This window comes from Rhizobium esperanzae, assembly GCF_014197615.1.
Classification (GTDB): domain Bacteria; phylum Pseudomonadota; class Alphaproteobacteria; order Rhizobiales; family Rhizobiaceae; genus Rhizobium; species Rhizobium esperanzae_A.
In genome coordinates, this window is sequence record NZ_JACIFY010000011.1 from 1 (window position 1) to 227,709 (window position 227,709).

The 227,709-nt window shown below is 61.5% G+C and carries 212 protein-coding genes, 2 tRNA genes, 1 other RNA gene, 2 pseudogenes and 1 riboswitch (1 of these 218 only partly in view); of the genes and pseudogenes, 101 read left to right on the top strand and 116 right to left on the bottom strand.

The features are described 5' to 3' along the window. From GGD57_RS15750 to GGD57_RS15760, 3 genes are all read left to right on the top strand, one after another. Window positions 1–274: winged helix-turn-helix domain-containing protein (locus GGD57_RS15750; protein ID WP_246713663.1), on the top strand; the 274-nt coding region annotated here is incomplete at its 5' end. Beyond that, window positions 271–1,656 (top strand): sensor histidine kinase, encoded by a 1,386-nt coding sequence (locus GGD57_RS15755; RefSeq protein ID WP_184471187.1) that lies wholly within the window; start codon window positions 271–273, stop codon window positions 1,654–1,656. The genes GGD57_RS15750 and GGD57_RS15755, both read left to right, overlap by 4 nt. A 103-nt stretch (window positions 1,657–1,759) precedes the next feature. Next, window positions 1,760–2,086, top strand: coding sequence for a hypothetical protein (locus GGD57_RS15760; protein ID WP_184471189.1), 327 nt, complete (start codon window positions 1,760–1,762; stop codon window positions 2,084–2,086). Window positions 2,087–2,107: 21 nt separating this feature from the next. On the opposite strand, the gene GGD57_RS15765 is transcribed toward GGD57_RS15760, so the two are convergent. After that, entirely contained in the window at window positions 2,108–2,659 is a 552-nt protein-coding gene (locus GGD57_RS15765; RefSeq protein ID WP_184471191.1) for a TetR/AcrR family transcriptional regulator, read from the bottom strand. A 124-nt stretch (window positions 2,660–2,783) separates the two neighbouring features. Here GGD57_RS15765 and GGD57_RS15770 point away from each other — a divergent pair, with 124 nt between their 5' ends. After that, window positions 2,784–3,215, top strand: a complete 432-nt coding sequence (locus GGD57_RS15770; protein WP_184471194.1) for a VOC family protein — start codon at window positions 2,784–2,786, stop codon at window positions 3,213–3,215. 21 nt (window positions 3,216–3,236) lie between these two features. Continuing rightward, the gene (locus GGD57_RS15775; RefSeq protein ID WP_184471196.1) at window positions 3,237–4,490 is read left to right on the top strand and encodes a TCR/Tet family MFS transporter; all 1,254 of its coding nucleotides are present in this window, start codon (window positions 3,237–3,239) and stop codon (window positions 4,488–4,490) included. A 140-nt stretch (window positions 4,491–4,630) separates the two neighbouring features. Here GGD57_RS15775 and GGD57_RS15780 read toward each other — a convergent pair whose 3' ends face one another. The 7 genes from GGD57_RS15780 to GGD57_RS15810 all read right to left on the bottom strand — a co-directional run bounded on the left by GGD57_RS15780 (window position 4,631) and on the right by GGD57_RS15810 (window position 16,731). Further along, window positions 4,631–5,851: a TadE/TadG family type IV pilus assembly protein gene (locus GGD57_RS15780; RefSeq protein WP_184471477.1), complete on the bottom strand. Its 1,221-nt coding sequence runs from the start codon at window positions 5,849–5,851 to the stop codon at window positions 4,631–4,633. A 114-nt stretch (window positions 5,852–5,965) separates the two neighbouring features. Beyond that, the gene (locus tag GGD57_RS15785) at window positions 5,966–6,844 is read right to left on the bottom strand and encodes a transglutaminase family protein (protein WP_184471198.1); all 879 of its coding nucleotides are present in this window, start codon (window positions 6,842–6,844) and stop codon (window positions 5,966–5,968) included. A 5-nt stretch (window positions 6,845–6,849) separates the two neighbouring features. Then, entirely contained in the window at window positions 6,850–9,267 is a 2,418-nt protein-coding gene (locus GGD57_RS15790) for a circularly permuted type 2 ATP-grasp protein (protein WP_184471200.1), read from the bottom strand. A gap of 37 nt (window positions 9,268–9,304) precedes the next feature. Then, on the bottom strand, window positions 9,305–12,631 hold the full coding sequence (locus GGD57_RS15795; protein ID WP_184471202.1) for a DUF2126 domain-containing protein: 3,327 nt from the start codon (window positions 12,629–12,631) through the stop codon (window positions 9,305–9,307). A 98-nt stretch (window positions 12,632–12,729) separates the two neighbouring features. After that, on the bottom strand, window positions 12,730–14,112 hold the full coding sequence (locus GGD57_RS15800) for a sensor histidine kinase (protein ID WP_184471204.1): 1,383 nt from the start codon (window positions 14,110–14,112) through the stop codon (window positions 12,730–12,732). Beyond that, entirely contained in the window at window positions 14,109–14,786 is a 678-nt protein-coding gene (locus GGD57_RS15805; RefSeq protein ID WP_184471206.1) for a response regulator, read from the bottom strand. Before GGD57_RS15805 ends, GGD57_RS15800 begins: the two co-directional genes overlap by 4 nt. A gap of 76 nt (window positions 14,787–14,862) precedes the next feature. Next, window positions 14,863–16,731, bottom strand: coding sequence for an adenylate/guanylate cyclase domain-containing protein (locus GGD57_RS15810; RefSeq protein WP_184471208.1), 1,869 nt, complete (start codon window positions 16,729–16,731; stop codon window positions 14,863–14,865). A gap of 354 nt (window positions 16,732–17,085) precedes the next feature. On the opposite strand from GGD57_RS15810, the gene GGD57_RS15815 reads away from it, so the two are divergent. Next, entirely contained in the window at window positions 17,086–17,955 is an 870-nt protein-coding gene (locus GGD57_RS15815; RefSeq protein ID WP_184471210.1) for an ornithine carbamoyltransferase, read from the top strand. Window positions 17,956–18,120: 165 nt separating this feature from the next. Further along, entirely contained in the window at window positions 18,121–19,167 is a 1,047-nt protein-coding gene (locus GGD57_RS15820; protein ID WP_184471212.1) for an ABC transporter substrate-binding protein, read from the top strand. A gap of 6 nt (window positions 19,168–19,173) precedes the next feature. On the opposite strand, the gene GGD57_RS15825 is transcribed toward GGD57_RS15820, so the two are convergent. Beyond that, window positions 19,174–20,787 carry a right-handed parallel beta-helix repeat-containing protein gene (locus tag GGD57_RS15825; protein ID WP_184471214.1) on the bottom strand — a complete coding sequence of 538 codons (1,614 nt, stop codon included), beginning with the start codon at window positions 20,785–20,787 and terminating at the stop codon, window positions 19,174–19,176. Window positions 20,788–21,222: 435 nt separating this feature from the next. Between GGD57_RS15825 and GGD57_RS15830 the strand changes: the two genes are divergently transcribed. The 4 genes from GGD57_RS15830 (at window position 21,223) to GGD57_RS15845 (ending at window position 24,638) form a co-directional block, all read left to right on the top strand. Next, the gene (locus GGD57_RS15830) at window positions 21,223–22,167 is read left to right on the top strand and encodes a tripartite tricarboxylate transporter substrate-binding protein (RefSeq protein WP_184471216.1); all 945 of its coding nucleotides are present in this window, start codon (window positions 21,223–21,225) and stop codon (window positions 22,165–22,167) included. Continuing rightward, a complete protein-coding gene (locus GGD57_RS15835) occupies window positions 22,164–22,655 on the top strand; it encodes a tripartite tricarboxylate transporter TctB family protein (RefSeq protein WP_085738364.1) in 492 nt (163 codons plus the stop codon). The genes GGD57_RS15830 and GGD57_RS15835 overlap by 4 nt, the downstream gene beginning before the upstream one ends. 89 nt (window positions 22,656–22,744) lie before the next feature. Then, window positions 22,745–24,262, top strand: a complete 1,518-nt coding sequence (locus GGD57_RS15840; protein WP_184471218.1) for a tripartite tricarboxylate transporter permease — start codon at window positions 22,745–22,747, stop codon at window positions 24,260–24,262. 205 nt (window positions 24,263–24,467) lie between these two features. Further along, the gene (locus GGD57_RS15845; RefSeq protein WP_010066613.1) at window positions 24,468–24,638 is read left to right on the top strand and encodes a hypothetical protein; all 171 of its coding nucleotides are present in this window, start codon (window positions 24,468–24,470) and stop codon (window positions 24,636–24,638) included. A gap of 102 nt (window positions 24,639–24,740) precedes the next feature. On the opposite strand, the gene GGD57_RS15850 is transcribed toward GGD57_RS15845, so the two are convergent. After that, window positions 24,741–25,832 carry a DUF475 domain-containing protein gene (locus tag GGD57_RS15850; RefSeq protein WP_184471220.1) on the bottom strand — a complete coding sequence of 364 codons (1,092 nt, stop codon included), beginning with the start codon at window positions 25,830–25,832 and terminating at the stop codon, window positions 24,741–24,743. A gap of 353 nt (window positions 25,833–26,185) precedes the next feature. Here GGD57_RS15850 and GGD57_RS15855 point away from each other — a divergent pair, with 353 nt between their 5' ends. The 3 genes from GGD57_RS15855 to GGD57_RS15865 all read left to right on the top strand — a co-directional run bounded on the left by GGD57_RS15855 (window position 26,186) and on the right by GGD57_RS15865 (window position 27,502). After that, window positions 26,186–26,404, top strand: coding sequence for a hypothetical protein (locus GGD57_RS15855; protein ID WP_184471222.1), 219 nt, complete (start codon window positions 26,186–26,188; stop codon window positions 26,402–26,404). 40 nt (window positions 26,405–26,444) lie between these two features. After that, on the top strand, window positions 26,445–26,621 hold the full coding sequence (locus GGD57_RS15860) for a hypothetical protein (protein WP_184471225.1): 177 nt from the start codon (window positions 26,445–26,447) through the stop codon (window positions 26,619–26,621). 161 nt (window positions 26,622–26,782) lie between these two features. Then, on the top strand, window positions 26,783–27,502 hold the full coding sequence (locus GGD57_RS15865) for a hypothetical protein (protein ID WP_184471227.1): 720 nt from the start codon (window positions 26,783–26,785) through the stop codon (window positions 27,500–27,502). Between the two features lie 10 nt (window positions 27,503–27,512). Here GGD57_RS15865 and GGD57_RS15870 read toward each other — a convergent pair whose 3' ends face one another. The 3 genes from GGD57_RS15870 to GGD57_RS15880 form a co-directional block, all read right to left on the bottom strand. Then, window positions 27,513–28,004 carry a hypothetical protein gene (locus GGD57_RS15870; RefSeq protein WP_432443365.1) on the bottom strand — a complete coding sequence of 164 codons (492 nt, stop codon included), beginning with the start codon at window positions 28,002–28,004 and terminating at the stop codon, window positions 27,513–27,515. 395 nt (window positions 28,005–28,399) lie between these two features. Beyond that, the gene (locus tag GGD57_RS15875; RefSeq protein WP_184471230.1) at window positions 28,400–29,443 is read right to left on the bottom strand and encodes a porin; all 1,044 of its coding nucleotides are present in this window, start codon (window positions 29,441–29,443) and stop codon (window positions 28,400–28,402) included. 450 nt (window positions 29,444–29,893) lie between these two features. Next, complete coding sequence (locus GGD57_RS15880) at window positions 29,894–30,088, bottom strand: hypothetical protein (RefSeq protein ID WP_184471232.1); 195 nt, start codon at window positions 30,086–30,088, stop codon at window positions 29,894–29,896. Between the two features lie 464 nt (window positions 30,089–30,552). Here GGD57_RS15880 and GGD57_RS15885 point away from each other — a divergent pair, with 464 nt between their 5' ends. The 10 genes from GGD57_RS15885 (at window position 30,553) to GGD57_RS15930 (ending at window position 38,720) form a co-directional block, all read left to right on the top strand. Further along, window positions 30,553–30,954, top strand: a complete 402-nt coding sequence (locus GGD57_RS15885; protein ID WP_184471234.1) for a hypothetical protein — start codon at window positions 30,553–30,555, stop codon at window positions 30,952–30,954. Between the two features lie 2,056 nt (window positions 30,955–33,010). After that, on the top strand, window positions 33,011–33,541 hold the full coding sequence (locus GGD57_RS15890; RefSeq protein WP_184471236.1) for a hypothetical protein: 531 nt from the start codon (window positions 33,011–33,013) through the stop codon (window positions 33,539–33,541). 58 nt (window positions 33,542–33,599) lie between these two features. Continuing rightward, window positions 33,600–34,412 carry a hypothetical protein gene (locus tag GGD57_RS15895; RefSeq protein WP_184471238.1) on the top strand — a complete coding sequence of 271 codons (813 nt, stop codon included), beginning with the start codon at window positions 33,600–33,602 and terminating at the stop codon, window positions 34,410–34,412. A gap of 1 nt (window position 34,413) precedes the next feature. Further along, entirely contained in the window at window positions 34,414–35,130 is a 717-nt protein-coding gene (locus GGD57_RS15900; protein WP_184471240.1) for an HK97 family phage prohead protease, read from the top strand. Further along, entirely contained in the window at window positions 35,124–35,417 is a 294-nt protein-coding gene (locus GGD57_RS15905; protein ID WP_184471242.1) for a hypothetical protein, read from the top strand. Before GGD57_RS15900 ends, GGD57_RS15905 begins: the two co-directional genes overlap by 7 nt. Before the next feature lie 258 nt (window positions 35,418–35,675). After that, on the top strand, window positions 35,676–36,380 hold the full coding sequence (locus GGD57_RS15910) for a hypothetical protein (RefSeq protein ID WP_184471244.1): 705 nt from the start codon (window positions 35,676–35,678) through the stop codon (window positions 36,378–36,380). A 25-nt stretch (window positions 36,381–36,405) separates the two neighbouring features. Continuing rightward, on the top strand, window positions 36,406–37,113 hold the full coding sequence (locus tag GGD57_RS15915; protein WP_184471246.1) for a hypothetical protein: 708 nt from the start codon (window positions 36,406–36,408) through the stop codon (window positions 37,111–37,113). Next, window positions 37,103–37,675, top strand: coding sequence for a hypothetical protein (locus GGD57_RS15920; RefSeq protein WP_184471248.1), 573 nt, complete (start codon window positions 37,103–37,105; stop codon window positions 37,673–37,675). The genes GGD57_RS15915 and GGD57_RS15920 overlap by 11 nt, the downstream gene beginning before the upstream one ends. 445 nt (window positions 37,676–38,120) lie before the next feature. Then, window positions 38,121–38,258 (top strand): hypothetical protein, encoded by a 138-nt coding sequence (locus GGD57_RS15925; protein WP_184471250.1) that lies wholly within the window; start codon window positions 38,121–38,123, stop codon window positions 38,256–38,258. Between the two features lie 33 nt (window positions 38,259–38,291). Then, entirely contained in the window at window positions 38,292–38,720 is a 429-nt protein-coding gene (locus GGD57_RS15930; RefSeq protein ID WP_184471252.1) for a hypothetical protein, read from the top strand. A 251-nt stretch (window positions 38,721–38,971) separates the two neighbouring features. Here the strand turns inward: GGD57_RS15930 and GGD57_RS15935 are convergent, their stop codons facing one another. After that, window positions 38,972–39,769 (bottom strand): DUF4145 domain-containing protein, encoded by a 798-nt coding sequence (locus GGD57_RS15935; RefSeq protein ID WP_184471253.1) that lies wholly within the window; start codon window positions 39,767–39,769, stop codon window positions 38,972–38,974. A 90-nt stretch (window positions 39,770–39,859) separates the two neighbouring features. After that, on the bottom strand, window positions 39,860–40,819 hold the full coding sequence (locus GGD57_RS15940) for a DUF2971 domain-containing protein (RefSeq protein ID WP_184471255.1): 960 nt from the start codon (window positions 40,817–40,819) through the stop codon (window positions 39,860–39,862). Window positions 40,820–40,954: 135 nt separating this feature from the next. Between GGD57_RS15940 and GGD57_RS15945 the strand changes: the two genes are divergently transcribed. Then, window positions 40,955–41,167 (top strand): hypothetical protein, encoded by a 213-nt coding sequence (locus tag GGD57_RS15945; RefSeq protein WP_184471257.1) that lies wholly within the window; start codon window positions 40,955–40,957, stop codon window positions 41,165–41,167. A 531-nt stretch (window positions 41,168–41,698) separates the two neighbouring features. Here the strand turns inward: GGD57_RS15945 and GGD57_RS15950 are convergent. From GGD57_RS15950 to GGD57_RS15965, 4 genes are all read right to left on the bottom strand, one after another. Further along, complete coding sequence (locus tag GGD57_RS15950; RefSeq protein WP_184471259.1) at window positions 41,699–41,896, bottom strand: hypothetical protein; 198 nt, start codon at window positions 41,894–41,896, stop codon at window positions 41,699–41,701. A gap of 361 nt (window positions 41,897–42,257) precedes the next feature. Next, a complete protein-coding gene (locus tag GGD57_RS15955) occupies window positions 42,258–42,623 on the bottom strand; it encodes a hypothetical protein (RefSeq protein WP_184471261.1) in 366 nt (121 codons plus the stop codon). Continuing rightward, entirely contained in the window at window positions 42,616–42,948 is a 333-nt protein-coding gene (locus GGD57_RS15960) for a hypothetical protein (protein ID WP_184471263.1), read from the bottom strand. The genes GGD57_RS15955 and GGD57_RS15960 overlap by 8 nt, the downstream gene beginning before the upstream one ends. Window positions 42,949–43,246: 298 nt before the next feature. Continuing rightward, window positions 43,247–43,750 carry an Arc family DNA-binding protein gene (locus GGD57_RS15965; RefSeq protein WP_348645982.1) on the bottom strand — a complete coding sequence of 168 codons (504 nt, stop codon included), beginning with the start codon at window positions 43,748–43,750 and terminating at the stop codon, window positions 43,247–43,249. Window positions 43,751–43,857: 107 nt separating this feature from the next. On the opposite strand from GGD57_RS15965, the gene GGD57_RS15970 reads away from it, so the two are divergent. From GGD57_RS15970 to GGD57_RS15985, 4 genes are read left to right on the top strand one after another with little or no spacing between them, the layout of a single operon-like run. Beyond that, window positions 43,858–44,040, top strand: a complete 183-nt coding sequence (locus tag GGD57_RS15970) for an Arc family DNA-binding protein (protein WP_184471265.1) — start codon at window positions 43,858–43,860, stop codon at window positions 44,038–44,040. A 53-nt stretch (window positions 44,041–44,093) separates the two neighbouring features. Then, window positions 44,094–44,534: a hypothetical protein gene (locus tag GGD57_RS15975; protein WP_184471267.1), complete on the top strand. Its 441-nt coding sequence runs from the start codon at window positions 44,094–44,096 to the stop codon at window positions 44,532–44,534. Window positions 44,535–44,549: 15 nt separating this feature from the next. Then, the gene (locus tag GGD57_RS15980; RefSeq protein WP_184471268.1) at window positions 44,550–44,948 is read left to right on the top strand and encodes an excisionase; all 399 of its coding nucleotides are present in this window, start codon (window positions 44,550–44,552) and stop codon (window positions 44,946–44,948) included. Then, window positions 44,945–45,874 carry a site-specific integrase gene (locus tag GGD57_RS15985; protein WP_348645981.1) on the top strand — a complete coding sequence of 310 codons (930 nt, stop codon included), beginning with the start codon at window positions 44,945–44,947 and terminating at the stop codon, window positions 45,872–45,874. Before GGD57_RS15980 ends, GGD57_RS15985 begins: the two co-directional genes overlap by 4 nt. 77 nt (window positions 45,875–45,951) lie before the next feature. Here GGD57_RS15985 and GGD57_RS15990 read toward each other — a convergent pair. Both GGD57_RS15990 and cpdR1 read right to left on the bottom strand, forming a co-directional pair. Further along, a tRNA-Val gene (locus tag GGD57_RS15990) sits at window positions 45,952–46,026 on the bottom strand. An 84-nt stretch (window positions 46,027–46,110) separates the two neighbouring features. After that, complete coding sequence (gene cpdR1 / locus GGD57_RS15995) at window positions 46,111–46,473, bottom strand: response regulator CpdR1 (protein WP_003542883.1); 363 nt, start codon at window positions 46,471–46,473, stop codon at window positions 46,111–46,113. Window positions 46,474–46,661: 188 nt separating this feature from the next. On the opposite strand from cpdR1, the gene GGD57_RS16000 reads away from it, so the two are divergent. Both GGD57_RS16000 and hisN read left to right on the top strand, forming a co-directional pair. Beyond that, entirely contained in the window at window positions 46,662–47,543 is an 882-nt protein-coding gene (locus tag GGD57_RS16000) for an N-formylglutamate amidohydrolase (protein WP_126907517.1), read from the top strand. Window positions 47,544–47,815: 272 nt separating this feature from the next. Continuing rightward, window positions 47,816–48,589 carry a histidinol-phosphatase gene (gene hisN, locus GGD57_RS16005; RefSeq protein ID WP_184471270.1) on the top strand — a complete coding sequence of 258 codons (774 nt, stop codon included), beginning with the start codon at window positions 47,816–47,818 and terminating at the stop codon, window positions 48,587–48,589. A gap of 68 nt (window positions 48,590–48,657) precedes the next feature. Here hisN and GGD57_RS16010 read toward each other — a convergent pair whose 3' ends face one another. Continuing rightward, window positions 48,658–49,632, bottom strand: coding sequence for an alpha/beta fold hydrolase (locus GGD57_RS16010; protein ID WP_184471272.1), 975 nt, complete (start codon window positions 49,630–49,632; stop codon window positions 48,658–48,660). A 501-nt stretch (window positions 49,633–50,133) separates the two neighbouring features. Between GGD57_RS16010 and GGD57_RS16015 the strand changes: the two genes are divergently transcribed. After that, window positions 50,134–50,604, top strand: coding sequence for an Hsp20 family protein (locus GGD57_RS16015; RefSeq protein ID WP_025570464.1), 471 nt, complete (start codon window positions 50,134–50,136; stop codon window positions 50,602–50,604). 58 nt (window positions 50,605–50,662) lie between these two features. Here GGD57_RS16015 and GGD57_RS16020 read toward each other — a convergent pair whose 3' ends face one another. Further along, window positions 50,663–51,667: a bile acid:sodium symporter family protein gene (locus GGD57_RS16020; protein WP_184471275.1), complete on the bottom strand. Its 1,005-nt coding sequence runs from the start codon at window positions 51,665–51,667 to the stop codon at window positions 50,663–50,665. A gap of 92 nt (window positions 51,668–51,759) precedes the next feature. Here GGD57_RS16020 and GGD57_RS16025 point away from each other — a divergent pair, with 92 nt between their 5' ends. Then, on the top strand, window positions 51,760–52,614 hold the full coding sequence (locus GGD57_RS16025; protein ID WP_184471277.1) for a LysR substrate-binding domain-containing protein: 855 nt from the start codon (window positions 51,760–51,762) through the stop codon (window positions 52,612–52,614). 54 nt (window positions 52,615–52,668) lie between these two features. Here GGD57_RS16025 and GGD57_RS16030 read toward each other — a convergent pair whose 3' ends face one another. Further along, window positions 52,669–53,721 (bottom strand): threonine aldolase family protein, encoded by a 1,053-nt coding sequence (locus GGD57_RS16030; protein ID WP_184471280.1) that lies wholly within the window; start codon window positions 53,719–53,721, stop codon window positions 52,669–52,671. Window positions 53,722–54,260: 539 nt separating this feature from the next. Here GGD57_RS16030 and gltB point away from each other — a divergent pair. The 3 genes from gltB to GGD57_RS16045 all read left to right on the top strand — a co-directional run bounded on the left by gltB (window position 54,261) and on the right by GGD57_RS16045 (window position 62,180). Then, window positions 54,261–58,985, top strand: a complete 4,725-nt coding sequence (gene gltB / locus GGD57_RS16035; RefSeq protein ID WP_184471282.1) for a glutamate synthase large subunit — start codon at window positions 54,261–54,263, stop codon at window positions 58,983–58,985. 218 nt (window positions 58,986–59,203) lie between these two features. After that, entirely contained in the window at window positions 59,204–60,658 is a 1,455-nt protein-coding gene (locus GGD57_RS16040) for a glutamate synthase subunit beta (protein WP_126907646.1), read from the top strand. Window positions 60,659–61,553: 895 nt separating this feature from the next. Next, window positions 61,554–62,180, top strand: a complete 627-nt coding sequence (locus GGD57_RS16045) for a hypothetical protein (protein WP_184471284.1) — start codon at window positions 61,554–61,556, stop codon at window positions 62,178–62,180. Between the two features lie 30 nt (window positions 62,181–62,210). Here GGD57_RS16045 and GGD57_RS16050 read toward each other — a convergent pair whose 3' ends face one another. Both GGD57_RS16050 and GGD57_RS16055 read right to left on the bottom strand, forming a co-directional pair. Continuing rightward, window positions 62,211–63,443: an SGNH/GDSL hydrolase family protein gene (locus GGD57_RS16050; protein ID WP_184471286.1), complete on the bottom strand. Its 1,233-nt coding sequence runs from the start codon at window positions 63,441–63,443 to the stop codon at window positions 62,211–62,213. A gap of 157 nt (window positions 63,444–63,600) precedes the next feature. Then, entirely contained in the window at window positions 63,601–64,824 is a 1,224-nt protein-coding gene (locus GGD57_RS16055) for a lytic murein transglycosylase (protein ID WP_184471288.1), read from the bottom strand. Between the two features lie 202 nt (window positions 64,825–65,026). On the opposite strand from GGD57_RS16055, the gene galU reads away from it, so the two are divergent. Then, window positions 65,027–65,914 (top strand): UTP--glucose-1-phosphate uridylyltransferase GalU, encoded by an 888-nt coding sequence (gene galU, locus GGD57_RS16060; protein WP_184471290.1) that lies wholly within the window; start codon window positions 65,027–65,029, stop codon window positions 65,912–65,914. A 71-nt stretch (window positions 65,915–65,985) separates the two neighbouring features. Here the strand turns inward: galU and GGD57_RS16065 are convergent, their stop codons facing one another. The 3 genes from GGD57_RS16065 to GGD57_RS16075 form a co-directional block, all read right to left on the bottom strand. Then, on the bottom strand, window positions 65,986–67,221 hold the full coding sequence (locus GGD57_RS16065) for an aromatic ring-hydroxylating oxygenase subunit alpha (RefSeq protein WP_184471292.1): 1,236 nt from the start codon (window positions 67,219–67,221) through the stop codon (window positions 65,986–65,988). Window positions 67,222–67,383: 162 nt separating this feature from the next. Next, window positions 67,384–69,837 carry a GcvT family protein gene (locus tag GGD57_RS16070; protein ID WP_184471294.1) on the bottom strand — a complete coding sequence of 818 codons (2,454 nt, stop codon included), beginning with the start codon at window positions 69,835–69,837 and terminating at the stop codon, window positions 67,384–67,386. After that, complete coding sequence (locus GGD57_RS16075) at window positions 69,834–72,284, bottom strand: GcvT family protein (RefSeq protein WP_184471296.1); 2,451 nt, start codon at window positions 72,282–72,284, stop codon at window positions 69,834–69,836. Before GGD57_RS16075 ends, GGD57_RS16070 begins: the two co-directional genes overlap by 4 nt. Before the next feature lie 130 nt (window positions 72,285–72,414). Here GGD57_RS16075 and GGD57_RS16080 point away from each other — a divergent pair, with 130 nt between their 5' ends. Beyond that, window positions 72,415–73,266 carry a LysR family transcriptional regulator gene (locus tag GGD57_RS16080; protein WP_184471298.1) on the top strand — a complete coding sequence of 284 codons (852 nt, stop codon included), beginning with the start codon at window positions 72,415–72,417 and terminating at the stop codon, window positions 73,264–73,266. A 72-nt stretch (window positions 73,267–73,338) separates the two neighbouring features. On the opposite strand, the gene GGD57_RS16085 is transcribed toward GGD57_RS16080, so the two are convergent. Beyond that, window positions 73,339–74,877 (bottom strand): outer membrane beta-barrel protein, encoded by a 1,539-nt coding sequence (locus GGD57_RS16085; protein WP_184471300.1) that lies wholly within the window; start codon window positions 74,875–74,877, stop codon window positions 73,339–73,341. Between the two features lie 143 nt (window positions 74,878–75,020). On the opposite strand from GGD57_RS16085, the gene GGD57_RS16090 reads away from it, so the two are divergent. Continuing rightward, entirely contained in the window at window positions 75,021–76,016 is a 996-nt protein-coding gene (locus GGD57_RS16090; protein ID WP_184471302.1) for a KpsF/GutQ family sugar-phosphate isomerase, read from the top strand. Here the strand turns inward: GGD57_RS16090 and GGD57_RS16095 are convergent, their stop codons facing one another. The 11 genes from GGD57_RS16095 to GGD57_RS16145 form a co-directional block, all read right to left on the bottom strand. Next, the gene (locus GGD57_RS16095; protein ID WP_184471305.1) at window positions 76,017–76,472 is read right to left on the bottom strand and encodes an NfeD family protein; all 456 of its coding nucleotides are present in this window, start codon (window positions 76,470–76,472) and stop codon (window positions 76,017–76,019) included. 3 nt (window positions 76,473–76,475) lie between these two features. Beyond that, a complete protein-coding gene (locus GGD57_RS16100; protein WP_184471307.1) occupies window positions 76,476–77,510 on the bottom strand; it encodes an SPFH domain-containing protein in 1,035 nt (344 codons plus the stop codon). A gap of 183 nt (window positions 77,511–77,693) precedes the next feature. Next, window positions 77,694–78,728: a ferrochelatase gene (gene hemH, locus GGD57_RS16105; protein ID WP_184471309.1), complete on the bottom strand. Its 1,035-nt coding sequence runs from the start codon at window positions 78,726–78,728 to the stop codon at window positions 77,694–77,696. A gap of 123 nt (window positions 78,729–78,851) precedes the next feature. Then, window positions 78,852–80,819 (bottom strand): bifunctional metallophosphatase/5'-nucleotidase, encoded by a 1,968-nt coding sequence (locus GGD57_RS16110; RefSeq protein ID WP_184471311.1) that lies wholly within the window; start codon window positions 80,817–80,819, stop codon window positions 78,852–78,854. A 171-nt stretch (window positions 80,820–80,990) separates the two neighbouring features. Continuing rightward, window positions 80,991–81,311 carry a hypothetical protein gene (locus tag GGD57_RS16115; RefSeq protein WP_184471313.1) on the bottom strand — a complete coding sequence of 107 codons (321 nt, stop codon included), beginning with the start codon at window positions 81,309–81,311 and terminating at the stop codon, window positions 80,991–80,993. Window positions 81,312–81,337: 26 nt separating this feature from the next. Beyond that, the gene (omp10, locus tag GGD57_RS16120; RefSeq protein WP_184471315.1) at window positions 81,338–81,706 is read right to left on the bottom strand and encodes an outer membrane lipoprotein Omp10; all 369 of its coding nucleotides are present in this window, start codon (window positions 81,704–81,706) and stop codon (window positions 81,338–81,340) included. Between the two features lie 168 nt (window positions 81,707–81,874). Further along, window positions 81,875–83,326: a homospermidine synthase gene (locus GGD57_RS16125; RefSeq protein WP_085738342.1), complete on the bottom strand. Its 1,452-nt coding sequence runs from the start codon at window positions 83,324–83,326 to the stop codon at window positions 81,875–81,877. A gap of 174 nt (window positions 83,327–83,500) precedes the next feature. Next, window positions 83,501–83,785 (bottom strand): YciI family protein, encoded by a 285-nt coding sequence (locus GGD57_RS16130; RefSeq protein WP_184471317.1) that lies wholly within the window; start codon window positions 83,783–83,785, stop codon window positions 83,501–83,503. 2 nt (window positions 83,786–83,787) lie between these two features. Next, on the bottom strand, window positions 83,788–84,417 hold the full coding sequence (locus GGD57_RS16135) for an aminotransferase class IV family protein (RefSeq protein ID WP_184471319.1): 630 nt from the start codon (window positions 84,415–84,417) through the stop codon (window positions 83,788–83,790). Then, a complete protein-coding gene (locus GGD57_RS16140; protein WP_184471321.1) occupies window positions 84,414–85,568 on the bottom strand; it encodes an aminodeoxychorismate synthase component I in 1,155 nt (384 codons plus the stop codon). Before GGD57_RS16140 ends, GGD57_RS16135 begins: the two co-directional genes overlap by 4 nt. Window positions 85,569–85,914: 346 nt before the next feature. Then, on the bottom strand, window positions 85,915–87,768 hold the full coding sequence (locus tag GGD57_RS16145; RefSeq protein ID WP_184471323.1) for a M3 family oligoendopeptidase: 1,854 nt from the start codon (window positions 87,766–87,768) through the stop codon (window positions 85,915–85,917). Between the two features lie 208 nt (window positions 87,769–87,976). On the opposite strand from GGD57_RS16145, the gene GGD57_RS16150 reads away from it, so the two are divergent. After that, window positions 87,977–89,521 (top strand): sigma-54-dependent transcriptional regulator, encoded by a 1,545-nt coding sequence (locus tag GGD57_RS16150; RefSeq protein WP_184471325.1) that lies wholly within the window; start codon window positions 87,977–87,979, stop codon window positions 89,519–89,521. A gap of 178 nt (window positions 89,522–89,699) precedes the next feature. Next, the gene (locus GGD57_RS16155) at window positions 89,700–91,544 is read left to right on the top strand and encodes a DUF882 domain-containing protein (protein ID WP_184471327.1); all 1,845 of its coding nucleotides are present in this window, start codon (window positions 89,700–89,702) and stop codon (window positions 91,542–91,544) included. Between the two features lie 164 nt (window positions 91,545–91,708). Here the strand turns inward: GGD57_RS16155 and GGD57_RS16160 are convergent, their stop codons facing one another. The 3 genes from GGD57_RS16160 to GGD57_RS16170 form a co-directional block, all read right to left on the bottom strand. After that, window positions 91,709–91,972 carry a DUF2312 domain-containing protein gene (locus GGD57_RS16160; RefSeq protein ID WP_003585771.1) on the bottom strand — a complete coding sequence of 88 codons (264 nt, stop codon included), beginning with the start codon at window positions 91,970–91,972 and terminating at the stop codon, window positions 91,709–91,711. An 89-nt stretch (window positions 91,973–92,061) separates the two neighbouring features. Next, window positions 92,062–92,367 (bottom strand): DUF1244 domain-containing protein, encoded by a 306-nt coding sequence (locus GGD57_RS16165; RefSeq protein ID WP_184471329.1) that lies wholly within the window; start codon window positions 92,365–92,367, stop codon window positions 92,062–92,064. Window positions 92,368–92,412: 45 nt separating this feature from the next. Further along, the gene (locus GGD57_RS16170; RefSeq protein ID WP_184471480.1) at window positions 92,413–93,201 is read right to left on the bottom strand and encodes an N-formylglutamate amidohydrolase; all 789 of its coding nucleotides are present in this window, start codon (window positions 93,199–93,201) and stop codon (window positions 92,413–92,415) included. A gap of 200 nt (window positions 93,202–93,401) precedes the next feature. Here GGD57_RS16170 and GGD57_RS16175 point away from each other — a divergent pair, with 200 nt between their 5' ends. The 3 genes from GGD57_RS16175 (at window position 93,402) to GGD57_RS16185 (ending at window position 96,086) form a co-directional block, all read left to right on the top strand. Next, entirely contained in the window at window positions 93,402–93,887 is a 486-nt protein-coding gene (locus GGD57_RS16175) for a DUF1036 domain-containing protein (protein WP_089152718.1), read from the top strand. Further along, window positions 93,887–95,326, top strand: coding sequence for a pyruvate kinase (gene pyk / locus GGD57_RS16180; RefSeq protein ID WP_085738334.1), 1,440 nt, complete (start codon window positions 93,887–93,889; stop codon window positions 95,324–95,326). The genes GGD57_RS16175 and pyk overlap by 1 nt, the downstream gene beginning before the upstream one ends. Before the next feature lie 124 nt (window positions 95,327–95,450). Continuing rightward, window positions 95,451–96,086, top strand: a complete 636-nt coding sequence (locus tag GGD57_RS16185; RefSeq protein WP_184471331.1) for a LysE family translocator — start codon at window positions 95,451–95,453, stop codon at window positions 96,084–96,086. A gap of 2 nt (window positions 96,087–96,088) precedes the next feature. On the opposite strand, the gene GGD57_RS16190 is transcribed toward GGD57_RS16185, so the two are convergent. Genes GGD57_RS16190 through GGD57_RS16200 form a run of 3 tightly spaced genes read right to left on the bottom strand, consistent with a single transcriptional unit; the run spans window position 96,089 to window position 97,463 of the window. Next, entirely contained in the window at window positions 96,089–96,646 is a 558-nt protein-coding gene (locus GGD57_RS16190; RefSeq protein WP_184471333.1) for a DUF4865 family protein, read from the bottom strand. Further along, complete coding sequence (locus GGD57_RS16195) at window positions 96,643–97,047, bottom strand: cupin domain-containing protein (RefSeq protein ID WP_184471335.1); 405 nt, start codon at window positions 97,045–97,047, stop codon at window positions 96,643–96,645. The genes GGD57_RS16190 and GGD57_RS16195 overlap by 4 nt, the downstream gene beginning before the upstream one ends. Then, window positions 97,044–97,463 (bottom strand): tautomerase family protein, encoded by a 420-nt coding sequence (locus tag GGD57_RS16200; protein WP_184471337.1) that lies wholly within the window; start codon window positions 97,461–97,463, stop codon window positions 97,044–97,046. Before GGD57_RS16200 ends, GGD57_RS16195 begins: the two co-directional genes overlap by 4 nt. 117 nt (window positions 97,464–97,580) lie before the next feature. Between GGD57_RS16200 and GGD57_RS16205 the strand changes: the two genes are divergently transcribed. After that, window positions 97,581–98,468, top strand: a complete 888-nt coding sequence (locus GGD57_RS16205; protein WP_184471339.1) for a LysR substrate-binding domain-containing protein — start codon at window positions 97,581–97,583, stop codon at window positions 98,466–98,468. 18 nt (window positions 98,469–98,486) lie between these two features. Here the strand turns inward: GGD57_RS16205 and GGD57_RS16210 are convergent, their stop codons facing one another. The 4 genes from GGD57_RS16210 to GGD57_RS16225 form a co-directional block, all read right to left on the bottom strand. Further along, on the bottom strand, window positions 98,487–99,461 hold the full coding sequence (locus tag GGD57_RS16210; RefSeq protein WP_184471341.1) for a threonine ammonia-lyase: 975 nt from the start codon (window positions 99,459–99,461) through the stop codon (window positions 98,487–98,489). 123 nt (window positions 99,462–99,584) lie between these two features. After that, window positions 99,585–101,321: a gamma-glutamyltransferase gene (ggt, locus tag GGD57_RS16215; protein WP_184471343.1), complete on the bottom strand. Its 1,737-nt coding sequence runs from the start codon at window positions 101,319–101,321 to the stop codon at window positions 99,585–99,587. Window positions 101,322–101,434: 113 nt separating this feature from the next. Continuing rightward, complete coding sequence (locus GGD57_RS16220) at window positions 101,435–102,487, bottom strand: alpha/beta fold hydrolase (RefSeq protein WP_184471345.1); 1,053 nt, start codon at window positions 102,485–102,487, stop codon at window positions 101,435–101,437. Window positions 102,488–102,560: 73 nt separating this feature from the next. Further along, a complete protein-coding gene (locus tag GGD57_RS16225; protein WP_184471347.1) occupies window positions 102,561–103,169 on the bottom strand; it encodes a hypothetical protein in 609 nt (202 codons plus the stop codon). On the opposite strand from GGD57_RS16225, the gene GGD57_RS16230 reads away from it, so the two are divergent. After that, window positions 103,111–103,290, top strand: a complete 180-nt coding sequence (locus GGD57_RS16230) for a hypothetical protein (protein ID WP_184471485.1) — start codon at window positions 103,111–103,113, stop codon at window positions 103,288–103,290. The two genes, GGD57_RS16225 and GGD57_RS16230, sit on opposite strands and share 59 nt — an antisense overlap. Here the strand turns inward: GGD57_RS16230 and ykgO are convergent. The 4 genes from ykgO to GGD57_RS16250 all read right to left on the bottom strand — a co-directional run bounded on the left by ykgO (window position 103,281) and on the right by GGD57_RS16250 (window position 105,359). After that, window positions 103,281–103,406, bottom strand: coding sequence for a type B 50S ribosomal protein L36 (ykgO, locus tag GGD57_RS16235; RefSeq protein ID WP_003582204.1), 126 nt, complete (start codon window positions 103,404–103,406; stop codon window positions 103,281–103,283). The two genes, GGD57_RS16230 and ykgO, sit on opposite strands and share 10 nt — an antisense overlap. A 164-nt stretch (window positions 103,407–103,570) precedes the next feature. Beyond that, a complete protein-coding gene (locus GGD57_RS16240) occupies window positions 103,571–104,647 on the bottom strand; it encodes a 5-(carboxyamino)imidazole ribonucleotide synthase (RefSeq protein ID WP_184471350.1) in 1,077 nt (358 codons plus the stop codon). Then, window positions 104,644–105,138 (bottom strand): 5-(carboxyamino)imidazole ribonucleotide mutase, encoded by a 495-nt coding sequence (purE, locus tag GGD57_RS16245; protein ID WP_097615389.1) that lies wholly within the window; start codon window positions 105,136–105,138, stop codon window positions 104,644–104,646. Before purE ends, GGD57_RS16240 begins: the two co-directional genes overlap by 4 nt. A 17-nt stretch (window positions 105,139–105,155) precedes the next feature. Next, window positions 105,156–105,359 (bottom strand): YdcH family protein, encoded by a 204-nt coding sequence (locus tag GGD57_RS16250; RefSeq protein WP_003566445.1) that lies wholly within the window; start codon window positions 105,357–105,359, stop codon window positions 105,156–105,158. A 227-nt stretch (window positions 105,360–105,586) separates the two neighbouring features. On the opposite strand from GGD57_RS16250, the gene GGD57_RS16255 reads away from it, so the two are divergent. Beyond that, entirely contained in the window at window positions 105,587–105,760 is a 174-nt protein-coding gene (locus GGD57_RS16255; protein ID WP_085738324.1) for a YdcH family protein, read from the top strand. A gap of 220 nt (window positions 105,761–105,980) precedes the next feature. On the opposite strand, the gene GGD57_RS16260 is transcribed toward GGD57_RS16255, so the two are convergent. Beyond that, complete coding sequence (locus GGD57_RS16260; RefSeq protein WP_126907479.1) at window positions 105,981–106,241, bottom strand: ArsR/SmtB family transcription factor; 261 nt, start codon at window positions 106,239–106,241, stop codon at window positions 105,981–105,983. Between the two features lie 67 nt (window positions 106,242–106,308). Further along, window positions 106,309–107,073 carry a sulfite exporter TauE/SafE family protein gene (locus GGD57_RS16265; RefSeq protein WP_184471352.1) on the bottom strand — a complete coding sequence of 255 codons (765 nt, stop codon included), beginning with the start codon at window positions 107,071–107,073 and terminating at the stop codon, window positions 106,309–106,311. Between the two features lie 107 nt (window positions 107,074–107,180). Here GGD57_RS16265 and GGD57_RS16270 point away from each other — a divergent pair, with 107 nt between their 5' ends. Continuing rightward, window positions 107,181–107,834 (top strand): thiamine phosphate synthase, encoded by a 654-nt coding sequence (locus tag GGD57_RS16270; RefSeq protein WP_184471354.1) that lies wholly within the window; start codon window positions 107,181–107,183, stop codon window positions 107,832–107,834. Between the two features lie 10 nt (window positions 107,835–107,844). Beyond that, window positions 107,845–108,927, top strand: a complete 1,083-nt coding sequence (locus GGD57_RS16275; RefSeq protein ID WP_184471356.1) for a tetratricopeptide repeat protein — start codon at window positions 107,845–107,847, stop codon at window positions 108,925–108,927. 26 nt (window positions 108,928–108,953) lie between these two features. On the opposite strand, the gene GGD57_RS16280 is transcribed toward GGD57_RS16275, so the two are convergent. Then, window positions 108,954–110,696 carry a chemotaxis protein gene (locus GGD57_RS16280; RefSeq protein ID WP_184471481.1) on the bottom strand — a complete coding sequence of 581 codons (1,743 nt, stop codon included), beginning with the start codon at window positions 110,694–110,696 and terminating at the stop codon, window positions 108,954–108,956. A 343-nt stretch (window positions 110,697–111,039) separates the two neighbouring features. Here GGD57_RS16280 and GGD57_RS16285 point away from each other — a divergent pair, with 343 nt between their 5' ends. From GGD57_RS16285 to GGD57_RS16340, 12 genes are all read left to right on the top strand, one after another. Then, on the top strand, window positions 111,040–111,369 hold the full coding sequence (locus tag GGD57_RS16285) for an STAS domain-containing protein (protein ID WP_184471358.1): 330 nt from the start codon (window positions 111,040–111,042) through the stop codon (window positions 111,367–111,369). Continuing rightward, the gene (locus tag GGD57_RS16290) at window positions 111,366–111,734 is read left to right on the top strand and encodes a response regulator (protein WP_010067413.1); all 369 of its coding nucleotides are present in this window, start codon (window positions 111,366–111,368) and stop codon (window positions 111,732–111,734) included. Before GGD57_RS16285 ends, GGD57_RS16290 begins: the two co-directional genes overlap by 4 nt. Then, window positions 111,731–113,782, top strand: a complete 2,052-nt coding sequence (locus tag GGD57_RS16295; protein ID WP_184471361.1) for a chemotaxis protein CheA — start codon at window positions 111,731–111,733, stop codon at window positions 113,780–113,782. Before GGD57_RS16290 ends, GGD57_RS16295 begins: the two co-directional genes overlap by 4 nt. Then, on the top strand, window positions 113,779–114,291 hold the full coding sequence (locus GGD57_RS16300) for a chemotaxis protein CheW (protein ID WP_184471363.1): 513 nt from the start codon (window positions 113,779–113,781) through the stop codon (window positions 114,289–114,291). The genes GGD57_RS16295 and GGD57_RS16300 overlap by 4 nt, the downstream gene beginning before the upstream one ends. Window positions 114,292–114,321: 30 nt before the next feature. Beyond that, a complete protein-coding gene (locus GGD57_RS16305; protein WP_184471364.1) occupies window positions 114,322–116,019 on the top strand; it encodes a methyl-accepting chemotaxis protein in 1,698 nt (565 codons plus the stop codon). Window positions 116,020–116,357: 338 nt separating this feature from the next. Then, window positions 116,358–118,166: a methyl-accepting chemotaxis protein gene (locus GGD57_RS16310; RefSeq protein WP_184471366.1), complete on the top strand. Its 1,809-nt coding sequence runs from the start codon at window positions 116,358–116,360 to the stop codon at window positions 118,164–118,166. A gap of 2 nt (window positions 118,167–118,168) precedes the next feature. Continuing rightward, window positions 118,169–118,645, top strand: a complete 477-nt coding sequence (locus GGD57_RS16315; RefSeq protein WP_184471369.1) for a chemotaxis protein CheW — start codon at window positions 118,169–118,171, stop codon at window positions 118,643–118,645. Between the two features lie 29 nt (window positions 118,646–118,674). Beyond that, window positions 118,675–119,529, top strand: a complete 855-nt coding sequence (locus tag GGD57_RS16320) for a CheR family methyltransferase (protein ID WP_085738315.1) — start codon at window positions 118,675–118,677, stop codon at window positions 119,527–119,529. Window positions 119,530–119,703: 174 nt separating this feature from the next. After that, window positions 119,704–120,801 (top strand): protein-glutamate methylesterase/protein-glutamine glutaminase, encoded by a 1,098-nt coding sequence (locus tag GGD57_RS16325; RefSeq protein WP_184471371.1) that lies wholly within the window; start codon window positions 119,704–119,706, stop codon window positions 120,799–120,801. 200 nt (window positions 120,802–121,001) lie between these two features. After that, complete coding sequence (locus GGD57_RS16330; RefSeq protein WP_085738313.1) at window positions 121,002–121,802, top strand: inositol monophosphatase family protein; 801 nt, start codon at window positions 121,002–121,004, stop codon at window positions 121,800–121,802. 111 nt (window positions 121,803–121,913) lie between these two features. After that, window positions 121,914–123,017: a MotA/TolQ/ExbB proton channel family protein gene (locus GGD57_RS16335; RefSeq protein ID WP_184471373.1), complete on the top strand. Its 1,104-nt coding sequence runs from the start codon at window positions 121,914–121,916 to the stop codon at window positions 123,015–123,017. Window positions 123,018–123,020: 3 nt separating this feature from the next. Next, window positions 123,021–124,052: a peptidoglycan -binding protein gene (locus tag GGD57_RS16340; RefSeq protein ID WP_184471375.1), complete on the top strand. Its 1,032-nt coding sequence runs from the start codon at window positions 123,021–123,023 to the stop codon at window positions 124,050–124,052. On the opposite strand, the gene GGD57_RS16345 is transcribed toward GGD57_RS16340, so the two are convergent. From GGD57_RS16345 to GGD57_RS16365, 5 genes are all read right to left on the bottom strand, one after another. Beyond that, window positions 124,053–125,303 (bottom strand): RNA polymerase sigma factor, encoded by a 1,251-nt coding sequence (locus GGD57_RS16345; RefSeq protein ID WP_184471377.1) that lies wholly within the window; start codon window positions 125,301–125,303, stop codon window positions 124,053–124,055. Window positions 125,304–125,310: 7 nt separating this feature from the next. After that, window positions 125,311–125,649 (bottom strand): YciI family protein, encoded by a 339-nt coding sequence (locus GGD57_RS16350; protein WP_184471379.1) that lies wholly within the window; start codon window positions 125,647–125,649, stop codon window positions 125,311–125,313. 254 nt (window positions 125,650–125,903) lie between these two features. Then, window positions 125,904–126,092 carry a YegP family protein gene (locus tag GGD57_RS16355; protein ID WP_003566419.1) on the bottom strand — a complete coding sequence of 63 codons (189 nt, stop codon included), beginning with the start codon at window positions 126,090–126,092 and terminating at the stop codon, window positions 125,904–125,906. A 153-nt stretch (window positions 126,093–126,245) separates the two neighbouring features. After that, the gene (locus GGD57_RS16360; RefSeq protein ID WP_184471381.1) at window positions 126,246–127,238 is read right to left on the bottom strand and encodes a Bug family tripartite tricarboxylate transporter substrate binding protein; all 993 of its coding nucleotides are present in this window, start codon (window positions 127,236–127,238) and stop codon (window positions 126,246–126,248) included. A 142-nt stretch (window positions 127,239–127,380) separates the two neighbouring features. After that, a complete protein-coding gene (locus GGD57_RS16365) occupies window positions 127,381–129,183 on the bottom strand; it encodes an ABC transporter transmembrane domain-containing protein (RefSeq protein ID WP_184471383.1) in 1,803 nt (600 codons plus the stop codon). A 193-nt stretch (window positions 129,184–129,376) separates the two neighbouring features. Here GGD57_RS16365 and rpmE point away from each other — a divergent pair, with 193 nt between their 5' ends. Further along, the gene (gene rpmE / locus GGD57_RS16370) at window positions 129,377–129,598 is read left to right on the top strand and encodes a 50S ribosomal protein L31 (RefSeq protein ID WP_003566413.1); all 222 of its coding nucleotides are present in this window, start codon (window positions 129,377–129,379) and stop codon (window positions 129,596–129,598) included. A 173-nt stretch (window positions 129,599–129,771) separates the two neighbouring features. On the opposite strand, the gene GGD57_RS16375 is transcribed toward rpmE, so the two are convergent. From GGD57_RS16375 to GGD57_RS16385, 3 genes are all read right to left on the bottom strand, one after another. Beyond that, window positions 129,772–130,287 (bottom strand): DUF1465 family protein, encoded by a 516-nt coding sequence (locus GGD57_RS16375; protein WP_003542804.1) that lies wholly within the window; start codon window positions 130,285–130,287, stop codon window positions 129,772–129,774. A gap of 391 nt (window positions 130,288–130,678) precedes the next feature. Next, window positions 130,679–130,870 (bottom strand): DUF1192 domain-containing protein, encoded by a 192-nt coding sequence (locus GGD57_RS16380; RefSeq protein ID WP_097614973.1) that lies wholly within the window; start codon window positions 130,868–130,870, stop codon window positions 130,679–130,681. Window positions 130,871–130,949: 79 nt separating this feature from the next. Beyond that, window positions 130,950–132,263 (bottom strand): MFS transporter, encoded by a 1,314-nt coding sequence (locus GGD57_RS16385; RefSeq protein WP_184471385.1) that lies wholly within the window; start codon window positions 132,261–132,263, stop codon window positions 130,950–130,952. A gap of 173 nt (window positions 132,264–132,436) precedes the next feature. On the opposite strand from GGD57_RS16385, the gene GGD57_RS16390 reads away from it, so the two are divergent. Beyond that, the gene (locus GGD57_RS16390) at window positions 132,437–132,601 is read left to right on the top strand and encodes a hypothetical protein (protein WP_089152717.1); all 165 of its coding nucleotides are present in this window, start codon (window positions 132,437–132,439) and stop codon (window positions 132,599–132,601) included. A 28-nt stretch (window positions 132,602–132,629) separates the two neighbouring features. Here GGD57_RS16390 and GGD57_RS16395 read toward each other — a convergent pair whose 3' ends face one another. The 9 genes from GGD57_RS16395 to tkt form a co-directional block, all read right to left on the bottom strand. After that, entirely contained in the window at window positions 132,630–133,553 is a 924-nt protein-coding gene (locus tag GGD57_RS16395; protein ID WP_184471387.1) for a PhzF family phenazine biosynthesis protein, read from the bottom strand. A gap of 364 nt (window positions 133,554–133,917) precedes the next feature. Next, window positions 133,918–134,943: a class I fructose-bisphosphate aldolase gene (locus tag GGD57_RS16400; RefSeq protein ID WP_085738303.1), complete on the bottom strand. Its 1,026-nt coding sequence runs from the start codon at window positions 134,941–134,943 to the stop codon at window positions 133,918–133,920. Between the two features lie 225 nt (window positions 134,944–135,168). After that, window positions 135,169–136,371, bottom strand: coding sequence for a phosphoglycerate kinase (locus GGD57_RS16405; protein ID WP_184471389.1), 1,203 nt, complete (start codon window positions 136,369–136,371; stop codon window positions 135,169–135,171). A gap of 69 nt (window positions 136,372–136,440) precedes the next feature. Beyond that, entirely contained in the window at window positions 136,441–138,315 is a 1,875-nt protein-coding gene (locus tag GGD57_RS16410; protein WP_184471391.1) for a potassium/proton antiporter, read from the bottom strand. Between the two features lie 338 nt (window positions 138,316–138,653). Then, window positions 138,654–139,106, bottom strand: coding sequence for an aminoglycoside 6'-N-acetyltransferase (gene aac(6'), locus GGD57_RS16415; protein WP_184471393.1), 453 nt, complete (start codon window positions 139,104–139,106; stop codon window positions 138,654–138,656). Between the two features lie 146 nt (window positions 139,107–139,252). Then, entirely contained in the window at window positions 139,253–139,432 is a 180-nt protein-coding gene (locus GGD57_RS16420) for a hypothetical protein (protein WP_184471395.1), read from the bottom strand. A gap of 197 nt (window positions 139,433–139,629) precedes the next feature. Then, window positions 139,630–139,944, bottom strand: a complete 315-nt coding sequence (locus GGD57_RS16425) for a hypothetical protein (RefSeq protein WP_184471397.1) — start codon at window positions 139,942–139,944, stop codon at window positions 139,630–139,632. 131 nt (window positions 139,945–140,075) lie between these two features. Continuing rightward, window positions 140,076–141,086, bottom strand: a complete 1,011-nt coding sequence (gene gap / locus GGD57_RS16430) for a type I glyceraldehyde-3-phosphate dehydrogenase (protein WP_184471399.1) — start codon at window positions 141,084–141,086, stop codon at window positions 140,076–140,078. An 81-nt stretch (window positions 141,087–141,167) separates the two neighbouring features. Beyond that, window positions 141,168–143,141 carry a transketolase gene (tkt, locus tag GGD57_RS16435; RefSeq protein ID WP_184471400.1) on the bottom strand — a complete coding sequence of 658 codons (1,974 nt, stop codon included), beginning with the start codon at window positions 143,139–143,141 and terminating at the stop codon, window positions 141,168–141,170. Window positions 143,142–143,477: 336 nt separating this feature from the next. Between tkt and GGD57_RS16440 the strand changes: the two genes are divergently transcribed. From GGD57_RS16440 to ssrS, 3 genes are all read left to right on the top strand, one after another. Then, on the top strand, window positions 143,478–143,753 hold the full coding sequence (locus tag GGD57_RS16440) for a DUF4164 domain-containing protein (RefSeq protein ID WP_184471402.1): 276 nt from the start codon (window positions 143,478–143,480) through the stop codon (window positions 143,751–143,753). Between the two features lie 16 nt (window positions 143,754–143,769). Next, entirely contained in the window at window positions 143,770–144,147 is a 378-nt protein-coding gene (locus tag GGD57_RS16445; protein WP_184471404.1) for a cell division protein ZapA, read from the top strand. 69 nt (window positions 144,148–144,216) lie between these two features. Beyond that, a non-coding RNA gene (gene ssrS, locus GGD57_RS16450) (6S RNA) lies at window positions 144,217–144,375 on the top strand. A 79-nt stretch (window positions 144,376–144,454) separates the two neighbouring features. On the opposite strand, the gene GGD57_RS16455 is transcribed toward ssrS, so the two are convergent. Further along, window positions 144,455–145,438 (bottom strand): NAD-dependent epimerase/dehydratase family protein, encoded by a 984-nt coding sequence (locus GGD57_RS16455; protein ID WP_184471406.1) that lies wholly within the window; start codon window positions 145,436–145,438, stop codon window positions 144,455–144,457. Window positions 145,439–145,578: 140 nt separating this feature from the next. Continuing rightward, a complete protein-coding gene (locus GGD57_RS16460) occupies window positions 145,579–145,911 on the bottom strand; it encodes an ArsR/SmtB family transcription factor (RefSeq protein WP_184471408.1) in 333 nt (110 codons plus the stop codon). 71 nt (window positions 145,912–145,982) lie between these two features. Between GGD57_RS16460 and GGD57_RS16465 the strand changes: the two genes are divergently transcribed. From GGD57_RS16465 to GGD57_RS16475, 3 genes are all read left to right on the top strand, one after another. Further along, window positions 145,983–146,465: an SRPBCC domain-containing protein gene (locus GGD57_RS16465; protein WP_184471410.1), complete on the top strand. Its 483-nt coding sequence runs from the start codon at window positions 145,983–145,985 to the stop codon at window positions 146,463–146,465. Between the two features lie 134 nt (window positions 146,466–146,599). Continuing rightward, the gene (gene gnd / locus GGD57_RS16470; protein ID WP_184471412.1) at window positions 146,600–147,631 is read left to right on the top strand and encodes a phosphogluconate dehydrogenase (NAD(+)-dependent, decarboxylating); all 1,032 of its coding nucleotides are present in this window, start codon (window positions 146,600–146,602) and stop codon (window positions 147,629–147,631) included. A gap of 170 nt (window positions 147,632–147,801) precedes the next feature. After that, the gene (locus GGD57_RS16475) at window positions 147,802–149,913 is read left to right on the top strand and encodes a mechanosensitive ion channel family protein (RefSeq protein ID WP_184471414.1); all 2,112 of its coding nucleotides are present in this window, start codon (window positions 147,802–147,804) and stop codon (window positions 149,911–149,913) included. 5 nt (window positions 149,914–149,918) lie between these two features. On the opposite strand, the gene GGD57_RS16480 is transcribed toward GGD57_RS16475, so the two are convergent. Beyond that, complete coding sequence (locus tag GGD57_RS16480) at window positions 149,919–150,296, bottom strand: DoxX family protein (RefSeq protein ID WP_184471416.1); 378 nt, start codon at window positions 150,294–150,296, stop codon at window positions 149,919–149,921. A gap of 236 nt (window positions 150,297–150,532) precedes the next feature. Here GGD57_RS16480 and mprF point away from each other — a divergent pair, with 236 nt between their 5' ends. Next, on the top strand, window positions 150,533–153,136 hold the full coding sequence (mprF, locus tag GGD57_RS16485; protein ID WP_184471418.1) for a bifunctional lysylphosphatidylglycerol flippase/synthetase MprF: 2,604 nt from the start codon (window positions 150,533–150,535) through the stop codon (window positions 153,134–153,136). After that, window positions 153,133–154,515: a virulence factor family protein gene (locus tag GGD57_RS16490; RefSeq protein WP_184471420.1), complete on the top strand. Its 1,383-nt coding sequence runs from the start codon at window positions 153,133–153,135 to the stop codon at window positions 154,513–154,515. The genes mprF and GGD57_RS16490 overlap by 4 nt, the downstream gene beginning before the upstream one ends. Here GGD57_RS16490 and GGD57_RS16495 read toward each other — a convergent pair. From GGD57_RS16495 to ruvC, 9 genes are all read right to left on the bottom strand, one after another. Continuing rightward, window positions 154,512–155,075 (bottom strand): DinB family protein, encoded by a 564-nt coding sequence (locus GGD57_RS16495; protein WP_184471421.1) that lies wholly within the window; start codon window positions 155,073–155,075, stop codon window positions 154,512–154,514. The two genes, GGD57_RS16490 and GGD57_RS16495, sit on opposite strands and share 4 nt — an antisense overlap. A 72-nt stretch (window positions 155,076–155,147) precedes the next feature. Continuing rightward, window positions 155,148–155,384 (bottom strand): transcriptional regulator, encoded by a 237-nt coding sequence (locus GGD57_RS16500; protein WP_184471422.1) that lies wholly within the window; start codon window positions 155,382–155,384, stop codon window positions 155,148–155,150. A gap of 89 nt (window positions 155,385–155,473) precedes the next feature. After that, entirely contained in the window at window positions 155,474–155,983 is a 510-nt protein-coding gene (locus GGD57_RS16505; RefSeq protein WP_184471423.1) for an NUDIX hydrolase, read from the bottom strand. Window positions 155,984–155,990: 7 nt separating this feature from the next. Beyond that, window positions 155,991–156,893: a metallophosphoesterase gene (locus tag GGD57_RS16510; protein WP_184471424.1), complete on the bottom strand. Its 903-nt coding sequence runs from the start codon at window positions 156,891–156,893 to the stop codon at window positions 155,991–155,993. Beyond that, window positions 156,894–157,934: a Holliday junction branch migration DNA helicase RuvB gene (ruvB, locus tag GGD57_RS16515; RefSeq protein ID WP_184471425.1), complete on the bottom strand. Its 1,041-nt coding sequence runs from the start codon at window positions 157,932–157,934 to the stop codon at window positions 156,894–156,896. A gap of 82 nt (window positions 157,935–158,016) precedes the next feature. Continuing rightward, window positions 158,017–158,631 (bottom strand): Holliday junction branch migration protein RuvA, encoded by a 615-nt coding sequence (ruvA, locus tag GGD57_RS16520; protein WP_184471426.1) that lies wholly within the window; start codon window positions 158,629–158,631, stop codon window positions 158,017–158,019. Between the two features lie 13 nt (window positions 158,632–158,644). After that, window positions 158,645–159,061: a type II toxin-antitoxin system VapC family toxin gene (locus GGD57_RS16525; protein WP_184471427.1), complete on the bottom strand. Its 417-nt coding sequence runs from the start codon at window positions 159,059–159,061 to the stop codon at window positions 158,645–158,647. After that, window positions 159,042–159,305: an AbrB/MazE/SpoVT family DNA-binding domain-containing protein gene (locus GGD57_RS16530; RefSeq protein ID WP_126907440.1), complete on the bottom strand. Its 264-nt coding sequence runs from the start codon at window positions 159,303–159,305 to the stop codon at window positions 159,042–159,044. Before GGD57_RS16530 ends, GGD57_RS16525 begins: the two co-directional genes overlap by 20 nt. Before the next feature lie 54 nt (window positions 159,306–159,359). Next, window positions 159,360–159,869: a crossover junction endodeoxyribonuclease RuvC gene (ruvC, locus tag GGD57_RS16535; RefSeq protein WP_184471428.1), complete on the bottom strand. Its 510-nt coding sequence runs from the start codon at window positions 159,867–159,869 to the stop codon at window positions 159,360–159,362. 244 nt (window positions 159,870–160,113) lie between these two features. On the opposite strand from ruvC, the gene GGD57_RS16540 reads away from it, so the two are divergent. Further along, a complete protein-coding gene (locus GGD57_RS16540; RefSeq protein ID WP_184471429.1) occupies window positions 160,114–162,429 on the top strand; it encodes a methyl-accepting chemotaxis protein in 2,316 nt (771 codons plus the stop codon). Window positions 162,430–162,553: 124 nt separating this feature from the next. After that, entirely contained in the window at window positions 162,554–163,555 is a 1,002-nt protein-coding gene (locus GGD57_RS16545) for an LLM class flavin-dependent oxidoreductase (protein ID WP_184471482.1), read from the top strand. 204 nt (window positions 163,556–163,759) lie between these two features. On the opposite strand, the gene GGD57_RS16550 is transcribed toward GGD57_RS16545, so the two are convergent. After that, window positions 163,760–164,506 carry a YebC/PmpR family DNA-binding transcriptional regulator gene (locus tag GGD57_RS16550; RefSeq protein WP_097615004.1) on the bottom strand — a complete coding sequence of 249 codons (747 nt, stop codon included), beginning with the start codon at window positions 164,504–164,506 and terminating at the stop codon, window positions 163,760–163,762. 138 nt (window positions 164,507–164,644) lie between these two features. Here GGD57_RS16550 and GGD57_RS16555 point away from each other — a divergent pair, with 138 nt between their 5' ends. Continuing rightward, entirely contained in the window at window positions 164,645–165,148 is a 504-nt protein-coding gene (locus GGD57_RS16555) for a pyridoxamine 5'-phosphate oxidase family protein (protein ID WP_184471430.1), read from the top strand. A 31-nt stretch (window positions 165,149–165,179) separates the two neighbouring features. Here GGD57_RS16555 and GGD57_RS16560 read toward each other — a convergent pair whose 3' ends face one another. The 6 genes from GGD57_RS16560 to GGD57_RS16585 form a co-directional block, all read right to left on the bottom strand. Further along, window positions 165,180–166,025 (bottom strand): MBL fold metallo-hydrolase, encoded by an 846-nt coding sequence (locus tag GGD57_RS16560; RefSeq protein WP_184471431.1) that lies wholly within the window; start codon window positions 166,023–166,025, stop codon window positions 165,180–165,182. Window positions 166,026–166,132: 107 nt separating this feature from the next. Continuing rightward, window positions 166,133–166,957 carry a TIGR00282 family metallophosphoesterase gene (locus tag GGD57_RS16565; protein ID WP_184471432.1) on the bottom strand — a complete coding sequence of 275 codons (825 nt, stop codon included), beginning with the start codon at window positions 166,955–166,957 and terminating at the stop codon, window positions 166,133–166,135. Between the two features lie 3 nt (window positions 166,958–166,960). Next, complete coding sequence (locus tag GGD57_RS16570; RefSeq protein ID WP_184471433.1) at window positions 166,961–167,548, bottom strand: 5-formyltetrahydrofolate cyclo-ligase; 588 nt, start codon at window positions 167,546–167,548, stop codon at window positions 166,961–166,963. Window positions 167,549–167,660: 112 nt separating this feature from the next. Continuing rightward, on the bottom strand, window positions 167,661–168,578 hold the full coding sequence (locus GGD57_RS16575) for an NAD-dependent epimerase/dehydratase family protein (RefSeq protein WP_184471434.1): 918 nt from the start codon (window positions 168,576–168,578) through the stop codon (window positions 167,661–167,663). Beyond that, the gene (locus GGD57_RS16580; protein WP_184471435.1) at window positions 168,575–169,396 is read right to left on the bottom strand and encodes a glycosyltransferase; all 822 of its coding nucleotides are present in this window, start codon (window positions 169,394–169,396) and stop codon (window positions 168,575–168,577) included. Before GGD57_RS16580 ends, GGD57_RS16575 begins: the two co-directional genes overlap by 4 nt. A 349-nt stretch (window positions 169,397–169,745) precedes the next feature. Next, entirely contained in the window at window positions 169,746–170,966 is a 1,221-nt protein-coding gene (locus tag GGD57_RS16585; RefSeq protein ID WP_184471436.1) for an NAD-dependent epimerase/dehydratase family protein, read from the bottom strand. 142 nt (window positions 170,967–171,108) lie between these two features. Here GGD57_RS16585 and ybgC point away from each other — a divergent pair, with 142 nt between their 5' ends. The 14 genes from ybgC (at window position 171,109) to serA (ending at window position 187,240) form a co-directional block, all read left to right on the top strand. Next, entirely contained in the window at window positions 171,109–171,564 is a 456-nt protein-coding gene (gene ybgC / locus GGD57_RS16590) for a tol-pal system-associated acyl-CoA thioesterase (RefSeq protein ID WP_012485098.1), read from the top strand. Window positions 171,565–171,939: 375 nt separating this feature from the next. After that, on the top strand, window positions 171,940–172,659 hold the full coding sequence (gene tolQ / locus GGD57_RS16595; protein ID WP_003582115.1) for a protein TolQ: 720 nt from the start codon (window positions 171,940–171,942) through the stop codon (window positions 172,657–172,659). Between the two features lie 18 nt (window positions 172,660–172,677). Next, the gene (gene tolR / locus GGD57_RS16600; RefSeq protein ID WP_003566333.1) at window positions 172,678–173,133 is read left to right on the top strand and encodes a protein TolR; all 456 of its coding nucleotides are present in this window, start codon (window positions 172,678–172,680) and stop codon (window positions 173,131–173,133) included. A gap of 8 nt (window positions 173,134–173,141) precedes the next feature. Beyond that, window positions 173,142–174,281, top strand: coding sequence for a hypothetical protein (locus GGD57_RS16605; protein ID WP_184471437.1), 1,140 nt, complete (start codon window positions 173,142–173,144; stop codon window positions 174,279–174,281). Beyond that, on the top strand, window positions 174,282–174,695 hold the full coding sequence (locus GGD57_RS16610; RefSeq protein ID WP_184471438.1) for a hypothetical protein: 414 nt from the start codon (window positions 174,282–174,284) through the stop codon (window positions 174,693–174,695). Between the two features lie 22 nt (window positions 174,696–174,717). Further along, window positions 174,718–176,025 (top strand): Tol-Pal system beta propeller repeat protein TolB, encoded by a 1,308-nt coding sequence (gene tolB, locus GGD57_RS16615; RefSeq protein WP_184471439.1) that lies wholly within the window; start codon window positions 174,718–174,720, stop codon window positions 176,023–176,025. A gap of 153 nt (window positions 176,026–176,178) precedes the next feature. Next, on the top strand, window positions 176,179–176,715 hold the full coding sequence (gene pal, locus GGD57_RS16620) for a peptidoglycan-associated lipoprotein Pal (RefSeq protein ID WP_097615014.1): 537 nt from the start codon (window positions 176,179–176,181) through the stop codon (window positions 176,713–176,715). A 161-nt stretch (window positions 176,716–176,876) separates the two neighbouring features. Further along, entirely contained in the window at window positions 176,877–177,866 is a 990-nt protein-coding gene (ybgF, locus tag GGD57_RS16625; protein WP_184471440.1) for a tol-pal system protein YbgF, read from the top strand. Window positions 177,867–177,877: 11 nt separating this feature from the next. Further along, window positions 177,878–179,368 (top strand): tRNA lysidine(34) synthetase TilS, encoded by a 1,491-nt coding sequence (gene tilS / locus GGD57_RS16630; RefSeq protein ID WP_184471441.1) that lies wholly within the window; start codon window positions 177,878–177,880, stop codon window positions 179,366–179,368. A 96-nt stretch (window positions 179,369–179,464) separates the two neighbouring features. Next, a complete protein-coding gene (ftsH, locus tag GGD57_RS16635) occupies window positions 179,465–181,396 on the top strand; it encodes an ATP-dependent zinc metalloprotease FtsH (protein ID WP_085738267.1) in 1,932 nt (643 codons plus the stop codon). A gap of 238 nt (window positions 181,397–181,634) precedes the next feature. Beyond that, a complete protein-coding gene (gene glmM, locus GGD57_RS16640; RefSeq protein ID WP_085738266.1) occupies window positions 181,635–182,987 on the top strand; it encodes a phosphoglucosamine mutase in 1,353 nt (450 codons plus the stop codon). Window positions 182,988–183,358: 371 nt separating this feature from the next. Beyond that, window positions 183,359–184,195: an outer membrane protein gene (locus GGD57_RS16645; protein WP_097615018.1), complete on the top strand. Its 837-nt coding sequence runs from the start codon at window positions 183,359–183,361 to the stop codon at window positions 184,193–184,195. A 186-nt stretch (window positions 184,196–184,381) separates the two neighbouring features. After that, complete coding sequence (locus GGD57_RS16650; protein ID WP_184471442.1) at window positions 184,382–185,560, top strand: phosphoserine transaminase; 1,179 nt, start codon at window positions 184,382–184,384, stop codon at window positions 185,558–185,560. Window positions 185,561–185,644: 84 nt separating this feature from the next. After that, window positions 185,645–187,240 (top strand): phosphoglycerate dehydrogenase, encoded by a 1,596-nt coding sequence (gene serA, locus GGD57_RS16655; RefSeq protein ID WP_184471443.1) that lies wholly within the window; start codon window positions 185,645–185,647, stop codon window positions 187,238–187,240. A gap of 79 nt (window positions 187,241–187,319) precedes the next feature. On the opposite strand, the gene GGD57_RS16660 is transcribed toward serA, so the two are convergent. Both GGD57_RS16660 and GGD57_RS16665 read right to left on the bottom strand, forming a co-directional pair. After that, a complete protein-coding gene (locus GGD57_RS16660; protein ID WP_184471444.1) occupies window positions 187,320–187,586 on the bottom strand; it encodes a hypothetical protein in 267 nt (88 codons plus the stop codon). 178 nt (window positions 187,587–187,764) lie between these two features. After that, a pseudogene (locus GGD57_RS16665) lies at window positions 187,765–188,720 on the bottom strand (DMT family transporter). A gap of 263 nt (window positions 188,721–188,983) precedes the next feature. Between GGD57_RS16665 and mnmA the strand changes: the two are divergent. Both mnmA and GGD57_RS16675 read left to right on the top strand, forming a co-directional pair. Further along, window positions 188,984–190,183: a tRNA 2-thiouridine(34) synthase MnmA gene (mnmA, locus tag GGD57_RS16670; RefSeq protein ID WP_184471445.1), complete on the top strand. Its 1,200-nt coding sequence runs from the start codon at window positions 188,984–188,986 to the stop codon at window positions 190,181–190,183. Window positions 190,184–190,318: 135 nt separating this feature from the next. After that, window positions 190,319–190,395, top strand: a tRNA-Met gene (locus tag GGD57_RS16675). 531 nt (window positions 190,396–190,926) lie between these two features. Here GGD57_RS16675 and GGD57_RS16680 read toward each other — a convergent pair. Together GGD57_RS16680 and pobA are read right to left on the bottom strand one after the other, a co-directional pair. Then, entirely contained in the window at window positions 190,927–191,775 is an 849-nt protein-coding gene (locus GGD57_RS16680; RefSeq protein ID WP_348645983.1) for a VCBS domain-containing protein, read from the bottom strand. A 275-nt stretch (window positions 191,776–192,050) separates the two neighbouring features. After that, entirely contained in the window at window positions 192,051–193,223 is a 1,173-nt protein-coding gene (gene pobA, locus GGD57_RS16685) for a 4-hydroxybenzoate 3-monooxygenase (protein WP_184471447.1), read from the bottom strand. A 117-nt stretch (window positions 193,224–193,340) separates the two neighbouring features. Between pobA and GGD57_RS16690 the strand changes: the two genes are divergently transcribed. Further along, window positions 193,341–194,231, top strand: a complete 891-nt coding sequence (locus GGD57_RS16690; RefSeq protein WP_184471448.1) for a helix-turn-helix domain-containing protein — start codon at window positions 193,341–193,343, stop codon at window positions 194,229–194,231. Window positions 194,232–194,321: 90 nt separating this feature from the next. On the opposite strand, the gene GGD57_RS16695 is transcribed toward GGD57_RS16690, so the two are convergent. Continuing rightward, a complete protein-coding gene (locus GGD57_RS16695) occupies window positions 194,322–194,645 on the bottom strand; it encodes a hypothetical protein (RefSeq protein ID WP_184471449.1) in 324 nt (107 codons plus the stop codon). 419 nt (window positions 194,646–195,064) lie between these two features. On the opposite strand from GGD57_RS16695, the gene GGD57_RS16700 reads away from it, so the two are divergent. Further along, on the top strand, window positions 195,065–196,666 hold the full coding sequence (locus GGD57_RS16700; RefSeq protein WP_184471450.1) for an inorganic phosphate transporter: 1,602 nt from the start codon (window positions 195,065–195,067) through the stop codon (window positions 196,664–196,666). A gap of 9 nt (window positions 196,667–196,675) precedes the next feature. Here the strand turns inward: GGD57_RS16700 and GGD57_RS16705 are convergent, their stop codons facing one another. Together GGD57_RS16705 and GGD57_RS16710 are read right to left on the bottom strand one after the other, a co-directional pair. Continuing rightward, window positions 196,676–198,247, bottom strand: a complete 1,572-nt coding sequence (locus tag GGD57_RS16705; RefSeq protein ID WP_184471451.1) for a putative bifunctional diguanylate cyclase/phosphodiesterase — start codon at window positions 198,245–198,247, stop codon at window positions 196,676–196,678. A 461-nt stretch (window positions 198,248–198,708) separates the two neighbouring features. Further along, entirely contained in the window at window positions 198,709–199,263 is a 555-nt protein-coding gene (locus GGD57_RS16710) for a histidine phosphatase family protein (RefSeq protein WP_184471452.1), read from the bottom strand. Window positions 199,264–199,345: 82 nt separating this feature from the next. Then, window positions 199,346–199,497: riboswitch (adenosylcobalamin (AdoCbl) riboswitch) on the top strand. Between GGD57_RS16710 and GGD57_RS16715 the strand changes: the two genes are divergently transcribed. The 3 genes from GGD57_RS16715 to GGD57_RS16725 all read left to right on the top strand — a co-directional run bounded on the left by GGD57_RS16715 (window position 199,496) and on the right by GGD57_RS16725 (window position 201,249). Then, on the top strand, window positions 199,496–199,705 hold the full coding sequence (locus GGD57_RS16715) for a CbtB domain-containing protein (protein WP_085738252.1): 210 nt from the start codon (window positions 199,496–199,498) through the stop codon (window positions 199,703–199,705). (Overlaps the previous riboswitch by 2 nt.) A gap of 114 nt (window positions 199,706–199,819) precedes the next feature. Then, entirely contained in the window at window positions 199,820–200,566 is a 747-nt protein-coding gene (locus tag GGD57_RS16720) for a CbtA family protein (protein ID WP_184471453.1), read from the top strand. Between the two features lie 113 nt (window positions 200,567–200,679). Beyond that, window positions 200,680–201,249, top strand: coding sequence for a hypothetical protein (locus GGD57_RS16725; protein ID WP_432443369.1), 570 nt, complete (start codon window positions 200,680–200,682; stop codon window positions 201,247–201,249). On the opposite strand, the gene GGD57_RS16730 is transcribed toward GGD57_RS16725, so the two are convergent. Beyond that, on the bottom strand, window positions 201,234–201,896 hold the full coding sequence (locus GGD57_RS16730; protein WP_184471455.1) for a sulfite oxidase-like oxidoreductase: 663 nt from the start codon (window positions 201,894–201,896) through the stop codon (window positions 201,234–201,236). The genes GGD57_RS16725 and GGD57_RS16730 overlap by 16 nt on opposite strands. A gap of 109 nt (window positions 201,897–202,005) precedes the next feature. Here GGD57_RS16730 and GGD57_RS16735 point away from each other — a divergent pair, with 109 nt between their 5' ends. The 6 genes from GGD57_RS16735 (at window position 202,006) to GGD57_RS16760 (ending at window position 209,866) form a co-directional block, all read left to right on the top strand. Beyond that, window positions 202,006–203,880: a sensor histidine kinase gene (locus GGD57_RS16735; RefSeq protein ID WP_281423749.1), complete on the top strand. Its 1,875-nt coding sequence runs from the start codon at window positions 202,006–202,008 to the stop codon at window positions 203,878–203,880. Continuing rightward, complete coding sequence (locus GGD57_RS16740) at window positions 203,877–205,211, top strand: sigma-54-dependent transcriptional regulator (RefSeq protein ID WP_184471456.1); 1,335 nt, start codon at window positions 203,877–203,879, stop codon at window positions 205,209–205,211. Before GGD57_RS16735 ends, GGD57_RS16740 begins: the two co-directional genes overlap by 4 nt. Window positions 205,212–205,439: 228 nt before the next feature. Then, the gene (locus GGD57_RS16745) at window positions 205,440–206,423 is read left to right on the top strand and encodes a tripartite tricarboxylate transporter substrate-binding protein (protein ID WP_184471457.1); all 984 of its coding nucleotides are present in this window, start codon (window positions 205,440–205,442) and stop codon (window positions 206,421–206,423) included. Between the two features lie 203 nt (window positions 206,424–206,626). Further along, a complete protein-coding gene (locus GGD57_RS16750) occupies window positions 206,627–207,088 on the top strand; it encodes a tripartite tricarboxylate transporter TctB family protein (RefSeq protein WP_184471458.1) in 462 nt (153 codons plus the stop codon). A gap of 9 nt (window positions 207,089–207,097) precedes the next feature. After that, window positions 207,098–208,603 (top strand): tripartite tricarboxylate transporter permease, encoded by a 1,506-nt coding sequence (locus tag GGD57_RS16755; protein ID WP_184471459.1) that lies wholly within the window; start codon window positions 207,098–207,100, stop codon window positions 208,601–208,603. Window positions 208,604–208,696: 93 nt separating this feature from the next. After that, a complete protein-coding gene (locus GGD57_RS16760; RefSeq protein ID WP_184471460.1) occupies window positions 208,697–209,866 on the top strand; it encodes a M20 aminoacylase family protein in 1,170 nt (389 codons plus the stop codon). 190 nt (window positions 209,867–210,056) lie between these two features. Here GGD57_RS16760 and GGD57_RS16765 read toward each other — a convergent pair whose 3' ends face one another. The 14 genes and pseudogenes from GGD57_RS16765 to GGD57_RS16830 all read right to left on the bottom strand — a co-directional run. Further along, window positions 210,057–211,397 carry an ISNCY family transposase gene (locus GGD57_RS16765; RefSeq protein ID WP_184471461.1) on the bottom strand — a complete coding sequence of 447 codons (1,341 nt, stop codon included), beginning with the start codon at window positions 211,395–211,397 and terminating at the stop codon, window positions 210,057–210,059. 192 nt (window positions 211,398–211,589) lie between these two features. Further along, window positions 211,590–213,377, bottom strand: coding sequence for an adenine deaminase (locus GGD57_RS16770; protein WP_184471462.1), 1,788 nt, complete (start codon window positions 213,375–213,377; stop codon window positions 211,590–211,592). Then, window positions 213,374–214,294, bottom strand: coding sequence for a nucleoside hydrolase (locus GGD57_RS16775; protein ID WP_184471463.1), 921 nt, complete (start codon window positions 214,292–214,294; stop codon window positions 213,374–213,376). The genes GGD57_RS16770 and GGD57_RS16775 overlap by 4 nt, the downstream gene beginning before the upstream one ends. A 4-nt stretch (window positions 214,295–214,298) precedes the next feature. Next, window positions 214,299–215,321 (bottom strand): ABC transporter ATP-binding protein, encoded by a 1,023-nt coding sequence (locus tag GGD57_RS16780; RefSeq protein WP_184471464.1) that lies wholly within the window; start codon window positions 215,319–215,321, stop codon window positions 214,299–214,301. Continuing rightward, window positions 215,314–216,093 (bottom strand): ABC transporter permease, encoded by a 780-nt coding sequence (locus GGD57_RS16785; RefSeq protein ID WP_184471465.1) that lies wholly within the window; start codon window positions 216,091–216,093, stop codon window positions 215,314–215,316. Before GGD57_RS16785 ends, GGD57_RS16780 begins: the two co-directional genes overlap by 8 nt. After that, window positions 216,090–216,917 carry an ABC transporter permease gene (locus GGD57_RS16790; protein WP_184471466.1) on the bottom strand — a complete coding sequence of 276 codons (828 nt, stop codon included), beginning with the start codon at window positions 216,915–216,917 and terminating at the stop codon, window positions 216,090–216,092. The genes GGD57_RS16785 and GGD57_RS16790 overlap by 4 nt, the downstream gene beginning before the upstream one ends. A gap of 65 nt (window positions 216,918–216,982) precedes the next feature. Beyond that, complete coding sequence (locus GGD57_RS16795; protein ID WP_184471467.1) at window positions 216,983–218,005, bottom strand: ABC transporter substrate-binding protein; 1,023 nt, start codon at window positions 218,003–218,005, stop codon at window positions 216,983–216,985. Between the two features lies 1 nt (window position 218,006). Then, window positions 218,007–219,051 (bottom strand): annotated as a pseudogene (locus tag GGD57_RS16800) (LacI family DNA-binding transcriptional regulator). 174 nt (window positions 219,052–219,225) lie between these two features. Next, a complete protein-coding gene (locus tag GGD57_RS16805) occupies window positions 219,226–220,668 on the bottom strand; it encodes an efflux transporter outer membrane subunit (RefSeq protein ID WP_184471469.1) in 1,443 nt (480 codons plus the stop codon). 150 nt (window positions 220,669–220,818) lie between these two features. Continuing rightward, complete coding sequence (locus GGD57_RS16810) at window positions 220,819–223,929, bottom strand: efflux RND transporter permease subunit (RefSeq protein WP_184471470.1); 3,111 nt, start codon at window positions 223,927–223,929, stop codon at window positions 220,819–220,821. Between the two features lie 48 nt (window positions 223,930–223,977). Next, a complete protein-coding gene (locus GGD57_RS16815) occupies window positions 223,978–225,189 on the bottom strand; it encodes an efflux RND transporter periplasmic adaptor subunit (RefSeq protein ID WP_184471471.1) in 1,212 nt (403 codons plus the stop codon). Between the two features lie 108 nt (window positions 225,190–225,297). Next, window positions 225,298–225,900 (bottom strand): TetR family transcriptional regulator, encoded by a 603-nt coding sequence (locus GGD57_RS16820; RefSeq protein ID WP_184471472.1) that lies wholly within the window; start codon window positions 225,898–225,900, stop codon window positions 225,298–225,300. A 64-nt stretch (window positions 225,901–225,964) separates the two neighbouring features. Next, the gene (locus GGD57_RS16825; protein WP_184471473.1) at window positions 225,965–226,909 is read right to left on the bottom strand and encodes a phosphoribosylaminoimidazolesuccinocarboxamide synthase; all 945 of its coding nucleotides are present in this window, start codon (window positions 226,907–226,909) and stop codon (window positions 225,965–225,967) included. A gap of 97 nt (window positions 226,910–227,006) precedes the next feature. Next, a protein-coding gene (locus tag GGD57_RS16830) for an SLC13 family permease (RefSeq protein WP_184471474.1) crosses the window boundary here: on the bottom strand, window positions 227,007–227,709 show its end. Its footprint extends 1,040 nt past the window's final position; 703 of the gene's 1,743 nt are visible here — the last part of the coding sequence; its start codon lies beyond the right edge, outside the window — the gene reads right to left on this strand; its stop codon occupies window positions 227,007–227,009.

Sequence of the window (227,709 nt, forward strand, 5' to 3'; positions counted from 1 at the left end):
TCGACGATGGCACGATCGAAATCACGTTCGCATACCACAACGGCGACGAGGCCATACTAAAGGCCAAACAGGAGACTTCTTCAACAGCCTGCTAGTGCTTCGAAAGGAAGTTGTCGTCGATCGCCGCGAACTGATCGAGAGGGTCTACGAAGGCGATGCCGAGGTTGATTCCAATTCGATCGAGGTGATCGTTGCGAGGTTGCGCCGAAAGATCGGAGCGGAGTTGATCGAGACGGTCCGTGGACGCGGTTACATGCTAACGGCGGCGTCATGAAGGGACTGGATTTGTTTAAGCGGCCCTCGATATCGAGGAGGCTCGTAGGATTTTCGCTGGTTTTCGTCACTGCGACCGTCATCGTCGCTTCGGTCATTCTTTATCTGATCGTCGCTGGCGTCGTTCGCGAACAAATTGACCAGCGGCTGGATACCCAGATCGAGGGATTGCGAGGGGCCCTTTTCGTAGACGCTAACGGAATGTTGGCGGTTAGAACCTCGTTGAATGGTCCGCCGTTCGACCGCAGGGGCGCCGGGTGGTACTGGCAGGTTTCGGAAGGCCAGGTGCGGATCGCCTCGAGGTCACTCGCTGGTCAAAGTATCGACAGTCCTCCCCGTCCGCTGGACTGGCGACATGTCTTGAGCGGGGTGCCCCAGCCGACTGATCACATGCCGTTCCAAGGAGAGCAGCTCTACCTGCGCGTCGCTTCGGCTAACGTCGACGGCAAGACTGTTGAGATCGCGGTGACGGCGCCACAATCAGCACTGACTGCCCCGGCACGGCGTGCGCTTTTGTGGCTGATACCCGCGATGACGTTGCTGGGTATCGTTTTGGTGGCGGGTATCCTGCTCCAGGTCCGCTACGGTCTGCGCCCCCTTCGACAACTGACATCGAGCGTCTCCGAGATCAGGGCCGGCAATCTCTCACGATTGCCAGAGGTCGACGTCGGAGAGTTGAGTTCCGTGACGGAGGAAATCAACCGTCTAGTCGAACAGAATCAGCAGCGGCTCGCCGACACGCGCTTACATTTTGCCAATCTCGCCCATGGCCTCAAGACTCCGGTCACCAGTCTTTCACTGGCACTGAATCCCGCGAACGACCCCGATGGCGAAATGCGCAACCTGGTCGACCGGATCGATCGGCGCATTCGCCATCATCTCGCCCGCGCCCGAAAAACCGCTGCTGGGGGAACCGGTCTCAGAACGGCTATCAAGTTTCGGATCGACGATCTCCTGCTTGTCCTTATGCGGATCTATTCCGATCGAGGCATTACTGTTCGTTGCGATATGGATCCAGAAACCTTTGTGGCCTGTGCAGAAGACGACGTCGATGAGATCCTTGGTAATCTGATCGACAATGCATTCAAGTGGGCTACAGGCGCCGTCGACATCTCGGCGACGACTGAAGGCAGCACGGTCGCGATCATCGTGGAAGACGATGGCCCCGGCATCGCGCCGATGACGATCTCAGACGCCTTCCTCCCGGGAAAGCGCTTGGACGAGACCGTCCCGGGTGACGGTTTCGGATTGGCAATTGCCGGCGAACTCACCCAGCTCTATGGCGGATCAATCCATCTTTCGAAAACTGTGGCCGGCGGGCTAAGATGTTTGGTTTCCTTGCCACGCGCGCTCCCGCCATCGACATGGGTGGAGCCGCTGTGATAGCTCGTAGCCAACTCAGCTGGAAGCGCCTCAGAAAACCGAACGCATTCTGTGTTTTCCTACCGGTCGAACGCGATGATTTTGGACTAGTGCCAGAAACTCGATGGTGATCTTGAGCGCGGCGATGGTGTTCCGATTAACCTCCTTGCCAGAGATTTCCGACTGCTCACTGTGGGAGACCGGCTGGAAATATCTCACCGCCGTCTGCGTTATTGCCTCGAACACCGACATCGTCCGGCCCCTCCTTGCGACGTCAACGACGAGCGATGATCTCGGTTTACCTTTGCCGAGTGAGGCGTTGGCGGTCGCCGGCGAGATTCTCGGGGCGGCGTCTAAGCAGCACCTGCGACCATTCCCCGCTTTGCACTTGTTGGATTTCGATTTGTGTTTCGGGGGTGGGGATTTTGCGCCGATGGCCGTAGCTGTTTAGCGCACAGATCGTGGTTTTGGGCTACTGCACCCAGCCGGCAACGCTATCGCGCGCGTGCAGCAGCACGGATTTGAGTTCTTCCTGCGATACCTGTGCCAAGCCGAGCGCTCGAAGCAGGAAGATGCCTTCAACAGCCAATATTGCCTGACGGACTTCTGCCATCTCCCCGGATTCCGATCGCAGCGTATCGAGCAGCTCACTATAGAAGCGCCGCAGCGATTTCAGTTTTTCAGGGGCGTGGACCAGTGCCGCTATGAGAAAAGCCGCCTTTTGGGTCGAGGTGTCGTCTTCGTTCAGAGCTTCCTCGATATGCGCGAGGACCAGTTCGACGGGGCCAGTCGGCCCATTGCCAAGTCGCTGGCGAACTGCTTCTTGAAACCGTTCACCTTCTCGTTCCAGCGTCGCTTGTATCAATTCATCCTTGGTCGCAAAGCTGTAGACGAGGCCGCCTTTGCTGATGCCTGCCCGCTCGGCAACTGCATCAAGCGTGAGATTTCTGCCGCCGGAAGCCAGGATGACGGCTTCGGCCGCATCCAGAATCCGGTCTCGATCGATTTCTTTTTTCCGCGCCAAATTAAGCCTCTTGATTTTCCGACTGGCCAGTCGTATTTAATTTTCGACCAGACAGTCGGATTTAGCATGATGATATCAACACCGCAATGATCCGTCTCAGAGCAAAACCATGAAAGGATCTAAAATGGAAACCGATTTGCCGGCCGCAGCACTTGGCCACTTCGTTATAAAGGTTCAAGATATCGATGCGAGCTACCAATTTTATGTCGGTCTGGGTCTCCGCGCTTCCGGCACCTTTCCGGGAGTAGCAGTCGTTGAACTGCGCGGCGGCACGCATTTGCTTCTGTTTCAGAAGAACGACGATCAGGCCGCAGCCTTGTTGAGCAGCCGCAACGGGCAAAGACCGGAGTATAGCAGTGAGAAGCTAGATCTGATGATCGCCGGACGTACCAGAGCTGACTTGGAAGTCTACAGGGTGGCTCTGATCGACAAAGGATATTCGCCCTCGGCTATGGCGGACGGCAATCTATACGGCCACCATTATTTTTCGATGCAAGACCCCGATGGCAATGGCATCAGCTTTTATACCAGCCACATCGGCGACCAGCCCGTTTGAATTGGGGTGAGGCTGGCTACCATGATCGATCCCAAAATCGCCAAACGTGGTCTTGCGCTTGTTTTCACCACGCTGCTACTCGACAACATTGGTTTCGGCATCATCATGCCGGTGCTTCCGGCCTACCTGAAAGAATTAACGGGCGTCAGCATTGGCCAGGCGGCGATCGAAGGCGGCTGGCTGTTCTTCGTCTATGCGGCGATGCAATTTTTCTTCGCGCCGATCATAGGAAACTTGAGCGATCGCTTCGGCCGTAGGCCGATCCTGCTTACATCCGTTCTCACTTTTGCCATCGACAACTTCATCTGTGCCATCGCCTGGTCCTACCCGATGCTGTTTATCGGGCGGATGCTCGCCGGCGTTTCGGGTTCCAGTTACTCAACGGCGTCCGCCTTCATCGCGGACATCTCCAGTGACCAGAACCGAGCGAAGAATTTCGGCCTGCTCGGCATCGCTTTCGGCGTTGGTTTCATCATCGGCCCAATGCTCGGCGGCCTGCTAGGCGCCTTCGGACCCAGGGTGCCGTTCTATTTCGCCGCGGCGCTGGCGTTCGCAAACTTCCTGATTGCAACGTTCTTGCTGCCGGAGACTTTGGAGCAGAAACATCGCCGTCGCTTCGAGTGGAAGCGGGCGAATCCTGTAGGCGCACTGCTGCAGATGAGGAACTATCCGGGAATTGGCCGGATCGGGTTTGTCTTCTTCCTTATCGTCCTCGGCCGTATGATGTATCCAGCGGTTTGGTCCTTCGTAACGAGTTATCGTTACGGCTGGAGCCAGCAGCAGATTGGCTTCTCGCTGGGCATTGTTGGCCTTTGCAGCGCGGTCGTGATGGCGACGGTGCTGCCACGCGTTGTCGCTCGAGTCGGTGAATGGCGGGCGGTCGCTATCGGCCTGACTTTCGCCACACTGGCTGCCCTCGGCTATGCGTTCGCCACACAAGGCTGGATGATCTACGTTGTAATCGTCGCCGGCTGCATGGAGGCGCTCGCCGATCCTTCTTTAAGAAGTCTTGCGGCAGCCAAGGTGCCGCCTACGGCACAAGGCGAATTGCAAGGAGCGATGACGTCAATCTTCTCGATCACGTCGATCATTGCCCCGCTTCTCTATGCGACGGTCTTCTTCATGTTCACAGCGCCAGGCGCGCCGATCCTCTTCGGCGGCGCACCTTACGTTTTAGGTGCAATCTTGTTGGCGGTCGCGGCTTTTGTCTTCGTCAACAAGGTGGCCAAGCCCACGCCACGGGAGGTTGAACTGATCAAACGAAGGCGGCGCTGATCAAGGGCGGCTGATCTATGTGCGTTTCCCGAGGTTCCAATAGGCAATTGCGAGTTCGGCCTGATAGGGCCGAGCAAGAACCCGGTGCGGCGGCTTCTCGCGGCCCGGCTCTTTTTCAGGGCTTTTCGCCTGACGGATTGTCAGTTCGTCAGACGTGTCACCTGAGCGGAGGCTTTCGCACCGATCGCCTGAAAGGCCGCAAGGAGGTCTTCCATTTTTTCCGCCTGGAAATAATGGGCGTCGTCGGAGGCGCAATAATGCAACAGCGCCTGCCCGCCTGCGGGTGCCATAAAGGCAATCGTATAGATTTCGATGCCCTTCGATTTTGCGTCGTCGCATGTCTTCTTCGTCGCGGTGTCATAGGAACGGCCGCCGCTGCTATCATTGTTATTGTCGCCGTCGGTCATGAAGACGATGTACTTCTTGGGTACTTGCCCGGTCTTGAGCTTATGAGCGGCGTCCTCGGCGTCATTGCCCGCGGCGTTCTTGGCGGTGAGGGACGTATAAGCCGTGTTCACGGCACCGCTTGAATTCGTGCCGCCTCCCGACTGGAGCGCATTGACGTAGCTCGTGACAGCGGCAGTTCCCCAGGCGAGACTGCTGGCTGGGTATTCAACGATATCATAGGATACCGCGCCTGTGCGCACATACTCGGCATTGGGGTCCGCGCTATCGAGCTGGCCAAAGAGTTTGCCAGCGGCGAGCTTCAGCGCTTCTATCTTTGTGTAATAACGCGTGCGCGTGCCGGTGCAGGTGTCGTAGATTGTCTTGCCCTTTTTGTTTGGGTGAGGATTGCAGTCATAGGTGTATGATTCCGTCGTGACGGTTGCGGTAGGATCTCCCATCGACCCCGACTTATCGAGTGCGAGGAACATGTAGATCGAGCCTTGGCTCTGTGAGTGACCACCGACCGACGTGCTGGACGTCGAAAGATGCTGCGTCGTAAAGCCGACCGCCTGCATGAGTGGATTGACCGTGAGGTCGTAACCCGGCGAAACCGTTACCTGGTAGGATGTCGATTTACCCGACGTCGTCGTCTGTACATTAACACCTGTCGCGTTCTTGACGTCGACGCCGCTCTGAAGATAGTTCGCCATCTGCCCGGCAACGTAATTCCGCGCGAAGGCTTCGGCCTGTGACGTTTGGATCGTGCCGTTTGCCAGGGCGCTCGCGGTTGCGAGCGCGGCCGAGTCGGCCGCTTCCTGGAGTTGCTGTTTGGAGAGCAACATGTCGCCCACCTGGACCGCCATGCCGGCGACGCCGAGAAGAACGGGCATCATGATCGCCGTCATGATACCGAAATTGCCGCCACGGTCGCTCAACATGCGACGCAGGCAGGGATGCAAGAAGGAGGTGCGCATCATGTTCACCCGAAATGGACCCTGTGGGTTACATTAGGCATCGCTACTTCTTTACGCCGCCCTTACGGCGTCCATTCAATTCTAACGAATCGGCGGATTTTTCCAGTTTTGGGATTATTTCAGCGGGATCACATCGACCGCTTGGACAGCGCGCTGGCCGCCATAGCTCTTTAATACGCCGATCACGGGAACGACGTCGGAATAGTCCCGGCCATAGGCGACGACGATGTGGTCCATGCCGGCGGGGATGTCGTTGGTCGGGTCGAGTTCGATCCAGCCGATCGTCTCGCCGCACCAGATTCTGACCCAGGCATGCATGGCATCTGCCCCTTCCAGCCGTTCCTTGCCGGGCGGCGGGATGGTGCGCAGGAAACCGGAGACATAGCCGGCCGGAATGCCGAGGCTTCTGAGCGCCAGGATCATGATGTGGGTGAAATCCTGGCAGACGCCGCGCTTCAGCCTGAAAGCTTCGAGCGGCGTCGTGTCCACCGTCGTCGCTTCGGAGTCGTAGGTGAAATCCTTGTTGATGCGGGCGCAGAGCGCATGGGCGATCCGCATCGCCGTCAGACCAGGCATGGCGCAGCTTCGCGCATAGTCGCTGATCTCACGCGCCTGCGTCAGGCGCGGGCTGTCGCCGAGGAAATGGTGCGGCGAATCCGGCGCCAGCGACCAGATGCCTGCTATCTCCTCCGGAAGATCGGCAAGCAGCGGCGAGAAATCAGCGGCGATCGGCTGGCTTTCCACCTGCACACGGGCCTGCATGCGAATGTCGAGCGTCTCGTGCGGCGCGCGCACCATGAAGGAGGTGGCGGGATGATCGAAGAAATCGACGAAATGCGATTGCTCGTCCGGCGTCGGCGAGACGGTGATCGAGCCGGCGACAAGGCGCTGCCGATTGGTCAGCGACAGCGGCATCAGGCGCATGATGTGGCGGGCGCCGGAGGCCGGCACGTCGTAGCTGTAACCCATACGGAGAGAAAGGTCGTAGAGCATCGACGTCACCCGAGATAGGTCTGGGCGAGCAGATCGGAAAGCTGTTCCAATTCGCGTTCGAGCCGTTGATAGACCTCGACCCCCATGCCCTCCGGCGTCATCACGGCCAGGCCGGAATGGAGCCGCATCGCCTCGCGGTAGAAGGGCGACATCTGGCCGTTGATCAGCGCATTCGGCAATTGCTCGACCTCGTGGTGGATCTCGTTCACCTGGAAGAGGACCGAGCGAGGATTGAGCGGGTCGAGCGCAAGCAGGTCGGTGACGGTCAGCCGCGCCGTGTTGACGTTGTAGCGGCGGCGGTGGGTCATGACGCTGTCGCCGATCTCGAGCAGCATGTCGAGCGCGCCGTCGGGCGCTTCCGGGCCGGACATGTGGCCGAGCAGCCGCGTCATGTGCAGGCCGCGCTCGATGTAGCGGCCGAGCGAGAGGAAACGCCAGCCCATGAAGCGGTACATGTTTTCGTGCACGAGGCCGGCAAAGCCCGCGAGCTTGCGCAGCAGGATCGTCATCGCGTGGCTGGCGTCATCGCCGGCAGTGACGCTGACGCGGAAGCGGCGGGCGGTCTTGGCGAGATCGTTGAGCGCCAGCCAGCCGTCCGGCGAGAAACGGTCGCGAATATTGCTCGCCGAATAAACGGCGCTGTCGATGTTGCGCAGCAGCCTTTCCGGCACGGGTTCGGCAGTATCGATATCGACGGCCGCCAGATATTCGGAAACGTCGGCGAGCAGCGGCTGGCTCGGATCGGCGGCTTCGGCATAACGCGCATGCCAGGCGCGCAGGATGCGCAGCGCCCCTTCGGCGCGTTCGATATACCGGCCGAGCCAGAACAGGTTGTCGGCGGCCCGGCTCGGCAAGCTGCCCGGCATGTTGCGGGTGAAGCTGCCCTCGGCCGGCAGCAGCGTGTGGCGCTCGACCGGCTTGTCGCTGACGATCCAGACGTCGGCGGCCGCGCCGCCCGACTGCATGGCGATCGCCGCGACATCGGCGCCGGAGCCGATGCGGGCAAAACCGCCGGGCATGATCTGCCATCCGTTTGCCGTGCGGGCGGCGAAGACGCGCAGCGACATCGGCCGCGGCACGAGCTTGCCGTCCACCCAGGCCGGCGTCGTCGACAGCGTCACGACCTCCTGTCCCACCAGTTTCGGGCCGTCCGAACTCAGCCAGTCGGTAATGGAATCCTTGGCGGTCGCGCGCAGCGACGCGCCAAGCACGGATTCGCCGTTGTCGTCAAAGAAGGGCGCGCGGGAATAGGCCGGGCCGATCACCATCTTCTCGATATTCTTTGCGACGTGCTCGCGCTCTTCCTTCTGGCCGCACCACCAGGTGGCGATCGAGGGCAGTTGCAGATCCTGGCCCAGGAGGCGCCGGCAGATGGTCGGCATGAAGGCGAGAAGCGCCCGGGTTTCGAGAACGCCGGTGCCGAGCGCATTGACGATGGTAACGCTCTCGGCGCGCAGCGCTTCGACGAGACCGGGCGTGCCGATATGCGAATTCTGGTTCAGCTCCAGCGGGTCGGCAAAAGCTGAATCGAGCCGGCGCCAGAGCACGCCGATCGGCTTCAGGCCGGCGACGGTGCGCACCATGACGCGGCCCTTGACGACGGTGAGGTCTTCGCCCTCGAGCAGCATGAAACCGAGATAACGGGCGATGTAGGCGTGCTCGTAATAGGTCTCGTTGGCCGGGCCCGGCGTCAGCACGGCGATGCGGTCGTCACCCGAATGTTTCATGCCCTGCAGCGCGTCGCGGAAGGCGCCGAAGAAGGAGGCGAGGCGATGGACGGGGGTTTCGGCATAGATATCCGAGAAGGCCCGGGTCGTGGCGACGCGGCTTTCGAGCGCAAAACCGGCGCCTGAGGGCGCCTGCGTCCGGTCGGCCAGCACCCACCAGTTGCCGTCGGGGCCGCGGCCGATTTCGAAGGCGCAGAAATGCAGATAGTGACCGGAGGCGGGCCGGATGCCGGTGAGCGGGCGCTGGAATTCTGGATTGGCGGCGATCAGCGCCGGCGGCAGCACCCCTTCTTCCACCAGCCGGTTATCGCCGTAGATATCGGCGACGATCGCCTCCAGCAGGTCGGCCCGCTGGACGAGGCCCGCCGAAAGCGCCTGCCATTCGCGCTCGTCGATCAACACCGGGATATGCGAAATCGGCCAGGCGCGTTCGCCGGTCCCCTTACTGCCGTAGGCGCGATAGAAGACGCCGGCATCCCTGAGATAACGGTCGGCGCGGGCGAAACGCTCGGCGAGGTCTTTTTCCGGCATTGCGCCGAGATGCGAGAGGAAACGCTGCCAGACCGGGCGGACGACGCCTTTGTTGTCGACCATTTCGTCGGCGATACCGGGAAGCGGCGCATAGTCGAAGGCCGCATCCTTGCCGATGCGGTCCTCTGCCTCGCCCCTGCGCTCCACTGCCGGTCTCTTACCCATCAAACTCCAACTTCAGCCTTCGGCCTTACCCCCGGCCTCAAATCCCGGCCGGCCGCCTCAGATCCAGCGTCAGCGGGAATTCAAGCGAACCCTTCTCGGCACGCGGGATATATCCGCCTGCCGTGTGCCCCCACGGCTCGAAGCGGGCGAGCCGCCTTGCTTCCGCCTCGTTGCCGTTGACCGGGAAGGTGTCATAGGTCCGGCCGCCCGGATGGGCAACATGATAGATGCAGCCGCCGATCGAACGCTTCGACCATGTATCATAAATGTCAAAAGTCAAAGGCGTGTTGACCGGCAGCACCGGATGCAGGCCGGAGGCCGGCTGCCACGCCTTGTACCGGACGCCGGCGACCGAGACGCCTGACGTGCCGGTCGGCGTCAGCGGCAGCATCCGGCCGTTGCAGGTGACGGTGTAGCGTCCGGTATTGCCGGTTTCGAACCGCACCTGCAGGCGCTCCACCGAGCTGTCGACATAGCGCACCGTGCCCCCGATAGCGCCCTCTTCGCCCATGACATGCCAGGGCTCCAGCGCCTGGCGCAGTTCCAGCTTCGAGCCCTCGTATTCGACTTCGCCGCAGAAGGGGAAGCGGAATTCGAGCTGGGCCTTGAACCATTCCGGGCTGACGTCGAAACCGTTTTGGCTGAGGTCGGCAAGCACGTCGAGGAAATCGGCCCAGACGAAATGCGGCAGCATGAAACGGTCGTGCAGGGTGGTGCCCCAGCGAACGAATTTACCGTCGATCGGGTTGACCCAGAAGCGGGCGATCAGCGCGCGCACCAGCAGTTGCTGGGCAAGCGACATGCGCGCGTTCGGCGGCATTTCGAAGCCGCGGAACTCGATGAGACCCAACCGTCCGGTCGGACCGTCGGGCGAAAACAGCTTGTCGATGCAGATTTCGGCACGGTGGGTGTTGCCGGTGACGTCAGTCAAAAGATTGCGGAACAGGCGGTCGACGAGCCAGGGCAGCGGCTGTTGGCCGCGGCCGGGGGCAGCGATCTGCGCCATGGCGATCTCAAGCTCGTAGAGGCTGTCGTGACGCGCCTCGTCGATGCGCGGCGCCTGGCTGGTCGGGCCGATGAACATGCCGGAGAAGAGGTAGGAGAGCGAGGGGTGGCGCTGCCAGTGGAGGACGACGCTCTTCAAGAGATCGGGACGGCGCAGGAAGGGGCTGTTGTTCGGATTGGCGCTGCCGACGACGACATGGTTGCCGCCGCCGGTGCCGGTGTGGCGGCCGTCGATCATGAACTTGTCGGCGCCGAGCCGGGTGGCGCGCGCCTCCTCGTAGACCGCCGTGGTGATGTCGACGCATTCCTTCCAGTTGGAGGCCGGATGGATATTGACCTCGATGACGCCGGGATCCGGGGCGACGCGGATGACGTTGATGCGCTCGTCCTGCGGCGGCGGGTAACCTTCGATATGGACCGGAAGCTTGAGTTCGGCGGCGGCGTTTTCGGCCGCGGCGATCAGCTCGAGATAGTCTTCGATACGTTCGACCGGCGGCATGAAGACGCAGAGTCTGCCGTCGCGCGGCTCGACCGACATGGCGGTGCGCACGGCGCCGCCGATGTCGCCGAGCGTCTGTTCGATCCGGCTGCGATTGCTGTCGCCGGCATGAAAGGAGGCTTCCGGCATGGCGCGGCCGGCCGGTACGAAGACGTCAGGCAGCGGTTGGCGCGGCGTCGTCGGATCGGCGGGATGGATGTAGGGATAACGCGCCGGGGGCACATAGGGCAGGGTGCCGAGCGGCAGGCGGTAGCCGATCGGACTGTCGCCCGGAACGAGGAAGATCCTGCCGCGGCGGGTGTTCCATTTCTCGCTGATCCAGACACGGCTTTCAGCTGCCCTGGCGTTCCATGCCTGCACCGGAAGGACGTAACCTGTGGGGACGGTGAGGCCGCGGGCAAACACGCGGGCGATACGGTTGCGCTCCTCGGGATCTTTCAGCTTCGAATTCGCCGGATCGACGTTTTCGGGAAGATTGCCCTCCTTGACGATCCAGTCGGCCGGATCCTCATAGGCCGGCTGCACCATGTCAGGCTTGATCGCCAATTCCTTGGCGATGGTCGTCAGAAACGTCTCGGCATCCTCGGCGGTGACGCCGGTATCCTTGCCCTCGGCGGCGACCAGATCGAGGTTCTGCCAGACCGGCTTGCCGTCGCGGCGCCAGTAGAGCGAGAAGGTCCAGCGCGGCAGGCTTTCACCCGGATACCATTTGCCCTGGCCGTAATGCAGGAAGCCGCCGGGGGCGAAGCGTTCCTGCAGCCTGCGGATCAGACTGTCGGCTTTTTCGCGCTTGGTCGGGCCGACAGCGGCGGTGTTCCATTCCTCGGACTGGAAATCGTCGATCGAGACGAAGGTCGGCTCGCCGCCCATCGTCAGATGCACATCCTCGGCTTCGAGGACACGGTCGACTTTCTCGCCGAGTTCGTTGAGCTCATCCCAGCTTTCATCGGAGAAGGGCTTGGTGATGCGCGGATGTTCGGCGACGCGCGAGACCTTCATGTCGAAGGCGAATTCGGTTTCGGCCTCGCCGAAATAACCGCCCGAAATCGGGGCGGCGTTGCGGTAATGCGGCGTGGCGGCAAGCGGTATATGGCTTTCGCCGGTCAGCAAGCCGGAGGTGGGGTCGAGGCCGACCCAGCCCGCACCCGGCAAATAGACTTCCGCCCAGGCATGCAGATCGGTGAAATCGACTTCGGTGCCGGAGGGGCCGTCGAGCGCCTTCAGATCCGGCGTCAACTGGATGAGATAACCGGAGACGAAGCGGGCGGCGAGGCCGAGATGCCGAAGGATCTGGACGAGCAGCCAACTGGTGTCGCGGCAGGAGCCCTTGGCGCTTTCCAGCGTCTCTTCCGGTGTCTGCACGCCGGTTTCCAACCGGATGACGTAGCCAATCTGCCGCTGCAGGCGAGCATTGAGGCCGACGACCATATCGATCGTCGGCTGGCCGGGCGACCAGTCGAGGGTCGGCAGCAGCGCCTTCAGGCGCGGGCCGGCCGGTTCCGGCGTCATGTAGATCGACAGATCTTCCTGGATCGTTTCCGGGTATCCGAAGGGCCACTTGGTCGCCTCTTCCTCGACGAAGAAGTCGAAGGGATTGTAGACCGTCATGTCGGCAACGAGATCGACCTCGATCTTGAATTCCGTCACCGGGTCCGGGAAGACGTAGCGGGCGAGATAATTGCCGTAAGGGTCCTGCTGCAGATTGACGAAATGGTTGGCGGGCGTGACCTTCAGCGAGTGGCTGAGCACTCGCGTCTTCGAATGCGAGGCAGGTTTCAGCCGGATGATCTGGGGGCCGAGGCGGACCGGCTTGTCATAGGTGTAATGGGTCAGATGATAGATGCTGGCTTTGATCGACATATTTCTCTTTTTATCCGGCGCGCATCGTTGTGCGGCTTGCTGTTCCCGAAATCAGTGTGTGCAATGCAGCGAGAGAAAGCAAGGAGGGTCAAAGCCTTTTACGTCGCCTTGACGAAGGTGACGGCCGCCTTCAGGCCTTTGCCGTTTTGGCCCGGCTCGAGCGTCAGGTCGGCGTTGAAAAGATTGGCGATTTCCTCGACGATCGGCAGGCCGAGGCCGGCGCCCGGCGCGCCCGTTTCGTTGCCGCGCGAAAAACGCCCCCGCACAGCCGCCAGTTTGTTGTGCGGAATCCCGGGGCCGTTGTCCTCGACTTCGAGGCGGATCGTCTCGGCTGCTGTTATGATACGGACGGTGATCTCGGCTCCCTTGCCGGCATAGGCGATGGCATTTCCGGCAAGGTTGCGCAGCATTTCGCCGATCAGCAGCGGCTCGGCGCGGATCATCGCCGGGCTCTCGCCCTCGAAACCGAGATCGATGCCGGCGACGGCAGCCGTCGGGATCTGCTCGCCGGTGATTTCCTGGGCGATTGCCGCAAGATCGATGGCGGAGGCGGTCAGCGCCTCCTTGGCGGTGGCCGCGTCGATCTTTGCCATCAGCAGAAGCTGGGCGAGGATGCGCTCGGCATGCGCCACGGCCTGATCGCCCTTCAGCGCGGCGGCCTGCGCCTCGTCAAGCGAGCCGGCACGGGTGGAAAGCGCGAGCTGGGTGCGGATGATCGCCAGCGGCGTGCGCAGCTGATGGCTGGCATTGCCGGTGAAATGGCGTAGCGCATCGAGCGCCGATTGCAGCCGAACCATGAAGGAATTCACCGTATCGACCAGCGGCTCGACCTCGCTCGGCACGATCTCTTCGATCGGATGCAGATCGTCGGGGCTGCGTTCGCCGATGGCGTCGCCGAGTTTATAGAGCGGGCGCAGAGCCACCGTGACCGAGATCCAGACAATGACGGCGGCGCCGGCGATCATGAAGGCGAGGCGCAGCGCCGAGCGGACGAGGATCGCCTGCGTCAGCTGCCGGCGCGCGATGGTGGTTTCGGCGACCGTCACCACGAAGGGCACCGAGCGAATGCCGGTCGAGGCGGAGCGTTCGAGCGTGGCGACGCGGATCGGCTCGCCGCGAAAGGTGTAGTCCGCGAAGGCGGCCGCATTCAGGGGCGTCTTCTTCAGGACCGGCAGGGACTGGTAGCCGGTGATGAATTTGCCCGGCGGGCCGTCGACACGGTAGAAGACGCGGTCCTGGGCGGCCGAGGTCAGCATTTCGAGCGCGACATAGGGGATATCCACCTGCAGCGTCCCGTCCTCGGCGACGACGACGCGCTCGGCGATTGCCAGTGCCGAGCCGGCAAGCACGCGGTCGGAAACGATGTTCGAGGTCTGGACCGCTTCGCGATAGGTATCGGCAAGCGCCAGCGTGCCGATGACGGCAGTGGAGATGAGCAGCCAGAAGAGCAGCCGACGCCTGAGGGAATAGGCGGCTTTCATGAGGCCTCGGGCAGCTTATCGAGATAATAGCCGATGCCGCGGGCGGTCTTGACCGTCAGGCCGTAGGGCGAGAGGCGTTTCCTCAGGCGGCTGACATACTGCTCGATGGCATTTGCCGAAATGTCGTCGTCGAAGGCCGTCAGCGACTGTATGATCGCCTCCTTGGCGACGACCTTGCCGGCCCGCATGAAAAGAATTTCGAGCAGCCCAAGCTCGCGGGCGGGAATATCGAGGGGCGTGGCGCCTGCCGAAAAGGTGCGGGAGGTGAGGTCGAAGGAGATGCCGCCGAAGCCGACTGTCGCCGAGCGCAGACCGGCCTGGCGGCGCAGCAGCACACGCACGCGGGCCTCGAATTCTGAAATGTCGAAGGGTTTGATCAGATAATCGTCGGCGCCGAGATCGAGACCCTTCACCCGTTCTTCCGGCGTGCCGCGGGCTGTGAGAATGAGGACGGCGGCCTGGTTCTGCCGGGCGCGCATGGCGCGCAGCACATCGAGCCCGTCCATTTCGGGCAGGTTGAGGTCGAGAATGACAAGATCGAAATTTTCAGCGGCGATGACCGCATTGGCAGACGCGCCGTCATGGACGACGTCGACGGCATGGCCCGTGCCGCGCAAGATCGCCGACAGGCCGTCGGCCAACGCGATATTGTCTTCGGTGAGCAGAATGCGCACGGATGGTTCCCCTGTTTTTCAGCGAGACTACAGAGGTGCCGATGCGCCGGTCAACGGCGCCCCCGAAAAGGCGCTTTCAGCTGGCGGTCCTTTCGATCCGTTCGCGCTGCGTCATCGCGGCGGCGAGCAACTGCTGGAAGCGGCGATCGCCGCGGATGTTATCGAGATCGGAATCATTGTCGAACCATTTGATATGATAGACGGAGCTGTGCGGCAGCAGCTTCTGCAGCAGGCCGATCGCCTGGTCGACATCGCCGAGGACCGAATAGACGCAGGCGAGATTATACTGCGCGACGATGTCGTCAGGATCGATGGCGATCGCCCGCGCCGCCCAGTCGCGGGCTCGTTTGACATCGCCGAGATGGGCAAGCGCCAAAGCACCGCGATGGGCGGGGCCTGAATTTTCCGGATTGAGATTTAGCGCGCGCTCGGCGCGCAGCAGGCCGAGGCGGGCCCAGTTTTCCCTGTCCACCGCTCGGCCGAGCGAATGGTAGGCGGCCATCAAATGGATCGGCGAGACATAATCGTCGGGGCGGATCTCGGCGGCGCGGGTGAAGTATTGAACCGATTCGGCAAAGTTGCCGTGCATGAAGAAGAAGCGGGCATAATGGAAATTCGCCTCGAAGAGATTCGGGTCGAGCGCCAGGGCCCGTTCGAAGGCCGCCGCCGCCCTGTCGTCATAACCGCTCTGATGCAGGGCGAGGCCATGAGAGGCGTGGGCCTCGGGAAGGTCGGGATCAAGCGCGAGCGCGCGGGCGCTCATATCGAGGATGCGCCGCAGCGGTACGTCGTCAGGCGCCCAGTCGCGGATCGCTGCGTCGCAGTCGGCAATGCCGGCATAGGCGCGGGCATAGTCGGGATCGAGTTCGACGGCCTTGCAGAACATGCGCCTTGCAAGCTGCAGATAGGATTTGGTCCATGTGTGGGAGAGCTGGCGGCCCCGCAGATAATAGGTATAGGCTTCGACATTGGCGGTCGGCTCATTGGCGATCGCCTTCTTCTCTTCCGGCAGCAGCCGCACTTTCAACTGGCCGACGATCGCATGGGTGATCTCATCCTGGATGGCGAAGATGTCGGTGAGGTCGCGATCGTAACGCTCGGCCCAGAGGTGGTCGCCATTGGCGGTATCGATTAGCTGGCCGGAAATGCGCACACGATTGCCGAAGATGCGCACGCTTCCCTCGAGCACGTAGCGCACGCCGAGTTCCTGGGCGAGCCGTTTCACCTTCACCGATATGCCCTTGTAGGTGAAGATGGTATTGCGCGGCACGACATGCAGGCTGGAGATCTTCGAGAGATCGGTGATGATGTCTTCGGTGATCCCGTCTGAGAAATAATCCTGATCGGCATCGCCGCTCATATTGGTGAAGGGCAGTACTGCGATGAAGCAGGTATTGCGGTTCTGCGCGACCAATTTCGCCGAGGAGGGGGGCGTCAGGGTGACGGTATAGACCTGCACGGGCTGCCTGATGTTCTTCAGCGTATGTTCGCCGATAAAATCGAAGCCGAGATTGAGACGCGAGCCGACCTGATCGCGCACCGAGGCCGACACGGCGATGCCGCCCGGCGAGGCGATGCGCTCGAGTCTGGCGGCAAGATTGACGCCGTCTCCGAAGATGTCGCCGTTTTCGACAACGACATCGCCGAGATTGATGCCGATGCGGAATTCGACGCGCTCGTCCTTGGGCACGCTCTCGTTGCGGGCCGCCATGCTGCGCTGGATTTCGGCGGCGCAGGCAACCGCATTCACCACGCTCTGGAATTCGACCAGAATGCCGTCGCCGGTGAGTTTGAAGATCCGGCCCTTGTAGTCCGAGATGCGAATGTCGACCAGTTCGCAGCGATGGCGGTTCAGCGCCTGCAGCGTGCCTGACTCATCGATGCCCATCAGTCGGCTGTAGCCAACGACATCCGCAGCGAGAATAGCGCTCAGCCGTCGTTCCATGACCCCTCCCAGGATCTTCCCAGTTCAGTCTGGCCTTTTCTAGATTTTTGTCGTGTGAAGTCGTTCCCCGGATAAGAAATTCGGGCGGTTTGACACGGCAGCGCGACAATATAGCGTCGCTGATCTGCATCAATACTCTAAACGGGTGAAGGATAGGCCTTGTCGCTAATCCTTTGTGGCGAAAATGGATCTCAATCGGAGAAAGAGGAGCGTTCTGCTTTCTTGATGCTTCCGAGATCGTCATGACGACTACGCTTGCTGCGGATAGCAAGGCAGCGGCATCTTCCTTCGACGATTGCCCTGAGGCCGGCCCGCGTTATTGTAAGTGCGGTTTCATATGTGATGGGGATTGGGATGACAGGTTCGGCCCGGAATTTTCTGGAGTTTCATGATGTTCCGGAGGCCGGGCTCCGATCGATCGTCGCTCGCGCGGGGGAGCTTGCCAGAGCCTGGGACAAGCGCACCATGCCGCAGAGCCTTGCGGGCAAACGCATCGCGCTGATTGCCGACGACGGTGGCTGGCGCAATACGACTGCCTTCGATCTCGGCATCCAGGCGATGGGCGGTCTCTGCGTGCATGCGCCGATCGGGTTCAATGTCAGGGAGGAAACCGGCGATCTTGCGGGCTATCTCGGCAATTGGTTCGACATGCTGGTGATCCGCACGAAAGAGCTTGCGACGTTGAAGGCGGTGGCGGCAGCCTCGCCGGTGCCTGTCATCAACGCGCGCACACGCTCCAATCACCCTTGCGAGACGCTTGGCGACCTTGCCTATATCGAGAGCCGGCGCGGCGCGATCGACCGGTTGAAGGTCGTCGGCGTGGCGGCGGATGCGAATATCCTGCGCTCCTGGACCGAAGCCTCGATCGCATTACCGATCGAGGTGGTGCAGGTCTTTCCCGAACGGTGGCACGTCAGTGACACTGCGCTGCTCAACAGGCGTTTTCGCGTGAGCACCGATATGGGCGAGTTGCTGAATGCCGACGTCGTCATCACCGATTCATGGCCGGGTGACGCTGTCGGCGACTCACTTGCCGGCTACCGGATCGGGACCGATCTGCTCGATCGGCTGCGGAAGGATGCGATCTACCTGCCATGCCCGCCGGTGAGGCGCGGCGAGGAAGTAACGGCCGAAGCGATGGAGCATCCGCTCTGCCAAAGCCGCGCCGCCAAAGCCTTTCTGCTGCATGCGCAAAATGCGCTGATGGAGTGGGTTGTCGCCTAGAGTAATTCCGTTTTTCTTCGCATCACGGAACTGCTCTATCTCGCTGTTTTCACGCATTCCGGGCTCAAAACCGCTGCACACTTTTGCTGGAATTGCTCTAGGTCCGGCGGCCTTGCTCCTTCCGGCATGCTCAGGCATTGTTGCGGCATGAGGAGAGTTTTCATCTTGCTGTTGGCGTTCTGGCCGGGCATCGCTTTGGCCGATCAGACCTTTTATCCGGCGAAATCGGGCAATGCAGGTGCGTCGGTGCTGACGGTCTATTCCTCGCTCGACGAGCCGCTGGCGCAGCCGATGATCCGGGGTTTCCAGGACGCCAATCCGGACGTTGCGGTCAAATACGAGGACATGCTGACCGGGGACATCTACGACCGGATCGTCAGGGAGACGGATGCCGGCAAGAAGACGGCGGATTTCGCCTTTTCCTCGGCGATGGACCTGCAGGTGAAGCTCTCCAACGATGGATATGCCCAGGTCAGCAACCTGCCGATGAGTGCCGCATGGCCGAAATGGGCAAACTGGCGCAACACCGCCTATGCGCTGACCTTCGAGCCGGCGGTGTTCGTTTATCACAAGCCAAGCTTCGCGCATGAGCCGGTGCCGAGCTCACGGGCGGAACTCGTGGATTATCTCAAGCGCAAGGGCAGTGCTGTTTATGGCCGGATCAGCACCTACGATATCGAGCGCTCCGGCGTCGGCTTTCTGTTCATGGCGCGCGATCAGGAGCAGTTCGGCGACATCTGGTCGGTGATCGGAGCGATGGGGGCGGCGGGCGTCAAGCTCTATTCGACGAGTTCGGCGATCCTCGAACGCGTCGCCGACGGGCGCTTCGTGCTCGGTTACAATATTCTCGGCTCCTATGCCGCTGACTGGGCCTCGCGGCATCCCGATGTCGGCATCGTGCTGCCGAAGGATTATACGGTGGTGATGTCACGGATCGGCCTGGTGCCGCAGGCCGCTGCCGAGCCGGACCTCGGGCGGCGCTACCTTGCCTTCTTCATGTCGAAGGAAGGGCAGACGATCATGGCGCGCGAGCTGCAGATCCCGGCGGTCAGCCCGGAGGTGGCGGGGGAAAATACCGCCAATACGCTGCAGGAACTGCTCGGCTCCCAACTTCGGCCGGTGCCGGTCAGCCCCGGGCTGATGGTCTATCTCGACCAGGTGAAGCGGGCGCGGCTGATCGCGCATTGGAATGAGGTCCTGCGGGCGCAGTGAAGAGCTTCAGCTTTCGGCCGCTTCGCCCTTTCCGCAAAGGGCGGGGTAGGGCCAATATTCGTAAAACATCGGTCTATCGACCGTGAAGGGATCTTCGCCCTGCCAGGCGCCGACGGTGTAGTCCGCGCAGCCGACGGCCTGCGTTCGCCCGTCGGGAAGCTGCAGCAGGAAGGCGATTGCCGGAACCTTTGTGGTCAGCTTCAGCCCCTCAGGCAGGCCGAGGACGGGCGAGCGGAAAGGAACCGGCCCGGGATGTGCGTCGACGCCGATCGCATATCCCGCATCGCGCAGCGGACCGGGGAAATATTTGTGATCGATCAGATCGCCGTCGAAGCGTATGTCGAGTTCCTGCCAAAGCCTGGTGAAATGCTTGCCTTCGAGCGAAGCTTCATCCTGTCCCTGCTTCGGCACGCTCTGCCAGCCCGCACCAAAGGGCACGGAATCGTCCGGCGTCGAAAGGCCTGCCGCGCCGTAATAGCCGATCGCATTGTTCAGGTGGTGGAACTGGCGGAAGCGGTAGCGCTTGCTGATCGGCCCTCTCAGCATCCATGAATTGTTGAACACATAATGCGGGCCGACCGCTTCGTGCTCCTTGGGAAATTTGAAAAGCTGGCCGAAATTGCGGTCGTCGTCATCGGGGCCAGGACGATGGAGATTCCAGCCGAGATTGCCGTAGATGTAGAAATAGCCGGATCGTTTCATCTCCAGGGAAAAGGGCATGTAGCAGTCGACGAATTTGTTGCCGCGCACCGTCCAGTTCCAGGCATAATCTTCCGCCTCGACGGCGTTGTCGCGGATGCGGACGAACCAGTTGTTTTCGATGACGATGTTGCGGCAGAAATCCTCCACTGTGGAATCGGACGCATCGTTGAAGAAATGGATGCCGTTGAAGGCGTCGAGAATGACATTGTCGCGCAGGACGACATAACCGGCAATGGTCCAGGCCCGGAAGAAGTCGCCGTCAAAACCGCGCTCGTCTTTTTCGACGTTCACGCGGCTTTGGGTGTCTTCGATATTGCCGTGGACCTGGCCCCAGGAGGTTTTCCGCCAGAGCCTGGAATCCTTGGGATCGAGCGTGGCATCGACTGCATCGGTTTTTCGGATCGCAGCAAGGTCCGCCTCTCCGTGCGACTGCAGATCCTGTATCCAATCGCATTCTTCGATCAGCAGGTGGCGCGTATAGGCTCCGGCCGCGCCGATGGCGATGGTGCTGCCGCGAATATGCAGGCGGCGGAGCGTGATGTGCTGGCAGTTGTCGAGATAGATCGCGGTCGGCCAGCAGCCTTCGAACCTGAGATCCTCAATCACGACCCATTGGCAATTCCGCAGCATGAGCGCGGCATCGTCGGCAAGATAATAGATGCCGGGGAAGCGGCCATTGGCTTCCTGCACGGCGGAGAGGCGGTTGGCGTCGTCGCGATAGTCTTCATAGCTTCTGCCGCCGTCGATGACGGCACCGGCGCCGCCAATCACGACCGGCTGTTGCTGGGAGCCGCTGATCGAGGAGAGGACGAGCGGCGTTGCGTATCGTGCGCTCTTCAGTGTCAGTTTCGCGCCGGGACGCAGCGCTCGCAGGTCGTCATAAATCCGGTCAGGATCTGTATGCAGGCAGCGCGACATATCGTTTCCTACTCGTAACGGTGAATAGAGAGCTGCAGAAATCGGGATGGCGGAAACAAAACCTTGAATTGTGTTAGATGTAATTGACTCAAGGTGGCGCGTGCAAGTGTTAAGCTGCAGATACTGCAAACAATACAGAGATGGCGAGCTTCGGCGGATGGCCTGTCTGCATGAGGCGGCGAGAAGCGGGATTTAGACCCGCGACTGCCAATTGCGGCAAAAAAGTGGCCTTCCATCCTGGATATCTCGTCGGTGTCAGCTAAATGACAGCTTGTTGTGGTGGCTTTGGCTACTTCTTCTCCGTGGAGGCGGAGAGCTGAAGCCTTGGGAGGTATTCTGCTCGTCATTCAGGACTTGCGTCCGCTGGCCGGCCATTCCTCCCGATTCCCTGAGGAATAACAGGCGGTTTGCTCAGCCGCCGACGGAGGACACATCGTGAAGCATACGTTCATCGCAACCCTTCTTGCCGCGACCATCGCGCTGCCGGCCTATGCGGCCGACTACACCATCATCGCGCCTGCCGCGCCCGGCGGCGGCTGGGACCAGACGGCCCGTTCGCTGCAGACCGCATTGCAGCAGGAGAAGATCTCCGGCAACGTCCAGGTCCAGAATGTTCCCGGTGCCGGCGGCACCATCGGCCTTGCGCAGTTCAGCAGCCAGGCTGCCGGCAATCCGAATTCGCTGATCGTCGGCGGCTATGTCATGGTCGGCGCGATCCTCACCAACAAGTCGCCGGTGACGCTCAAGGACGTGACGCCGATCGCCCGTCTGACCGGCGAATATGAAGCCGTCGTCGTTCCTGCTTCCTCCGAGATCAAGACCATGGCCGATCTGGTTGCGGCGCTGAAGAAGGATCCGGGCTCGGTTTCCTGGGGCGGCGGTTCGGCCGGCGGTACCGACCACATCACGGTCGGCCTGATCGCCAAGGCTTCCGGCGTCGATCCGACCAAGATCAATTATGTCGCCTTCTCCGGCGGCGGTGAAGCGCTTGCCGCCATTCTCGGCGGCCAGGTCACGGCCGGCGTCTCGAGCTACAGCGAGTTCGAATCGCAGGTGAAATCCGGCACGCTCCGTCTTCTCGCCGTCTCCAGCGACAAGCGGATCGACGGCGTCGATGCACCGACGCTGAAGGAAGCCGGCACCGACGTTACCATCCAGAACTGGCGCATGGTTGCCGCCGCTCCCGGCCTGTCGGCAGATCAGGTGGCAAGCGTCACCGCCGATTTCGAGAAGCTGCACAGCTCCGCCACCTGGCAGGAAACTCTGAAGACCAAGGGCTGGGCCGACACCTATCTGTCCGGCGACGCCTTCAAGGCGCAGCTCGAGAAGGATGTCTCCGCCACTGAAGGCATTCTTAGAGATATCGGACTTGTTCAATGAGCGGGGATAACACCTCCTCGGCAACGACACGCCGCCCTGATTGGGCGGCGTTCATCATTGCCGTTTTCCTCTTCGTCGTCGCCGGCGTGATGGCCTGGGATGCCCTGCATCTGAAAACGATCGCGCAATATGACCGCATCGGCCCTGCGACAGTGCCGCAAGTGGTGGCGTTCGGCCTCTTCTGTCTCGGGATCTGGACCGCTTTCGAAGCCTGGCGCGGCGATTTTCCGGAACGCGATCGGCAGGAAGTGGCGCCCGTCATCTGGATCGTCGCCGGTCTTGCCGGCCAGATGCTGCTTCTGCGCGTCGCCGGTTTCTCGATCGCGACCGGCATTCTCTTCGCGCTGACGGCACGCGGCTTCGGTAAACGCAAGCTCTGGATCTCGCTGCCGCTCGGCATCGTCCTCAGCTTCGTGGTCTGGACGATCTTCTCGCAGCTCCTGCAGCTGACGCTGCCGGCCGGCCCGCTCGAACATCTGTTCTTCTGACAGCGCGGAACGCGCTGTCAGCTCTTTTGATTTTGCGCGGCGCCTGACTCCGAGATCGGATTGTCGGGAACGCCGCTTGGGACACCAAGATGAGCACATTCGAATTCCTATGGCAGGGTATCCTGGTTGCGATGCAGCCAATGAACCTGGTTTATGCGCTGGTCGGCGTGACGCTCGGCACCGCCGTCGGCGTGCTTCCCGGCATCGGCCCGGCCCTCACCGTGGCGCTGCTGCTGCCCGTGACCTACAAACTCGATCCCGGCGGCTCGCTGATCATGTTTGCCGGCATCTATTACGGCGGCATGTATGGCGGTTCGACGACGTCGATCCTACTCAACACGCCGGGTGAAAGCGCCTCGATCGTCACCGCGCTCGAGGGTAACAAGATGGCGCGCGCCGGGCGCGGCGGACCGGCGCTGGCGACGGCGGCGATCGGCTCGTTCGTCGCCGGCCTGATCGCGACGCTCGGGCTTGCCTTCATCGCTCCCTATATCGTCAAGCTGGCGCTGGTCTTCGGGCCGCGCGAATATTTCGCGCTGATGGTGCTTGCCTTCGTCACCGTTTCCTCGGCCTTCGGCGATTCGGCATTGCGAGGGCTGACGTCGCTGTTCATCGGCTTCGCGCTCGCCATGGTCGGCATCGACCAGCAGACGGGGCAGGCGCGGCTTTCCTTCGGCATTCCCGACCTGCTCGACGGTGTCGAGGTGACGACGCTTGCCGTGGCGATGTTTGCGATCGGCGAGACGCTTTATATCGCCGCGCAGGGCAACCGGATCGCGGAAAGGGTCGAAGCGGTCAAGGGTTCGCTCTGGATGACCGCTGAGGACTGGGCGCGTTCATGGAAGCCCTGGCTGCGCGGCACGCTGATCGGTTTCCCGATCGGCGCGATGCCGGCGGGCGGCGCCGAAATCGGAACTTTCCTCTCCTATGCGACCGAAAAGCGGCTGGCGAAGAATCCGGAGGAGTTCGGCCAGGGCGCGATCGAAGGCGTGGCTGGTCCGGAGGCGGCGAACAACGCGTCGGCCGCCGGCACGCTGGTGCCGCTTCTGACCCTCGGCCTGCCGACGACGGCGACGGCGGCGATCATGCTTGCCGGTTTCCAGCAATACGGCTTGCAGCCGGGGCCGCTGCTGTTTGCCACCAATCCGCAGCTCGTCTGGGGACTGATCGCCAGCCTGCTCATCGCCAATGCGATGCTGCTGGTGCTAAACCTGCCGATGATCGGGCTCTGGGTGCGGCTGTTGACCATTCCGAAGCCGTGGCTCTATGCGGGCATCCTGCTGTTTGCCACGCTTGGGACGATCGGTGCCAATCCATCCGTGTTCGAGCTCGGCATGCTGCTCACCTTCGGCCTGCTCGGCTATGTGATGCGGCTCTTCGGCTATCCGATCGCGCCTGTTGTCGTCGGCCTGATCCTCGGCCCGCTTGCCGAGCAGCAGCTGCGCCGGGCGCTGGCGATCAGCCAGGGCGACGTGACGACATTGGTGATGTCGCCGATCGCGGCAGGCCTGCTGATCGTTGCGGCAGCGGCATTTCTCATCCCGCTGATCCTGCGGCTTCGCGGCCGCGGCCAGGTGCTCTCGCAGCTGGCGGCCAACGAAGACTAAAGCACTATCCCGGAGCCGCGGGCCGCTTCCGGGTGACATGCATTGGAACAAAGAAAAAGACGAACCTACCCCTCCCTCGAGGCCGGCCATGGCGACATGTGCCGGCCTCCTGTTTTTGCATGGCTGAGGTGATTTTCTGAGCATTGTAGAGAGGCATGCGCGACGCCACCTATCAGCAGTCGATCAAAACAAGAGGAAATGGACAATGTCCGCCATCCGCAATTCAGTCCGCACGGGGTTCTTTGGCCGCGCATTCGCCGTGCTTGGCGCCGCAAATGCCGTTAGCGCCGCTGTCGAAGCCGGCCGCCGCCCGCGTGCCGGCGACCTTAGAGAACTCGGCATCGACCCGGCCTCCTTCGGTCAGGTCTCCCGCTAATCGCTTCAAGTCATGCATGAACGAATGAGCCCGCAACCGGTTGGTCGCGGGCTTTATTTTTTCTCAAAGGCGCCGCGATGCTGGGCACCGCGGCCTTTGACATCAGGCGTGAAGCTCTTCCTGCCCGGCGGCGTGGTCGTCTGCCCGCTCGCGTTTGTTGTGACGGATGGACGACCAGAGCGACAGGCCGATCAGTGCGGCGCCGCCGAGACCGGTGATCACCTCGGGGATATGCACCAGGGTCTGCGCATACATGATCACCGAGAGGATCAGGATGGCGTAGAAGGCGCCGTGCTCGAGATAGCGGTATTCGGCCAGCGTTCCCTTTTCCACCAGCATGATCGTCATCGAGCGTACATACATGGCGCCGATACCGAGGCCGATCGCGATGACGAAGAGGTTCTGCGTCAGGGCGAAGGCGCCGATGACGCCGTCGAAGGAAAAGCTGGCGTCCAGCACCTCCAGGTAGATAAAGGCGCCAAGACCGCCCTTGGCCGCGGCGCTCATCGTCTGCTGCGAGGCGTCGAGCAGCCCGCCGACCACTTCGACGGCAAGGAAGGTGAGCAGGCCGTAGATGGCGCAATGGACGAAGACGGTGGCTTCTTCGCCGCCGATCAGCCAGGAGAAAACCAGCATCAGCGCCAGCACGAAGGCGATCTCGATACCTTTGATGGTGGCCGAACGCGCCATCACCCTTTCCAGGCCGGGAAGCCAGTGGATTTCCTTCTTATGGTCGAAGAAGTAGTTGAGGCCGACCATCATCAGGAAGGTGCCGCCGAAGGCTGCGATCGGCAGATGCGCGTCGTTCATGATGCGGGCATATTCGGCCGGCTCGCGGGCGGCGAGCGCCAGGGCATCCCAGGGACCGATCTGAGCTGCGATCGCGACGATCGCCAGCGGGAAGACGATGCGCATGCCGAAGACGGCGATGATGATGCCCCAGGTGAGGAAGCGTTTCTGCCAGACCGGCGTCATCTCCTTCAGCTTGTTGGCATTGACGATCGCATTGTCGAAGGACAGCGAAATCTCCAGCACCGCAAGCACGGTGCAGATGAAGAAGACGGTCGCCATGCCGCCGATCGTGCCGGTGGTCTGCCAACCGAGCACGGCGCCGAGAACGAGGCCGAGGGCGGTGACGATGAAGGCCCAGCGGAAATAGCTGAGCGAGGATGTGTGGGTCACGGGCTGATTCATGGCCGCACCTCGCGGCCGCAAATCGTGTTGAAGAGGGTGGCTCTATCGGAAAGACGCGGCACGCCACCACGGGCATGCGGGTCAGGCATGGTGAGTTTGTTCATCGATGAAAAATCCGCCGGCTAAGCTGCAGGCGGTACCGACATCACGAGAGCGCCGTTAAAAACTCTCGCCAGAGGGGCCCGGCACCAAAGTTCCCCGTCAGCCGATGTCTGGAAGGCTGCGGGATAGGCCCTAGGTAATGGACTTCCCCAGCCAGTCAAGGCCGTTCGCGCCTGGAGATCGGCTGTTTTTTTGGGAACCATTCGGATGCCCGGTCGTTAAGCACTGGTTGAGCTTAAAAAAGGAGGCCGATGATGCACACTTCGACCCATGTTCCCGACAAACGCACCGAGGCGTCCGACCGCATGAAGCGGGCAAAGCCGAACCGTATGCAGAAGGCGCAGGTGCTGCCGCCGCATCATGTCGACCTGACGCTGACGCCTGGCGTCATCCACGACATTCATGTGCCCGCCCACGTTACCGGTGCCGATCTTTCCAAGGGCGGTCCCGACATGAAGGGCAAGAAATAACGGTTTTGAAGTCTCTCGATTTGAACAGGGTGAGGAACATATGACTGTGAATTTTGTGCCCCGCGATCTCTTTATCCAGCACGAGAATGAATGGAAGGCTATCCGTGAGGCGGATGAGCGCATCGATATCGGCAATCTCACGAAGCCGCTCGTTTCGTCTATCGGCCGCCCGGCTTCCGCCGGGAAAAACGAGACTCCGGCCGCACGCTCCGAATGAGCCAAAGACGGTCACTTGATATGGGCGCTCGGCCTGACGGCCGGGCGCTTTGCTTTTATCGAGGTCCATGCCGACTGAAATCTCGTCAAAGATGATGGGCCACGCCAACCTTTCGGAAAGGATTGGGCGGCGATAATCCCGGCCTCACGGGATTCGGACAGATGGCCAAGACAGCGACACGAAGCCGCCGCAAGGCGCCGGCGAGAGGAAAAAGCAGAGCGCGCAGCAGCGGCGGGCTGTTGCCCTGGACGGTGATCGGCCTTGCCGCGATCGCCGGCATCGCCGCCTACGACAATTGGAAGAGCATCAAGCCGATGCTTGGCCGCCAGCCGGCTGAGGCCATACGGGAGATGGCGCAGGAGAAGCCGGCCGTCAGGAAGGATGCGCCGCCGAAGCAGGTGGCGCTTGCCGCACCAGTGCCGAAAGCGGCGCCGACGCTGCCGGGCCCGCTGCCGCCGGCAGCCATTCCTACGCCCGCCGTTCAGCCGGTCAAGGCGATACCGTCTCCCTCTTCACCGGCTGCTGCGGAGATTGGAACGGTGGCTTTCGGTTATTGCGGGCAGGGCGCCCATATCAACTGCGTCGGCGACGGCGGCGTCTTCTGGTACAAGGGCGAAAAGATCGTCATCGCCGACATGGCAAGCCCGGTCGTCGACCGGGCGCGCTGCGATGACGAGCGCAGGGTCGCCTTCGCCGGCAAGGCGCGCCTGCTGGCGCTCCTCAACGCCGGCCCCTTCACGATGAATGCAGCGGGCAAGACCGATCCCTCGGGCACGCCGCGCGTCGTTTCGCGCGACGGGCGCTCCTTCGGCACGCAGTTGATCAATGAAGGGCTGGCCCGCAAGCCGGGTGGTGTCGGCGGCGCCTGGTGCGCCGCCTGACGAGACCGGGCTACTTGCCTTTCTTCACCAGCTGGCCGCCGGTGCGGAAGCTGCCGGTAAACGAGGAATCCTTGCTTTCGGCCGTGCATTCGATGGCAATCGGCTTGCCGGAATAGGGATTGCCGAAGGTGCAGAAGCCGGCGACCTTGACCTCCCCGGTCATCTTGTTGCCGACACCCGTGGTCACCAGGCTGAGCGGCAGGCGGGCATTGCCGTTGGAAGCGGGCTTGATGCCGCTGCCGTCCCCCTGGAAGCCGAGCGCTTTGCCGTCCGAGGTGAAGATGAAGGTCACCGTGCCGTTGGCCAGCGTGACGCTGGCAAGTTCGTTCTTGCAGCCCTTGGTGGCGTCGAACTTGGCGACGACGAGCTTGGCGCATTTGCCGGAAAGTGTAATGACGCCAGGCGCGCCGGGAAATGTCTCCGCAGGAGCAGCCGGGGCTGCCGAGGCCGGCAAGGCGAACGCGGTGGAAAAAATTGCGGCGGCAAGCGCTGATAATTTCATTTCGATCTTAAACCCCATGTCCTGACGAGGCGAATCACGGCCTCAGCCTCGGTTCGCCATGGCATGGTTCTGTGTCCGAATTTGGCTCTGTTGTCGACAGCACCACGATTCCTTCGACTGCCGAGCCGGATTGGCAATCCGTGGCGGACGAGCGGAAGGTTTGTTGAACGACGGGATACAAGGCCCAGCAATGGCTCAGGATGCCGGCATAGACAACGAGTCGATGCGACAGAGCAGGTGGCAAGGCGCTCATCAAGCGCCTGCCGTCTTAGATGCACTTCTGGCCAAGGGGAATGGGCCCAGGCAGGGAAGTCCGGACCCATTCTTTCCCGATCGGAGGTCAGTCGGATCAGGAAGCTGAAGCTGCCGGCTTACATGCAGCCGGCAGCCTTTCATCAGAATGCGCGCTGCAGGCGGAAGTAGCCCGAGGTGGTTTCGTCAGCATTGTCCGGATCGAGGTACTGAACCGAAACCTTTGCCGCGAGGTTGTCGACGATCTGGTAATCGATCGTGACGCCGACCTTCCAGGCATTAACGTCGTCGTTGAACTCGCCGGCGGTGACACCGTAGTTGTCATAGTACTGAACAGCCGGAGTGATCTTCAGCTTGTCAGTGGCCTTGATGGCGTATTCGGCAGCGATCGCCCATTCAGCCTTGTTGTAGTAGGCGTTCGGGTTGCTTGCGTAGACAACTGCGAGGCCGAGCGTGCCCGGACCGACAGCAACCGTACCCATGGCGCGGACGGCGCCTTCTTCGTTGTCGGTGTCGTACCCGGCAGTGATCTGGTAGCTGAATGCACCAGCCTTGCCGCCGAGACCGACGGCAACGCCGACGTTGTTGGCGGTTTCGCCGTCATAGAACGGGCTGTCTTCCAGCTCGTCAACGCTGACGCCGGCGTAGAAGGCGTCGGTTTCGTACTGGTAACGGATGGAGTTATGCAGCGTGACCGGAGAACCGATATCGTCGGTTTCGCCGGAGAGGCCGTCGTCCCACCAGCTGTAGAACAGACCAGCGCGGAAGCCGGCGATGTCGATGTAAGCGGAGTCGAGCTGGGCCTTCTGGGCCGTCGCGTTGTCAGCATTGAACTGCATGACGATGACGCCGGTCAGCGGACCGTACTCGGTGTCGCTCTTGGCGGTGAACTGAACCTGGCCGCGCGTACGTGCGTCCCAATCCGAGTCGTTGGCGACAGAACCGCCGCCGGCAGCGCCGATCGAGCTGGCGTTCGGAGCAACGTCAACCTGGAAACGGATGTAACCGTTGACCTTGAGGCAGGTTTCGGTGCCCGGGATGTAGAAGTAGCCGGTGCCGTAGGCGTCGCAGACGCGAACATATTCAACCGGTTCCGGCTCGGCAGCAACGATAGCGTCAGCAGCCTGGGCGCCGGATACTGCTGCAAGTGCAGCAGCGGAGCCGAGAAGAAGGCTCTTGATGTTCATGGAATAACCTCCAGTTCAGATGCAAGAGGATGAAGACCGTTGCCATTGGCAGTCCCTACGGATCTTCACCCGGTGTGAGCGAAGCGGCACCTTTTGGTCGGTGCCTGCCTCGCCGCGGAAGTTACACAGGGCATGGTGCGCCGCAATAACAATAACGATCATGACAGAAGGCTGCCCTAGCTATGTTGCTGAAATAACACGCGTTTTGTCACAAACCTGTCATCGATCCGTCACAAAGTCGCAGCTTCCGGACAGGCGAGCAACGAGGGGCTGAGCGCTCGGCGGCAGTATGCAATTGATGCTCGAATGAGTGCGTCCTCATATACGGGCGCGCCATAACTGCCATCGCACGAATGGGAGCAGGGCAACGGATCTGAACGATTGGGACAACGACGTGCGGAAAAACAGAAACCCGAGCAGGTCACGCGAATCAGGTTTGACACGACGTGTTTAGGGAGTTTTGAAGTCGTCCCAGAGGATCGCTACACCAGCCGCGAATATCGTGATCGGAATCAGCCAAAGCTTGATGCTGACCGGCTCGACGACATGAAACTGCATATAGCCGAAACCGAAGAGGCCAGCGCCAGCCAGGGTGATGCCGAGGATTATCGATATCGCTTTGCGTGTCCGCGTCCTCTGCGTCATACGTCCCGCTGCTTCCCGCGTGGATGGTCATCCCGCAGCCGATTGAAATCCGACCCAGTCTGGTCGAGCCGGAGCATGCCCGTTTTAGGAAATGAAAATCCCCGGGTCGGGGATCTATCAACGATGTCAGGGAGTTCGGATGGTGGGCGTGACAGGGATTGAACCTGTGACCCCTACGATGTCAACAAGGTAGACGGCCCAGAAACGGTGGGTTCCGCATCGCCAGCAGACGCCGAAACCAAACCATTTTCGTCCGTTGCCCGGGGTATTCTTGGGCTAAAACTGGGCGTGCCTCGTTCTATCGATCAGCCTAAGAACGTCATCTTGGCGGCCCAATGGTTGGCTGATTTGTCAGTGCCATTTTCCATCGACGACCTTGTCGCCAGGTTCGATCTTGGTCGAGAGGAGCTCGATCAAGCCTTGGCACTATCGAAAGCGTTCCGGATCTGTCGGAGGGCTTTTGGATGAGTGTAAGACGTCCACCGACTGGAGAGGAAATTATCTCCTGGCTTAAACAGGGGGTCGCTCTGCTTGAGGCCGCTGGGGTCGCTATCCCTCGCGATCTCATCCTGAGGCCTGATCGACGGAGGATCGAGCGGCCGCTGAATTCGGAGCAAAGGCGGATCAGGGATCACGTTGATCAGTTCATGGCAGCCTCGGTCGACGAGTTGCCGGGCGCGCCGCCGCTACAGGCTCAGAGGATCTATGAAGCCTATCGGCGATTTGCCGACAAGAAGGCACACCAGCCGATTTCACAGACAGCATTCGGCCGAGCGCTAGCAAAGCGCCTTCGAAAAGAGAAGATGGGAGCCCGAATCTACTACTTCGATGTGCAACTGCGCGATGAACCGGGGCTACCGCTATGAACCCCGTACCCCACCCCTCGAATGAGCCTCCCTCCCGGATTGCGTCGGCATTGCCGGCGCAATCGGCCGCAGCTCTTAAGTGTTTCAACACGGGTCTCAGGCTATCCCCGTACCCCACCCGCATCATGCCTCATGGCCAATACTATCGAAAATTGTTCGAATTGTCGGATGGTTGGATAGTTTTTGGAGAGTTTGCGGATAGTAGGGGGCGGCGAAAGCGCAAGGTATTCAGGCGCTTGGAGAGTTTGGATAGATTTCCCGCGCATATACGTACGGAAAGCTTGACCGCTGAACCATTTATAAAAAATTGCTCTACGTTACGGGGAAAACTATCCGAACTATACAACTATTTGAAAATATTAATAAACACTCTCCGATCTACTATCCAAAAACTATCCAATCTATCCAAAACTGAGAGAGAAATTTGTGATAGTTACGGTCAGCAATGCAGACGCACATCTCATCCTGAAGTCTCGCAGGTGTGCCTCACAGCGGCTTTACGACCTAAGACAGCGGCAGGTGCCTTAGGTCCGTCCTTGTCCACCTCACCGGTCAAGGGACCGTACAAACGATCCGACAACCTACGGGCCGGGGCGACCCCGGAAACCCGGCGGATCGGAAAATATTGGGTTGACGGGTTGAAGCCCACGGCTGAGGTTGACCCTGTTCGCACTTTCGATGAAGCGGCCGGCCCGATCGCCCAGCTTCGCGACATGCGCACCAGGCTGCGGGATGGGCGCCGCCAAATCCGACTGCTCCTTGATGGCCTTGGCGGTTTTCTCAACTCCCTCGATGGTGGCGACCAGGCTTCGCTTGATCGATCCATCGGCCTCAAATCATGGGGCAGCGTTTCGGCCGATCGACAGGAGGCACTTAAACGGCGTGATGACATGCTGCGCCGGCTCTATCGCGAAACGAGAGGCTGGATGGATCTCCCGTCGTCAGCCGCCGTGCGCATGATGAGGCTTGACGCCGAACGTTATGAGACGCGCCGCCGGCCCCGCGACCCTGAGGACTTCACTCCTCCACCCGTCGAGCCGGCGCGTACTTGGTGGAAAATTCTTACGGCCGGCGCGACCATTCCCGGCACCAAACGTCTCCAATGCGAGGCGATACGAGCTGAGATGCGCTTCGCTGGCGCTGGTCTGCGCGAACTCCGGAATCATATGGATCATTCATCACCTCGAAGGGCGCGGCGATCATGCGTCATCGGTGCGTTAGGGACTGACGATGACCGACGCTCCGCAATGGCTCCAGACCTACCCTCCTGCTCGGCGCGCCGCACTGATGGTTCACTTCGACGAGTCTCGAGCGTCGCGGTTGTTCGGATCTGCCGCACAACGTGGTCGCGGAAATGGCGTCAACTGATCGGCTGTGGTCACCGCTGTCGCAACTGCCTGGACGCGGGTCATATCATCGTCACGGCCCGCGAAGGCGAGCCGAGCGTCATTCGACTGTCGAAGGGGGTAGGGGGTTTAAATCCTCAGGGGGAGACCGAGGGGCCTAACCGCATAGGTCTCATTCACACGTTTTTTCTTCGCGGCCGAATATTTTGCCGCCTTAGTGACTTTAAGGGCCGAAAGTGGCCCCGTGGGCAGTAGATGATTGCAAGAAAGCGTAACAAAATCAGTGATATGAGTTCTTCGATGCGCGCTGATGATCGCCGATCGGACGGAATATTTTGCCATGACGATCAACCGGAGCTTCCGGGCATCGCCCCCGCCTCGAAACCGTGTCAGCGTTGCAGCACACCGTTCCTGGTTGGCCGCCGGCGCGGCCGGCCGGAAACCTTCTGCAGCTCCGAATGCCGCGCTGCGACTGCCACCGAGATGCGCGTGGATTGGGCGCGACATCATCCTCGGCAAGGCAACATCGACCGGCGGCAAAACATCGAATGTCGGGGCTGCGGCGAGAATTTCAGTGCAGCGCCAAAGGCGGGGAGGCTTCCGCGCTTTTGCTCACCGGAGTGCCGGCGCAAAGTGATCTTGGAAAAGCAGGCCGAGCGCGAACGCCGTCGGCGCACGGCCGGCTTTCGACCCGGGAAGGACGGTTCGCGATGAGTATATCGATCGGTTACAGCCAGCAGACCGAACTCGATCTGTTAGAATCACTCCGCCCGGCCGCGCCCTTGTCGCGATTTAGGTTCGCGGTCGACGACGATCTCTCCTCGCTGGAAACCGGCTCGAGGCTGGCTGCGACCGCCTTGCGACCGGAGCTGTCGAACCAAGATCGGGCGTTTCTCGCTGCCGTCGCGGCCGAGCTGAGTTCGCCAGCTGTGCCTGTGGCCGTGAAGACCAGGCGGCGGCGGAAGGTGGCGGAGCCCACGCCGTCAACGGCGCCACAGCTGGGCATGCCGGCGCTTCTGGCCGGATATGCCCGGGAGTTCTACCTGGGCAAGCCGCTTTCGCTAACCGAGATCGCCAAGTCGATCGAGCGGGAGATGGTCAAAAATTTCGTTGATGCGCCTGAGGCGGAGCGGCAAAAGCGCCGCGCCACAATGGAAAGCATCCGCCGCTATGACAAGTTTAAGCCTTTGAAATATCGCCGGATAATGGACCTCATCGGTCACGTATTTGCCGTGCAATAATTTCCGTAGAAATTGCACGATCCGCTTCGTAGCCTTTGTTCAAGCACGGAGCAGCCACATGGATATTTTCGCATTTCTGAAAATCCGCAACAAGGACGACGTTCGCGACCTCGAGACGAGGATAGGCGAGCTGGATCGCGAAGCGACGGCTGCGCGGGCAGAGATTGATCTGATCGAGCAGCGGCGAGCTGATTATATTCTCGCAGGCGATCATGCCGCGCTCGACGCCGACGATGCTGCCGCGGCCAGGCTGCGCCGAACCGTCGAGCGAACCACGCTGTTGCGGCCGGATTTGGTCGCAGCGGTCGACCGCGCAAAAGCGAAAGCCCGCGATCGGCTGGTTAAGGAACTCAAGGCTGATCGTGCGAAAATAGTCACGGATGTCCGGACCGCGATAATCGCCGCCGTCGATGCGAACGAGCGCGCGATGGCCTTCTACGAAAAATGCCGGGCCGCAGTAGGAGATCATCTCGCATCAATCGAGTTGCCGTCGGCCACGTACCCGCTTCTGACAAGGGAGATGATTGAGCCGTGGGATAGGTTCCTTCAGCAGTATGAAGGTCCTATTCGCATACCCGCCACAGTTGGCACCCCTGCGGTTAGGCCGCCGGCAAAGCCGCAGCCGGAAAATCCAGCGTCTGGGAGAGTTCTGCCGCCACCTCGTCAAAAACGCGCGACCCGGACACTTCCGGCCCGAGTGCCTGAAGGGATGGTGCGGATGATCGTCGTCCGGAACGGCTACCAAGGCCCGGCCGGCGAGGCGCTCCATACCGGAGATCTCGTCGACCTTGCCGAAAAAGTCGCTGAAATCGCGGCGAAGAATGGCGCCGTCGAATTTGCCGAGCAACCTGATGGATCGGAGGCTGCGTGAGATGTCGACTTTGTTCAAATTCTTTCCAACGAGCGACACGCAGACCTTGGCCGATAAGCGCCAGGTGCGTGTGACATGCAGCGCCGAAACCGTAGATCGCGATGGCGAGATCATTGTCCAGGCCGGCATAGACTGGTCGAATTTCATGGTGAGCGGCGCCGGCCCCGTCCTGTGGAACCACAATCCGAACATGCCGATCGGCAAGTGCATCGACATCCGGCTCGCGAATGGGCGGCTCACTGGATTGGTGCAGTTTCCGGATCAAGGCGACGATCCGGAAGCTGACCGATACTATGCCAAGATCAAGTTCGGCTCCGTATCCGGCATCTCTATCGGCTTCATCCCGCGCCGTTGGGAGCCCATGGATAAAGGTAACCGTGGCGGTCCGAAGCGCTACGACGCGTGTGAACTCGTCGAGTTTTCATTTGTGCCAATCCCGTCCAATCCGAGCGGCATAGTCACAGGCAAAAGCCGTGGCGCAAGCGACCAAGCCGAGTGGCAGCGCCAGAAACGCCTCCGCGAAGTCGAGGTTCTCAAATTGGCGAGCACGCCTGAACATCGCACGGCTCGCCAGATCCGCCTCGACGAAGTGGCTATGCTAAAGTCCGAAGGCGAGCGCCACAATCGCGACATCAAAACTCTTGAGGCCGCCGAACTTGAAGTAAAGCGTCGTCGTCGCGCTGCCGAACTCCGCTATCGGGGCCTGGCGGCATGGTGAGCGTGGTCGTCCCCAATAGCGAACGCCAGCTGACGCGCGCGATCGCAAGTGTCGAGAGTGCGCTCGAGCGGTTCGGCCCTCTGACCGAAATACAGCGCCAGCGGCTCGGCTTCGTCCTCGTTGAAAAAGTTCGCGCCGCCGTCGTGGCCCGAGAGGCCGACCGGTTTCGTGCGCATGGACTTCCGGAGGTTGACGCAAAGCTGATCGAGCTGGCGCTGGGCGCTGCGATCGAGACTGTGGTTTCCGAAATTTTCGGGGTGCCTCGTGCCCCGACGGCCGTGAATTGAGGGGCTTAGCAAATGGCTTTTTCAGGTCTTGACGTTGTGGCAGGGTTCGCTGGCGGTAAGGGTGCCTACGGTGGAACGCCGTTGTTGTTTCGCGCGCCCAGGTGGTCAGAGAACGTTACCGATGGTGGGGTTTCGGCGCACAGTGCACCTGGCGCCGAAGCGCCTCAGTACGGCGAGCCGGTCGTTCGCTTTCGCTCTTCGGTCGATGGGTGGGTAGCAATCCGGCGCTCACCCGACGCATCACCTGCCGGCATACGGATGTTCGTCGACGCGGGATCCCTCTACGACGTCATTGTCGAGGCGGGAGACAAGGTTGCGTTTGCCGCAGGAGGTCTTAGCGGCCTTCATGTCGTCCAGTTGCTTGCCGGTGGCAGGGGGTGGGAGGGCACCTTCGTCGATTTGATGCGCATTCCGCGGTGGTCGGAAACCCTTTCTACCGCCGGCGCGACGACTAAGTCGGCAGAACGGTCGCGACTTCATGGGCTTGGGGAGCCTGTATTTTTGCTGCGCAGCTCGGCAGACGCGTTCGTTGCTGTCGGGCCTAATCCTGATGCGTCAGCCGGACCCAAATTCTTCGTACCTTCCGGTACCGACTATTTCATCTCGGCCGACCAAGGCGACAAGGTCGCGTATACGAGCCCCGGCGCGTTTAGCGGCGTTCATATAGCTGCATGCTACGGCGGAGGTCTTGGGGCGCGAGGCGGAGTGGTCGATTGCGTCTATCGTGCCTTGTGGAGCGAGACGCTCACTTCCGCCGGCACAACGGTGAACTCGCTTAAGGAGGCGCCTCGCCGCGATGCTTTCGGGGATGGAATTTTTCGCGTCTTTCCGACCATCGACGGTTTCATCACGGTCGTCCAGGCGGCCGATCCCACCAATACGGCAAGAATGCCCGTCACAGCTCTCGAGACATACGATGTCTTTGCATCGCAAGGCGATCGCCTTGCTTGGCAGCCGGCATGAGTTGCACTCTCAGAGGGCCACGTCGATGAGCGCTATTTTCTCATTTGCCTATCCCGACTGCATCCAGGTACTGACGGACGGTGCATGGGTATCCGAGACCGGCGAGCTGATGCGCGTGAAGACGAAGAGCTTTGCGTCATCGCGCCACCCGATCGCCTTTACCGGCCGCGGCACTTCCTCGGTCCAGGTCATGAACATTATCGACGAGCTGCTCGCCTTCGCCGAGTCCGAAAAGTGCGCCGGCGTCGACGCGGCCCTTGGCTTTGCCGAGGCATATTTCGAGCGCATGGCGAAAGGCGGTCCCTTCAACGGCGAAATCGTGATCGCCGCCTATTCCGAGACGAAAGGCACTGTTCACTTCGTTGTCGCTTGCCATGATCATTATGGCCTCGCCGCCCCGTTCCGTCTCGAAAACCCCGCTGCCCAGATACTCCTCGGGCCGACGATTTCCCTCGACGACTTTCCGCCAGGCGCTTTCTCGCCGGAAGATGTTGCGTCATCGAATTTTCCGGCGAGGCATGGCGCGATGATCATGGAGGCGCTGCGCCGCAAGCCCGCGCGGATCATCGGCTGGGAGCGCGAATTCTTCGCGGTCGGCGGCCTCTGCGACCTGACGACGGTCAACGCTGCCGGCGCCGACGTACGGCCGCTCTGCGGCTGGGCCGACGAGGTCGGCAAGACCATCGATCCGAACGCGCCCCGAATTTACGAGGGGTTCACCTATGCGAAATGAGATCGTGCTGGCGCAGCCCATCGCGGAGCTGATACCGCCGGGAGAGGCCGTTGACGTCTATTTTCGAAGCTCGCCACTTCGTTCGCATCGCGAGCATCTGCAGGTGCCGGCCGGCCTCTCCGTCAGCGAAATCATAGCTCTCTGCGGCATCAAGCCCGGGCGTCTTCACGTGAGCATCGGGCCGGATGCGGTTTATGAGAAATACTGGAGCCGTGTCCGCGTCAAACCAGGTGCAACGGTGACCATCATCAAGGTTCCGGGCAAGGGCGCGCTGCGCGCGATCGCCGGCCTTGTCGTGGCGCTCGTTGCCGCCGTGGCGGCGCCGTGGCTGGTCGGCGCGCTGCTACCTGGCATGGCGGGAACCGCCGCCGCCAGCGTCGCCACCGGTCTGATCGGCGCGGGAATTATGAGCGCGGGAATGCTGCAGGTGAACCCACTTTTGTCACATCCCGGCGGCAGCCTATCGTCGCTCACGGACACCAGGAAGAGGTGCTTCGACCAGGCCCATGTTCTTCAAATCATCAAGAATAACTCGTTCAATGATATCGTGCGAGCAGCGTGATCCTGCGCAGTCTGCCCCTGCCCTTCTACAGATTCTGTCGGCCGAAGTGGGGATCAACGCTCAATCGATCGGCCAGGTCGCAGCAATCACGCTGCCTATGAGCAATGGCAGCAGATCGGTTCGCTGATCGAGGCGGTCCGTCTCGGCACCAAGAAAGCTATCTCTGAGGCGACAACGGAAGAGGCTGCTCGCCTGGCCGCCGTTACTTGGCCGTAAGCGCGCCAACGTCAACGAAGGACATCCTCATGACGAATCGAACGATCTGACCCGATGGCGGCGCTACGATCGCCGGCTACATTCTCGACGAGGCATTTACGCGGTCGCTCGGATCGATCAAGACGGCGGGATTGCCGAGGGTGAATGTTGATCTCAGTCGCAGCATCCCGTCGCAATTTCCGGATGTCGGCGGCCGTTTTTGATGCATCCCGGCGACACGATCCTCGTCATGAGTTCGATATCGCAGATCGCCGCGCGCGATCATGTGTCCAAGGCGGCCGTATCGAAGGCCGTCAAGAAAATGTTCGAGAAGATCCCGGATGCGCCAGTTGAACGCGGCTCACAGGGCCAAGTGGTTCGCATCTAGCTGGCGCACTATGATCACTTTCGCGAACGCTTCATGAGCGTCACCGAGCTGCCAGCCGGACAACAGGCGCTGTCGCTAAGGACTGCCGGCTCTCAGGTTGATCCGAGCGAGAGTTTCAACGAGGCGCGCCGGCAGAACGAGTGGCTGAAGCTCGAGCGCGAACGCTTGATACAACAGGTTGAAAGTGGTCGCCTGATCGACAAGGCCAAAATTGAAGGCATGGCGAAATCGATGTGCAGGGAAATTCAGGCGCGGATCAATCGGCTGCCGAACCTTGCAGACAGCCTTGCTTTGGCAGTTTCCCGCGAAGGCACTTTCGGGGCCAGGCATTGCCTCAGTGAACACACGGAAAAGCTCTCAGCGGAGATCTGGGCGATATTGACCGGGGACATAGCAGTCGGAATCTCGATCCACGCATCAAGTTTAGGCGCACTCCTAGAGGCCGAAGAGCCAGGCCGTTAACGGAAGCAGGCCTCCCCACGCCTAACGTCCGACAGGGGCCAAGGTCGGCAAGGCAATCAACATGGCGGGAGCCGGCCTTGGCTGGACCGGCTTCTGCCATATCGGCAGCGGGTCTGATCTGTAGGAAGACGCTCGGCCATTTACTTGGAAAAAGCTGCGAAACTCCTCGCACCGTTGGTGGCCCTAAGGATCTGCCGGAATATCGCAGACTCCGGATTTACATCGCTGGCCGCGACCATCGCCGCGACCGGCTACGGTTGCTTCGCGTCACGCTTTTCAATCGCCTTGCGGGCGCCTTCCGGAAGCAAGTTGTACAGAGCATCGACCTCCACCCGCTCAGTAATCAAGCGTTGAACGATGCGGTTCATACACACGAGAATGAAGCGGGCTGTCGGCTCGTCATCTTTCATGTTGATCTCGCCGGGGTGCACGGCGTTGTTCCCGATGACACGAACAGAGTCCAGCATCTTTTGGATATCTGGACTGAGGCCTTTTGCGACAAGTTCGCCGATTTGCTCGTGGAGCTGATCCTTCTTACAGTCCAGTTCCTTGCATAGCTCCTGGAGAGCAAGGCGCGCTAGTGCTGCTGACGCCCTGGGCGATGCGGAAACAATCTTTGCCGCCTCTGTAAACGTTTCTCTTACCGCTCGGGGCATGTCGTCATGAGCCGGAATTTCGCTGCCGCTCGGATAGATCATCTGAGAATAAAGCCATATTGAAATATCGCCACAATGATTGCATTCGGCAGCGTTTATGTTCCAGACTATGCGAGCGCCGAAGAGGTCTTTTTTCGGCCACCCGAAGAATGTTTCCCGTCCAGCTCGCCGGTATAATTCTTTCACCATGGGTTCCGGCGGCTCACTCACCTCTTTTTGCCTTATCTTCGCCAATAGCTCGTCGGCACTCTCCTTTGTGTGTCGTGCGGGCCTTTCTCCCTTCTCGCCTCGCTCCTGGAAGAGGTTGTGCCAATGCTGCGTTGCGCGCACACCACAGTGCGGGCAGTTAAATTCCGACTTGTCTATACTCGGTTCGGAATATCGGGCGGTCATCTGTTTTTTTACCTATCGAGATTGCTTGGGTAAGCCCGCCGGAGAGGAGTTAGAACCGGCGGGCGGAACGGCTGGCACGGCTTGATGAATTTAACGACGGATCGGAATTTTCGAATAGTAAGTTGGGACATCATATCCCTGATCAGCAAGAAACTGTTTTAGCGCCAGATCCGAGACGGTCGCATATGGCGACGGGCCGACGGTGACACTCAAGACCGGCAGCCGCAGTGGGCCGCTCTTGCCGACCCACTCGTAATAGGGCACGACACCCAGAGAGCTGACCCGATACTTTGGCGGCACGGTACCGTCGATGTCAGGGCGATAGCAAACCGCGCGATACTCCTCTTCTGCCTCAAAAGCCGAATTTTTGAAACGCGTTATGAGTTTCGCAATCTCCATCGCCGCGCCAATTGCCAAACGCTTCGATTCTTCTTCATCAAACGCTTCACGCTCACCCTTGATGGCAATCGCTCTGTCGTAGATGTCTTTAACCAAGCTGATCGTCAGATCCCTTTGGAAGTGTTCGTCATAGACAACCTTTGTCAGAAAGTGCGGAAAGTTCCGGGACTGCCAGTTTTCGAGCTCAGCCGCGTTGAACTCTATGCAATAGGGAACGACATCCTTCCCATAGTCACGCCACTGGTTAAGAAGGTTATTGCGCGCACTCATGCAAAAGATGATGGGCTGATAATGTCGCATCGCGTCTGCGATTTGATCGATCAGGTACGAGCCTGCGTTCTTTTCCGCGTCTGTTTTGTCTTCGACGAACTCACGGATAGCGTACGCGGCGACTTCAACGCCATACACAACCTCTGATCCGTCATTCATGAACGCGGCGTCAGAAAACCAAAGCTTGTGTTCGCCCAAAATGCCAATCAGCCCTTGAGCGCTCGTGTAGTGAAACAGAGATGTCGGGATGACGACATCCTGATAGATTCTCTTAATTTGGATCTCGGCCAATCCGTCAAATACGTTGACGAGCGGCGGCAGGTCCGCCGGCTGCTGTTCTAATCCATCTGACCCTTTTTCATCTGGTGACGCGTCTTCCATTAAATTTCCCCGTTATCAGGTTGAGCGCTCACCCGCGCTTCATCTTCAGCGAAAATTAGGCGGACGATCACCCGCCGGAGGGTTCTAACAGTCCGGCGGGTGGCATCAGCTTCAAGGGCGTGCGGGTTCCGCTCTATGACGTTAGTGGAGATCACGCTTTTCCCGAGCAATCTGCTCGCTGCCGGGATGGCGCTTGCCCTTCAGCACTTCGTTGATACGTCCCTGATTAACGCCGAAGTGGAAGGCGATCTCATGCTGGTACTCACCGTTCCAACTGTGCAGTCAGACCTGTACGGCGTCGTCGAGGGTGAGGCGGTGGTTCGTATGCTTCATTTTGGAGGTTCCTAGTGGTTAAGAAACCTCGATCAGCTTGACAGGCCATCCTCCCCAAGTATCCTTGGAGGTGTCAAAGGGGTGAGCTGTTTCGCCGATCGAGGCATTCGGTTTATTCGACACGAGGCCGGGGTTGCACCCCCGGCCTTTTTCGTGCCCTGCTCGCCCGATCGGCGATCAGTGAGGAAAGTAAGTTTGAAACCATTGATTCAGTCAAGGGGTTGAAAATTAACTCCTGTGGAGCGGGTGCATGCGATAAGCATCTGCACCAAATAGGTTTTTATCCATCCACAAATAAAAGTTGTTTAAAATCAATGTGTTTCACCTGAAACACTAACTGCATGAAAATACTTAGGAAAACCGGTCGTTGATCTGCCGCTTTCCACATAATCCACAGTTTGGACTTGTCGGCGGCCGCATTTAGTGGGCGCGATTTAGAATCGCGACGACGCGTTTCGGCAAAAGTCCATCACAAGATTTGTCGGAAGTGATTCTCTGTCGATGCTTTGGTCTTGGTCAGGTAAAGGCTGCCGAGGCAGATCGAACTCAGCCGATTTCCCGCCACCGGGTGACGTCGAAAAGCGGGCCTTCGCCTCCCAGTCGATATTGTCGTCGCTGATCAGTGTGATCCGAGCCCTGAGAAACTGGTGTCGACGTGAGGTGGCCGCGTTCGATTGTCCTGCCATCGCGCTCGAACTCGATATCGCGATCCGTTGGCGGGTTCGATGTTTGCCATTCGCCCATTTCTCTCTCCTCTGCTCAAACAGCTCGCACACGATACATCGTTTCCAGTTAGTGTGAATGCCTCAACCCGTGCTCGTGTTTTCGGATAGTTTTGGGCGTCTGCTGGCGCAAAGGGGGGTGGGGGGCGATAGTTGATCGGCGTCGCTCTTTCGTAAAAAGTCGATCTCCAGTAAATGTGGGCACGTCGGCAGAGGATCTCCTCGCTCGCATTCCGCCGCATGCTCACAGGGCGCCCCCGCCCGGCGCCGCCGTGGTGAAGCGGCCCGCGTTGTGCTTGGTGCGCCTGCGGGCGATATTTCTCCGGGAACTGCAGGGCCGCTTTGCGGGATAGCTCCGCCTCTCAAGAGAGCCTTTCGGCCGGCTATGTTTTCGGCAACGCCGCCGGTGGCAGCGACGGAAGGCCATCTGGTTGATTTGGTGGAACCTGCGCACCCGGAAAAACCGGCGGCGGCTGGTGATGATTATGAGTGAACCAAGGCCATGCCTCGGAAGGAAGCCTTCCTGAGAGATTGTATGGGTTGATCTCCGCGATCAGGAAATTCTGGAAACCGAACAGCGGCTCAAAATGAACCCGAAGTTCGTGCACGGAGGCACCGGACTTGATGCAGTAAATGAGCGGCAGATAATTCCAATAGCTAACCACATAGGGGCTATTCATTATCCAGCGATTGGCGGTCTCTACGCTGAGCTGCGGCGAAAAAAACGTGATGATATATGTCTTAAGCATTTTTATCAGCCCCGGCTGCATCGCCCTCAACAAAGATGTTGGGTGTTTGGTCCGCCGTTAGATCGATCGTTGTCAGCGGCCGTCCAGTTTCTCCCAATAGGGCAATTCGACGTTGTTCAATGAGATAGTCTTCAGACTGCAAACGATCGGGCTCTTTGATTGCGAAGTAGGCAAAAAACACTAGCGCAGCTGCGATAATCACGACCACGGAATAGGTAAGTAGTTCCTGAATATGGCCCGTCGTAAAATAGATCGTCGGCAAAAGCGTCGTCAGCGAAATTCCAAGAAGCCAAAGCATGGGCGACATGACGCTCTTTGTCGTCATACGCTCTATCGCCTCCCCATGATGGGGGACATTCGGAATGTTGAACGATGATGGCCGTGATCGTTTTCGCATGGTCAGTTTCCCGTTCGGGCCTTTCGACATCGAGCTTGTTTTCGGCTTTCAGATAGCTGGCATCGCCATTCTTCGCCGCGCGGAAAGATCCATACTATGGGAGCGCTTCAACTTCTGTTCGATCTGTTCAAGATGATATCAACCGCTTTATTTGCGTCGTAATCTGGGGGCAGCGATAGTTGGAGAGTTCCTTGCTGCGCAAAGGGGGCGGGGGGAGGCCTGCCTTTCAGCCATTACTCTTCTTCACCAGGTCGAAGCCGTATCGGGCTGCGATCGTCTGCAAGTTCTTCAGAAGCGCCTCGTCATATCCGGGATCGTCTTTCGCCGGGAACGCCTCGACGGGAAGCGGGGCATCGTCATCGTTCCGCGTCGCTGGTGCGAATTCGACCTGGCGGCGGCCGTCCGGCAGGTAGCGGACGTCGAGGATCGATGAGCGGAGTAAGCGCAGCTCGTCCAGGATGTTGTCGAGCGTTTCTTTCGCTAGACCAGGCGTCGGATGGGATTTCAGATGGTCCCCGAATGACACGCCGTAATCAGCTTCATTAGGTTCTGGCGCGGTTGCATGGCGCGCAACATGCTCGTCGTATTCCAGTGTGTCCTGGAGACGCTTCACAATCTCTGCATTGAGTGACCGCCCATTCTGCGCAGCCTGCACTTTGAGGCTATCGCGCATGCCGTCCGGGAACCGGACAATGTACTGCTCTAACTTCCGGCTCGGCGTATCCTGCACCAACTGAAAACTCCCTAAGCATTTAATATCTCCTTAGGCGATATTACCGATTGACACAATTATCTCCTTAGGCGATATTCTTGCGATATCGCAATAGGAGATATGAGATGACGCGTGTGGGACGAGAGGGCGATAAATTTGCGTTGCGCCTCCCTGATGGCCTGAGAGATCGCATCAAAGAAGTAGCGGAGCAGAATAGCCGCTCGATGAATTCCGAGATCGTCACGATCTTGGAGCGTGCAATGTTCGATCAAATGGAAATGAAAAAGGGCGGTGAAGTCTCGGCGTAGGAACCGACTTCACCGCCCGCTTTGTTCAACATTCTTTCGTGGAGAATGCCGAAATGCAGACAGACGATATCAAAAATCCGGCGGGAAAAGCAAGCGGCGCGTTTAGCCGGCGCTTTCTGTTGCGTAGCGCGGCGACAACCGCAGCGCTGGCCTTTCCAGTTGTCGCGGCAGCGGATGAAGAGCCGGCGCTCGAAAAACTGGCGCGTATGATGGCCGAAGCCTCGGCCGCGCTTGACAAATATCAAAACGGAACTTTCTCCGCCGTCATCCATCCCGCCTCCGCCGCGGTACTCGAGAATCGACCGGCAACGTTGGATGAAGAGGTTGACCGTTGCGTCAGCGCGCTGAAGAGGCTGCTTATCCAGATGCATCCGGGCGCCACAGTCACGGCCTTTCGATGCGTCAGAGAAGACGATCAGGAGCGCAGCATCATTTTCAACGTCCGCCATCCTCGTGAAAGCAACGGGAACTCGCACACGGACTTTAACTCCTGAGGCAAAAGCTGAACCATGGCTGACATCGACGTTTCAACCCTTGATCCCGACACGCCGCTTCGTCTCAAGCTGGCAGCGAGCCTCGCTTTTCCCGACGGCTCAATGACGGAAAGCGGATTGAAACGCGAGATCGAGCGCGGCCGCCTCGAGTGCGAGCGGATCGCCGGCAAGACGTATGTCAGCCTCAATGACATCAAGAGAATGAGGGAACTATGCCGCGAAAGTCGAAGGGGGTCCGCAAATACCTCCGCGAGCGCAAGGGCAGGCCGCCCGTCTGGGTCATCCTCGACGGAGCAAACGAGATCAGCACAGGATGCGGCCCGGATGACAGCGCTGGCGCTGATCGAGCGCTCGAAAAGTACCTTGCCGAAAAGCACAAACCCGAATGGCGCCGGGGAGAGCCTCAGGAGGTGAGTATAGCCGACGTGCTACTGTTCTACGGCACTGAACGCGCGCCCAGCATGGCGCATCCGGAGCTAGTGGGGTTTCACACTGTGCACCTGCTGGAATTCTTCGGCAGTGAGATGTGTTCCTTTGTCGACGGTACCAGTTGCCGCGGATATGTCGCGGCGCGGCTTGCCGGGAAGATCGGCAGGCGAGCCGTCAAGGCAGGAACGGCAGGGCGAGAGCTGGAAACACTTGGCGCCGCGCTCAGCTTCGCTTTCAAAGAAAAGAAGCTGGTGGTTCCTGTACCAGTCACCCTTCCGCAAAAATCGGCGGCGCGTGAGCGTTGGCTTACGCGCTCCGAAGCTGCAGGGTTGGTTGCCGGCGCGCTCGGTATCACCGCGACGGCTTTTGACGTCGAGACGCGAAAGCCTGTGAAATGGGGCCGGCTTTTTCGCCCCTCTTACCACGTCGCCAGATTTATCCTGATCGGCCTCTATTCGGGCACCAGGCATGAAGCCATCCTCAAGCTTCGCTGGGGTGTGAATTCGAGTGGAGGTTGGATCGATCTGGAGAACGACATTCTCTACAGGCGAGGGCAGGGCGAGAGGGAAACCAACAAGCGGCGGCCCGCCGTGCCGATACCGGAGAATCTTCGGCCACACGTCGAGCGGTGGCGCAAGATCACTGTTATGGGGCCGGTCGAATATCATGGCCGGCTGATCGCTAAGGAGCGCAAGGGGTTTGCTAGGGCGCGGGAGTTGGCTGGACTTGGCGAAGACGTCACGCCGCACATTCTAAAGCACACCTGCATCACCTGGATGATGCAGCGCGGAGTTCCTATCTGGGAGGTGGCGGGCTTTTCCGGAACCTCCGAAAAGATCATTCGCAGCGTCTATGGGCACCACCACCCGGAACACCTGTCCGCTGCAAAACAGCGGTTTCGTGGGCGATGATTGGGCGAGGCCATGAAGAACAGAAAAACAGCTACCAGCTACTTTTCAAATTCCCCTTGCGGGCCAAGGGGATCGGATGGTGGGCGTGACAGGGATCGAACCTGTGACCCCTACGATGTCAACGTAGTGCTCTCCCGCTGAGCTACACGCCCATCCGATGGCGGCGCATAGATCACAAAACCTTTGGAGCCGTCAATAGGCTTTTTTCAGTTTTGTGACATGCCGCCCGGCAAGCCTTACGCGGCAAGCATTTTGTTGACCTCGTCGACGAGGTCGCGCAGGTGGAAAGGCTTGGAAAGGACCTTGGCATCCTTCGGCGCCTTCGAATCAGGGTTCAGTGCCACGGCGGCAAAACCGGTGATGAACATCACCTTCAGATCGGGGTCGAGTTCGGTGGCGCGGCGCGCCAGCTCGATGCCGTCCATTTCGGGCATGACGATATCGGTCAAGAGCAGAGAAAACGGTTCCTCGCGCAGCCGGTCGTAGGCGCTTGCGCCGTTATCATAGGAAAGGACCTTGTAACCGGCCTTTTCGAGCGCTTTCACCAGGAAGCGGCGCATGTCGTTGTCGTCTTCGGCGAGAAGTATCTTCTGAGTCATCAATCCAGACCGCTGATCAATAGGTTTTTGGTGGGTTGCCCGCCGTTTACACTAGTCTTTGCCCGGTAAACAACCGGTGAATTGCCCGTGCGCGGCCGCCATCCCTGCTACATAGTATGGACTTGAGGCCGGGCAACTGGCAACATGCGCAAAGCAGTCAGTTCATGACATGGTAAAGAGGGCCGAAAGTGCCGGAAATACGCGAATACGAGCTTTTTGAGGTTCATGAGCCCGTGTCGCAGACCATTCCCTTCGTCTATAACTCCCCCCATAGCGGCCGCATTTATCCACCGGAATTTATCGCCCAGTCCAGGCTCGAGGGCATCGCCATCCGCCGGTCGGAGGATCATTACGTCGATGAACTCTTCGGCTCGGCGGTCGCGCTCGGTGCGCCGCTGCTGGCGGCCAACTTTCCCCGCGCCTATCTCGACGTCAATCGCGAGCCCTACGAGCTCGATCCGCGCATGTTCGACGGGCTGCTGCCGCCCTATGCCAATGTCAATTCGCTGAGGGTGGCCGGCGGGCTCGGCACCATTCCGCGCATCGTCGCCGAGAACATGGAGATCTATGCGCGGCGCCTGCCGGTGCAGGAAGGGCTCGATCGCGTTGAAGCGGTCTACAAACCCTATCATGCGGCGCTGCGCCGGCTGATCGCGCGAACGCATGTACAGTTCGGCTTCGGCGTGCTGATCGACTGCCACTCGATGCCCGGCAACGTGCGCGTCGCCGGCAGCACCGCGCGGCCCGATTTCATCATCGGCGATCGCTACGGCACGAGCGCCTCGGCCGAACTCTCGCGGGCGGCCATCGCCATCCTCGAGGAAATGGGCTTCGCGGCGATCCGCAACAAGCCCTATGCCGGCGGCTTCATCACCGAACACTACGGCCGGCCTTCGCGCGGCCTGCATGCGCTGCAGATCGAAGTGAACCGGGCGATCTATGTCGATGAAGTGACGTTGGAGAAACGCGGGGATTTTGCCGCCGTGGCCGATGCCGTCACCGCCTTCATGCAGCAGATGGCGGATTACGTCGAGAAATTCGCCGGCGATCGGGCGCTGGCTGCCGAATAAATCTCTTTTTCGATTTCGCTGACGCCTGGGCGTTCTTCCCGGCCAAAAAAAGACCGCCGTGAGGCGGCCTAAGTCTAGGGAGGAAACACCCAAGGAGGGTATTTACAGTCAGAAGACTGTACGAAGGACGCTACTATTGCGCTGCACAAATGTCAAGCAATATATTGCGCTGCGAAATCTTTGGGCAGCGTCGCGGGAATTGCCTGCTGCGTTTGCATTCCCGCTGCTTTTCGTTATGAAAGCATCACTCCCGCCAGCCAAACGGATTGATCATGCTTCCTGACCGCTCGTTCTTCAATCGTCTGGCGGAGGCCGCCAAGGCCGAGACGCTGCCACGCTTCCGCTCCGGCCTCGATGTTACCAACAAGCTTTCCTCCGGTTTCGACCCGGTGACCGAAGGCGACCGGGCGGCCGAACTGGCCATCCGGGCGCTGATCGAGGAGAATTTTCCCAACCATGGCATTCTCGGCGAGGAGCACGGCAATGTCGGGCTCGACCGCGACTATGTCTGGGTGATCGATCCGATCGACGGCACGCGTGCCTTCATCTCTGGCGTGCCGGTCTGGGGAACGCTGATCGGCCTGCAGAAAGAGGGGCGGGCGATCATGGGCATGATCGAACAACCCTTTACCGGCGAACGCTATTTCGCCGACCAGAACGGCTCGATCTATAGCGGGCCGGAGGGCGAGCGGCGGCTGGCGACGCGCCAGTGCGACGCGCTTTCGAACGCCATCCTGTTCACCACCTCGCCGCATCTCTTCGCCGGCGAGGAGATGGAGAAATACCGCGAGATCGAGAGCCGGGTGCGGCTCTTCCGCTACGGCTGCGACTGTTACGCCTATGCGCTGCTTGCCGCCGGCCATATCGATCTCGTCATCGAAAACAGTCTGAAGCCCTATGATGTCGGCGGCATCATTCCCGTCATCGAAGGGGCGGGCGGCATCATCACCACCTGGGACGGCGGACGGCCGGAAAACGGCGGCTCGATCATCGCCGCCGGCAGCCGGGCGGTCTATGAGCAGGCGATCGCCGTCCTGCAGCGTTAATCCGGGCTCGGCAAGGCCGATGCCCCAGGCTCGGCCTTGCCGATGCCCCAGGCTCGGCAAAGCCTGCCCTACGTGCCGAGGGCGGCGACCTCCTGGTTTTCTTCGGCATCGCTGCCGGGAATGAAGGCGTGGAAGGCGGCAAGGGCGGCGGCGCGGTAGGTATCCCGTTCCTGGAAGATCTCGTGGCGGGCGCCGTTGATCGGCACCAGCTGACCGGCGCGGAAATAACGCGAGAGCCGCTCCTGCGCCGTATAGGGCACGACACCGTCACGTGTCGGGGCGATGACGATGGTCGGGATGGTGATCGAAAACAGATGGTAGGGTGAGGTGACCCGGTCCATCGTGCGAAAAGCCTCGGTCAGCCAGCGCGCGGTCGGCGGCCCGAGCGTCAGCTCCGGATGCGCCTTCATCATCGCGACATTGCGCTCGAAGCGGGTTTCGTCCGAGGTCAGCGGATTGTCGCGGAAATCCGGCTCCTTCAGCTTCGAAGTCAGCGGCAGGAAACCGAGGCCGAGGGCATTCAGGGTGCCGGCGAGGGTTCGGATGACGCGGGGCGAGGCCGCCTGGCCGGTCAGGCCGATGAAGGGGGCTGACAACACCATCCGATCGATACGGGTGGTAAGATAAGGCGCGGCAGACAAAGCGATCAGCCCGCCCGTGGAATGGGCAAGCAGATAGAAGGGCAGGCGGGTATCCGGCAGCACCACCTTTTCGAGGAAGGTGTCGAGATCCCGTTCGTAATCGGCGAAGCGGCGGATGTGGCCGTGGTTGCGGCGCTTCAAGAGCCGCGGCGAACCGCCCTGGCCGCGCATGTCGAAGGTGGCGACCCAGAGCCCCTTCGCCGTCAGATCTCGGATCGTCTCGAAGTATTTCTCGATATATTCGTTGCGGCCGTGGATAATGACGACCGTTCCCTTGGCGATCTGGGCACTGGCGCGAAAAACGGCGTAACGCAGCCGATGGCCGTCATGGGTTTCGAAGAACCCCTCGGTGCGGTTTTCCGGGGCGGGATTGTCGGGCGTCGAATAGAGAACCTGATCCATGACCTTGCCAATGCGCCGCTGCTGACTGCTTTGCCTGTTAGAGCGCCGTGCGCCCTTTCGGAAGCACCATGCGTTAGGGATAGCGCATGGCATCCGGCTTGGAAAGCGGTGTGCCCGCAAGCCCCGCTGCATCACTGCTCAAATTCGGAAGCAATTCAAAGTGCGATAGCGGGAAAAGGGCCGGCAGGAGCATGAGGGTGCTCGCGGCCGGCCTAAGTTGAGACTGAAGAAGAAGGGACGATGCACTTCAGCCATCGGGACCAGATTCACCCGACGCTGCAATTTCTAGGCGGATGCGTGTGAATGGCCTCCGAACCGGCCGTTCATGCGCGGTTCACGGGCCGACCGAGGCGTTTTCAAAAAGGTCTTGAACTCGTCTGAAGCCATCACCATCTCCTTTCTGCAGGCGCCGGAAAGGGCCTGCGCAACCGTCCCGAGGCCGCCAAAGATGGGGTTTCAGGGGCATTTTATCGCAACACGTCGCTTCCACAGGAGGACATCATGCGTCACGTAGACTTCTCTCCCCTTTATCGTTCCACCGTCGGTTTCGACCGGCTCTTCACCATGCTCGACAGCCTTGCTCAGCCGGAGCAGGCGCAGACCTATCCGCCCTATAATATCGAGCGTACCGGTGAAAACACCTATCGCATCACTATGGCGGTTGCCGGTTTCGACGAGACCGAACTCTCGATCGAAGCCCATGCCCATGTGCTTTCCGTGAAGGGTGAAAAGAACGAGGAACCTGCCGAAGGCGGCGAATTCCTCTACCGCGGCATTGCCAAGCGCGCTTTCGAGCGCCGCTTCCAGCTTGCCGACCATGTCGAGGTGACCGCTGCTTCGCTGAAGAACGGCCTGCTGCACATCGACCTTCTGCGCAACATTCCCGAGGCCATGAAGCCCCGCAAGATTGCGATTGCCGCAGAACCGGTCGAGGCCCCGAAGGCCATCGAGGCGCAGATCATTAACGGCTGATTGATCCCCTACGGGGTAAACGAACGGCGCTCCATCGGGGCGCCGTTTTTGTTGCGAATCAGGCTGGGCTGGCGGCTTCCTCTATCTCTTTTTCCGTTGCGCGGCGGGCCGCGGCGGCGGCGTATTTCTGGGCGATGACGGCGCAGACCATCAGCTGGATCTGGTGGAAGAGCATCAGCGGCAGAACGATCGCACCGATCGACTGGCCGGCGAAAATGACGTTGGCCATCGGCACGCCGCTTGCCAGGCTCTTCTTCGAACCGCAAAAGGTGATGGTGATTTCGTCGGCCTTGTCGAAGCCCAGCCAGCGGCTGCCGACCATCGTCAAGACAAGGACGATCGCCAGCAGGACGATGTCGGCGATGACGACGACGGCGATATCGGCGATCGAGAAGGTATGCCACAGGCCCTCGACGACCGCCGTCGAGAAGGCGAGATAGACGACCATCAGGATCGAGCCGCGGTCGACGGGCATCAGGATCTTCTTCTTGGCGCGGATCCAGTCGCCGATCCAGGGCTGCAGGATCTGGCCGATGATGAAGGGGGCCAGCAGCTGCAGCAGGATCTGCTCCAGCGCGTCGAAGGAGAAGCCGCCATGGCCGCCGACGGAAAACAGCAGGCCGACGAGCAGCGGCGTCAGGAACATGCCGAAAATGTTGGATGCCGAGGCCGAGCAGATGGCGGCAGGCACATTGCCGCCCGCCATCGAGGTAAAGGCGATCGACGACTGGACCGTCGAGGGCAGCACGCAGAGGAAGAGGATGCCGAGATAAAGCGGCTGCGGCAGGATGGTGTCGGGAATGAAGCCGAGCCCGAGGCCGAGCAGCGGAAAGATGCCGAAGGTGGTCAACAGGATGACGAGATGCAGGCGCCAGTGCAGCAGGCCGGCAATGACGACATCGCGCGAGAGGCGGGCACCATGCAGGAAGAACAACAGCGCGATGGCAAGATCGGTGGCGATGCCGAAATAGCCCGCGAAGGCGCCGCTTGCCGGCAGCAACGAGGCGAGGATGACCGTGCAGACGAGCAGGATGGTGAAGGTATCGGGCAAAAAGCGGCGCATGGCGGTCTCGCGGCGTGATAAACAGTCCTTGTTTTGTCGTCCATTGCGATCCAGGATGCAAGGAATAACAGTTATCGTGAAACTGGATTGCCATGCTGGATCTTTCGCAATTGCGCAGTTTTGTCGCCGTCGAGCAGATGGGCAGTTTTACGCTCGCCGCAGAAAGGCTCGGCCTCGGCCAGTCGACGGTGAGCCAACACATTCAGAGGTTGGAAGCCACGCTGGGGCGCAAGCTCCTGGCGCGCGATACGCATAAGGTCATCCTGACCGGCGATGGCGAGGCGCTGCTGTCGCATGCACGCAGCATGCTTGCGATCGAAGGTCAGGTGCAGTCGCTGTTTCGAAGCAACAGCCTGCGCGGCAGCCTGCGGCTCGGGGTTTCGGAGGATTTCGTCACCAGCCAGTTGCCGGCGGTGCTGGAGGATTTCGTGCGGTCGCATCCCTCCGTCGACCTGGAACTCACCGTGGCGCTATCCGGTGTCCTGTACGAGATGCAGGATAATGGCGAGATCGATCTGGTGCTCGCCAAGCGCCGGCTCGGCGATGCCCTGGGAAAACTGGTCTACCGCGAGCCGCTCGTCTGGCTGGCACGCGATCCCGAGCGAGTTCTCACCTCCGGCCCTTTGCCGCTGATCGCTTTTCCACCGCCGAGCGTGACGCGGGTGATCGCGCTGGAAGCGCTGGCACGAAACGGTGTGGCGTGGCGGATCGTCTGCACCTGCGGGAGCCTCAGCGGATTGACGGCAGCGGCGCGGGCCGGGATGGGCGTGCTGGTGCAGCCGCGCAGCATGGCGCCATCAGGGCTGAAAGAGATCGCTGCGGGAAAGCTTCCAATACTGGAAGACGTGGAATTCGTGCTGGTGCCGCGCAAAGGGGCGGATCAGGCACTGGTCGCCGCACTGTCGGACGATATCCTGCAAAAGGTGAGGGGGCTGAAGTCGGCGTAAGCCGTTGCCGTCGCGGAAAGACCCGTCGGATAGACAGGCCGTTCTGGTGGGCGATCAGGCAGCCAGACACCTGAGGAAGCCATCCACATCAGCCTCCGTTGTGGCGAAGCTGGTGACCAGTCGGATCAGAATTTCGTTTTTGGAGACGAGTTCGGGCGCTGCCGCCGGTACCGGCCATTCGTAAAATTTCGCACCCTTTTCTTCCGCGGTTTTCGCAGCGATCCTGCTGACGACAGCAAAGACTTCGTTGGAAGCGGTCGGCCAGGCGAGGCGGGCGGCGTTGCTGGCGCCGATGCCGGCCCGCAGCCGGTCGGCCATGCCGTTCGAATGGCGGGCGAGATCGAGCCAGAGATCGTTTTCAAAATAGGCATCGAACTGGGCGGCGATGAAACGCGACTTGGAGAAGAGTTGGGCGGCGCGCTTGCGGATGAAGGGCATTTCGCCTGCCTGATCCGGGTTGAAGAAGACGATGGCTTCCGCACACCAGCAGCCGTTCTTGGTGCCGCCGAAGGACAGCATGTCGACGCCGCGCTTCCAGGTCATCTCGGCCGGGGTGACACCGAGCGCGACCAGCGCGTTGACGAAGCGAGCGCCATCCATATGGAGCGGCAGGTTGCGCTTTTTTGATATGGCGGCGATCTCGCCGATCTCCGGCAGCGAATAGACCGTGCCGATCTCCGTCGTCTGGGTGATGGTCACCGCGCTGGCGCGGCCATGACGCAGGGCGTCCTCGGGGAAGTTCGCGATCTTCGCCGAAAGCCTGGCCGGATCGATCTTGCCGGCTTCGCCGTCGACGGCCATGAGGCGGGCGGAGCCGGAGAAGAATTCCGGCGCGCCGCATTCATCTTCGATCACATGGGCTTCCGAATGGCAGAAGGTAATGCCGCCGGGGCGCTGGACGCTCGCCAGCGCCAGGGAGTTGGCGGCCGTGCCGGTGGCGACGAAGAAAACCGAAACCTCGCGCTCGAAGATCTCTGAGAAGCGGGCCTCGACCTTCCTGTCGAGATCGCCGGCGCCATAGGCAGGAGCAAAACCGGCCGATTCCGCCAGCAGACGTTCGGCAATGGATCGATGGGCGCCGGCCCAGTTATCGGAAGCAAAGAACATGAGGGGGACCATAGGAAAGGAAGGGTTTGGCAAGGCCGAAGCGGAGATTACGCCAAAGCTTCACCGGATCAAGGCGGCTGCCTCCGACACATCACAAAAATTGAACTACGCAATCAATAAACAAAATGATGGCTCATGACGTAATTTTATTTCTCCATTGCGACCGATTCGGTAATCTTCCGTCGCAAATTGACGTTTTTTAGCGACGCGCTCTTGCGGAGCTGACTGCTTTCTGGCATAGAACAGATGAATTAGGACAGTGTTGCTGTCCTATCTTGGCCTTGCGGCCGAAGAGGCGCCGAAAACCCTGGAACAGATGGGCTTTCACGCTATAGTTCTTCCGAGCGTCAAGCCCCGTGGACGGGCGGCGCGCGGGGGCAGATGGCAGGCGCGGAACGCGACGGTTTGCTTTCCTTAAGAAGCAGATGTCTGCGGCCGATCTTCACAATGCAACAGCGCTGTCATGCGCCGAACCTATTCTGGTTGCGGCGCGGGACGAAAAGCCGCCCGCGGCCCCGCGGGTTTCGACAGGAGGAAAGATGATGACGAAGACGCCATCCATGGAATTTGACCGGTTTGCTGCTGCAGAGGTGCGCGCCACGGCCAATATGTCCAAATCCGCCTCCGGCCTGCCGAAAAAACAGGGCCTCTACGATCCGCGCAACGAACATGATGCCTGCGGCGTTGGCTTCGTCGCGCATATGAAGGGCCAGAAGTCGCATCAGATCGTCAAGGACGGCCTGTTCATTCTCGAGAACCTGACGCATCGTGGCGCAGTCGGCGCCGATCCGCTGATGGGCGACGGCGCCGGCATCCTGGTGCAGATCCCCGACCGCTTCTTCCGCGAGGAGATGGCCGCGCAGGGTATCACCCTGCCGCCGGCCGGCGAATATGGCGTCGGCCATATCTTCCTGCCGCGCGATGAAAAGCAGATCGAGCACTTCAAGAAGGTGATCAGCGACGTCATCACCGAAGAGGGCCAGGTCTTCATCGGCTTCCGCGACGTGCCGGTCGATAATTCTTCGCTCTCCAAGGCGCCCGACATCGCTGCCACCGAGCCGCATCATGTGCAGGTCTTTATCGGCGCCGGCGAAGATGCCGAAAACAACGACGAGTTCGAGCGCCGGCTGTTCACGCTGCGCAAGGTGATCTCCAACCGTATCTATGACGAGTTCGACGGCGAGGAGAGCAATTTCTATCCCGTATCGCTGTCGTCGGCGACGGTGGTCTACAAGGGCATGTTCCTGGCCTATCAGGTCGGCGCCTATTACAAGGACCTGGCGGACCCGCGTTTCGAAAGCGCGGTCGCCCTGGTGCACCAGCGCTTCTCGACCAACACCTTCCCGTCGTGGAAACTCGCGCACCCCTACCGCATGGTCGCCCATAACGGCGAAATCAACACGCTGCGCGGCAACGTCAACTGGATGGCGGCGCGTCAGGCGTCGGTCTCCTCGCCGCTGTTCGGCGAGGACATCTCCAAGCTCTGGCCGATCTCTTACGAAGGCCAGTCGGATACGGCCTGCTTCGACAACGCGCTCGAATTCCTGGTGCGCGGCGGTTATTCGCTGGCGCATGCCGTGATGATGCTGATCCCGGAAGCCTGGGCCGGCAATCAGTCGATGGCGGCCGAACGCAAGGCCTTCTACGAATATCATGCGGCACTGATGGAGCCGTGGGACGGGCCGGCTGCCGTTGCCTTCACCGACGGCAAGCAGATCGGCGCGACGCTCGACCGCAACGGCCTCAGGCCGGCACGCTACCTCGTCACCGATGACGACCGCGTCATCATGGCGTCCGAGTCCGGTGTGCTGCCGGTTCCGGAGGAGAGGATCATCCAGAAGTGGCGCCTGCAGCCGGGCAAGATGCTGCTGATCGACATGGAAGAAGGCCGCATTATCTCCGATGACGAGGTGAAGTCGGAGCTTGCGACGGCACATCCCTATCGCAGCTGGCTCGACCGCACCCAGCTGATCCTCGAGGAGCTGAAGCCGGTGGAGCCGCGGGCGCTGCGCCGCGATGTGTCGCTGCTCGATCGCCAGCAGGCCTTCGGCTACACGCTCGAAGATACGCGCATCCTGATGTCGCCTATGGCGACGACCGGCCAGGAAGCGATCGGCTCGATGGGCACCGACACGCCGATCTCGGCAATGTCGGAAAAGCCGAAGCTGCTCTATACCTATTTCAAGCAGAACTTCGCGCAGGTGACTAACCCGCCGATCGACCCGATCCGCGAAGAACTGGTGATGAGCCTCGTTTCCTTCATCGGGCCGCGGCCGAACATTCTCGACCACGAAGGTGCTGCGAACGCCAAGCGGCTCGAGGTGCGTCAGCCGATCCTTACCAATGGCGATCTCGAAAAGATCCGTTCGATCGGTCATACGGAAGACCGTTTCGACACCAAGACGCTCGATTTCACCTATGATATCGAACGCGGCGCCGCAGGCATGCCCGAAATGCTCGACCGGCTCTGCGAGCGCGCGGAAGCGGCCGTCAAGGGCGGCTACAACATCATCGTGCTTTCCGACCGCCAGATCGGCCCTGATCGAATCGCCATTCCGGCGCTGCTGGCGACGGCCGCCGTGCACCATCACCTGATCCGCAAGGGACTTCGTACCTCGGTCGGTCTCGTCGTCGAAACCGGCGAACCGCGCGAAGTGCATCATTTCTGCCTGCTCGCCGGCTACGGTGCGGAGGCGATCAACCCCTATCTCGCCTTCGACACGCTGCTCGACATGCATGCCAAGGGCGAATTCCCGAAGGAAGTGGATGCCTCGGAAGTCGTCTATCGCTACATCAAGGCGGTCGGCAAAGGCATCCTCAAGGTCATGTCGAAAATGGGCATTTCGACCTATCAGTCCTATTGCGGTGCGCAGATTTTCGATGCGATCGGCCTGTCGTCCGAACTGGTCGACAAGTATTTCTTCGGAACCGCGACGATGATCGAAGGCATCGGTCTCGAAGCGATCGCCGAAGAGACCGTTTTCCGCCATAACGCGGCCTTCGGCACGGATCCGCTGCTGGCCACGACACTCGATATCGGCGGCGAATATGCCTACCGCATGCGTGGCGAAAGCCATGCCTGGACGCCGGATGCGGTCGCAGCCCTTCAGCACGCCGTGCGCGGCAATGCCGAGGACCGCTACCGCGAATTTTCCGAGATGGTGAATAATTCGGCGCTTCGCATGAACACGATCCGCGGATTGTTCAACGTCAAGAGCGCCGAGGCGCTCGGCCGCAAGCCGGTGTCCGTCGACGAGGTCGAGCCGGCGGCCGATATCGTCAAGCGGTTCTCCACGGGGGCGATGTCTTTCGGCTCGATTTCCAGAGAGGCACACACGACGCTGGCGATCGCCATGAACCGGATCGGCGGCAAGTCGAACACCGGCGAAGGCGGCGAGGAATCCGACCGCTACATGCCGCTCTCCGATGGTTCGATGAACCCGGAACGCTCGGCGATCAAGCAGATCGCCTCCGGCCGCTTTGGCGTCACCACCGAATATCTCGTCAATGCCGATGTGCTGCAGATCAAGGTGGCGCAGGGCGCCAAGCCCGGCGAAGGCGGCCAGCTGCCCGGACACAAGGTCGATGCGACTGTTGCCAAGACCCGTCACTCGACGCCGGGTGTCGGCCTGATCTCGCCGCCGCCGCACCACGACATCTATTCGATCGAGGATCTGGCGCAGCTGATCTACGACCTGAAGAACGTCAACCCGACCTCCGACGTTTCGGTCAAGCTGGTCTCCGAAGTCGGTGTCGGCACGGTTGCTGCCGGTGTCGCCAAGGCGCGCGCCGACCATATCACGGTCGCCGGCTTCGACGGCGGCACGGGTGCCTCGCCGCTGACCTCGCTCAAGCATGCCGGCAGCCCCTGGGAAATCGGCCTTGCCGAAACCCAGCAGACGCTGGTGCTGAACGGTTTGCGTTCGCGCGTCGCGCTGCAGGTGGACGGCGGTCTGAAGACCGGCCGCGACGTCATCATCGGGGCGCTGCTCGGCGCCGACGAATTCGGTTTTGCCACCGCGCCGCTGATTGCTGCCGGCTGCATCATGATGCGCAAGTGCCATCTCAACACCTGTCCGGTCGGTGTCGCGACGCAGGATCCGGTGCTGCGCAAGCGCTTCAAGGGCACGCCGGAGCACGTCATCAACTACTTCTTCTTCGTCGCCAACGAAGTGCGCGAAATCCTCGCTTCGCTCGGCTTCACCCGGCTCGACGAGATCATCGGCGCGTCGGAGCTGCTGGAGAAGGACGAGATGCTGGCGCACTGGAAGGCTAGGGGACTCGACTTCAGCCGCATCTTCCACAAGGTCGAAGCTCCCAAGGAGGCGACCTTCTGGACGAGCCGGCAGCAGCATCCGATCGACGATATTCTCGACCGCGCGCTGATTGCGCAGGCACAGCCGGCGCTGACCGACAAGACGCCCGTCGCTTTCGAGGTCGACATCAAGAACGTCGACCGCTCGGCCGGCGCGATGCTGTCCGGCGAGGTCGCCAAGCGTTATCGCCATCGCGGGCTGAAGGAAGACACGATCAATGTGACGCTCCGCGGCACGGCGGGCCAGAGCTTCGGTGCCTTCCTGGCGCGCGGCGTCACCTTCAACCTGATCGGTGACGGCAACGACTATGTCGGCAAGGGGCTTTCGGGCGGCAAGATCATCATCCGGCCGCCGGAGAATTCGCGGATTGTCGCCGAAAACTCGATCATCGTCGGCAACACCGTGCTTTACGGTGCGACCGAGGGCGAGTGCTACTTCCGCGGCGTGGCCGGCGAACGGTTCGCCGTGCGCAATTCGGGGGCGATCGCCATCGTCGAAGGTGTTGGCGACCATGGTTGCGAATATATGACCGGCGGTGTCGTCGTCGTGCTCGGCGCCACGGGCCGCAACTTCGCGGCCGGCATGTCTGGCGGTGTCGCTTACGTGCTCGACGAAACCGGCGATTTCGCCAGCCGCTGCAACATGGCGATGGTCGAACTCGAGCCGGTGCCGGAAGAGGACGACATGCTGGAGAAGCTGCACCATCACGGCGGCGATCTCATGCACAAGGGACGCGTCGACGTCTCGGGCGACATGACGCGCCATGACGAGGAGCGCCTTTACCAGCTGATCTCCAACCATCTGCACTATACGGGCTCGGCCCGTGCCAAGCAGATCCTCGATCACTGGGCCGACTATCGTCCGAAATTCCGCAAGGTCATGCCTGTGGAATACCGACGTGCGCTCGAGGAAATGGAGCGCAGCCGGATGGGCATCGCCGCGGAATGATTGCAACAGGACATCCGTCACCTGCCGAATGAGGTGACGGATGGCGAATATCTCGATGACCCGTGAAAAACCGACGGCGAAGGCCGGCCAGATCACACGGATGTCTTGCAAGGGATATGATCCATGGCGGTCAAGACAAGCAACTCGCTCGGGATACCGGGACTGACGATAGACAGATTGGCTGCGGTGAGGCGGTCATGAGGGTAAGGGACGAAGACATGGGCAAGGTAACAGGCTTTCTGGAAATCGACCGGCAGGTGGCGAAGTATCAGCCGGCGTCGGATCGTATCCGTCATTTCCGCGAGTTCACGATCCCGATGTCGGACCCGGAAGTGCAAAAACAGGCCGCGCGCTGCATGGACTGTGGCATCCCCTATTGCCACGGCCCGACAGGCTGCCCCGTTCACAACCAGATTCCCGACTGGAATGACCTCGTCTACAACAACAATTGGGAAGCGGCGATCCAGAACCTGCATTCGACCAACAACTTCCCGGAATTCACCGGCCGCGTCTGCCCCGCGCCTTGCGAGGAAGCCTGCACCTTGAATCTCGAGGACGCACCGGTCGCCATCAAGACGGTCGAGCAGGCGATCGCCGACAAGGCCTATGAGCTCGGCTTTATCAGGCCGCAGCCGGCCACCGTTCATACCGGCAAGAAGGTCGCCGTCATCGGCTCCGGTCCCGCCGGCATGGCGGCCGCCCAGCAGCTCGGCCGCGCCGGCCACGATGTGCACGTCTATGAGCGTGAGACGAAGCCAGGCGGTCTGCTGCGCTACGGCATTCCGGATTTCAAGATGGAGAAGAACTTCATCGACCGCCGCGTCGAGCAGATGAAGGGCGAGGGCGTCACCTTCCATTGCGGCGTCAATGTCGGCGTCGACGTCAAGGTCGAGCAACTGCTCGCCGACCACGACGCCGTCCTCTATTGCGGCGGCTCCGAGACGCCGCGCGAGGCGGGCATTCCGGGCACGGACCTTGCCGGCGTGCATGATGCGATGCCCTACCTGGTGCAGCAGAACCGCCGCGTCGGGCGCGAGAACATCGACAGCGTCGGCTGGCCGTCGGACCCGATCCTGGCCGGCGCCAAACATATCGTCGTCGTCGGCGGCGGCGACACGGCTTCGGACTGTGTCGGCACGGCATTCCGCCAGGGGGCCGTCAAGGTCACCCAGCTCGACATCCGCCCGCAGCCGCCTGAGAAGGAAGACAAGCTTGCCGTCTGGCCCTTCTGGGCGACGAAGATGCGCACCTCCTCCTCGCAGGCCGAGGGCGCGGTACGCGAGTTCCAGGTGGCGACGCTCGAATTCGTCGGCGAAGACGGCGTGCTGACCGGCGTCAAGTGCTGTGAAGTCGACGAGCGCCGGCGGCCGGTTGCGGGCACGGAATTTGTCATCCGCGCCGATCTCGCCTTCATCGCTATCGGTTTCCGCGGTCCGTTCACGACAAGCGTGCTGAAGGAACTCGAGGGCAAGCTGACGCTCAACACCGACAAGCGCGGCTCGACCAACGTCGTCGCCAACGACCGCGACTACAAGACCTCGGTCGACAAGTTCTGGACGGCGGGCGACGTGCGCCGCGGCCAGTCGCTGGTGGTCTGGGCGATCCGCGAAGGCCGCCAGGCGGCGCGCGCCATCGACGAGGCGTTGATGGGCTCGACCGTTCTGCCGAACTGATTGCCGGTCGTATAAAGACTTGAAGATAGAGACTCCGCCTCTCCGGGCGGAGTTTTTTAGTGCGCCCAGCATGGGCGCACTCTTGTGGGTGTAAGTCCCACCGTAAGCTGGTCATGGCGAGCGAAGAGAAGCGCAACTGCGGAAGGGTGACTGACCGTGGGGAGGAAGCGTGGATCGAAACTGCGGGCCGATGGACAAGAACCGGATATGAGGCGGTGCCGACCAGGGCGAGCGGGCTAATGACCGCAAAGCTCTCGTGACCAAGGGGCGGTGGCGTAAATCCGGCGGTCGTGCAGTGAAGGAGTGCGTTCTTACCTGGGGAGATCTCGCTTTGCGCTTGAAAGGGCGACGGTGCAGAGCCGGAGCGAGAAGTCAGCAGAGGCCGTAGTAGGGAGCGCCTTGGCGCAAACGAAGGGCCGAAGGAGCGGAAGGGGAAGCCGATGGTTATCGGATTTGAATGGTCTCAGATGGTCGCGCCAGCGAAGCTCGCCGATCTGGCAGGTAGGGTGAAGCCCGAAGGGTCACGGCAGCGAGAAATCAAATCCGCCGAACCAGACTAAGCAAACCCAAGCGTCAGGCCGGGAGAACGACGAGCCCGACGACTTCAACTGCTCCAACCGCCCGGTGCGGACCCGCATGCCGGGTGGTGTGGGAGGGGCGGAGCCAACAGGCTCCCCCCTATCCCGATTGCAGTGCCGCGCCTTCGAACATCGATGCCAATTTTGAGATCATAGGCTGGTGCGACCGCTTGCCGCGCCGGCATGCGCCGCAAGCCTCGTGCAATGCCGGGAAGCGAGATTTCTCATCGGACGCGGGCTCAGGAAGAGCCGGCGGCGACCGGAGCGGACGTGCCCCGCCGTTTCGGCCGCACGGCAATTTCACCAGGATTTTTCAAATGGTTTCCGCACTTGACAGCACCCGGCTGATTTCGGCCCAATATGCCCTGAAAAACCTTCGCAGCTCCGACGACAGTTCGCAGGATACGCAGAATTTATCGGCGGCCAGTATCTTGAGCAGCTACGGGCTCGATTCGAGTTCGGCTTCGCTGCTTTCCAACAACGCCCTATCCGGGCTGCTCAACACGCTTTCCTCGCAGAGCGATACGTCTGATGAGACCGAAGCGACCGGAAACGGCGCCGCTGTGACCAGCGCTTCCTTCATGTCGATGCTGAAGCAGCAGCTGCAGGATGCGGCTGCCGCCGAAGGCGAGAGCGGCAAGGCCCACGACATGCTGGCCGCCCTCGAAGCGGGAACGCTGACCATCTCCGATCCGACGCAGGGCGTATCGGTTGCCGCCTGGGATGTCGACGATCCCGATGAGGCTGATACCGAGAGCAAGACCGGCATGGATATCGATGTCAGCGGCTGGAGCGATTTCCTCGATGCGCATCTGGAGCGCGGCTCAGACGGCACCTTCGTCAAGGAGAATGGCAGCTATGTCGACCAGACGAACGACAGCAACGCCTACTTCGGCCTGATCGGCTCGGACTATTATTATCTGAGCTGGCCGCAGGCGGCGTAAGCGACGGGAAGGCCATCTCGCGCGGCCGTCTTATTTCACCGAGACTTCGGCCGGTGTCTTGGCCGCCGGCAGGCGGTAATCATCGACACGGCCGGGAGGAGGTGGCGTCATTTCGCCCTGCTCGACCAGGAGATCGCGCGGCGACCGCGTCAAAACCATCGGCGGGGGGCGCGCGCCGAGAAGCTCGCCGCCGCCGTCGAGATTGGGGTCAGAGAGGCTGATCGGCACGGTATGTTCGACCGGATTGGCGGGAAGGCCGAGACCGGGCAGATTGCTGGAGTCGAGGCGAACCAGATCCGGGCTTGCCTGCGTGCCGAGAAGACGCCGTGCCGGTTTTTCCACATAGAAGGCAAGCTTTCGCCGGCCGGCCTGGGTCAGGTTGATGCCATCGGAAGTGCGCAGGCGCACCTGCTGGCCGTTCACATCCGAGCCGGTGACGATGAAATTGCCGTTCTCATCGACGAAACCGTCCCAGATGTCGACGAATTCACCGCCGATGCTTTCGACCTGGTTGCGGTAGAGCTGATTCATCTGAACGGCATCGGCCGTCATCTGATCGGATTCGAAGGCGGGAAGGCCGACCCAGAGCAGCGGGATCTTGCGGTCGGTCACTTCCTTGCCGAAAGAAAGGACACGGCGCCGGTATTCACTGAACCAGCCGTCGGTGCGGAACTTCTCCTTGGCTGTATCGGTCACCATCTGCTGGCGGTCGTTGGCGCCGATCATGACGACGACCATTGCCGGCTTCAGCTCGTCGATCATCTTCGGCAGCTGTTCCGGCCAGTTGTAATAATCGTCGCGGACGAGACCCGATGAGACGTTGCCGCGGGCTTCAACGACAACGCCTGGCGAGGTCTCGAAGGCGGCGGTGAGGCCGTCACCGAGGCCGCTTGCCAGGAAGTCGCCGATAATCAGGATCTTTTTGGCGTCATCGAGCTTCTGTACCGCAGGCTCCTCTTGCACAGCCCGCACCGGCGGCGCGGTGCGGGTATTGACCACGGCCTTCGGCGCCGGCGGTTTCTTGTGCTGCTGGCGCTTCGGCTGCGGTGCGTCGGGAGCCTGAGGCCCATCGTCGAGATAGCGCCGGCCGAGGAAGAAATCGAGGATCGAACGGCGCTGATAGCGCTGCTCCTGAGCTTCGGCGACATGCGCCGGCGCAACAGCGCCAAGGCATAGCGAAGCCGCCGCCAAGGCGAGCACAAGCCAACGGATTGGGGTGCGATCTGTTTTCTTCGTCATGGGCAGTTCCGCATCTGCCGGCATCTTGCACGCGGGGTAGGCCAGCGTCCACTCCCGCTACTATGTAGGTCACGGTTCTGCCGCTTCCAATCAGAGCCTGGTTTTTGACTAGAGCGCCGTGCGTCTTTTTGGGACGCACGGCGCTCCAGCACTTTCAATCCTCGCATCGTGCGGGGCGATGCTAGCGACGAAGTGCGTTGAGAAGCGGCAGCGAGGGCTCGCCGTCCGGCTGCATGCCGATGCGCGACTGCACGGCCGATATGGCCGCCTTCGAGCCCGAGCCAAAATTGCCGTCAACCTCGCCATCGTAATAGCCGAGCGTCTTCAAACGGGTCTGCAGCTCGAATTTTTCGGTGATGTCGAGGGCGCCGTCCGGGCGCGGCCAGCGCTGTTGCATGCCGCCGTAGCCGGCGATCTGATCGGCGAGCAGGCCGACGGCAAGCGCGTAGCTGTCGGAGGCATTGTAGTTTTTGATGGTGAAGAAGTTGGCGGTCATCAGGAAGCCCGGGCCATTCGGACCAGCCGGCATCTTCAACATGGCTTTGGTGGCGCTTTCGCGGAAAGCCTTGCCGTTCGGACGTGTCAGGCCAAGAGTTGCCCACTGGGCCAGCGTGTGGGTCTTGCCGACCTGCTTGGCGGCGGCTGCGGGAACGACGACCTCGTAGCCCCAGGTCTTGCCGGTGTCCCAGCCGTTTTTCATCAGGAGATTGGCCGAGGTGGCCAGCGCATCCGGCACCGAATTCCAGATATCGCGATGGCCGTTGCCGTCGGCGTCGACGGCATAAAGCAGGTAGCTTGTCGGGATGAACTGGGTGTGGCCCATGGCGCCGGCCCAGGAGCCGGTCATCTCGCGTGCCGGCACATCGCCGTTCTGCAGGATCTTCAGCGCAGCGATCAGCTGCTTCTTGGCGAATTTGGCGCGGCTCGGATCGGCGTAGCCAAGTGTTGCCAAAGCGCGCGGCACGTAGTGCAGCCGGTCGTCCTTGTTGAGGATCGCGCCATAATTCGATTCCATCGACCAGATGGCGAGCAGAATGGTTTTGTCGACGCCGAATCGCTGTTCGATCGCCGCGAGCGTTCGTGCGTGCTTGACGGCCATCTCGCGGCCGATCTTGACGGTGTAGGGATTGACGCGCGAATCGACATAGTCCCAGATCTTCGAGGTGAATTCCGGCTGATAGGCTGCCTTTTCGAGCACCGTCGGATCGGGCTCGGTCACCCCGGAAAAGGCCTTTTGATAAGTTGCCTTACTGATGCCACTCTGAGCGGCAGTCTGGTAGAAATCCGCGATCCATTTCTGGAACCGGGAATCAGCTCTCGCGTTGTCGGGGACCAGTCCAACCTGGACGGCGACAACGAGGGCGAGAGCAAGACCACGAAGGGAGTTTTTGTGATTCTGGGTCATCGACAGTCGTATCCGTCATCTTCAGTTTTCGGGACAGCGAGGCATCATGTCCGCGCCAGAACCGAGACTACAGGAACGGAGTCAACAAATTCTTTACCATGGCAGCCGGCTGCGGTCACCATTGCAAAACAGTAGCAATTCTATACTAGTTAAGGCTAAAAAGCCCTATTTCCAAAGCGATATGTCGAAGCAGGAGGCCGGTGTGGCTCAACACAACAAAGTTCGTAAAGCAGTATTTCCGGTGGCTGGGTTGGGGACGCGATTCCTGCCGGCGACAAAGGCTGTTCCGAAGGAAATGTTGACCGTCGTCGACAAGCCGATCATTCAATATGTCGTCGACGAGGCGATCGAAGCAGGGATCGAGCATCTGGTATTCGTCACCGGACGCAACAAGCACGTCATCGAAGATTATTTCGATATTCATTTCGAGCTGGAGCAGACGCTGCGCGAACGCGCCAAGAAGGCTGAGATCACCCTTCTCGCCCAGCAGCTGCCGAAGGCCGGTACGGTGAGCTTCACCCGCCAGCAGGAGCCGCTCGGCCTCGGTCATGCCGTCTGGTGCGCCCGCGAGATCGTCGGCGACGAGCCCTTCGCGCTGCTGCTGCCCGACATGATCATGAAGGGCGACAAAGGCTGCATGAAGGGCATGATCGACCTTTACGGCCAGAGCGGCGGCAACATCATCGCCGTCGAGGAATGCGCGCCCGACCAGGCGCATAAATACGGCATCGTCGGTGTCGGCGAAGCGATCGGCGAGGGCTTCCGAATCACCGGCATGGTGGAAAAGCCCGCCAAGGGGACGGCGCCTTCCAACTTCTTCATCAACGGCCGCTACATCCTGCAGCCGGAGATCTTCAAGATCCTCGAAACCCAGGAGCGCGGCGCCGGCAACGAAATCCAGCTCACCGACGGCATGCTGAAGCTCTTGAAGGAACAGGATTTCGCCGGCTACCACTTCCGCGGCACGACCTATGACTGCGGCGCCAAGGACGGCTTCATCCTGGCGAACGTCGCCTACGCCCTCGAACGTGCTGACATCCGCCCGTCGGTCGAAGGCGGCTTCAAGGAATTGCTTGCCAGCCTGAGATAGGGCTTTGCCGAGCGCATCAAGTAAAAGAGCGCCGCGCATCCGGACCGGATGCGCGGCGCTTTAGAATCAGGTCAGTTCGACCGGCTGATCTCGTCCAGATACCAGTTGATGTAGCGCAGCTCGTTCTGCTCCATCGGCGCGATCGGTCCCGGCACGAAATAGTGCGAGAGAACGCCGCGCGACGTGTGCTCGATGATGGCCTTGTCCTCGTCGGTCGTCACCGTCCAGAGCCACATGAGCTTGGCGAGATCATAGTCTCTGCCCTCCTCGGCTTCACTGTTGACGAGCCAGATCAGTTCCATCTCGCAAGCTCTCGGGCCCTTCGGAATGAAGCGATAGATCATACCGTAGTCGGGATAGCAGACGAGAAATGACGTGCCGCCGAGATGGACGGAGGTGACGCCGCCATCGAATTCCGTAAATCGGCCCATCAGCATGCTGAGCGGGGAACCGTCTTGGCTGCCGGTCTTAACACCGTCATAAAGCGCGTAGCGGAACGCGTGGATGGCTTCTTTGCCCGTCGCCGATGTCTGCCAATGATCGCCGGACCCGACCTCGATGCCGAGGGCGCGTGTGCGTTGCTCCATCGACGTGTTCAGCGCCTCAATCATGTGCGCCGGCTGCTCCAGCGCGTGAGTCTGCGAATATTCGGGGTGCGCCGGGCCGCAATGGTAGCATTCCACATAGTTTTCCACTGCCAGCTTCCAGTTGGCGTCGACCGGATAGCTCTGCCGATGCGCCACCTTAGCCTGCCCCCAGCCATATTGGCCGCAGGTCGCATGGAGCAGATTTTCGACCTCGGAGAAATCGAGCGGGTCGTCTGCGAAGGAAATGAAGATCAAGCCTTCGACCACCCGGACATGCAGCGTCTTCAGCCCATGATCCTCCCGCTTGAAATCTTTTGGCATCAGCCTTGCTGCCTTCAGGCTTCCGTCATTGCCATAGCTCCAGGCATGGTAGGGGCAGACGAAAATACGGGCATTGCCCTTATCCCGGGTGCAGACCTCGGCGCCGCGATGGCGGCAGACATTGAGCAGCGCATGAATTGTTCCATCGGCATGTCGCGTGAGGATCACCTGTTCCGAGGCCATCCGAAACACTTCGAAGTCATTCGGCTTTGGAACAACGCTCTCATGCGCGAGGCAATGCCAATGGCGGCGGAACACGCGCTCGAGATCACGCTCATAAATGTCCGGATCGATGTAGAATGGCCGGGCAAGACCGTGGCCCGGTCTATGAGCAGCAACGAGCTGATCGATACGGTCGACCGATGGCGCAGCAGTTGTTTTGGTGTCAGGTGCCAGCATGGGAATGTCTCCGGAACGTCGCACTCTTCGCAGTGCAGGCAAGGACAAAAAGCGCAGATGGTTTCCAAGCCGGCCGATGAGTTCGCATGGCTATCGATCGTGCCCTCGAGGGGTCACGAGGTGACGGAAGAATGTCCGCGGCAAATACCGATATGCCCGTTGTCACATCCGGATCCTCGTGGAATTCGGATCGTACATCGGCGCAAGCGACGGCTCGGCTCCCACCCTCGTTCCTGCAATCTCGATCTCGTAGGATGAGCCAAGCACTTCCGCTGCGCTCTCGCCCTCACAGGGCACGTAACCCAACCCGATTGCCCCGCCGAGGAAATGGCCGTAGTTACCGGAGGTTATCGTGCCGACGATCTCTCCGTCGCGCACGATTGCTTCGTTGTGAAAGAGCAACGGTTCAGGATCTGTGAGCTTGAATTGCACCAGCCGGCGATCAACACCCGTTTCCTGCTTGCGCAAGACGGCATCGCGGCCGATGAACTCGCCTTTGCCCGTCTTAACGGCGAAGCCGAGGCCTGCTTCCAGGACGTGATCCTCATCGGTAATGTCATGGCCAAAATGGCGGAACCCCTTTTCGATGCGGCAGCTATCGAGCGTGTGGATGCCGCAAAGCTTCAGGCCGAGGTCCATGCCTGCCAGTTCCAGCGTCTCAAAAACGTGGGCGGCCTGGTCGGTGGAGACATAGAGCTCCCAGCCGAGCTCGCCGACGTAGGTGACGCGGTGAGCGCGGGCCAGTCCCATGCCGATCTCGATTTCCCGCGCAGTGCCGAAGGGATGGGTGTCGTTGGAAAAATCGTCGGGGCTGACCCTCTGCATCAGCTTACGCGACTTCGGACCCATCACGCAGAGCACGCTTTCGGCGGCCGTCATATCGGTAACCACGACATGTTCATCGGCCACGTGCCTGCGCAGCCAGGCAAGATCACGCTGCAGTGTCGCACCGGGGACAATGAGCAGGAAGGCGGTTTCGGTCAGCCGGGTTGCGGTGAGGTCGCTTTCGATGCCGCCACGACGGTTCAGCATCTGCGTATAGACGATACGGCCGGCCGGCACGTCTATCTGGTTTGCGCAAAGCCGTTGCAGGAAGCGACAGGCGTCTCGCCCTTCGACCCGGATTTTCCCAAAGGAGGTCATGTCGAAGAGGCCGACGCCGTTCCTGATTGCCAGATGTTCTTCGCGCTGGTTTTCAAACCAGTTCTGTCGCTTCCAGCTGTAGCGGTATTCGCGTTCCTGTCCCGGCTTGGCAAACCAGTTGGCGCGCTCCCAGCCAGCCACTTCGCCGAACACGGCGCCACGCGCCGCAAGGTGCTCATGGATCGGCGAACGGCGTATGCCGCGCGCGGTCGCCATCTGCCGATAGGGGTAATGGTCCGCGTAGAGCAGGCCGAGCGTCTCCGTGACCCGCTCCCTCAGGTAGAGCCGGTTCTTCTGGAAGGGCTGCGCGCGGCGGATGTCTACTTCCCAGAGATCGAAGGGCGGTTCGCCGTCGTTTATCCATTGGGCAAGCGCCATCCCGGCGCCACCCGACGATACGATGCCGATCGAATTGTATCCGGCCGCCACCCAATAGCCTTTCAGTTCCGGCGCCTCGCCGAGATAATAGCGGTCGTCGGGCGTAAAGCTCTCCGGTCCATTGAAGAAGGTGTGGATGCCGGCAGTTTCCAGCATCGGCATCCGGTTGATCGCCATTTCGAGGATCGGCTGGAAGTGATCGAAATCCTCCGGCAATTGGTCAAAGCAGAAGTCCTCACGGATCGCCTCGCCCGCCGGCGGCCAGGGCTTGGCGACCGGTTCGAAGGCGCCGATGAGCATCTTGCCGGCATCTTCTTTGTAATAGGTACATTCGTCCGGCACACGCAGCACAGGCAGAGACTTCAGTCCCCCGACCGGCTCGGTGACGATGTAAAAATGCTCGCAGGCATGCAGAGGCAGGGCGACGCCGGATTGCCGAGCGAGATCTCTGCCCCACATGCCGGCGGCGTTGACGACATTTTCCGTCTCGATCGTGAAACGCTCGCCAGCCTGCTCGCAGACGACGCCGACGACTCGACCATCCCTGGCAAGCACCTCGACGACCTTTACGCCTTCGATGATGGTCGCACCGTGCTGGCGAGCTCCCTTGGCGAGCGCCATGGCGATGTTTGCCGGGTCGCATTGTCCATCGAGCGGCAGGTGAACAGCTGCCTTGATGTCGCCGATGTTGAGATGCGGGTAAAGCGCCTTCGCCTCTTCGGGCGAAATCTCTCGAACGTCGATTTTGAACGCTCGGGCCAACGAGGCCTGTCGGTAGATCTCTTCCTTACGCTCTTCGGTCAGGGCAACCGTGATCGAGCCATTTTGGCGCATGCCGGTGGCGATGCCGGTTTCGGCCTCCAGCCTGACGTAGAGATCGGCGGAATATTTGGCGAGGCGCGTCATGTTTTGCGAGGCGCGGAGCTGACCGATGAGGCCGGCCGCGTGCCATGTGGTGCCAGAGGTGAGCTGTTTGCGTTCGAGCAATACGACATCGGTCCAGCCAAGCTTGGCCAGATGGTAGGCGATGGAACAGCCCGAGACCCCGCCGCCGATGATCACGGCGCGTGCCTTTTGGGGGATGGGTTTCGTCATGCTCGCAACCTCTCGTTCTCGGGATCCCACAACGGCCGGTCGGGCTGGACGACGGCCTTGAACCGGTCGCCGAAGATTTCAACCTCCAGCTCCGTGCCCGGCACCGCCAGATCCGACCGCAGCATGCCGAGCGCCACGGACTTGCCGACGCGGTAGCCCCAGTTGCCCGATGTTGTCTCTCCGACCAACTGATCGTCGTGCCAGAGCGTCGACATATAGGGGGCGTCACATTCGCCGGCATCGACGGCCAATGTGATGAAGCGCTTCGTCACACCTTGCTGTTTCTCGCGCTCGAGCGCCGCCTTGCCCTTGAAATCGGGTTTCGCCCAGTCGACGAAACGCTCCAGCCCGCCCTGTAGTATGGTGTAATCGGTCGAAAGGTCGCCTTTCCAGGCGCGGTAGCCCTTCTCGATACGCAGGCTGTCGAGTGCTTCCATGCCGAATGGCTTCAGGCCATGCTTGCGGCCTGCAGCCCAGACCGCGTCGAAGACCGTGGCCGTGTCCTCCACCTTCGTATGCAGCTCCCATCCAAGCTCGCCGACGAAGGAAACGCGCACCAGCTGCAGCCGACGGCCCGCTATCTGGCAGGACTGGTGCGTCAGCCACGGCTTGGAAAGATCGGCATCCGTGACTTCTGCGAGGATGGCACGCGATTGCGGCCCAGACAGTATCTGGCAGGCCAGATTGTCCGTCACATCGTCGAGCGTGAATCGCGCATCTTTCGGCAGATGATTCTGCAACCATTCGAAATCATGCCACTGCGCTGTCGCTGCGGTGGTCAGGAAGAAAAGGTTCTCTTCCAGCGCCATCACAGACATTTCGGTGACGATGCGGCCTTTGTCGTCGGCAAAATAGGCAAGTCCGATGCGGCCGGGCTTCGGCACCTTGCCGGTGATCAGACCGAGCAGCCAGTCGCGTGCGCCCTCACCCTGCAGGCGATAGCGGGAAAAGCCCGGCAGATCGAGAATGCCCGCAGCATCACGCACTGCCAGGCATTCCTCTTCGATCCGTTTCTGCCACGGCCCCGCCCGATTCCAGGTCTGCGTCGATTGTTCCGACGTGTCGTCGCCTGATTTGGCGTACCAGTTGGCGCGCTCCCAGCCATTATAGGGCTTGAATTGCGCACCAAGCGCCGCGATCCGATCATGGATCGGCGAGAGCTTCCTGTTGCGACCAGCGGGCCAGGCGTGTTTCGGGAAATGCATCGCATATTCGTGGCCGTATACTTCCATGCCCTTGGCGACGCAGTAATCCTGGTCAGAAGCAAAGCGGGTATAGCGACGCGGGTCGCAGGACCACATGTCCCATTCGGTCTGGCCTTCGGTCAGCCATTCCGCCAGCACCTTGCCGGCGCCGCCCGCCTGGCAGATGCCGAAAGTGAAGACGCAGGCCTCAAACGCATTCGGCACGCCCGGCATCGGCCCGATCAGCGGATTGCCATCCGGCGTATAGGGGATCGGCCCGTTGATCATGCGCGACAGACCGGCGGTGCCGAGGATCGGCACGCGCTCGACTGCGTCGTTGAGATACCATTCCAGCCGCTCGAGATCGTCGGGGAAAAGCTGGAAGGAGAAATCCTCCGGCATCGGATCGTCGGCCGTCAGCCAATGCGCCTTGCAATTGCGCTCATAGGGACCGAGGTTCATTCCGGTCTTTTCCTGCCGCAGATAATAGGAACTATCGACATCTCGCAGCAGCGGCAGCTTGTGGCCTGCCTCCTTCGACCAGGCGGCGAGCTCAGGAATCTCTTCGAACAGCATGTACTGATGGCTCATCACCATCATCGGCACCTCGCGGCCGAACCATTTGCCGACTTCGCGGGCGTAATAGCCGGCGGCATTGACGACATATTCGCAGCGGATATCACCCTCCGGGGTGGAAATGATCCATTCGTCGTTTTCCCTGCGTGCACCGGTTGCGGCGCAGAAGCGGAAGATCTTCGCTCCCAGGTCGCGAGCGCCCTTTGCCAAGGCCTGGGTCAGCTGCGCCGGATCGATGTCGCCGTCATGGGGATCGTGGAGCGCGCCGATGAGGTCATGGGTCTCGACAAAAGGATATTTCGACTTGATCTGCTCGGGGGACAGGATGTCGAGGTCCATGCCCTGGTAGCGTCCCATGCCGACCACACGCTTGAATTCCTGCAGCCGCTCGTTCGAGTGGCCGAGCCGGATCGAGCCGGTCACGTGGTAATTCATCGGATAGTCGACCCGAGCGCCCAGCTCGCGATAGAGCGAGGCGGAATAGCGCTGCATATTCATAATCGACCAGGAGGAAGAAAATGTCGGCACATTGCCGGCCGCATGCCAAGTCGATCCGGCAGTCAATTCGTTTTTTTCCAGGAGCACGGCGTCGGTCCAGCCCGCCATGGCCAGATGATAGAGTGCGGAAACGCCGACAGCACCTCCCCCGATGATCACAACGCGCGCGTGAGATGGCAAATTCGACATGGCTGCTCCTCGTTCGAAGGCAAGTCTGGCAACGAACGGGAACGGCATCAAGCGGAGGGAACTTGCTTTATTGATCGAAGAATTCGATTAGATAATGCAAGATGCCTCGCCCAGTGAGCCGAGAGAGAACATGCAGATCGATCTCATCGAGACTTTTCTCGACCTGATGGAAACCCGCAGCTTCAACCGCACGGCGGAGCGGCTGAACATCACGCAATCAACCGTTTCCCATCGCATCAAGGCGCTGGAGGCGCAGTTCAACCGAAAGCTCTTCACGCGCAATAAGGGTGGCACCGCACCGACGGCGTCGGGCCTGCGTTTCCTGGATCATGCGAAAGCCCTGCAATACCAGTGGCGTGAGGCAAGTCGGGCGGTCGAGAATGCGGGCGCCTATGAGCGATCCATGCGGCTTGGCATCCAACACGACCTTGCCGAAATCTTTGCCGGGCGCTGGCTTTCCGCGGTCCGCGCCGAGTTGCCCGGGACATCGATCTACCTGGAAGCGGACTACTCGAACCAGATGAACCGAGACCTCGCAGCTGGAGATCTCGATCTGGCCGTTCTCTATACTCCGCATTACCTGCCCGACCTTCATTACGAAAGAATCGGGGAAATGACATATAATCTGGTCAGCACCGTCGCCTGCAGCGTCGGCGCACTTCGACCCGAAACCTATATCCAGGCCATCTATTCACCGGCCTTCGACCGTGCCCACAGACTGGCTTTGCCGCATCTGTCGGCAGCGCCGCTGGCGTCGGGGCAGAACATCGCCGTCATGGATTTGCTGACGACGCTGGGGGGCGCTGCCTATCTCATGAAAAGCAGCGCTGCGCGACTTGCCAAGGAGGGTGTCGCTTTCCCGGTAGAGGACGCTCCATCCATTCAACAGACCGTCTATGCCGCAACCAGCATCCGCACACGTCACGCCCATCAGCACCGTCGCATCCTTGGCATTCTGCAGGATCTGATAGCGTCAGCCTGAGCCGGCGGCAGATCACTTCGGAGCAATTTCGGAAGACGCTTTTGCGTGTGGTCTGGGGCAGGGACCGCTGCGCTAGCGTTTGAGCTTCAGGCCGACGCCCGCGCGGAATTGCTGCGAGTCGTCGCCGTCCTTGCGCGTGGTCAGCTCGTAGCCGAGCGTGCTGGTCAGATCGAGATAGCGGTTGATGTTCCAGGTCAGCCCGGTCGCCGCGGTATAGACGAGCTCGTCGTTGATGGTGCTGTCAGTGGGATAATCGCGCCATATGACGCCGCCGATCATCGTGCCGACCAGATTGTCGCGCAGCTGGTGGGTGACCGTCGTGGTCAAGGAGTGCGAGACGTAGCCGCTCTCGCCCGCCGTGGTCGAGGGCTGGATGCTCGTCTGCAGGTCGAAATTGACGTCGGTGCCGCGGATCGGCGACCAGAGCAGGCTCGCATCGAGTGTCGCGGTATCGATCGAGGATAGGCGGCTGTCTTCGAAATTCGCCATCGCGTAGCCGACACCGACCTCACCCTTCAGCTTCTCGCCGAGATCGACTTCGACGCCGGCCTTGGCGCCGTAGGAATGACCCGAACGTTCGTAACCGGCGGAGTCGCGCGTTTCGTCATAGATCGTGCGGCCGACCGTGGCTTCGATGAAGGGGATGAGCGCGGGTGACAGCTCATAACCGACGCGGCCGCGCAGCGTGCCCGTCGTCTGGTCGCGGTCGCTCAAGGTCACGGTCGTGCCGTTCGAAAGCGTGGCATCGGAATAGATCGAGCGGCTCAGCGCCAGCGCCGTGGTGCCGCGCAGGATGCCGAAATCGCGTTGGACGGAGGCGCCGGCGGTGAACTCCTGCACGTCGGACTGTTGCGCGGCATTGGCAATGGCGTCGGGGTCGTCCGTATCTTCCCGGTAGAAATTATAACCGGCGGTGAGGTGGGCGACCGTATCGTCGGGAAGGTCTAGCCTGAGATCGCTGTTGATCTTGAAGGAAGGCTGCTCCTCGCCTTCACCGCTGACATTCTTCTGCCAGGCGCCTTCCGAGGTTACGGTCAGCTGGTGCAGGCCCCAGTCCGAGGTCAGCGTCGCGGCCGCATCGGTTTCGAGAAAGGCGCGCTGCTCTCTGGTATTGCCATCCTTGGTGGTCTCGGTGTTGATGCTCTGGGTTACGCTCGGGCGGAGCACGAAGGTGCCGATCGGAATGCCCGGTGTTTCCGCCGTCGAGGCGCTTTCGGCAGCCTTGCGGCGCGGCAGCGTTTCGTCGATCGGCGCTTCGCGGGTGTTCAGCCGGCGAATGTCCTCGTCGAGGATGGAGCCGGTAATGTCGTCGCCGGATTGTGCGTCCGGTATGGCGGGCCTTTGAGCATCGTCCGCGTTTGCGGCTGCGCTGTTTGCCGCCGGCGCGGCCAAACCGTCGTTCTCGTCATCGAACCCGGCTTCGGATGCCGCAGCGGTCGTGGCGCGATTGTTCTCGGAGGACACTGCGCGGCTGGTCGCCGACTGCAACGAGGCGGACTGCGCGAAAGCCGGCGTCTGGCCGAGAAGCAGGCTGCCGAACGCAGTAAAGCAGACGGCACGGCTCATGGCGCGGAGCGGCGTCACACTGCTCGTCTGTTTTGGTTGGCCCATGCAATTCGCGCCTGACATGCTTTCGGTTCTTACCCAAAGGTAAAGCCTCGTGGTTAATCATTCGTTGCCGATGGCGGGCGCTGTTCACATTTCGGAAATGGTGCGGGGTGGACTTGGAAAGTGAAAAGGTCTAACGCATCTCCATGAACAAGAGAGCGATCAAACTCGTTGAAAACAGCGTGCTCGAATCGGCAAAACGCACGATAGAGACCGAAAGACGCGGTCTCGAGGCGCTCGAACGAGCCTTTGACGATGGGTTGGCCGGTCCTTTCACAAAGGCGGTGGAGACCATCGGCGACATCTCCGGGCGCGTGATCGTCACCGGCGTCGGCAAGAGCGGCCATATCGGCGCCAAGCTCGCGGCGACATTCGCTTCGACGGGAACGCCCGCCTTTTTCGTGCATGCGGCCGAAGCCAATCATGGCGATCTCGGCATGATCGCGCGCGATGACGTCGTTTTGGCGATTTCCAAGGGCGGTGAGAGCGCCGAGCTCAAGAGCATCATCTCCTACACGCGGCGCTTCTCCATTCCGCTGATCGCGATCACCTGCAGCGACCGTTCCTCGCTTGCTACGGCCGCCGATATCGTCCTTCTGGTGCCGAACGAGCAGGAGGCCTGCCCCAACGGCCTAGCCCCGACGACCTCGACGCTGATGCAGCTTGCGCTCGGCGACGCTTTGGCGGTGGCGCTCCTGGAGGCGCGGGGCTTTACCGCCACAGATTTTCACGTCTTCCATCCCGGCGGCAAGCTCGGTGCGAGCCTGATGCATGTCGCCGATATCATGCATACCGGCGAGAAGCTGCCGCTGGTTGCCAAGGGCACGCCGATGCCGGAGGCGATCACCGTGCTGTCGCGCAAGCATTTCGGCTGCGTCGGCGTGCTTGACGGGGATGGCCGGCTCTGCGGCATCGTCACCGAAGGCGACATGGCGCGCAATCTGACGCGCAATCTTGCCGATCTCGCCGTCGACGACATCATGACGAAGACGCCGAAGACGGTGAAGCCGACGATGCTGGCGACCGCCGCACTGGCGCTGCTCAACCAGCATCATATCGGCGCGCTGATCGTCATCGACGACGACAACCGTCCGGTCGGGCTGGTGCATTTCCACGACCTGCTGCGGATCGGCGTCGCCTGATCAGACGGGCTCGACTCTCAGGTCGCGGCCGTTGCTCGAAACCACCTTCACCTGCGTTCCCACGGGAAGGTCGGGTCCCATCACCTGCCACAGCGTATCGTCGAGACGGATGCGGCCGCGGCCCTCGCGGATCGGTTCGTGCAGCGTCGCCGTGCGGCCGACGAGGCTCGCGCCGCGCTGATTGAGGAAGGGTTCGTCGGTCGTGGCATTGCGCAGCGTCAGCCGGCGGCCGGCGAAGGTCGAGGCAACGGCAAGCACGGCAAAAAGGATCGCCTGCAGCTCCCATACCCAGACGGCGCTCTCCCAGAAGAGCAGCGACAATGCGCCGACGATCAGGGCGGCAAGGCCGATCCAGACCAGGAAGAAGCCGGGAACGATCATTTCCGCGGCAAGCAGCACCAGGCCTGCGACCCACCAGCTCCACGGACCGAGTTCGGCGACGATCTTCGCCAGCATGGCTTAGCGCTCCGGATCGGGGTTGAAGGGATTGGGGTTCGGCGGATTGATCGGCGGAGTCGAACGGATGGGTGCGGGACGCGGGCGTGGCGGCGCGGGCGGGGCCGGCGGATTGCCGGCATCGCCGAAGACCTCCCGGGCAATGGCGCCGATGCCGCCGAGCGAGCTCAGGATCGAGGAGGCTTCCATCGGCATCATCACGATTTTGGAATTGGGGGCTGAACCGATCGAGGTCAGCGCCTCGGTGTATTTCTGGGCGACGAAATAATTGATCGCTTGAACGTCGCCGGCGGCGATCGCTTCGGAGACCATCTTCGTCGCCTTGGCTTCGGCCTCAGCCAGGCGTTCGCGGGCTTCGGCGTTGCGGAAAGCGGCCTCGCGCTGGCCTTCGGCCTGAAGGATCGCGGATTGCTTGGCGCCTTCGGCTCTCAGGATCTGCGCGTTTCGCGAACCTTCGGCCTCCAGCACCTGGGCGCGCTTTTCTCGTTCCGCCTTCATCTGCCGGGCCATCGCATCGACGAGGTCGCGCGGCGGCTGGATGTCCTTGATTTCGACGCGGGTGACTTTGATGCCCCAGGGTTGGACCGCCTCGTCGACGACGCGCAGCAGCCGGTCGTTGATCGCATCGCGGTTGGAAAGCAACTCATCGAGATCCATGGAACCCATGACCGAGCGGATGTTGGTCATGGTGAGATTGAGGATGGCATTTTCGAGATGGGAGACCTGATAGGCGGCCTGGGCGGCGTTCAGCACCTGAAAGAAAGCGACGGCATCGGCCGAAACCGAGGCATTGTCCTTGGTGATCACCTCCTGGGTCGGCACGTTCAGCACCTGCTCCATCACGTTCATCCGGGCGCCGACACGCTCGATAAAGGGAGTGATGAGGTTGAGGCCGGGCTCCAGCGTGCGGGTATAGCGCCCGAAACGCTCGATCGTATAGCGGTAGCCCTGCGGCACGGTCTTGATCCCGGCAAAAAGCACCAGGATGACGAAGATCACAAGCACGATCACGACGATGTCGAAGCCGCCGAACAGCATGAAGAATTCCTCCTATCGGCGCATGCGCGCCTGCCCAACTGATGTGGTGAGTTAGCACGTTATTTGCGAGGAAGAAATGAGGGCGCAACCGCCCCGGCTCCAAGTGAAAGGAGGTTCCGTCTCGGCTACGTCATCCGGGCGTTACCGGCGGCTTGTACGGCGCAGCTTTCTCTCGAGAGTCTCTCAGACCCAGCCCTGCAACTCGCGGCGAACGACCTTTTCCAGCACCGTCATGCCGTCCTCACCGTCGTTGAGGCAGGGGATATGCGCGAAGTTCTCGCCACCATTTTCATGGAAGGAGTGGGCAGCCTGTTCGGCGATCTCCTCCAGCGTCTCCAGACAGTCGGAGACGAAGCCGGGATTGATGACGGCGATGCGCTTGACGCCGTCCTGGGCGAGCTTCTCCACGGTCTTGTCGGTATAGGGTTGCAGCCATTCCTCCGGCCCGAAGCGGGACTGGAAGGTGACCATGAAGTTTTCCTTGGTCAGCCCGAGGCGCTCGCGCAGCAGCCGGCCAGTCTTCTGGCATTGGCAGTAATAGGGATCGCCCTTTTTGAAATAGGACATCGGAATGCCGTGGAAGGAGGCAAGCAGCATCTCCGGCTTCCAGTCGAGCGTCGAAAGGTGCTTTTCGACGGATTGGGCGAGCGCCTCGATATAGGTCTCGTCGTCATGATAGTCGGGCACGGTGCGCAGCGCCGGCTGCCAGCGCATGGTGAGCAGCTTCTGGAAGGCCTTGTCGTTGACCGTTGCGGTCGTCGCCGCCGCATATTGCGGATAAAGCGGGAAAAGTACGATGCGGTCGCAGCCTTCTTGCTTCAGCGCTTCGATGCGCGAGGCGATCGACGGCGTGCCGTAACGCATTGCCCAGTCGACCTTGACGCCGGCGAGATCCTTCAGGCGCTCGGCCATCAGCTCCGACTGGTTGCGCGTGTAGGTGCGGAGATAACTTTCGTTCTTCTCCTTGTTCCAGATCAGCTCATAGGCTTTGCCGACCTTCTGCGGGCGTCTGTTGAGCACGATGCCGAAGAGGATCGGATACCACTTCCAGCGCGACCATTCGATGACGCGGCGATCGGTCAGGAATTCCCTGAGATAGCGGCGCATCGAGATGTAGTCGGTGCCGTCGGGCGTGCCGAGATTGACCAGCAGGACGCCGATCCTGCCTGACTTGACGGCCGGATGGTCCGCCGGACGGAGTGAAATATCTGCTGTCATTCTGGCCCCAACGCTCTTTGTTCCGTCGGCTCATACGCAGCCTCGGGATCATGGTTCACCCTATAGGAAGAAAAGCCGGCCCGGGAAAGCCCGGACCGGCCAATGGCATCGGGACAAATCGTCTTACTTGGTAGGAACCTCGATCTCCTTGCCGACCGTCAGGTGATGCGGGTTCGGCTTGCCGTTGGCATCCGAAAGCTTCCGCCACAGCGTGCCGTCGCCGTAGAAGGTCACGGCGAGATCCCAGAAGGTGTCGCCGGCTGCGATGACGTGGGTGGAGGGCGTCGTCGCGGCGGGCGCGGAGGCTGCCGGAGCCGGCTCCGCAGCAGGCGCGGGTGCTGGCGGCGTGGCCGGGGCAGGCGCAGCAGGCTCGGCGGCCGGTGCGGGAGCGGCGGGGGCTGCAGGGGCGGGAGCAGGCTCGCTTGCAGGAGCAGGTGTTGCCGGCGCCGGAGCAGCCGGTTCGGCAGCCGGGGCCTGGGCGACAGTCGCGCCGATTTCCGTGACGCGGCCATCGGTATAGGGCTTGTAGGGCGAATGGGCGGCCAGATATTCGGCGGTCACATCGGCAAGATCCGGGCCGAAGTCATAGGCGTTCTGACCTTCCTTGAAGATCGTGTAACCGTCGCCGCCCGATCGCATGAAGTTGTTGGTGGCGACCTTGTAGCTCTTGGCCGGAGCGATCGGAACGAAGTTGTCGCCATCCTTGACCTGGACGTCGCTCACACGGCTGCCGACAGGCTTGGACTGGTCGAAGGAAAATTTCAGGCCGGCGACCTGCGGAAAGCGGCCGGCGCCCTGGTCGATCTGGCTGACGCCGTTTTCGAGCGCCTTGACGATGTCGGTACCGGTCAGCTCGAACGTTGCGAGCGTGTTCTGGAAAGGCAGGACGGTGATGACTTCGCCCTGCGTGACCTCGCCGCCGTCGATCGACGCGCGCAGGCCGCCGCCGTTCTGAACGGCAATGGTGACGCCCTGGTTCCTGGTGCGATCGAGCATGGCGTCGGCCACCAGATTGCCCATCGAGCATTCCTTGACGCGGCAGACCTTGCGGTCGCCGTCGATCGGAGCTTCGGAGGAGCCGATGACCTTCTTGCGCAGTTCCTCGATCGGTTTGGCCAGTTCGCCGATGCGGGCAATGACAGCCGGATCGGGGGTAAAGGTGGAATCGATCAGGATCGGATCGCCCTTGGCATCCTTGACGACGCCGTTATCGTCGAAATTGACGACGAGATCGCCGAGATACTTGCTGTAGGAGGCGGCCTGAACGACCGGAACCTTGTAGCCGCCGGGATTGTCGACCATCGTCGGGTAGGGGCCTTCAGCTTTCGGATCGGTATTGGAGAGCAGGCTATGGGAGTGGCCGCCGACGACGACATCGACGTCCGGAATCTTGGCGATGAAAGCGAGATCGCGGGGATAACCGACATGGGTGAGCGCAATGATCTTGTTGACGCCCTGGCCCTTCAGATCCTGAACGGCTGACGTAATCGCCTGGACGTCATCTGATATCGTGACGTTCGGGCCGGGGGAGGAAAGTTCTGCCGTATCATTGGTCACGGCGCCGACGATGCCGATTTTCTGGCCGCCGACATTGAGTACCAGCGAGGGCTTGATGCGGTCGCCGAGCTTGGAGGCGGCTGTCGCCTTGACGTTGGCCGTCACGACGGGGAATTGCACCTTGTCGAGGAAGGTTGCAAGCCCGTCTTCGCTGTCGTCGAATTCATGGTTGCCGACGGTCATGGCGTCGAACTTCATCAGGTTCAGGAATTCGGCTTCGGCGGCGCCCTTATAGGTCGTGTAGAACAGCGAGCCCTGGAAATTGTCGCCGGCATTCAGGAGGAGAACGTTCTTGCCGGATAGCGCCTGACGGCGCTGATCGATCGCGGTCTTCAGGCGGGCAGCACCGCCGAAGCATTCGTTCTTGCCTTCTTCTTCGGCCGAGCAGGTGGAGTCGAACTTGTTGATCGATTCGATGCGCGAATGGAAATCGTTGATATGAAGAATATTGAGTTCGTAATCCGCAAAGGCGGCGCCCGCGCTCAGCGCCAGCATGGACGCGGTCAAAAGACCGAAGCTGAAAGACTTCGTCATCCCTGTTCTCCTGATTGAGGCGAGAGATCCCCCGATCTTCGCCGATCCCTTCCATATCCGCCGGGGCAATTTCCCGGCGTGCGGATGTTCCATCAGACGATGGGCGACCGCAAGAGAAAGCTGGGCCAGGCCGGGCGCTTTCCAAGGGGGCGGGGCAAAAAAGCCAGGGGGTTAACCCCCGCATTCGCCATCGGCGGCGTTTCGGTAAAGTTCGTGCATGGCCTCGGCAATATTCGGAACCGTGGCGAGCGCGACGATCAAGCAGAGGAAGGCAACGAGGCGGTGAAAGCGCCGTCCGGCCCGGTAGGCAAGGAGCGTGCCTGCGCCATAGATCAGGATGGCGGGTACGGCGAAAATCAACACCTGCAGCGGCCCGTCGCAATCGGGAGCGGCGATGCCCTGCGCACGATAGACATTGGCCGGTAAAACGACGGCAAGTGCCGCGAGCGGCATTGCGAGCAGCAGGATCAGGTAAAAGGCGAAGGCTCGCATGTGTGCTTAGCCTATCGCCTCATCTTTCAGCCTCGGCGGGAAAGCGTGAACTGTGCGCCGGAATCGGAAGTGCAATTGAGCTGGCTCGGGTTGACGAGGGCGCAATTGACCTTGGACTGGGTCTTGCGCACCAGCGAAGTCATATTGATCTCGACCAGCGTCGGCGAGGTGGTGATATAGGTGCCGGAGGCAAGCAGCTGGTTGCTGTCTGTGGTGCGAGTGGTGAACGTGCCGCCCTGGAAGGTGGAAACGATGCCGTTCGGGTCGCTCCAGCTGCCTTCGACGCCGGTCGGTGCGGGCGCGGTTGCAACCGGCAGGGGACGCGGTCCTGGTGCAACGCAGGCGGCAAGGGCGGCGGCGGCGCCGACAAGAACGAGACCAGTTCTGATTTTCATAAGGCTTCTCCCGGCGAATCGGCGCGGCGGACCCGCTGCGTTTCCGGCAAAACATGGCGTGCGCCTACCGGGATGGCAAGACTTGGAAGGCGGCGGGCGGCATTTATACAGCCGGCGTTACAAAAATGCCCGCCTTGCGGCGGGCATCTCAAAGTTGCACTGACAGTCTCAGCGAACGAGAATGTTCTTGAACTGCCAGGGATCCCGAGTGTCGATATCCTCGGGGAAGAGGCCCGGACGGCCGTCGAGCGGGGTCCAGTCGGTATAGTGACCTTCAACCGGGCCGAGATAGGGCATCTGCACTTCGAGGCAGCGCTTGTAGTCGATTTCGTCGGCCTCGACGATGCCGGCCTTCGGGTTCTCAAGCGCCCAGACCATGCCGGCGAGAACGGCGGAGGTCACCTGCAGGCCGGTGGCGTTCTGATAGGGCGCGATGCGGCGGGTTTCTTCGAGCGACAGGCGCGAGCCATACCAGTAGGCGTTCTTTTCGTGGCCGTAGAGCAGGACGCCGAGTTCGTCGATGCCGTCCTCCAATTCGTCCTCGTCGAGAACGTGATGGACGGGCTGGGCCGTGCCGCCATTGCCGAACATCTCGTGCAGCGACAGCACGGCGTCGTTGGCCGGATGATAGGCATAGTGGCAAGTCGGGCGGAAGGTCACTTCGCCGTCCTTGTCGCGAACCGTGAAGTAGTCGGCGATCGAGATCGACTCGTTGTGGGTGACGAGGAAGCCGTATTGCGGGCCGGGCGTCGGGCACCAGGTGCGTACGCGGGTGTTGGCGCCCGGCTGCTCCAGGTAGATCGCCGCCTTGTTGCCCTTCTTGTGCTTCTTGGCGTTCTTCGGCATCCACTCTTCATGCGTGCCCCAGCCGAGTTCGGCCGGCTGCATGCCTTCGGAGATGAAGCCTTCGACGGACCAGGTATTCCAGAAGACGTTGAGCGGCTTCGGATGCTTGGTGCGCTGGGTGTCGCGTTCGGCAATGTGGACGCCCTTGACGCCGAGCTTCTTCATCAGCTTGGCCCAGCCTTCGCGATCGTGCTGGTCCGGTTCCTCGAACTTCAGGCCGGTGTCGTTGGCGAGGTTGACCAGCGCCTGCTTGACGAACCAGGAGACCATGCCCGGATTGGCGCCGCAGGTGGAAACGGCAGTAGCGCCGCCCGGGTTCTTTGCCTTTTCCTTGCGCACCGTTTCGCGCAGCGCGTAGTTGGTGCGGTCGGCATTGCTCATGCCCTTGTCGAAATAGAAGCCGAGCCAGGGTTCGACGACGGTATCGACATAGAGCACGTCATGCTTGCGGCAGAGCTTGATGAGGTCGAGCGAGGAGGTGTCGACCGAGAGGTTGACGCAGAAGCCCTGGCCTTCGCCTTCCGTCAACAGCGGCTTCAGCAGCTCCTTGTAATTGTCCTTGGTGACATATTCCTTGATGTGGCGAACGCCGTGCTTCTTCAGGATCTCCATGTCGGAGGGCTCTTCGCGCGGGTCGATGACGACCATCCGGCTCTTGTCGAATTTGAAATGGCGCTCGATCAGGGGCAGGGTGCCGCGACCGATGGAGCCAAAGCCGATCATCACGATCGGACCGGTGATTTCGGCATATACCGGATAGTTCTGTTCCGTCATTCTTTTCTCCTGTGGAAGGGGACGAAGGCGCTCAGCCCGAAGAATTCTTGTGAGATTGCCGCAGAAATTGCGAAGTGACCGGCTCTAACCATAAAACCGCGTCACAATAAAGAGCGTTGACCGGGAAAGGGTAAATATCGAGCGGACGGTATGTCCGATCGGCTCCCGTAAAAATCAGCGTTTCAGGATTTCCAGCCCTTCGATCGTCGTCGTCACCGCCAGTTCGGTGATGTCGTACTGGGCGACGCCGTGGATGGTGAAGGGATCGGCGGCGACATGGGCCTCGATTGCGGCGCGGTCGCCGATCGCTAGGATCGCGCCGCCGGTGCGCGGCACCTTGCGGCCGGAGGCGAGGAACCAGCCCTTGGCATAGCCCTCCCTTACCCAGGCCATGTGCGGCTCCATGTGCCGGTCGGCTTCGTCATTGGATTTGAGATAGGTGAGGGAGAGAATGAACATGGTCAGTTCCTGGCGAGGTTGGCGCGGATCAGGCCGCGCAGCGAATTGCCGATATAAACTGTGCCGGCATCGAGATCGGCAAGTGTCAGGCGGCCGACACGGGCTTTGCGCGTGCAGATGAGTTCGGTTCGCAGCACGCCGGCAAGCAAGCCGCAGGAGATCGGCGGGGTGCGCAGCATGCCGGTCCCGTCATCCAAGAAGATGGAGGTGATGGTGCCCTCGCAGACATCGCCGCGCTCGTTCAACAGGATGACTTCATCGGCCTCGGCAGTCGCATATTCGGCGCGCGCGGCCTCGTAGACGGCGCGACGCGTGGTTTTGACGCGCAACAGCCTGTCGGCGGAATTCAGCCGCGTCTCGGCGAGGCGTACGGTCCAGGTGGAATCCGGCGCCAGGGGCACGAAGGCAGCGCTCGTCACCGCGATGCGGCCTTGCGCGTCGAAGGTCAGGCGGACACGCAGCGGGCCGGCAGCACCTGCAACGGCTTCTTCGAGTTTTGCCACAGCGTCGACCGGTTGCGGGAAACCAAGACGGCGGGCGGAGCGGGAAAGCCGGGCGACATGCAGCCGCAGGCGAATAAAGCCTTCGCCGGGCTGCCAGCGCAGCGTCTCGATCAGCGAAAAATCGATCATCGTGCGATCCATTGGTCGCCGACGGCGAAGCGGGCCTTGAGCAGGCACTCCTCATATTCGGCCTCGGCGGTGGAATCGAAGACGATGCCGCCGCCGACGTTGAAGACGGCCCTGCCGCCTTCGAAAAGCGTGATGGTACGGATGGCAACGGAAAACCGCATGGCGCCGGTGGGCGAAATCATGCCGATCGCGCCGCAATAGGCATCGCGCGGGACATCCTCGAGTGCATGGAGGATTTCCATCGCCCGGATCTTCGGCGCACCGGTGATCGAGCCGCAGGGAAAGAGGGCGGAAAAGATGTCGCGGATCGAAAGGCCGGGGCGCAACCTTGCCTGTACATGGCTCACCATCTGGTGGACGGTCGGATAGGTTTCGATGTCGAAGAGTTTCGGGACGTCGAGCGTGCCGACCTCGGTGATGCGGGAAATATCGTTGCGCAGGAGATCGACGATCATGCGGTTTTCGGCCTGCGTTTTGATATCGCTGCGCATGGCCTCGATGATTTCGGCATCCTCAGTGGCGGTGGCGCCGCGTTTTGCCGTGCCTTTCATCGGATGGGTCTCGATCCAGCCGTCTTCATCGGTGCGGAAGAAGAGTTCGGGCGATCGCGACAGGATGACCGGGCCGCCGAGATCGACGAGCGCGCCGTATTTAACCGGCTGGCGTTCGATCAGCGACCAGAAGGCGGCTCGGGGATCGCCGTTCCAGCGGGCCTCGACCGGCATGGTGAGGTTGGCCTGATAGGCGTCGCCGAGCCGCAGATGGTCGTGAAGGCGGTCGAAGCGCTCTTTATATAGAGGGAAATCCCAGGCCGCTTTCGGGGCAGTGAGGAATTCCTCGTTTTCAAGGCGCTGTTTCGGTCGGGCGAGCGGGTGCGTGTCCGGCTGCGGAGCGTCGAAGACGCCGAAACAGAGGAGCGGGGTTTCGCGGTCTTCACCGGCAAAGGCAGCGAGTTTTTCCTCGAAGAAATATCCGGCCTCGTAGGCGATGTAGCCGGCAAGCCATTTGCCCCGCGCCTTGGCCTCTTCCATTCGGATAAGGCCGGCGAAGAATTCGGAGCGCGTCCGGGCGACGATGATCTCAGCCGGCTCGGCGAAAAGCATCACCTCGTCGGTCGTGTCGTCGCGAAAGAGGATATAGGGGGCAGACATTGTTCGCTGTTATCCGACACTTGCGACGGTTTTGTTCTCTGCGATGCCGGACGACTCGAAGCCTGTGGTTTTGCTGCGGTAGGCCGACTCTGGGGCTACATCCACTTTCCTCATTCCTGTGCTCGTCACAGGAATCGAGCCAGGGCGCGTCTGCGCCGTGAATGACTCATTTCCGGCACCTAAAAAGTCTCCCGCGCCCAAGGACTTGGGCGCGCTGGATTCTTGTGACGAGCACAGGAATGAGGGAGAGGGAGCTGCGGTCATGGTTCCTCGTGGACGTTGCAGAATGCCGCTGGCGGATCAACAGCCCACCATGCGATTCGCTCTTTCTGGCCTTAGCTGAGCCTTACGCCCTATCCAAAGCTTCCAACTCATCGATTAGCCCTTCGATCATCGACAGGCCCTGGCTCCAGAACGACGGATTGGTGGCGTCGAGGCCGAAAGGCTTCAGGAGATCCGAGTGATGCTTGGTGCCGCCGGCCTTCAAGAGCTCGAAATACTTCTCCTGGAAGCCTTTCTCGGCCTTCTGGTAGACGGCATAGAGCGAATTCACCAGGCAATCGCCGAAGGCATAGGCGTAGACATAGAAGGGCGAGTGGATGAAGTGGGGGATATAGGCCCAATAAGTCTCATAGCCCTCGGAAATGTTGATCGCCGGCCCCAAACTTTCCGACTGGACGGAGAGCCAGAGTTCGCCGATGTCGTCGGCGGTGAGTTCGCCTGCCTTGCGGGCGGTGTGCAGCTTGCGCTCGAATTCGTAGAAGGCGATTTGGCGCACGACCGTGTTGATCATGTCCTCGACCTTCTGGGCGAGCATCGCCTTGCGCTCGCGCTTGTCGCTGGTCTTTTCCAGAAGGGCGCGGAAGGTCAGCATCTCGCCGAAGACGGAAGCGGTTTCGGCAAGTGTCAGCGGCGTCTGGCACATCAGCGCCCCTTGCGCGCCGGCGAGAACCTGATGCACGCCATGGCCGAGCTCATGGGCGAGCGTCATCACGTCGCGCGGCTTGCCCATGTAGTTGACGAGCACGTAGGGGTGGGCGGAGGGAACCGTCGGATGGGCGAAGGCGCCGGGCGCCTTGCCGGGGCGCACCGGGGCGTCGATCCACTGCTCGTCGAAGAAGCGCCTGGCAATATCAGCCATCTCGGGGGCGAAATTGCCGTAGGCCGAAAGCACCGTATCCTTCGCCTCGGGCCAGGGGATGATGGCGCTGGAGGTTTCCGGAAGAGGCGCGTTACGGTCCCAGAAATTCATCTGCTCCATGCCGAGCCACTTCGCCTTCATTTTATAATAGCGATGTGAAAGGCGGGGGTAGGCTTCACGGACGGCTGCTGCGAGCGCATCGACGACCTCGCGCTCGACGCGGTTTGCCAGGTGCCGGGAGTCGGCGATGTCTTCGAAGCCGCGCCAGCGGTCGGCGATCTCCTTGTCCTTGGCAAGCGTGTTGGTGATCAGCGTGAAGGTGCGGATATTGGCCTTGAAGGTTTCGGCAAGCGCCATGGCCGCTTTGCGGCGGACTTCCGGATCCTTTTCCTGCAGCCGGTTCAGCGCCACTTCGAGCGGCACTTTCTCGCCGTCGATCTCGTAGCGAAGTTCCGCCATGGTTTCATCGAAGAGGCGGTTGAAGGCGGCGGCCGATGTCATCGACTTTTCGAGGAAGAGTTGTTCCAGCCGGTCGTCGAGCTGGTAGGGCTTGTCTTTCCTGAGGTCGATGAGCCAGGGGCGGTAATGTCCCGCAGCGGGATCATTGTCCATGCAGGCATCGATCACCGCGTCGTCGATGCGGTTCAGTTCGAGCGCGAAGAACAGCAGGTGACCGGAAAATTCGGTGATCTTGGCCTGTACGTCGCCGTAGAGCTTGCCGTTCGCCGGATTGGTGGTGTCGGAGAAATAGGTCAGGCCGGCGAAGGAGCCGAGGCGGCCGATGATATCATCCAGCGCCTCATATTCCTTCAGTGCGGCGCCGATGCCATCGGCGCCGGTCTTCGTTGCCGCGTCGGCGAGTTTGCCTTTCCATTTTTCTTCGAAGGCGATCGCTGATTTGCCGGCCTTTTCGATATCGGCGACGAAGGCGGTCGAGGTGGCGGAGGGATAAAGGTCCTGCAGCTTCCAGACCGGCAGATCGCCGAGCGCCGGATCGGCGGCGCCAGCCGGCGCTGCTGGCGACAAATGAAGGCCGGCGTGCGGGAGCTTGATTTTCATGGGCGCAATTCCTCTCCACTTTAATAACAGGTCTGTTTGAATAGGCGTGAGAAGGTCTCGTATCAAGGGTCTTTCAGCGCATGAAAGGCGTCGCTTCGGCACGAAAACGACCCGTTGCAATCGTTAAAATGCAATTATTTCTCAAAACTGGATGTTCAAGCCTTTCTGCCAGAGTGCGCTCCAGGGTTTCGCATGAAGTGGAGCGACAATGACCGGTTACAATGAGCTCAAGGGAGCAGGGCAAATCCTCGTGGTCGAGGACGACCCGGTGCAGCGCCGTCTGCTCAAGAACGCAATCGAGCGTCACGGCCATGTCGTGCACCAGGCGGAAAACGGCCGGATCGGCCTTGAAATGGTCAAGCGCGACAGCGGCCTTTTCAACGTCATCGTGCTCGACCTGATGATGCCGGAGATGACCGGCCTCGAATTCCTCGAGGCGCTTCACGAATTCGGCACGCAGATCCCGGTCATCGTGCAGACGGGACAGGGCGGCATCGAGACCGTGGTGCAGGCAATGCGCGCCGGCGCCTTCGATTTCGTCGTCAAGCCGGTCTCGCCCGAACGCATCGCCACCTCGATCTCGAACGCGATGAAGCTCGACCAGCGCGAGGTAAAGGCGCGGGCCGGACGCCGGTCGCGCTCAGGCGCGGTCGGTTTCGATGACATCGTCTCGGCGAGCCCGGCGATGATCCGCGTCATCGATCTCGCCCAGCGGGCGGCGCAGTCCAACATTCCCGTCGTGCTCGAAGGCGAATCCGGCGTCGGCAAGGAACTGGTGGCGCGCGCCATCCAGTCCGGCGGCGACCGCTCGAACAAGCCGTTCGTCACAGTCAATTGCGGGGCGATCCCGCATAATCTCGTCGAAAGCATCCTCTTCGGTCACGAGAAGGGTGCGTTCACCGGCGCGACCGAGCGCCATATCGGCAAATTCATGGAAGCCGACGGCGGCACCATCTTCCTCGACGAGATCGGCGACCTGCCGCTCGAGGTGCAGGTGAAGCTGTTGCGCGCCGTGCAGCAGGGCGAGATCGAGACCGTCGGTGCGCGCACCGCACACAAGGTCAATGTCCGGCTGATTTCGGCGACCAACAAGGATCTGATCGAGGAGGTCAAAAACGGCCATTTCCGCGAGGATCTCTATTATCGCCTCAACGTCTTCCCGATCACCATTCCCGCACTTCGCAAGCGCAAGGAAGACATTCCGCATCTGGTGCGCGTCTTTGCCGACCGCTTCTCCAGCGAGCAGAAGAACGGCCGGCGCATGACGGTGAATGCAGGTGCGCTGGCCTTGCTGACCGCCTATGACTGGCCGGGCAATATCCGCCAGCTCGAAAACGCGATCTTCCGCGCGGTCGTTCTGGCCGAAGGAGCGGAGCTGACCGAGGGAGATTTCCCGCAGATCGCCGCGCAGCTTCCGGAATACGAAGTCGTGGATCACCTGGCGCTCGTTGCCGACAATACCGGACTCGATCCCGACGACAATTATGGTGAGGATTTCAGGGCATCGATCTCCGGAGAGGTGCACCACCGCCTGTCGGAAGCCTCAGAAAATGCGATTGCCAGCGTCAATCCGGCCGGCGACGTGCGCAAGCTTGCCGATGTCGAGGAGGAACTCATCCGATTCGCGCTCAAATTCTATCGCGGACAGATGAGTCAAGTGGCGCGCAAACTTGGCATCGGCCGATCCACACTTTATCGCAAGCTCAAGGACTACGGTATAGACCCAGACAATCCCCAGAAAGATGCGGCTTAAGCGCATTTTATTAAGACTAAGGCAACCACGATTTGTTACTGATCATAAACCACTTGTTAGTGGCTCGTTCACTATGTAAAGAAAAGGTTGATCATGTGTGGCATTTTTGCCATCGTGTGACCGCATTTGACAGTCATCTGGGACAGTACGGGACATTGTCTGTCTGACGGGGATCGAGTTGCCGAATCTGAATGGGAATTCCAAGCCTTCGCGCTTGAGCTGGCGTTCTTTGTGCGCCGACATCTGCGGAAAGGCAGTTAGGACGGCGGCGGCCGCCCTTCTTGCGCTCGCGGTTTCCTCGCCGGTATTCGTCAGTACACCTTCCCAGGCAGCGGGCGACACCCGCAGCCTCAAGCTCTATTTCATCCATACCGGCGAAAAAGCCGTCATCACCTACAAGCGCAACGGCAAGTTCGACCCCAAGGGTCTGGAGCAGCTGAACCGCTTCCTCCGCGACTGGCGCAAGAACCAGCCGACGAAGATGGATCCGCGCCTGTTCGACCTGATCTGGGAAGTTTATCGTCAGAGCGGCTCAAAGGATTACATCAACGTCGTCTGCGGTTTCCGTTCGCCCGGAACCAACGAGATGCTGCGCGGCCGCTCGCGTAACTCAGGCGTCGCCGAAAAGAGCCAGCACATGCTCGGCAAGGCGATGGATTTCTTCATCCCCGACGTCAAGCTGGCGACGCTGCGCGGCATCGGCATGAAGATGCAGGTCGGCGGCGTCGGCTTCTACCCGAAATCGGGTTCGCCCTTCGTGCACATGGATGTCGGCGGCGTTCGCGCCTGGCCGCGCATGAGCCGCGACGAGCTCGTCCGGCTTTTCCCGAACGGCAACACCATTCATATTCCGGCCGACGGCAAGCCGCTGCCGGGCTATCAGCAGGCGATGGCCGATTACAAGCGCCGTGTCAGCGGCACGCAGATCGAGATCGCCAGCGCGTCCGAATCGGCGCCGAAGCATAAGACGCTGTTCGAAGCACTCTTCGGCGGCGGGGCGGACGAGCAGGAAGACGAGAGCGACGATTCGACGCCTGTCGCCGTTGCCAAGGCAACGCCGCCGAAGGCCGAGCCCGCGCCTGCCGAACCGCAGCAGCAGACCGAAGTTGCCGATGTGAACGCACCGGTGCCGCAGGTTCGCCCGGCTTTCAGCAACCAGCCGGCCGGCAGCGAAATGGCGAGCGCACTGGTAGCGCCGTCTTCGGGTAATGCCGCGCAACAGGCTCTTGCCGCAGCGCTTCCGGCCGATCAGGCCCAGCCGCAGCAATTTGCCGATCTCAGCGGCTACAGTATTCCGGTTCCCTCGCTTCTCGGCCAGCGCCGCGCACCCGGCGACGCCGAACTTGCCTCAGCCGATCCCAGCATGCTGACGGGCGCGGGGATGCCGGTTCCGACGCCGATCGAACGCCCCGCCGTTGCCGAGAACCTTCTTGCCGCGGCCGATGCCGATCCGGAAGCCGAGGCCGACGAAGCCGATCAGGACGCGCTGTCTCCCGCGGTTGCCGAAGCGCTCGACCAGCAGAACAAGGGTGTCGAAAACCAGGTCGCCTCGCACGCGCCTGAGATGACGGTAGAGCAGGCGATCAACGCCGCGATGCCGCAAAAGACGCCTGCCGCAAAACCGCCGCTTGAGCTCGCAGCTCTGGCGCCGACCAAATCGGCAAGCTTTGGCGACGGCTTCGACGAACCGGCGGCCGAAAGTGCCGTAGCTCAGGGCCTGCCTGCCAAGGGAGGCCGCCCGACGCAGAAGGAGGCCGCCGCAGCCGATGCCAGCCGCACGACGGTCCGTACCGAGCCGAAGCTGACGCAAAAGATGATCTCGCAGTGGGCGCTCACCAATGCCCGTCTCGAAATGGCCTCCAAGCAGGTCAAGGCGCCGCGTTTCGTCAGCCAGACGATGCGCGCCCAGCCGACCGCGGTCTATGCCGAGGGCTTCAACGTCAAGACAGCTTCGGTCGACCCCGCCCGCTTCAGCGGTACGGCCGTCAATTTCATGGAAGTACGCAAGTTCAACACGAACTGAGCCGGCCGATCATAAAATAGCGAAAACCGCCGGAGTGATCCGGCGGTTTTTCTTTTGGCCGCTTCGAACCGGGCGACGTGGCCGTCTGGCCAGGCACGTTCCATGCAAAAGAAAAGCCGCCGGATCGCTCCAGCGGCTTGGTCGACATCGGTATGTCAGGCCGATCAGCCTTCCGGCGGCGATTCGATCATGCCGAGTGCGTGCAGGTAGGTGTCGAGGATGGCTTCCTCTTCCATGCGCTCCTGCTCGTCCTTCTTGCGCAACGCCACGACCTTCTTCAGGATCTTGGTGTCGAAGCCCATTCCCTTGGCTTCGCCATAGACGTCCTTGATGTCGTCGGCGATGGTCTTCTTTTCTTCTTCCAGCCGTTCAATGCGCTCGATGAAAGCGCGAAGCTGGTCGCGGGCGACGCCATGAGCATCAGACATCGTGTTCTCCTGATTGGGATGGTCAATTTTGAATGCACGTGACTGCCGCGAAGCGGCGTCACGGTCAAGCCTGTTGTCGGTCAACCAGGCTATTTGTGTGGGTTGTTCAGTTCAAAAGCTGCCTTTTGCACAGGCGAGGCCTCGTTCTGATGAAGATTCTTCCAGTCTTCATAAGGCATGCCATAGACCATTTCGCGCGATTCGTCCCTGGTAACGGCGACACCTTCGGCCTCGGCCGCTTCGCGGTACCAGTTCGACAGGCAGTTGCGGCAGAAGCCGGCCAGGTTCATCAGGTCGATGTTCTGAACATCGCTGCGTTCGCGAAGATGGGCGATGAGGCGGCGGAAGGCGGCGGCCTCGAATTCGGTCTGCTGCTCCTTGCTGATCTCGGTCATCTCGCTTTCCTTTCTTTCAATGGGGCCTTTCTAGGACCTTGCAAATCAATAGGGGCCGGTGCGTGACAGGTGGACGTCGTATCCGTGCAAGGCGGGATCGGCATTCATCGCCGCAAAGATCGGCGCCAGGCGTTCGGCCCATGCCGATATGCCGGGCTCGTCTGCGATCAGGTCCTGCCGCACCTCGAGCAGCGCATGCGGAATGCCTGTCATCATGCAGTGGCGGTACATGGTATCGCCCTTCAGCGCGCCGTCATAGGGTTCGTTGTCGCCGACGACAAGATCGGGATCGGCGCGCAAGCCGTCGAGCAGCGGGCCGACGGCGCGACGGTCGCTATCCCAAAGCACGGCGGCGTGCCAGGGGCGGGGAATGCCTTTCCAGGCCGGGGTGAAGGAGTGCAGCGACAGCACCAGCGGCGCCCGGCCGGTAGCGTTCGCCACCTTGTCGATCGTTGCGGCGACCGCTTCGTGATAGGGGCGGTGGAAGATTTCGATGCGGTCGTTCCACTCCTGCGGAGTGATTGGATGATTGCCTGGTATGACGGCGCCGTCCGATATTTTCATGATCAGCGTCGGATCGTCTTCGCCGCGGTTCGGGTCGATCAGCAGGCGCGAAAAGCCGCCGAGCACGGCGGGCACACCGAGTCTCGCCGAAAGCTGCCGCGTCAGCCCCTCGATGCCGATGTCATAGGCGATGTGGCGGGCGAAGGCCGCCTCTGGCAGACCGAGCCGGCCATATCGGGCGGGAAGGCGGTTCATCGCGTGATCTGCGAGGATCACCATGCCTTTGTCATGTTTGCCGGATAGAATTTCGAAAGATTGGAAGTCGTCCATCAGGAATTGCCGTTCGTCATTGCGCAGTCGGCGCAGTGATCGCATGCGTCTGCGGCAGGTTCAAGCGCCGCAGGCGGATAGAGGTAGAGCCGCGCCCTCGACGGGTGGTTTGTGAAAGGAAATATAATCGATTAGCATTGCGTTGACTTTCGCTTGACGGCGGCGCAAGAAGACAGCGATACGAATAACCGTGGAGCTATTTGGGAGCCGTGTTGATCCAAGCCGCGCCAAGTTTCCTCACGCGGTCCGGACCGCTGGTCCGTCTCGCTTTGTTCGCTCTTGCAGCCATCATGCCGTTTTTCATCGCGGATGCCGCACGCGCCGATTTTCGCGTCTGCAACGGAACGCAAAACCTTGTCGGCGTCGCGATCGGCTATCGGGCCAAGGATGGCTGGATGACGGAGGGCTGGTGGCAGGTGCCGGCAACGACCTGCGCCACGTTGATCGAGGGAGAGTTGCAGTCGCGCTATTATTATCTCTACGCAGAGGACGCCGCCCGGGGAGGACGATGGACGGGTGACGTGCAGATGTGCGTGGCGGAAAACGAGTTCAAGATCACGGGGGTACAGGATTGTTACGCCCGCGGTTACCAGAAGATGGGATTCAAGGAATATGACACGGGCCGCCAGGGTAGCTGGATGGTTCAGCTCTCCGACACCCCAGGGACGCAAGAAAGCCAGAATTGATGAAGCGTAATCGCAAAATTAAAATCCTCGCCACCCTCGGGCCCGCCTCCGCCGAGGAATCGATGATCGAGAAGCTGCACCAGGCAGGTGCCGATGTCTTCCGCATCAATATGAGCCATGCGAGCCACGACGTAATGCGTACGCTCATCCAGCGCATCCGCTCGGTCGAAGCGCGCTCCGGCCGGCCGATCGGCATCCTCGCCGACCTGCAGGGACCGAAACTGCGCGTCGGCAAGTTCGTCGACAGCAAGGTCGATCTGAAGCCGGGCCAGACTTTCACGCTCGACAACAACGAAGCGCTCGGCGACCAGAACCGCGTCTATCTGCCGCATCCGGAGATCCTGGAGTCGGTGCAGCCCGGCCACCGCCTGTTGATCGACGACGGCAAACTCGCCCTGCGCGCAGAAAAATGCGACGGCAAGAGCATCGTCACGACAGTTATTTCCGGCACGCGCATCTCCGACCGCAAGGGCGTCAGCCTTCCCGACACGCTGCTCGGCGTCGGCGCACTGACGGACAAGGACCGCGCCGATCTCGACGCCGTGCTCGCCACCGACGATGTCGACTGGGTAGCATTGTCCTTCGTCCAGCGTCCCGACGACCTTGCCGAAGTGCGCAAGATCGCCCGTGGCCGTGTCGGCCTGATGTCGAAAATCGAAAAGCCGCAGGCGCTCGAGCGCATCGAGGAAATCATCGAGCTTTCCGATGCATTGATGGTCGCCCGCGGCGATCTCGGTGTCGAAATGCCGCTTGAATCGGTTCCCGGCATCCAGAAGCAGCTGATCCGCGCCTGCCGCCGTTCGGGCAAGCCGGTGGTCGTCGCCACGCAGATGCTGGAATCGATGATTTCGGCGCCGGTGCCGACGCGCGCCGAAGTCTCGGACGTCGCGACCGCCGTCTTCGAAGGCGCCGATGCCGTCATGCTCTCGGCCGAATCGGCCTCGGGCGACTATCCGGTCGAAGCCGTCTCGACCATGGCCTCGATTGCCACCGCCATCGAGCGCGAGCCGCATTATCCCGGCATCATCTATGCCCAGCGCGCCCAGCCGGAAGCAACGGGTGCCGATGCGATCTCGCTTGCCGCCCGTCAAATCGCCGAAACGCTGAAGCTGTCGGCGATCGTCTGCTACACCTCGTCGGGCACGACAGGCCTGCGCGCCTCGCGCGAGCGCCCGCAGGTGCCGATCCTGGCGCTGTCGCCGATCATCAAGACGGCGCGCCGCCTGGCAATCGTCTGGGGCCTGCATTGCGTCGTTACCCATGACGCGACCGATCTCGACGATATGGTCAACCGCGCCTGCCGAATCGTCGCCGACGAAGGCTTCGGCAAGCCTGGCGACCGCATCATCATCTCGGCCGGCGTGCCGCTCGGCACGCCCGGCGCCACCAACATGATCCGCATCGCCTATATCGGCTCCGACGGCCAGAGCGGCATCTGATCCGATCGCATCCCTTTAAAAGCCCGCTGCCTCGGAGAGGCGGCGGGCTTTTTCGTTGACGGAACCGCATTGCCAAGGGCTGCTGTGCGTGCAAGTTTCGATCCATGGATTGGGAGAGATTGTCATGGATATCGTCACGCTTGTCGCTTTTGCAGCTGTTTCCTTCGTCGGCATTGCCACGCCGGGGCCGACGGTGCTGCTGGCGCTGACCAACGGTTCGCGCCATGGCCTGCGCCGGGCGATTGCCGGCATGATCGGCGCGGTGCTTTCCGATTTCGTGCTGATCGGCGCCGTGGCAATCGGGCTCGGGGCACTGCTTGCGGCATCGGAATTCTGGTTTTCGATGCTGAAATGGGCCGGTGCCGCCTATCTCGCCTTTCTCGGTATCATGTTGCTGCGCTCCAAGGGTACGATCGATGCAGCGCTGAAGTCCGGGGCGCCTGCGGGCGCGACATCGCCCTTCTCGATCGGTCTGAAGAGTTTCATGGTCGCTGCGACCAACCCGAAGGGCTATCTGTTCTTCTCAGCCTTCCTGCCGCAATTCATCGACCCGACCCTGCCGCAGGCAACGCAATATGCGCTGCTCGCACTGGTTTTTGCCGCGCTCGATTTCCTCATCATGTTCGGCTACGCCTTCTTCGGCTCGCAGGCAGTGCGTTTTCTGAAGACCTCAGGCGCGCTATGGCTGGAGCGCGCTTGCGGCGGGGCGCTGCTCGCGCTTGCCGGGTCGCTCGCCTTCTATCGCCGGGCAACGGTTTGAATTCAAGGCCGAGCCAAGGACAGGTGACCGACGCGATAGGCCTGCGTCTCGGCGCCGATTTCGGGAAGCTCTCGCCATAGGCTGAAGCGCACCCGCGTCCATGTCGTCGGCTCGAAACCGCAGACGGAGGCGAGCGCCTCGCCCGTCGCAATCTCGGTTTCCGTCTGCGCGCTGTCGGCACGGCGGATGTCGGCAAGCGGCGCGTAGGGCTGCATGTGCAGGATATCGCGTGTGGCAAATCTGGCCGCGGCGATATCGGCCGAGACTTCTGCCTGCCAGATGATCCAGGTTCTCACCTGCGGCCAGCCGAAGGCGCCGGCGAGCGTCTGGAATGTCGGGCTGCAGAGGAAGTCGCTCGCTCCTTCCGGCTTCCGCCAGAGATAGAAGGGCGCATAGAGGTTGTCGCGGCTGCCGAACTCTTCCTTGCGGGCGCTGAGATAGGCTTTGAAACCGAGATTGGGAAAGCCGTCGAGCAGCGGACCCTTGTCGCGGATGCGGCGGTCGATGATAGACATGTCGTAATCGGCGGGCAGGGTGAAGCTGTATTGCATGGCGATCATGAGCGTGTCTCCACCTGATGCAGCCATTCGACGATGCTGCCGTTTTCTGCCGCCTGGATGCTGATATAGCTGAAGGGGCTGTCATCGGCGGCGCCATGCCAGTGGCGCTCGCCGGGCGCAAACCAGACGGCGTCGCCGGCACGCAATTCTTCGATCGAGCCGGCTTCGTTCTGCGCCAATCCATGACCCGAAAGCACATAGAGCAGCTGGCCCTTCGGATGCGTATGCCAGCGGGTGATGGTGCCGGGATCGAGCGTGGCGCGCATGGCCGTGTTCTCGCCGTCGGCGCCGCCTTCGAGCAGCATCTCGACCCAGAAGGGTGCCGTTGCGACGCCGTCTGGCGAGCGGACCGCCGCGCCGGGGCGCCTGACGGTCATGACCTTCGGGTTCGACGCGCTCATAACAAGCCTCCGGCCGCCCGCAGCCGCCAGTCGGGATCGGCCATCTGGGCGATGCCGTTGCCGAAGGACCAGTCTTCCGGGGCGCTGATGCTGATGACGATCATCACGTCCTCAGGCCGCAGACCCGGCGACTGCGCCAGGAGATCGACGAGCCGCCGATAGAGCGCGGCCTTCATCTCCGCCGTTCGCGGCCGACCTATGGTGATCGAGATGTAGACGAAATCGTCGGAGCGCGGGCCGGCGAGATAGCTGCGGTCGAAGATCAGCTCGTTTTCATCGTGCTGATGGATGGCCTGAAAACGGTCGTCCGCAGGCACGTCAAAGGTCTCGACCAAGGCGCGCTGGATGTTGTCGGCGAGTGCGCCGAGATAGTCCTGCGACTTGCCTCTGCGAAGGGAAATTCGAACGAAGGGCATCGGGGTCTCCATGGTTCAGGCCGTTCGCCGGCCTTGACAGTTGAACCATCGCACGGCACGATTATGCTGAAAATCAGAATTTTATGGATTAATGATCCTGAAAAATAGGATTGTATGATGCGACGGACGATCTTCGATCTCGATGTGCTTCGCACCTTTTCGACCGGCATGGAGCTCGGCAATTTCGCCAAGGCTGCAGAGAAGCTCGGGCGTTCGACCTCGGCAGTCAGCGCCCAGCTGAAGAAGCTGGAGGAGCAGGCGAACACGCCGATCTTCCGCAAAGCGGGGCGCGGGCTGGCGCTGACCGATGCCGGCGAGACGATGCTTGCCTATGCCAGGCGGCTGCTGGAACTCAACGACGAGGCGGCGGCCGCCGTCCACGGTGTCGAGCTGGAAGGCTGGGTGAGGCTCGGCCTGCAGGAGGATTTCGGCGAGACCCTGCTGCCGGAGGTGCTAGGCCGCTTCGCGCGCGCCCATCCGAAGGTCCGGATCGAGGCGCGGGTGGTGCGCAACGCCGAACTCCTCGATCGCGTCACCTCGGGCAAGCTCGATCTGGCGCTCGCCTGGAGCGACGGAATGCTGACGGCGCATTGCGAGCGGATCGGTGACGTGCCGATGTGCTGGATCGGACCCGCAGAGGGGCCGCCGGCCTGGCGAGCCACAAGCGGCGAGCCGATGCCGCTCGCCTCGCTGGAGGCGCCGTGCCTGCTGCGCAGTGCGGCGACCAAAGCGCTCGATGAGGCGGGAATCTCGTGGCGGCTGGCCTTCGTCAGCCCCAGCCTCGGCGGGCTCTGGGCGGCGACCGCGGCAGGTCTCGGTCTGACCATTCGCACGCCGATCGGCCTGCCGGCGAAACTCCGGCCGCTGGCGCCCGAGGCGCTCGGCCTGCCCGATTTGCCGAAGCTCGGTCTGGTCCTGCATCGGGCGGAAGCCGAACTGCAGCCGGCTGCGGCGCGGCTTGGCGAGCTGGTGCTGCAGTCGGTGCATGGCGCTTTGCCCGACTGACTGACAGCAGCGTATATCTCAGCCGTAGCGGTCGAGCGCCATGGCGAAAATATCGGCGTCGACGTTGCCGCCCGAGGTGATGGCGACGACCGTGTCGCTTTCCAGCGCCTCGCCGTGGAAGAGGGCGGCGGCAAGCGCCACCGCACCACCGGGCTCGACGACGATCTTCAACCTGACGAAAGCAAGCGCCATGGCGCGCAGCGCCTCCTCATCGGTGACGACGATGCCGGGGCCGGCAAGGCGCTTGAGGATCGGGAAGGTGATGTTGCCCGGCTGCGGCGTGACGATCGCATCGCAGATCGAGCCCGATACCGAGACGTTGCGTTCGATCTTGCCGGAGGCGAGCGAGCGGGTGGTGTCGTCGAAATCCTTCGGTTCGCAGGGACGGACGCGAAAGCCGGGGGCGCTGGCTTCGAGGGCGAGCGCAATGCCGGAGGTCAATCCGCCGCCGCCGCAGGGAACGAGGACTTCGGCCGATGTCACGCCTTCCTCTTCGGCTTGCTCGGAGATTTCGAGACCGGTCGTGCCCTGACCGGCAATGACAAGCGGTTCATCGAAGGGCTTGATCAGAGTCAGGCCACGCTCGGCCGAAAGTCTCGCGCCGATCGCGTCGCGGTCCTCGTTGACACGGTCGTAGAGCACCACTTCGGCGCCGAAGGCGCGGGTGTTGGCGATCTTCAGCTTCGGCGCATCGCCCGGCATGATGATGACGGAGGGGACATTATGCAGCTTGGCCGCAAGCGCAACACCCTGGGCGTGGTTGCCGGAGGAGAAGGCGATGACGCCTTTCGAGCGCACCTCCGGATCGAGGCCGGAGACGGCCGACCAGCCGCCGCGAAACTTGAAGGAGCCGGAATGCTGCAGGCACTCGGCTTTGACGAAAAGTCGCCGGCCGGCGATCTCGTTGAGGAAGGGAGACGAAAGAAGCGGCGTGCGCCTCGCATGACCGCGCAGACGGGCGCGGGCGGCGACAATCATTTCAATGCTGGCCATTCGGGAATCGTCCTGCTTGCGGGGTTCGTCCATGCATAGGGCGCGACAAAACAATTGTGAACGGCGACTTTGTCACCGTGACATGAATGGAGATTGCGGATGCCGCGCGCAAGCAGCCAACCGTCAATAGCCGTTCGCCGAGCCTTCCGCGGCGCGGCTGTCCATGGCGCCGTTGTACCGGGCGCCGCCGCCCTTTTCGATGGCAGAAAGGCTTTTGCCGCCGACGAGGATGCCGGCGGCCTGGCCCCAGACCGGCCCGTCATTGCCGCCATCGAAACTATAGCCCATGGCGGCGAGGATCTTTTCCGTATCGGGCGAAAGCGCATAGGGTTCGAGATAGATTTTATCGGGCTGCCATTGATGGTGGATACGCGGGGCGTTGACCGCCTGGCTGATATCCATGCCGAAGTCGACGACATTGAGGATCGCCTCCAGCGTGATGGTGATGATGCGCGAGCCGCCGGGGCTGCCGATGACCATGAAGGGTTTGCCGTCGCGGGTGACGATCGTCGGGCTCATCGAGGAGAGCGGTGTCTTCTTCGGCGCGATGGCATTCGCCTCACCCTGGACGAGGCCGTAAAGGTTGGGCACGCCGGGCTTGGAAGTGAAATCATCCATCTCGTTGTTGAGCAGCACGCCGGTGCCTGGCGCCACGACGGCGGCGCCGAAGGAGCCGTTCAGCGTATAGGTGACGGCAACCGCATTGCCCTCGTCGTCGATGATCGAATAATGCGTCGTCTCGGTGCTTTCCTTGCCGCCGAGCGGTTTCAAGTTAGCCGACGTGCCGGCCTTGTAGGGATCTATCTTGGCTGCGATCTCTTTGGCATAGGTCTTGTCGATGAGCTTTGCCACCGGATTGTCGACGAAATCGGGGTCGCCGAGCGCAGCATTGCGGTCGACATAAGCATAGCGCATGGCCTCGACCATGACATGCACGGTGTCGGCTGAACCATAGCCCAGGTAGGAAAGCGGATAACCTTCGAGAACGTTGAGGATCTCGCAGATGATGACGCCGCCGGAGGAAGGCGGCGGCGAGGAGATAATGTCGTAGCCGCGGTAGTTGCACTCGACCGGCTTCAGTTCGCGCACGGCATATTGCTCGAAATCCTCCTTGGCGAGAATGCCGCCCCTGGCCTGGCTCGCCTTGACGATCGCCTCGGCGGGCGCGGCCTTGTAGAAGGCGTCCGGCCCTTTTTCGGAAATGCCTGCCAGGACCGCGGCAAGGTCGGGCTGCTCAAGCTTTTCGCCCGATGCATATGGAGTGCCGTCGGGTTTCAGGAAGATCTTCGCCGCCGTTTCATCTTTGGCGAGACGCTTGGCGCTGCCGGCGAGGCTTGCGGCGTCGCCCTGTTCGAGCGTGAATCCTTCACTGGCGAAGCGGAGTGCCGGTGCGATCAGATCCTGGCGCGATTTCGTGCCGTATTTCTCGCGCGCGGTTTCGAAGCCCATGACCGAGCCGGGCACGCCGACGGCGAGATAGCCGTCGAGGCTGGCGCGCGGCACGATATCGCCATTGGCATCGAGATACATGGTCTTGGTGGCGGCCAGCGGCGCGCGTTCGCGAAAATCGAGAAAGGTCTTGGTGCCGTCTTTCAGGCGGATGGTCATGAACCCGCCGCCGCCGAGATTGCCGGCCGAGGGATAGACGACCGCCAGCGCATAACCGACGGCGACCGCCGCATCGACGGCATTGCCGCCGCCCTTCAGCACCTCGACGCCGACATCGGTCGCCAGATGCTGGGCCGTGACGACCATGCCGTGCTCGGCTTCGACAGGGGCTGGCGAGGCGGCGAAAGCCGAAGTCAGGCCCAGCGACAGTGCCGATATGACGGAGATCGTCCCGATATGCAGGCGGCCCATGATTTCCCCTCCTATGGACAATGATGGAGACATATGGGGCCGCCGCGGCCCGAGACAATGCAGGGGATTGGCTTTAGCGAGGAGATTTGCTGCCGGTGATACGGCCGGGGATGTCAGGCGCCGTGCAGAGCCTCCGGCGCCGGCGAGGATAGGGTTGCGGGCGTCTGTTCGCGCGAAGCGGCGAGCCTCTCCTCGGCCCTGCGGGCCGCCGCCTGCAGGTCGCGCGGCTTGCCGGATATCTTTTCCATGGCTGCGATGGCGACATCGGTTGCGAGATAGTCCGGCTTATGGCCGACGCCTCGTACGGTGATCAGTTCGGAACCGGATATATCACGGGCAAGGCCGCGCGAATGCAGGTGCTCCCAGACGACCTCGTCGCTGTCGCCTGTGATGATGACGGTCGGGGCGGTGATCTGAGAATAGAGCGGCGAGTGTGCCTTCACATAGGCGAGCAGCCTTTTGAAATCGGCGGCGTTGTTGTGGAAGGCGCCCGGCCGCAGCACCAGCGACGGACCTGTTTTCTCGATATAATCGACAGGGCGCGGATTGGGGCGGAAAACATTCTGCGTGCCGCGTTCGAGCCGGCTCAGCCCGAGCGGTACGACGATCGCGTGGTTGAAGAGCCAGCCGACGATCGGTGCTGTGGCCACATGATAGTACCAGTCGATGCCGCCCGGCCAGGGATGGGTGGCGGGTGCGAGAAAGAGGAGGCCGGCAGCCTTTTCGGGATGGCGCAGGCCGAAGGCGGCGGTGATCGCGCCGCCGAAGGAATGGCCGACGATGATCGCCTTCTCGATGCCGCGCTTTTCCATCAGCCTGGCGATCGCATCGGCCTGGCCAGAAGGAATTGCGTTTTCCGGCCCGCCGCGCTCGGAATAACCGTGACCGGGACGATCGACGAAGAGCATTTCCGCTCGGCCTTCGAGTGCGGCACGAAAGGCGACGACCTGATCGAGCAGGTTGCCGCTGGCGCCGTGAATAAAGACGAGCGCCGGCAGATCCGCATTTTCGGGACGCTCGATATGGACGGCATTCATGCGGTAGCCGCCGACATCCGTCAGTTCGCCGATATTCGGATAGGTTCGTTCGAATTGCCGCGCCTTGTAGGAGGAGTAACCGATGGCGGCGGCGAGCGGGGCGAGAAGAGCGGAAACTTCGGCAAACATGATCTTGGGACGTGTTGCGACGGTTCTAAAGTTGCGCGGCGCGGCCGAGGGTCAAAGATCGCGCGAGCCGAAATCAGGTGCGGTTGCCGGCGAGTTTTTCCGACAGCGTGTTGACCTGTTCCTGCGCGGTGCGTTCGGCGGGATAGACATCGAGGAAACGTTCCCAAGCTTTCAAGGTCAACTGGTCGTTGCCGGAATTGCTGAGGATCGCCGCCATGCCGGAGAGCGCGCCGAAATGGCGCGGCTCGAGATCGAGCACACGTTCGATGTCGGACATCGACTTGCGATAATTGCCCATGACGAAATTCAGCGTGGCGCGACGGTTCCAGCTCTCGGCATAATCGGGCTTCAGCGCGATCGCCTCGTCAAGGAAATCGAGGGCGGCGGGATTGCGCTTTTCCTCGATCGCCTTGTCGGCCCACTGCATCAGCAGATTGACGGTGGCGCTGCCGGAATCGTTCCATTCCGTGCGAATCTCATTGGCGATGCTGCTGGCCTTGTCGGGGTCGCGCTCGCGTTTCAGCTGGGCAAAGAGCTGGTCGAGGTGCTGCTTCGGTGAAGAATTGACATCCGCCTGCTCGACGATAACGTCCTTTTCCACGGCAACGGCCGGAAAGCTGGGGATGAAAAAGATGAGCGGCAGCGCCGCTGACGTCAAAGCAAAAAAGCGCATGGCGGACATATTAGCCCGCCAACGCCGAAGATCAAACAAATTTGACGTGATCACCGCAGCGATCCCCCGGATATATCTGCCGACGCAAGTGGCGCAACAAGGCAATCCGGACGCGCGAAATCAGCCCTGACGAGCCTTGTAGCGCGGGTTCAGCTTGTTGATGATGTAGATGCGGCCCTTGCGGCGAACCAGACGGTTGTCACGGTGACGAGCCTTGAGCGACTTGAGCGAATTCTTGATCTTCATTTTTCTGATCCGCGATCTCTATGGGGGAATTCACATTCGCCCGTATCTTTAACAATCAAAAGCGCGCCGTCAGGCGCGCTCTTTAGGTGGGGGAGCAGATACCCCGTCACCTCCACCGTGTCAACCACATGACGGTGTTTTTCCCAAGGCGCAGAGGTGTTTTCTCACCCGGAAACCGGGGATTTCGGCGCCAAGGTGGTGACATGGCCCATCTTGCGGCCGGGGCGCCATTCGGTCTTGCCGTACAGATGAACCAGCGTATCGGGGCGCTGAAGCCAGTCGGGAACGGCAAGGATATCGTCACCGATCAGGTTCTGCAGGACACAGTCGGAATGGCGGTCGGCATTGCCGAGCGGCAGGCCGGCGACGGCGCGGATATGCTGCTCGAACTGGCTGACGACGCAGGCGGCCTCCGTCCAATGGCCGGAGTTGTGCACACGCGGCGCCATCTCGTTGGCGATCAGGCCGCCATCGGCAAGCACGAAGAATTCTATGCCGATGACGCCGACATAGTTCAACGCGGCGAGGATCGTTTCGGCCGATCGGCGTGCGGCTTCGGCTGTCTGCGCGGAGATTGCCGCGGGAACCGTCGAGGTGTGGAGGATGCCGTTGCGGTGGACATTCTCGGCGGGGTCGAAGCAGACGACCGTGCCGTCCGTGGCGCGGGCGGCAATGATCGAGACTTCGCGCTCGAAGCCGATGAAGCTTTCGAGGATCAGCGGCACGGCGCCAAGCGCGGCATAGGCGCCATCGGCGCTGTCGGCCGCTGAGCGGAAAACCTTCTGGCCCTTGCCGTCATAACCGAGACGGCGGGTTTTCAATACACCCTGGCCGCCGAAATCCTGAAGCGCCATTTCCAGATCGGCCTGGCTGTCGACCGCGTGGAAGCGGGCGGTGGATATGCCGCAGCCATTGAGGAAGCGTTTTTCGACAAGGCGGTCCTGGGCGGCTTCCAGCGCCTTCGGCGGCGGATAGACCGGCACGCTGGCCGAAAGCGTTTCGGCGGCTGCGACGGGCACGTTTTCGAATTCGTAGGTAACGATATCGCAGGCATGCGCCAGTTCGGCTAGTGCCGCCGGATCGTCATAGGCGGCAACAATCTGCCGGTTGGCGAGCTGGGCGGCTGGGCAGTCCGTCTGCGGTTCGAGAATGATCGTGCGAAAATTCAATCTGGCGGCGGCAATGGCCAGCATGCGGCCGAGCTGGCCGCCGCCGATGATGCCGATCGTTCTTGCCGTCATAGGTCGTCCATCGGGTATTCGGCGACGGCAGCGCTCTGGCGCTCGCGCCACTCGTCGAGCCGGTCGGCGATTTCGTCGTCGGAGAGGGCAAGGACGGCGGCGGCAAGAAGAGCGGCGTTGACCGCGCCGGCCTTGCCGATGGCGAGCGTTCCCACCGGAATGCCGGCCGGCATCTGAACGATGGAAAGAAGGCTGTCCTGGCCGGAGAGGGCTTTGGACTGGACCGGTACGCCGAAAACCGGCAGCGGCGTCATCGATGCGGTCATGCCAGGCAGGTGGGCTGCGCCGCCGGCACCGGCGATGATGACCTTGAAGCCTTCCGCCCGTGCGCCCTTGGCAAAATTGACCAGCCGGTCGACTGTGCGGTGCGCCGAAATGATGCGCGCATCATACGGGATCTCCAGCGCCTCCAGCGTGTCGGCGGCGTTCTTCATGGTCTCCCAGTCGGACTGGCTGCCCATGATGATGGCGACGGACGGTCTGTCTGTCATCGTTGTTGTTACCCCTCTCAAGCGATGATGTCAGGGATGATCTGATCTTCCAGCTTGGAGAGCCTGTCCTTGATGACGAGCTTCTTCTTCTTCATGCGCTGGATCCGCAGAGCATCGCATCCGATCTGGATCATGGCGTTGATCGCGGCGTCGAAATCCTCGTGCTCCTGGCGCAGCCGTGCTACCGTCAGCCTGATTTCCGCCTGTTCCTGATCGGCCATATGTATTCCCCGTTATCGTCCTCGGATCTTGTCCGATCTGCCGATGATTTCCGCAAGCTCCTATCACCAAATACAGGTAACGGCTAGTTAGTCTTGATCATGAAATTGCCATCCAGTCTTCATCTTTTGGCCTTCGACAAGCCGTCAAAAATATGTCACAGTCCCCGCCGTTGACACCTTGATCCCCGACGATATGGCCGGGGAGGGTAAGAGGAAGGAAGGGTCAAATGACAGTTGAAGCTCATCTTGAATCACTCCAGAAAAAACATGTCGCTCTCGAGGAAGAGTTGCACACGCTCAGAACAGCTCCCTCTATCTCCGATACGGAAATTGCTGAATGCAAGCGCCGCAAGTTGCGCATCAAGGACGAGATTCAGCGTCTCAAGTCATCCGTCCACTGATCTTCCCAAGGATCGCCGGTCGATCGTCTTGCGAAAGAAAAGGTAAATCCATCCATTCCGCCTAAAATCAGCAAGAACCGGTGATTTCACACCAGATTTGCGCCAGCCCGATGCCTGCAGCATCGCGGCTGGCGCTTTTGCGAGAAAAATGTGCGTAAAATCAAGGGCCTGAAGCGCAAGGAGCGAATCTGAAAGATCGCGGCGCGCTTTAGCCGAGCCCTTAAGCCCAGAACTGATCCAGCCATAAATTGAGGGTGTCGAAACCGCGGTTGTTGACCGTGTAGATGCGTTTCGTGCCTTCCGATGTCACCGAGACGAGGTTGCTGTCGAGCAACGCCTTCAGGTGCTGCGAAACAGCGGGGCGGCTGATCGGCAGGCCCTCGGCGAGTTCGTTGACTGTCCGTGGTGCGCGGCGCAACTCCTCCAGCAGAAAACGCCGGTTCGGATCGGCAATCGCAGAGAAAGGGTCCGTGTTCGACATAACGCGAACGCTACGTCAAACCGGCCGCCGCAGCAAGGAAATTGTGCAATGCAGCGTGCTGGAGCCCTTACCAGCCAAGGCCCTCGCGCACGATCAGCAATGCGGCGATCAGGGCCATCGCATACATGAACGGATAGAAGATGGCCGGTCTCATGCGGCGCACGCACCAGGCGCCGGCGAGGGTGGCGAGCGGAGCGAAGGGCAGAAGCGTCGCGGAGGTCGCAAGATTCTGGGTATCGAGCTGGCCGAGCGCAAAATAGGGGATCAGCTTGATGGCGTTGAGGATCGCAAAGAATCGCACGCTGGTGCCGGTATATTCGCGCGGTTGCAGTTTCAACGGCAGGGCATAGATCTGAAAGGGCGCACCGCCCGCATGGGCGACGAAGCTGCCGTAACCGGAAAACGTGCCCCAGAGGCCGGCGGCCACCGGCCGCTGGCCGCGCGGCGGGACTATCTTGTCGGCGCCCAGGCCGTAATTGTTCCAGAAATAGCGCAGGCAGAAGAGGATGGTCACCGCGCCGATGACGATGCGCAGCACATTGCCCGGCACGAGTGCGGAGGTCGCCCAGCCCAGCGCGATGCCGAAGACGGCGCCCGGCAGCATGATCTTCAGCGTCGCCCAGTCGCCGTGCTTGCGCCAGATGACGAGCGAGATCATGTCCATGAAGACCAGGATCGGCAGCAGGATCGCCGCCGCCTCGACCGGCGAGACGACGAGGGCGAGGAAGGGCAGGCCGATCAGCGACAAAGCGTCGCCCATGCCGCCCTTTGCGAGGCCCACCAGCAGAACGGCAGGCACGGCGGCGTAGTAGAATGACAAATCCTGCGGCATGCTTTCGACGTCCTCCTCTTGCAAGCCTCGTCTAACGGAACTACTCACACAAAACGAGTGCGGCTCCCTCATTTCGAGGGGGAATTCGCAGGAAACGGAAAGAGCTCATGACCGAACCGGAAAACCGCTGCCGCCTTGTGCTCATCGCACCCGATATTGCCGATGCCGATGAACAGGCGAAGATCGTTGCCGACGCGCTGAAGGGCGGCGATGTCGCCTCGGTGATCGTACCGCAATATGGGCTCGACGACGGCACTTTCCAGAAACATGCGGAGAAGCTGGTGCCGCTGATCCAGGACGCCGGAGCGGCGGCGCTGATATCGGGCGACAGCCGTGTTGCAGGCCGGGCGAAGGCCGATGGCCTGCATCTTTCCGGCAATGCGGAGGCGCTTTCGGAAGCGATCGACAAACACGCGCCGAAGCTGATCGTCGGCGGCGGCAACGCAGCCGACCGTCACAAAGCGCTTGAGATCGGCGAAGTCAGGCCGGACTATATCTTCTTCGGCAAGCTCGATGGCGATATCAAGCCCGAGGCGCATCCGAAGAACCTTGCGCTCGGCGAATGGTGGGCCTCGATGATCGAGATCCCCTGCATCGTCATGGGCGGCACCGATCCGGCCTCGGCGCTTGCCGTCGCAGAGACCGGAGCGGAGTTCGTGGCGCTGCGGCTGGCGGTCTTCGGCGAGCCCGCCCGGGCGCCGTCAATCGTTGCCGAAATCAACGCGTTGCTTGACGAAAAAGCGCCACGGTTTGAGGATTGATATCGCGCTCATGCCGATCCAGACCGCCCGCCTGTTGAAATTTGTCCTTGCCAGCATGGCCGCCCTCGTCGCGGCAGGGCCGGATGTCGCCTTGGCGCAAGCAACCGATAGCGTCATAAACCAGCCAAGCTCGGGGCCGGCTTCGACTTTCCGCACCGACCGGCCTTCCGGCCCGGTCGTGCGCCCCTCCGATGGTGTCGGTGTGTTCGATCGCATGGGTGCGAAGCTGCCGGATCTGCCGCCGGAAAAGGATTACAAAGGACCTGTCGACGAGGCTTACGGCGCCTTCCAGCGCGGTTACTACCTGACGGCGATGGACAAGGCGCTGCCGCGCGCCCAACTCGGCGATGCCGCGGCGCAGACGCTGATCGGAGAGATTCTCTCGCAGGGGCTCGGCGTCAAGAAGGACGTGAAGAATGCGGCCTTCTGGTACGGCAAGGCGGCCGAAGGCGGCGATGCGGCGGCAATGTTCAAATATGCGCTGATGCTGATGGAAGGCGAGGGCGTGCCGCGCGACAAGGCCAAGGCCGACGAGTACATGCATAAGGCGGCCGAGGCCGGCAATCCTTCGGCGGAATTCAACTGGGCGCAACTCCTCGTCGCCGACAATCCCGGCGAGAAGGGGCTGAAGCTTGCGCTGCCATTCTACGAGAAATCGGCCGAGCAGGGCATTGCCGATTCGCAATATGCCGTGGCGCAGATCTATGCGACGCTGAAGGACTTGCCGGAGGAAAAGAAGCAGCTCGCCCGCGAGTGGATGGCGCGCGCCGCGCGCGCCGGCTTCGACACGGCCCAGCTCGATCTCGGCATCTGGCTCGTCAACGGCGTCGGCGGGCCGAGGGATTACGTCAAGGGCTTCGAATGGCTGAAACTTGCCGCCAATGGCGGCAATGTCGCCGCACAGAACAAGCTCGCCCACCTCTATATCAACGCCATCGGTACGCCGCCCAACCCGGTCGAGGCGGCGAAATGGTATGTGCTGTCGCGCCGCGCCGGGCTTGCCGATCCGTCGCTCGAGGATTTCTACCTCGGCATCGAGGACGACCAGCAGAAGGCGGCAATCGAGGCCGCCAACAAGTTCCGGCGGCGATAGATGTCGCGTGTTCTCATCGAGCGCTTTTAAAAAAGCGCATCGGCAAAAAGGTCCTCGTCGCTTTCGACTTTGGCGGCCTCGGCAGGGGTGGGGGCGCTGTCGTCATTTGCCGGGAAGATGTCGCGATGGATGTTGCGCTCCTGGACCATCGTGTAGGCCTTGAAGATCTTGCGATCGAGCGGGCCGATTGCCTCGGCGAGGTCGGAGATATCGGCGACCTCGGTACCGGCGGCGTTTTCAAGCAGATCGGCGCAACGGGCAAAGACCTCGCCGAGATCGCGCTGAAAATCGAGTTTGCCGATCAGCAGGCTGATCTTGGTGGCGACCTCACGACCGTTCTCGGAGAGCACCTTCAGCTCGTTTTCCATCATGTTGGCCGCGGAGCGGATGTTGCCGACGGCCGACGTCAGGCTTTCTCCAAGACCGCCGGCGCCGACATCGGTGGCGGGGGCGACGCACCCGGCCGCGGCTTCGAGCGCCGGCAGGCCGGTGACGATGGCGTCGGCGGATTCGTCGAGCTTGCCGGCGAAGATGCGCAGTTCGGCGGTGACGACGTTGATCGACCTGCCTTCCTCGCCGAGGCGGCTGCAGCGCAGATTGGTGTTCAAGGCCATGTAATGGATGTCGGTCTTGACGGCGCGGATGTTGGCGATCGCTTCGGAAAGCTTGGCGGCCGTACCTGATGTCGATTGGCTCACCTGGTCGGCCTGCCGGCTTGCCGTGTCGACTTGCTGGACGATTTCGTGGGCGGCCGAAACGCTGGATTCCAGTGCCCGCATGAAATTGCCGCCGGCTTCGCCGCTCTCACCGCTCATCTGGTCGCGCAGCTTGAGGATCTCCCGCATATCGTGATCGAAACTGGCGATCGTCGTGACGACATTTTCCGAATCCCGCTGGAAATTGGCGCACATATCGCTCATCTGCGCTGCGGTCAGATGGTGGATGACGTTCTGCAGGCGCTTGCGGGCACCGGCATCGAGCTTTGCGCCGTCTTCGCCGGCAAAAAATTCCTCAAGCAGCGAAAGGGTGGCCTGCACATGCTCGATGCGCTGGCGGGTGATATCGCCGATCTGCAGGGCAGACAGCGTCGAGGCAACCTTGCTCTGGACGCCGCGGGCAATCGCACCGACCTCGCGGGCGACGACGCCGAGATTCTTGCGGTGTTGGGCGATCTTGGCGGCATCGTCGCGCAGGGCGGCAGCGACGGCCGGAACGGTATCGGCATAGCCCTTGGAGACACTGGCGCCGAAGGAGGCGGCGAGTTTGACCTCCTTGTCGAGGCTGTCGAGATGTGTGGCGAACCGGTTGACCTCATCGGTGCCGGAATAGATTCGTTCCAGAATCTCCTGTGCGAAGCCGGCGAATTCAGGAAGGCCGGCGCCGGTGATCTTCACGGTGACGGCGAAGGTTCTGAGATAACGCATCGTCTCCTGCATGTCGGAGACGTACTTGCGCAGTTCCCTGCCGGTCTGCGCCAGCGAGACGAGTGCCTGCTGACGATTTTCCTCGATGCCCGGCAGCGCCGTCAGGCTCTCCACCGTGGCACGGAGGTCGGCGCCGGTATCGCTCGACTCTCCATTGTCGAGCGCCGCGGTGACGCCCTCGAGAGAATTCAGCAGGCGGTTGAGGACATCCATCACCGAGAGCAGCACCGTGCCACCTTCGAGAAAACGTTCCTCGACCCGGCTGCGGGCGGATTCCAGGGTCCGGCCGATGTCCCGCCCGGATGTGTAGGCTGCAGCGTTCGGCGATACCAGAGCGTGTGCCAACATTTGTACCTTTTCTTAAAACACAGGCTAATCTGACTCTATTTCTACGGGCAGGATGGAAACGTCCGGTAAACGCGCCGGACTCGTCAGCGTTGTGATTAACGAAAGATGTGGATGGGGTGCCGCGCCGGGTCCCGCCAATGGTTAATATTGCTTAACTTATTGCTTTTATTTTATTTATTTCTAAATTCTGAGAGAATAATACAACTTATTCCCCATGAGAATTGGGAGTCTCGAGACTCGTTATACGGTAGTTTCATACAACCGCTGTTTACCCTGCATTAACGCTGCCGTGAGAGTCCTTTGAAGGTCATCAAGTATTTCTCTGGCCGGGGAGGCTGCGTTGGATACTCCTAAACAATATCACGAATCTATAAATTTGCCGGACGTGCTGAGTATTCGCTCTGTATCCGAACTATATTCAAAGTTTTCTGACGCATTTCAGGGCCGTGATACAATCGTTGTCGACATTCCCGAAAGTGCGGAAGCGGATCTGAGTTTCGTTCAACTCATAGAGTCGTCGCGCCGCCAAGCAAAATCCGGCGGGAAGACATTCAAACTTTCTACACCTGCTCGCGGCTCGGTCCTGAAGGTACTTGAGCGCGCAGGTTTCATCGAATCCTTCGATCGAGAAGATGCCAAGTTCTGGTTGCATAAAGAGGTAGCGTTATGAGTGCAAATATCCTGACCGTTGATGATTCCGCCAGCATCCGCCTGACCACCAAGGTCACGCTGTCGAATGCCGGTTACAGCGTGACCGAGGCCGCCGACGGGGCCGAAGGCCTCGCGAAGGCGAAGAGCAGCAGCTTCGATCTGATCGTGACCGATCTCAACATGCCGGTTATGGACGGGCTGACGATGATCGAGGAACTGCGCAAGCTGCCCGGGCAGGCCGGTGTTCCGATCATCTTCCTGACGACGGAATCCGACGCCGATCTCAAGGCTCGCGCCAAGGCGGCGGGTGCAACGGGCTGGCTGACCAAGCCGTTCGACCCGGAAAATCTGGTGAAGATCGTCAAAAAGGTCCTCGGAAGATGAGTACGCTCGATCCGGTCGCCGTATTCCGCATGGAAGCAGCCGAATGCCTCGAAACGATCGAGGCTGGTCTTCTCGATCTGACCCACGATCTCGACAACAAGGACCTCGTCGATGCCGTGTTCCGCGGGCTGCACACGCTCAAGGGCTCCGGCGCGATGTTCGGCTTCGAGGCGCTCGCAGCCTTTACTCATCATTGCGAAACGGCCTTCGACCGCGTCCGCAAGGGCGAGGTCGCGGCGACCAGCGAACTGGTCGCCGCCGTTCTCGCCACCCAGGACCACATGCGCGCACTCGTCGACCAGCCGGATGCCGATCATGGCGATACAGGCCAGAAACTTCTGGCGCAGTTGCAGGCCGCCGTCGGCGGCAAGGCGCCTGCACCAGCGGTCGCCGCTGTTTCCGCACCTGCGGCCGTGCGCGAAGCCCCGGCAAAGAAAAAAAACAGCTGGCGCATCCGCTTCAGCCTGCCGGCCAATTCGATGGCCAACGGCACCAATCCGCTCGGCCTGCTGGACGAGTTGCGCGATCTTGGCGAATGCACCGTGCGCGCCAACACATCAGCCATTCCGCCTCTCGATGAGCTCACTCCGACGGAACTCCACATTTCCTGGGATGTGACGCTGACCAGCGAGCAGGACCGCTCGGCGATCGACGACGTCTTCATCTTCGTGCTCGACGATATGGAAATCAGCGTCGAGGAGATCGGCGGCGCGGCAACAGCAACCGCCGCTCCGGTCGAAGTAAAGCCGACAGCTGTTCCCATCGCCGCGGTATCGGCGGTGCCGGTTCCGCCGGCTGCCGTGCCGGCGTTTCGTCCCGTCGAGGCGGTTCCGGCCAGGCGCGAGGCGTCCGCGCCGGCCAGCCAGGCGAAGTCGGCCGAGAATGTCCGCGTTCCGGCCGAGCGTCTCGACGAACTGATGGACCGTGTCGGCGAGCTTGTCATCGCGCAATCGCGCCTCAGCCAGCTTGCCAGCGCCAGTGCCGATATCGCGCTGCGCTCCGTCTCGGAAGAAATCGAGCGCCTCTCCGGCGAATTGCGCGACACGATGATGGTGCTGCGCATGGTGCCGGTCGCAACCCTCTTCTCCCGCTTCCGCCGCCTCGTCCACGATCTCGCCCGTGAGACCGGCAAGGTGATCGAGCTGGTGATGGAGGGGGAGACCACCGAAGTCGACAAGACGGTTATCGAGCGGCTGGCCGATCCGCTGGTGCACCTGGTGCGCAACTCGATCGATCACGGTCTCGAAGTGCCGGCCGACCGCCTCGTCGCCGGCAAGGCCAAGGCCGGCACGATAACGCTTTCGGCCCGTCAGGCCGGCGGCGAGGTGATTATCTCGATCAAGGACGACGGCCGCGGCATCAATCGCGAACGTGTTCGCGCCAAGGCGGAATCTTCCGGCCTCATCCACCCCGGCCAACCTCTCTCCGATTCCGAGCTGCTGCAGCTGATCTTTGCTCCGGGCTTTTCGACGGCCGCGGCGATCACCAATCTGTCCGGCCGCGGCGTCGGTATGGACGTGGTCAAGAAGACGGTCGAAGAGCTTCGCGGCGCGATCGACATCGTCAGCGTGCCGGGACAGGGTTCGGAAGTGTCGCTGCGCATCCCGCTGACGCTTGCCATCATCGACGGGCTGCTGGTGCGTGTCGGTTCGGGCCGCTACGTCATCCCGCTCTCGGCGGTCGAGGAATGCCTCGAACTGTCGCTCGAGGAGGATCTGCGCTCGCGCGGCCGCAGCTTCATCTCGCTGCGTGACAGCCTGGTGCCGTTCCTTCGCCTGCGCGACCTCTTCCGCACCGGCACCAAGCCCGACGTGCATCAGAAGGTCGTCGTCATCTCCACAGGCACGGAGCGCGTCGGTCTCGTCGTCGACCAGATCATCGGCGACCATCAGACGGTCATCAAGTCGATGTCGAAACTGCACAACGACGTCGCGACCTTTTCGGGCGCGACCATTCTCGGCGACGGCAGCGTCGCCCTCATTCTCGACGTCGGGCACCTGGTGGCCGCGGGTCAGCAGCAGGAGGCGCAATTGCGTGTAGCAGGATGAGTGCAAAAGCAGCAACCGTCGAACGATTCGACAACCATTGGAGCCATGCCGAGGAAGTCGAGGTGCTGACCTTCGATCTCAACGGCGAGACTTTCGCGCTGGAAGCGGTCATCGTCCAGGAAATCCTGGACCTGCTTCCGGAGACCGCGGTGCCGGGAAGCCAGCCTTTCGTCGCCAGCGTCATCAACTTCCGCGGCAAGGTCATTCCGCTGGCCGACCTGCGTCTTGCCTTCGGGATGGAGGCGGCGGAGGCCACGATCGACAGCCGCTTCATCGTCATCGAGATCGATCTGCAGGGCGAGCGGACGCTCGTCGGACTCAGAACCGACAAGGTGAACGAGGTGACGACGCTGGCAAAATCCGCGAGCGAGGCGCCGCCGAGTGTCGGCATGCGCTGGCGCGCCGACTACATCAACTGCCTGGTGAAGAGGGGCGGAGAGTTCATCATTCTCCCCAATCTGCACGCAATCTTTTCATCCAGGCATAAAACGGCGGGAGCCGTCACCTGACGCTGGATGAATTCAAATGGGGGTTTGACGATGCGACTGACAATCAAGACGAAATTGGTGACCGCGTTCACCTTCATCATTCTGATGCTCGTGGGCACTGCCGCTTACGGTGTCTTCAGCCTTGGATCGCTGAACGACACCATCGACAGGCTTCTCGCCGGCCCGGCGGCTCGCCTCGATCTCGCGCAGCAGATCAATATTGCCCAGCTCGAGGCGATCCGCCAGCAGAAGAACCTGCTCACAGCGCGCAGCGCAGACGAGACGGCCCGCGCGATCGCGAAGGGCGACCAGGCGCGCAAGGAATTCGCCAGTGCGTTCAGCCAGGTGCTGGCGCTGGCAACAGAAGAAGGCAAGGCGCGCTGGGCGCGCATCGCCGAACTTTCCAAGACCTTCGATGCGGCCGACGATCAGATCCGCGACTTTGTGAAAGCGGGTAATGCCGAAGGCGCAAACACCATCTCCGTCACGACGGCGCGGGCCGCTGCCAATGACATCGACTCGACGCTCAGCGAAATCCTGGCCCTTGAAAAGCAGCGCATGAAGGCTGCCGACGATGGCGCCCAGAACCAGTACGAGACGACGCGCACGACGATGGTTGCGGTCGCCGCCGTCGCCCTGCTGATCGCTGCTCTCACCGCTTTCTGGATCGCCAACACGATCAGCAAGGGCCTTGGCCGCGCCAACACCGTGGTTCGCGAAGTCTCCGAAGGTGATCTCACGAAGATGGCTGAGATCACCAGCCACGACGAAATCGGTGAGCTTCTGGGCAACGTCAATACCATGATCGAACGCCTGCGCGGTGTCGTTGCCGACGCCTTGTCGGCCGCCGACAATGTCTCATCCGGCAGCCAGCAGCTTTCGGCAAGTTCGGAACAGGTGTCGCAGGGCGCGACCGAACAGGCAGCGTCGGCCGAAGAGGCCTCCGCTTCGATGGAGCAGATGGCCGCCAACATCAAGCAGAATGCCGACAATGCCGCCCAGACTGAGAAGATCGCCCGGCAGTCGGCCAAGGATGCCGAGATCAGCGGTGAGGCGGTGACGCGCGCTGTCGATGCCATGCGCACGATTGCCCAGAAGATCGGCATCGTCCAGGAAATCGCCCGCCAGACGGACCTCTTGGCGCTGAATGCGGCCGTCGAAGCGGCGCGTGCCGGCGAACACGGCAAGGGTTTTGCGGTGGTCGCTTCGGAAGTGCGCAAGCTTGCCGAACGCAGCCAGTCGGCTGCTGCCGAAATCAGCGCCATGTCGAGCGATACGGTCAAGGCCGCCGCTGATGCCGGCGACATGCTCGGCCGGCTGGTGCCCGATATCCGCAAGACGGCCGAACTGGTCTCCGAAATCAGTGCCGCCTGCCGCGAGCAGGATATCGGCGCCTCGCAGATCAACGAAGCGATCCAGCAGCTCGACAAGGTGACGCAGCAGAATGCCGGTGCCTCCGAGCAGATGTCGGCAACCTCCGAGGAACTCGCTGCCCAGGCCGAAGAGCTGCAGGCCTCGATCGCCTTCTTCAAGGTCGATACGGCAGGCAGCACGCGGCCCGTCGCTCACATGGTGCAGCCAAAAACTGCGGCCAAGGGGCTCAAGGCATCGGCCGCTGTCCGCAAACCGGTGCCGCAGGGCCGCGGCCAGACGGTCTCGGCTCAGCAGCAGCGTCTCAAGGGTTTTGCTCTCGACATGTCGATGGGCGGTCCGGATGCCGGCGACGACGATTTTCGCGAGAGTGCATAGTGCTCCGCGGCTGAGGCGCTCGACCGCTTTTGCTCTCATTTGATCCCTCGGGCCGCTCCGGTGGCCCGAGGCGGAATATGCCCAACGGATGTAGGCGTTGGCGCTGTGACCGACAGATGTCCGTTCAGGGGACGGGACGTCTTTCTGCGATCCCGTTTGCAACCGTCGCGGGCCGGCCAGCCTGGCCCGCGACACAGACTTCCGGCTCGGGGGAGCCGGCACTGAAGTATATTTACTTCCTTCCGCGGCATGTTTTCGCCTACCGGAATTTCTTTGCCGCATGATGCTGCGCCGCCTGGACCATATTTAATGCTTCGCTCTCAGAGAGGAATATTGAGATGCGTATTACGATCAAACTTAAACTCGCAGCCGCCTTCGGCGTTGTTATTCTGTTGCTGGTGGGCAGCGCGGTCTATGGAATCATCAGCCTCAGCTCGCTGAACGACGCCGTCGGCGACCTTGTTGCCGGGCCTGCAAAAAGGCTGGAACTGGCGCTGGAAGCGCAAACTGCCGAGCTCGATGCGGTCCGCTGGCAGAAGAACGCGCTTCTGGAAACGGATTCTGAAATCGTCAAGAAGGACTATCAGAATTCGGCGAAAAGCGTCGATGAAATGCTCAGCTTCGCGACAAGCGGCCTGCAGCTCGCAACGCCTGAAGGCAAGCCTCTGTGGGACAGGCTGATCGAACTGGCCAAGCGCTTCGATGAAGGTTCCAACAGAGTAGCCTCCACTCAGCAGGGCGGCGACAGAACAGGGGCTGTAGCGCTTTCCTCAGGGGAGGTTCGCGCCCTTGTCGGGGAAATGGAAGAGGTGTTCGGGACACTCGTTACGCTTCAGCAGAAGTCGATGGCGCAGGCCGATAGCGATACCGATGCTCTTTATAGCTCAACGAAGAACATGTTGATTGGTATCGCAATCGGGGCTGCGCTTATCGCTTTCGGCGCTGCGCTTTGGATTGCGCTCGGCGTCAACAGCGGCCTTCGCAAGATCATGAACGTTGCCAGCGCCGTCGCCATCGGTGATCTGAACCAGAAGGTCGAGATCAGGACCAACGACGAGATCAAGGATCTGGTCAACATGATCAACACCATGACGGAGAACCTTCGCATCACCGCCAACATTGCGGCGCAGATCGCCGAGGGCGATCTGACGGTGGCCCCGAAGCCGCTGTCGGAGAAGGATACGCTCGGCATTGCGCTCGAGCAGATGGTCGAGCGCCTGCGTGGCGTCGTCGCCGATGCGGCGGCTGCCGCAGAAAATGTTTCGGCCGGCAGCCAGGAACTGTCCTCGAGCTCCGAGCAGGTGTCGCAGGGCGCCAGCGAACAGGCGGCTTCCGCCGAAGAGGCTTCCGCTTCGATGGAGCAGATGGCCGCCAACATCAAGCAGAATGCCGACAATGCCGCCCAGACGGAAAAGATCGCCCGCCAGTCGGCCAAGGATGCCGAGATGAGCGGCGAAGCGGTGTCGCGCGCCGTGCAGGCGATGCGGACCATTGCCGAAAAGATCGGCATCGTCCAAGAAATCGCCCGCCAGACGGACCTGCTGGCGCTGAATGCCGCCGTCGAAGCGGCGCGTGCGGGCGAACACGGCAAGGGTTTTGCGGTCGTCGCTTCGGAAGTCCGCAAGCTTGCCGAACGCAGCCAGTCGGCCGCCGCCGAAATCAGCTCGATGTCGGGCGATACGGTCAAGGCCGCCCAGGACGCCGGCGATATGCTCGGCCGGCTGGTGCCCGACATCCGCAAGACAGCCGAGCTGGTCTCCGAAATCAGCGCTGCCTGCCGCGAACAGGATATCGGCGCCTCGCAGATCAACGAAGCGATCCAGCAGCTCGACCGGGTGACGCAGCAGAATGCCGGCGCTTCCGAGCAGATGTCGGCAACGTCCGAGGAACTCGCCGCCCAGGCCGAAGAACTGCAGACTTCGATAGCCTTCTTCAAGATCGATACCGCTGGTGACCACCCGTCCCGCGCGCCGGCTGCAAAGGTGACTGTCCGCAGCTCGGCTCCCATCGCGGGCCGCAAGCTCGGTGTCAGGAAACCGGCCGCCAACAGCGTTGCCGGCCAGCAAGCGCGGGCAAAGGGTTTTGCTCTCGATCTCTCCATGGGCGGTCCCGATGATGGGGACGCCGAATTCAAGGAAAGCGCCTGATCATGGCTCCAACACCTCTGGAAGCGCAATTCGTGACCTTCAGCCTCGGCGAAGAAATTTTCGCCGTGCCGGTCGAGGTCGTGCGGGAAATCCTCGACTATGCGGAAGCTTTCAAGATTCCGAACGGTCCAGACTATCTGCTCGGCCTGCGCGATGTGCGTGGGCAGGGCGTGCCGACGATCGATCTTCGGTTGAAGCTCGGCATGACGAAGACCGTGCCGACGCCGCATACGCGGGTGCTCGTCCTCGACGTGCCGCTGGAAAGCCGGCTGCTCACCCTCGGCCTCGTCGCCGACCGCGTCTTCGAGGTCACGCCGTTCCGGCGTGACCAAATCGAGACGGCACCCGACATCGGCGTGCGCTGGCGCTCTGACTATATTGCCGGCGTCGTTCGCCGTGAAAACGGCTTCGTCGTCATCATCGATCTCGCGCGGCTCTTGTCGCGCGAGGACACCTCGGCACTGCAATCGGCCGCTTGACCGCGCGTCAAACCGGAGTACGGCGTTCTATGAGTATGGCAGCGGTGGAAACCCAATTGCCGGGCGACCGGATCAGCAAGCGCAATTTCGAAAAACTTGCCCGGTTCATCTATGATTATAGCGGTATCAAGATGCCGCCGACCAAGCTGACGATGCTCGAAGGGCGGCTGAGACGCCGCCTTCGCGCAACCAACCATTCGACCTTCGACGATTATTGCGACTTCCTGTTCAATCATGACGGCCTAGCCCAGGAAACGATCTACCTGATAGACGTGGTGACGACGAATAAAACCGACTTCTTCCGCGAAGCCAAACATTTCGACTACCTGCAGAGCGCGGCGCTGCCGGCGATCGCCAGCAGCGGCGTTCGCACCATCCGCACCTGGAGTTCGGCCTGCTCGACGGGGGCAGAACCCTATACGATGGCGATGGTGCTGGCGGAATTCACCGAAGGCCGCAACGACGTTTCCTACAGCGTGCTGGCGACCGATCTTTCCACCGACGTACTGCAGACGGCGCGCCGGGGCATCTATCCGGAAGACCTCATCGCGCCGGTGCCGCGTGATCTGCAGCGCAAATATGTGCTGACGGCCAAGCAGCCGGATCGGCGGGAGGTGCGCATCACGCCGAAACTGCGTAGCAAGATCGGCTTTGCGCGCATGAACCTGATGGACGAGAAATATTCGATCGGGGAGCCGATGCACGTCATCTTCTGCCGCAACGTGCTAATCTACTTCGACAAGCAGACCCAGGCAGGCGTGCTCAACCGCCTCTGCGATTGCCTGGCGAAGGGAGGCTATATGTTCATCGGTCATTCCGAATCGATCACCGGCTTCGATCTGCCGTTGAAGCAGGTCTCCAATACGGTCTTTCAGCGTATCTAGTGCATGTCGATTTTTCCGGGCAATCCTGGGAAAACCGCTTCCCACTTTTCCTGGAGTTCTGAGGAGCGGTTCAGCTTTTGATGGAAGCGCAGAACCGCTCTCGCTTTTTGTTTTTACGCAATTCCGGATGGAAAACCGCTTCGCACTTTTCCTGGAATTGCTCTAGGAGCATTCATGGCCAAAAAAATCCGCGTTCTCATCATCGACGATTCCGCCAGCATCCGTCAGACGCTGACGCATGTGCTGGAGCAGGATCCCGATATCGAGATCATGGCGGTGGCTTCCGATCCCTTCGCGGCAGCACGCAAGCTGCTGGAGGAAACCCCCGATGTCATCACGCTCGACGTGGAAATGCCGCGCATGGACGGCATCACTTTCCTACGCAAGCTGATGGCACAGCGGCCGATACCCGTGGTGATGTGCTCGTCGCTGACGGAAGCAGGTTCGCAAACGCTGATCCAGGCACTGGAGGCGGGCGCCGTCGACGTCATTCTGAAATCGAAGATCGGGGCCGCCGACAGTCTTTCCGATGATGCGATGCGCATTCGCGAAATCGTCAAGAGTGCTTCACATGCGCGGCTTCCTACCGTCCGCCGCGCCGCCGGAACCATCCGCTCAGCCTCGGCCGACGGGCCGACCAAGAAGCTGACAGCGGATGTCATGCTGCCGCCGCCGACGGGACGGGCTATGGCGAAGACGACCGAGATGGTTGTCTGCGTCGGCGCCTCCACCGGCGGCACGGAGGCACTGCGCGAATTTCTGGAGGAATTGCCGGCCAATGCGCCCGGCATGGTGATCGTCCAGCATATGCCGGAAAGATTCACCGACGCCTTCGCCAAGCGGCTGAACGGGCTCTGCGAGGTCGAGGTGAAAGAAGCCGTCGACGGCGACCCGGTGCTGCGCGGGCACGTACTGATTGCACCCGGCGACAAGCACACGCTACTCGAACGCCAGGGCGCACGCTACTATGTCAGCGTGAAGACCGGGCCGCTGGTGTCGCGTCACCGGCCTTCGGTCGACGTGCTCTTCCGTTCGGCAGCGCGATCCGCCGGCTCGAATGCCATGGGGATCATCATGACCGGCATGGGCGACGACGGCGCGCTGGGCATGCTGGAGATGCATCAGGCCGGCGCCTATACGGTGGCGCAGGACGAGGCGAGCTCAATCGTGTTCGGCATGCCGAAAGAGGCGATCGCCAAGGGCGGCGTCGACCGCATCCTGCCGCTCGACCAGATGGCCCGTGAAGTGATGATGACGCAGCAGAAGTTCTGAGACGGTTTATCCTGATCCGACCGGAATAAATGCCGGTTTCCGGTGCCGCAGGGCAGCCATGCATGCGTCCCCTTGAAATTTCCTCGATTTTGTGGTCTTGAGGCCGCCAATCTTTGCAGCGCTGTCTGTCATGCATGTTCAGGGACACTTCCCGCCCCTGGCAGCGCGCACCTCGTATCAGTCCCAAGGAAAATGCGCCGATGGCCCGTTCAGCTCTTCTCAATGTCATGGTTCAGGCTGCGCTCAAGGCAGGAAAATCGCTGGGACGTGATTTCGGCGAAGTGCAGAACCTGCAGGTTTCGGTGAAGGGGCCTGGCGATTTCGTTTCCAGCGCCGACCGCAAGGCCGAGAAGATCGTCAGGGAAGAGTTGCTGAAGGCCCGTCCGACCTATGGATTCCTCGGTGAGGAAAGCGAAGAGATCAAGGGAACGGACGGAGCACATCGCTGGATCGTCGACCCGCTCGACGGCACGACGAACTTCCTGCACGGCATCCCGGCCTTCGCCGTCTCGATCGCGCTCGAACGCAATGGCGAGATCGTCGCCGCCGTCGTCTTCAATCCGGCGACCGACGAACTCTATACCGCCGAGCGCGGCGGCGGCGCCTTCCTCAACGACCGGCGCCTGCGCGTCGCCGCGCGCCGCGTGCTGTCGGATTGCGTCATCGGCTGCGGCGTGCCGGCGCTCGGCAAGCGCAATCACGGCAAGTTCCTGGTCGAGCTTCGCCACGTCATGGGCGAAGTGGCGGGCATCCGCCGCCTGGGCTCGCCGACGCTCGATCTTGCTTATGTCGCGGCCGGGCGCTTCGACGGTTTCTGGGAGGCGGAGCTTGCGCCCTGGGACATGGCGGCCGGCATCCTGCTCATCCGCGAAGCCGGCGGTTTCGCCACCGACTGGGACGGCGGCACAGCCATTCTGGAGAGCGGCGCGATCGTCGCAGGCAACGAAGCCATCCACAAGGCCCTAGTCGAAGTTATCAAACGACCGATCCCGGCCAAGTGAGCGGGTGAAAACCGGCTGTTGTAAAGTCACGGTTTTCGCCCCGGCATACTTCAATTCGGCACAATGTTGATCTAGTCTCCGCCAGCAGTGAGTTCGGAGGCAGCTGAACCTATGGAAAATGTGAATGTGGCGGAGATCGGCTCCACCGAAAAGACGCCGGGCGGTTATGCCTACAAGCTCTCGAGCCCCATGCCCTTCCTCTGGACGATGTTGCTTTTCCTGGTCATCGTCGGCTTTATCGCCGCCATTCTCTTCCGGCAAACGCAGACTGCCTTCATGCACAATCCGGGCCTCAACGGCCTGATCGTCGGCGTTCTCGCAGTCGGAATCATTCTTGTTTTCAACCATGTACTGGCGCTTCGCCCCGAAGTGCGCTGGTTCAACTCGTTCCGCGCTGCCGGCAGCGCCGACAAGGTCAACCGTAATCCGCGGCTGCTTGCGCCGATGCGGGCGCTGATCGGCAGCCGCAAGACCTCGCTGGCGCTGTCGACGACGGCGCTGCGCTCGATCCTCGATTCGATCGCCACCCGTCTCGACGAATCGCGTGACGTTTCGCGCTACCTGATCGGCCTGCTGGTCTTCCTCGGCCTGCTCGGCACTTTCTGGGGCCTCATCGGCACGATCGGTTCGATCAGCATCGTGATCCAATCGCTCGATGCCGGCTCGAACGGCACGGGGGACGTGCTCTCGGCGCTGAAGGAAGGGCTTTCCACGCCGCTTTCGGGCATGGGCCAGGCCTTCTCCTCCTCGCTGCTCGGCCTTTCCGGTTCACTCATTCTCGGCTTCCTCGACCTGCAGGCCGGGCGCGCGCAGAACCGTTTCTACATGGAGCTGGAAAACTGGCTCTCCTCGGTCACAGATGTCGGCTCCGACCTTGCGCCTGCCCTCGACGCCGTTACCGGCGCTTCCTCCGACGACATGCGTGCGCTCTCCGATTATCTGCGCAAGGTTTCGGAAGAGGGCGGCAGCGGCACCCAGCGCTCCGTCGCCGCGATGGCGAGCCTTGCCGAAGGCATTCAGGGTCTGGTCAAAAACATGCGCAACGAGCAGCAGATGCTGCGCGACTGGATCGAGGCGCAGCAGGATGAGGCGAAGGCAATGCGCCGGACGCTCGACAGGCTTGCCGAACGTATCGGCGTGCAGGAGCGCACAGGCGAGCGGGGCGAGCGTTTGCGCGACCGCGCCAGCCAGGCAGAAACGAGCGAGGGCAAGTAGGCCATGGCTCTTGCCCGCAACCGGCGCCGCGAACGCACGGTGGATTACTGGCCGGGCTTCGTCGATGCGCTGTCGACGCTGCTCATCTCGATCATGTTCCTGCTGACGGTCTTCGTCGTCGGGCAGTTCATCCTCAGCCGCGAGATCACCGGGCGGGATGAGGTGCTCAATCGCCTCAACAGCCAGATCAACGAACTGACGCAGCTTCTCGCGCTTGAAAAGGGCAGCAACCAGGACCTCCAGGATTCGGTTGCCAACCTGCAAGCCTCGCTTGCTGGTGCCGAAAACGAGCGTTCGCGGCTGCAAGCCTTGCTGAGCGCCGGCTCCGGCGGCCAGGATGCGGCGCAGAAGCGGATCGGCGCGATGACGCAGGAGCTTGACGAGCAGAAGCAGGTGAGCGAGCGGGCGCTCAGCCAGGTCGAGCTGCTGAATCAGCAGATCGCCGCACTTCGCAGCCAGATCGCCGCTGTCGAAGCTGCCCTTCAGGCGTCGGAGGAGAAAGACCGGGTCTCGCAGACGAAGATCGCCGATCTCGGAAGTCGCCTGAACGTCGCGCTCGCCGCGCGCGTGCAGGAGCTGAACCGCTATCGCTCCGACTTCTTCGGCCGCCTGCGCGAGATCCTGTCCGACCGCGAGAATATCCGCATCGTCGGCGACCGTTTCGTCTTCCAGTCGGAAGTGCTGTTTCCCTCGGGCGGCGCCGATCTCAATCCGGAGGGACAGACGGAGATGGCAAAGCTTGCCGCCGCCCTTCTCGATCTCGCCAAGGAAATTCCGCCGGAGATCAACTGGGTGCTGCGCGTCGACGGCCATACCGACAATGTGCCGCTCGCCGGAACCGGCCGTTATCGCGACAATTGGGAACTCTCCTCGGCGCGCGCGATTTCGGTCGTCAAGTTCCTGATCGGTCAGGGCGTACCGGCCGACCGGCTCGTTGCCGCCGGCTTCGGCGAATTCCAGCCGATCGCGCCGGGCGATACGCCGGATGCGCGCTCCACCAACCGCCGCATCGAACTGAAGCTGACCGAGAAATGATCAGCCTGACATCGCCTGCCGCGCCTTCTCCAGCCGACCGATGAGGAAGTCACGCACGGCGGGACTGTCGCTGAGGCCGATTGCCGCGATGTAGGCGTCGACCGCCGCGCTATCGTCACCGGCCTCAGCCAGAAGAAAGGCGCGCACCGCCCAGTAGGGTTGGTAGCTTGCGATCGCGCGGGCATCGAGCTGGTCGAGCCGTTCCAGGCCGGCGGCGGCGCTTGAGGCTCTGCCGATCACCGCAGCCTGGCTGACCCGCGCACCCAGCGTCGGCCTCATCATCACCAGCGCCGCATAGAGTGTCGTCAACGCCTGCCAATCGGTCTTTCCCGACAGCCGGCGGGCGGCATGCACCGACTGTATCGCCGCCTGGCACTGGAACGGGCCGAAACGCTCGAAACCTCCGGCCTTGCGCAGCAATTCATCCGCCTCGGTCATCATGATCGCATTCCATGCAGCCGTATCCTGCTCGTCCAGCGGCACATATCGGCCATCGCTGTCACGCCGGGCGCTGCGGCGGGCTTCGCAGTGAAGCATCAGCGACAGAAGACCGATCGCTTCCGGTTCATCGGGCAGTACCGCGAGAAGCGCGCGGCCGAGCCAGATTGCCTCGCCGGCAAGCGAATGGTGCTCTTCCTCGCCGTCGAGACCGTCCCATCCGAGGCCGTAGGCGGCGTAGATCGCCGAAAGTACGGCGGCGAGCCGCCCTGATAGAGCGGGGCGAGGCGGAACGGCGAAGGGAATGCCGGCATCGCGGATTTTCACCTTGGCCCGCACCAGCCGCTGGCTCATCGCTTCCGGCGAGACGACGAATGCCCGGGCAATGGTTCTCGCCTCGATGCCGAGGATTGTCTGCAGCATCAGTGCGGTATGGACGGAGCTGTCGATGGCCGGATGGGTGCAGGCAAACAGCAGCTTCAGCCGCTCATCGGGAAAGACGGCTTTGCCGGCCTCGTTCATGCGTTCCTCCGCTTCTTCGAAGGCCAGCGATATCGTCGTTTGCGCCTTGGCCGCGACGGTGCGATGGCGGGCGGCCTGCATGAGATTGCGGCGCGCAGCCACCAGCAGCCAGGCTTCCGGATTATCCGGAACGCCGCGCTCCGGCCAGACGCGAAGCGCCGAAGCCAGCGCTTCCGACAATGCGTCTTCCGCCGCCGGCACGTCGCGCGAGCGGGCGGCGAGGAAGGCGATCAGCTTGCCGTAGGATTGACGCGCCACCTGTTCGGCGGCGCGTCCGGCATCGGGCGGCATCGCAACCTCACATCTGCAGGCGTGGGCGCACTTCGACCGAGCCCTTGTCGGAGATCGGCACGCGGGTCGCCCATTCGAGTGCTGTGTCGATGTCTGGAACTTCGATCAGATAAAAGCCGCCGAGCTGCTCCTTGACCTCCGGATAGGGGCCGTCCTGAACATCGTGATCCCCGCCCTTGCGGCGTATGACCGTGCCGGTCTCGGGCGCTGTCAGGCCGGCGCCGGCGATCACGATTCCCGCCTGGGCGATCGCCTTGATGTAGGCCATCCAGCCGTCTCGATAGGCGGGATCGTCACGACGGGCGAAATCCTCGGGGGCTTCGCGAATGATGAGAGCATATTGCATGAAAAACTCCTGATCTCGTTGTTGGCGTTGATCCAGGCATCTCGATATAGGGAACCGATATCCCATAGTGACGCCCGGCGGAGCGGTTCGGCCGTTCCGAGACAATGAGGCGCGGCCAGCGATTATTTCGACATGGCCTTCAAAAATATCCGAAAAAAGTGAAATGGCGCAAAGATCACAAGCCGCCGGGCTCAAGGGCCGGCGGCGCTGAGGAGCGCGGGCAGGGCGGCGTTTTACGCCGCCGCTGCTTCTGCTCAGGCTTCGGCCTTCGTCTGGTCGACGACGTCGGCGCTGGGCGTGTTTTTCTTGATGGATTCGATAGCACTCATGGCGGACGCCTTCGCCTTGTAGCCTTCGGAAAGGAACATGGTTTCCCCGTTCGATGCCTTGAAGCGGAAGCGGAACTCGCCGGCCTTATCCTTATAAACTTCGAATTTATACATGGAGGTCTCCCGAAACGCTGAATTGCAACCATCAGCGTTGGGGAGGCTAGATCAAAATGGCGAGCTTTTCCACCACCTTAATTAGAATTGGCTGTTCAGCGTCCAATTGTCACCGCTTAGATGGGGTGCCAGCGAAGGCCAGCGTCGCCGGCGTCACTCCATCTGGATGTTCGCACCCTTGACCACCGGCTCCCATTTGGCGAGTTCGGCCTTCACATGGGCGGCGAGCTCGTCCGGCGTCGAGCCGACGATGGTGGCGCTGAACTCCTTCATGCGTTCGGCAACGGCCGGGTCGGCGAGCGCCTTTTTGGCCGAGGCGTTGAGGCGCGTCACCACCTCGTCCGGCGTCTTGGCCGGAGCGAAAAGCGCGTTCCAGGTATAGGTTTCGTAGCCTGGAATGCCCGACTCTGCGACAGTCGGCACGTCTGGGAAGGAGGGTGCACGTTCGGCCGTCGTCACCGCCAGCGCGCGCAGGGTGCCGGCCTTGATGTGGCTGGATGAGGATGGAAGGTTGTCGAACATGATCGGCACCTGGTTGCCGATGACGTCGTTCAATGCCGGGCCGGCGCCCTTATAGGGAATGTGCTGCATGCTGACGCCGGCCATCGACTTGAAGAGTTCGCCGGACAGATGTAGCGGCGTGCCGTTACCCGACGAGGCATAGCTGTATTTTTCGGGTTCGGCTTTCAGCAGCGCGATCAGTTCCTGAACGGTCTTTGCTGACAGCTCCGGATTGACGACCAGCACGTTCGGCACGACGACGAGCAGCGAGACCGGCGCGAAATCCTTCTCGGGATCATAGGGGGTCGATTTGAGGATCAGCGGGTTGAGGGCGTGGGTTGCGACTGTGCCCATCAGAATGGTGTAGCCGTCAGGGTCGGCGCGGGCGACGTTGCCGGCGCCGAGATTGCCGCCGGCGCCGGCAACGTTCTGGACGATCACCTGCTGGCCGAGATCTTCCGACATCTTCTGCGCGACGATGCGGGCGACGACATCGGTGGAACCGCCCGCCGCAAAGGGCACGACCATGGTGATCGCGCGATCGGGGAAATCCGCAGCCGTGGCAGACATGCCGAGACCGAGCGTTGCAGTCAGGCCAAGAGCGAGCGCAAGGCCCGTGCGTCGCGTCATATCGGAAAGCGCCATTCCTATCTCCTCCCTAGAATTTCAACGGCAATATCCCCACCCCGGGGAATGAAGAGGGTAGGGCGGGAGGTTCGAAAGACAACCGCAGGGAGGGCAATCGGGCTCAGACTTTAGTCGCGGTCTGCAGGAGAAGAGCCGCCGGCTATTTCGCGGCGGCGAGCACGTCTTCATTTGCTGCATCGAATTGCAGCTTCGCCAGCCGTGCATAGATGCCGCCGTGGCGGATCAGGCTCTGATGCGTACCCTCCTCGACGACGCGGCCCTGATCCATAACGAGGATGCGGTCGGCTTTCAACACGGTTGCCAGGCGATGGGCGATGACAAGCGTCGTGCGGCCGTCCACCAGCCCGTCGAGCGCCTTCTGCACCAGCGTCTCGCTTTCGGCGTCGAGTGCGGAGGTCGCTTCGTCAAGCAGCAGCACGGGCGCATTCTTCAGGATGGCGCGGGCAATGGCGATGCGCTGGCGCTGGCCGCCGGAAAGCGTCACGCCGCGTTCGCCGACCTCGGTCTCGTAGCCCCTGTCCAGGCGGGTGACGAATTCGTCGGCCTGGGCGGCGATTGCTGCGGCACGGACCTCGTCGCGCGAGGCGCCGGGACGGCCGAAGGCGATGTTGTCATGGATCGAGGCGGCGAAGATGGTGACGTCCTGCGGCACAATGGCGATGCGCCGGCGCAACTCGTCGGGTGTCGTCAGCTGCGCGTCGACATCGTCGATCTTCACGCTCCCCTGCTGCGGATCGTAGAAGCGTAGGAGCAGCGAGAAGACGGTGCTCTTGCCGGCACCGGACGGGCCGACGATCGCGACCGTCTCGCCGGGGGCGATGGCGAAACTTAAGCCATGCAGGGCCGATTTGCCGGGGCGCGAGGGGTAGGCGAAATGCACATCGGAAAATTCGACGCGGCCACGGCCGGGCGAAGGCAGAGGCTGCGGGTTGGCGGGGGCTGATATCGGCGAGACCTCGTCGAGGAGTTCTGTCAGCCGATCGGCGGCGCCGGCTGCCTGCGAGAGTTCGCCCCAGACCTCCGACAGTGCGCCCAGCGAACCGGCCGATATGACGGCATAGAGCAGGAACTGGCCGAGCGTGCCGGCCGAAAGCGTGCCGGCAAGCACGCTGTGGGCGCCGACCCAGAGCACGGCGACGACGCTGCCGAAGATCAGGGTGATGGCAATCCCCGTCAGCAGCGCGCGGGAGCGGATGGCGGCGCGGGCCGCGTCATAGGCGGATTCGACGGCGGCGCCGTAGCGTTCCGCTGCCGCGTCCTCGCCATTGAAAGCCTGGACGGTGCGGGTGGCGGCGACCGTCTCGTTGGCGAAGGCGGATGCATCGGCAAGCGTGTCCTGAGCGGCGCGCGAACGCTTGCGCACCGAGCGGCCGAAGGCGACGAGCGGGAAGACGATCAGCGGGATCGCACCGATGACGAGGCTCGAAAGCTTCGGCGAGGTGACGATCATCATGCCCATGGCGCCGAGACAGAGAATGAGATTCCTGAGCGCCACCGAGGCGGTGGCGCCGACGGCGGATTTGATCTGCGTCGTATCGGCGGTCAGGCGCGAGACGATCTCGCCGGACTGGTTGACGTCGAAGAAGGAGGGCGACAGCCTCGTCACATGGGCAAAGACGTCACGGCGGAGATCGGCGACGATGCGCTCGCCGATGGTGATGACGAAATAATAACGCATGGCGCTTGCGATTGCGAGCACGATGGCCATGACCATGAGCATGGCGAAATAGCTGTTGATGAAGCGGCCGTCGGACTGGGTGAAGCCGTGATCGATCATCCGACGCACGGCAAGCGGCAGCGTCAGTGAGGTGATGGCGGCAAGCGCCAGCGATATCAGCGCCCCGGCCACCATGCCGCGATAGCGCATGATGTAAGGCGTCAGCCTGCCGAGCGGCCGCAACGACCGCCTTTTGTTTTCCTCAGCCCGTGCCTGCTCTGCCAAATCGTCTCCGATCACCCGCAGGACCCGCGCAATGCGGCCTGTTGGCTCTTGTTATCTAGGCGTCCTTCATGTATAGGCACGCCATCCTAATGGGAAGCCGTAGCCATCACGACTGCGGCTTCATTTATTCAATCGGTTCGGTGGCCGCAACTGGATGCGGCAAATTGAACTCCGGTATCGCAGGAAGATTGTTATGAAGGCAGGCATCCATCCCGACTATCACATGATCAAGGTGGTCATGACCGATGGCACCGAATACGAAACCCGCTCGACCTGGGGTTCGGAGGGTGCTGTCATGAACCTCGAAATCGATTCCAAGTCGCATCCGGCCTGGACCGGCGGCAACCAGCAGCTCATGGACCGCGGTGGCCGCGTCTCCAAGTTCAACAAGCGTTTCGGCGGCCTCGGCCTCTAATCGCTTTTGCTTGACGGAATTCGAAGAGAGCCCGGTTTTACCGGGCTTTTTTGCGTGGTGCGCCCAGCATGGACACAGGACGCAAATGGTTCGGGAATAGCGGCGTGCAGCGACAAACAAAAAACCGGCCGCGTAAGACGCAGCCGGTTTATATCGAATGCCGGGGAGGCTGATCAGTTGTTGCCGAAGGCGGTCTGCAGCAGAGAGAGCTGGGCCTGGACGCTGTTCTGATTGTCGTGAACGATCACGGCTTCGGACGGGCGGTAGATTTCGCGGTCGAGCAAAGCAATGCGGTTCTGCAGACGCAGAGAGCGCTCGACGAGATCGCGGAAGGATTCCGGCAGGTCGCCCCAGCCGGGCGCGGCACGGTCGACGTTGAAGCCGTCGAGGCGGACCTTGTTCTTTTCGGCCAGTACCTGGTCGCGGGACATTTCGCCATTGTTGACAGCGCGCTGCAGCAACAGCCAGGAGGCCATCTGCATCAGGCGGGTGGTGAGACGCATCGATTCCGCAGCGTAGAGAACCGAGGCCATCCGCGGCAGAACCTTGGAAGCGGCGCGACCCTGGCCATCCAGATAGGCGGCAGTTTCTTCGACCAGCGACATGCCTTCCGCATAAAGTGCCTTGAACTGCGAGGATGCAGCGGCGCGGCCCGCAAAACTGATCGTGTTCAATCCAACTTCCGACATCGCAATAGTCCCTGTTGCACGCAGCTACTTATAATTCAGGTAACGCCGACCCAGACGGAAAAGTTTCCTGTGCCGGTCTTTATGACTTTAAGATGGTATCATTAGCCCAAATGCGCAAGCCGTTTCTTAAGAAAGGGTTAATCTCCACAGTTTCGTGGAAAGGCGCCGGCCATGGGAAAAAGAAGAGCCGCAAAGCGGCTCTCAAGGTAAAACAGGGAGAAAAATCAGACCAATTCACCGCTTGGAAAACTGTCTGAAATCCAGAGAAAATCTGGATGAGTACAGTAATATCTTGTAAAGCTTAATATTCTATTAACATTGTGCCGGATTAAGACTTGATGCGGGCTCATTTTGTGAGCCTATAGCCTTGTTTTCAGGTGTTTTTAGCAGATCAGGAGCGGAAGAAGTTTTCCGCCGCCTGCCGCCCGGAGGCTTTGCGAGCGGCCTCGGCTTCGAGTCTTGCGATTTCCGTCTTCAGCAATTCCACTCGCGCCTTCAGCTCGTCCACTGAAAGCATGGAGAGATCGGCGCCGATCTCGTGGGCGAGTTTTTTCTGCGGCCGATCGTCGTCGATGAAGCTCATGGTTCGTCCTCCGTTTGCTGCTCTGTCGTTCTTTACGCAATTCGCGGCAAAAGCGCTTCGCGCTTTGCCTGGAATTGCTCTAGCCGAACTTTACAGCAGGATCGCCGCTTTCGGGAGACTTCCCGGTTTCAGCAGCCTTGCCGGTTTCAGGAGGTTTGGGGCCGCGATCGGCAAGCGACATGCTTTGCGGCGTCAACATCGGCGAGGTGCCGGTCGGGATCGTCGTGTAGGCGTCGCGATCGCTGGCCGGGACGGCGGCGCGGATGCGGCTCCTGATGATGGCGTAAACGGTGATCAGCACGTGGGCGACGGCGGTGACGAGGAAGAGTGCATGCGGGGTGATCACCGACATGACGGGGCCGCCGATGGTCGGGCCGATCACCGTGCCGATGCCGTAGAGCAGCAGCAGGCCGCCGGAGACCTTGACGAAATCCTCCGCCGCGGCGAAGTCGTTCGCATGGGCGACGGCGATCGGATAGAGCGTGTTCGCCACGGCGCCATAGAGAACGACGAGCCCGATCAGCAAGGCTGGAGACGTCGGGTGCAGCAAAAAGATCAGCAAGCCGGCAACGGCTGCGATCGCCGACATGGCGGCGAGCACGTAGCGCCGGTCGATGCGATCGGAAAGCCGGCCGGCCGGCAGCTGCATCAACGCGCCGGCGAAGATGGTGGCGCTCATCATGACGGCGATGCTGGTGTCGGAGAGGCCGGCGCCGGCGCCGAAGACGGCGCCGAGCGTGCCATAGGCACCGTTGGCGATACCGACGAGCAGGATGCCGAGGCAGGAGACGGGCGAATTGCGGTAAAGCGCCGGCAGGTCGAGGCGCACGGCCTTCAGCGGCTGCGGCGACGCGGCTGTCGAAAGCGTCGTCGGCAGCATGGCGATACAATAGAAAATGCCGCAGATCATGAACAGCACCGGCGTGCGCACATCCTCGAGCGGGATCATCATCTGGCCGCCGACGACGCCGAGCAGCGTGATGCCGATATAGAGCGAGAAGATCGCGCCGCGGCTCTCATTGCTGGCGCGCTCGTTCAGCCAGCTTTCGATGATCATCGAGGTGCCGGCGGTGGAGAAGCCGGTGACCGCGCGCAGGACCACCCACCAGACCGGATGAATGATGATGCCGCTGACCAGCGCGATGATGGCGATAATCGAGATGAAGCCGGAGAAGGCTCTGACATGGCCGACCCGGCGCACCAGTTTCGGCGCCACCAGGCAGCCGATGACGAAGCCCCCCGCCCAGGAGGTGCCGAGCAGACCGAGCGTCGTCGTGGCATAACCTTCGAGATTGCCGCGCACGGGGAGCAGGATGCCCTGCAGACCGTTGCCCATGAAAAGAAAGAGCGTGCCAAAGAGCAAAGCGGCGACGGACAGCAGGTTTCTCTTCATTTCCCCAGACTCGGTCTCAGTGATTTTGACATGGACATAAGGCGCAAGCTGCGTCAGCCCAGCCTCAAGATGATTGATTGTGCCCCGGAATGCCTTTACGGCGTGTGGATATCCTGTGTTGGCGCGGAAAAATGTCCGTCCTGTGACATTCCAAAAAAACGGAAAAATAAAGCATGACAAAGCTGATAGCCTTGTTGCTCATCCTTGCGATGGCGATACAGGTGATCAAGCCGCTCGGGCTTCCAGGCCTCAGGCGGCGGATGGATTTCTGGAAGATCGCGCTGATCGCTTTCGCCATCTGGGCATTGGCCCTGCTTTCGCGCGATTTCCTGATGTAAGCCCCGGATTCAAGCCTCTACGCGGCCGTCAGTCCCGCAGGGTAATTTCGCCGCGCATGATGGAAACACAGCTTCCCGAGATCGCGACATCGGTGACGATGCCGCCGGATTTTGCGACGTCGAGGGTGATGACGCTGCGGCGGCCCATTTCGACGCCCTGTTCGATGGCAATGCGGGCGCTCATATCGGCCTCCGGCGCCAGCGTGACGAGATAGGCGCCGAGAGCTGCCGAAGCGCTGCCGGTTGCCGGATCTTCGGGCACGTTGTCCAGCGGCGCGAACATGCGGGCGCGGATAGCCCACGGATTTTCGGGTGTCCTGGTATAGACGAAGAGCGAGAAGTCGTGGCCGTTGGTCGTCTGCCGGCCGGCGGCGGCCTGGAAGCCGGCAAGGTTCGGGCGGGCGGCAGAGAGCGCCTCGAGCCCGCTCAATTCGGCGACGGCGAAGTTCAGGCCAACCGAGGCGAAGACCGGGGCGTGGGTGGTTTTGACGATGGCGCCGGGTTCGAGCCCGATGCAGCGGGCGATGATTTCCTCGGCAATGGTATCGCCGACCGTCAGCGGCTGCGGCGCGCGGATGGCTGTTGCCGCGACCTTTCCGCCGCTGCGTCTCAGCTCGACCTCGACGATGCCGGCTTCTTCCTCGAAGCGCAGCTTGTCGCCGACCGGCTTGCCGAAGATCTCCGCCTGCTGGCCGAGCACATAGGCAGTGCCGACATTCGGATGGCCGGCAAAGGGGATCTCCATCGTCGGAGTGAAGATGCGCACGCGGGCGGAATTCTCGGGGTCTTCAGGCGGCAGGACGAAGGTGACTTCGGAATAGTTGAACTCGGTGGCGATCCTCTGCATCGCCGCATCGGTAAGGCCCCGCGCATCGGAGATGACGGCAAGCGGATTGCCCTCGAAACGGGTGGACGTGAAGACATCGACGGTGACGTAGGAAATGGTGTCCATAGCGGCTCCTCTTGCAGCGGGCCGTTATGAATAATCACGATTTTTCGCGGGACGAAGCGGTTTCTTGTCGCCGAGACAATGCTGAGGGCTGTCTATCGCGTTGCGCTGATTTTTACGCAGATTCGTCGGATGGGGAGTGCGAGGCCTCTCCGAACTCCCTCATTCCTGTGCTCGTCACAGGAACCCAGCCACGGCGCGTCTGCGCCGTGAATGAATCAATATCTCAAGGGAAAGAGTCTTCCGCGCCCAAAGACTTGGGAGCACTGGATTCCTGTGACAAGCACAGGAATGAGGGAGGCGAGGGGATTAGGCAAGAGCAGCAACGTTGACGTGCTGCCCTTGCCCGAATCCCAGATGCAAAAACTCAGGCGGCCTTTTCCAGGTCCTTCTTCCAGCTGCCCTTGGCGGCGAGGCTGTTCATCTCGGCGCGGTGGGTGAATTCACGCTGGCCGGCGGCGACGTTTTCCGGCTTGCCGTTCCAGGCCTTGAGCGCGCTGTCCTGCAGGGCGCGGCCGTAGGAGAAGGTGACGAACCAGGGCAGGTCGGCGGTGGCATTGATGGCGGAAAGGTGCGCGCTCGCCTCTTCGGTCGACTGGCCGCCGGAGAGGAAGGCGATGCCGGGAACCGCTGACGGAACCGTGCGCTTCAGCACCTGCACGGTGCGTTCGGCGACTTCGGCGACCGAAGCCTTGCGGGCGTTCTTGCCGTCGATGACCATGTTCGGCTTCAGGATCATGCCTTCGAGGCTGACGCGGGCGTCGGCCAGTTCCTCAAAAACGATGCGCAGCGTGGATTCGGTCACTTCGGCGCAGCGGTCGATATTGTGGTCGCCCGGCTTGCCGTCCATCAGGCATTCCGGCTCGACGATCGGAACGATCTTGGCTTCCTGGCAAAGAGCCGCATAGCGGGCGAGCGCCTGAGCGTTGGCGCGGACCGAGCCGCGGGTCGGCAGCGTCGAGGAGATGGCGATGACGCCGCGCCACTTGGCGAAACGGGCGCCGGCTTCATAATAGCGGGCAAGGCGTTCGCCGAGGCCATCGAGGCCTTCGGTGATGGTTTCGCCGGGATATTTGGCCATCGGCTTGGCGCCGGTGTCGACCTTGATGCCGGGAATGGAACCGGCGGCGCGGATGATGTCGACGAAGGGCGTGCCGTCGGCAGCCTTCTGGAACAGCGTCTCTTCATAGAGGATGACGCCGGAGATATATTTCTTCATCGCCTCGTCGGAGCGGAAGAGCATTTCGCGGTAGTCGCGGCGGCTCGTTTCCGTCGATTCGAGGTTGATCGTGTCGAAACGCTTCTTGATGGTGGAGGTCGATTCATCTGCCGCAAGCAGTCCCCGGCCGCCCGCAACCATCTGCACTGCAATGTCTTCCAGTCGTTCGCTCATTTCGTTCTCTCCACAGCATGAAACATCGGCGGTTTAAGAATATAGGACGGCGATAACAGAAGTTTATAGAGAGGAAAATGGAAGGCTAAGTCACTGAAACGATTGAAATCAATTCAATCGTTTGAAAAAATGGGATTTTTTCCGGCTCTTGAGCAAATGACCGCGGAAGCGCCCTGGCTCCCGCGGTCTATCCACATGTAAAACCTGTCAAATCAGGCTCGACGACTATCTGGCGGCGTTGAGCACAGCGACGCCGGGAAGCTCCTTGCCTTCCATCCATTCGAGGAAAGCGCCGCCGGCTGTGGAGACATAGGTGAAATCGTCGGCAACGCCGGCATGGTTGAGCGCCGAAACGGTGTCGCCGCCGCCGGCAACGGAGGTGAGCTTGCCGGCTGCAGTGCGTTCGGCGGCGTATTTCGCGGCAGCGACGGTGGCGGCATCGAAGGGTTCGATCTCGAAGGCGCCGAGCGGACCGTTCCAGACGAGCGTCGAAGCGCGCTCGATCCAGGCGTTGATGGCTTCGACCGATTTCGTCCCGACATCGAGCACCATGGCATCGGCCGGGATGGCGTTGATATCGACCGTCTCGTTGGCCGCACCCGCCTTGAACTCGCGGGCAATGACGCCGTCTTCCGGCAGGATGATGGCGCAGCCTGATGTCGCGGCCTCGATCATGATCTGCTTGGCCGTTTCGGCGAGATCATGCTCGCAGAGCGACTTGCCGACATTGGTGCCGCGGGCGGCGATGAAGGTATTTGCCATGCCGCCGCCGATGACGAGCGCATCGACCTTCTTCACGAGGTTCATCAGGAGATCGATCTTGGTCGAGACCTTGGCGCCGCCGACGATCGCGACAACCGGGCGGGCGGGAGCGCCGAGGCCCTTTTCCAGCGCTTCCAACTCGGCCTGCATGGTGCGGCCGGCATAGGCCGGCAGGTGGTGGGCAAGGCCTTCCGTCGAGGCATGGGCGCGATGGGCGGCGGAGAAGGCGTCATTGACATAGATATCTCCGTTGGCGGCAAGCGCCTTGGTGAAATCGGGATCGTTCTTTTCCTCGCCCTTGTGGAAGCGGGTGTTTTCCAGAAGCAGGATATCGCCGTCATTCATCGCCGCGACGGCGGCAGCGGCGGCCTCGCCGATACTATCGGAGGCCGTCAGCACCGCATGATCGAGCACTTCCTCGACGGAAGGGGCGATCAGCGACAGCGACAGATCCGGCGAGGGGCCATCCTTCGGCCGGCCGAAATGGGCCAGCAGGATGACCTTGGCCCCCTTGCCTGATAGTTCGAGGATCGTCGGCGCCACACGCTCGATGCGCGTCGTATCGGTGACCTTGCCGTCCTTGACCGGGACGTTGAGGTCGACGCGGACGAGAACGCGCTTGCCGCGGATGTCGTTGAGATCGTCGAGGGTCTTGAAAGAAGGCATGGGCAGATCCAGTCTTGGTTGGCGGAAGTTGCGCCGACCATAGCAAGGATCATTCGAGACGCAAGGCGTTCAGCGGCCGTTTTCGCGTGTGGCTTCGTCGCGTCCGGCCGATGTTTTCGGGGCGGCTTCGGAGGCCTTGGTTTCGCGGCTCCGGCGTCCTTTCAGCCGGTCGCGGACGCGCTGGATGATGTCCTTGAGGTTGATGAAGATCGGCAGCGTAATCGCCGGTTCGACCGCTTCGAGCGACATGCCGACGGAGGTGATGTGATCATGCTCATCGAGATCGCGGACGATGAGGATGATCGAGCCGAGCCGAACGCGGTCGGCATAATCGGCCTTGCCGCCAAGGCGCTGCCGCATCAGTTCGGCGATCGTCAGGCCCTTTTCGGATTCGTTCAGCAGGCCCGGGCCATAGGCGGCATCGAGATCGGCGGCCGGGCGGGCGGGGGAGAGCGCGAAGGCACCGAAGAACTCGGCATCGTCTTCATCCACCGGCGCACGGCTGGCAAAGAGCCGGTCGAGCAGGCGGGAATAACTCGGCACGATGAAGAGATAGACGAGATCGTGCTCCCGCAGCCGCCCGGCATATTGATAGCGCATCGACTTGCCGTCGCGGATGACGAGCGAGGGTGTTGCCCAGCGCGGAATGCGCTCGCCACGCAGCACCGGGCTATCCTTGATGACGCGGTAGGAAAGCAGTTCGTGGTTGGCGGCCCCCGGCAGATCGACCTCGACCTTGTCGACGGCGCCGATACGCGGCGGAATGATCAGGCCGAGCTTCTTGGCGACGGGCTTGATCGTCCAGCCCTGGACGAGCAGGGAGACGAGCACGATGATGAAGGCGGTGTTGAAATAGATCTGGCCGTTTTCCAGCTTGCCGAGGATCGGCATGATCGCCAGCAGGATGGAGACGGCGCCGCGCAGACCGACCCAGGCGACGAAACCGATTTCCTGCTGCGTATAATCGAAGGGAAGCAGCGACAGCCAGACCGCCAGCGGCCGGGCGACGAAGATCAGGAAGAGGGCAAGCAGGATTGCCGGGACGATGATGGCGGGAAATTGCGACGGTGTGGCGAGCAGGCCGAGCACCAGGAACATGATGATCTGGGCGAGCCACGTCATGCCGTCCTGGAAGCGCTTGATGGTGCCGATCGCCTGCATCTTGCGATTTCCGGCATAGATGCCGGCGACATAGACGGCGAGGAAACCGCTGCCGCCGACAGCGCCGGTGAAGGAGAAGACGAGAAGGGCAAGTGCCAGCACGAAGATCGGCGTCAGGCCGCGATCGGTATCGAGCTTGCTGACGATCAGCACGATCATCATGCCGCCGAGCAGGCCGAGAATGACGCCGAGGCCCATCTGCTGCACGAACATGGCCAGCATGCCGATATTGATGCCGGCATAGCGTTCTCCGCTCGCCAGCACTTCGACAAGAGCGATGGTGAGGAAGATCGCCATCGGATCGTTGGTACCGGATTCGACTTCCAGCGTCGAGCGCACCTTGTCGCGGATGTTGATGCCGCCGATGCGCAGCAGGAAGAAGACGGCGGCGGCATCAGTCGATGCGACGATCGAACCGAGCAGCAGGCCTTCCAGCCAGGTGAAGTTCAAAAGCCACGTGGCGGCGAAGGCAAAGAGCGAGGCAGTGATCAGCACGCCGACCGAAGACATGGCCAGAGAGGGCACGGCCGCCAGCCGGAAGGCCTGCATCGGCGTGCCGAAGCCGGAATCGAACAGGATGACGGCCAGCGCGATGGAGCCGAGAATATAGGCAAGGTAATTGTTGCTGAACTCGATGCCGAGGCCGTCGACGCCGGCAGCAAGGCCGATCATCAGGAAAAGCAGCAGCAGGGGGGCGCCGAAGCGAAAGGCGAGCAGGCTTGAAAAAGCGGCAAGAAGCACGAGCGCCGTCGAGACCAGCACCACGATATAGAACGCTTCCATGCCCACCCCTTTCCGACGACTGCTTCGCGAATTTAGCCACCCCGGGCCGATCCGCTTTAATTCCAAACTCTCCCTCGCGCGCGGCGGCCCAACAGTAAACGGCAAAACGCCGGAGAAGGGTAGGCCTTGCGGCTTAACCTCGTCGCGATGCTGCATCATGCTGCTGAACGGCTGCTGCCGGACGGCCAGCCGAATTGGAATGCTACGGGAGAAATTCTCTATAAAGAATGTATAGGAAAATCAGGCGAGAGCAGGGCAAAAGAGAAAGGCACGAATTTTTCCTGCCGGTCTCTGCAAACGGCAACAGGATCGGACACGCTCCTGCTTCACGCCGAGCCCTACAGTGGCTTTCGGAAGAACACGACGCGCTGTGTCTCCTCAAATCCTAAAGCGGTATGGAGCGCGTGGCTTGCCGAATTCTCAAGTGGCGCGTCGGAGCCAAACTCAACACACCCAAGCGACTTCCCCCAATCGGCAACGGCATTGCAAAGCAACCCTGCGATACCCTTTCGTCTGTCAACGGGCCTGACATAAATCCCTTCGAGGAATAGAACGGGCGAGCTGCTGCAGCCATTCACGTAATCATGCCGCAAAGTGGCCTCAGCAAAGCCGACAGCTTCATTCGCAGCATTTCGAGCGATGAACGCGACGGCTTCTCCACTTTCCGAAAGAACCGCCCGGCGCAACTCGGCTCGATGATCCTCAAGCGAGTGATGCGGCCATAGCGCAGCACGAAGCTGCGCCCATGGCTCGACATCTTTTATAGTCCCAATCTCTATAATCGATTCCATATAGCGGTTGCCGTCTTGTCGTGGCGCGGATGCGGAGAGCGGGAAATGAACGACGAGATATTCCGATATCGGGTAGGAAAATGCAGGCCGCCCGGCAAGGGCAACCGGCTGCCGTTTCGTGCCAGAAGCGGCCGACCGTTGCTCTGCTATCCCAACACTGCCTGAAGTATGAGGACGGCGAGAAACGAGAGGCCGATGAACGCGGCAATCGAGATGACCAGGCGATTGGCCTTTGCCAGCACGGCAGGTCGGACATCCCGCTTGGGGTGAAATCGCTGCCGCCGCTTGAGGGTGGTCTGGGACAAGCGTTTTTGTGCCTCTGCCATTTATCACCTCCACTTGGATCATTTCAGCCAGTGTGCAGCGCTGCGTATTTCCTCAATCTATCACGCCTGGGCAGTGGATTGCCAATTCTCGAAGCAACGGGGAAATGGTACCGCCATCCTGGCCCGCGAGCGGTAACGCCGCATCGAAGCCGTCGCTTCGATGCGGCTTTCGAAACCGGAAAAACGCGGATCGCCGTTCAGCCTTCAGTGTCCTCGCCCTCGTCGGTCAGATCTTCGACCGGGACCAGGAAAACCACGAACTCGTCGTCGATGGTCCGTTCGGGATCGTCGTCGAATTCATAGGCGTGCTCGACTTCGCTGGCTTCCTCAGCCGTCGCCTTGCGCAGGCTGAGCGTCGCCTTGCGGTCCCAAAGCGGCTTGCCTTCGGACTCGAGAATGGTCAGGTCGTCGCGAAAATCTTCCGCCTCGAAGAAATGCGTCGCTTCCTCATGGTTTTTCGAGCGAAAGCTGGCGACGGCGCGGCCGGCGATTTCAACGGTAAAGTAATCCATCCGTCCCTCTTTATCTCCTCCGGATGGCGATGCGGCTCCGGGGGTCATCAACGATGCCATGATTGGCTTCAGGCGCCTATAACAAAACGGCCCGGTTTCCCGGGCCGTCCATGATTTCAGTGATCCAGCGCTCAGATGAACTTGGCGAAGGCCACAGCCGTGTCGGACATGCGGCTGGAGAAGCCCCACTCGTTGTCGTACCAGGACAGGACGCGCACGAAGTTGCCTTCCATGACCTTCGTCTGATCGGTTGCGAAGATCGAGGAGTGGCTGTCGTGGTTGAAGTCGCGCGAGACGAGCGGCTCGTCGGTGTAGCCGAGGACGCCCTTCAGCTTGCCGTTGGCAGCAGCCTTGATGGCTTCGTTGATTTCGCCGACAGTGGTAGCCTTCTTGGCGACGAACTTGAAGTCGACGACCGAGACGTTCGGCGTGGGAACGCGGATCGAGGTGCCGTCGAGCTTGCCCTTCAGGTGCGGCAGAACGAGGCCGACGGCCTTGGCTGCGCCCGTCGAGGTCGGGATCATCGAAAGGGCGGCGGCGCGGGCGCGATACAGGTCCTTATGCATCGTGTCGAGCGTCGGCTGATCGCCGGTGTAGGAGTGAATCGTCGTCATGAAGCCGTGGTCGATGCCGACGGCGTCGTCGAGAACCTTCACGACCGGCACCAGGCAGTTGGTGGTGCAGGAGGCGTTGGAGATGACCATGTGCTCCTTGGTGAGCTGGTCATGGTTGACGCCGAAAACGACCGTCAGGTCAGCGCCGTCGGCGGGAGCCGAGACGATGACGCGCTTGGCGCCGGCGGTCAGGTGGGCGGCGGCCTTGTCGCGGGCGGTGAAGATGCCCGTGCATTCCATGGCGATGTCGACGCCGAGCTCGCGGTGCGGAAGCGTTGCCGGATCCTTGATCGCCGTGACCTTGATCGGCTTGCCGCCGCCGACGATGATCGTGTCGCCTTCGACCTTCACGTCGGCCGGGAACTTGCCGTGGATCGAGTCGTAACGCAGCAGATGGGCGTTGGTCTCGACCGGGCCGAGGTCGTTGATGGCGACGACTTCGATGTCGGTGCGACCGGATTCGACGATAGCGCGCAGGACGTTGCGGCCGATGCGACCGAAACCGTTAATGGCAACCTTGACTGTCATGTTCATTCACTCCCGATAGAATAGGGCCCGATAGGCCGGGCCTGGAATTGAGGAGATGGAGAGCGCCTCAAGGCGCTCTCATTAAAGCTTTGCTTCCGCGGCTGCAACGACGGCGTCTGCGGTGATGCCGAAATGCTTGTAAACGTCCTTCACCGGACCGGAAGCGCCGAAGCCCTTCATGCCGATGAAAGTGCCTTCCGGCCCGATGAAGGCATCCCAGCCTTCGCGAACGGCGGCTTCGACGGCGATCTTGACCGGCGAATTGCCGAGGATTTCCTTGCGATAGGCGTCCGGCTGCTCGAAGAACAGTTCCGTGCAGGGAACCGATACGACGCGGACGGTCACGCCCTTGGCTTCAAGAGCTGCGCGGGCGGCGACGGCGATTTCAACTTCCGAGCCGGAAGCGAAGATCGTCACCTTGGCGTCGGCATTGCCGGCAAGCGTATAGGCGCCCTGTTCGCAGAGGTTCTTTTCGCTGTATTCGGTGCGGGACGCACTCAGGTTCTGGCGCGTCAGAGCAAGGCCGGAAGGACGGTTGTGCGTCTTGACGGCGATCTGCCAGCATTCGGCCGTTTCCGTGGCGTCGGCCGGACGGAAGACCAGCAGGTTCGGAATGGCGCGCAGGCCGGCGAGCTGTTCGACCGGCTGGTGCGTCGGGCCGTCTTCGCCGACGCCGATCGAGTCATGCGTCAGCACGTGGATGACGCGGATGCCCATCAGCGCAGCAAGGCGGATCGGCGGGCGGCAATAATCCGAGAAGATCAGGAAGCCGCCGCTGTAGGGGATGAGGCCGCCGTGCAACGCGATGCCGTTCATGGCCGAGGCCATGCCATGTTCGCGGATGCCCCAATGCATGTAACGGCCGGCGAAATCCGTCGGCGTGATCGAGTGCATCTGGCTGGTCTTGGTGTTGTTCGACGGCGTCAGGTCGGCGGAGCCGCCGAGCGTTTCCGGCAGGAAGCCGTTGATCACCTCGAGCGCGTCCTCCGAAGCCTTGCGGGTAGCGACAGTCGGCTTGGTCTCGGCGAGCTTCTTCTTGTAGGCGCTGATCGCGGCATCGAAACCTTCCGGCAGCTCGCCCGCCATTCGGCGGCTGAATTCGGCTCTCGCGGGAGCCTTGGCAAGGCCGTCTTCCCATGCCTTGACGAGATCGACGGAGCGGGCTCCGGCTGCACGCCAGCTGTCCAAGACATCGGACGGGATGACGAAGGCTTCGGATTCCCAGTTCAGCGCCTTGCGGGTGGCTGCAATTTCCTCGGCGCCGAGCGGGTTGCCGTGGACCTTGTGGGTGCCCTGCTTGTTCGGGGCGCCGAAGCCGATGATCGTCTTGCAGGCGATGAAGGTCGGGCGGTCGGACTTGTGGGCCGCTTCGATCGCGGCGGCAATGGCAGCCTGATCGTGACCGTCGATCTCGATCGTGTTCCAATGAACGGCCTTGAAACGGGCGATCTGATCGGTCGAATCCGAGAGAGACACGGCGCCGTCGATGGTGATCGAGTTGTTGTCCCAGAACAGGATCAGCTTGTTCAGCTTCAGGTGGCCGGCGAGCGCGATGGCTTCATGGCTGATGCCCTCCATCAGGCAGCCGTCGCCGCAGATGGCATAGGTATAGTGATCCTGAAGATCGGAGCCGAACTCCTCACGCAGCTTGCGTTCGGCGATCGCCATGCCGACGGAATTGGCAATGCCCTGGCCGAGCGGACCGGTCGTCGTTTCGATGCCGGTGGCGTGACCGTATTCCGGATGGCCGGCGGTCTTCGAACCGAGCTGACGGAACTGCTTCAGGTCTTCGACCGTCATGTCGGGATAGCCGGTCAGATAGAGCAGCGAATAGAGCAGCATCGAGCCGTGGCCGGCCGACAGCACGAAGCGATCGCGGTTCGGCCAGTGCGGCTTCTTCGGATCGAACTTCAGATATTTGGTGAACAGGACCGTCGCCACGTCAGCCATGCCCATCGGCATGCCCGGGTGACCGGAGTTCGCCTTTTCGACGGCGTCCATGGCGAGAAAACGGATCGCATTCGCCATCCGGTCATGTTGTTCGGGAGAGGTCATGGCTTTTCCGCAAGTTCCGGGTGTCGGGGGGATGGCCTCGAGCCTCCAAGACCATCGAGTGAAAGCGGCAGACACATAGCAGTTGGGGCTGGCAAGTCAATAAATGGGACGCCAAATCCAGGCGGCGCATGGCGATTTTTGACATTTGATCGCGCGATTGTACAAAAGACAAAATTTGGGTGGCGAGGTTATCTAAAACGTTCATCCACAAGATTGGCCGGTGGGCAAGTGACAGGATTTATTGACGGGCCATCGGCGAGCTGCATATCCTTTTTTGAAATCGCAGGATCGGCGCGGCGTGCCGATTCGCGGATCCTGCGCGGGAATCGGGAAAGCATGATGCCCACAGGCAAAACCATGGAAGCAGCGCTCAGCGAATTGAGACAGGCGATTTCGAGCCTCGAAAACGCCGTCGACATGCGCATCGAGCGCCAGCGCGAGCAAGGCGAGATCGAGGGCGAGGTGCGGCGCGTGCACGCCGATCGCTCTCGGCTGGCGCAGGAGCTCGACCAGGCCGAATTCCGCGCCAACCGGCTGGAAGAGGTCAATCGCGAGGTGTCACGGCGGCTGGTAACGGCCATGGAAACGATCCGCGCGGTTCTGGATCGCTGATAAGAGAGAACTTGGCATGGCGCAGGTGACGGTAACGATCGACGGCAAGGCCTATCGCATGGCCTGCGAGGAAGGGCAGGAGGATCACCTGACCGATCTCGCCACCCGCTTCGACCACTATGTCGGCCATCTCAAGGGGCAGTTCGGGGAAATCGGCGATCTCAGGATCACGGTCATGGCCGGTATCATGATCATGGACGAGATTGCCGAGTTGACGCGTCGCGTCGCCGGGCTGGAATCCGAACTGGAGTCTTTGCGCGGTAATCGCGACACGGTGCTTGCGGCCACCGCCCGCACCGAAGAAAATCTGGCGGCGGCGCTCAGTGAGGTTTCGAGCCGCATCCGCGGCATCACCGACAAGCTGAACGGCCGGCCCGCCCCCGAACTCAATTGATCTCAATTAAATAAGAACGACCTGCCGCCACCACTGGCGCGCCAGCGCAAACGTCCTTATATATCGCGATGCGGTCTGCGCCTCTCGACAGGAACCACAATCCCTGGGGCCATACTCGATCCAAAGGGAGCTGTCCCTGGCCAGGCCCGTGGGCCTGGACACACGGTGCCCACCTACGTTTGTAGGCACCCAGGATCGTAAACATCCATCGGCTGTCGTGGATCGCACCTTCCTTGATATATGGTGACGCTTCGCAGCGAAAAGGCCATGCGGAGAGAATGCCGCGCTTTCGCGTGTCCGCTTCCAGCTATCCCACGGGATAAGGCCCTTCGGCAAAGACCTCGTTGTGGTAGCCCTTCGCGCCAACCTCCAGCGCCAAGGGGCTGCGCCATTCCCTGTTGCCGCGCAGGCAATCGAGCACGAAACGGAAATCATATCGCGGCTGCCAGCTAAGTTCCCGCCTTGCGCGTGCGTTGACATAGACACGGTCGAGCTTCGGAAACATTTTCCAGCCGCGTGATGCATAGAGGGCGCCTGCACCCGGAAACAGCCGTTCGACCACATAAGGCGCTTCGTGCCTGATCGCGGCAAGATCGCTTGGCGAAAACGGCGTGGTGGCGGAGACGATGTAGCGGCCGAAGCCGATTGCCGGCGCCTTATCGAGTGCCAGCAGATGGGCTGCGACCACATCGGCGATATCGACGCGGCGATGAAGAAGCTCGTTGGCCTGCGCATTCTCCGCCGAATAGCTGCCGCGGATGTCGGGATCGTTGTCGTTTTCGGGAAAGAAACGCGATGTCCTGAGAATGACGACCGGCAGGCCGGACCTGCGGGCGAAGAGTTCGCAGAGGCCTTCGGCGGCGAGTTTCGTCACGCCGTAGATGTTTTTCGCAACCGGCAGCATGTCCTCGGTAACCCAGGCCGCCGGTTGGCCGGCGGCCTGTGTCAAGGCTGCGCCGAAGGTGCTGGTGGTGCTGGTGAAGACGAAGCTTGCAACGTTTGCGGCGACCGCTTCTTCGATGAGGTTCAATGTGCCGCCGACATTGGTGTCGAGGAAATCGCGATTGCCGTGGGTCGCCACATGCGGCTTATGCAGCGTTGCGGCATGAATGACGTGGCTGATGTCCGACATCACCTGCCTGATGAAATCGCGATCGCTGATCGAGCCGACCATGTCGGTGAAAGCCGAGGGATTGATATCGATGCCGCGCGCCCGCCGGCGTTTCGCTCTCAGCGTGCGCATCAGCGCCTCGCCGAGATGGCCGGCACTTCCCGTCACCAATATCGTCATCGCACCGCTTCCTCAGTGTTTCGACGGCGAAGGCTATAAAGACCGGTAGTCCCGGACAACGCATAAATTATGCATGGGGATGCAGGAAAGCTGCAGGATCCGCGATGGTCGATTGGGCGGCGGGCGATCTGATCGTGAGATTATTCCGGCTCGCCTTCGAGGTCGCTTCTCAACCGGTCGAGGATCGACAGGGCGTGGCCGGCATAAGCGCTGATCCAGCGGTCGTAGATGTGTTTGATCGGCAAGCTGTTCAGGTGGTTCCAGCGCTCGCGGCCCTCCTTCCTGGCGATGACCAGATCGGCTTCCTCCAGCACTTTCAGGTGCTGCATCACCGTACAGCGGTCCATCTGCGGAAACATCTCGCAAAGCGTCCCAGTGGTTCGCGGGCCATCCTTGAGCAGGTCGAGGATTTCGCGGCGGCGATGATGCGCCAGCGCCTTGAAAACAGGGTCGTCTTTTGATTCGCTTGACATGTTATGTTTTTATAACATAATGGGGCCAATCACAATGAAAAACAGATGCAATGGAGAAGAGGAGAAGTACCATGTCTCTCGGAATCCGTGTTTCCGGCCGCATCGGCCGTCCCGTCGCAGAGGTCTTCGACGCCGTCGTCAACCCGAAGAAGCTCAGCAGTTATTTCACCACGATCGGCGGGGCGAGCGCGCCGCTTGTCCAGGGTACGACGGTAACCTGGTGGAAGGATGCGGCGGTCGAGGTGGTCGAGCTCGTGCCTGAAAGCCGTATCGTGCTGCGCTGGGATGGCGGGACTGCCGAAGATAAGACGACCTACAAGACGATGGTGGAGATGAACTTCAAGCCGCTGGACGATGGCGGCACGCTGGTGACCATCGCCGAGACCGGCTGGCGCGAGGACGACGCCGGCCGCCGCGGCACCTATCTCAACTGCGAGGGCTGGACGCAGATGCTTTGCAGCATGAAGGCCTTCGTCGAATACGGCATCAATCTGCGCGAGGGCATGTTCCTCAGCGAAATGAAGGGTGAGCCGGCCAGCGCGCCCGATATCTGACGCGTGCATCGGTCCCGGCGGGCGGCGGCTCAATCGTCGCATTCGCCGATACGGACGAGACTTCGCTTGCCTGTCACACTGCCGGTGCTAGTTTCCGGATTCGATACTTCATCTCGATTTCCAGGAGATTCATTATGCAGCTTGGCATGATTGGTTTGGGCCGCATGGGCAATTACATGGTCCAGCGGTTGATGCGAGGCGGTCACGAATGCGTCGTTTACGACGCCAGGCCGGAAAGCGTTGCCGAACTCGCGGGCCTCGGTGCGACCGGCAGTGCTTCGCTCGAGGAATTCGTCTCGAAGCTTGCCCATCCCAGAGCCATCTGGCTGATGCTGCCGGCGGCGATTGTCGACAAGGTGCTGGCCAGCCTGGTGCCGCTGTTGCAGAACGGCGATATCGTCATCGACGGCGGCAACTCCTATTACCACGACGATATCCGCCGCGGCGCCGAACTCATCACCAAGGGCATCCATTATGTCGACGTCGGCACCAGCGGCGGTGTGTTCGGCCTGGAGCGCGGTTATTGCCTGATGATCGGCGGCGAGAAGGGCACCGTTCAGCACCTGTCGCCGATTTTCGCGACATTGGCGCCCGGCGCCGGCACGACGGAAGCTTCGCCGAACCGCACCGCCGAGGCGGCTGCGGCCAGCACCGCCGAACAAGGCTACCTGCATTGCGGCCCGCACGGCGCCGGCCATTTCGTCAAGATGGTGCATAATGGCATCGAATATGGCCTGATGGCTGCCTATGCCGAAGGCCTCAACATCCTGAAACACGCCAATATCGGTGCTGCCGCGCATGTGGCCGACGCGGAAACCGCGCCGCTCGCCCATCCCGAACATTTTCAATACGACTTCAATTTGCAGGATGTCTCGGAAGTCTGGCGCCGCGGCAGCGTCATCACTTCCTGGCTGCTCGATCTCACGGCCGATGCGCTGCATGCCGATCCGGCACTGTCGAAATATGCCGGCCGTGTCTCCGACAGCGGCGAAGGCCGCTGGACGATCATGGCGGCGATCGATGAAAGCGTGCCGACGCCGGTGCTCAGTGCTGCGCTCTACGGTCGCTTCTCCTCGCGCGACAACGACGAATTCGCCAACAAGGTGCTGTCGGCGATGCGCGCGGGCTTCGGCGGCCATGTGGAAAAGCCGGCCCCGAAATCCTGAAGGCCGGGGGCTTTCGGCGCCGTTCGGATATGGAGGCGCCTCAGCCTTTCCTAGCCATCGGTATGATGTTCCTACCGCTTGCTGATGGCAGCGGTGGCGAGTATCCATGCCGAAAGGGAAATGTCGGGGCTGCTTCGTCCAAGCGGCCGACACTTCATTGGAGGGCGGTCATGAAGTGTGACGGGGCAGGGCGCTTGAAGGCCGCCATATTTGGCCTACTGACATTCATTGCGCTTCTTGGGGTGATTTCGCCAAGCTTTGCCCAGACGTCGTCGGCGCAGGTGCCCGCCACGGCGGCCCCGCCGGCGCAGGTGCGTGAGATGATGCAGCTCATGCAGACGCCGGAGGTCAAGCAGTGGATGTCGACGCAGATGGCCGCGACGCCTGCGGCCAACGCCACGCCTGAAAATCAGATGTCGGTCCTGTCGGGTCTGCTGCAGCATGCCCGTCGGCATGTCTCCATGGTCTCCGATGCCGCGATGATTTTACCCGCTCAGATCGGCAATGCGTCCTCGCTGTTCTTCGGTGAAATCGCCGCCACCGGCTGGCCGCGCATGATGGGGCAGTTTCTGGCGATTTTTCTGGTCGGGGGGATCGTCGAAAGTATTGCCCGCTATGCCTTCCGCCGCCGCCGTCGTCGGCTGGCCGAGGCCGGCATGCATCTGGCGCCGCGGGTCATCCCGGCGCTGATTTTCGCGGCGGCAACGGTGCTTGCGCTTCTCAGCCTCGGCTGGCCGCCTCTCAGCCAGAGCATCGCGATCGTCTGCGTCGTCGCGCTCATCGTCCAGCGCTTCACGATCTGCCTCGGCGGCGTGCTGGTCGATCTGATCGGGGCGGCGCGGACCGAAGAAGAACGACAGGGCATTACCGCTCCGCTTATGCCGGGGCGCGCCGTTGCGCTCTTCTGGTATCGCCGTTGCGCCACCTTCGTCATCTATTTCATTTTCGGCTGGGCGCTGATCCAGTCGATGGAGCCACTCGGCTATTCTCCAAGCGTCCGGCTCCTCATCGGCTATATCCTGGGGATCGGCCTGCTGTTGATTGCCATCGAAGCGGTCTGGTCGCGGCCGCACAAGGACGAGAAGCGCGGTCACGGGATCTCCTGGGCGCTCACTGTTTATTTCCTGTTGCTCTGGAGCCTGTGGGTCGCAGGTTTCAACTGGCTGCTCTGGCTCGGCATCTATGTGCTGCTGCTGCCGCGCGTGCTTGCCGTCTCGACGCTTGCGGTGAAATCGCTGCAGCAGACCGAAGCGAGCTTCCTTGCCACGCGCCGCATTGCGGCGGTGCTTCTCGATCGCGGTGTGCGGGCGCTGATCATTGCTGTTGCCGCCATCTGGCTCGGGCATATGCTCGGCGTCGGCGCCGATACGATGGCCGCCGGGGATACCATGGTCGACAAGATCGCCCGCGGCGTCATCGGTGGCATCGTCATCCTGCTTGCCGCCGATCTGCTTTGGCACGTCATCAAGGCCTATATCGACGGCAAGCTGCTCGATTCATCCGTGGATGGCGGGACAACGGACGAGGAAAAGGCCAGACGCGCACGGATACAGACGCTGCTGCCGATCTTCCGCAATATTCTGGCCGTGGTCATCGCCGTCATTGCGGTTTTGATGGTGCTCTCCGGCCTCGGGATCGAGATCGGGCCGCTGATCGCCGGCGCCGGTGTCGTCGGTGTTGCAGTCGGCTTCGGCGCGCAGACGATCGTCAAGGATGTCATCAGCGGCATGTTCTATCTCTGGGACGATGCTTTCCGTATCGGCGAATATATCGAAAGCGGCAGCCATAAGGGCGTGGTCGAGGCTTTCAGCCTGCGCTCGGTGAAGCTGAGGCATCATCGCGGGCCGCTGACGACGGTACCGTTCGGCGAACTCGGCGCGGTGAAGAACCTCAACCGCGACTGGACGATCGACAAGATCAGCCTCAACGTCAAATACGACACCGATCTCGTCAAGGCGAAGAAAGTGATCAAGCAGATCGGCCAGACGCTGCTCGAAAATCCGGAATACGGCCCGCATATCATCGAGACGCTGAAGATGAAGGGTGTCGAGCAGTTCGGCGAATTCGCGATCGAAATCCGGCTGTCGATGATGACCAAGCCCGGCGAGCAGTTCGTCATCCGCCGCAATGCGCTGGCGATGATCCGCAACGCCTTCAAGGAAAACGGCATCGAATTCGCCGTGCCGACGGTGCAGGTGGCGGGTGATCGCGACGCGGAGGTCGATGCAGCCGTCGCGCGCTATGCGGCGCACGCGCGGGCGAATGGCGAACCGGCGGCATAAACGCTTCACATTGCGCCGGCGGCTGTCACCAGCAGGCCGCCGATGATCGCTATATTGGTTTTCCAGCTATTGATCGCGCTTTCGCGGGCCGTTCCCTGCATATCCCAGAAATTCAGCAGCATGATCGTGGCGGCAAGCGTGAAGACGATGAGACCGAATGCCGCTGCCGCGACGAAGAGACCGAGTATCAGCATTGTGCCGGCGACGATCTGGAACAGGCTGCCGGAGAGCAGCACCCCTTTCGCAAAAGGGATGCCGCGGGCTTCGATCGCGTCGGTCAGCGGCACGATAACGAAAAAATGATGAATGCCGCCAGCGACATAGAGGCCGCCCAGCAACAGACGGCCGAGAACGATCATCATCAGGGCCGGGCTATCATGCATATCGAACCGTTCTCCCGCGTTTCAAATCGCCGTTCCGTTAAAGCTCGTCGCAAGCTTACGAAAATGCAATGCGCGGGAAGCTCGGCCTGCGCAAATTCGCCCCAATTGAGGGTGATGGAGGCCGAGGCGGCGGGGCTGGGGCAGCGGCGGCATGGCTTCATGGAGCTTACGTGCCTGTCATGTTACGTCTTTCCAAAATGATTCCCGCCAAGCTGGCAATTGCAGCAGGATAAGAGATGTCGGGCCACGACAATTTGAAAGAGATCGAAGACGCGGACGGATTTTCCTTTCGCGCATTGTTCAGACGTTACAGAACGCCGCTGACCGCGGCGGCGACACTCGTGGTCTTCTGCCTTGTCGGCTATGCGATCATGCAGCTCACCAACGAGGTGCGCTATGACGACGTCGTCGATGCGCTGGCGGCGACCAGACCGAGCGCGATTCTGCTCGCGTTGTTTTTCACGGCGCTAAGTTTCCTCTCGCTGATTTTCTACGATCTCAACGCCATAGACTATATCGGCAAGAAGCTGCCCTTTCCGCATGTGGCGCTGACGGCGTTCAGCGCGTATGCGGTCGGCAATACTGCCGGCTTCGGCGCACTTTCGGGCGGCGCGATCCGCTACCGCGCCTATACCCGTCTCGGGCTTTCGCCGGAGGATATCGGCCGCATCATCGCCTTCGTCACGCTGTCCTTCGGTCTCGGGCTTGCGGGGGTCGCAGCGATCGCCCTCATCGTCATCGCCGATGAGATCGGCCCGCTGATCGGGGTCAGCGCCTTCCTGCTGCGGTTGATCGCCGGTTCGATCGTCGCCATTCTGGGCGCGGTGATGATCATCGGCCGTGACGGGCGCGTACTCGATCTCGGCCCCGTGGCCATCCGCCTGCCTGATTCGCGCACCTGGTCGCGGCAGTTCCTCGTCACCGCCTTCGATATCGCCGCCTCGGCGTCAGTGCTTTACGTGCTCCTGCCGCAGACGGCGATCGGCTGGCCAGTCTTCCTCGCCGTCTATGCGATCGCCGTCGGTCTCGGCGTGCTCAGCCACGTTCCGGCCGGGCTCGGCGTGTTCGAGACGGTGATCATTGCGTCGCTCGGTAGCGCGGTGAACATCGATGCCGTGCTCGGATCGCTGGTGCTTTACCGGCTGATCTACCATGTGCTGCCGCTGCTGATCGCCGTGCTCGCGGTCTCGGCGACGGAGCTGCGCCGTTTCGTCGACCATCCGGCTGCCTCGAGCGTGCGGCGCATCGGCGGAAGGCTGATGCCGCAGCTGCTGTCTGCTCTTGCGCTGCTGCTTGGCGTCATGCTGATATTTTCGAGCGTCACGCCGACGCCGGACCAGAACCTCGAATTCCTCTCCAACTATCTGCCGCTGCCGATGGTGGAAGGGGCACATTTTCTCTCCAGCCTGCTCGGGCTCGCGCTCGTCGTCGCCGCTCGCGGTCTCGGCCAGCGGCTCGACGGCGCCTGGTGGGTGGCCGTGTTTTCGGCCGTCGCGGCGCTGACCTTGTCGCTCTTGAAGGCCATCGCGCTTGTCGAAGCTGCCTTTCTCGCCTTCCTCATCTTCGGGCTCTTCGTCAGCCGCCGGCTCTTCACCCGCCACGCCTCGCTGCTTAACCAGGCGCTGACGGCGTCCTGGCTGATGGCGATCGCCGTCATCGTCGTCGGTGCGGTCGTCATACTGCTCTTCGTCTATCGCGACGTCGAATACAGCAACCAGCTCTGGTGGCAGTTCGAATTCACCGCCGAAGCGCCGCGGGGCTTACGTGCCGTGCTCGGCATTACCATCATCTCGTCGGCGATCGCCATCTTCAGCCTGCTCCGGCCGGCAACCTTCCGACCGGAACCGGCGACGGAGGAAGCGCTGGTGCGTGCTGTCGAGATCGTCGGCAGACAGGGCAATGCCGACGCCAATCTGGTGCGCATGGGCGACAAGAGCATCATGTTCTCGGAAAAAGGTGATGCCTTCATCATGTACGGCCGGCAGGGACGCTCCTGGATCGCGCTGTTCGACCCGGTCGGCGAACATCGTGCCGTGCAGGAACTCGTCTGGCGCTTCGTCGAAGCGGCGCGTGCCGCCGGCTGCCGCGCCGTGTTCTACCAGATCTCGCCGGCGCTGCTTTCCCATTGCGCCGATGCCGGGCTTCGCGCCTTCAAACTCGGCGAACTGGCGGTGGCCGATCTCCGAACCTTCGAGATGAAGGGCGGCAAATGGGCGAACCTTCGCCAGACGGCAAGCCGGGCCCAGCGCGACGGGCTGGAATTTGCCGTCGTCGAACCGGAGCACGTGTCATCGGTCATCGATGATCTCGCCGCCGTTTCCACCGCCTGGCTCGAACATCACAACGCCAAGGAAAAAGGTTTCTCGCTCGGCGCTTTCGATCCCGACTACGTCTCCTCGCAGCCGGTCGGCATCCTGAAAAAGGACGGCAGGATCGTCGCCTTCGCCAATATCCTCGTCACGGAATCCAGGGAGGAGGGCACGATCGATCTCATGCGCTTCTCGCCGGATGCGCCGAAGGGCTCGATGGACTTTCTCTTCGTGCAGATCATGGAATATCTGCGCGGCCAGGGTTTCACCCACTTCAATCTCGGCATGGCGCCCCTCTCCGGCATGTCGAAACGCGAGGCGGCCCCCGTCTGGGACCGCATCGGCAGCACCGTTTTCGAACACGGCGAGCGCTTCTATAACTTCAAAGGCCTTCGGGCATTCAAATCCAAGTTTCATCCGCACTGGCAACCGCGCTATCTTGCGGTATCCGGAGGGGGCAATCCGATGATCGCGTTGATGGACGCGACATTTCTGATCGGGGGCGGATTGAAAGGGGTAGTGAGAAAATGATCAGGACAATCCTTCTTGCCACGGCATGCGCCTGCATGCTCGCGACTGCACCGGCTTATGCCGCCGAGGAAACCACGCAGAGCTTCGAAGCCGGGCTCATCCCGTCGCCGCACATCTTCCTGCCGGAAGGGGAGGTGAAGGGCACGGTGATGCTGATATCGGACGCCGCCGGCTGGGGCGACTTCGAGAAGGCCGAGGCCGACAGACTGGTTTCCGAGGGCGCGGTCGTCATCGGCGTCGACTTCCCCTCCTATATCCAGGCGCTCAGCCGCTACGACGTCAGCCTCAATGACGGCTGCGTCTACATGGTCTCGGATATCGAATCGCTGAGCCAGCAGGTGCAGCGTGCGACCGGCAACAGCGCCTATCATCTGCCGATCGTCGCCGGCATCGGCGAGGGCGGGGCATTGGCGCTGGCAATCGCTGCCCAGACGCCGGATGCGACGATCGGCCAGACGCTCGCCGTCGATCCGAAGGCCGGCATTCCGCTTGCCCAGGAGCTCTGCACCCCGGCTTCCAAGAAGGCCGTCGGCCAACGCATCGTGTATGGTCTCAGCGACGGCGCCCTGCCGGATCCGATCGTCACCGTCTTTTCGCCCAATGCCGACAAGGATGGCAGGGCGCATGCCGAAGCGCTGAAGAAGACCCATGCGACGATCGAGATCCGCGATTCCACTGATGATGCGCAAACGGTGTTTGCCGATACGCTCGATGATCTCGTCACCGCCTCCGGCGCCTTCGGCAATCCGCTCGGCCTGCCGCTGGCGGTGCTCGAGGCGACGCCTGCCCTCGATACGATGGCGGTGATCTATTCCGGCGACGGCGGCTGGCGCGATATCGACAAGGAGGTCGGCGGCACGCTGCAGAAGGAAGGCATTCCGGTCGTCGGCGTCGATTCGCTTCACTATTTCTGGTCGGAGCGCAAGCCGGAGGAGACCGCCGCTGATCTTTCGAAGATCATCGATTTTTACCGAAAGCAGTGGAAGGTAAAACATGTGCTGCTTGTCGGATATTCTTTCGGCGCCGATGTCGTGCCGGCCACCTATCAGTTGCTCAAGCCGACCGAAAAGTCGGCGGTGACGCAATTGTCGCTGCTGTCGCTTTCGCACCAGGTCGACTATGTCATCTCCGTTCTCGGCTGGCTCGGCCAGAAGACGGAAGGGGCTGGAGGCGATCCCGTCGCCGATCTGAAGAACATCGATCCGAAGCTGGTGCAATGCATCTACGGCAAGGACGATGATGACGATGTCGCCTGTCCGGCGGTGAAGGAGAGCGGCGCCGAGGTTGTCGAACTGCCCGGCGACCACCATTTCGACGAGAATTACGACCTTCTCACCAAGACGATCATCGACGGGTTGAAAAGGCGGCTGCAGGATTAATTCATCAGCGTTTCTTCGCTCCAGCCGAGAGTGGCGAGTTCGCTGCCGCGAAACCGCGCATCGTCGGCGACGATGAATTCGTCCAATTGCGGCGGAGCGACGCTGGTGCCGGCGAGCATTGCATGCACCTGGCCGCGATGATGGGTCTGGTGCTGGAAAAGGTGGGCGAGCACGTCGTCCATCCGCTCCTCCTGGATGCGGTCGCCGCGATGGAGGCGGACGGTCGAGGCGAGCCTTTCCGGCGTCAAGGTCTCGCAAAGCGCCGTCAGGCGCTGATCGACCTTCGCCTGGGCTTGCGCCAGGGATAAAACATCGTCGAACGGTTCGTCGACCTCGAAGGCCTGGAAGCCGAGCGTGCCGCCTTCCAGGCCATCGACATAGAACCAGTCGACCGTGATGACGTGGTTCAAGGTCTCCTTGATCGAGGGGAAGAAGCTCGTGCGCGGCGCCTCGAATTCACCGGGCTTCAATGCCGCGCAGGCCTGAAGCAGACGGTGGTTGGCAAGGGCGTTGTTATAGGCGAGTTTGCGAAATGACCTGACGGGATCGAAGGTCGGCATCGGCGCATCTCCTCTTCACACGCTGCTGGCGGCCAGTTCTTGAGATAGCGCCTCGTCCAGACGATGCGCACGTTACGCCTGACTGTATTTATTCAATACGGTGGCGATTTCCTCATCTGTAGCGAACTCGCCTCTATCGGCATCCTCGATTCCGGCCTGAACGCCGGCAATCCATTTTTCCTGCCACGCCAGAGAACGGCCATGAGCCAAAGCATCCTCGATGATCTGGCCGCGTGTCAAAGTTGAACGCTCGGCCAGCATATCGATCCGGCGGCTAAGGTCTTCTACAATCTCGACTGTGTTTTTCACGGTTCTACTCTGCCATATCCTGTAATCGCTCGCCAAACATTTCCACCGCCTCAGACTGTAATGCAGCGTGATCGGATTCCGATCTCGCGTCAGTCGTCGTCGAGATTGCCGTCGCGCCAGACGAGATGGCGGGGTGCCACAGGCAGGTTCTCGATTTCATCAGCGATGAAATAGGGCGGGATGTCGAGTGCGGTCAGGGCCTGGCGCGTCGCGAGCACCCATTTGAATTCGAGATGATTGTCGCCGTCCTCGACGCGATGGATGATCTCGTGTGGCTCGAAGGGGAATTCCGGCGGAATGTCCATCAGATAGTAGAAGCCGAGTTCATGCCAGTCGCGCTGTTCGTAATGGAAAAAGTTCTCGACGACCCAAAGCAGGCGGGAAACGCTGACTTCGACCCCCAGTTCCTCCACCATCTCCCGTTTCAGCGTCTCCTCCGAGGTTTCACCGATTTCTGCCCGGCCGCCCGGAAAGGTCCAGAAGGGCTCGTGCACGGCGCGATGAACGAGCACGTGGCCATCGCGAAAACCGAGGCCGGCGATACGATAGTTGAAACGCTCAGTGCCCGCAGTCAGACGGATGAGGGTGCGCTTGGCCATGCCATTCCTATCCGAGATCGATCACGACGATTTCCGGCGGGACGCCGAAGCGCACCGGTGCAATGGAGCAGCCGAGGCCGCCGGACACGATGATGTTGCGCCCGTCCTCGACGATATGGCCATAGGCGTAGCGATTGCCGTAACGCGAGGGGACGATCGGCGAACGGCCGAGGAAGCGGATCTGTCCGCCATGCGTGTGGCCCGACAGCGTCAGCGAGACACGCTCGGGCACGCGCGGGAAGATATCGGGCTCGTGGGCGAGCAGGATGACCGGCGCGTCGTCGGTCACCTGTGCCATCGTTCCATCGAGATCGTCGAGGCCAAGCATGCGCGTGCGGCCCCATTTCCTGCCGGGCAGCAGCGCCAGCTGATCTTCGAGGCCCGCGAGCCAGAAGCCGCGGCCGTCCTTTTCGAGCCGAACGGCGCGGTTGCCATAGACCGGGATTCCGACATCGGCGAGTGCTCGGTGGCCGAAGGTTTCCATTCCGCCATTCTTCTGCGCGGTCCTGTCTTCCCACCAATCGTGGTTGCCCATGATCGCATGGACGCCGAGCGGGGCCTGCAGGGTGGCCAGCGCCTTCGACCATTGGCTCGAATGCACATATTGCGTCACCATGTTCATGCCGGAGGCATAGTCGCCGAGCAGGACGGTCACGTCGCCTTCGAGTTCATTGGCCCGCTGGCAGATCGCGGCAATGCGGTTTGCAGACATCCAGGGTTCGCAGGCATGGATATCGGCGAGCGCGACGACACGAAGCTTCAGCCCCGGCGTCCATCCCGGCGGCGTCAGCCGGTAGCGGGCGATGCCGAGCCGCGCCAGCGGTTCATAGGCGAAGGCGTAACCGCCGAGCGCCATGACGCCTGCGAAACCACCGCCAAGAACCTTGAAAAATCTGCGGCGGGTGATCACTCAGTCGTCCTCCTGGAACAGCCGGAACTGCGCAGCCTCCATCTCCTTGGGCGGTTGCATTCCGAGATGTTTCCACGCGATTGCGGTCAGAACGCGGCCGCGCGGCGTGCGCTGAATGAAACCCTGCTGGATCATGTAGGGCTCGATAATGTCCTCGATCGCGTCGCGCGGCTCGGAAAGGCCGGCGGCGATGGTTTCAATGCCGACCGGGCCGCCGCCGAAATTGACGGCAATCATGTTGAGGTAGCGTTTGTCGAGCTGGTCGAAGCCGACATTATCGACCAGCAGGCGGGTCAGCGCCTCGTCGGCGATCTCGCGCGTCACGGCTTCGGCCTTCGCCACTTCGGCGAAGTCGCGCACGCGCCGCAGCAGCCGGCCGGCGATGCGCGGCGTGCCGCGAGCGCGCCTTGCGATCTCGCGGGCGCCCTCTTCGGTCATAGGCAGGTTCATCAGCCGCGCACCGCGGCGCACGATCAGTTCCAACTCCTCGACGGTATAGAAGCTCAGGCGCACCGGGATACCGAAGCGGTCGCGCAGTGGTGTGGTCAACAGGCCGAGACGGGTGGTGGCAGCCACCAGCGTGAATTTCGACAGGTCGATCTTCACCGAGCGGGCGGCGGGGCCTTCGCCGATGATGAGATCGAGCTGGAAATCTTCCATGGCCGGATAGAGAATTTCCTCGACGGCCGGATTGAGGCGATGGATCTCGTCGATGAAGAGCACGTCGCGCTCTTCGAGATTGGTCAGCAACGCGGCGAGATCGCCGGCCTTGGCGATCACAGGACCCGACGTCGAGCGGAAGTTGACGCCGAGTTCCTTCGCCATGATCTGCGCCAGCGTCGTCTTGCCAAGGCCGGGCGGGCCGACGAAGAGCACATGATCAAGCGCTTCGCCGCGATTCTTCGCCGCCTCGATGAACACCTTGAGATTGGCGCGCGCCTCCGCCTGGCCGGTGAACTCGTCCAGCGACTGCGGGCGCAGCGTTATATCAAGGTCTTCACCCCGCTTTTCCGGCGATATCAGGCGGGCGGGTTCACTCATGCTCTCATTCCGTTTTGAAACCTGTTACAGCAATACACCAAAAGTCGGCTGCCTCGACATCCATTCATTGGTTTTCCGGCGTTCACCGCGCCAGCTCCTTCAATCCCAAGCGGATCAGCTTGGCGCTGTCGGCGCCGTCACCGGCCGTTTTCATCGCCGCGGCAACGGCATTTGCCGCCTGATCTCTGCTATAGCCGAGGTTGGTCAGCGCGGACACCGCATCGGCAACCGGTGCGGCGGCGACACCTTCGCCGAGTTCCTGTTTAAGAGCGATATTGATCGCCTCGCCGGCATAGGCCGGTACGCGGTTCTTGAGTTCGGTCACGAGACGCATCGCCACTTTCGGGCCGACGCCCGGCGCGCGGGAGACGGCGGTGCGGTCCTGCAGAGCGATCGCATTGGCGAGTTCGCCCGGCGTCAATGTCGAGAGAACGGCAAGCGCCACCTTGGCGCCGACGCCCTGGACGCTCTGCAGCAGGTTGAACCATTCCCGCTCCAGGGCGGTCATGAAGCCGAAGAGCTTCAACTGATCCTCGCGCACATACGTCTCGATGAACAGCACGCAGGCCTCGCCGGCCGAGCCGAGCTTGGACAGGGTGCGGGCCGAGCAATGGGCGACGTAGCAGACGCCGTGCACATCGACGAGCACATAGTCTTCGCCGATTTCGTCTATGGTGCCTTTCAGCTTGCCGATCATGGGGTGCGGTCTCTCAAGGGTGCGTTTCGGGAGAAATAATGTCCAATTCGGGGAAATAAGAGCGGTAGTGCGCGCCATCGCGCGTCAGAAGGCGATGCGATCGAACAAGGGCGTGCGCACCGATGAAAAAATCCGGCAGAGTACGCTCGCGCAGGCCGCCGCTCCTCCGGTACTGCGCATGTGCCATGCCGGCCCGGTAAGCGGCGGAAAACGGCAGGGCCTCGCGGACCAGGTTTAATCGCGACAGCAGAAATGCAAGGGTTTCCTCGCGCGGGGTCATGCTTGCCAGCTCTGCCCAAACAACCGGTGTCATGACGAATTGCGAATCTGGACGCAATGCGCTCAATGCACGCGCGGACCATTCCCTAGAAGGATTGTCCGGCCCGAAGATATCGATGAAAATGTTCGTATCAACGAGGACCGAGGTCATCACGTGGTCCTCTCAACCATTCCATGAATTCGTCGGTTGTCATGCCGCCGGTGTCGAGGGTCCCGCTCATACTGCCGAGCCAGGATTCAAAATCGTCCTGCGACGGCTCTATCCTGCTGGATAGGACAACCAAGCGGGCACCCTTTTCATCGGCAACGAAATCCACCTCGGATCCCGGCCCGATCTTCAAGCGGTCCCGGATGTCCTTGGGAATCGTCACCTGGCCTTTTTCCGTCACGCGCATGGTAATACCTCTCAGGTATTACTTATCATCGAATGGGAACAAGTCAAGAACAGACTAGCCGGCCAGCGCCTGTCGCATCCGGTTGCTGCCGCGATTGTGTGCGTGGCAGATGGCGATCGCCAGAGCGTCGGCGGCGTCGTCGCCCTTGAATTCGACTTTCGGCATCAGGATCTTCAACATCATGTGGATCTGATGTTTTTCGCCGTGGCCGACGCCGATGACCGCCTTTTTCACGGCGTTGGGGGCATATTCGGAGACCGGCAGCCCGGCGCGCGCCGGCACCAGCATGGCAATGCCGCGAGCCTGGCCAAGCTTCAGGGTCGCCACCGCATCCTTGTTGACGAAGGTCTGTTCGACGGCGGCTTCATCCGGCTTATAGCTGTGGACGACCTCCGCCAGGCCGTCATGCAGCTGGCAGAGGCGGGAGGCGAGGTCCATGTCGCCATCTGACGTCACCGTGCCGGAAGCCACGAATTTCAGGGAATTGCCCAATGTGTCGATGATTCCCCAGCCGGTGCGGCGAAGTCCGGGATCGATGCCGACGATGCGAATCGTATTTTGCATGGTTCAACCTATAGCGATTGCGAAATAACTGCCATCGATATGTGAACAAAACAAAAACACTCGTGGTTTTAGGCCGCGCTATTTACCGCGAATTAAAACAGATGCCTGAATTCTAGTCATCAAATACGAGAGGGGCGTCTTTTCGCGAAGATTCAAGCTCCCGATGTTCTGTTTACAGGTCAGTCGATCAGGCATGCGCTGGGTGCCGAGGCTGCCGGGCGCGTTCAAAAGGGGTTCGTCGTACATGGCACAGAGATTTCAATCCCTGTCCTTCAAGGTCATTGCCACATTCATTCTGATGACCGTGCTGTCGATCGCGGTGATCGACGTGCTTGCCTATTTCGCCAGCAGCCGGATCTCCGACGAGCAGGCGCTGAAGGCCAAGGAAAGTGTGCTGATCTTTCGCGGCGACATGCTGCAGGACCAGCTGACACAGCTTGAAAACCAGGCGAATTCCATCGCGCGCATCGAGGCGCTGCAGATGTCGATCACCAGCTTGAAGAGCGGCTGGAAGACCATCCAGAAGACTTCAGGCGATGCCCGCGGCGAGCTGAAGAAGGTTTTCATTACGGGCAATCCAAACCCGGCCGACCAGCGCGAGAAGCTGATGAAACCCGAAGGGCCGAGCGGTTTCTATTATTCGAACCATGAGCAGACACAGGGCGAAGTTGCCCGCGACCTCGAAGACACAGCCTTCAGCGATCTGTTGATTGCCGATCTCGACGGTACGGTCCTCTACTCCTACAAGAAGCAGGACGACTTCGCCGAGAACCTGAAGTCGGACGCCTGGAAGGCGACCGGCGCCGGCATCGCTTTCGCCAAGGCAATCGAGAACACTGCCAAGGCGACCGATGACGCCGCGCCGACAGGCTTTTCCGGCCTGCGTGTCGATGCCGCCAGCGGCAAGTCGGCGATCTTCTATGCCGTGCCGATCGTCAAGCTCGGGGCGGCCAAGGGCATCTTTCTATTCAAGGTGCGCGACGACATTGTCACCGGTATCCTTGGCAAGGGCATCGTTCAGGGCAGTACGGCGCGGGCGGCGATCGTCTCCGCCGACGGCTCGGCCGTCGGTCTCGACCAGAGCGGCAAGCTTGCGACGCTCGATGCGGCTCCCTTCACCTTCATCAAGGACGCGCTTGCCAGTTCGGCGATGACGGTTGCCGATTTCGACAGGGCGGACGGGCCGGCCCGCGCCTATGTCCGCGGCATCGACTATCGCGGCGACCGCTTCCTCGCGGTCGAGAGCGTGCTGCTTGGCGAACTCAATGCCGGCTCGATCGAGATCGCCACTTTGCTGACGATGATCGGCATCGGCGTGCTCGTCGTCATGGCGGTCGCGACCGGTCTCGTCACCAATTTCCTGTTTTCACCGCTTGCGCGGCTTGCCGGCGTCACCCGTGATGTTGCCGACGGCAAGCTTGATAGCGAGATCGGCAGTCTGAACCGCAAGGACGAGATCGGCACGATGGCGAATGCGCTTGCCCGCTTCCGCCAGTCGCTGATCGAAAGCCGCGAACTCGAAGCGGTCAGCGAAGAGACGCGTCTGCAGGCCGAGCAGGACCGCCAGCAGAATCTGGCCGAGCGCGAGGCCGAGGCGAAGACGCTGCAGCAGGTGGTCGAGGCGATCGATGAGGGCCTGCATCATCTTGCCAGCGGCGATCTCGCCTATCAGATCGCTACCCGCTTCCCGAACGAACTCGAAAGCCTGCGCATCAATTTCAACGAAGCGCTCGCGACGTTGAGCGAAACCATGACCGCAATCGGCGGCAACTCGATGGCGGTGCGCGCCGGCTCCGAGGAGATGCGCACCGGCGCCGATGAGCTTGCCGGGCGCACCGAGCGCCAGGCCGGCTCGATCACCGAGACGGCGAATGCGATCAGCGCCATCACCCAGTCCGTCCGCCAGCAGATCGAGCGGGCCGAACAGGCCGAGCGCATCGCCCGCGATGCCAAGAAGGAGACGACCGGCTCCGGCCAGATTATGCGCGAGACGATCGCAGCGATGGAGGCGATCCAGACCTCTTCGCGCCAGATCAACACGATCATCTCGGTCATCGACGACATCGCTTTCCAGACCAATCTCCTGGCGCTCAATGCCGGCGTCGAGGCGGCGCGCGCCGGTGAATCCGGCAAGGGCTTCGCCGTCGTCGCCATGGAAGTGCGCGAACTCGCTCAGCGCTCGTCGAGTGCGGCCAAGGAAATCTCCAGCCTGCTGCAGAAATCGACGCATGAGGTCGAAAGCGGCGTGGCGCTTGTGGAAAAGGCCGGCGTTGCGCTGACCGGTATCGGCGCCCATGTCGAAGCGATCAACGGACAGATCAACGAGATCATGGGTGCGACCCGCGAGGAGGCCAATACGCTGCGCGAGATCAACAGCGCCGTCGCCGAACTCGACGCGATGACGCAGCAGAACGCCTCGATGGTCGAGGAAACGACGGAGGCGATCCACCGGCTGGCGACGGAAGCGCTGGAAATGGACCGCCAGCTCGGCAATTTCACCCTGCCCCAGGGCTTGCACCAACCGAGCGCCGAGGTGCATGTGCTGCGCCGTCATCGGTAAGCCGTAGTTTTCGACTGCTGAAAAGGGTCGCGCTCGCGCGGCCCTTTTGTTGCGTGCATGGTTTGGAATGGCAAGGTCGGCAACCTACATAGACGGCATCCGTCAACTGCCCGGCAGGTTCCCCATGGTTCCCTTCTCCATACTCGACCTTTCCCCCGTTGCCGAAGGCAGCAGTGTCCGCCAGTCGCTCGAGAGTTCGGCACGGATGGCTCGCAAGGCCGAGGAGTTCGGTTACAAGCGTTTCTGGCTCGCCGAGCATCACGGCATGCCGGGCATTGCCAGTGCTGCCACATCAGTGGTGATCGGTCATGTCGGGGCCGCGACAACACGCATCCGCGTCGGCTCCGGCGGCATCATGCTGCCCAACCATTCGCCGCTCGTCATCGCCGAGCAGTTCGGCACGCTGGAGGCGCTCTTCCCCGGCCGTGTCGATCTCGGCCTCGGGCGGGCTCCGGGAACCGATATGCGCACCGCGCAGGCGCTGCGGCGCAACCTCGAGGCCGGCGCCAACAGCTTCCCCAACGATGTGGTCGAACTGCAGCAACTGCTCGGTACGCCGGTCGAGAACCAGGCGATCCTCGCGGTTCCCGGCAATGGCTCGCATATTCCGATCTGGCTGCTCGGCTCCAGCCTCTACAGCGCCCAGCTTGCCGCCATGCTCGGGCTTCCCTATGCCTTCGCCTCGCATTTCGCGCCCGACATGTTGCTCGACGCGATTGCGATCTACCGCGACCGTTTTCAGCCTTCGGCAATGCTCGACAAGCCCTATGTGATGGTCGGCGTCATGGGCGCGGTGGCGGCGACGGATGAGGAGGCGCGCTACCATTTCACCTCGGCTGAACAGCAGTTCGTCAATCTGCGCCGGAATGTCCGCGGCCCGTTCCCACGCCCGGTGGCCGATATGGAAAATTTCTGGTCGCCCATGGAGAAGATGAACGTCGAGCATACGCTGCGCTACGCCGTGGTGGGGTCGCCGAAGACGGCGGAGGCGAAACTGACGGAGTTTCTCAACGAAACGCAGGCCGACGAGGTGATCATCTCCATGCCGATCCACGACATCGAGGCGCGGCTGAGGTCGGTGGAACTGTTTGCGGCGCTTGGGAACTTCATGCGAGCCGCGGCCTAAGTTTTCCAAGCTGTCGTCAGAGACAGAAAACCCGGCGCCAAGGCCGGGTTCGGTTTGTTGACAACGTCTCCGTCGTCATGCTCGGCCTTGTGCCGAGCATCTAACCACGGCAATTGCTTGACAGGAAAATATTTCTTTTCAGAGACTTAATGGGGCCGGTGCAGATCCTCGGCACAAGGCCGAGGATGACGTCGCGGGTTGTACTCAGGCGGAGAGCTTCGCCAGAACTTCTTCCGAAACCTCGAAGTTGGAATAGACGTTCTGCACGTCGTCATCATCTTCCAGGCTGTCGATGAGCTTCATCAGCGACTGAGCCTTTTCCTCGTCCACCGGCACGTTGTTCTGGGCGCGCCAGACGGCTTTGACGGTTTCGGCTTCGCCGAGGCTGGCTTCCAGCGCCTTCGACACTTCGCCGAGAGCCTCAAAACCGCAGGTGATGTAGTGGCCGTCTTCATCGGTCTCGACGTCGTCGGCGCCGGCTTCGATCGCGGCTTCCATCACCTTGTCGGCATCGCCGACGGAAAGCTTGTAGGTGATTTCGCCGACATGGTCGAAGGAGAAGGAAACGGAACCGGTTTCGCCAAGCGCTCCGCCGGCCTTGGTGAAGATCGAGCGGACGTTGGAAGCGGTGCGGTTGCGGTTGTCGGTCAGAGCCTCGACGATGATCGCCGTGCCGCCCGGGCCATATCCCTCGTAGCGGACTTCATCGTAGTTTTCGCCGTCGGCGCCGGCTGCCTTCTTGATGGCGCGGTCGATGTTGTCCTTCGGCATGGACTGGGCCTTGGCGTTCTGGATCGCCAGGCGAAGGCGGGCATTCATCGTCGGGTCGGGCAGGCCGGCCTTGGCGGCAACGGTGATTTCGCGCGCAAGCTTGGAGAACATTTTCGACCGCACGGCATCCTGACGGCCCTTGCGGTGCATGATGTTTTTAAACTGTGAATGGCCAGCCATGGCACCCCTGTTCACGTCTCATTGTTCGGAATGGGCCGCCTTATAAGAGCGAAACGGCACCCGTTCAAGGAAAAAGCAGTTGGAACAAAGGTGAGGGGATGACGTTTCAAGAACTCTATCCAACGGAAAGGAACGGTCATGGCAAGTCTCAGCGATGCGCAGGAACAGCCAGCACGTCAGCTCTGGGATCAGGTCAACGATGTTCATGCCGGCATGCTCGGAATTTCCGGGCTTGATATGCACATGCAGCCGATGGCGCCGCATGCCGATCCCACCACCAACACGATCTGGTTCTATACCAAGATCGATGCCGATATCGTGCGGGCCATAAAGCCCGGCAGCCGAGCGCATTTCTGCGTTATCGGCAAGGATCACGATTATCACGCCTGCCTTGCCGGTGTAATCGAAGTGCGTCCTGACCCTGCCAAGATCGAGGAGTATTGGAGTTCGATCGTCGCGGCCTGGTATGACGGCGGCAAGAAGGATCCCAAGCTTACCATGCTTGCCCTTCATGTCGACGATGCCGAGATCTGGGTTTCAACAGGCAGCAAGCTGAAATTCGGCTGGGAGATCGCCAAGGCCAATCTCGACGACGACAAGATGCCGGATGTCGGCATCAAGCGTCACCTGCGGTTCGCCTGACGCGCAAGGGCTGGAAAAGCCGCCGGCCTTTTTACTGCACACCCTTCATGACATAGATCAGCGGCTTTTTCGGCAGCGTGCGCATGGAGACGGTGATGCTGTCGTCGGGCGCATTGGCGATGTCGAAATCCTTGCCGAACATCGAGACGAAGGCCTCGACCGGTGGGCCGCGCCGGTGCATCGGCAGAATCAGCGACGAGCGTAGCCGCTTGATGGCGCGGCTCATGCTGTCGGCGCCCATGGTCAGGCCGCCGTCCACCGGGACCATGACGACGTCGAGGCGGCCGATCTCGATGTAATGGGCGTCTGTCAGCTCATAGTGCAGGTGGCCGAGATGGCCGATGCAGAGACCGGCGATTTCGAAAATGAAGATGGAATTGCCGTTCTCCTGCGAGCCGCCAAGGCCGTAGCTGAAGCGGATATCCGTCGGGACATTGCGAATATAGGCATCGCCGATGACGAGTTTGATCTCGGCCTTTGCGCCCGGAATATCGCTCCAGCCATGCAGCACATGTTTGATGTCGGGATCGGGCGTCAAGGTGAAATGGGTCGTGTGCGCCTTGTTCATGGTCACGACATCGGGCATCGTCGCCGGCCTGTACCAGCCGTTATAGTCTGTCGCGATGACGATGCCGCCAGGGGTTTCGATCTCGAAGGTGGAATGGCCGAGGAAGGTCAATTTGACGTCTTCGCCCTCGGAAACGGCAGGCGTCAACGATGCCGCGCCGGAAAAGCTTGCGAAGGTCGCCTTGGGCGTATTCTGCGCGATTGCCTGGCACTGGCTGACGGGCGCTCGCTGTTGCTCTGCTCCGGCGGAAGCTGGCGCGGCGAAGGCCGCAAGGCATGCGATAGCGAGAACAAGATATTGCGGCGTCATGCCACCCTCCGGCGCTCCATCACTTTGGATTGGCGGCGGGAGGATGCGGCATGAGGTCGCAGCGGTCCAGACCAGGGATGCTCACATTTGCGTGTTGCGGAAAGGCTCTACCGCCAGAACTCCGGCACCGTTTCGGCGAGCCGCGGTCCCAGCCGAAGCGGCGCGATCTTTTCGGCCAATCCGGTTCTGTCGGAAATCTCCACGCCGACGCCGCAGATCGTCGCGGGGCCGTTCGCCGCTTCCATGCGGCCCTTCGGCATTTTGGAGATGAAGCGGTTCAGCGGCTCTTCCTTATCCATGCCGAGCGAAGAATCATAATCGCCGCACATGCCGGCATCCGACAGATAGGCGGTGCCGCTGTTCAGGATCTGCGCATCGGCCGTCGGCACATGCGTGTGGGTGCCGACGACGAAACTGGCGCGGCCGTCGACGAAATGGCCGAAGCATTGCTTCTCGCTAGTCGCCTCCGCGTGGAAATCGAAGATGATCGCATCGGCCTGCTCCTTGAGCGGGCAGGCGGCGAGGATGACTTCCGCCGATTTGAAGGGATCGTCGAGTTCCGGATGCATGAAGACCCGGCCCATGACGTTGGCAACGAGCACGCGCGCGCCGTTCCTAGCATAGAAAAGACCGGAGCCGCGGCCGGGCGTGCCTTGCGGATAGTTGGCCGGCCGGAGGAATTGATCGTGGCGCCCGGCAAAGGCGACGGCTTCCTTCTGGTCCCAGACGTGATTGCCTGTCGTCACCACATCGGCGCCGGCATTGATCGTTTCCAGAAAGATGTCTTCGGTGATGCCGAAGCCGCCGGCGGCATTCTCGCCGTTGACGACGACGAAATCGAGCTTGAGGTCGGAGATCAGGCCGGGAAGGCGGTCCCAGACCGCCGTGCGTCCCGTCTTGCCGACCATGTCACCCAGAAAAAGCAGCCGCATTCCCTATCCAATCCAAGAGGCAAAAAAGCGAAGGCCGCTTTCTGTCAGGATGGCATCCAGGCTTATGTCGTGCGGCTCATCGGGCACATGTGCCACTTCCTGGCAGTCGAATGCAATGCCGATCAGCTTCGGATGCAGGCCTTTTTGCCTTAGCCGGCTGATGGCGCGGTCGTAATAGCCGGCGCCATAGCCGATGCGATGGCCTCTGGCATCGAAGGCCGAAAGCGGCACCAGCAAGATCTCCGGGTCGAGAATGGCGGCATCCGCTCCGGGACCCACGGTACCGAAGCCGGTCTCGATGAGTGGCGCGCCTTCCGCCAATTCGCGAAAGACGATCGTCTGCTTGTCGAGGATCGCCGGCACGCAGAGCCGCGCGCCGCGCGCGGCAAACCGCGTCATCAGCGGCCTGAGATCGGCCTCCGAACGGATCGGCAGGAAGCCGGAGACGATCGTGCCTGGCGCAAAGCCGACGGCCTCGCCCGCATGATCGGCCATTGCCATGCTTTTGGCCGCTCGTTTCTCGGGGGAAATGGCGTCGCGAGCGGACAGCCGTTCATTGCGCAACTGCGCTTTCAATTCTCTAGCGGTCATTCGATCTGCCGGATATCAGAAAGGTCGAGCAAGCATAGACGGCTCAGTGTTCGATGCAATGCCGGCTGCGACAGCACCGCGCCCACTTCGCGCCGTGGCGGGTGTCCAACGATCATTGCCGGTACGGCACAGATGCTGCAGATTGCGGCTGCGCAACGGCCAGCCGTTGCATTGTTTCCTCGAACAGAGGAGTCCCGCCCGGCGCCCAGCCGAGCGCGCCGATTTTCGCCGTGCTCATTGCAGCGAGCGCTGCCTTGTCGGCGGGGGCGGGCAGCGAATGCCGACAGCCCGTCTGGCGGCGGATGGGTGAAAGGATATCGCACGTGTCGACTGCGATGTCCGAGACGTTGAAAATCTCGCCGGAGATGCGGTTGCTTTCCGTCTCCAGCATCAGCCGTACCGCCCGCCCGAGGTCGCGGCCGTGAACTTCCGTTCCCGCACGTGAGGCAACCGGCCGGCCGGCGAGATAATCGGCGATCAGGCCGTCCCATTTGTTCGGGAAGAAATCGCCATAGATGCCGGTCGCCCTCAGGCTCACGCCGGCAAAACCCGGCGTGGAGAGGTGGGCAAGCGCTCGCTCGGCATCGAGCTTGACCTGGCCGTAGAGCGTTTCGGGCTTGGCAAGCATCGTCTCCGTCAGCTCGCTTCCCCCGGCATGTTCGCCGTAGGCGGCGCGGCTGGACAGGAAGACGCAGCGGCGTGTGCCGGCGCGTTTGGCGGCCTCGAAAAGCCGGACGGTGCCGTCGAGATTCAGTCTGTGGAAGGTTTTCGGATCGTCGCCCTCGCCGCCGCGATACTTGCCTGGAACATGGCTGAAGGCGGCGTGGACGAAAAAATAGGCGTCGTCGAAAATGTCGATCTGATCCTTGTCGGGATCAAGCGAAAGGGCTGCAAACTCGACCGGGCGGGAAAAGAGGCGCGGATGCGGCGCACGGCGTCCGCCGACGATCACCTGATAGCCGGCAGTCAGCAGCTCTTCGACGATATGCCGTCCGACGAGACCCGTTCCGCCAGATACCAGTACCTTCATGCTGCCCCTTCCGGATTGTCCAGCGCCGCGATCTCGGGCAGATTGCCGCCATCATGGAAACGGTGCCACAGATCGATCAACGGTTGTAGCCGCGCCGCCTTGGGATGATTCTTTTCCCAGGGTTTTTCATACTGGTAGTGCAGGATCGAAATGCTCTTCCAGTCCCAAAGCTCCGGCATGGTGAACCATACATATTGCAGCATGTTGAAATAAACCGGCAGGCCGTGCCAATCCGGGAAGAACGTCTCGAGAAAGGTCTGATCGGTGCGGCGCCAGAAGACATCCGGCCTGTCGAGCCTTTCGAGCATGTGCCGGAATGTGTCATGCGAGGGCGCGGCGACGAAGACGCCGGAATTCATGCGGCGAAAGTCGGCGAGGCTTTCATAGACATTGGGAGCTGCGGAAAATTCCGGATAGAGGAACAGCCTGTCGATGTTTTTCAGCACGAGGGCATCGGCGTCGATGAAGACGCAGCGCTCGTATTCGACGAGCTGCCACAGCCTGAGTTTGCAGAAATTGTCGAGCGGTGAATGGAAATCGGGCTTGCGACCCTTGGTGAAGGGGGCAGCGGAATGGAGCTGACCGCGGGCGTGGCGCTCGTTGAAGGCATCGGAAAGCGGCAGGTGCTCGACTTCGATCAGGCGGCAGCCGAGGGACTTGAGCGGGGCGAGGGCGGCCGCATCGACGCCACCGGTGTGGAGGATGACGATATCGGTGGTGCCGGTGCGGCGCAGGGAGAGGGCGAGGGCGGTGGCGCCCATGGCATAGTCGGCATTGGTGACGAGGGTGACGTAGGCGAAGGGCGGCGAGTGGTTCATCGGGTTCGACTGCTCCGATAAATCTTGCTCTGGCGAAGGACGCGCGGCAAGGCGCTGCTACACGTCTCTTCTCCCCAGCGGGGAGAAGGTGCCGGCAGGCGGTTGAGGGGGTGAGCGACGACAGAAGCGAATGCGTTGAGCGCGAGCGAAAGGCAATGAAGGCCGTGCCGTGTGGCCCCCTCATCCGACCCTGCGGGCCACCTTCTCCCCGCTGGGGAGAAGAGGAAGCAAGCCGCGATCCTCCTTCTTTGGCGAGGCCAAACTGGATGCCGGCCCTTGATTGAAGTGACGTTACGAGGGTGAGTTTGTAGGTCAGTCGCTGGCACTCCGGCGTTCGTCATCTCAGCGCTCACGACACCGACTTCAACCGTTTACCCTCCGGATCGTGATTGATCGTCGCGGCGATATCCTTGGTCCAGGCGGAGACGGCCGGCACGCGTGCGCGGTCGACGCGATAGGCGAATTTCTTTGCGACGTCGACGATCTCGCCGAGCAGGCCGGCTTCCAGCGTGATCGGTTCGAGGCCGAGATTGCGGAATTTTTCGTTGCGGACGATCAGCTCGTTCTCGGCGGCTTCCTTGCGCGGATTGGGCAGCCAGGCGATCTTGGCGCCGCTGATCCTTGCGATCATCTCGGCAAGATCGCGCACCCGGTGGGTTTCCGTCATCTGGTTGAAGATCTCGACGCGGGCGCCGCGGGCCGGCGGGTTTTTCAGCGCCAGCTCGATGCAGCGCACCGAATCCTGGATATGGATGAAGGCGCGGGTCTGGCCGCCGGTGCCATGCACCGTCAGCGGATAGCCGATCGCCGCCTGGATGAGGAAGCGGTTCAGCACTGTGCCGTAATCGCCGTCGTAATCGAAACGGTTGATGAGCTGCGCGTGGCGGCGCGTCTGCTCGGTATGCGTGCCCCAGACGATGCCCTGGTGCAGGTCGGTGATCCTCAATCCGTCGTTCTTGGCGTAGAACTGGAAGAGAAGCTGATCCAGGCACTTGGTCATGTGGTAGATCGAGCCGGGATTGGAGGGATAGAGGATCTCCTGGCTGACCGTCTCTCCGGCTGGAGTTTCGATGCCGACCGGCAGGTAGCCTTCGGGGATGGCGGCGCCGACTGTCGAATAGCCGTAGACGCCCATGGTGCCGAGATGGATGAGATGGGCGTCGAGATTGAGCTCGGTCAGCGCGTTCAGCAGGTTGTGCGTGGCACTGACATTGTTGTTGACGGTGTAGTTCTTGTGGCGGTCGCTCTTCATCGAATAGGGCGCGGCCCGCTGTTCGGCGAAATGGATGATCGCATCCGGGCGGTGTTCGGAAAGCCAATTCTTCAGGAGTTCGTAGTCTCTGGCGAGATCGATCAGATTGAAGTGGATGCGGCGTCCGGTTTCGGCATGCCAGATGCGGGTGCGCTCCTGGATCGAATCCATTGGCGTCAGCGATTGAACGCCAAGTTCGGTGTCGATCCAGCGACGCGACAGATTGTCCAGGATATGGACGTCGTGACCGGCATCGGAGAGATGCAGCGAGGTGGGCCAACCAATGAAACCGTCTCCGCCCATAACCGCAATCTTCATCGCATCGTCTCCTGATCGGTTCGTTCGTTATCGGGAATAATTAGAAATTATGACAATCATTCAATGCCTGCCGGCGGGGCATTCAATGCTTGCCTGCCGCGAAGCGTTGCGCCAAAGAGGGCGCTCAAGTTTGGAGAAAATTATGACGGAACGCCCTTTTTCCATTTCGGGAGAGCTGACGGAGGCGGGGCATCGCCTCGTCCAGCGGGTCTATTATGAAGACACGGATTTCTCGGGCCTAGTTTATCACGCCCGCTACCTGCATTTCCTGGAGCGCGGCCGAACCGATTATCTGCGCTGTCTCGGCGTCGAGCAGCGTGAGCTGGTCAGCGCCGACGAGGAAGGCCTCGTCTTCGTCGTCCATCGCATGGAGATCGACTTCAAGAGCCCGGCGCGCATGGACGACGTGCTGACGATCCTGACGCATACGGAAAAAGCCGGCGGCGCCAAGATGGTGCTCAACCAGCAGATCCGTTCGGGCGAGACGCTGCTGATCGCCGCCAAGGTGATCATCGCCGTCATCAACGCCAGGGGGCGGCCGCGGCGGCTGCCGGAAACGCTGGCGGCGAAATTCCTGGAGGGCAGCACGCCGCTATAGCGGCGAATTACCCGGAATTCAGGCTTGTCAAAACTTGAGTTTTATGTGAAGGAATTCCCGCGCCGCAGGATGAGCGCTCTCTCGGCAGCCGGAACTTGCTCCGGTCAAGTAATCCACGGAACGAAATCTTCCAAATACAGGCTTACTGTCACAGTCCAGCACTAACGATCTATTAACCATAATAGTGTCTTACTGGGAAAGTCGGAGTTTGTGCGGTGCACGCCTTCCTTTGACCAAATTTGACGGCAAGAAGGCGGAAGATGAGCTTGGAAGCTTGACCAGGGCTTTGGGCGGCGGTCGCCGGACACTTCTTGCGAGATCACTTTGTGCCGCCCGGTCCAGCACCGGGCGTTTGGATTCGGGGATTTTGGATCAATGGAACAAGTAGGATTGGCAGCAGCAACGACGGACGTCAGTCTCTGGTCGCTTTTCATGCAGGCCGGCATCGTCGTCAAGCTCGTCATGCTCGGGCTTATCGCGGCCTCGGTGTGGACCTGGGCAATCGTCATCGACAAATACCTGGCCTATGGCCGCGCAAGGCGCCAGTTCGACAAGTTCGAGCAGGTCTTCTGGTCGGGCCAGTCGCTGGAAGAGCTCTACCGCTCGTTGTCGGAACGCAACAATACCGGGCTGGCAGCGATTTTCGTAGCCGCCATGCGTGAATGGAAGAAATCCTTCGAACGCGGCGCCCGTTCGCCGATCGGCCTGCAGATGCGTATCGATCGGGCGATGGACGTGACGCTGTCACGCGAATCGGAATTTCTCGGCGCCCGTCTCGGGTCACTGGCAACGATCGGTTCGGCCGGTCCGTTCATCGGTCTCTTCGGCACGGTCGTGGGCATCATGACCTCGTTCCAGGCGATTGCCGGCTCGAAGTCCACTAACCTTGCGGTGGTGGCGCCGGGTATCGCCGAAGCGCTGCTTGCGACCGCGATCGGCCTCGTTGCCGCTATCCCCGCGGTTATCGCCTACAACAAATTCTCTGCCGATGCCGGCAAGCTCTCTGGCCGCATGGAAGGCTTCGCGGACGAATTCTCCGCCATACTTTCGCGCCAGATCGACGAGAAACTGCAGCCGCGCGCTGCCGCTCAGTAACCAACGGAGTATACTGACATGGGTATGGCTGTTGGAGGCAATGGCGGCGGGGGTGGCGGACGCCGCCGTCGCGGCGGTCGGAACAAGGCCGTGATCTCCGAAATCAATGTGACGCCGCTCGTCGACGTCATGCTGGTGCTTCTGATCATCTTCATGGTCGCAGCACCGATGATGACCGTCGGCGTGCCGATCGACCTGCCGGAAACGCAGGCCAAGGCGCTGAACTCCGAGACGCAGCCGATCACCATCTCCGTCAAGAACGACGGCGAAGTGTTCCTGCAGGAAACGCCGATCCCGGCCGCCGAGATCGCCGCCAAGCTCGAGGCGATCGCCACGACAGGCTATAACGAACGGATCTTCGTGCGCGGCGACGCAACGGCGCCTTATGGCGTCATCGCCGATGTCATGGCCCGTATCCAGGGCGCCGGCTTCAAGAATATCGGCCTCGTGACGCAGCAGAAGAAGGACCAGTAGCGTTCAAGATGAAGACCAGCGTCGTCACATCTGCTGTTCTGCATTGCCTGGTGTTGACCTGGGCGATGGTGTCGCTCAGCGCGCCGGAATCCTTCAAGGTGGAGGATTTCGAGGCGATGCCGGTCGATCTCGTGCCGGTGGAATCCATCACCCAGATGCAGCAAGGTGACAAGAAGGCTCCGAAGAAGGAGACATCAGCGCCGGTGCCGACGACGCGGCCGCCGATCGCCCAGCCGGCCGAAAATGCCGGTGACAACAATGCCGACCTGAAGACGCCGCCGGTCCCGAACGCCAAGCCGAGCAACAGTGAAGCAGCGGCGGCGAATTCGAGCGAGAAGCCGCTGCCGACGATCGATCCCAAGCCGAACGACGTCAAGGAAGTCAACAAGGAAGAGACCGAGGTCGAGCAGCCGAAGGAGGTCGCCTCCATTCCGCCGCCGAAGCCCGTCGAAGTGACGCCGCCGAAGCCGGAGGAAAAGCCGCCGGAAGAACAGGCCAAGCCCGAGGAGCCGCCGAAGCCGGATGCCGAGGCGCTGCCGGACAAGGTGCCGACCCCTGTCGCCAAGCCGGAGGTGAAACCGCCGGAACCGCAGAAACCCGCCGAAAAGCCGCCGGAAAAGACTCCGGACCAACCGAAGGCTGCGGAAGCGCCGACGGACAAGAAAAAGGCCGACAAGAAGCAGGAGGTGGCGAAAGCGGCCTCCTCGATGAAAAGCGATTTCAACGCCGACGAGATTTCGGCCTTGCTGAACAAGACCGATCCTTCCGCCGGCGGTGCCAAGCGTTCAACGCAGGAGGCATCGCTGGGGGCGAAGAAGAGCAATGGTGGCTCGAAGCTCAGCCAGAGCGAAGAAGATGCTGTGCGCGGCTTGATCGAGGGGAACTGGCTTGTCACGCCGGGGATGGAAGGCCTTGCCGGAATGGTCATCAAGGTTCATATGAAGCTCGACAAGGATGGCAACATCATCGGTCAGCCGGAAGTCGAATCGTCAGGTGGCAGCAGCAGCGACTCCACACGCCGTGCTTTAGAAAGCGGCGCTTATAGAGCCGTTATGAAATCCGCACCCTTCTCGATGCTTCCGAAGGACAAGTATGACGCTTGGAATGAGTTCGACCTTAACTTCGATCCAAGCAGCATGGGAATCTAGATGCTGATGGACCTGTCCCATGGTAGCAAGTCTATCGCAGCCGCCAAAATGCTTGGAACGATTCTGGCTTGTGCGCCTGTAACGTTGGCGCAGCCGGTGGATGCGGCGATCTCTGATAAGCCGGCTGTCGATTTGCAGCACGCAATCGCTTCCTCCTTCGATCTTCCTCCCGAGCAGGCGAGGGACGGGGGAGTCGTAATTACTATCCACCTGTGGCTCGATAAGAATGGCGCGATCATTGGTTCACCCAAGGTCACAGCCTCGGGCGGCACCGAAGCTGCTCGGAAAAGTCTGTCGGCTGCGGCCCTCCGCGCCGTTCGGCGTTCCACGCCATTCACAATGCTTCCAAAAGATAAATACGACGGCTGGCAGGAAGTCATTTTGAACTTCGACACCAGCGCTCTTACCCAATAAGATGCTGAAAGGCTTGTTTGATATGGTCAAGTGTTCCCTCATCCGCGCTTTGATGGTCATTGCAGGCCTGATTGGGGCTGCAGCCTTTACGACCCCGGCGAACGCGTTGGTCACCCTCGATATTCGAAAAGGCAACGTTCAGCCGTTGCCGATTGCGGTGACTGACTTCCAGGGCGACATAGGCGCGCAGGTCTCGCAGGTCATCGCCGCCGACTTGCAGCGTTCCGGCCTGTTTGCCCCGATCAACAAGACGGCCTTTATCGAAAAGATCTCCAATCCGGATGCGGCGCCGCGTTTCGAGGACTGGAAGGTCATCAATGCGCAGGCGCTGGTCACCGGCCGGGTTACCAAGGAAGCGGATGGCCGTCTTCGCGCCGAATTCCGGCTCTGGGACCCGTTCGCCGGGCAGCAGATGACCGGTCAGCAGTTCTATACGCAGCCGGAGAACTGGCGGCGTGTGGCTCACATCATCGCCGATGCGATCTACAAGCAGATCACCGGCGAAGAGGGATATTTCGATACTCGCGTCGTCTTCGTCTCCGAATCCGGTACGAAGCAGCAGCGCAAGCGGCAGCTGGCGATCATGGATCAGGACGGCTTTAACGTCCGCATGCTGACTGACGGCAGCGATCTCGTGCTGACGCCGCGCTTCTCGCCGAGCCGGCAGGAAGTCACCTACATGTCCTTCGCCAACCAACAGCCGCGCGTCTATCTGCTGCAGCTCGAAACCGGGCAGCGTGAGGTCGTCGGCAATTTTCCGGGCATGACTTTCTCGCCGCGCTTTTCGCCGGATGGTCAGAAGGTGATCATGAGCCTGCAGCAGGAAGGCAACTCCAACATCTATACGATGGACCTGCGCTCGCGCACGACGACGCGGCTGACCTCGACGTCTGCGATCGACACCTCGCCGTCCTATTCCCCTGATGGCGCGCGCGTCAGCTTCGAAAGCGACCGTGGCGGCAAGCCGCAGATCTACGTGATGAATGCCGATGGTTCCGGCCAGACCCGCATTTCCTTCGGCGACGGTTCCTATTCGACGCCGGTCTGGTCGCCGCGCGGCGATCTCATCGCCTTCACCAAGCAGGCCGGCGGCAAGTTCTCGATCGGCGTGATGAAACCCGACGGCTCGGGCGAGCGCATCCTGACGACCGGCTTCCACAATGAGGGTCCGACTTGGGCACCGAACGGCCGCGTTCTGATGTTCTTCCGCCAGGCGGCAGGCGCCGGCGGTCCGCAGCTCTATTCGATCGACCTGACCGGCTACAACGAACAGCTCATCAAGACTCCGAGCTACGGTTCCGACCCGGCCTGGTCGCCGCTTATGGAGTAGCAGGTGCGGCAATGCCTTCATGTCGCCTCAGAATCATGAAAACCGAGCGACTACGGGACAAATCAGTAAATTGTTAACCATAAACTTTGAGGGGCGGTTAACCGAGTGCGGTTACTGTCCGGAAACCCTGATGAACTCGCAAGGAGACCGGCCATGAGCCGAATTCATACCCCGGCTATGAGCCGCATGCAGAATTTCGCCCGCAACCCCGTCATGATCGCGCTGGTCGCTGGTCTCGCGCTTGCAAGCTGCGCCAAGAAGCCGCCGAACAGCGCCGGTGATCTCGGCCTCGGCGGCGCCGGCGCGGGTGGTGCCGCCACGCCCGGCTCCGCCCAGGACTTCACGGTCAATGTCGGCGACCGCATCTTCTTCGACACTGACTCCTCGTCGATCCGGGCCGATGCCTCGCAGACGCTCGACCGTCAGGCCCAGTGGCTCGCCCGCTACCCGAACTACCAGATCACCGTCGAGGGCCATGCCGACGAACGCGGCACCCGCGAATATAACCTGGCACTCGGCGCCCGCCGTGCCGCCGCTGCCAAGGATTACCTCGCTTCGCGCGGTGTTCCGGCACAGCGTCTGAAGACGATCTCCTACGGCAAGGAACGTCCGGTCGCCGTCTGCGACGATATTTCCTGCTGGTCGCAGAACCGTCGCGCCGTCACGGTTCTCGGCGGCGCAGGCATGTAATCTGCCGATTCCAGTTCGCTTTCGAAAGGCGGTCCCATCCGGGGCCGCCTTTTCTTTTTGACCACACTTTGGCCAGACTCCGTTGCTTTTTGAAAGCAATTGGAAAAATCTCCTGGTCGTGCCATCGAGGTGCGAAGAATCACTGGGACAGGACGATACATATGAAGAAACTTGTCGTGGCAGGCATGCTGTGCCTCGCGGCTGTGACCGGGAGCGAACGGGCGGCCTATTCCGCTTCGTTCTTCGGGCTGCATCTCGGCGGCCGATCCGCGGAAAACCAGGCGGCGCCGCCTGTTGTCAAGGTGCAGAGCGGCGATGCCGAGGTTCGCGTGCAGCAGCTTGAAGAGCAGTTGCGGCAGCTGAACGGCCGGATCGAGGAAATGAGCTTCCAGCTGCTGCAGATGCAGGAGACGATCCGCAAGCAGCAGGAAGACAATGAATTCCGCTTCCAGCAGTTGGAAAAGACGGGTTCCGGCGGCGGCGGGGGTGCCAAGGCGCCTGTCAAGAAGAGTGAGACCGATCCCGCTCCGGCTTCCGGCAGCGACGACGTTGCCAGGATGATCCAAGCACCGCAGGGAGCCGAAACGGCTCCCTCCACCAACGTGCCTGCCAATAGCGGCCTCGGCCAGCCGCCGAAGGAACTCGGCTCGATCGATTTCGATCAGAACGGCAATGCGGTCGGCGGTACCGTCGACGACAATGCCACTGTCGGTTCCGGCCCGATTCCCGATGCCAATCCCGGCACGTCGCAGCAAACAGCCTCGCTCGGCGGTGAGGCGGAGCAGTACAAGGCCGCCTATGGCCATGTCTTATCAGGCGATTACAGCACGGCCGAACAGGAATTCACGCAATACATCACCCGCTACCCGAGCAGCGCGCGGGCGGCCGACGCCAATTTCTGGCTCGGCGAGGCGCTCTATTCGCAGGGCAAGTACAATGAGGCGGCCAAAACCTTCCTCAATGCGCACCAGAAATACGGTACCTCCGAAAAGGCGCCGGAAATGCTGTTGAAGCTCGGCATGTCGCTTGCCGCCCTCGACAATAAGGAGACGGCCTGCGCGACGTTGCGCGAAGTCTCGAAGCGTTATCCGAAGGCTTCGCGGGCCGTCATCAGCAAGGTTGCGAGCGAACAGAAGCGCCTCGCCTGCTAAGGTCTTCCGGCATGCCTCCGGAAGCCGCTTCGCCTCAACAGGCGATCCTCCAGTTTCTCACATCGCTTCAAAGCCCCGCACGCATTCTCGTCGCGATTTCGGGCGGCAGCGATTCCACCGGCCTGCTTCTCCTTCTCGATGAAGCCGTGAAGGCCGCGCCGCATCTCCAGATTTCCCTTTGCGCTGCAACCGTCGACCATGCGCTGCGCGCCGACTCCGCAGATGAGGCGCGCGAGGTCGCAGCCCTCTGCGCATCGCTCGGTATTGCCCACACCATTGCCATCTGGCAGGGCGACAAGCCGAAGACCGGTATCATGGCTGCAGCCCGCGAGGCGCGTTACGGCCTTCTGGCCGAGGCAGCGGAAGCATTCGGCGCCGATCTCATCGTCACCGGCCATACGTTCGACGATCAGCGCGAAACGCTTGCCATGCGTGAAATGCGAACGGAGCAGGTTTCATCCGGTATTGCCGATGCAGTGCTCTTCGGCCGGCGTTTCTGGGTTTTACGACCGCTTCTTTTTTGCACTCGTGCGGATATCCGCGCTTTCCTGAGGGAGCGGGGTGCGGGGTGGATCGACGATCCCAGCAACGAGGATATGAAGTATGAGCGCGTGCGGACGCGCCGGCAGCTTTCGGCCGATACGTCTGCGGAGAAGGATATTCGCGCGGCCTGGGCGGCGCGGCTGGACTTGTCGTCCGCAGGTGCAGAATGGCTGGATCGTTCTTTCAGGCTTCACGGCGGCCTGCTTGGGCAAGTGACGCCTGATGGATTGCGGCAGGATCCTGCAGTGCTCGATTATGCGCTTGGTCGCCTGACGGCCGTTTTCGGCGGGCAGCCTTTCGTGCCGGGCAGGGCGCGGATGGAGCGCCTCCTCTTCTTTGCCGCTGGCGGAGCGCCGGGACGGATGACCGTCGGCAGGGTGGTTTTCGATCTCAGGCGTGACGGGCTTTATCTCACGCGCGAGAGCCGGGGGATCGCGCCGCTGATGTTGCAGCCGGGGGAGGCCGGGGTGTGGGATGGAAGGTTTCGCGTGCACAATGGTTTGAACACGTCGATAGTGGTCGAGGCCGCCGCTCCACGCGCTTCCTCATTCCCTTCGGGTTTAACCCGAGGGATGTCACAGGAATCCAGGGCGCCCAAGTCCTTGGGCGCAAAAGACACTTCACGCTTAGTCGAGTCAATCACCGCGCAGACGCGCGGTGGCTGGATTCTTGTGACATCCCTCGGGTTAAACCCGAGGAAGGGAATGAGGGAGGTTATGTATCATCTCCCTCGATCGGCATGGAACCGCGCCATCGCTTCGGCACCGGCCTTATCCGCTGAAGGAGCCCCTTTATCTCCAGAATCCGCCGGAGCGATCGACCTCGCGCCTTATTTCGCACCCTTCGACCGCTTTTTGACACGATTTGATTTCATCTTTGCCAACAGGCTTTCGGCGGTTTTCGCGACGGCGCCCTATGCGAGGCGGCCTTTAAGAAGTATTGACGGAAAAACCATCTGACCTGGGGTGTTGCCTTGGCAATCGCACGGCGCAACCCTATGTTAGAGACGAATAAGACGGTCGCCATGAGGCGGCTGTTCCATGCTGGGGAGTTCAATGAACCCTAACTTACGAAATTTCGCCTTGTGGGCGATCATAGCGCTTCTGCTGATCGCCCTTTTCAGTATGTTCCAGACGGCGCCGGCGCAGACAGGCTCCCGCGAAATCCCTTATTCGCAGTTTCTGCGTGAGGTCGATGCGGGCCGCGTGAAGGATGTCGTGGTCACCGGCAATCGGCTGAGCGGAACGTATCTGGAAAATAACAATAATTTCCAGACCTATTCACCCGTCATCGACGACAGCTTGCTCGATCGCCTGCAGGCCAAAAACGTTGCTGTCACCGCGCGTCCGGAGACCGATGGTTCCTCCGGCTTTCTGAGTTACCTCGGCACGCTGCTGCCGATGCTGCTGATCCTCGGCGTCTGGCTGTTCTTCATGCGGCAGATGCAGGGTGGCTCACGCGGTGCGATGGGCTTTGGCAAGTCCAAGGCTAAGCTGCTCACCGAAGCGCATGGCCGTGTCACCTTCGAAGACGTCGCCGGCGTCGACGAGGCCAAGCAGGATCTCGAGGAAATCGTCGAATTCCTGCGGGATCCGCAGAAGTTCCAGCGTCTCGGCGGCAAAATCCCGCGCGGCGTGCTGCTTGTCGGTCCTCCGGGCACCGGTAAGACGCTGCTCGCTCGTTCGGTTGCCGGCGAAGCCAACGTGCCGTTCTTCACCATTTCCGGTTCCGACTTCGTCGAAATGTTCGTCGGTGTCGGCGCCAGCCGCGTGCGCGATATGTTCGAACAGGCCAAGAAGAATGCGCCCTGCATCATCTTCATCGACGAAATCGATGCGGTCGGCCGTCATCGCGGTGCCGGTCTCGGCGGCGGCAATGACGAACGCGAGCAGACGCTGAACCAGCTGCTGGTCGAGATGGATGGTTTCGAGGCGAATGAAGGCGTGATCCTGATTGCCGCCACCAACCGCCCCGACGTCCTCGATCCGGCGCTGCTGCGTCCCGGCCGTTTCGACCGTCAGGTCGTCGTGCCGAACCCGGACATCGTCGGCCGCGAGCGTATCCTCAAGGTGCATGCCCGCAACGTTCCGCTGGCGCCGAATGTCGATCTCAAGGTTCTCGCCCGCGGCACGCCCGGTTTTTCCGGCGCCGACCTGATGAATCTCGTCAACGAAGCCGCCCTCATGGCCGCCCGCCGCAACAAGCGCGTCGTCACCATGCAGGAATTCGAAGACGCCAAGGACAAGATCATGATGGGCGCCGAGCGCCGTTCCTCGGCAATGACCGAGGCGGAGAAGAAGCTCACCGCCTACCATGAGGCCGGACACGCCATCACCGCGCTGAACGTCGCCGTCGCCGATCCGCTGCATAAGGCGACGATCATTCCGCGCGGCCGTGCGCTCGGCATGGTCATGCAGCTTCCCGAGGGCGACCGCTACTCGATGAGCTACAAGTGGATGGTTTCGCGCCTCTGCATCATGATGGGCGGCCGTGTCGCCGAAGAGCTCACCTTCGGCAAGGAGAACATCACGTCGGGTGCCTCCTCCGATATCGAGCAGGCGACCAAGCTTGCCCGCGCCATGGTCACGCAATGGGGCTTCTCCGATCAGCTCGGTCAGGTCGCCTATGGCGAAAACCAGCAGGAAGTCTTCCTCGGCCACTCCGTGTCGCAGTCGAAGAACGTTTCGGAAGCAACCGCGCAGAAGATCGACAATGAAGTGCGCCGCCTGATCGACGAAGCCTACACCCAGGCCCGTACGATCCTGACGGAAAAGCACGACGAATTCGTCGCTCTTGCCGAAGGCCTGCTCGAATACGAGACGCTGACCGGCGAGGAGATCAAGGCGCTGATCCGCGGCGAGAAGCCGTCGCGCGATCTCGGTGACGATTCGCCGCCGAGCCGTGGTTCGGCCGTGCCGAAGGCCGGCGCGCGTCCTGCTACGAAGGGTGACGAGCCCGAAGCCGGTCTCGAACCGCAGCCGCATTGAGCAGCTGGCACACCTCGAAAACAGGCCGGATTTCCGTTATGGGAGATCCGGCCTTTTTCATTGGTAACGGGATATATTCATTTTTCTCGCTAATTTACGTGCCGATAGCCACATTTTGTGGCATTCCGCTGAAATGAGGCAAGCATGAATCACGCGGGATGGACGACATTCCATTGAAGCCGGATTTGCTTGGAAGAGGCGCTGCCTTGAATGGCGCGCGGAAAGCGCAGGAGTGCAGATGAAAAGACGCTATTTCGGAACCGACGGTATTCGCGGTCAATCCAACGTCTTCCCGATGACCCCGGATCTCGCGATGCGAGTCGGAATTGCAGCCGGTACGATCTTCCGCCGCGGCAATCATCGCCATCGCGTCGTTATCGGCAAGGATACGCGCCTTTCCGGTTATATGCTCGAAAACGCCATGGTGGCGGGCTTCACCGCCGCCGGCCTCGATGCCTTCATTCTCGGCCCGATCCCGACACCGGCCGTTGCCATGCTCACGCGGTCGCTGCGTTGCGATATCGGCGTGATGATCTCGGCGTCGCACAATCCTTACGAGGACAACGGCATCAAGCTCTTCGGTCCCGACGGCTACAAGCTTTCAGACGAGCTCGAAGCCGAGATCGAGGACCTGCTCGACAAGGACCTGAACGCGCAGCTCGCCAAATCCGATGATATCGGCCGCGCCAAGCGCGTCGACGGTGTGCATGACCGCTATATCGAACATGCCAAGCGCACGCTGCCACGCGATGTGACGCTGCAGGGACTGAGGATCGCGATCGACTGCGCCAATGGTGCTGCCTACAAGGTGGCGCCCGCCGTACTCTGGGAGCTTGGCGCCGATGTCGTCACGATCGGCAACGAGCCGAACGGCACCAACATCAATCTCAATTGCGGCTCCACCAGCCCCGTCGCGCTGCAGAAGAAGGTCGACGAGGTGCGCGCCGATATCGGCATCGCGCTCGATGGCGATGCGGACCGTGTCATCATTATCGACGAGAATGGTTCGATCGTCGACGGCGACCAGCTGATGGCCGTCATCGCCGAAAGCTGGGCCGAAAGCCAGCAGTTGCGTGGCAACGGTATCGTCGCGACTGTCATGTCCAATCTCGGCCTCGAGCGTTTCCTCGACGAGCGCGGCATGGCGCTTGCCCGCACGAAAGTCGGCGACCGCTACGTCGTCGAGCATATGCGCCAGCACAATTACAATGTCGGCGGCGAGCAGTCCGGCCATATCGTGCTCTCGGATTACGGCACGACCGGCGACGGTCTGGTCGCGGCACTGCAGATCCTTGCTGCGGTCAAGCGCACCGGCCGGACGGTCAGCGAGGTTTGCCGCCGTTTCGAGCCGGTGCCACAGCTCCTGCGCAATGTCCGCATCAGCGGCGGCAAGCCGCTGGAGGATATCCAGGTGCAGAAGGCGATCGCCGATGCCGAAGCTGAGCTTGCCAGGAGCGGCCGCCTCGTCATTCGTCCTTCGGGCACCGAGCCGCTGATCCGCGTCATGGCCGAAGGGGACGACCGCGCCCAGATCGAGCGTATCGTCAACGAGCTGATCGGCACGATCTCGAACGTCCGGACCGCCGCTTGATTCCTTGAGGACACATTGGCCTTCCTCTCTCCGCCCTCATCCTTCGAGGCTGCGCCCTGCGGGCTTCGCACCTCAGGACGAGGGCTGATCGGGTGCCTGTGGCCGATGGACCGAGAAGATTAAGGGAAAAGCCGGTGCGCAAGTGCCGGCTCTTTTGTTAACTCCATCATCCAGCAAATCGCCTCGTCCGGTCGTTGCTTCAAAGACTTTCGCCACGATAATTCCTATTTCTCTACCGTAAGCTTCAAGATCTACGGTAAATAAGCGTGGTTAAGCAGCTTTTAACGTTTCCAATTCATTATCCATCCGAAGCGTATCAGATTGGCAGCGACCTGCGCCTGCCGACGCAACCGGATTTTGGAGTGGGATCCATGAAAAGAAGCTTGTCCGGCATCTTCGCCGCATTGTTGATTGCGACAAACGCCTATTCCGCGGACCTCGCCCCTGCCGAGCCTATCCCGGAGCAGCCGCCCGAGGTAACGGTTACCGAAGCGACCGGCTGGTACCTGCGCGGCGATGTCGGTTATGCCTTTACCGATCTGCGCGGCGCGCGCTATTTCCAGGGCAGCAACGCCACGGAAGTCGATTTCGACGACGCTGATCTCGACGACGCATGGACCATCGGCGGCGGTGTCGGTTATCAGATCAACAGCTATCTGCGCACCGATCTGACTCTCGACTATCTCACGCAGGCTGATTTCAAGGGCTCGACATCCGGGCAGTGCGGCTTCCCGCTGGTGGATTGCACCTCGAGCGACCGCTCTTCGCTGACCGCCTACACGCTGCTCGCCAATGCCTATGTCGATCTCGGTACCTACGGCTACGTGACGCCTTATGTCGGCGCCGGTATCGGCGGCTCCTACGTCAAGTGGAAGAACCTGCGTAACGTCGCCTGCGCCGATGACGGCAGCTTCTGCGACGACGAGGTCAACCATGGCGGCAAGGGTAACTGGCGCTTCACCTACGCTCTCATGGCCGGCGCCTCGATCGATGTGACCTGCAATGTCAAGGCCGATGTCGGCTACCGCTATCTGCATATCGACGGCGGCAACATGTTCGGCTATGCCGAAAATGGCGGCCCGGGCCGCGATAAGGGTCTCAGCGTTCACGAAGCCCGCGTCGGCGCCCGCTATCTGTTTGGTGGCTGCGCCCAGGCGAGCTACGAACCGCCGCCGGAAATTCCGCTGCAGCAGCCGGTCTACAAGTAATTTTCATTCCCTTGCATCCGAAAGCCGCCCCGAACCGGGCGGCTTTTTTGTTCCGTCAAGTTCACCTGCGGCAAAATATCCTCCCTCTGCGACACTTCGATCTTGACTATGACGCCTGCTATCCATACACACGGCGGCGGGACACCCTTCCCCAACGAAGGGCTTTCTATCTGAGAGGATAGCATCATGGCGAAGACCGCAAAGCCGGACATCCGTCCGCAGAATACCCATTTTTCTTCTGGCCCTTGCTCGAAGCGCCCTGGTTGGTCGCTCGAAGCTCTTTCCGACGCGGCCCTTGGTCGTTCGCACCGTGCGAAGGTCGGCAAAACCAAGCTCAAGCAGGCCATCGACCTTACCCGTGAAATTCTCGACGTGCCGGCGGATTACCGCATCGGCATCGTTCCGGCTTCCGATACCGGCGCCGTCGAAATGGCGCTCTGGTCGCTGCTCGGCGAACGCGGCGTCGACATGCTCGCCTGGGAAAGCTTCGGCGCCGGCTGGGTCACCGACGTCGTCAAGCAGTTGAAGCTCAAGGATGTGCGCAAGCTCGAAGCCGGTTACGGCGAGCTTCCCGATCTCTCCACGGTCGATTTCGACCGCGATGTCGTCTTCACCTGGAACGGCACCACATCAGGCGTGCGCGTGCCGAACGCCGATTTCATTCCCGCCGACCGCAAGGGCCTGACGATCTGCGACGCCACCTCGGCCGCTTTCGCGCAGGAACTCGATTTCGCCAAGCTCGATGTCGTCACCTTCTCCTGGCAGAAGGTTCTGGGCGGCGAGGGCGCGCATGGCGTCATCATTCTCTCGCCGCGCGCCGTCGAGCGTCTCACCACCTACACGCCGGCCTGGCCGCTGCCGAAGATCTTCCGCATGACCTCGGGCGGCAAGCTGACGGAAGGCATTTTCCAGGGCGAGACGATCAACACGCCGTCGATGCTTTGCGTCGAGGATTACATCGATGCGCTCCTCTGGGCCAAGGAGCTCGGCGGCCTCAAGGCGCTGATCGCGCGCGCCGATGCCAATGCCAAGGTCATCCACGATTTCGTCGCCGCGAACGACTGGATCGCCAATCTCGCCGTCAAGGCGGAAACGGCCTCCAACACTTCCGTCTGTCTGAAGATCGTCGACAAGGACATCACGGCGCTCGACGATGACGGCCAGGCGGCTTTCGCCAAGGGCCTGGTCGGCCTGCTGGAAAAGGAAGGCGTCGCCTATGACGTCGGACACTATCGCGACGCGCCGTCGGGCCTGCGCATCTGGGCCGGCGCCACGATCGAGGCATCCGACATGCAGAAGCTGATGCCCTGGCTTTCCTGGGCCTTCGAAACGCAGAAGGCGCAGCTCGCTCAGGCCGCCGCCTGAGGTGATCGCATTCGGCTCCGCCACAGGGCGGAGCCCCGCATTCCAGATTTCATCCATCGCTGAACACTTTTGAAGGAGGCCACAATGGCACCTCGCGTTCTCGTATCCGACGAATTGTCGGAAACCGCCGTCCAGATCTTCCGTGACCGTGGCGTCGAAGTCGATTTCGAACCGCAGCTCGGCAAGGACAAGGACCGTCTGCTTGAAGTCATCGGCAAGTATGATGGCCTCGCCATCCGTTCCGCGACCAAGGTGACGGAAAAGATCATCGAAGGGGCGAAGAACCTCAAGGTCGTCGGCCGCGCCGGCATCGGCGTCGACAATGTCGATATCCCGGCTGCTTCGCGCCGCGGCATCATCGTCATGAACACGCCTTTCGGCAATTCGATCACCACGGCCGAACACGCGATCGCGCTGATGTTCGCTGTTGCCCGCCAGCTTCCGGCGGCCGATAACTCGACGCAGGCCGGCAAGTGGGAGAAGTCGAAATTCATGGGTGTCGAGATCACCGGCAAGACGCTCGGCGTCATCGGCGCCGGTAATATCGGCTCGATCGTCTGCGCCCGCGCCATCGGCCTGAAGATGCATGTCGTCGCCTATGACCCGTTCCTTTCCAAGGAGCGCGCCGAGGAGATGGGCGTCACCAAGGTCGAGCTCGACGAGCTTTTCGCCCGCGCCGATTTCATCACGCTGCATGTGCCGATGACCGACAAGACGCGCGGCATCCTCAACAAGGAAGCGCTGGCGAAGACCAAGCCCGGCGTGCGCATCATCAACTGCGCGCGCGGCGGCCTCGTCGATGAGGCAGCCCTTGCCGAAGCCATCAAGTCCGGTCACGTCGCCGGTGCCGCCTTCGACGTCTTCGAAGTCGAGCCCGCCAAGGAAAGCCCGCTCTTCGGCCTGCCAAATGTCGTCTGCACGCCGCATCTCGGCGCCTCGACGACCGAGGCGCAGGAAAATGTCGCTCTACAGGTGGCCGAACAGATGTCGGATTACCTCGTCAAGGGCGCGGTCTCCAACGCCATCAACATGCCGTCGATCACAGCGGAAGAAGCGCCGATCCTGAAGCCCTTCATCCGGCTTGCCGACGTTCTCGGCGCTTTCGTCGGTCAGGTCACCGAGGAGCCGATCAAGGAAATCGAAATCCTCTACGACGGCATCACCGCCAATATGAACACGCGGGCGCTGACGAGCGCAGTGCTCGCCGGCCTCATCCGCCCGCAGGTTGCCGACGTCAACATGGTTTCGGCGCCGATCATGATCAAGGAAAAGGGTATCGTGCTCTCCGAGGTCAAGCGCGACAAGACAGGCGTGTTCGACGGTTATATCAAGCTGACGGTGACGACCGAAAGCATGACGCGCTCGGTTGCCGGCACGGTGTTCTCGGATGGCAAGCCGCGCTTCATCCAGATCAAGGGCATCAATCTCGATGCCGATGTCGGCTCGCACATGATCTACATCACCAATACCGACGTTCCGGGCATGATCGGCTTCATCGGCACGACGCTCGGTACCGCCGGCGTCAACATCGCCAACTTCCAGCTTGGTCGCGACAAGCAGGGCGGCGACGCCATCGCGTTGCTCTATGTCGACGGCGAGGTGGATGATGGCGTGCTTGCACAGCTGACGGCGCACCAGGCGATCCGCCAGGCAAAGCTGCTGACCTTCAACATCGACTGATTTTCCTCCTCCCAAGGAAACAAGGAAAACCCGGCGCTGGAAACGGCGCCGGGTTTTCTGCGTCAGAAACGGATGAATTTCAGTGAGGCAGGCGTTTCCGGCGGACGAGCTTGCCGAAGCGGGCTCTATCGTCCTCAGCCTTCGTGCGGTGAAGGAAGGCGCGCCTGCTGCCCTCGAGGCCCTGGAAGAATTCGTCCCAGGAAATATCCTCCTGCGTTTCCGGAGAGAAGTCGACGCGGACAGTTTCGCTGTCGCTCGCGTTCTTGATACGGGCGGGATGGCCGCCGCGCTCTTCGATCCAATGTTTGATTCTGCTGTACTCCGTCGTCGCGCCGAACCTGCCCATGTAACCCTCCTCAGCAATTCGATTGCGGCATTTCTGTCCCTGCAACGCATGATCGAAGGGATCGTTCCATGGAGCATCAATTATTTTAGTAAGATCGGATTAATCCCGGGGGCGGCATCAGGAAACCGATCGACGAACGAACCACAGGCGCACAATTGAGGCGAGGGGCAGAATAAACCTATCGCGTGGGTGCCTGCGCATCGCCCTCGACCGGCGTCGTGGCAAGCGGCGATTGTGCGTCGCCGGAGGCGACGGCTGCGGGCAAGGGTACGTGGCGCTTGCGCTCGCGGATCAGCGTCAGCAGGCCGGAGCAGATGATGAGCACGATGCCGAAAGCCATCGGCAGGTCGACGTGATCGTTGAAGAAGAGGTAGCCGAAGCCGATGGCCCAGATCATCTGGCTGTATTGCGGTGTCGCTACGAGCGTTGCCGGGGCGAGCCGCGCGGCTGTCATCAGCATCACGTTCCCGCGGCGCCGAGCAATCCGTAGCCTGCAATAAAGATCCATTGCTGTGGGCTTGGCACGACGATCTCGGAGAGCATGAGAACGCCGCTGACGATAAGCGTGCCGAGTAGCGAAGCGCCATAGAGCGACAGGCGCTTCTCTGCCGGGCCGAGCGCGCGCAGGATGACGATGGCGACGGCGGCGGAGACCGCGCCGATGGTTGCAGCCAGATGGCCGACGGACAGCTCGCGGAAGCCCGGCCGGAGAACGACCAGCACACCAAGGAAGCCGACGATGACGGCAGCCCAGCGCTGCCAGCGCACATCCTCCTTCAGGAAGATCACCGAGAGGATGGTGACGACCGACGGCAGCAGGAACAGCAGGCAGAAGGCCTCGGCCATCGGCAGCTTGGTGAAGGCTATGATGGAAGCGATCGATCCGGTCGCGCCGGCGGCAAATCGCGCCAGCCAGAGCGGCCGGTTCGTCGTTGCGAATATGTCGAGCCATGAATCGCCCCGCCCCTTGATGAAGGGGAGGGCCGACAGGCTGAGCACCGCGCCGGTGAAGGCGATCTGGAAGGAGGGAACGGCGCCGTGCAGGGCTTTGATGGATGCATCGCTGAAGGCAAAGACGGCATAGCCGACAAATGCGACAAGGACGCCGCGAAGCGTGGTTGAGGCGGTTGTCATGTATTCGAATCTTCTAAAGGTGGGTCGGTTCATCTACGCGACGAAATGCGGGCTGGCAAAGACCGATTGCGAATAGCTGCAATGCATGAGCGGCGTGTGACGCCGGCGACCGCAGCCGAAACGCCGGCACTTGCGCGCGGGCGCAATAATTTCTATATCCGTCGCCCATGAAGCTGGCGGCCGATCCCGCCGGAAATGTAGGAAATCCGCCACATTCCGAAGTCAGAACGGCGGATCGAAACAGCGCAGAATTGGCACTATCGTTGAACACACTGGATTTTGACAAGAAGCCGGAAGAGACCCGTGTCGTCGTCGCCATGTCGGGCGGCGTCGATTCATCTGTCGTTGCCGGCCTTCTCAAACAGCAGGGTTACGATGTGCTCGGCATCACGCTGCAGCTTTACGACCATGGAGCGGCCGTTCACCGCGCCGGTTCCTGCTGCGCGGGCCAGGATATCGACGATGCGCGCCGCGTCTGCGAGACGCTCGGCATTCCGCATTACGTGCTCGATTACGAGAAGCGCTTCCGCGAGACGGTGATCAACCCCTTCGCCGAAAGCTATGTGGCCGGCGAAACGCCGATCCCCTGCGTTTCCTGCAATCAGACGGTCAAATTCGCCGATCTGCTGGCGACCGCCAAGGAACTCGGCGCCGATGCGCTGGCGACCGGCCATTATATCCGCTCGCGGCCGAACCCTTCGGCTGATAAGCCCGGCCGCCGGGCGCTTTTCCGGCCGGCCGATGCCGACCGCGACCAGAGCTATTTCCTTTTCGCCACGACGCAGGAACAGATCGATTATCTTCGCTTCCCCCTGGGCGGCCTGCCGAAGGCCGAGACGCGCAGGCTTGCCGAAGAGATGGGCCTCGTCGTCGCCAAGAAGGCCGACAGCCAGGACATCTGCTTCGTGCCGCAGGGCAAATATTCCGACATCATCACCAAGCTGAAGCCGAATGCGGCGCTTGCCGGTGAGATCGTCCATCTCGACGGCCGCGTGCTCGGCACCCATGAAGGCATCCTGCACTTCACCATCGGCCAACGCCGCGGCATCGGTATCGCCACCGGTGAACCGCTCTACGTCGTCTTTCTCGATGCCCGCTCGCGCCGCGTCATCGTCGGCCCGAAGGAAGCACTGGAGACGCACCGCGTCTACCTGCGCGACGTCAACTGGCTGGGCGACGAGACGCTTGCGGATGCCGCCTCCGGCAAAGGTTTTGCCTGCTACGCCAAGGTCCGCTCGACACGAGCGCCGGCGCCGGCGGTACTGCATGTCGATGCCAACGGCACCTATGTCGACCTGACGGTCGGCGAGGCAGGCATTGCGCCTGGTCAGGCTTGCGCGCTTTATTCGACCCCCGGCGACGACGCCCGGGTCTTCGGCGGCGGTTTCATCGATCGCTCCGAGCGCGAACCTTCGGCCGAGGCCTCGCTGAAGGCGCTTTTGTCCAGCTCCGTCGCCGCCTGAAATCAACAGGAGAGGGCGGGCATCAAAGCCCAGCGTTTTTCTCCATCATGCGCTTGACACAAAGCCGAGGCGCACCTTATAAGCCGCTCATCCCACGGGCCGGCACGCTTCGCGAGCAGGCATCGTTTGACCAGTGGCGGAGTAGCTCAGTAGGTCAGAGCAGAGGAATCATAATCCTTGTGTCGGGGGTTCAAATCCCTCCTCCGCTACCACTTCTTCTAATGCAGAATTAGCGATTTTGAGCCGGTGCAGGCCGCCGCTGTAGCATATTGGTTGCGCGCCAAAGGCGGCGGCGAGGGGACAAAACAGTTCAGCTCTGATCTGCAGGATTTCCGCTAAGGCGCGTCGCATGGAACTGGATTCATGCGGCGCGCTTAGCTCCTTCGATGCGTGTCGCTATCCCCGAACCGCTATACCCTTCCGGGCGGCATGCATTAAAGCCGATGAGAGGGTTATCTGTAGAGCGCCAAAAGCACTACGGGCATCCTCATCGCCCAAAGATGGGATGCGGCGGCGATGATAATAGCCCATACGGCGAGCGAGAACATGACCGCCGCTAACCTGATCCCGACTGACTCCATCATTTCCTCCATCCCAATCCGTGCCCCCCACGGATGATCCAATATTAGCAAGGCTGAGGTCGCTCAGCTATCGCAAGAAATTGGTATCCGATAGAAGCTGCTGATCGTGCACTCGGAAAAGATGCAGAGCTTTCGGCGATAGGACGCCCCTTCCCCCTTCGGTCAAACGAGGAAAAGAAAATTGTCGTATTGCGCGCCGAAATAATCAGGGCCGCTGTCTTCGGTGATGATCGGTTCGCTGTCGAGCAGGAGATAGTCGATCGGGCCGTAGGCGCTGAGATCGATCAGCTGGGGATTGTGGATGCTGTCGGCGGTGATGGTCACGGTGGTGGAGAAGACGACATTGCCGTTCAGCTGGCCTTCGATGGTCAGAACGTTGTCATAATTCGACGTTCCGTTGGCAACTTCGAATTGCTTGATCTGGAATGGGCCGCCATCCGCTGAATAGATGGGTGTCCAGAACACCCCTCCTCCCAGATAATGGTTGCCGTCGGCTTCCTGCCGCACCGTCGCATCGTCTCCGTCCCGCCAGGCGCCCCAGTCGAAGCCTTTGTAGCCGGTGGGGAAGTCGCTATGGCCGACGTCTTCGAAATTGACGAACACATTGCCACGTTCCGGCAAGTCAATTGCGATGCTGAGCGCGCCGACGTCGGTGGCGCCTTTGCCGTCTGATATCTTGAAGGTGAACTTTTCGACGAGTGCATCTCCGGGCCCGAGCGCTGCGACCTCAGGCTTGGAGTGGTCGAGCGCATAGGTGTAGCTGCCGTCGGAATAAACGGTGAGTGTGCCGTATTCTCCCTGGATTGCGGTGCTCGTGGCAGGGGATCCATTGGCCGGTTGCGGAATGCGTTGTCCGTTGACGAAGTTGAGGCGGACCGTATCTCCATCGACATCCGTGGAACTGGTATTTTCGAGAATGTCGCCGGTAATCGCATCGTCGATGTTGAAAACAGGCAAGTATACGTCGCCTGCGACTGGCTTGTGATTTGCCATTTCTACCTCCCGTGTGATTTTCGTTTCGACTATGCAATCCTATCGGGTAGTCTGGCAATGGAAATTGACGAAGCTTCGGATTAGTGACGCCGAACCTGCTTGCGATCCAAGCGTCTATGCTCTGCTTGTGCTGCTGCCGTCCCGTCGATAATGGCAGAGCGTTCCAGGCATCGTGATCATGACTGGCAGGCGCGGGAACATGGCGTAGGCTTCTTCCAGCGCCGTTTTCGGCCGTAATCCATGACCAGACAATTATGATTTGCGTCGAGATCGGAACGATTGGCGACCCGGTATCAGAACGGCAAGCCCACATAGTTCTCGGCTAACACCGTCGAAGCCGCTCGGGAATGAGTGAGATAGTCGAGCTCCGCCTCCTGGATCTTCTGGTCGAAATCACCGGTATCGGGAAAGCGGTGCATCATCGTCGTCATCCACCAGGAAAACCGCACGGCCTTCCACACCCGGGCGAGTGCGGTCTGCGAATAGGCATCGATGCCGCGATCCGAGCCTTCGCGGTAATGCTCGATGAGCCCGGAAAACAGATAATGGACGTCGCTGGCCGCAAGGTTCAAGCCCTTGGCGCCGGTGGGCGGCACGATATGGGCGGCGTCGCCAACCAGGAAAAGCCGGCCGAAACGCATGGGCTCGGCGACGAAAGAGCGGAGCGGAGCGATCGATTTCTCGAAGGACGGCGCGGTCACCAATGCCTCGGCGTGATGCGCCGGCAGGCGCCGTCTCAGCTCGTCCCAGAAGCGGTCGTCGCTCCAGGCCTCGACCTTTTCGTCGAGCGCGCATTGGATGTAATAGCGGCTGCGCGTGGCCGAGCGCATTGAACAGAGCGCAAAGCCTCTTGGATGGTTGGCGTAGATCAGTTCGTGGCTGACCGGCGCCACGTCGGCAAGCAGACCCAGCCAGCCGAAGGGATAGATCTTCTCGAAATGCCTGATCGCCTGTTCCGGAACGGCCTTGCGGCTCACGCCATGAAAGCCGTCGCAGCCGGCGATGAAGTCGCAATCGATGCGCTTGGTGACGCCGTCTTTCGTATAAGTGACGAAAGGAGAATGCCCATCGAAATCATGCGGCGTGACATCGGCGGCATCGTAGATCGACAGGGCGCCGCTTGCTTCGCGCCGCTCCATCAGATCGCGCGTCACCTCGGTCTGGCCGTAAACGGTAACACGCCTGCCGCCGGTCAGCTTATGCAGATCGATGCGATGGTCGCGTCCGTCGAAGGCCAGCGAAAAGCCGTCATGCGGCAGGCCTTCGGCATGTAATCTCGCTCCCGCCTTGGCCTGATCCAGCAGTGCGACGGTGCCTTCCTCCAGGACGCCGGCGCGCACTCGGCCGAGAATGTAATCCTTGTTGACGCGATCGAGAATGACATTGTCGATGCCCGCTTCGGTCAAAAGCTGACCGAGTAGCAGGCCGGATGGTCCCGAACCGATGATGGCGACCTGGGTTCGCAACTGCGTCCTCCCTGACATTTTGCGTTTTGCCAGATTCTGCCGTGGGCTCCCTGCCGCAGCAATGGACATCCCGGCCTAAAAATTGCACTAATCGAACATTGGTGAGGAAGGAGCCCCATGCGCAGACATGTACCGACCTACGAGCTCTACGGCGAAAACACCGGGAGAGAGCCGGATTTTTGGTTGCATTGCGAAACAATTCGCTCCCGCAGCAGCCTGCACCACTGGGAGATTCGCCTGCATCGCCATGAGAGTTTCTTTCAGATATTGTACATCGAAGGCGGTTCGGGCGATGCGATCTTCGGCGACAAGAGTCATGCCATCCGCCCGCCGGCCATCATCACGGTGCCGCCGGGGCTCAATCACGGCTTTCGGTTTTCACGCGATATCGACGGCCTCGTCATCACCCTGTTGAGGTCCCATCTCAGCCAGCCGCTCGGCGACCGGAGCCCGCTCGGCGAATGGCTGGCTGCGCCGCATCTGACGCCGCTCGATCCCGATAATGCCGAGGACGCCTATGTCATGCAGACGTTGCGGCGGCTCGGCGACGAATTCGAAAACCGCCGCAGCGGCCGCAACGAGTTGCTGGGCGCTTATGTTGCTCTGGTGATGCGGCTGACGGCGAGGATTTCTCATGAGGGAAACAGTTATGAGTTTCCGTCGAACGAGAACGAGCGACGCATGGATATGCTGAACGAGCTTCTTCAGCAGCATTTCCGATCCCACAAGCCCGCTTCCTTCTATGCGATGGAGATTGGGGTTTCGCCGACCCATCTCACCCGCATCGTCCGGTCGATGACCGGCAGCACGCCGCACGAGCTGATCGCCGGCAAACTCATCGAAGAGGCGAAGCGCCAGCTCGTTTTTACCCTCGGCAGCGTTCAGGAGATCGGATTTCGGCTCGGCTTTGCCGATCCTGCCTATTTCTCGCGGTTCTTTCTCAAATATACGGGTGAAACGCCGCGGGTATGGCGCATGAAGGAGAAGTTGCGGCTCGAGGGCGCATAGCTGCAGATTGTCAGAGCATTGCTTTGCCAGGACCCTCGATACGTCTCTCTATCGCATGAGATCGCGATTTTCCGCAGATCATGTCATGAACTAACCGGGCATGATTCTAAACATCATTTTATCGACGCATTGTCCATTTTCGATTTTTTTAAAATTCACGGTGAGAAACATTGATGTTTCTATAAAAAAGATAGAAGACGTCGCAATTTCAATGCGGTCTGCTCTGTCTATGGAGGTTTTGCTGCAGTCAATTATTTTGTTTGCGGCCATGAATAACTTGTCATGTTCACTTATAAATTGAAAATTCTGATAATGGCCCTGTGTGTAAATATTGTATAGATCAAAGTTTTTATAGAAATGAACGTTACTTAAAATATATGATAGCTCCATCGCCAGAATTAGAGCTGCTGCCATGTGTAGAATTCTTGTAGTTTTATTTGAAAAAATGGTCGTCCCCCTTGCGGATCGTATTTAAATTTCGCCGCTTGCTTTTTTGGCTCGCCGTCGTCCCGATTACGCCAAAGCTTGCCCGACACGATTGAGATAATCAATGCCAGCTGAGACGCGATCGGCCTGTCTGTTATCAATAATGGTTCCTCTTAATGTGGTTGTGACTTTGCCAGTGGGGCCATCTGTTGGAGCTTGCCTGAAAAGTCGCAGTTGGGGAGTTGCGACGCGGCGTCTTCCCGGGATGCGCAGCCAGCTGCCGGCGATGGCTAATGTCATCGGATGTCAGTGCCTTACCGGATGGACCGGACAGGCGTCATGAGAGCTTCACGCGGCGGAATTATTAACAAAAGGCAAATTTGCAAAACGGAATAAGGAACTATGCCATGGCCGATATTGCCCCCAGCCAGGTTCATAGCGACACGTCCCACCCGCTCCACAGTTCGAATTCTGCCGGCAAATGGTTCTTGCCGCTCTTCGCGCTCGTTCTGGTCTGCGGCCTTGGATATGTCGCCTATGCACTCGGACGCGACCTGACAACAGCCGCCGCCGTTCCCTGGATTCTCTTGGGCCTTGCGCTGCTGATCGCGCTCGGCTTCGAGTTCGTCAACGGTTTCCACGATACGGCCAATGCCGTCGCCACCGTCATCTACACTCGGTCCATGCCGGCGGAATTCGCCGTCATCTGGTCGGGCTTCTTCAACTTTCTCGGGGTGCTGACTTCGAGCGGCGCTGTCGCCTTCGGCATTCTGGCGCTGCTGCCGGTGGAACTGATCCTGCAGGTCGGTTCCGGTTCAGGCCTTGCCATGGTCTTTGCGCTGCTGATCGCGGCGATCGTCTGGAACCTCGGCACCTGGTATCTCGGCCTGCCGTCGTCGAGCTCGCATACGCTGGTGGGATCGATCATCGGCGTCGGCCTCGCCAACCAGTTCCTGGCGCCGGCGGGAACCGCCACGAGTGGCGTCGACTGGTCGCAGGCGACCAATATCGGTCTGTCGCTGCTGATCTCGCCGCTGATCGGTTTCGGTCTTTCCGCCGTTCTTCTGCTGGTCATGAAGGTTCTGGTGCGCAACAAGGCGCTCTATGACGAACCGAAGGGCAACCAGCCGCCGCCGCTCTGGATCCGCGCGATCCTGATCTTCACCTGCACCGGCGTCAGCTTCGCCCACGGCTCCAACGACGGCCAGAAGGGCATGGGTCTGATCATGCTCATCCTGATCGGCCTGGTGCCGACCGCCTTCGCGCTGAACCGCACGCCCGACGTCAACTATCTCGAAGCCTACAAGGCTGCCTCGGCCCAGGTGGAGACCGCGCTCGGCAAATATGTGAAGCCCGGCGTGACCGTCACCGACTACAAGGCCGAGGTCAGCAACGCCGTCAAGAACAAGAGCTGGACGGATGCGACGACGCCGGCTCTGCAGCAATATATCCATCAGACGAGCGCCGAAGTCGCTGGCTTCCCGACGCTGGAAGCGGTGCCGACCAACCTCGTCGGCAACGTCCGCAATGACATCTATCTGATCGGCGAGGCGCTGAAGCTGATCGACAAGCAGAAGCTGCTGCCGATGGACGCCGCCGATTTGACGGCGGTGACGAACTACCACAAGGCGGTCGACAACGCGACGAAGTTCATTCCGCTCTGGGTGAAGGTGGCGGTTGCGATCGCGCTCGGCCTCGGCACGATGGTGGGCTGGAAGCGCATCGTCGTCACCGTCGGCGAAAAGATCGGCAAGACGCATCTGACCTACGGGCAGGGCGCGGCAGCCGAAGTCGTGGCGATGGTCACAATCGCCTCGGCCGATCATCTCGGCCTGCCGGTTTCGACTACGCATGTGTTGTCGTCGGGCGTCGCCGGCACCATGGCGGCCAACGGTTCCGGCCTGCAATGGTCGACCGTGCGCAACATGCTGATGGCCTGGGTGCTGACGCTGCCGGCTTCGATCGCGATCGCCTTCGTGCTCTTCGTGATTCTGCGCCAGGTGTTCTAAAAACGAGTATCAGGCCGTTGAGGCCAGACTGGCATTGCGATCGCTGATGAAGATGCTCGCCTCGGCGGCGGGCATCGCCTTGCCGAAAAGATAACCCTGGCCGATATCGCAGCCGAGCTGTAGCAGGAAGGCGAGCTGGCCGTGCTCCTCGACGCCTTCCGCAGTCGTCTTGATGTTGAGGCTCCGGCCGAGGCCGAGCATGGCGCGGACGATCTTTTCCTGCCGTTCGTCGTCGCGATAGGTGGCGACGAAACTTTTGTCGATCTTGATCTTGTCGAAACGATAACGCGCGAGCTGGGCAAGACTCGAATAACCCGTACCGAAATCGTCGAGCGCGATCTGGATGCCGGCCGCATGCAGCTCGTCGAGGACGACGGCGGCGACGGCCGGATCCTGGATCAGTGCATTTTCGGTGATCTCGACTTCCAGCCGCTGCGGCGGCAGCCGGCTTGCCGAGAGCACTTTGAGGATACGGGAGGCGAGCAGCCTGTCTTCCATCTGCACCGGCGAGACATTGAAGGACAGGGTTACGTGCTCCGGCCAATCGAGCGCGTCGCTGCAGGCCTGGGCAAGCAGATCCTCGAACAGGGCTGTGATCATGCCGGTTTCTTCGGCAATGTCGATGAAGACGGGCGGCGGGATGTTGACGCCGTCGTCGCCGATCCAGCGCGCCAAGGCTTCGAAGCCGCAGAGCTGGCCGGTCTTGAGGTCGATCAGCGGCTGATAGAAGGGTTTGATCGCCTTCTTGGAGATTGCCGCGCGCAGGCTGGTTTCCAGCGCGGCGCGTTCCGCCACCTTGTCCTGCATCGAGGCTTCGAAGACGAGAGAGTGATTGGGCCCGCGCGATTTCGCCTCGTACATGGCAAGGTCGGCGCGGTGAGCGGCATCCTCAAGCGGCTCGGCTCCCTCGGCCCAGCGGTCGTAGCCGACGCTGGCGCCGACTTCGACGGCAAAGCCGTCGATAAGGATTGGCCGGGTGACGGCCTGGATCAAAAGCTTGGCAAAATGCTCTTCGCGCTGTGCGGTCATGCCGAAGGCGACGATGATGAATTCGTCGCCGCCGAAGCGATAGACGCAATCGGCATTGCCGAGTGCGCAGATACGCTTTGCGACCTCGATCAGGAGGCCATCGCCGCCCTTGTGGCCGACGAGATCGTTGACTTTCTTGAAGCCGTCGAGGTCGACGGAAAAGATGGTAACGTTGCGAGCCCAATCCTCGATCTCGGCTTCCTCATCCAGGATTGGCCGCGAGAGAAGTTTGCGCTCGAAGGCGTAGCGGTTCGGCAGCTTGGTCAGATGGTCGTGGGTCGCGGTCCAATCGGCCTTCGCCTGAGCGGCGTCGCGCAGGTCCATTTCTTTGCGCAGGTCGGCGATGCGCAGCACCGAATAGATGAAACTCATGGCGCCGGCGATGCCGAGGGCCAGGACGAGTTTGTCGGCGCCGTACTCACTGAAACCGATCATGAAGGTGACGAGGCCGTCGTCGAAGTGCAACAGCGTGCCGAGGAGCCAGAGGGTTACTCCGAACACCACGATCGATACGCATTGCCGTCCGGCCCTGCTTTGGAAAAACGCCGGCATTATCGCCTTCTCCATCTCCACCCTGCGCGGAATTATCACGTAAATCTGAAATGTTCGTTGAACTGAAGGGGCAAATTGTTGGAGGGGCGGCCTGTTGCGGCGCTATCGGGACGGCAGCCTTGCTGCGGCCGCTCGTCGGCTTTTTGGGAGATGGAGGATGTTTCGGGTGCTATGGCGAAGGTGAGGGCTCGGGAAGAACGAGGGCGAGCGTGCTGTTGCATCGCTCGCCCTGTCTCGCGTTTCAGGCGGTGACGATCAGCAGCGGGACGCTGACGACCAGACCGACCAGAATTAGGGTGAACGTCGCAACCCGCATCAAACGCAGGCGCCGCGTACGTTCTCCACTCCAATCATATGCCATGTCTTCCATCTCCTTGGGATAAGGAAGTAGTCCCGGTCAAACCCGGTTCAATAGAGATGACGCGATTTGCTTGCGTAAGGCTGGATCGTATGAGGCATCTCTAATGCTGAAGGCGCAACGACCAACGCCGCCCGTTGCTGGTCATGCGAATGACGGCGAGCGGTTCGACGTCGACGAGCCAGAAGGAGGAAAGCGGTGCGTGAAGCACATACGCGATGGCTGCTCTTATGACGGATGCATGGGTAACGGCCACCACATGGCCGCCGAGTGTGGATTGCTCATCCATCCAGCCTGCGACGCGCGCGCGCAGGTCGGCAATGCTCTCGCCGCCGTGCGGGGCAGCTTCCGGATCGCTCATCCACGCCATGAGGCCCTCCGGCTCTTCGGTCTCGATCGTTGTGATCGACCTGCCGGCCCAGCGGCCGTGGTCGCAATCGCACAGCGCCTGATCTATCCGGGCTTCGAGGTGGAGCGCTTCCGCGGTCTGGCGGGCGCGCAAAGCGGGGCTCATGACGGTACGATCGGCGCGGGGAGGGGCGGCCATCCTGCCTGCTTCCGCCATGGCCTTTTCTTCCAGCGGTTCGTCGAGCGGGAACAGGCCCTTGCGGCTTGCCGCAGTTGCGCCGTGGCAGATCCAGGTGAGGCGCGTGTTCACGGTCGTTCCGATCTCCGGATAGCGGTGGGGACAGCCTTTGCCGGCTTCGTGAAGTGTCGTTGACAGTCTCTTCGGCGAGCAGATATAACCATGCTGTTGCGGGTTTGGAAGCCGGTGGAAATCCGGCGCGGTCGCGCCACTGTGACCAGCGTGTCGAAAGCTCTTCGTGCTGGAAGTCAGACCTTACCGCACAAACACTCTTTCGACTGAACGCGTCATTCCGGAGGAATACATGTCTGACACCACTTTCACGCCCGTCGCGGCACCGGCGCCAATCCCGCTCGGAGATATCCTGCCCTGGGCGATCTTCGGCGGTCTGCTGATGCTCATCGTCCTCTATTTCGTCGGCACCGAGGAAGGCGCGATGGCGCTGTTCAACGGCATGTATGTGCACGAATTCGTGCATGACGCCCGTCATCTCCTCGGCTTTCCCTGCCACTAAAGCCCATCGCGATCTTTCAGATTCGCTTCCCGCGCTTTAGGTCTTTGTTTTACGCATGTCGTTCTCGCAAAACCGCTGCACAGTTTTGCGCGACATGCTCAGGGGAATACTGACATGGTTGGAAATCTTCTGCTTCGCGGCATGCTCGCGGGCCTGATTGCCGGCATTCTCGTTTTTGCCTTCGCCCATACCTTCGGCGAGCCGCTCGTCGATGCGGCGATCACCTTCGAGGAGGCGAGCGCCCAGGCGGCCGGCGAAGCTGCCGAACCTGAGATCGTCAGCCGGGCCACGCAGGCCGGTCCCGGCCTCTTCATCGGCGTGATGGCTTACAGCATCGCCGTCGGCGGGCTTTTTTCGCTTGCCTTCGCTTTCGTGCACGGCCGCCTCAGCAGCCTTTCGCCGCGCGGCACCTCGGCCGTCATCGCCGTCGCCGCCTTCGTGGCGATCGTGCTCGTTCCCGGCATCAAGTATCCGGCCAACCCGCCGGCGGTCGGCAATCCCGACACGATCGGCGTCAGGACCGAACTGTTCTTCCTGATGATCGTCGTCTCGCTTGCCGCGCTGATCGCCGCGGTGGCCCTGTCGCGCCGTCTTTCAGGACGTTTCGGTCTCTGGAACGGCGCGATCATCGCCGGTGCCGCCTATCTCATCTTCATCGGCCTCGTTCTCTATCTCTTGCCGCCGATCAACGAGGTGCCGGAGAATTTTTCGGCGATGGTGCTCTGGCGTTTCCGCACGACAACGCTCGCCATGCACGCGATCCTCTGGGCAGCGCTCGGCCTTGCTTTCGGAGCGCTGGCCGAAAGGCAGTTCGCCGTCCAGGGTGGGCAGCGCGGACGGCCGGCGAAGGCATTTCGCTGAATGTATCCAAGGGCGCAGTCTGGTCTGCGCCCCGAACTTTCAGGGCGATCATGAGACGCGAGAGAACCGGGCTATTTCTGCCGACGAGATTTGCCGTCATCGCCTGCCTTTTCATGATCGCCGGAAACTGCTTTGCGCATAGCCGCACAGCCGGCGGCAATCCTACCGGTCTCGATGTTCCGGAAATTTCCCATGGCGAGATGGCGGTGATTTCAGACCATCGCCGTGGGATCATCGACCTCGCATTCCGTGCAGTCGATACGAACGAACCATTCCGCCGCATCCTGAACTATGCCGAAATCCAATATTCCTATTGCCTGTGGGGCAGGGTGCCCGGCAGCGTGACGGATGAGGAAAGTCCGTTCAACGAATGCGCCCATGCCTATCTCGCGGCGACGAAGGCGGTGCTGATGGCGATGCGGGAGATGCCGCGGGAGGCGCCTGCCGCAGGAGAGATCATCTCCTCCATTGATGTCGAGATGGTGCGCCGTGGTCTTGCGCTCGTCACCTGCCAGTTCAGCGGCGAGGCTTTCAACACGGCCGATATCATCAAGCCGCGATGGAGCCGGATACCGCTTCATTTCGCCAGCATGGCGTCGCTGACGGGGCTGGCCAGTCTGGTCGGTCTCGCCGTTCTTGCGCTTTGCCGCTTCCTGCAGCCGAAGGCTCAGTCGTCGGAATAGCGCTGCTCGCGCCACGGATCGCCAAGCATGTGGTAGCCGTTCTTTTCCCAGAAACCGGCCATGTCTTCGGGTATCAGCTCGATGCGGCGCAGCCATTTGGCGCTTTTCCAGAAATAGAGATGCGGCACGACGAGGCGCATCGGGCCGCCGTGATCCGGCGTCAGCGGCAGGCCCTCCCATGATGTCGCGAGGATGGCGTCCTCGGCGGCAAAATCGGAGAGCGGCAGGTTGGTAGTATAGCCGTCATAGCTCGTCAGCATGACGTAAGCTGCTTCTGGTTTCGGCATGGCGCGGTCGAGCAGATCGCGCGTCGAAACGCCCTTCCATCTGTTGTCGTAGCGCGACCAGGTGGTGACGCAGTGAATGTCGCTGATATTGCTGCTCTGCTCGACCGCCTGGAAATCGGCCCAGGTGAGGGTAAGAGTCGTTTCGACCAGGCCGCGCACCTCAAGCCGCCAGCGTTCGGTTGAGATGACCGGCTGCTGGCCGAGATCGAGCACCGGCCAGTTCTTGACGAGGTGCTGGCCGGGCGGCAGGCGCTCGGTCTCGGGACGGCTGATGCGGCCGGTCAGGAACTTGCCCTCTGCCGCCCAGCGGCGCTTGGAGTTGGTGAGCTTGCTGTCGGCGGGTGTCTGGTCGTCGCTCATGGAGGGTCTCCTTGCGGTGCAGCAATAGGACATCCGCCTCAGCCGAGTGTCAAGTTTCGGCGAGCTCTTGGAAATCCTCGCTTGCCTCATTAAACTGACCCCGTCGGGTATGCCTTGCTGGGGAGTGAAGGCAGAAGGGGAGGAGCCGGATCTGTCTTTGCGATATCGTGCGATAGCGGCGCTGCTGCTGGTGCCGGTGATCATTTTCGCTTTCTTCACCTACGGAAGCGCGATCGCGACGCGCGCCTATATGCAAGAGGCTTCGGCCCAGGCGGGAACGGCGCTGCGCCTTGCCGTCTCGGCACTCAGCGGTCACCTCAACCGTTACGAAGCGCTGCCGGCGCTGATTGCCGATCACGACGATATCAAGGAACTGGTCAGCGCGCCTGACGATATCGCGCTGCGCGATGCCGCCAATCTCTATCTCAAGGAGATCAACGGGCTCTTGAAATCCTCCGACATTTACGTAGTCAAGCCGGACGGGGAGACGATCGCGGCCAGCAATTACGATGGACCGGGAAGCTTCGTCGGGCAGAATTTCAGCTACAGGCCTTATTTTCAGGATGCGATCGAAGGCCGGCAGGCCCGATTTTATGCGCTCGGCACGACCTCGCTGAAACGCGGCTATTATTTCTCGGCGCCGATCAGGGTCGGTCCGGATATTCGAGGCGTCATCGTCTTCAAGGTCGATATCGACATGATCGAATCTTCCTGGAGCGGCGGGGAATACAAGATCTTCGTCTCCGATCCCGAGGGCATCATCTTCATGTCCGGCAGCCCGGAATGGCTCTATGGTGCGATCCTGCCGCTGACGGCTGAGCGGATTGCACGCACACAAGCTTCGCGGCGCTATGCCAATGCCAGGCTGATGGCGCTGCCGGTGAGCCGCCAGCGCTTTGAGCCGCACGAGTTGATGACGCTTGCCGGCGAGCGCGGCTCCAGCGAATATCTGGTGCTGTCGCACTATATGCCGGCCGAAGACTGGACGGTGAACGTGCTGATGGAGACGAGTTCCATCCGCGCGCAGGCGCGCACGGCGCTTGCGGCTGTCTTTCTGATCCTTTGCATCGCCGGGCTTGCTGTGGCGGTCATTCGCCAGCGGCGGGCGCGACTGGCCGAGCGTATGCAGATGCAGGCCGAAGCGCGGGGCGAGCTTGAGCGGCGCGTCGAAGAACGTACGGCCGATCTTGCCCGCGTCAACAGCCGCATCGAGGAAGAGATATCAGAGCGGCGACTGACCGAGCAGCAGCTTCGCCAGACGCAGGCCGATCTCATCCAGGCGGGCAAGCTTGCCGGCCTCGGGCAGATGTCGGCCGCGCTTTCACATGAATTCAACCAGCCGCTCGCCGCCGCCAAGACCTATTCCGACAGCGCTTCCGTTCTCATCGATCGCGGCCGGACGGAGGAGGCGCGCGATAATATAAGGCGGATCGGCGGGCTGATCGACCGCATGGCTGCGATCAGCCGGCATTTGCGTAACTTCGCCCGCAAACCGAACGAAAAGCTCGGGCCGGTTCCCCTCGATGAGGCGATGCGCGACACGCTGGAGATCATCGCCTGGCGGCTGAAGGCGGCTGACGCCGAGCTCCGGCTCGATCTCGGGACCCGGCCGCCGGTGGTGCGCGCCGGCTCGGTGCGGCTGCAGCAGGTGCTGGTGAATGTGATTTCCAATGCGGCCGATGCGGTGGAGGGGCTGGATGACAGACGCATCGAGATTTCGGCCATCGAGGCGGCCGCCAAGGTGGTGCTGACGATACGCGATCACGGGCCGGGCGTGCCGGCGGCAATCGCCGAGCGCATTTTCGATCCCTTCTTCACGACCAAGGGCGTCGGCAAGGGCCTCGGCCTCGGGCTTTCGATCTCCTACAACATCGTCAAGGATTTCGGCGGCAGCCTGACGGCTGCCAACCATCCCGATGGGGGCGCGGTGTTCCGTATCGAGTTGCAAACGGCGGCGGGGCTGATGCCGGAGGCAGCGGAATGAACGAGGCCAAGATCCTGCTTGTCGACGACGAGGAGGAACTGCGCCGCTCGACGGCGCAGGCGCTGGAGCTTTCCGGCTTCAGCGTCGAGACCTTTTCGAACGGCGACCATGTGCTGGAACTGATCGGCTACAGCTTTCCCGGCGTCGTCGTCAGCGATATCCGCATGCCCGGCATGGACGGCATGACGCTGATGCAGCGGATCCGCGAGATCGATCCGGAGGTGCCGGTCATTCTCGTCACCGGCCATGGCGACGTACAGCTTGCGGTGAAGGCGATGCGCGAAGGCGCCTATGATTTCATCGAGAAGCCGTTCACGCCGGAAATGCTCGCCGGCGTCATCCGCCGGGCGATGGAACGGCGCGGCCTCGTGCTCGAAAATCGGTTGCTGAAGGCAGTCGCCGGCAAACGCGACGATATCGAGGCGCGGCTGCCGGGGCGTACGCAGGTGATGGTGGATCTGCGCTACCGTATCCGCGCGATCGGCGCCAGCGATGCCGATACGCTCATCGTCGGCGAGACCGGGGCCGGCAAGGAAGTGGTGGCGCGCGCGCTGCACGATATCAGCGCCCGGGCGAGCCGGCCGTTCATCGCGATCAATTGCGCCGCGCTGCCGGCAAATCTGATCGAGAGCGAGCTCTTCGGCCATGAGATCGGTGCCTTTCCGGGGGCGGTGAGGCCGCGCTACGGAAAGTTCGAGCATGGGCGCGGCGGCACTATCCTGCTCGACGAAATCAGTTCCATGCCTTTCGACCTGCAGGCGAAATTCCTGCGGGTGCTGCAGGAGCGAGTGATCTCCAGGCTCGGATCGAACGAAATCGTGGCGCTCGACGTGCGCTTCATCGCGACGAGCAAAGTCGACCTCGAGGCGGAAGTGGCTGCAGGGCGCTTCCGCGCCGACCTCTTCTATCGGCTGAACGTCGCAACGCTGCATGTGCCGTCGCTGTCGCAGCGGCGGGCGGATGTTCCGCTGCTTTTCCTGCAGTTGGTGCGGGAAGCGGCCGCGCGCTACGGCCGCGATGAGATGACCGTGCTGCCGGAGGTGATCTCCGACATTGCCCAGCGCGACTGGCCCGGCAATGTGCGGGAGCTGAGGAACGCCGCCGACCGCCTGGTCCTCGGCCTCGAGAATGGCGGACGGCAGGCCGAGGAGGCGACGGGGCTTGCGGAGCGGGTCGCCGAATTCGAGCGAGGGGTCATCGCCAGTGCACTGGTCGCGCATGGCGGCAGCCTCAAGCCGGTCTACGAGTCGCTCGGTATTTCCCGGAAGACGCTCTACGAAAAGATGCAGAAATACGGGCTGGATAAGCGGATGCTGATCACCGACGGCTAGTCCTCGCCGGTTGGCTGTGCGTCCTCGCCAGATGCGATGGGTGGATTTCCACCCATCGCATCCGCGGTTTGTTTCCAAATCGACCCATGCTGCATCGCACCCTCGCAGAATCACCTTCCAAAAACGGTGGCGATGATTGCAGCTCGATTTTTCCCGGCGGCAAATAGGCAATCCGAACCGGCGCGGAGGAGTGTCGGCGGGCTCGCTTATTTCATCAGGGAGGAAACGATGAAAATCCTGAAGGCCATGCTCGGCCTGACCGCAGCTGCCGCGGTCTCTCTTCTCGCCGGTGCCGCTGCGGCGCAGACCTATCCCGAACGCACCATCACCATGGTCGTACCGTTTGCGGCCGGCGGCCCGACCGATACGGTTGCGCGCCTCGTCGCCGAATCCATGTCGAAGGATCTCGGCCAGCAGATCGTCGTGGAAAATGTCGGCGGCGCTGGCGGTACGCTCGGCGCCGGCCGCGTGGCGAGCGCCGATCCAGATGGCTACACCATCCTGCTGCACCATATCGGCATGGCGACGAGCGCCACGCTCTACCGCAAGCTCGCCTATGACACGCTCGGCGCTTTCGATTATGTCGGCCTCGTCACCGAGGTGCCGATGACGATCGTCGCGCGCAAGGATTTCGAGCCGACCGACCTCAAGGGTCTGATCGACTATGTCAAGGCCAACAAGGACAAGGTGACGGTTGCCAACGCCGGCATCGGCGCGGCTTCGCATCTCTGCGGCATGATGTTCATGAGCGCCATCCAGACGCCGTTGACGACCGTTCCCTACAAGGGCACCGGCCCTGCCATGACCGACCTGCTCGGCGGCCAGGTCGACATCATGTGCGACCAGACGACCAACACCACGAAACAGATCCAGGGCGGCACGATCAAGGCCTATGCCGTGACCTCGCCGAAGCGCCTCGACGTGATGAAGGAGATTCCGACGGCTGTCGAAGCCGGCCTGCCGGGCTTCGAAGTCGGCATCTGGCACGGCATCTACACGCCGAAGGGCACGCCGGCCGAAATCAACGAACGGCTGTCGAAGTCGCTGCAGGTCGCGCTGAAAGACCCGAATGTCGGCGCTCGCTTCGCCGAACTCGGCACGGCGCCGTCCTCCGACGTCGATGCGACGCCGGCTGCTCTGAAAGCCAAGCTCGAAGGCGAGATCGCCCGCTGGAAGCCGGTGATCGAGGCTGCCGGGGAATATGCGGACTAGTGAGGGATGTGCCAGGAATAGCCCCTCACCCTAACCCTCTCCCCGTAAACGGGGAGAGGGGACCTGCCCTGAGCGATCGCGGAAAAGGTGAGAGGCTTGCGGCGTATTCCCTTCTCCCCGCAAGCGGGGACAAGGTGCCGGCAGGCGGATGAGTGGCAATCGCAGCAGCGCGTTAAGAACCATCTCCAACTCCAGGAGACACTATGAAATCCATCAGTTTCGATAGCACCAATGCGATCTGCGGCGCGCTTTTCGTCGCGACCGGCGCTTTTTTCGCCTTCCAGTCTCTGGGGCTCGACCTCGGTACGGCAATACGCATGGGCCCCGGTTATTTTCCGCTGGTGCTTGCCTGCGTGCTCGTGCTTCTCGGCGCGATCATCTTCATTCAGGCGCTGCGCGTCGAGGGAGAGCCGGTCGGCGCCATGGCCTGGCGCGGCATGATCTTCATCCTGCCGGCGCCGGTCTTTTTCGGGCTGACGGTACGCGGGCTCGGATTCGCGCCGGCGTTGTTTGTCACCGCTTTCATCGCCTGTTTCGCATCGCAAAAGATGAACCTGTTCTCCGCGATCATCCTTTCGCTGCTGCTGACGGTCTTTTCCGTGGCAGTCTTCAGCTACGGGCTCGGCCTGCCGTTCGAGCGTTTCGGCCCCTGGGTCCGGTTCTAGGAGGCGATAATGGATCTTTTCAGCAATCTCGCCCTCGGTTTTGCGACAGCCGGCACGCTTGACAATCTGCTCTTCTGCCTGATCGGCGTGCTGCTCGGCACGCTGATCGGCGTGCTGCCGGGCATCGGCGCCACGGCGACGATCGCCATGCTCCTGCCGATCACCTTCCAGCTCGAACCGGTCTCCTCGCTGATCATGCTCGCTGGCATCTATTACGGCGCGCAGTACGGCGGTTCGACGACGGCGATCCTCATCAACATGCCGGGCGAATCCTCCTCCGCCGTCACGGCGATCGATGGTTACCAGATGGCGCGCAAGGGCAGGGCGGGAGCAGCTCTGGCGATCGCAGCGCTCGGTTCGTTCTTTGCCGGCACGGTCTCGACCTTTCTCGTCGCGATCTTCGCCCCGCCGCTTACCGCCATCGCGCTACAATTCGGTTCGGCCGAATATTTCTCGCTGATGATCGTCGGTCTGGTTTCCTCGATCGCTTTGGCGCATGGCTCGGTCGTCAAGGCCCTGGCGATGGTGGCGCTCGGGCTGCTGCTCGGCCTCGTCGGCACCGACATCTATACCGGCACGCCGCGCTTCACGCTCGGCATTCGCGAATATGCCGACGGGCTGAATTTCGTGGCGCTCGCGGTCGGCGTATTCGGGGTGGCGGAAATCCTGCGCAATCTCGAGGGCGAGTCGACCCGCACGGTGCTGATGGCCAAGGTTTCCGGCCTCTTGCCGTCCCGCCAGGAATTCAAGGAGATGATCGCGCCCGTCGTTCGCGGCACGGTGATCGGTTCGGCACTCGGCATTCTGCCGGGCGGCGGCGCCATTCTTGCTTCCTTCGCCTCCTATACGGTCGAGAAGCGCATGTCGAAGACGCCGGAGGAATTCGGCAAGGGTGCGGTCGCCGGCGTCGCCGGGCCGGAATCGGCCAACAATGCCGGGGCGCAGACCTCGTTCATTCCGCTCCTGACGCTCGGCATTCCGGCCAATCCGGTCATGGCGCTGATGGTCGGCGCGATGATCATCCAGGGTATCGTGCCGGGGCCGAACGTCGCTTCCGAGCAGCCGGCGCTGTTCTGGGGTATTATCGCCTCGATGTGGATCGGCAATTTGATGCTCGTCATCCTGAACCTGCCGCTGATCGGGCTCTGGGTGAAACTGCTGACCGTGCCCTACTATGTGCTCTTCCCGGTCATCATGGCCTTCTGCTCGATCGGGGTCTACAGCGTCAACGCCAATGTCTACGACCTCTATGCCGTGGCCTTCTTCGGGCTCATCGGCTACGTGCTGGCAAAACTTCGCTGCGAGCCGGCGCCACTGCTGCTTGGCTTCGTGCTCGGGCCGCTGCTGGAAGAGAACCTGCGGCGCGCCATGATCCTGTCGCGCGGCGATCCCAGTACCTTCATCACGCGGCCGATCAGCGCCACGCTTCTGGCGATTGCGCTTGCGGTGCTCATCGTCGTCTTCCTGCCGAGCGTCAAGAAGAAGCGCGAAGAGGTGTTCGTCGAAGAAGCCTGAGGGGTTGAACTTGTAGTCTGTTTGATCAACAAGGAATGATCTGACGCGGGCGCCGGTTGGGCGCCCGTTTCGCATGACAGGATATCCAGGCCCATGAGCATTCCTGCCCGGATCAGCGCCGATCTGCCGTTCCTGACATCCTTGCGCCGTGATCTGCATGCCCATCCCGAACTGGGTTTCGAGGAAGAGCGCACCGGCGGCATCGTCGCGAGGCTTCTCGAAGAGGCCGGCGTCGCCGTGCAGCGCGGGCTGGCCGGCACCGGTGTGGTCGGCACGCTCCAGATCGGCAGCGGCACGCGCAGGATCGGGCTCAGGGCTGATATGGATGCGCTGGCCATGCCTGAAATGGCGGAGCGGCCTTATAAATCGACAGTGCCCGGAAAGATGCATGCCTGCGGTCATGATGGTCATACGGCGATGCTGCTGGGTGCCGCCCGGCATCTTGCGGCGACGCGGAATTTTTCCGGCACGGTGCATTTCATCTTCCAGCCGGCCGAAGAGGGGCGCGGCGGGGCGAAGCGCATGGTGGAGGAGGGGCTGTTCACGCTCTTCCCCTGCGATGCCGTTTATGGTCTGCACAATATGCCGGGGCTTGCATTTGACGAGATTGCCGTCGTCGAGGGACCGCAGCTTGCTTCTTCCGATAGTTGGCGCATCACTTTCCGGGGGATCGGCACGCACGGCGCCAAGCCGCATCTCGGACGCGATCCGATCACGGCGGCAGGCACCTTCCTGTCGTCACTGCAGACGATCGTCGGGCGTGTGGTCGATCCGCTGCAGCCGGCCGTCGTCAGCGCCTGTTTCCTGCAGGCGGGTGATGCCAAGGCGCTGAATGTTATTCCCGATATCGTGGAGATCGGCGGGACGGCGCGGGCCTATTCGCCTGAGGTGCGCGACCAGTTGGAGACAGAGATCGGTCGGCTGGCCAGCGGAACGGCTGCGATGTACGGCATATCAGCCGACTATCGTTTCGAGCGTCGAATTCCGCCTGTCGTCAACGACGCGGATGCAACCGGCCGGGCGCTTGCGGCGGCCGGCTCGGTGTTTGGAGGGAAGGTGCGGACGAGTTTCCCGCCGTCGACGGCAGGCGACGACTTTGCCTTCTTTGCGCAGAACGCGCCTGGTTGTTATGTGTGGCTCGGGAATGGACCGGCGGTGGACGGCGCGCTGCATCACAACACGGCTTATGATTTCAACGATGATGCGCTTGGTTATGGCGCAGCCTATTGGGTGGCGTTGGTGGAGCGGGAGTTGAAAGGCTAGCTAGTTTCCGTCCATAAACCCGCATATTTTGTAGCGTTTGCAAGCACTTGTGTGAGGTCGGAATCGTCTTGGAGGCATTGATGGGAGATTAGGGGCGCTGGTTTTCGTCGGAGTGGACTTGCGGGCGTGGTCGCGCGCGGCGCCGGGCCGACATGGGCCGGTGGAAGACGACTGCGGTGCCAGGCCGGCATCAGGTCCGATTGAGGCGCGTGAGGAGGACGAGATTGTAGGCCACGACCGAGGACCAGACGTAACTCTTGAAGTGATCGAGGCCACGCCAGGTGCAGCGCGCCAGGCCGTAAGCGCGTTTCAAGCATGATATTCCGGCTTCGATGCCGGCGCGGAAGTTGCGCAGCTTGCGATAGACCCAGTTGCTTTTGACCATGTCCTCGATCCGGAGGCCGGCCTTTTTGTGGAAGGCCATGTCGCGAACGCCCCAGGCCTTCGCTGTGGCCAAGTTGTTGCGCGTGGCAAAGCCACCATCGGCGGCCGCCTGCCGTGGCGCGTGGCCGTAGAAAGCGATGTGGCGCTCCAGCATTGGCAGCAACCGATCGCTGTCGGCCGGATTGCCAGTCTCGACGACCAGATCGAGGATCATGCCGCTCCTGCCGGTGGTCAGGTTGAGCTTGTGGCCGTATTCGACGTCGCGGCTGCCTTTGACGATGATATCGGCATGCGTTTCAAACAGGCTAACCAGCTTCTCGCTGGCCGGCACCGGCTCGCCGGCCAACACCCGCCGCTCACTCTGGGTGATGATCCGTTCGATCAGCGGGCGATAGTGACAGACCTGGACCTGCCACAGTTCGACAAGCGGATTGGTCGCTACAGCCAATCGCTCGCTCGCCTGCCGCAGATATGCCAGTGTCGCGCGCGCGATCGCAATCAGCTCGCGGTAGAGCTGGACACGATTGGGCCGACCACGTGTGAACTGGATGCGGCGCGCGCGCTTCTTGGCCGCGCGGCGATGATCGCACCACGCCAGACCGGCGTCGCCGACTACCGCATCAGCCTGCTTCAGCAGGCGCACCATCACCCGCACAGCATCCCACAGCAGGCCACTGTCGCTTGGTTCGTGCATGAGTGCTGAGGTCACGGTGCTGTCCAGCCGCACGACGGTGCCATCTTCGCGCTTCGCCTGCCGAGCGTTCGACAGCAGCGCCCGATTGATCGCTTCCCAGCTCTCGGCCCGGATCGCGCTGATCGTCTTTTGCAGCACCGACTTCTGCGGGCTCCATGCCCACGGCAGCCGGGCAAAGGCGCGAAACGAGGCAGAGTCTTCCAGATGGAAGGCTAGCTCCTGATAGCTCAGCTGCCGGTATTGCTTGAGTAGCGCACAGCGCAGCACCGCTTCAGCCGGCAGCCCTTGCCGTCCGGTGGCTCTGATGCCGCCGCGACACAGGTCTCGCGCCACCAGGTCGAGCAGATCGCACTGCTCGTCCAGCCAGTCCGACATCGCTTTCAGTTCACGGCCGATCTCGTGTTCGGCGAAAAGATCGAATAGGCTGGCCTGGACGGTGCGTTCTTGGCGCATTGTCGGCTCCGGCGGTTGCGGGTTTGTCTTTAGAATCAGTAGCTTGATCTAAAGTGTACCTGAAACCGCCGGGCTTTGCCCGCGGAAATATCGCGATTCCGTCAATAATTTCAGTAGTTTACCGTTTATGGACGGGCACTAGCTAGCGGGCTACACGGCATGCCTCTCATGAAACGCTATGTGCGTCCCCGCTTACCAAACCTCCAGAACCGGGCTTTCCAAAAGCTTCCCCGTCACCACGTCGGCCATCCCCTGATCCGTCTGGTGCGGGCCGGCATTGCAGGCCAGCGTTGCGCCGAAGCAGGCCTTGAAGACGCGGTAGGGCGGTTTCCAGTCGACGATTTTTTCCATGGCCTTGCGGATATCGGCGAAGGCCCGCGCCGTGTCCTTCAGCGAGGCGTCGGTCACCAGGCCGGAGAGCGGCAGTGGCAGGAACGCCTCGATCTTTCCGTCTTTGGCTACTGCCATGCCGCCGCCGGCTGATATGACGGCGTTGGCGGCGAGCGCCATGTCGCGGGTATTGCCGCCGAAGACAGTGAGGTTATGGCTGTCATGCGAGACGGTGGTGCAGAAGGCGCCGCGCCAATCGCCCCAGCCGCTGAGGAAGCCGATGCGCGGGGCGCCGTCGGCCTTGCCGTGGCGATGGGCGACGGCGATCATCGCGCTGCCGGCCGGCGGCACGACGAAGCCGTCTCTGACCTCCGTCTGCGCCTCGCCCCATTGCGTAAAACGCGGGCGGTCGATGGTGGCGACGCGGGCGCGCTTACCTCTCGACGCAATGCGGAAATCATTTTCGCTGAGTTGCGGGAGCTTCACCGAATTTTCCAGCGGGACCGGATCGAGCTGCCGGACGTCTACCTGCATGCTGCCGTTGCGGGCGACGATGCGGCCGCCCGATATGACCAGCCGCGCCCGGAATTCCTCGAGGTCGTCGAAGAGCACGATGTCGGCGCGGCGGCCGGCGGCGATCAAGCCGAGGTCGGAGCGTTTCAGGCGCTCGGCGGCGTTGAAGGTCGCGGCACGCAGCGCCCAGTCCGGCTTCATGCCGTAGCGCACCAGGCGACGGATGACGTCGTCGAGGCCGCCGCTTTCATAGAGTTCATCGGGAAAGACGTCGTCGGTGCAGAGTGTGACTGTCGGGGGCAGGTGGCCGAGACCGTTCAGCACCTCGACGAATTCCTGCAGCAGATGGTCATGAGAGCCACGCAGCTCGATCGTCAGGCCGGCGGCAAGCTTGGCGGCGAGATCGGCGCCGGAGGTGAGCTCGTGGTCGGAGGTGATTCCTGCTGCCATGAAAGCGTTGAGATCGGCGCCTTCGAGGCCGCGGGCATGGCCGCAGACGAGTTTGCCGGAGGCAAGACCGGCATTGACGATATCGGTCATGCGCGGATCGCCGTCGATGACGCCGCGCATGTTCATGACTTCGGCGACGCCGCCAACGGCGGAGGAGCGCAGCATCTCGGCGACGATGGCGGCATCGAAATCGGCGCCGGCAAGTTCCAGGCCCGGTGCCGACGGCACACAGGAAGGGGCAAGCAGGATCGTGCGCAGCGGCAGCGCGCGCGCCGCCTCGATTGCCCAGCGCATGCCGTCGAGGCCGTGGACGTTGCCGAATTCATGCGGATCCCAGACGATGGTGGTGACGCCGCGCGGCAGGACCGCGCTTGCATATTCGGCCGGCGTCACCATCGAACTTTCGACATGCATATGCGTGTCGATCAGGCCGGGCGTCAGGGTGCTGCCCGTCGCATCGATGATCTCGACCGCATCCGTGCGGCTTGCCGGAGCGTGGACGCTTGCAATCAGCGCGCCGACGAGACCGATGTCGGCGTGCCGGAGCAGGCCCGTCACTGCGTCGAGCCGCCGGCCGCCGGTAATCAGCACGTCGAAGGGAGCGTCACCGCGAGCAGCCGCGACGGCGCGGGCGCGCAAGACGGGATCGTAGAGATCGGCGGGTTCCTGGCGAGGACTGGCGTTCATTTGCGGGCCTCGTGGACCAGGGCGGCGAGAATGATCGCGCGTGCCTTATCGCCGTCGATCTCGGTGGCGAAGTGCGCATTGAAGGTCGCATGGGTGGCGCGGGTCTCGACGACGGTGCGGCCGCGGGTGAGGGCGCCCTGCAGCTCGACGTCGAGGCGCGCCGGGCGGAATCCGACGATATCGGCAGCGATGAAGGCGATGGCGGCGCAGGGGTCGTAGATCGCCATGGCTGGGCGGCCGCGGCTGGTGGCGATGCCTATATAACCGGAAAACATGTCGGCGATGAGCTCGGCATTGCCACCGCCGGCATTGCGCACCGGCTCGGCATCCTCCGGTCTTGCCAGCACCTTGCGGCAGAGGTCGAGATCGACCATGCGCAGCGGCAGGCCGTGGGCGAGGACGATTGCCAGCGCCTCGGGATCGGCCAGCGCGTTGAACTCGGCAGAGGCCGTGTGGTTACCCGAGGTGACAGCGCCGCCCATCCAGACGAGGTCGCTGATGCGGGCGGCAAGATCGGGCTGGGCGAGCGCCACGGCGGCGATATTGGTGAGGGGGCCGAGCGCCAGGATGCGGTGCTGGCCATCACGCTCCAGCCAGCGGCAGAGCGCTGTAAAGGCATCGCTTTCGGCGAGCGCTGGCGCCTTCGGCAGGCCCTTGCCTGACGTCGGGATGCCGGTTGTGCCGAGGATCGCCTGGGCGGTTTCGAGCTTGCCGAGAACCGGCATGGCGCGGCCGGTGTGGATGGGAAAGGTCCAGCCGAAGGCGCTGGCGGCGCCGGCGGCGTTTCTTTTCACCTGCGGCAGCGGCGCGTTGCCGAAGACCAGCGATACGCCGTCGATTTCGAATTCCGACTGCACCACGACCAGAATGGCGGCGATGTCGTCGAAGCCCATATCGGTGTCTATCCAGACGCCCATGATCTCACCCGAACCGTTTGAGGTTAGCCGCGCCGGCAACCGGCAGGTCGAAGACAAGCGCGCTGCCGATCTCGTAGGGCGGCAGATTTGCGTCGATCTCGGCTTTGATCGGCCCAAGCGGGGTATCGAGGAGATATTCGCGGCTATTGCCGGCGAAAGAGGTACCTCGCACAGTACCCGGAAAAGGACCGGAACCAAGCTTCACCATACGCGGACGCCAGGCAAGGCCCGCAGCTTCGGGCACAGGGCCGGAAAGTGCTGCCGGGCCGTTCGGTGTGGCAAGCTTGTCGTCTTTCAGCGCGAAGACATTCTCGAAGCCGACGAAGTCGGCGACGAAGGCAGAGGCGGGTTTGTTGTAGATCTCTTCCGGCGTGCCGATCTGTTCGACGGCGCCATTCAGCATGACGACGATGCGGTCGGCGAGCGCCAAAGCCTCGACCTGGTCGTGGGTGACGAAGATCATGGTGACGCCGGTCTCGTTCTGAACACGCTGCAGCTCGGCCCGCATTTCCAAGCGTAGGCGGGCGTCAAGATTGGAGAGCGGCTCGTCGAGCAGCAGCACTTTCGGCTCCATCACCATCGAGCGGGCGAGGGCCACGCGCTGCTGCTGGCCGCCAGAGAGTTCGGCGGGTTTACGGCCGGCGAAAGTGGTGAGCCCGACGGATTTCAGGCCGGCGCCGACGCGGGCATCGAGACCGGCGCCCGAGATGCCCTTGAGGCGCAGGCCGAAGGCGACGTTCTCATAGACCGTCAGATGCGGAAAGAGCGCGTAGGATTGGAAGACGAGCCCGATGGCGCGTTTGTTGGCGGAGATGCGGGTGATATCGGCGCCGTCGAGCCGGATCCGGCCGGAGGCGGGCGTCAGCAGGCCGGCGATCGCACGCATCGTCGTCGTCTTGCCGCAGCCGGAGGGGCCGAGAAGGGCAACGAGCTCGCCTTTGCCGATGGCGAGATCGAGATCCCTCACGGCGACCGTATCGCCATAGGCGAGCGTCAGCTTGTCGAGTTGAAGGTAGGCATCAGACATATCGCGAAAATCCCAGGAAGCGTTCGGCGAGGAAGACGATACCGATCGACAGGAAGGCGAGAAGGGCGGAGAGCGCCGCAATGGAGGGGTCGTAGGTGGTTTCCATGTAACCCAGCATGTCGATCGGCAACGTCCGGACGCCGGGGCCGGAGAGGAAGAGCGAGACGGGCACCTGATTGAAGCTGGTGACAAAGCCGAGGATGAAGGCGGCAAGAATGCCGCCGCGGATATTCGGCATCACCACGCGGAAGAAGGCGCCGAGCCTGGAGGAGCCGAGCAGGACGGCCGCTTCCTCGATATCCGAGCGCAGATTGTCGAGGCTCGCCGAAACGACGCGCACGGCATAGGGCAGCACCAGGGCCGTATGGGCAAAGAACAGCGCCAGGGTGATATTGAAGCCGAAGGGCACGACGAGATAACGCAGCAGCGCCAGGCCGACGATGATGCCGGGGACGATGATCGGCAGCGAGACGATGGTGCGGACAGTTTCGGCCGCGGGCAACCGGTAGCGGGAGAGGGCGTAGGCGGCCGGGATGCCGAGGACGAGGGCTGCGAGCGTTCCGAAGACGGCGAGAAACATCGACATGGCAAAGCTGTCGCGGAAGCTCTCGATGGTGAAGACCTTCATCACCCAGCGCAGCGACAGCCCCTGCGGCGGGAAGGCCAGCGTATCCCCTGATGATAACGAAGCCGCGATGATGATCAGGAATGGGCCGATCAGGAAGATCAGCAGCAGCAGGAGCACAACAGGCGAAAACAGCCGCAGGGTCATCGGTGGTTCCTCGCCGTTGCTAGGCGTTTCAGCAGGATGTTGGCGGCAAAGCTCATGACGATCAGAATGAAGGCGATGACGCTCGCCGAGATGAAATCATTGGCGACGGAAACCTGCTGGTACATCAGCGTTTCGAGCATCAGCACCTTGGAGCCGCCGAGGATGGCGGGGGTGATATAGGCGGTGAGCGACCCGGTGAAGACGAGCGTGCCGCCGATGACGAGACCTTCCCTAGTCAGTGGCAGGATGACCTTCCAGAAAACCTGGAACCAGTTGGCGCCGAGCACACGGGCGGCCGGGATCGCATCCTTCGGCATGTTTTCGAGCGCGCTGATCAGCGACAGGATCATCAGCGGCAGGAAGAGCTGAAGGAGGCCGATGAAGACGGCGGTCTCGGTGAACAGCAGCCGCAGCGGCTCGGCGCTGAGGCCCAGGCCCGTTATCGCCTGGTTGACGATGCCGGTGCGGCCGAGAATGACGATCCAGGCATAGGTGCGCGCCACCGGCGAGATCATCAATGGCAGGGTGATGAGGCCGATCATGCGGCCCTTGCCCTTCGGCGGCAGATTGACGATGGCAAAGGCTGCGGCATAACCGATGATCGCCGAGACGGCGGTGACTTCGAGGCCGAGCCGAAAGGTACGCAGGAAAACGGTGCGGTTCAGTGTTGCGGAGAAGAAATCGGCATAGGCCGACAGCGTCCAGGCCCCGCCGGCGCGGAAGCCTTCCAACAGCAGGATGGTGACAGGCAGCAGAAAGACCAGGGTCGCAAAGATGGCTGCCGGCAGGGCAAGCGCCAGGGCTTCTGCGCGGTTCTGGAACATGAGGCGCCTTTCAAGCGGACGGGAGAGCGGTCCCGGCTGTGCCGAGACCGGTTTTCACACGGACCCTACTGGCCGACCTTCTCGTTCCACGTCTTCAGCCAGCCGGCGCGATTGTCGAGGGCGACGGCTGACGGGATCAGCTTGAGGCTCCTGGCCGTCGCCTCGCCATAGGTGAGGTTGTTGGCCGCAGCCTCGGACAGCTTGACCTCGCTGTTGGCGGGGCTGTCGATCAGCTTTTCGGCGAGCTTGGTCTGGATGTCGGTCGAGAGCCAGAAATCCATGAACTGCAAGGCGAGATCCTGGTTTTTCGAACCCTTGGCCAGCACCAGCACGTTCATGCCACCGGTCTGGCCCTCCTTCGGCGTCGCCCAGGCGACCGGGACGTCGAGCTTGGTGAAGCCTGCCCAGGAGAAACGGCCGATCGGCGCTGCCCAGATCTCCTCCTGCTGCATCAGTTGGACGAGCTGCGAGGATTTTTCGTAGAAGGTAACGATCTCGTCCTTCTTCTCGCCCAGCGCTTCGATCGGTCCTTTCAGATCGGGCGTGTCCTTGCCAAGCGCCTGGCCCAGCATATAGAGCGCAGGCGGCCCCTGATTGGTGGTCACGTTCGGAAAGGCGACATGGCCGATATATTCCGGCTTCAGGAGATCGGCCCAGGAGTCGATCTTCATCTTGTCGGAGCGATAGGCGATCGAGGTGGCGTAGAAGGTATAACCGACGCTCATGCCGTCGCCGTTCGGATCCTTGGCGATGTCGTAGAGCTTGGCGAAATTGGAAAGTGTCGCGGTATCGACTTTGTCGATCAGCCCGGCGCGGGAGGCGGCCAGTGCATCGGCCATCGAAACGGCGGCGAGATCGACGACGGGATTGGCCTTGTTGGCCTCCATCTTGGCCAGTCGTTCGACGCTGTTGCCGGTTTCGACCACGAGCTTGCAGCCGCATTTGGCTTCGAACGGATCGTAGACCAGCGTCTTGAAATCGTCCTGGGCAAAGGCATAGACGGAAATGGTCAGCGTCCGTTCCGCCGCGGATGCAGCAAGCGGCGACAGTGCGGAGAGCGCCACCGAGGCAATGACAGCTTTTTTCATCCTACATGTTCTCCATCTCTGAGATTTTTAGTGCCGGGTCCGCAAGGCCCGGATGATTGGCGGACGATCAGTTGCATGGCGACACGGCCGGTCTCAGCGGTCACGAGCATGCCCTCCCGGGTGACCCTCGTTTTGATGGCATCCGTCAGCGCCGACACGGCAATCTCGGCAATCCTGTCCATGTCCATCCGCATGGTTGTCAGCGACGGCGTGACGACGGGCGACCAGATCAGATCGTCGAAGCCGGTGACGCTGACGTCAGTGGGGATGTTGATGCCGGCCTGCTGCAGTTCCGTCAGCGCTCGTAGGGCCTGGAGGTCGGACAGGGCTGCGAAGGCGGTGAAACCCTGTCTCACCTTTTCAGCGAGGCCGAGCGGGCAGCCGATTCCGCCAGCCTGCTCCAACCTGTCGATCCACAGCGTTTCCGCATGCATGCCCGGGCGCATGCCGGAGCGAATGCCGCCGGCACGATCGTTCTGGACGTTGGATTCCTGATTGTTGCCGATGATGAGGATGCGGCGATGGCCAAGGCCGGTCAGGTGATCGGCGATTTCGCGGCCGCCTTGCCAATGGTCGGCCGCCACAGTGTTGCCTGGCGTCGAGGCGGTGTCGATGACGGCGACCGGACAGGCGGCGGCCGAAATACGGGTGGCGCGGCGGGGAATGATGATCATGCCATCGACGCTACGCTCGACGAGCCGATTGATCGCCTCGGTCTGGGTGGCGGCATCGCCGCGGGAATCAGCGATCAGCACGCCGTAACCGGCGGCGGAGGCGGCGAATTCGATCGCCTGTGCGATCTTCGGAAACAGAGGATTGGCGATATCCGGGAGCACCAGGCCGAGAACGCCGCTGCGGCCGGTCCTAAGTGCCCGGCCGGCCTGGCTCGGAACATAACCGAGCTCGGCTGCGTGCTCGCGGATTTTTTCGATCAGTTGGCCGGAGACCCGGCCCTTGCCGGAAAGCGCGTTGGAGACAGTGGCGACCGAGACGCCGAGCGACGTCGCTATCCTGCTGAGGTTCGGTCCGGGGCGCGATTGAGGCATGATCGATGGCGCTCTGATTAATCGTTTAAGCAAAGCCTTTAACTCGACTTTGCAATCTTGTCGAATCCAAATTCATCTTATGCGTAATTATCCCAGAAGCGAATTCCGCGGGCATGAAAAAACCCCGCGAGGCGATCGCGGGGTTTGGGATTTTCAAAAAAGGCAGGCTGCCGATCAGCTCTTGGCCGGCTTCGCAGCCGGCACGGGCTTGGCCGGTGCGATCGTCTTGCCGCCGGGCGCATAGCCGCCGCCGACTGCGATGTTGAGCGAGACGTAGTCCTTGGCCATCTGCTGGACGGACTGGGCAAGGCTGGCCTGGGCCAGCGAAACCTGGCGCTGCGCGTCGAGAACGTCGAGCAGCGAAGAGGCGCCGTCCTTGTAGGATGCGGTGGAAAGTTCGAGTGTTTCCTGCGTGGTCTTGACCTGTGCCTGAAGTGCGGCGACCGTGCGGGCGTCGCGGCGGACAGCCGCAAGCGCGTTCTCGACCTGTTCGACCGCGGTCAGCACCGTCGACTTCCAGTTGAGGTAGGCCGTGGCGGCATCGGACTGCGCCGACTTGACGTTGGCGCGCAGACGGCCGCCGTCGAAGATCGGCAGGTTGAGGGTCGGGCCGAAGGACCAAGGCGTCAGGCCGCCATGGATACCACGCTGGTTGATGTAGGACGGCGAGATCGAGCCGCTGAGCGAGATGCTCGGATAGAGCTGCGCCTGGGCGACGCCGATATTGGCGGTCGCGGCAGCGAGATCACGTTCCGCCACACGAATGTCGGGACGGTTGCGGATCAGGTCTGCCGGGATGCCGGAGGTGATGCCGCCGCGGAATACCGGCTGACCGGCGCCCTTCAGCAGTTCATCGACGAGGGCAGAGGCCGGCAGGCCGAGCAGCGTAGCGATGTGATGGGCCGATACGCGGATATTGGTTTCGAGGCCGGGAATTTCGGCAAGCGTCGACTGCACCAGGCCTTCGGCCTGAACGACGTCGAGACGCGAGGCGGCACCAGCTTCGAGCTGGAACTTGGTGAGCTCGTAGGTCTCCTGACGAGACTTCAGGTTGGCCTTCGAAAGCGCCAGGCGCTGCTGGTAATAGCGAACGTCGATATAGCTCGAGACGAGATCCTGGATCAGCGTCAGCTTGGCAACATCGGCCGATGAGTAAGCGGCATCGAGCGAGGCGAGAGCGCTTTCGGTGCTGCGCTTGTAGAGGCCGAAGAGATCGAGCAGCCAGCTCAGCTGAACGTCGCCGCCGCTGGTGTTGCGCGTGTCGAACTGCGTGCGCAGCTCGCCTCTCTGGCCGCTCACCGTGTGCGAGCCGCCGACGGTCAGGTTCGGCAGGGCGCCGGCTCCGGCGGTCGTGACAGCGGCGGAGGCCGCATTGATGCGTTCGATCGCCTGCTGGACTGTCAGGTTCTGCTCAAGGCCGGCGTTGACGTAGCCGTTCAGCCGCGAATCGTTGAAGGCGGTCCACCAGGCTGCGGTAGCAACATCACCATCGCTCTTCGTTCCGCCTTCTCCGAATTTGGCGGGCAGCGGCATTTCAGGAGGAACATGATCCGGGCCAACAACGCAGCCCGACAACAACAACAATAATGCCGGGGTGGCAAAACGAAGAGATACCATTCATTTCTTCCTGTACTCGAGCAAGTCAATTCTTGTCCGAAGCTTCATGCTTCACTAACGCAACCGCGCCTCGTCCTACCAAAAATACACACACCGAAGCAGTCGGGCGCAATGTAGCAATCGGAACAGCATTATCACAGTGCATTTTTATCACACTCCTGCCGCATTTTTGCCGCGTGTGGCAAAGATGCGTCGGATGACAACGAAAAAGGACGGCACGAAGAAAATTCCGAGCATCGTCGCCGCCAGCATGCCGCCGAGAACGCCGATGCCGATGGCGTTTTGTGCCGCCGAGCCCGCGCCTGTCGCGATCGCCAACGGCACGACGCCGAGAATGAAGGCAAGGGAGGTCATGATGATCGGCCGTAGGCGCAATCGTGCCGCCTCCAGCGTAGCTTCGTAGAGCCCCATGCCGCTTTCCATGCGATCCTTGGCGAATTCGACGATCAGGATCGCGTTCTTTGCCGCCAGCCCTATGGTGGTGAGCAGGCCGACCTTGAAATAGACGTCGTTCGCCTGACCGAACAGGGTCGCGGCCGTCAGCGCCCCGAGAATGCCGACCGGCACCGCCATGATCACCGAGAACGGGATCGACCAGCTTTCGTAAAGCGCCGCCAGGCAGAGGAAGACCACGAGAACCGAGATCGCATAGAGCATCGGCGCCTGCGAACCGGAAAGGCGCTCCTGATAGGAGATACCCTGCCAGGCGACCGTATAACCGCCGCCGAGCTGTTCGGTCAGTGCTTCCATTTCGTTCATCGCATCGCCGGAGGAGACACCGGGTGCGGAAGCGCCATCGAGCGGAATGGCGCTGACGGCGTTGAAACGGGCAAGGGATGGCGCGCCTTTCACCCATTCCGTCTTGGTAAAGGCGGAGAAGGGCACCATTTCGCCGGCGGTATTGCGAGCGTACCAATGGTTGAGATCATCCGGCTGCATGCGGAAGGGCGCATCGCCCTGGACATAGACCGGCTTGATCTCGCCGTTCAGCGTGAAGTCGTTGACGTCGCGGCCGGTGAAGATGATCGACAGCATCGAGTTGACCGAGGCGATATCGACGCCCATGGCGCCGATCTTTTCCTGATCGAGCACGATGCGCATCTGCGGCTCGACTTCCTTGTTGCTGCTGCGCAGCGCAACGATCTTGCCCGAGGTATTACCCATCTGGATCAGCCGCTTGGAGGCGGCCGTCAGGGCGTCGTTGCCGTGGCCGCCGGTATCGACGAGATACATGGAAAAGCCGCTCGACACGCCGAGACCCTGGATCGCCGGCGGCAGGAGCGCGAAGACCTGCGCCTCGCGGATGGCAAAGAAGTTGCGCAACGCGCGGCTGACGACCGACTGTGCGCTCAGATTCGGATCGGTGCGCTTGGAGAAATCCTTGAGCTTGGTGAAGACGATGGCGCTGTTCTGACCGGAGCCGTTGAAGCCGAAACCAAGCGCGCCGAACACCGATTCGACAGCATCCTTTTCATTCTGGCGATAGTAATTTTCGACTTTCTCGACGACCGCCTGGGTCTGCTGCGTTGTCGAACCCGGCGGCGTGGTGACGATGGTCAGCAGCACGCCCTGGTCTTCCTGCGGCAGGAAGGAGCTCGGCAGGCGGGTGAAGAGATAGGCGCAGCCGGCGCCGACAAGCAGGAAGACCAGCATGACGCGGATCGGCCGCTTCAGGAGATAGCCGATGGTGCTGATATAACCGTTGGTGGAGCGCGTGAAGTTGCGGTTGAACCAGTCGCCGACGCGGTGCTTCCGGTGTTCGCTGACCGGCTTCAGCATCATGGCGCAAAGGGCGGGCGTCAGCACGAGGGCGACGAGGGCCGACAGCAGCATGGCCGAGACGATGGTGATCGAGAACTGGCGATAGATGATGCCTGTGGAGCCGCCGAAGAAGGCCATTGGGATAAAGACGGCGGTCAGCACGAGCGCAATGCCAACAATGGCGCCGGTGATCTCGCCCATCGATTTTTCCGTCGCCTCCAGCGGCGAAAGCTTCTCTTCGGACATGATGCGCTCGACGTTTTCGACGACGACGATGGCGTCGTCGACGAGAAGGCCGATCGCCAGCACCATGGCAAACATCGTCAGGGTGTTGATCGAGTAGCCGGTGACCGCCAGCACCCCGAAAGTGCCGAGCAGCACGACGGGAACGGCAATCGTCGGGATCAGCGTCGCTCGCAGGTTCTGCAGGAAGATAAGCAGCACGACGAAGACGAGCACGATCGCTTCGATCAGCGTGTGCACGACCTTCTCGATCGACAATTCCACGAAGGGCGTCGTGTCGTAGGGATAGGTGATCTCCACGCCCGCCGGCAGGCCGCGGCCGATGACCTCGAGAGCGGAGCGGACGCGGGCCGCGGTATCGATGGCGTTTGCGCCGATCGCCAGGTTGACGGCAAAACCGGTTGACGGCTGGCCGTTATACCGCGAACCACCGCCGTAGCTTTCCTGGCCGATCTCGATGCGCGAGACATCACTCAGGCGCACCGTCGCGCCGTCCTTTTCGACCTTGAGAATGATGTGCTCGAAATCGGCGACGGTGGTCAGCTGGCTTTGGGCAGTGATGGTGACGTTGATCTGCTGGCCTGACATCGCCGGCTGGGCGCCGAGCGAACCGACGGAGACCTGTGTATTCTGCGCCTGGATGGCCGACGTAACGTCGCTCGGCGTCAGCTGGTACTTCAGCAGCTTGAACGGGTCGAGCCAGACACGCATGGCGTAACCCGAACCGAAGACGTTGATGCTGCCCACACCTTCCAGGCGCTGGATCTGATCCTCGATCGAGGTCGACATGATATTGCCGAGGTCGACCGAGTTGCGCTTGCCGTCGGTCGAAACGAGCGAGCCGACGAGAAGAATGCTCGAAGTCGAGCGGGTAACGCTGATGCCGGCATCGATGACGTCGCTTGGCAGCTGCGACTGAACCAGCTGCAGCTTGTTCTGCACCTGCACCTGGGCGATATCGGGATTGACGCTCGTTCCGAAGGTGAGCTGGATGCTGGCTGAACCGGTCGACGAGGTGGAGGTCATGTAGGTGAGGTCGTCGAGGCCGGTCATGCCATCCTCGATGATCGTCGTCACCGATTTCTCGACGGTCTCGGCGCTGGCGCCCCGATAGGTGGCATTGATGCGGACCGTCGTCGGGGCGATGTCGGGATATTGCGAGATCGACAAAGTGAAGATCGCCAGCAGGCCGGCGAGCATGATGGTGATCGCAATGACCCAGGCGAAAATCGGACGTCGGATGAAAAACTTGGCCATCGGTTGTTCCTGTGCGGCTGAGACGGTGACGATGCGGGCTCGAAGCGATTATTTCGCTGCGGGCTTCTGCGTATCACCGGCCGCGGGCTGCTCAGCAGGCATGACCACGCCGTTGTCGTTGATCTTCATCGGGACCGGCTTTACCGGCATGCCCGCCGTGATCGACTGCAGGCCGCTGACGATCAGCTGATCGCCGTCTTTGATGCCTTCGGTCACGAGCCAGGAATTGTTGGAGGGTGAGCTGTTCTCGAAGGCGCGGGTTTCGACCTTGCCGTCGGCGGATATGAACTGTGCCGTCAGCCGGCCATTGGCGTCACGGCTCGTCGCCAGCTGCGGCAGCGCATAACCGGTCTCGGCGCCGAGCTCGACGGTTGCCCGGACATACATGCCAGGCAGGACGATGCGGTCGGGGTTGGGAAAGAGCACGCGGATGATGAAGGTGCCGGTGGTCTCGCTGACCACCTGCTTCGACATGTCGAGCTTGCCCTGCTGGTTATATTCCTTGCCGTCTTCGAGGATCAGGTGGAAGGCGACATTGTCTGCGCCCTTGATGTCCCCGGCGGCCATCGCATCGCGCAGCTTCAGGAGGTTGGTGCTCGATTCCGTCAGCGAGATATAGATCGGATCGAGCTGGCGGATCGTCGTCAGCGCCGTCGTCTGGTTGGCCGAGACGACGTTGCCGACGTTATAGGCCGTCTGGTCGATGACACCGTCGAAGGGGGCGACGATCCGGGTGTGATCGAGATCGATCTGCGCGGCGGCAAGCGCGGCTTTGGTCGATTCCACCTCGGCCTTGGCCTGGAGCAGCGTCGTCTTGGCCGTTTCGAATTCGATCTGGGTGGCGCCGCTGCCGACGAGACGCTGGTAGCGGTCGAGATTGCTTTCGGCGCTCGGCACGCTCGCTTGCGCCTTGGAGATTGCCGCCTTGGCCTGTTCGACGGCAGCGATATAGGGCGCATCCTCGATCTGGTAGAGAAGATCGTCCTTCTTGATTTCTCCGCCTTCCTTAAAGGCGATCTCTCGGATGATGCCGCTCACCTGCGGCCGGATATCGGCTGTCTGGAAGGTTTCGGCGCGGCCGGGAAGGATCGTGGTGATCGGGAAACTGTCCTTCTTCAGCGTGATCACGCCGACCGGGGCTGCCTGCTGTGCCGCGCCCGCGCCGGTATTGCCGGCAGGTTTGCCGGCATTGTCGCTGCAGGCTGCGAGCAACGCGCCGAACGCCAGAGCCGAGGAGATGAGGAGGGCGCGCCGTATCATTCTGAATTCCCAGTGCGGTGACAATTGCCGTTCGATCCACGGGCTCGGCTGGACCGAGCGCAGGCTTATATAAGGCTTTACGAAGTGACGTAAGTTAGCAATCGTCACTTAGCAAGCGTTATTTTGCAATGCGGCATCGACGAAGCCGACAATGTCCTCGGCACGGTGGACGAGGGTTTCCTTGTCGTCGCGGGCAATCAGGATCGGGTGCAATACGCAGGCCAGCACGTCTGCGACGGTGCGTGCGGCGCGTTCGGGATCGCTGCACTGATAACGTCCTTCCGCCATGCCTTCGCGGATGATTTCGCCGAGCTTGTGCTCGATTCGGGCACGATAGCGATTGCCGGCCTCAAGTTTGGCCTCGATCGTCGAAAGCACCATTTCGAAAATGTAGGGGTTGTTCTGGATGTCCTGCAGATGGCCTTCCAGCAGGCGCAGGACGAAGCGGAGCAGTTGCTGCTTCGGCGGCAGGTCCTGCTCGAAAGCTGCGAAACGCTCGGTGGCATTGTCGAGATGGCGTCCGGCGATCGCGTCGATCAGCGCGACCTTGGAATGGAAATGCTTGAAGACATTGGCGGGCGACATGTGCAGTGCGCCGGCGATGTCGGCGATCGACACGGCGACGTAGCCGCGCTGGCGAAACAGCACCTCCGCCATGGAGAGAATATCCTCGCGCGTTTCTTCGGCCTTGCGTCTCGGCCTTTTTATCATCCGTCCCCCGCCGGGCCGAGCCCGGTATCCCCTTTTGATGCTAGCGCTATTGTCTGTCGTCTTTTCAAGCGAAATAGGGGGCAAGGTTGCTTCGAACACGGGCAAGCGGTGTATCGTGGCTATTGTCGGGGACAAAGCGCTCGCCGGTAATCGCCTCGTAAGCCTTGATATAGACGGCCGAGGTCTGCTCGATCAGTTCGACGGGGATTTCGGGGATCTCGTCCTTATAGGGATCGCAGCGCTCGGCCACCCAGGCACGGACGAAGTCCTTGTCGAAACTTTCCGGACGTTTTCCGGCGGCAAAGCTTGCCGGATAGCTTTCGGCAAGCCAGTAGCGGCTGCTGTCGGGTGTGTGGATCTCGTCGGCGAGAATGATATTGCCGTCGCTATCGGTGCCGAATTCATATTTGGTGTCGACAAGGATCAGGCCGCGTTTTGCCGCCATCTCCTGGCCGCGGGCAAAGAGGGCGAGCGCGTATGTCGACAATCTCTGCCATTGCTCGGCAGTGAGAAGGCCGCGCGTGACGATTTCGGCAGGCGTCAGCGGCTCATCATGGCCGCCGTCGAATTCCTTGCTGGTCGGGGTGATGACGGGTTCGGGCAGGATCTGGTTGTCGCGCATGCCGTCGGGCAGGCGCATGCCGTACATCTCGCGCTCGCCCTTCTTGTAGAGCGTCAGGATCGAGGTCCCGGTGGTGCCGGCGAGATAACCGCGCACGACGATTTCGACCGGCAGGATGTCGAGCCGCTTGCCGATGACGACATTGGCATCCGGATAATCGAGAACGTGGTTGGGGCAGATGTCCTTCGTCGCCTCGAACCAGTAGCGCGCCGTCTGCGTCAGCACCTGGCCCTTATAGGGAATACAGGTGAGGATACGGTCGAAAGCGCTCAGCCGGTCGGTGCTGATGATAATCCGGCGTCCGTCCGGAAGGTCGTAATTCTCGCGCACCTTGCCGCGATAATAGTTCGGCAGTTCCGGGAAATGGGCTTCGGAGAGAATTCGCACGGCGCTCGATTGTCCTTGTGATTGAGTGAAGGCTTCCTGTCGTTTCGTGGCCGGGAAGTCAAGGTAGCCCCCAAGTATCGTATCGAAGAGTATCGCATCACAGCCAGAACAGAGCCAGGAGAAACAAGGCGAGGCCATAACTTGTAACGGCAAGCGGCCAGCCGGCGCGCAGGAAGTCGCTGAAGCGGTAGCCGCCGATGCCCATGGCCAGCGTGTTGTTGTGGTGGCCGAAAGGCGTCAGGAAATCGAGCGAGGCGCCAGCGGCGACCGCGATCAGATAGGCACGCGGCGCATGCTGGCCGGTTCTTGCAAATTCCAGGGCGACCGGGGTCAGGACGATAGCGACCGTTGCGTTGTTGACGAAGGGCGTCAACGCCATGGCGAGGAAGAGGATGAGGGCGACGCCGAAGAGCGGCTGGGTGATCGGCACGACGAGGCTCAACCAGCCGGCGATGGTTTCGGCCGTCCCGGTGCTTGCCACCGCCTGACCGATCGGGATCATCGCTGCCAACATGATAATGATCGGCCAGTTGAGATCGGCCATCGCCTGGCGGATGTTCAGATGATTGAGCAGGGCGAGCGCGAGCACGACGCCGGCAAAGGCGACGTCGGGACGCAGGCCGGCCGCGGAGGCGACGACGCCGCAGGCAAAGAGCGCTAGGGGCCGCCAGGAGAGCGAGGCTGGTTCGGTCGAAGCAGCCGAGGCAAGCGGCAGGCACTCGCTTTCTTCGAGCGCTTCGGCGATCGCCATACGCGGCCCCTCCAACGTCAATATATCGCCGATCGATAGTTGCAGGTCG

Coding starts and splice junctions, on each gene's coding strand:
- GGD57_RS15755 (WP_184471187.1), top strand. CDS start 271: ATGAAGGGACTGGATTTGTTTAAGCGGCCCTCGATATCGAGGAGGCTC.
- GGD57_RS15760 (WP_184471189.1), top strand. CDS start 1,760: ATGGTGATCTTGAGCGCGGCGATGGTGTTCCGATTAACCTCCTTGCCA.
- GGD57_RS15770 (WP_184471194.1), top strand. CDS start 2,784: ATGGAAACCGATTTGCCGGCCGCAGCACTTGGCCACTTCGTTATAAAG.
- GGD57_RS15775 (WP_184471196.1), top strand. CDS start 3,237: ATGATCGATCCCAAAATCGCCAAACGTGGTCTTGCGCTTGTTTTCACC.
- GGD57_RS15780 (WP_184471477.1), bottom strand. CDS start 5,851: ATGCGCACCTCCTTCTTGCATCCCTGCCTGCGTCGCATGTTGAGCGAC.
- GGD57_RS15785 (WP_184471198.1), bottom strand. CDS start 6,844: ATGCTCTACGACCTTTCTCTCCGTATGGGTTACAGCTACGACGTGCCG.
- GGD57_RS15790 (WP_184471200.1), bottom strand. CDS start 9,267: ATGGGTAAGAGACCGGCAGTGGAGCGCAGGGGCGAGGCAGAGGACCGC.
- GGD57_RS15795 (WP_184471202.1), bottom strand. CDS start 12,631: ATGTCGATCAAAGCCAGCATCTATCATCTGACCCATTACACCTATGAC.
- GGD57_RS15800 (WP_184471204.1), bottom strand. CDS start 14,112: ATGAAAGCCGCCTATTCCCTCAGGCGTCGGCTGCTCTTCTGGCTGCTC.
- GGD57_RS15810 (WP_184471208.1), bottom strand. CDS start 16,731: ATGGAACGACGGCTGAGCGCTATTCTCGCTGCGGATGTCGTTGGCTAC.
- GGD57_RS15815 (WP_184471210.1), top strand. CDS start 17,086: ATGACAGGTTCGGCCCGGAATTTTCTGGAGTTTCATGATGTTCCGGAG.
- GGD57_RS15825 (WP_184471214.1), bottom strand. CDS start 20,787: ATGTCGCGCTGCCTGCATACAGATCCTGACCGGATTTATGACGACCTG.
- GGD57_RS15835 (WP_085738364.1), top strand. CDS start 22,164: ATGAGCGGGGATAACACCTCCTCGGCAACGACACGCCGCCCTGATTGG.
- GGD57_RS15840 (WP_184471218.1), top strand. CDS start 22,745: ATGAGCACATTCGAATTCCTATGGCAGGGTATCCTGGTTGCGATGCAG.
- GGD57_RS15845 (WP_010066613.1), top strand. CDS start 24,468: ATGTCCGCCATCCGCAATTCAGTCCGCACGGGGTTCTTTGGCCGCGCA.
- GGD57_RS15850 (WP_184471220.1), bottom strand. CDS start 25,832: ATGAATCAGCCCGTGACCCACACATCCTCGCTCAGCTATTTCCGCTGG.
- GGD57_RS15855 (WP_184471222.1), top strand. CDS start 26,186: ATGATGCACACTTCGACCCATGTTCCCGACAAACGCACCGAGGCGTCC.
- GGD57_RS15860 (WP_184471225.1), top strand. CDS start 26,445: ATGACTGTGAATTTTGTGCCCCGCGATCTCTTTATCCAGCACGAGAAT.
- GGD57_RS15865 (WP_184471227.1), top strand. CDS start 26,783: ATGGCCAAGACAGCGACACGAAGCCGCCGCAAGGCGCCGGCGAGAGGA.
- GGD57_RS15870 (WP_432443365.1), bottom strand. CDS start 28,004: ATGAAATTATCAGCGCTTGCCGCCGCAATTTTTTCCACCGCGTTCGCC.
- GGD57_RS15875 (WP_184471230.1), bottom strand. CDS start 29,443: ATGAACATCAAGAGCCTTCTTCTCGGCTCCGCTGCTGCACTTGCAGCA.
- GGD57_RS15880 (WP_184471232.1), bottom strand. CDS start 30,088: ATGACGCAGAGGACGCGGACACGCAAAGCGATATCGATAATCCTCGGC.
- GGD57_RS15885 (WP_184471234.1), top strand. CDS start 30,553: ATGAGTGTAAGACGTCCACCGACTGGAGAGGAAATTATCTCCTGGCTT.
- GGD57_RS15890 (WP_184471236.1), top strand. CDS start 33,011: ATGAGTATATCGATCGGTTACAGCCAGCAGACCGAACTCGATCTGTTA.
- GGD57_RS15895 (WP_184471238.1), top strand. CDS start 33,600: ATGGATATTTTCGCATTTCTGAAAATCCGCAACAAGGACGACGTTCGC.
- GGD57_RS15900 (WP_184471240.1), top strand. CDS start 34,414: ATGTCGACTTTGTTCAAATTCTTTCCAACGAGCGACACGCAGACCTTG.
- GGD57_RS15905 (WP_184471242.1), top strand. CDS start 35,124: ATGGTGAGCGTGGTCGTCCCCAATAGCGAACGCCAGCTGACGCGCGCG.
- GGD57_RS15910 (WP_184471244.1), top strand. CDS start 35,676: ATGTTCGTCGACGCGGGATCCCTCTACGACGTCATTGTCGAGGCGGGA.
- GGD57_RS15915 (WP_184471246.1), top strand. CDS start 36,406: ATGAGCGCTATTTTCTCATTTGCCTATCCCGACTGCATCCAGGTACTG.
- GGD57_RS15920 (WP_184471248.1), top strand. CDS start 37,103: ATGCGAAATGAGATCGTGCTGGCGCAGCCCATCGCGGAGCTGATACCG.
- GGD57_RS15925 (WP_184471250.1), top strand. CDS start 38,121: ATGAGTTCGATATCGCAGATCGCCGCGCGCGATCATGTGTCCAAGGCG.
- GGD57_RS15930 (WP_184471252.1), top strand. CDS start 38,292: ATGAGCGTCACCGAGCTGCCAGCCGGACAACAGGCGCTGTCGCTAAGG.
- GGD57_RS15935 (WP_184471253.1), bottom strand. CDS start 39,769: ATGACCGCCCGATATTCCGAACCGAGTATAGACAAGTCGGAATTTAAC.
- GGD57_RS15940 (WP_184471255.1), bottom strand. CDS start 40,819: ATGGAAGACGCGTCACCAGATGAAAAAGGGTCAGATGGATTAGAACAG.
- GGD57_RS15945 (WP_184471257.1), top strand. CDS start 40,955: ATGACGTTAGTGGAGATCACGCTTTTCCCGAGCAATCTGCTCGCTGCC.
- GGD57_RS15950 (WP_184471259.1), bottom strand. CDS start 41,896: ATGGGCGAATGGCAAACATCGAACCCGCCAACGGATCGCGATATCGAG.
- GGD57_RS15955 (WP_184471261.1), bottom strand. CDS start 42,623: ATGCTTAAGACATATATCATCACGTTTTTTTCGCCGCAGCTCAGCGTA.
- GGD57_RS15960 (WP_184471263.1), bottom strand. CDS start 42,948: ATGACGACAAAGAGCGTCATGTCGCCCATGCTTTGGCTTCTTGGAATT.
- GGD57_RS15970 (WP_184471265.1), top strand. CDS start 43,858: ATGACGCGTGTGGGACGAGAGGGCGATAAATTTGCGTTGCGCCTCCCT.
- GGD57_RS15975 (WP_184471267.1), top strand. CDS start 44,094: ATGCAGACAGACGATATCAAAAATCCGGCGGGAAAAGCAAGCGGCGCG.
- GGD57_RS15980 (WP_184471268.1), top strand. CDS start 44,550: ATGGCTGACATCGACGTTTCAACCCTTGATCCCGACACGCCGCTTCGT.
- cpdR1 (WP_003542883.1), bottom strand. CDS start 46,473: ATGACTCAGAAGATACTTCTCGCCGAAGACGACAACGACATGCGCCGC.
- hisN (WP_184471270.1), top strand. CDS start 47,816: ATGCTTCCTGACCGCTCGTTCTTCAATCGTCTGGCGGAGGCCGCCAAG.
- GGD57_RS16010 (WP_184471272.1), bottom strand. CDS start 49,632: ATGGATCAGGTTCTCTATTCGACGCCCGACAATCCCGCCCCGGAAAAC.
- GGD57_RS16015 (WP_025570464.1), top strand. CDS start 50,134: ATGCGTCACGTAGACTTCTCTCCCCTTTATCGTTCCACCGTCGGTTTC.
- GGD57_RS16020 (WP_184471275.1), bottom strand. CDS start 51,667: ATGCGCCGCTTTTTGCCCGATACCTTCACCATCCTGCTCGTCTGCACG.
- GGD57_RS16025 (WP_184471277.1), top strand. CDS start 51,760: ATGCTGGATCTTTCGCAATTGCGCAGTTTTGTCGCCGTCGAGCAGATG.
- GGD57_RS16030 (WP_184471280.1), bottom strand. CDS start 53,721: ATGTTCTTTGCTTCCGATAACTGGGCCGGCGCCCATCGATCCATTGCC.
- gltB (WP_184471282.1), top strand. CDS start 54,261: ATGATGACGAAGACGCCATCCATGGAATTTGACCGGTTTGCTGCTGCA.
- GGD57_RS16040 (WP_126907646.1), top strand. CDS start 59,204: ATGGGCAAGGTAACAGGCTTTCTGGAAATCGACCGGCAGGTGGCGAAG.
- GGD57_RS16045 (WP_184471284.1), top strand. CDS start 61,554: ATGGTTTCCGCACTTGACAGCACCCGGCTGATTTCGGCCCAATATGCC.
- GGD57_RS16050 (WP_184471286.1), bottom strand. CDS start 63,443: ATGCCGGCAGATGCGGAACTGCCCATGACGAAGAAAACAGATCGCACC.
- GGD57_RS16055 (WP_184471288.1), bottom strand. CDS start 64,824: ATGACCCAGAATCACAAAAACTCCCTTCGTGGTCTTGCTCTCGCCCTC.
- GGD57_RS16065 (WP_184471292.1), bottom strand. CDS start 67,221: ATGCTGGCACCTGACACCAAAACAACTGCTGCGCCATCGGTCGACCGT.
- GGD57_RS16070 (WP_184471294.1), bottom strand. CDS start 69,837: ATGACGAAACCCATCCCCCAAAAGGCACGCGCCGTGATCATCGGCGGC.
- GGD57_RS16075 (WP_184471296.1), bottom strand. CDS start 72,284: ATGTCGAATTTGCCATCTCACGCGCGCGTTGTGATCATCGGGGGAGGT.
- GGD57_RS16080 (WP_184471298.1), top strand. CDS start 72,415: ATGCAGATCGATCTCATCGAGACTTTTCTCGACCTGATGGAAACCCGC.
- GGD57_RS16085 (WP_184471300.1), bottom strand. CDS start 74,877: ATGGGCCAACCAAAACAGACGAGCAGTGTGACGCCGCTCCGCGCCATG.
- GGD57_RS16090 (WP_184471302.1), top strand. CDS start 75,021: ATGAACAAGAGAGCGATCAAACTCGTTGAAAACAGCGTGCTCGAATCG.
- GGD57_RS16095 (WP_184471305.1), bottom strand. CDS start 76,472: ATGCTGGCGAAGATCGTCGCCGAACTCGGTCCGTGGAGCTGGTGGGTC.
- GGD57_RS16100 (WP_184471307.1), bottom strand. CDS start 77,510: ATGCTGTTCGGCGGCTTCGACATCGTCGTGATCGTGCTTGTGATCTTC.
- hemH (WP_184471309.1), bottom strand. CDS start 78,728: ATGACAGCAGATATTTCACTCCGTCCGGCGGACCATCCGGCCGTCAAG.
- GGD57_RS16110 (WP_184471311.1), bottom strand. CDS start 80,819: ATGACGAAGTCTTTCAGCTTCGGTCTTTTGACCGCGTCCATGCTGGCG.
- GGD57_RS16115 (WP_184471313.1), bottom strand. CDS start 81,311: ATGCGAGCCTTCGCCTTTTACCTGATCCTGCTGCTCGCAATGCCGCTC.
- omp10 (WP_184471315.1), bottom strand. CDS start 81,706: ATGAAAATCAGAACTGGTCTCGTTCTTGTCGGCGCCGCCGCCGCCCTT.
- GGD57_RS16125 (WP_085738342.1), bottom strand. CDS start 83,326: ATGACGGAACAGAACTATCCGGTATATGCCGAAATCACCGGTCCGATC.
- GGD57_RS16130 (WP_184471317.1), bottom strand. CDS start 83,785: ATGTTCATTCTCTCCCTCACCTATCTCAAATCCAATGACGAAGCCGAC.
- GGD57_RS16135 (WP_184471319.1), bottom strand. CDS start 84,417: ATGATCGATTTTTCGCTGATCGAGACGCTGCGCTGGCAGCCCGGCGAA.
- GGD57_RS16140 (WP_184471321.1), bottom strand. CDS start 85,568: ATGTCTGCCCCCTATATCCTCTTTCGCGACGACACGACCGACGAGGTG.
- GGD57_RS16145 (WP_184471323.1), bottom strand. CDS start 87,768: ATGAAAATCAAGCTCCCGCACGCCGGCCTTCATTTGTCGCCAGCAGCG.
- GGD57_RS16150 (WP_184471325.1), top strand. CDS start 87,977: ATGACCGGTTACAATGAGCTCAAGGGAGCAGGGCAAATCCTCGTGGTC.
- GGD57_RS16160 (WP_003585771.1), bottom strand. CDS start 91,972: ATGTCTGATGCTCATGGCGTCGCCCGCGACCAGCTTCGCGCTTTCATC.
- GGD57_RS16165 (WP_184471329.1), bottom strand. CDS start 92,367: ATGACCGAGATCAGCAAGGAGCAGCAGACCGAATTCGAGGCCGCCGCC.
- GGD57_RS16170 (WP_184471480.1), bottom strand. CDS start 93,201: ATGGACGACTTCCAATCTTTCGAAATTCTATCCGGCAAACATGACAAA.
- pyk (WP_085738334.1), top strand. CDS start 93,887: ATGAAGCGTAATCGCAAAATTAAAATCCTCGCCACCCTCGGGCCCGCC.
- GGD57_RS16185 (WP_184471331.1), top strand. CDS start 95,451: ATGGATATCGTCACGCTTGTCGCTTTTGCAGCTGTTTCCTTCGTCGGC.
- GGD57_RS16190 (WP_184471333.1), bottom strand. CDS start 96,646: ATGATCGCCATGCAATACAGCTTCACCCTGCCCGCCGATTACGACATG.
- GGD57_RS16195 (WP_184471335.1), bottom strand. CDS start 97,047: ATGAGCGCGTCGAACCCGAAGGTCATGACCGTCAGGCGCCCCGGCGCG.
- GGD57_RS16200 (WP_184471337.1), bottom strand. CDS start 97,463: ATGCCCTTCGTTCGAATTTCCCTTCGCAGAGGCAAGTCGCAGGACTAT.
- GGD57_RS16205 (WP_184471339.1), top strand. CDS start 97,581: ATGCGACGGACGATCTTCGATCTCGATGTGCTTCGCACCTTTTCGACC.
- GGD57_RS16210 (WP_184471341.1), bottom strand. CDS start 99,461: ATGGCCAGCATTGAAATGATTGTCGCCGCCCGCGCCCGTCTGCGCGGT.
- ggt (WP_184471343.1), bottom strand. CDS start 101,321: ATGGGCCGCCTGCATATCGGGACGATCTCCGTCATATCGGCACTGTCG.
- GGD57_RS16220 (WP_184471345.1), bottom strand. CDS start 102,487: ATGTTTGCCGAAGTTTCCGCTCTTCTCGCCCCGCTCGCCGCCGCCATC.
- GGD57_RS16230 (WP_184471485.1), top strand. CDS start 103,111: ATGAAAAAGATGAGCGGCAGCGCCGCTGACGTCAAAGCAAAAAAGCGC.
- GGD57_RS16225 (WP_184471347.1), bottom strand. CDS start 103,169: ATGTCCGCCATGCGCTTTTTTGCTTTGACGTCAGCGGCGCTGCCGCTC.
- ykgO (WP_003582204.1), bottom strand. CDS start 103,406: ATGAAGATCAAGAATTCGCTCAAGTCGCTCAAGGCTCGTCACCGTGAC.
- GGD57_RS16240 (WP_184471350.1), bottom strand. CDS start 104,647: ATGACGGCAAGAACGATCGGCATCATCGGCGGCGGCCAGCTCGGCCGC.
- purE (WP_097615389.1), bottom strand. CDS start 105,138: ATGACAGACAGACCGTCCGTCGCCATCATCATGGGCAGCCAGTCCGAC.
- GGD57_RS16250 (WP_003566445.1), bottom strand. CDS start 105,359: ATGGCCGATCAGGAACAGGCGGAAATCAGGCTGACGGTAGCACGGCTG.
- GGD57_RS16255 (WP_085738324.1), top strand. CDS start 105,587: ATGACAGTTGAAGCTCATCTTGAATCACTCCAGAAAAAACATGTCGCT.
- GGD57_RS16260 (WP_126907479.1), bottom strand. CDS start 106,241: ATGTCGAACACGGACCCTTTCTCTGCGATTGCCGATCCGAACCGGCGT.
- GGD57_RS16265 (WP_184471352.1), bottom strand. CDS start 107,073: ATGCCGCAGGATTTGTCATTCTACTACGCCGCCGTGCCTGCCGTTCTG.
- GGD57_RS16270 (WP_184471354.1), top strand. CDS start 107,181: ATGACCGAACCGGAAAACCGCTGCCGCCTTGTGCTCATCGCACCCGAT.
- GGD57_RS16275 (WP_184471356.1), top strand. CDS start 107,845: ATGCCGATCCAGACCGCCCGCCTGTTGAAATTTGTCCTTGCCAGCATG.
- GGD57_RS16290 (WP_010067413.1), top strand. CDS start 111,366: ATGAGTGCAAATATCCTGACCGTTGATGATTCCGCCAGCATCCGCCTG.
- GGD57_RS16295 (WP_184471361.1), top strand. CDS start 111,731: ATGAGTACGCTCGATCCGGTCGCCGTATTCCGCATGGAAGCAGCCGAA.
- GGD57_RS16300 (WP_184471363.1), top strand. CDS start 113,779: ATGAGTGCAAAAGCAGCAACCGTCGAACGATTCGACAACCATTGGAGC.
- GGD57_RS16305 (WP_184471364.1), top strand. CDS start 114,322: ATGCGACTGACAATCAAGACGAAATTGGTGACCGCGTTCACCTTCATC.
- GGD57_RS16310 (WP_184471366.1), top strand. CDS start 116,358: ATGCGTATTACGATCAAACTTAAACTCGCAGCCGCCTTCGGCGTTGTT.
- GGD57_RS16315 (WP_184471369.1), top strand. CDS start 118,169: ATGGCTCCAACACCTCTGGAAGCGCAATTCGTGACCTTCAGCCTCGGC.
- GGD57_RS16320 (WP_085738315.1), top strand. CDS start 118,675: ATGAGTATGGCAGCGGTGGAAACCCAATTGCCGGGCGACCGGATCAGC.
- GGD57_RS16325 (WP_184471371.1), top strand. CDS start 119,704: ATGGCCAAAAAAATCCGCGTTCTCATCATCGACGATTCCGCCAGCATC.
- GGD57_RS16330 (WP_085738313.1), top strand. CDS start 121,002: ATGGCCCGTTCAGCTCTTCTCAATGTCATGGTTCAGGCTGCGCTCAAG.
- GGD57_RS16335 (WP_184471373.1), top strand. CDS start 121,914: ATGGAAAATGTGAATGTGGCGGAGATCGGCTCCACCGAAAAGACGCCG.
- GGD57_RS16340 (WP_184471375.1), top strand. CDS start 123,021: ATGGCTCTTGCCCGCAACCGGCGCCGCGAACGCACGGTGGATTACTGG.
- GGD57_RS16345 (WP_184471377.1), bottom strand. CDS start 125,303: ATGCCGCCCGATGCCGGACGCGCCGCCGAACAGGTGGCGCGTCAATCC.
- GGD57_RS16350 (WP_184471379.1), bottom strand. CDS start 125,649: ATGCAATATGCTCTCATCATTCGCGAAGCCCCCGAGGATTTCGCCCGT.
- GGD57_RS16355 (WP_003566419.1), bottom strand. CDS start 126,092: ATGTATAAATTCGAAGTTTATAAGGATAAGGCCGGCGAGTTCCGCTTC.
- GGD57_RS16360 (WP_184471381.1), bottom strand. CDS start 127,238: ATGGCGCTTTCCGATATGACGCGACGCACGGGCCTTGCGCTCGCTCTT.
- rpmE (WP_003566413.1), top strand. CDS start 129,377: ATGAAGGCAGGCATCCATCCCGACTATCACATGATCAAGGTGGTCATG.
- GGD57_RS16375 (WP_003542804.1), bottom strand. CDS start 130,287: ATGTCGGAAGTTGGATTGAACACGATCAGTTTTGCGGGCCGCGCCGCT.
- GGD57_RS16380 (WP_097614973.1), bottom strand. CDS start 130,870: ATGAGCTTCATCGACGACGATCGGCCGCAGAAAAAACTCGCCCACGAG.
- GGD57_RS16385 (WP_184471385.1), bottom strand. CDS start 132,263: ATGAAGAGAAACCTGCTGTCCGTCGCCGCTTTGCTCTTTGGCACGCTC.
- GGD57_RS16390 (WP_089152717.1), top strand. CDS start 132,437: ATGACAAAGCTGATAGCCTTGTTGCTCATCCTTGCGATGGCGATACAG.
- GGD57_RS16395 (WP_184471387.1), bottom strand. CDS start 133,553: ATGGACACCATTTCCTACGTCACCGTCGATGTCTTCACGTCCACCCGT.
- GGD57_RS16400 (WP_085738303.1), bottom strand. CDS start 134,943: ATGAGCGAACGACTGGAAGACATTGCAGTGCAGATGGTTGCGGGCGGC.
- GGD57_RS16405 (WP_184471389.1), bottom strand. CDS start 136,371: ATGCCTTCTTTCAAGACCCTCGACGATCTCAACGACATCCGCGGCAAG.
- GGD57_RS16410 (WP_184471391.1), bottom strand. CDS start 138,315: ATGGAAGCGTTCTATATCGTGGTGCTGGTCTCGACGGCGCTCGTGCTT.
- GGD57_RS16420 (WP_184471395.1), bottom strand. CDS start 139,432: ATGGCAGAGGCACAAAAACGCTTGTCCCAGACCACCCTCAAGCGGCGG.
- GGD57_RS16425 (WP_184471397.1), bottom strand. CDS start 139,944: ATGGATTACTTTACCGTTGAAATCGCCGGCCGCGCCGTCGCCAGCTTT.
- gap (WP_184471399.1), bottom strand. CDS start 141,086: ATGACAGTCAAGGTTGCCATTAACGGTTTCGGTCGCATCGGCCGCAAC.
- tkt (WP_184471400.1), bottom strand. CDS start 143,141: ATGACCTCTCCCGAACAACATGACCGGATGGCGAATGCGATCCGTTTT.
- GGD57_RS16440 (WP_184471402.1), top strand. CDS start 143,478: ATGATGCCCACAGGCAAAACCATGGAAGCAGCGCTCAGCGAATTGAGA.
- GGD57_RS16445 (WP_184471404.1), top strand. CDS start 143,770: ATGGCGCAGGTGACGGTAACGATCGACGGCAAGGCCTATCGCATGGCC.
- GGD57_RS16455 (WP_184471406.1), bottom strand. CDS start 145,438: ATGACGATATTGGTGACGGGAAGTGCCGGCCATCTCGGCGAGGCGCTG.
- GGD57_RS16460 (WP_184471408.1), bottom strand. CDS start 145,911: ATGTCAAGCGAATCAAAAGACGACCCTGTTTTCAAGGCGCTGGCGCAT.
- GGD57_RS16465 (WP_184471410.1), top strand. CDS start 145,983: ATGTCTCTCGGAATCCGTGTTTCCGGCCGCATCGGCCGTCCCGTCGCA.
- gnd (WP_184471412.1), top strand. CDS start 146,600: ATGCAGCTTGGCATGATTGGTTTGGGCCGCATGGGCAATTACATGGTC.
- GGD57_RS16475 (WP_184471414.1), top strand. CDS start 147,802: ATGAAGTGTGACGGGGCAGGGCGCTTGAAGGCCGCCATATTTGGCCTA.
- GGD57_RS16480 (WP_184471416.1), bottom strand. CDS start 150,296: ATGCATGATAGCCCGGCCCTGATGATGATCGTTCTCGGCCGTCTGTTG.
- mprF (WP_184471418.1), top strand. CDS start 150,533: ATGTCGGGCCACGACAATTTGAAAGAGATCGAAGACGCGGACGGATTT.
- GGD57_RS16490 (WP_184471420.1), top strand. CDS start 153,133: ATGATCAGGACAATCCTTCTTGCCACGGCATGCGCCTGCATGCTCGCG.
- GGD57_RS16495 (WP_184471421.1), bottom strand. CDS start 155,075: ATGCCGACCTTCGATCCCGTCAGGTCATTTCGCAAACTCGCCTATAAC.
- GGD57_RS16505 (WP_184471423.1), bottom strand. CDS start 155,983: ATGGCCAAGCGCACCCTCATCCGTCTGACTGCGGGCACTGAGCGTTTC.
- ruvB (WP_184471425.1), bottom strand. CDS start 157,934: ATGAGTGAACCCGCCCGCCTGATATCGCCGGAAAAGCGGGGTGAAGAC.
- ruvA (WP_184471426.1), bottom strand. CDS start 158,631: ATGATCGGCAAGCTGAAAGGCACCATAGACGAAATCGGCGAAGACTAT.
- GGD57_RS16525 (WP_184471427.1), bottom strand. CDS start 159,061: ATGACCTCGGTCCTCGTTGATACGAACATTTTCATCGATATCTTCGGG.
- GGD57_RS16530 (WP_126907440.1), bottom strand. CDS start 159,305: ATGCGCGTGACGGAAAAAGGCCAGGTGACGATTCCCAAGGACATCCGG.
- ruvC (WP_184471428.1), bottom strand. CDS start 159,869: ATGCAAAATACGATTCGCATCGTCGGCATCGATCCCGGACTTCGCCGC.
- GGD57_RS16540 (WP_184471429.1), top strand. CDS start 160,114: ATGGCACAGAGATTTCAATCCCTGTCCTTCAAGGTCATTGCCACATTC.
- GGD57_RS16545 (WP_184471482.1), top strand. CDS start 162,554: ATGGTTCCCTTCTCCATACTCGACCTTTCCCCCGTTGCCGAAGGCAGC.
- GGD57_RS16550 (WP_097615004.1), bottom strand. CDS start 164,506: ATGGCTGGCCATTCACAGTTTAAAAACATCATGCACCGCAAGGGCCGT.
- GGD57_RS16555 (WP_184471430.1), top strand. CDS start 164,645: ATGGCAAGTCTCAGCGATGCGCAGGAACAGCCAGCACGTCAGCTCTGG.
- GGD57_RS16560 (WP_184471431.1), bottom strand. CDS start 166,025: ATGACGCCGCAATATCTTGTTCTCGCTATCGCATGCCTTGCGGCCTTC.
- GGD57_RS16565 (WP_184471432.1), bottom strand. CDS start 166,957: ATGCGGCTGCTTTTTCTGGGTGACATGGTCGGCAAGACGGGACGCACG.
- GGD57_RS16570 (WP_184471433.1), bottom strand. CDS start 167,548: ATGACCGCTAGAGAATTGAAAGCGCAGTTGCGCAATGAACGGCTGTCC.
- GGD57_RS16575 (WP_184471434.1), bottom strand. CDS start 168,578: ATGAAGGTACTGGTATCTGGCGGAACGGGTCTCGTCGGACGGCATATC.
- GGD57_RS16580 (WP_184471435.1), bottom strand. CDS start 169,396: ATGAACCACTCGCCGCCCTTCGCCTACGTCACCCTCGTCACCAATGCC.
- GGD57_RS16585 (WP_184471436.1), bottom strand. CDS start 170,966: ATGAAGATTGCGGTTATGGGCGGAGACGGTTTCATTGGTTGGCCCACC.
- ybgC (WP_012485098.1), top strand. CDS start 171,109: ATGACGGAACGCCCTTTTTCCATTTCGGGAGAGCTGACGGAGGCGGGG.
- tolQ (WP_003582115.1), top strand. CDS start 171,940: ATGGAACAAGTAGGATTGGCAGCAGCAACGACGGACGTCAGTCTCTGG.
- tolR (WP_003566333.1), top strand. CDS start 172,678: ATGGGTATGGCTGTTGGAGGCAATGGCGGCGGGGGTGGCGGACGCCGC.
- GGD57_RS16605 (WP_184471437.1), top strand. CDS start 173,142: ATGAAGACCAGCGTCGTCACATCTGCTGTTCTGCATTGCCTGGTGTTG.
- GGD57_RS16610 (WP_184471438.1), top strand. CDS start 174,282: ATGCTGATGGACCTGTCCCATGGTAGCAAGTCTATCGCAGCCGCCAAA.
- tolB (WP_184471439.1), top strand. CDS start 174,718: ATGGTCAAGTGTTCCCTCATCCGCGCTTTGATGGTCATTGCAGGCCTG.
- pal (WP_097615014.1), top strand. CDS start 176,179: ATGAGCCGAATTCATACCCCGGCTATGAGCCGCATGCAGAATTTCGCC.
- ybgF (WP_184471440.1), top strand. CDS start 176,877: ATGAAGAAACTTGTCGTGGCAGGCATGCTGTGCCTCGCGGCTGTGACC.
- tilS (WP_184471441.1), top strand. CDS start 177,878: ATGCCTCCGGAAGCCGCTTCGCCTCAACAGGCGATCCTCCAGTTTCTC.
- ftsH (WP_085738267.1), top strand. CDS start 179,465: ATGAACCCTAACTTACGAAATTTCGCCTTGTGGGCGATCATAGCGCTT.
- glmM (WP_085738266.1), top strand. CDS start 181,635: ATGAAAAGACGCTATTTCGGAACCGACGGTATTCGCGGTCAATCCAAC.
- GGD57_RS16645 (WP_097615018.1), top strand. CDS start 183,359: ATGAAAAGAAGCTTGTCCGGCATCTTCGCCGCATTGTTGATTGCGACA.
- GGD57_RS16650 (WP_184471442.1), top strand. CDS start 184,382: ATGGCGAAGACCGCAAAGCCGGACATCCGTCCGCAGAATACCCATTTT.
- serA (WP_184471443.1), top strand. CDS start 185,645: ATGGCACCTCGCGTTCTCGTATCCGACGAATTGTCGGAAACCGCCGTC.
- GGD57_RS16660 (WP_184471444.1), bottom strand. CDS start 187,586: ATGGGCAGGTTCGGCGCGACGACGGAGTACAGCAGAATCAAACATTGG.
- GGD57_RS16690 (WP_184471448.1), top strand. CDS start 193,341: ATGCGCAGACATGTACCGACCTACGAGCTCTACGGCGAAAACACCGGG.
- GGD57_RS16695 (WP_184471449.1), bottom strand. CDS start 194,645: ATGGCAGCAGCTCTAATTCTGGCGATGGAGCTATCATATATTTTAAGT.
- GGD57_RS16700 (WP_184471450.1), top strand. CDS start 195,065: ATGGCCGATATTGCCCCCAGCCAGGTTCATAGCGACACGTCCCACCCG.
- GGD57_RS16705 (WP_184471451.1), bottom strand. CDS start 198,247: ATGCCGGCGTTTTTCCAAAGCAGGGCCGGACGGCAATGCGTATCGATC.
- GGD57_RS16715 (WP_085738252.1), top strand. CDS start 199,496: ATGTCTGACACCACTTTCACGCCCGTCGCGGCACCGGCGCCAATCCCG.
- GGD57_RS16720 (WP_184471453.1), top strand. CDS start 199,820: ATGGTTGGAAATCTTCTGCTTCGCGGCATGCTCGCGGGCCTGATTGCC.
- GGD57_RS16725 (WP_432443369.1), top strand. CDS start 200,680: ATGATCGCCGGAAACTGCTTTGCGCATAGCCGCACAGCCGGCGGCAAT.
- GGD57_RS16730 (WP_184471455.1), bottom strand. CDS start 201,896: ATGAGCGACGACCAGACACCCGCCGACAGCAAGCTCACCAACTCCAAG.
- GGD57_RS16735 (WP_281423749.1), top strand. CDS start 202,006: ATGCCTTGCTGGGGAGTGAAGGCAGAAGGGGAGGAGCCGGATCTGTCT.
- GGD57_RS16740 (WP_184471456.1), top strand. CDS start 203,877: ATGAACGAGGCCAAGATCCTGCTTGTCGACGACGAGGAGGAACTGCGC.
- GGD57_RS16745 (WP_184471457.1), top strand. CDS start 205,440: ATGAAAATCCTGAAGGCCATGCTCGGCCTGACCGCAGCTGCCGCGGTC.
- GGD57_RS16750 (WP_184471458.1), top strand. CDS start 206,627: ATGAAATCCATCAGTTTCGATAGCACCAATGCGATCTGCGGCGCGCTT.
- GGD57_RS16755 (WP_184471459.1), top strand. CDS start 207,098: ATGGATCTTTTCAGCAATCTCGCCCTCGGTTTTGCGACAGCCGGCACG.
- GGD57_RS16760 (WP_184471460.1), top strand. CDS start 208,697: ATGAGCATTCCTGCCCGGATCAGCGCCGATCTGCCGTTCCTGACATCC.
- GGD57_RS16765 (WP_184471461.1), bottom strand. CDS start 211,397: ATGCGCCAAGAACGCACCGTCCAGGCCAGCCTATTCGATCTTTTCGCC.
- GGD57_RS16770 (WP_184471462.1), bottom strand. CDS start 213,377: ATGAACGCCAGTCCTCGCCAGGAACCCGCCGATCTCTACGATCCCGTC.
- GGD57_RS16775 (WP_184471463.1), bottom strand. CDS start 214,294: ATGGGCGTCTGGATAGACACCGATATGGGCTTCGACGACATCGCCGCC.
- GGD57_RS16780 (WP_184471464.1), bottom strand. CDS start 215,321: ATGTCTGATGCCTACCTTCAACTCGACAAGCTGACGCTCGCCTATGGC.
- GGD57_RS16785 (WP_184471465.1), bottom strand. CDS start 216,093: ATGACCCTGCGGCTGTTTTCGCCTGTTGTGCTCCTGCTGCTGCTGATC.
- GGD57_RS16790 (WP_184471466.1), bottom strand. CDS start 216,917: ATGTTCCAGAACCGCGCAGAAGCCCTGGCGCTTGCCCTGCCGGCAGCC.
- GGD57_RS16795 (WP_184471467.1), bottom strand. CDS start 218,005: ATGAAAAAAGCTGTCATTGCCTCGGTGGCGCTCTCCGCACTGTCGCCG.
- GGD57_RS16805 (WP_184471469.1), bottom strand. CDS start 220,668: ATGGTATCTCTTCGTTTTGCCACCCCGGCATTATTGTTGTTGTTGTCG.
- GGD57_RS16810 (WP_184471470.1), bottom strand. CDS start 223,929: ATGGCCAAGTTTTTCATCCGACGTCCGATTTTCGCCTGGGTCATTGCG.
- GGD57_RS16815 (WP_184471471.1), bottom strand. CDS start 225,189: ATGATACGGCGCGCCCTCCTCATCTCCTCGGCTCTGGCGTTCGGCGCG.
- GGD57_RS16820 (WP_184471472.1), bottom strand. CDS start 225,900: ATGATAAAAAGGCCGAGACGCAAGGCCGAAGAAACGCGCGAGGATATT.